Raw genomic sequence first — 226,257 nt, forward strand, 5'->3', positions numbered from 1 at the left:
TTTCCCGGCTGATCGTGTCCGATAGCGGTGATGTGATCTGGAAGGCTGCGTTCGATATTCCACCGGATCAGTTGCGCGGCACGCCCGCGGACCTCACGATCGTGGATTCGATATTTCGCTTCCACCCTTATCCCGGTGTGACGCGGACGATCTTCCTGGCAGCGCCGCACCTGGGCTCGCCCTATGTCGACAGCCTGATCGGACAGGTGGCGTTGCGCGTCGTGCACGCGCATGCCCCAGAGCTCGATGCCTTGGTCCGCGTGGCGGCGGAAAATCGTGCCCACGAGAATCCCCTGCTGGCCGAGGATTACGAGCGGTATGGCCTCAGCAGCATCAGCACACTACGCGACGCGCAGCCCGTGAGTCATGCGGCGCAATCGCTGATGCCGGCGAAGGGCGTGCGCTATTACACGTTTGCCGGCAACCTGCCCGGTACGAATCCGCCGGGCGACGGCTTTGTTCCGCTCAAGAGCGCAACCATTCCCGGTGCCGTCTCCACCACCGTCGTGAAGGACGGCCACCAGCTCTATCTCAACGATGAAGTGCTGGCGAAGATTCTGGAGATTCTTCGCCAACCCTCAGTTCCGTAATCAGTGAGAGGCCAGTGTAGGCAACGGGTTCTGCACGGACGAGACTTGCGGCAGCGGTACTTTGATCGGATCCTGCGGCGCCACGATGGCCCACACCAGCAGCTTCGCCGGTTGCGTGCTGCTCGGATTGCGCGTGACCAGATGATGCGCACGCGGTGGCTCGTACCAGCTCTGGCCGGCGCTATAGGTTTTCGGTTCCTGACCTTCCAGTTGCGACACCACCTGACCTTCGAGCACGTACGCGAAGATCGAGCCCGGGTGCAGATGCGGCGCGGCGCTTTGGCCGGGGGCGAGGGTGACGGTAGCCATCATCGCGTTCTTGCCGGGCACGTCGGGCAGCGCTTGTTTCATCAAAGGCTGGACGGTTTCTTCGCCACCGTCGTGGGCGTGCGCCGCGACGGCGCCTAATGCCATGACCAGCGACAGGACCAGGGGAGCGAACGACATTTTCATGACATCACCCCACTCAGGCCGGCAGCTTACGGAAGGCGATCGCAAAGCGATTCCAACCGTTGATGGCAACGATCAGCAGGGTGAGCTCGGTCAGTTCTTCTTCGGAGAAGTGCGGCTGCACGGCCTGCCACACGCTGTCGGGCACATGGTTGCTGGCGATCAGGGTGAGCGACTCGGTCCACTCCAGCGCCGCGCGTTCGCGGTCGGTGAAGAACGGCGTTTCTCGCCACACGCTTAGAGTGGCCAGGCGGCGCTCGTTCTCGCCGGCCTTGCGGGCGTCGGCCGAATGCATGTCCACGCAATAGGCGCAGCCGTTGATCTGCGATGCGCGCAGGCGGACAAGTTCGATCAGGGATTTTTCCAGGCCGCTTTTGGCGATGCGCTGCTCCAGGCCGACCATGGCCTTGATCGCTTCGGGGCTGGCTTTGTAGAAGTCGAGACGCTGGTTCATGACGGGATCCTCAGTGGGGATTCGGTGGGAAAGTGGAATCAGGTTAGACTTCTCACTGGCCTTCTTGAATGTCCATTTTTGAGATATTTGAGGTAACCACTGATGGACATCCTGCTTACCATCGCCGGTCGCCGGGACCTGGCCGGACAGCTCTACCAGCAACTGCGTGGGGCCATCGTCGATGGGCGACTGGCGGCAGGTTCGCGGCTGCCGTCCACGCGGGACCTAGCCGGCCAGTTGGGGGTGTCGCGCAAGACCACGCTCGAAGTCTTCGAGCGACTCACCGCCGAGGGTTTCCTGGTCGCCAGGCAAGGCGACGGCACCTTTGTCGCCGAAGGCCTCGCCACACCTCCGCCGGCGCGCACCCGTGGCGCATCGTCGCCCAGGGCCGCGAAAGTGTGGCAGCGCGTTCCCGAGGCCTTGTCGATGCCCAAGCCAGGCGAACGGCTGCGCTATGACTATCTGGGCGGAGTCACTGACAAGACGCTGTTTCACGCCGATGCCTGGCGCGCCTGTGTGGCGCACGCCTTGCGTACGCAGGCGCGCGGGCGAGGCATGTATCGCGATCCGGCCGGCGAGCAGGAGCTGCGGCTCGCTATCGCGCGCTATCTCGGTTTCAGCCGCGCGGTGGCGTGCAACTGGCAGGACGTGCTGGTGACCCAGGGCGCGCAACAGGCCATCGACCTGGCCGCGCGCGTGATGGTCGAGCGTGGCGATGTGGTCGCGGTGGAGGAGCCCGGCTATCCGCCGGCACGCGCCTGCCTGCTGGCGTTGGGCGCGCGGGTCAAACCGGTACGCGTGGATGCGGAGGGCTTGTGCGTCGACGAGCTTCCCGACGACGCGCGATTGGTCTACGTCACCCCTTCGCACCAGTTTCCGCTGGGCATGCCGATGAGTCTGGATCGGCGCGTGGCCTTGCTGGAGTGGGCGTCGCGCCGCGGCGCACTGATCGTGGAAGACGACTACGACGGCGAATTCCGCTTCGAAGGACGTCCGCTGGAATCGCTCAAGGGCCTCGATCGCAGCGGCGTAGTGGCCTATGTCGGGACGTTCTCCAAGACGATCTTTCCGGAACTGCGCACCGGCTATGTGGTGCCGCCGCCGTCGCTCGCCGCCGATTTCCTCAAGGCCCGACAGATCAACGACTGGCACGGCTGCACCCTGACCCAGGCCGCGCTGGGCCGTTACATGCTCGACGGCGAGTTCGGCCGCCATGTACGTCGGGTGCAGAAGCACTACGCCGAACGCCGGGCCGCGCTGCTGGAACACCTGCGCGGTCCCTTGGCCGCATGGTTGGAGCCGATCGTGCCGGCGGCCGGTATCCACTTGGTCGCCCGGCTGCGTCAAGGCATGAGTGAGGAAGCGGTGATTTCCCGCGCCCGCACCGCCTCCATCGCGCTCTACGGCATCAGTCGCTTCTACGCGGGACGGCGCTCGCAACAAGGGCTGCTGTTCGGCTATGGCGACACGCCGGTGCAGGACATTCACGCCTCCATGCAGCAACTGGCTGCCTTATTGGCTAGTGCTTAAGGCGCGTCGCTGGCCTTTCGGTTCTACCCAAAAGTATTAGTCGATGGGCCCTGCGAATTCACGCGAATTCAGCATTTGCTTCAGCATGATCGGGTCGCATGGTGAGCAGGGGCGGCACGGTCGCCATGCAGCGAGAACGGCAGGGCTCACGGAAGGGCGATAGGAGTCCAGGCGTCTTTCCCGCCAGGCAGGCAGGGCGACCCAGGGCGACATCACCGGACGGCGCGGGGGAGGGAGTATGGGCATGCGCAAGATAACGATCAGGTTTCAGGACGTCGCCACTGAGTTAGCCCAGATCAACACGTTGCGTGACGACGTGATGGAGCGCGCCTTCAGCATGCTCGAGCAGCGCCACGACACGCTGGCCGCGATGCTGGTGCAAAGCCTCGGTGATCGCCAGCGCGCGGTGCGCTGGATGTGCCGTCATCAGAATGCGTTCGATGGACGGACCGCCTACGAGCTGCTCGCCGATGGCGAGGCAGACACCGTCTGGGACGAGATCGCCCTGTTGAGCGATGCGCCGGTGTCGGCTCGCATCAACGCCGTGCGGATGGCTTACTGAGGGCGTTCCGTACCGACCGCGACGGTGCTCGGCGCCTTGATCGCCCACACGCTATTGGCGTTGCCGCTGTGCGCCCGTCGTGTCGCGGCGCGCGCGAGCAGTGCAAAGACCACACCTAGTGCGATGCCGGTGAGATCGACGCCGATAGCGCGCCAGGCGAGTGGCGACCCATCCTGCGCCATGGCCGAGGCATTGCTCGCCAGGTCGACGATGGCCATCGCCGTGGTGAGTGCCGCCGTGGCCCACAGCAATTCGATCATCGCCTTGGCCACCGGCCGCAGGCAGGCGTATGCACACGCCGCCAGGAACAGTCCGTAGCAGGCCACGCGCTGTGGCAGGCCGGCATCCACGCCCAGTCGCACGGCGATCCAGGTCGCCACGAACGCACCGGAAATCGCCAGGCAGCTACCGATGCACACGCCGACCGTGGCGCGCGCCATCACCAGCGTCTTGCGCGGTTGTTCGGCATGTCGACGTTTGCGGCGCGATTCGATCCATAGCAGGTTGCCGGAATAGAACAGGAACGCGCCGGCCAGCCCAAGGATGAAATAAAGCCATTGCACCGTGCGTCCACCGAAACTGCCGAAGTGCAGGCCGAACAGCGAGGCGTAGCTGATCCCGTTGAGGCTGTAGCGATCGCCCACGTAGGTGGCAAGCACCGTACCGTCATGCGCCGACATCGCGACGCTGCCAAATGAACCCAGTGTGTGCTGCGAGAGGCCGCGCACTTCCGCCACGGCATTGCGGTCGCCGTAGTGCACGAAATGCATGTAGTCGGGCTCGAACGTGGTGACGCCGCTCTTCAGCGCTTCGGCGCGGGCGCGTTCGATCAGGGCATCGGTGGACAGCATGCTGGCGTTGGTGCCGCTGACGGTGACCGCCGGCGTGGTGTTGGTGGCCTTGGCGAAGGCGTCGAACAGCTTGCCGTCGAATGCCACCGTGTTGAGCGCGGCCAGCGTGATGCCGAACAGGCAGAACAGCGCGCCGGTTACCGCAAAGATCACATGGAACGGCAGGCTGATCACGCCGATCGCGTTATGCGCGTCCTGCCAGAGTCGCTTGAGGTTGCGCCCCACGCGCATGGCGAACAGATCCTTCACCAGTTGCGGCAGGTGGATCAGGATGCCCGACAGCAAGGCGAGCCCGTAGATCACGCTCACGATGCCCATCAGATACAGGCCGATCACCGGCAGTCCCAGCGAGTCGTGCAAGGCGTAGACGAAGTCGGCGAGTTCGTCCTCCGACGCTTCGGTGCGGGGTGCCTGGACCTGGCTCGCGGTGGCGAAGCGGCTGCCGTCCTTCTGTTCCCAATAGGCATACGCGGCGTGCGAACTGTCGCGCGCAAGCACGATGCCGAAGTCCTCGCGCGCTTCGGGATGGTGGGCGAGCACGCGTTCGATCAAGGTATCCATCGGCACGTTCGCATCGGCCATCGCGCGCCACGGCGGGTTCTGCCACGCGGCGATGTCGTCGTGGAAGACCGTCAGCGCGCCGGCATAAAAGGCTACGAACAGCGCGAAACCGGCGAGCAGGCCGGTCCAGGTGTGTACGGTCTGGAAGGTGCGGAGGGTGGCGGCTTTCATCACAACTTCCCTGTATCAGCCGGGCAGGCGCAGCAGCCACAGCGCAGCAAAAACGACGATGTTCGCGCTACCCATCACGAGCCAGGCGCGCGGGCCGCTGCGGAACATATAGGCGATGGCCATGAAGGCCGTCCACAGCGGAAAGAACAGGATCAGCGCCGGTATCAGCAAGGCCTGGCCATGCTCGGGCAGCACATGCAGCAACAGCGCAAGCAGCAGGGCGGCGAGCGGAAAGCCGAGCACGGTGCCGGCCAGACAGCGGGCGATCATGATTCGCCGACTTCCGCGGTCTCGGTGCGCCACCATGCCAGATACGGCAGCAGCACCCAGGTGAGCATCAGCATGGTCAGTGCCGCGGTGATGCCCGGGCCGACGCCGGCCGCATGCCACCAGCAAGCGGTACCCAGCAGCGCCAACAGCCAGCCCAGGCCGCGCGCGGAAGCGGGCAGGGACGAGGCACGCAGCCGCTGCTGCGCGCTGGCCAGATAGACCAGCACGGCGCCCGACAGGGTCAACAACAGGGCACAAAAGGTGATCACGTCGGCGCCTTGAAACCGCTATGCACTAGCTTGAATATTGAGAATTATTCTCATTTGGTGACTGCGCTGTCAACCGCGCGGGCCGCCGGACGGCGGCGCCGTGCCGTTCTGCCGCACTCGCGGCGCTGCTTAAAACTGGTACTGGAAGCGCCCCACGATGGCTGACGGATGCTTGCCGCTGTTCTCGTTGCCGGGCTTGTTCAGGTCCAGCGCGTGGACAAGGTTGGCGGAGAGGCGAACGGACTTGTCCAGATACCAGTTCACGCCCAGGGTGAGGTTGGTCTCTTTGCCGCCGACGACATCGCGATCATTGAGGTCGGTCATGCTCAGTCGCGCGCCGACTTCCAACGCGCCGCCGCCATGCCCGTTCCAGGAGGCATGTGGCACGACCGGACCAAACGTTGCGTTGCCTTCGCGGTAGTCGCGGCTCTCTCCGGTGATCATCCAGCTGGCATAGGCGTACCAGCCGCGAAAGCGCAGGGCAGGCAGGCCGTCACTGCGTTGCAGATGCGCTTCCATATATTCGGCCTGCCAGGAGAACGGGCCGTTGACGTGGGCGGCTTCGAATCCGTAGCGCTGCACCTTGTTCGAGCCGGTGATCTCGCCGGTGTTGAGGAAATAGCCGTCCGAGGACAGGGACACCTCCGAGGCCGATTTGAACTGCTGGTCGTTGTCGGGGCCGGCGCGACGCGTCGAATAATCGATGGCCAGGTGAGTCGAGCCGCTGTCGGTTTTCAGCAGATAGGCAAGGCGACCGGTCAGCGCGACGCCGCGCTGGGTACGGCCTTCATCCTTGGCGCCGGCGGTGTAGAAGCCATAACTCCATATCCACGGGCCGTGGAAATCGCTGGAGGTGATGCCCACGCTGCGGCTCGGCGCCAGTGCATTGGTGGTGGCGCGTTCGAGAAACGTGGTGTTGCGAAAGCTGCCGAACTGCTCGAGGCCGAAGGGTTCCTGCTGATTGCCGATGGTGACCACGCCGAAATATTGGGTCTGCTTGCGCAAGTAGACATCCTTGAATTCGAGATGGCCGTCCACGATCTGCGCGTCGGCGTAGAACAGCCAGTCGAAGCGCAGGTTGCGAGTGAGGCTAATGTCGGCGCGTCGTATCGAAAATTGCGTATTGCCCAGGCCTTGATGGTTGTAGTCGGCGGCATCGACCATCACGTAGCCGTGGATCTGGTTGTGGATCACCGGCGTGTCGATGCCGCCTTCGAAGGGGCGCATCAGCGACAACTCGCGCAGGTGCTCCAGTGCAGCGCTGTCGTTGCTGGCCGTGGACGTCGTGGAGACAGGGGCTGCAAGGGCGGCTTCTTCGGTTGATCCGGCCGCCGCAGCCGATGGTTTGGACGGCTGATGGACACAACCGGAGGCCGTCGCGCACGCAAGACCAAGGCTCAACCATGTCGGGACATGGCCAGCCAGCGTCTTGCGCGCGATATCCGCCATGCCCGCTCACCCCTCGTCCCTTGCCGCTGATGACCTGTGGCAGCCCGCCATCCTTGCCCTGGCCCGGGCTATTCATAGTGCCGCGATGGTGAAGCTTTGGTCTGTGGGAGCTGCTTGGAACGAGTGTCCGCGATCCTTCCGTGGAGCGGCCGGACTTCCCTACGGAGGCGCATGGCCTGTCGCGCGGGTTAATATGGCGGTTTGCAACGCCTCCCAGGAGTCCTCGAGTGATCATCAACCCCAAGGTGCGTGGTTTTATCTGCGTGACGGCCCATCCGGTCGGCTGCGAGCGCAACGTGCTCGATCAGATCAACATCACCAAGTCGCAAGGCGACCTGGGCGAGGGTCCCAAGCGCGTGCTGGTGATCGGTGCGTCCACCGGCTACGGCCTGGCCTCGCGCATCACCGCTGCCTTTGGTTACGGCGCGGCCACGCTCGGGGTGTTCTTCGAGAAGCCCAGCAGCGAGACCAAGACGGGCACCGCGGGCTGGTACAACTCCGCGGCGTTCGACAAGCTCGCCAAGGAAGCGGGCCTGTTCAGCCGCTCGATCAACGGCGATGCATTCGCCAACGAGACGCGCGAGCGCGCCATCGAGATCATCAAGAACGAGATGGGCGGCAAGATCGACCTCGTCGTCTATTCGCTGGCCTCGCCGGTGCGCAAGTTGCCGGACACGGGCGAAGTGGTGCGTTCCTCGCTCAAGACCATCGGCGAGACCTTCACCGCCAACTCGATCGACACCAACCGCGACACCGTGGTGCAGGCGTCGGTGGAGCCGGCGACCGAGCAGGAAATCAAGGACACCGTCACCGTGATGGGCGGCGAAGACTGGAAGCTGTGGATCGATGCGCTGAGCAAGGCTGGCGTGCTCGCCGATCATGCCAAGACCGTGGCCTATAGCTATATCGGCACCGAGATCACCTGGCCGATGTACTGGCACGGCACGCTGGGCCAGGCCAAGCAGCACCTGGACAACACCGCCAAGCAGCTCGTCGCCGAGCACAAGGCCGAGCATCTCGACGCATACGTGGGCGTGATGAAGTCGGTGGTGACCCAGGCGAGCGCGGCGATTCCGGTGCTGCCGCTGTATATCGCCATCTCCTTCCGCGTCATGAAGGAGCTGGGCATCCACGAAGGCACCATCGAACAGATCAACCGCATGTTCCGCGATCGCCTGTACCGCAAGGATCATGCGGCGACAGAAACCGACAGCGATGGCCGCCTGCGTCTTGACGACTGGGAGCTGCGCGACGATGTGCAGCAGGCCTGCAAGGCGCTGTGGTCGACGGTCAATACCGAGAACCTCAACACGCTCACCGACTACGCCGGCTACAAGAGCGACTTCCTGCGCCTGTTCGGCTTTGGCCGCACCGACGTCCATTACGAAGAAGACGTGAACCCGGATCGCCGCTTCGACGTGGTCGAGCTCTGATCGATCCCACCGGATGCCGTCGCCACGGCGGCATCCGGTACCGTCCAAAGACGAGGCATACAACGCTGCAGGGGCTCACTAAGCTGCTGGCATGAGCACCGCCATTGTCTGGTTTCGCCGCGACCTTCGCCTCGCCGATCATCCCGCACTCAGTGCCGCCGCCCAGGCGCACGAACATATTCTTCCGCTTTATATTCATGCGCCGCATGAAGACGGCGCGTGGGCTCCCGGCGCCGCGAGCCGCTGGTGGCTGCATCACTCGCTGTCGCGGCTCGATGGCCAGCTGCGCGAGCATGGCAATGCGTTGCATCTTGTCCAGGGCGACAGCCTCAAGGTGCTGCGCGACCTGATCGAGCGCACGGGCGCCACGGCGGTGTATTGGAACCGCGTCTACGAACCCGCAGCCATCGCGCGTGACAGCGCGCTCAAGGCAGCCTTGCGCGAGCAGGGTGTCGAAGTACATAGCTTCAATGCTTCGTTGTGGTGCGAACCCTGGCGGATCGAGACGAAACAGCAGGGGCCGTATCGCGTGTTCACGCCGTTCTGGCGGAGCATGCGTCCGCAACTCGACGTAGCGCAGCCCTTGGCCGTACCGGGTTTGCTCCGTGCGGTCGATGTCGACGGCGGCGTGCCCCTGGATGCACTCGCGCTGTTGCCGCGCATCGCGTGGGATGGCGGCCTGAAAGAAACCTGGCAGCCGGGTGAGCAGGGCGCGCAGGAGTGGCTGGATATCTTCATGGACGACGCCGTGAACGATTACCAGCGAGCCCGCGACCTGCCGGCCCGACACGGCACCTCCCGGCTCTCGCCGCATCTGCACTTCGGCGAGATATCGCCGCGGCAGATCCATCGCGCGCTCGCCAATCGCGCGGCCGCCACCGATGCGCGCCGACGCCCGGACATCGAGCCCTACCTGCGGGAGCTGGGCTGGCGCGAGTTTGCCCATCACCTGCTGTATCACTTTCCGAAGACGCCCACGGCCAACTTCAACGAGCAGTTCGACCGGTTTCCCTGGGCGGGCGAAAATGCTGCAGCGATTGAGCGATGGCAGCGCGGACTTACCGGCATTCCCCTGGTGGACGCGGGCATGCGCGAGCTCTGGCATACCGGCTGGATGCACAACCGCGTGCGCATGATCGTGGCCAGCTTCCTGTGCAAAAACCTCAGGCAGCACTGGCATCACGGTGCGCGCTGGTTCTGGGACACGCTGGTGGATGCGGACCTGGCCAACAACACGTTGGGTTGGCAGTGGGTGGCCGGCAGCGGCGCTGATGCGGCCCCATATTTCCGCGTATTCAATCCGGTGACGCAGGCGCAGAAGTTCGACCCGGAGGGGCACTACCTGCGGCGCTGGTTGCCTGAGTTGGCGGAGGTGCCGCTGAAGCAGTTGCACGAACCGTGGACGGGTCCCGCGCTGCTCAAGCGCACTGGCTATCCCGCGCCTATGGTGGACCTGGGCGAGAGCCGCGAAGCTGCCTTGATGGCTTATCGCACCATGCGCGCGAGCTGAGGATCCGCTGCACCGACCACCTGTGGGAGCGCACCCTGTGCGCGACAGGCCTCCACTTCACCGCTCCGTCGGGTCGTCGCGCACAGAGTGCGCTCCCACAGAGGTCGGTTGAACGGATGTGGGTGCACTCCATTTGCGCAACATCCACGCCAGCACCGGCGGCGTCACCATCGCCGTCAACAACGACATCGCCACGATGATCGCGTAAATGCGATCGCTGAAAACCCCGGCGGCCAACCCAAGGCTGGCGATCACCACGCCCACTTCACCTCGCGGCACCATGCCCAATCCGACGACGGTGGCGCTGCGCGCACCCAGCGACAGCGAGCCAAGAAAGCCGCCAATCAACTTCGATGCAATGGCAATCAGGGTCACCACCAGCAACATGGTCGCCGCCTCAAGGTTCATCAGCTGGTGCAGGTCAATCTTGCTGCCGGTGATGACGAAGAAGAACGGTGTGAGCAAGGCGAGCAAGGGCTGCGTCTGTTTCTCCAGCGTGTGCTGCTGGCGCGTCTCCGAGGCGATCATGCCGGCCAGGAAGGCGCCGATGATGGCGGCCAGGCCAAACAGCGTCGACACGTAGGCAAGGCCAAGACAAAGCGCCAGTACAATGGCTAGCGCCGAGTGAGGGCTCTGCGGCTTGTCCAGCCAGCTGGAATTCCAGCGCATCACGCGAGCACCGCCGATACCGATGATGGCGATAAAGCCGATCGCGCCGGCCAGCACGGCGAGCAGGTGCACGACGTCAACGCCTTCGCCGCCTTGCAGCGAAACCACCACGCCCAGCAACAGCATGGCAAGGATGTCATCGATCACTGCCGCGCCAAGAATCACCTTGCTCTCGATGCGCTGGAGTGCACCGAGCTCTTGCAACACGCGCGCCGTGATGCCGGCCGAGGTGGCGACGAAAGCCGCCGCGATAAACAGCGAGCGACTCCAGTCGAAGCCATTGCCGTGTGCCCACGCGCCACCCATGCCAAAGGGCACCAGCACGCCGAGCACGCCAACGATGAAGGCGACCTTGCCGACTTTCTTCAGATCCTCCAGCCGTGTTTCCAGTCCCACCGAAAACAGCAGCAGGACTACGCCAATCTCTGCCAGTACGTCCAGCGGCGTACCGGGTACGACTTGCTCAGGCGTGATCCAACCGAGCAGGGACGGACCGATGATGCAGCCCGCGGCAATCTCGCCCACCACGCCTGGCAGCTTCAGGCGCTGGGCAATTTCGCCGCCAAGCTGGGCGGCGATGAAGACGATGAAGAGGGTGAGCAGGATGTCGCTGGCGTGGTGCATGCGAAGAAACCGGCGGCCGTCGAATGCCACGCATGCTACATGCTGGTGACCGGACGTGCTCTCAGTCGGGCGCGTGCGTCGAGCGCGGTGACGCGTCGCTCTTGAGTCGGCTGAACACCCAGCTGGCCGTGGCGGTCACGATGGCGAGCAAGAGGACGGTCCAGCGAAACGCGGGGATGTAATCCTCGTGGGCATGGCCTTGCAGCAGGGCTTCCATCAGCAGCGAGGCCAGCGCGATGCCGAAGCTCATCGACAGATACTGCGCGGTCGAGGCCATCGACGACGCCTGCGCGGCGAACTTCACGTCCATGTCGTTGTAGATAAGCGTATTCATGGCGGTGTACTGCAGGCCCATGAAGCCGCCGTAGACATACACCATCAGCGCGATCACCCACATCGGCGAGCTCTTGCCGAGCAGTGCGAACGACGCCAGCATCACTGCCACGATGAGCGTGTTGGCGAACAGCAGCTTTTGATAGCCAAAGCGTTGCAGCAGCCGGTTGATGCCCCACTTGGCGGTGATCGAGCCCAGCGCCTGCGGCACCATCATCAGGCCGGCCATCAGGGGCGACCAGCCGCAGCCCACCTGCAGGAACAACACCAGCAGCAGGAACATGCCCGACACGCCCAGGCGCGTGAACAGGTTGCCGGCCAACGACACCCACACGCTGCGCACACGCAGCAGGCTCAGGTCCGCCACGGGATGATCGTTGCGGCGGCTGTGCCACACGTAGGCAACGCCGAAGACGACCGCAAGCACGCCATAGATGGCGATGCGCAACCCTTGTCCGCCGCCACCGCTGGCAACTTCGGACGCGGTCAGCAACATGGCGGACGCGGCGGCGAACAGCAGAAAGCCCAGCAGATCGAAGGGATGCACATCGTCCAGCCGGTAATCGGGCATGTCGCGGCGATTCATCCACATGCCGATCATGCCCACCGGGACATTGATCAGGAAGATCAGTCGCCACGAGGTGTATTGCGCCAGTGCGCCGCCCAGCAGCGGGCCGAGCACCGAGCCGAGCAGGCCCACGGTGGCGACCGTGCTCATGGCTCGCACGAAATCGCGCTTGTCGACGCTGCGTACGAGCACGTAGCGGCCCACCGGCATCAGCGCCGCGCCGCCCAGGCCCTGCAGCACGCGCGCAGCGACCAGCTGCGGCAAACTCTGCGCGATGCCGCACAACAGCGAGCCGACGGTAAAGGTGGCGATGGCCAGGGCAAAGATGCGCCGCGTGCCGAAGCGGTCGCACAACCATGGGCTGGCGGGAATGAAGATCGCCAGCGTCAGCACGTAACTGGTGAGCGCGGTGCGCATGCCCAGCGGCGTGACGTTCAGCGCCTCGGCCATGGCAGGCACCGCCGTGTTGACGATGGTGGAGTCCAGCGCCTGCATGAAGAACGCGGCAGCCACCAGCCAGATCAGTCCGCGATAGCGATCGCGCGAGGACTCCGGTGGCGGAGCAGGAGCCGGTGCTTCCTCGCCTGGCGGCGGCACGGGAAGGTTGGTTTGGGTGGCGGCCAAATTCTCGGACATGTCTCATTATGATAGCTGCTATGGCAGCTTGCTTTTGCCGGTCGCTGCGTCCAAAGTCGGCTGCGTTTCATCTTTGGGGTGCGCGTGTGCGCACCGCGTCAACTCGCAACAGCGAAGCAACCCGACGAGCAACGGTGAACGGATAACCACGATGAATCGATCGCGCCGGGGCGGCAGCGTCCCGGCGCGTCTCTTTTTGCGATAGCTGGCGGATCGTCGCAGATGCATCCGCACGACAGGAGTCCCTATGAGCAGCAAGCCACCGATTGTCATTTCCACACGCGACCTGGATCGCCTTGAAGCCATGCTCGAGCGCATGCCGCCGGTGCAGGCCGGGCAATACCAGGCGCTGCGCGGCGAGCTCGATCGTGCCGACGTGGTGGAGCCCTCGGCGATACCGGCGGACGTGGTCACCATGAATTCCGTGGTCACTTTCAAGGACGACGATGGCGGCGACGAGTTGACCGTCACCCTGGTGTATCCCGCCGGCGCCGGCGTGCCGGGCACGGTGTCGATCCTGGCGCCCGTGGGCAGCGCGCTGCTCGGCCTGAAAGTGGGCCAGCACATCGAATGGCCCACGCCGGACGGCCACCGCCGCGAGCTGCGCGTGCTGGACATCGAATATCAACCGGAAGCGTCGGGCGACCTGCACCGCTGATCGGGGTTGCCGGTTTATGCACACCTTCTTCACGATCGCCACGCGATTTGCGCGCAACCGGGCCGAAGCGAGTCGCGCTTAGGTAAACTTCCGCTCATGAGGACACCCGCATGAGCCAGAGTCAGGCCACCGATTGGCGCGCCCAGGCCGCCGAACTGCGCGACAAGATCGAACGCGCGAACTATCGCTACCACGTACTCGACGATCCCGAGATCACGGACGCCGAGTACGACCGCGCGATGCGCGCGCTCGAAGCGCTGGAACTGGCGCATCCGGAGCTGGCCACGTCCGACTCGCCGACGCGGCGGGTCGGTGCGCGTGCGCAGGGCGGCTTCGCCGAAGTGCGTCACGTGATTCCGATGTTGTCGCTGAACAACGCCTTCGAACAGGACGGCGAGGGCGATCGCGAACGCTTCCGCGAGATCGCCGAGTTCGAACGCCGCATCGAGCAGACCCTGGACCGCCGCAATCCGGAGTTTTCGGTCGAGCCCAAGCTGGACGGCCTGGCGATCAGCCTGCGCTACGAAAACGGCGTGTTCGTGCAGGGCGCGACGCGAGGCGACGGCGAGACCGGTGAGGATGTCACCGCCAACCTGCGCACGGTGCGCGCCATTCCGTTGCGCCTGCGCGGGGAAGGCTGGCCGCGCGTGCTGGAAGTGCGCGGCGAAGTGATCATGCTGCACAAGGATTTCGAAGCGTTCAATGCACGTGCCCGCGAGCATGGCGAGAAGACCCTGGCCAATCCGCGCAATGGCGCGGCAGGCTCGCTGCGCCAGCTCGATCCGGCCATCACGGCGCGCCGCAAGCTGAGCTTCTTTGCTTATGCGGTGGGCGACGTGCAGGGCGGCGAGCTGCCCGCTACGCATTCGAAGACGTTGGCCAAGCTGCGCGACTGGGGTTTTCCCGTGTCGCCCGAAGTGGGCAGCGCCAAGGGTTTCGAGGGCCTGATTGCCTACTACCGGCGCATCGGCGCCAAGCGCGACAAGCTCCCCTACGACATCGACGGCGTGGTCTACAAGCTGGATGACTACGCCGGCCAGCGCGAGATGGGCTTCGTGTCGCGCGCGCCGCGCTGGGCGGTGGCGCACAAGTTCCCGGCGCAGGAACAGACCACCACGGTCGAGGCGATCGAGATCAATATCGGACGCACCGGTGCGGCCACGCCGCTGGCGCGCCTTAAACCGGTGCAGGTAGGCGGCGTCACCGTCAGCAATGCCACCTTGCACAACGCCGATCAGGTGGCGCGTCTGGATGTGCGGGTAGGCGATACGGTGATCGTGCGTCGCGCCGGCGACGTCATTCCCGAGGTCGTGCGCGTGATGCCGGAGCTGCGGCCGCCGCATACGCATCCCTGGCATATGCCCACGCATTGCCCGGTGTGCAACTCGGCCTTGGTGCGCGAAGAAGGCGAAGCCGCGTGGCGTTGTTCGGGCGGCCTGATCTGCGCGGCGCAACGCAAGGAAGCGCTGATTCACTTCGCCGCGCGCCGTGCCATGGACATCGATGGCCTGGGCGAGCGCTTCGTGGAGGCGCTGGTGGATTTCGGCTACGTGCATACGCCGGCCGATCTCTACTCGCTGACCCTGGATGATTTCCTGGAGATGAAACGCCGCGCGGACGAGCGCGACGACAGCACGCCGGAAACGGTCAAGCAGGGCAAGGTCGCCACCAAGTGGGCCGAGAACCTGATCGAGGCGATCGAGGCAAGCAAGCACACCAGCCTGCCGCGCTTCCTGTTTGGGCTGGGCATCATGCATATCGGCGAAAGCACGGCGAAGACGCTGGCGGCGTGGCTCGGTAGCCTGGCGGTGATTCGTCGTATGCCGGCGGCGGTGCTGCGCGTGTTGCCGGATATCGGCGATGAAGTCGCGCGTTCCATCGCCGCGTTCTTCGCGCAGGACGGCAATCAGAAAGTGGTCGACGCATTGCTCGCTTCGGGCATCGTGTTTTCCGACGAAACCCATCCTTCGCCCAAGCTGCATCAGCGCCTGGATCTGGCGCTGCTGCTGGATATGGCGGGCGTGAGCAAGCTCGGTCCCAAGAGCACCAAGCTGCTGGCCGAGCGGTTTACGTCGCTCGACAAACTGGTGGCGGCCGGGCCGGCGCATTGGGTCACGGCCGGCTTGCCTTCGGCGGCATCGACCAATCTCGAAGCCTTTCTTGCCGACAAGGCGAAGCTGCAGCAGTTGCGCGAAGCGGATGCTGCGATGTGGGACTTGCTCAACGCCATCCCCACGACGACCAGGGCCGCCGCCGCGCCGCTGGAGGGCCAGACCATCGTGCTCACTGGCACACTGTCGTCGCTGAGCCGCGACGACGCCAAGGAGCGGCTGGAGGCGCTAGGCGCCAAGGTGGCCGGCTCGGTGTCCAAGAAGACCAGCTTCGTAGTGGCGGGCGAGGCGGCTGGGTCCAAGCTCGACAAGGCGCAGGAATTGGGCGTGGAAGTGTGGGACGAAGCGCGTCTGCTCGAGCTGCTCGCCACCCACGAGGGCGGCGCATGAATCTTCACATGGCCGGACGCCTGCATCTGCGCGCACGGCTATACGCGCTGATCCGGGCGTTCTTCGCGGAGCGCAACGTGCTGGAGGTGGAAACGCCGATCCTGTCGGCGGCGGGCAACACCGATCCGAACATCGAGAGTTTCAGCGCTCGTTTCACAGGTCATGTGGACGCCGGTGCGCGCGAGCGCTGGATGCGCACCTCGCCGGAATATCCGTTGAAGCGCTTGCTGGCGGCCGGTGTTGGCGACTGCTATGAGATGGGCCGGGTGTTTCGCAACGGTGAGGCAGGCGGTCGCCACAACCCCGAGTTCACCATGCTCGAGTGGTATCGCGTGGGCTGGGATCATCGGCAGCTGATGGAAGAAACCATCGCGCTCGTTGAAGCGGCGCTCGCGACGATGGGGGCGCGAGCGGAAATATGCATCGAAGGCTACCGCCAGCTCTTCATCGACGAGCTTGGCATCGATCCGGCGCATGCGCCGATCGAACAGCTGCAGCTGGCGCTGGAGGAATTCAACATCCATCCGGACGGGCTCACGCGCGACGACTGGCTGGATCTGCTGATTACCCATCGATTGCAGCCATCCTTTCCGCAAAACCGCATTACGGTGATCCACGACTATCCAGCCTCGCAATGCGCGCTGGCGAAAGTGCGGCCCGGCGATCCGCCGCTGGCTGAGCGCTTCGAGCTTTTTCTGGGGCGCTATGAGCTGGCCAATGGCTACCACGAACTCAACGATGCAGCCGAACAGCGGCGACGTTTCAAGCGTGACAACGCGGTACGTCAATCGCGCGGACAACCGATGATCCCGATGGACGAGAACCTGCTGGAGACGCTGGACGCCATGCCCGATTGCGCGGGCGTAGCCTTAGGCATCGAGCGGCTTTTGATGTGCCTGGTAGGCACGGACGCGATCGCCGACGTGCTCACCTTTCCCTTCGCAGAGGCCTGAAGGCATGGCGTCGAGCCTGTTGCCCGCCATCCATCACGTGGCGCTGATTTGTTCGGACTACGCTCGGTCGAAGGCCTTCTATACCGAGACGCTGGGCTTTCGCATCATTCGCGAGGCGTACCGCGCTGAGCGCGACTCGTGGAAGCTCGATCTCGAGGTCTCGCCGGGCGTCAGCCTTGAACTGTTTTCGTTTCCTTCACCACCGCCACGGCCGTCCCGACCGGAGGCGCAGGGTTTGCGGCATCTCGCTTTTGCAGTACCGGATGTGGATGCCGTGATCGCCACGCTGCAGCAGCGCGGCGTGACCTGCGAACCCGTGCGCGTGGATGAATTCACCGATCGACGCTTCACTTTCTTTGCCGATCCGGACGGCCTGCCGATCGAGTTGTACGAGGCCTGACTCGTCCGTGCAAAAAAAATCCAGCGGCTCGATGAGCCGCTGGATGTCGACGTGGAACGTCGGTCGGGTGCTTAGTCGTGCCAGTCCAGCAGGTGGCGATAGATCAGACCGCCCACGATGCCGCCGATCAGCGGAACCACCCAGAACATCCACAGCTGCCCCATCGCCCAGCTGCCCTGGAACACGGCAACCGCGGTGCTGCGCGCCGGATTGACCGAGGTGTTGGTGATCGGGATGGATATCAGGTGGATCAGCGTGAGCGCGAGGCCGATGGCCAGCGGTGCAAAACCGGTCGGCGCCAGTTTATGGGTGGTGCCATTGATCACGATCAGGAAGAACGCGGTCAGTACGAACTCGGCAACCATGCAGGCCACCAGCGAATACTGCCCCGGCGAATGCTCGCCGTAACCGTTGGAGGCAAAGCCGCCCGCAACGGGATCGAACACCGGCCTGCCACTGGCGATCAGGTAAATGGTGGCGCCGGCGGCGACACCGCCCACCACTTGCGCGATCCAGTAAGGGATCACGTCCTTGGCCGGAAAACGGCCGCTGGCCCACATGCCTGCGGTCACGGCGGGATTGAAGTGCGCACCGGAAATATGACCCACGGCGTACGCCATCGTCACCACGGTGAGGCCGAAGGCGAGGGCAACGCCTGCAAATCCAATGCCCAACTCAGGGAAGGTTGCCGCGAAGACTGCGCTGCCGCAGCCGCCAAACACCAGCCAGAACGTGCCGAAAAACTCTGCTCCCAAACGCTTGCCCATATTCACGGGGACTCTCCTTGCCAGATTTTCAGGGAATGGCTCGAGCGCATCCATGCGTGACTTCCACAACGATCCCGATTTGAAACAGGCTCTTAGTGCATGGCTCGAGTACGCCTAGGCTAACAAAATCGGCCGTAGGAGTAGTCGTCATCCAGGGCCTGAACGGTGAAAGCTGACATACCGAAGAGGCTTTTCCTTTGTGTATGCTGCTCTGTCGCTCTCGCCTGGTACTGCAGGATCCTTCGATGACGCAAGCATTTCCGACCACGCCGACACTGGCTATTCCTGACCGCCGCATGGGCGCGCGTGACATCCAGACCCTGCTGCTCGCCTCGCTGGGCGGCGCGCTGGAGTTCTACGATTTCGTGGTGTTCGTGTTTTTTGCGCTGCCGCTGAGTCATCTGTTTTTTCCGCCTGACATGCCGCAGTGGCTGGCCCAGTTGCAGACCTACGCGATCTTCGCCGCGGGCTATCTGGCCCGACCGCTGGGCGGCATCGTGATGGCGCACTTCGGCGACCGCCAGGGCCGCAAGCGCATGTTCACCCTGAGCGTTTTCCTGATGGCGCTGCCCACGCTGGCCATTGGCGCGCTGCCGGTCTATGCCTCGGTGGGGCTGCTGGCGCCGCTGCTGTTGCTGTGCCTGCGCGTGATGCAGGGCGTGGCGATCGGTGGCGAAGTGCCGGGCGCCTGGGTGTTCGTGGCCGAGCACGCGCCGCGCGGGCGGGTCGGTTTTGCCTGTGCGTGCCTCACCTCGGGCCTGACGGCGGGCATTCTGATCGGCTCGCTGACGGCGGCGTGGATGAATCATCACTTTTCGCCCGCTGAGGTGCTGCACGGATGGTGGCGCTTGCCGTTCGTGCTGGGCGGCGTGTTCGGCCTGGTGGCCGTGTGGCTGCGTCGCTGGTTGAGCGAAACCCCGGTGTTTGCCGAGTTGCATGCGCGCAAGGCATTGAGCGAGGGCTTGCCGCTGCGCACCGTGCTGGCGGGTCATGGCGCCAGCGTGGCCGTTTCCATGGCGGTCACCTGGACCCTCACCGCGGCCATCCTGGTGCTGATCCTGGGGCTGCCCAGCCTGGTGCAGAAGTCGTTCGGCATGCCTGCGGACGTGGCCTTCCTGGGCAATAGCATCGCCGCTTTTTGCCTATGCGTGGGCTGCGTGGCATTCGGCTGGCTGGTCGATCGCATCGGCGCCGCCTGGACACTGATCGCCGGCTCGGTGGCACTGGTCACGGTCACTTATCTGATGTTCGGTGATCTGGCGGCAGGCGGCGCGCACTTTCTGCCGCTGTATGGGCTTACCGGTTTTCTGGTCGGTACCGTCGCGGTAGTGCCTACGATCATGGTGGCGGCGTTTCCGGCGCCGATCCGTTTCTCCGGCATTTCCTTCGCCTACAACGTGGCTTATGCCGTGTTCGGCGCCTGTACGGCCACGTTTATCGGTTACCTCGCCGGGACGGCCGGACGCATGGCCGCGGCGCACTATGTGACGATCACGGTGATCGTCGGTGTCGCGGCGGCGGTTTGGTTGCTGGTCAAAGGCCGTGGCAGAGCTGAGTTGATGAGTTGAGCGTAGGCGCTTGGCGCCTGTCCAATCTCTTGTCCAAATGCGCATCTTCCTCACCGTCATTCCGGCGCAGGCCGGAATCCAGTGGCCTCGGTGCCAGGTTTTTGCGAGGCGTCCAGAGCATGGCCGCCTTTCGCGGCAACTCAGCCTAGTCGCTACTGGATTCCGGCCTGCGCCGGAATGACGGTGAGGGATCGGTCGCGATGAGAGATGCTTGAAACAGATCTCAAGGGTTGTTGATGGTCGATCCCGTCAACAGCCCACGCGCCAGCATGCTGCACTGCTTGCGATAGAGCAGCATCTGCCACTGGCGCCCGCCCAGCTGCCGCCACAACACCGCCGAACGCACGGCGGCGAGCAGGTTGGTACGTACCTTTTCCACCACGGCCGGCTGCTGCAGCTGCTGTGGATTGCCGGTGACCATCACGCGCGGCTTGAGCGTGGAAAGCGTGCCGGCATACAGCTCGGCAAGACGCTTCACTACCTGTGGCGAATCCGCACCGAAATGCTCCACCTGTCGCTGTGCGGCGGCGATGCCCTGCTGCAGGCGGTCCAGCAGATCGCTGCGGCGCGACAGGCTGCGCTCCAGGCGCATCACGGTGAAGGCCATGCGGGTGATGGCCACGTCGCGGTTGTTCTCGTCGAGCAAGGTAATCAGCTGGCGCAGCCCCAACCGTACGGCGCCAACATCGCCGTACACGCCGACCACGGACGGCGCATCGATACGGAACACGCTGGCCATGCTCGATGCCATGGCGATGTCGTCGCAGCGGCCATCGTTGGCCAGCTGCTGGGCGAGCGTGGTGGCCTGGAACAAACCCGCCAGGGCCAGCACGCGCTCTTCGTTCATCGCGAAAATTTCAAACACCGGTCAGAGCCTCGGAGAGGGCGGAGGAAGTAGCGGCATCATTCCAGCCGCCAAAGGGAGCGTCGGTGCGGTCGATCACGGCACCGCCGAGACAGGCCTCGCCGTCGTAGAAAACCACCGACTGGCCGGGCGTGACGGCCCGCTGCGGCTGGTCAAACACCACCTCCAGCCCGTCGTCCCGTACAAACACCTCGCAGGCCTGGTCGGCCTGGCGATAGCGGGTCTTGGCAGTGCAACGGAACTGCTTTGCCGGCGGCTCGCCGGCCACCCAGGTCGGCGGCTCGGCGTGCAGGCGCTGCGAATAGAGCCAATGGTTCTCGCCGCCTTGCGCAACATACAGCACGTTGGCGGGCACATCCTTGCCGACTACGTACCACGCCTCACCGCTGGCGCCATGGCGCCCGCCTATGCCCAGGCCATTGCGCTGGCCTAGGGTGTAATACATCGCGCCCTGGTGCTCGCCCACGGTCTGGCCGTCGGGCGTGCGCATGGGGCCGGGCTGGGCGGGCAGGTACTGGGCAAGAAAGCTGCGGAAGTCGCGCTCGCCGATAAAGCAGATGCCGGTGGAGTCCTTCTTGGCGTGTGTCGGCAGCGCGGCCTCCTGGGCCATCTGGCGCACCAGCGGCTTCTCGATCTCGCCGACCGGAAACAGCGTGGCGCTGAGTTGCTGCTGGCCGAGCGCGTGCAGAAAGTACGTCTGGTCCTTGGCAACATCCACCGCACGCAGCAGGCGATATTTGCCGTCATGGAAGTCCACGCGCGCGTAATGGCCGGTGGCGATCTTGTCGGCGCCCAGCCCGCGGGCTTCATCCAGGAAGGTCTTGAACTTGATCTCGCGATTGCACAGCACGTCCGGATTGGGCGTGCGGCCGGCGCGATATTCGGCAAGAAAGTGCTCGAATACGCCGGCCCAGTACGCGGCGGCGAAGTTGCGTGCATGGAACGGAATGCCCAGCCGCCCGCACACGGCTACGGCATCCTTGCGATCGATATCGGTGGTGCAGGGACCGTCGCGGTCGTCTTCTTCCCAGTTCTGCATGAACAGGCCTTCGACCTCGTAGCCACCCTGCTGCAGCAGCAGGGCCGCCACCGAGGAGTCGACGCCGCCGGAGACACCGAGCATCACTTTCATGGGTAACGATCCTCGGCGAGCAGGCTGTGCAGCAGGCTCAGCGGGTGGCGCTGGCCGCTCAGCCAGGCGTCGATGCTCATCAACACCAGCGGACTGCGCAATTGGTCACCCAGTGCCGCAATTTCGTCACGGGTGAGCCACAGGGCCCTGCGAATGCCCTCATCGAGCGGGCGTTCGGCATCGTGACTCACCGCCCGCGCCGCGAAACTGAAGCGCACCACGCCGTCACCATGCTCGGTGCTACGCCACTGGTGGACGCCGATCAGGTGCTCGGGGACCACCGTCCAGCCCGTTTCCTCCAGCGTTTCGCGCACGGCGGCGGTCAGCAGGCTCTCTTTGTCATCCAGATGGCCCGCCGGCTGGTTATAGGCGAGGCGGCCGTTGACCTCCTCTTCGACCATGAGGAAGCGGTCGCCATCGGCAACCACGCAGGCCACGGTCACGTGTGGGCACCAGACTTGCAGGGGAATGGGTGAGGAATCGGCCATCGGGGTTATATGGCGACGCAATCGGCACTGGAAAAGCGGTCATTGTGCCATCACCTGAAGGCGATCTGCCTTCGGCGGTGCCCCTTGGGAGCATCCCGGGTGCCCGGCGCTATACTTTCCCCAAGGAAATTTCACGTAGACCCATGGCTCACGAACCCGAACACGAACAAGGCAGCGGTCACGGCCTGGCGCTGGAAACCTCCCGTCCGGAGGTGGCTCGCCCGCCGCTCTTCCAGGTGGTACTGCTGAACGACGATTTCACACCGATGGATTTTGTGGTCGAAGTGCTGAGAAGTTTCTTCAGTCTGGACCAGGAACGTGCGGTGCAAGTCATGCTTCACGTGCATACGCGCGGAAAAGGCGTGTGCGGGGTGTTTACCCGGGAAGTCGCGGAAACCAAGGTGACCCAGGTGAACGAATATTCACGTGCTCATCAGCACCCTTTGTTGTGCACTATGGAAAAGCTCTGAAAAGCGGTAATGAGAGGTAAGTGGTGCAAGCGCTAAAACCGATGACTTGAGGCCAACCTGCGGCGAGCGACGCGGCAACGGGTCGCGGCCTTCTGGTCACTCACTCAATGGTCGGCTTTGGCGTCCACGCTACCCAACTCGCACCCCGTCCCTGGCACGGATATTGAAGAGCCTTCCAGCACCCCCATTTCGTAGCTATCGGGGCGCGTGACGCCCAGCCACACAGCGGAGTAGGTCCGGATGTTCAGCAAGGATCTCGAAGTCACCATCGGCCAGTGCTACAAGCAGGCCCGCGAGCAACGTCATGAATTCATGACGGTAGAGCACCTGCTGCTCGCTCTCACCGAAAACCAGTCGGCCCTCGGCGCCCTGCGCGCCTGCGGCGTCGACCTGCCGCGCCTGTCGCGCGAGCTGGAAAAGATCATTGCCGAAACCGTACCGGTATTGCCGCACGGGGACGAGCGCGATACCCAGCCCACCCTCGGTTTCCAGCGCGTACTGCAGCGCGCGGTTTATCACGTACAGTCTTCGGGCCGTAAGGAAGTCACCGGCGCGAACGTGCTGGTGGCGATTTTCGGCGAAAAGGATTCGCACGCCGTGTATTTCCTGCACCAGCAGGAGATCACCCGCCTGGACGTGGTCAACTACATTTCGCACGGCATCGCCAAGATCGGCGACGAGCCGTCGTCCAGCATGCCGGGCGCCGAGCGTGAGAGTGAAGACGGCGAGCCCAAGGGCAACCCGCTCAGCGAATACGCCAGCAACCTCAACGAGCTGGCACTGGAAGGCAAGATCGACCCGCTGATCGGCCGCCAGGATGAAATCGAACGCACCATCCAGGTGCTGTGCCGCCGCCGCAAGAACAATCCGCTCTATGTCGGCGAGGCTGGCGTGGGCAAGACGGCGCTGGCCGAAGGCCTGGCCAAGCGCATCGTCGACGGTGAAGTGCCCGAAGTGCTGGAGAACGCCACCATCTGGTCGCTGGACCTCGGCGCGCTGGTGGCCGGCACCAAGTATCGCGGTGATTTCGAAAAGCGCCTGAAGGCCGTGATCAACCAGTTGAAGAAGCAGACTGGCGCGATCCTGTTCATCGACGAGATCCACACCATCATCGGTGCGGGTTCGGCGTCGGGCGGCACCATGGACGCGAGCAACCTGATCAAGCCCATGCTGGCCTCCGGCGAGCTGCGCTGCATCGGTTCCACCACGTTTCAGGAATTCCGCGGCATCTTCGAGAAGGATCGCGCGCTGGCCCGTCGCTTCCAGAAGATCGACGTGGTCGAGCCGACCGTGGCCGATAGCCTGGAAATCCTCAAGGGTCTGCGTTCCCGCTTTGAGGAACACCACAACGTCACCTACACCAGCGAGGCGCTGAAGGCGGCGGTGGATCTGTCGGTGAAGCACATTCCCGATCGTCTGTTGCCGGACAAGGCCATCGACGTGATCGACGAGGCTGGTGCGCGTCAGCGTCTGCTGCCTGCCGACCAGCGCACGGGCAGGGTGGATGTGCCCGAAGTCGAATACATCGTGGCCAAGATGGCGCGTATCCCGGCCAAGCAGGTATCGGCCTCGGATCGCGACGTGCTGAAGAACCTCGAGCGCAACCTGAAAATGGTGGTGTTCGGCCAGGATCCCGCGATCGAAGCGCTGGCTGCGTCGATCAAGATGGCTCGTTCGGGTCTGGCCGATCCGTCCAAGCCGATCGGCTGCTTCCTGCTGGCCGGCCCCACCGGCGTGGGCAAGACCGAAGTGACCAAGCAGCTGGCGATGCAGCTGGGCATCGAGATGATCCGCTTCGACATGTCCGAGTACATGGAAGCGCATTCGGTCTCCCGCCTGGTCGGTGCACCTCCGGGTTACGTCGGCTTCGACCAGGGCGGCCTGCTTACCGAAGCGGTGACCAAGCATCCGCACGCAGTGTTGCTGCTGGACGAAATCGAGAAGGCGCATCCGGATGTGTTCAACATCCTGCTGCAGGTGATGGATCGCGGCGTGCTCACCGATACCAACGGTCGCGAAGCGAACTTCAAGAACGTGGTGGTGGTGATGACCACCAACGCGGGTGCGCAGCAGGCGTCGCGTCGCGGCATCGGCTTCGTCAAGCAGAACCACTCGATGGACGCGATGGAAGTGATCCGCCGCAGCTTTACGCCGGAATTCCGCAACCGTCTGGACGCGATCATTCAGTTCAATGCCTTGGACTTCGATCACATCCTGCGCGTGGTGGACAAGTTCCTGATCGAACTGGAGTCCCAGCTCACCGAGAAGCACGTGAGCCTGGACGTGGATGCCGATGCCCGCCGCTGGCTGGCCGAGCATGGCTTCGATCCGCAGATGGGCGCGCGTCCGATGGCCCGCGTGATCCAGGAGAAGGTGAAGCGCGCGCTGGCCGACGAGCTGCTGTTCGGCAAGCTGGCCGATGGCGGCAAGGTGCGCCTGAGCGTCAACGATGGCGAGCTGGTGGTGACCACGGAAGCGGCGGAGAACCTGCCGGCCACCGTGAGCTGATCTGGCTTTATGGGAACGACAAAAAGGCCGCGCACTGCGCGGCCTTTTTGTATCCGTAACCTTGTAGGAGCGCACCTTGTGTGCGACCGCAGCGTTACGGCTTCACCGCTCCGTAGGATTGTCGCGCACAGGGTGCGCTCCCACAGACGAGCGGGGATTATTTCATGCGGTAGGTGATGCGACCCTTGGTCAGGTCGTAGGGGGTCATCTCCACCTTCACCTTGTCGCCGGTAAGAATGCGGATGTAATGCTTGCGCATGCGGCCGGAAATATGGGCCGTGATGACGTGGCCGTTTTCCAGCTGCACGCGGAACATGGTGTTGGGCAGGGTCTCCTGGACCGTACCTTCCATTTCGATGACGTCGTCTTTGGCCATGCGTTCCGTGGGGGCAGGGCAGCCGTCGTGGCTGCTTAATCCGTCGATTATGCCACGGAAGTTCCAATGGTTAAAGAATCATCAGCCAAAATGCTCATCGAGCTTGCGACGGATCTCCTGCTCCACCATGCCCTTGAGCGGCGCCAGCATCATTCCCAGCTCGGCCGTCACGTGGATGACGTCGCCCGCCACGGCAATGCTGCCGTTCACGCCCGGACGGGAAAAACGCAGGATGTCGCCCTGCCACTGGCCCTCCATGCCGAACTTTTCTTGCATGCGGGCCGCCACCTTGTCGACCACCGCGCGGGCCTCGGTCACGGAGAGCTGATGGGGGCGGCGGATGTCGATCTTGGGCATGGGTGTTCCTGGTAGACAAAGGCACATGGTAAGCCAGGCCACCCGGAACTGCCGCTGGACAGTGCAATAAGCGCTGTTGATGACGCCCATGCGCGCGATCAGAGCATCCTTAAGCACGTAGGCATCTGCTAGAGTCCCGCCCGTCCATCGACTGGTTCACAGATGCGCATCGAGTTTCCCAATTCGCCCCGCGAGGATTTCCACTGGGACGGGCCGGCGCTGCGCATCGGCAGTGCGCCGGACAATGACCTGATCCTGGCCGCGCATCAGGCCGGCACCTATCACCTGCGCATCCAGCTGGATCGCCGCGGCTGGGTACTGCAGGTCTTGCCGCAGGGCAACCGCATCTACGTGAATGCACGCCCCGTGCGTGAAAAGGCCTTGCTGCGTGCCGGCGACATCCTGAGCGTCGGTGATTGCCGCATGCTGCTGCGTGCCGACGAAGAGCCCGCCCACAATCTGCCCGTGACCGTGCCTGCCGAAGGGCGTTGCACGGTGGCGCTGCGTGCGGTGGCGGGGCCGTTGTCCGGTCGGGTGCTGTCGCTGCAGGACAAGTTGGAACTGGGCCCGCATGGGCGCATCCCGCTGGAGCTTCCGCAGGGTGAGACGGCTTCGCTTGCCGTGTTCTGGCGCGACGGCCAGCTGATGCTGGAGGCCGGACAGCAGTCCGAACGCTATCCCCTGCGCGTCAATGGCGTGCCGGTGACCCAGGCCGCGCTTAGGCCGGGCGACCAAGTGGGTCTGGGCATGCATCGCTTCGTGGTCGACGCCCCCGGACTGGAGCCGGAGCCGGAGATCATCCAGCCGGAGCCGGAGCGCCCGCATCTCCCCGAAGAGGACGCCGGCCCACGCGGCGAGGTGTGGTGGCTGATCGCCACCGCTGCCGTGCTCGCCCTGGGCATTGCGGTGGCCTTGCTGGTGCGTTTCTAAGGCGCAGATCGGGCGATGCCGAGGCATCGTCGCCTTGGTTGACTCGCGGTTGCTGCGACGCGGCATAATGCGGCGATGTTCCTTCCATAGGCGTCGTCAGTGAGCAGACTCTGGAATTTCAGCGCTGGCCCGGCCGCGTTGCCGCAACCGGTGCTCGAGCGCGCCCAGCGCGAATTGCTGGACTGGCAAGGTTGCGGCGCCTCGGTGATGGAGCTGTCTCATCGCGGCAAGGCCTTCATGGGGCTGGCGCAGCAAGCCGAGGCTGACCTGCGCGAACTGCTGGCGGTTCCCTCGAACTACGCGGTGTTGTTCCTGCAGGGCGGCGCCACCCAGCATTTCGCGCAAATCCCGATGAATCTGGCCGCTGAAGGCGCCAGTGCCGATTACATCGTGACCGGCCATTGGGGCGAGAAGGCAGCCAGCGAGGCTGCGCCGTACGTCAAGGTGAACGTCGCCGCCAGCAGCAAGGGCGAGCATTACATGCGCCTGCCGCCGCGCGAGACGTGGCAGCTCGATGAGCGCGCCGCTTACGTGCACTACACGCCAAACGAAACCATTCATGGCGTGGAATTCCACGACATTCCGGACGTGGGCGACGTGCCACTGGTGGCGGACATGTCGTCGGACATCCTCTCCGGCCCCATCGATGTCAGCAGATTCGGGCTGATTTACGCCGGTGCACAGAAGAACATCGGCCCCTCGGGCCTGGTGGTGATGATCGTGCGCCGCGACCTGCTGGAGCGCGCCACGCGGCCGATGGCGCGGATCTTCCGCTACGCCGATCACGCGGCCAACGATTCCATGCTCAACACGCCCAATACCTGGGGCTGGTACCTGGCGGGCCTCACGTTCCAGTGGTTGAAGGAGCAGGGCGGTCTCGCGGCAGTCGGCGAGCGCAATGCGGCGAAGGCCGCGCTGCTGTATGACGCCATCGACCACTCCAACGGTTTCTATCGCAATCCGGTGGCGCTCGGTTCGCGTTCGCGCATGAATGTGCCGTTCACCCTGCACGACAACGCGCTGGATGCGGATTTCCTCAAGGAATCGGAAGCCGCCGGCCTGCTCGCGCTCAAGGGACACAAGGCGGTGGGCGGCATGCGTGCCTCGCTCTACAACGCCGTGCCGCTCGAAGCCGTGCAGTCCCTGGTGGGCTTCATGCGCGATTTCGCGCATCGTCACGGATGAAACCGTTGCACGCGTAGTTACACATCAAGGAATATCCCTGATCCCCATTTGGACTTCCGTTGCTTCCGCAGCCCACGACATGACCGATAAGAAATCCTCGCTTTCCGATGTGCGCGAGCGCATCGACAGCATCGATCAGCAGATCCAGCAGCTGATCTCCGAGCGCGCCGGATGGGCGCAGGAAGTGGCCCGCGTCAAGGGCGAGGGGCTTTCGGCGATCGACTATTACCGTCCGGAACGCGAGGCCCACGTGCTGCGCATGGTGGTCGACCGCAACGACGGTCCGCTGACCGACGTGGAGATGGTGCGGCTGTTCCGCGAAATCATGTCCTCTTGCCTGGCCCAGGAAGATCCACTCAAGGTCGGCTTTCTCGGCCCCGAGGGCACCTTCAGCGAACAGGCCGTGCGCAAGCATTTCGGCCACGCCGCTTATGGCCTGCCGTTGGGCAGCATCGAGGAAGTGTTCCAGGAAGTGGCGGCAGGCCACGCCGATTTCGGCGTCGTGCCGGTGGAGAATTCCGGCCAGGGCATGATCCAGGTCACGCTGGACATGTTCCTCACCTCCGAAGCCACCATTTGCGGCGAAGTGGAATTGCGCGTGCATCAGTGCCTGCACTCGATGCAGGGCAAGCTGGAAGGCATCAAGCGCGTCTACGCGCATGCGCAGTCGCTGCAGCAGTGCAAGACGTGGCTGCGCATCAACTTGCCTGGGGTCGAGTGCGTGGCGGTGAGTAGCAACGCCGAGGCAGCCCGCATGGCGCGTCACGCCGATGACGTGGCCGCCATTGCCGGCGAAACGGCGGGCCGCGTGTACGGTTTGAAGACGGTCGCTCAAGGCATCGAGGATCGCGCGGACAACACCACGCGCTTCCTGGTCATTGGCCGCTCGCTGTTTCCGCCGTCAGGCAATGATCGCACCTCTCTGCTGATCACCGTGAACGACAAGCCCGGCGCGCTGTATCACGTGCTCAAGCCGTTCGCCGAGCACGACATCAGCCTCAACCGTATCGAATCGCGCCCGGCGCATTCGGGCAAGTGGCAGTACGCGTTCTTCATCGATGTCTCCGGCCACATCAACGACGCGCCGTTGCAGGCCGCGATGAAGGAAATGGGCGAAGCCGCCGCGCAAGTGCGCGTGCTCGGTTCGTACCCGGTGGCGCTGCCCTGATAGAACTAAGGCCGCCGCTGTGCAGCCGTTGGAGAATGCTTCGTGACCCGACTCGACTGGACCAGTCACCCCGCGCGCGCGCTCAAGGGCAGCGTGCGCGTGCCTGGCGATAAATCCGTTTCGCACCGTGCGTTGATGCTCGGTGCGTTGGCGGAAGGTACATCCCATATCCGTGGCTTCCTTGAAGGCGAAGACACGCGCGCCACCGCCGCCGTGCTGCAGCAACTGGGCGTGCGCATTGAAACGCCGGCCGATGGCGAACGCCTGGTGTATGGCGTAGGCCTGCACGGCCTGAAGGGAACCACGCAGTTGCTGGACTGCGGCAATGCCGGCACCGGCATGCGCCTGCTGGCCGGATTACTGGCAGGACAGGCCTTCGACAGCACGCTGGTCGGCGACGAATCGCTGTCCAAGCGTCCGATGCGCCGCGTAACCGATCCGCTTGCCCGCATGGGCGCGAAGATCGACACCCAGGACGGTCTTCCGCCGCTGCAAGTGCGCGGCGGCCAGGCGCTGAAGGGAATTGCTTATACGCTGCCCGTGGCGAGTGCCCAGGTGAAGTCGGCGCTGTTGCTCGCGGGCCTGTATGCGCAAGGCGAAACGGAAGTCATCGAGCCCCATCCGACGCGCGACTACACCGAGCGCATGCTGGCGGCCTTTGGCTGGCCCATCGATTTCGCACCGGGCCGCGCGCGACTCAGCGGCGGGCACACGCTGCGCGCCACGGAGGTTGATGTGCCGGCGGACTTCTCATCCGCGGCGTTCTTCCTCGTCGCTGGCAGCATCGTGCCGGGCGCCGAGCTGCGCTTGCAGTCGGTAGGCCTCAATCCACGCCGCACCGGCTTGCTGCAGGCGCTGCGCCTGATGGGGGCGGATATTCGCGTCGAAAACGAGCGTGAGAGCGGCGGTGAGCCGGTCGGCGATCTCGTAGTGCGTCATGCGCCGCTGCACGGCATCGAACTGCCCGAGGTGCTGGTGCCGGACATGATCGACGAGTTTCCGGCGCTGTTCGTCGCCGCCATGGCGGCGACGGGCAACACCGTGGTGCGCGGTGCGGCGGAGCTGCGCGTGAAGGAGTCGGATCGCCTGGCGGCGATGGCCACGGGGTTGCGTGCGCTTGGTGCTGTTGTCGACGAGACTCCTGATGGCGCCACCATCCACGGCGGCTCGCTGCACGGCGGTGCCATCGAGAGCCATGGCGATCACCGTATCGCCATGAGTTTCGCAGTAGCCGGCCTGATCGCCAGCGGGTCGGTGCGCATCAACGATTGCGCCAATGTGGCGACCTCGTTCCCTGGGTTCATCGAGCTGGCCAACCGCTGCGGGTTCAAGCTGGAAACCGCCTGATTCCAGCAATTCGGCTTTCTGTGGGAGCGCACCCTGTGCGCGACTGGCGGGAACCGAGACCGTCCGGCATGCCCGTCGCGCACAGGGTGCGCTCCCACAAGGTCTCGCTCGTGGGAGCGGGTGAAGCTACCCTTGTGGCCTCACCCAGAGATCGCCATGCCCACTGCCACGCCATCCTTCATCGTCGCCATTCCCGCCCGTTATGGCTCCACTCGCCTGCCGGCCAAGCCGTTACGGGAGATTGCCGCAGTGCCGATGGTGGTGCGCGTGGCGCAGCGTGCGCTTGAGGCGGGCGCCACGCAGGTGGTGGTGGCGGTGGACGATCAGCGCATCGCCGATGCCTTGCACGGCCATGGCGTGGACGTATGCATGACGCGCAGCGACCACGCCTCAGGCAGCGATCGCCTGGCCGAGTGTGCCGAGTACTACGCGTGGCCCGATGACGCCATCGTGGTGAACCTGCAAGGCGATGAGCCGTTCGCTCCGGCGGCGGGTATCCGCGAAGTGGCGCGCGCTCTGGCCGAAGACGATGCGCCGATGGCCACGCTTGCCACGCCGATTCTGGACGCGCATGAGCTGTTCGATCCCAACGTCGTCAAGCTGGTGCGTTCGGCCAGCGGACGTGCGCTGTACTTCAGTCGTGCGCCGCTGCCATGGGCGCGCGATGCGTTTGCGGTCGATCGCGATGTATTGCCCACGAACGTGCCGTTCCTGCGCCATATCGGCATCTATGCGTATCGCGCGGGCTTCCTCAAGCGTTACACCACACTGGCGCGCACCCAGCTGGAACAAGCCGAATCGCTGGAGCAGCTGCGCGTGCTCGAACACGGCTTCGCGATCGCCGCGCGGTTGACACCTGAGCCTTTCCCGCCGGGCATCGATACCGAGGCCGACCTTGAGCGTGCGGAGCGCTGGCTTGCCCAGCGCTGAGCCTCAGCGTCGGCGACGCAGCAACATCACGAACAGGCCGCCCAGGACCAGACCCGCCACCAGCCCGATGCCGGCGCCCCACAGGGCGCCGTTGGTGCCGGCAACGGCGCGGCCGATCAAAAAGCCGAGCACGAACAGGATGGGTAGGGGCAGGCAGCCCACGGGCGCTCCTCGGATCAGCCCTTCGTCGACTCAGACTATTTGTTGAAACTGATCGGCACCTGCACATAGCCATCGGCAGGCACGCCGTTCTTGACCGCCGACTTGTACGACCAGCCCTTCGCCGTACGGATAGCCTCGTCGTCGAGGGCCTTGGAGCCCGAGGACATCATCACGTGGAAGGACTTGGCCTTGTCATCGGGGCCGACCTGGACCATCACCACCACGGTGCCCGTGCCGGCGTTGTTCTTCATGGCGCCGGAAAAGCGCGGGGCCGGCTGGGGGCGATCCTCGTCGATGCTCGCCGGATGATCGCCCGCGGTGTTGTTGCTGGCGCCTGCCGTGGCCGGGGCGGCGGATGGAGCCGGCGCGTCTTGCCCGGCGGGTCCCGCGATGGCTGCCTGGCCCAGAAGCATGGCGGCGACCGCTATCGTAAAGAGCTTGCGATTCACTTTCTTCCTCCCTGTGGATCGGGCAAGCATAGGCAGACTTCGCGTGTCACAACAATCGTGACTTTAGTCACTACCGAAGGGCTTGATTGCGGCACTTTCCGCAGCCATTTCGAGTTTTCATGCGATGCCTGTATCAGGGCGACGCGACGAGGACATTTCCATCTGATGAAAAGCACGCCGGCCCCGTCCATTTTGTTTGTGTGCTTGGGCAATATCTGCCGTTCGCCACTGGTGGAAGCCGTGGCTCGCCAGCGCGCGGCACAGGCTGGCCTTTCGTTGTCGCTGGCTTCCTGCGGCACCGGCCATTGGCATATCGGCAAAGGCGCCGATCCGCGCATGCTGAGTGCGGCGGCGGATGCCGGCTATGACTTGTCGCCGCATCGCGCGCGACAGGTAAGGGCGGCCGATTTCCAGGCGTTCGACTGGGTGCTGGCGATGGACCAGGACAACCTGGAGACCCTCGAAGGGCTGCGTCCGCGTGATGGCGTGGCGCCGGCCTTGTTCCTGCCATGGGCCGGTGTGGCCGTGCCGGAAGAATTTCCCGACCCGTACTACGGCGATACGGAGGGCTTTCGCCGCGCCGTGGCGCTGGCGGAGCAAGGCGTGGACGGCCTGATTGCCCGCCTGCGGCAGCAGTGAACGGATAGAATCACACGATGCAGTCCACACCGCCGCCGCAAGCCTTCGACGGCAAGGCTTTCGTCAAAAATCTGAGCACGTCGCCCGGCGTCTATCGTTATTTCGACGAGGACGGCGAGCTGCTGTACGTCGGCAAGGCCGGCAATCTCAAGAAGCGCGTCGGCAGCTATTTCCTCAAGCCGCGGATGGAGCCTCGCATCGCGGCCATGGTGTCGCAAATTGCGCGCACCGAGATCACCATCACGCGCACCGAAGGCGAAGCGCTGCTGCTCGAATCGCAGCTGATCAAGTCGCTCAAGCCGCGCTACAACATTCTGCTGCGCGACGACAAAAGCTATCCGTACATCTATCTGTCGGGCGGCGAGGACTATCCGCGGCTGGCCTTTCATCGCGGTGCGCGCAACCTGCCGGGCCGCTACTTCGGGCCGTACCCGAGCACCTTCGCCGTGCGCGAAAGCCTCAACCTGATGCAGAAGCTGTTCAAGGTGCGCCAGTGCGAGGACAGCTATTTCAAGAACCGCTCGCGGCCCTGCCTGCAGCACCAGATCGGCCGCTGCACGGCGCCGTGCGTGCAGCTGGTTACGGTGGACGACTATCGCAACGACGTGCGCCACGCGGAGATGTTCCTCGAAGGCCGCAGCAGCGCCGTCATCGACGAACTGGCCGGACAGATGGAACAGGCCAGCAAGGCGCTGGAATTCGAGCGCGCGGCGTCGTTCCGCGACCAGGTCGGGGCCTTGCGCAAGCTGCAGGCCGAGCACCATGTACAGGGCGCGAGTGCGGACATGGACGTGCTGGCCTGCCGCATCGAGGCTGGCATGGCCTGCGTCAGCGTGCTGTTCTTCCGCAATGGGATCAGCCTGGGTACGCGCGATTTCTTCCCGCGCCTGCCGTTGGATGCCGAGCCGTCCGACGTGCTGGAGCAGTTCATCGCGCAGTACTACCTGGACCGTCCGGTCCCGCGCGAGCTGATCCTGGGCGAAACGCTGCCAACCCAGCAGATCCTCGGCGAGGTGCTGGCGCAGCAATCGGGCTATGCGGTGGAGCTCAAATCCAGCGTGCGCGGCGAACGTGCGCGGTTCCTGCAAATGGCCGAACGCAACGCCCAGGCATCGCTGACGGCCAGGCTCGCCAGCCGGCAGACCCTGGGCGCGCGTTTCGACGATCTGCAGAAGTTGCTCGAGATGGACGAGCCCCCGCGCCGCATCGAGTGTTTCGATATCAGCCATACCCAGGGCGAGCTCACCGTGGCGTCCTGCGTGGTATTTGGTCCGGAAGGCCCGGAGAAATCGCATTACCGCCGCTTCAACATCAGCGGCATCACCGGCGGCGACGACTATGCGGCCATGCATCAGGCGCTGGTGCGCCGCTTCCGCCGGCTGGCCGAAGGCGAGGGTGCGCGGCCCGACGTGCTGCTGATCGATGGCGGCAGCGGGCAGGTGGCGCAGGCCCTGGATGTGCTGCGCGAGCTTGGCGTGACCGGCATCCATGTGGTGGGCGTGGCCAAGGGGCCTGGTCGCCGAGCCGGCGAGGAGACGCTGGTGTTGGCCGATTCGGGCCGCAACCTGCATCCGGGTCCATCATCGCCGGCGCTGCACCTGGTGGCGGCCGTGCGCGACGAGGCGCACCGATTCGCCATCACCGGCCATCGCAAGCGCCGCGAGAAAGCGCGCGAGCGCAGCGTGCTTGAGGATGTTGCGGGTGTTGGCGCGCGCCGCCGCTCGGCCCTGCTCAAGGCGTTTGGCGGTCTCGCCGGCGTGGAAGCGGCCGGCGTGGAGGAGCTCACCCGCGTGAAAGGAATTGATCGTGGACTGGCCGAACGCATTTATGCTGCACTCCATGGCTGATCTGCGCGAATGGGTGCGGACCGTCATGCCGGCGTACATCGAAATCCCGCATGATCGAGGGCGTGGACGGTTGATGATGGTGCTGATCCACAAGCTTCCCTGCTGACTGCTGCAAACCGGAAAGGATTTATGCACATCAACCTGCCCACCTGGCTGACCCTGTTTCGCGTCCTGCTGTTGCCGGTGATGGTGGTGGTGTTCTATTGGCAGTTTCCGGGGCACAACATCACGGCCGCCATCGTGTTCGCGCTGGCCGCCATTACCGATTGGCTGGACGGCTATCTCGCCCGGCGCATGAATCTCACCTCGGCCTTTGGCGCCTTCCTCGATCCGGTGGCCGACAAGCTGATGGTCGCGGTGACGCTGTTCCTGCTGGTGGAAACGCATCGCGGCGGCTGGCCGGGCATCCTGATGGCGATCACCGCAGCCATTATCGTGGGGCGCGAGATCAGCGTCTCCGCGTTGCGCGAATGGATGGCCGAGATCGGCATGCGCGCCACCATCAAGGTGGCTTTCATCGGCAAGCTCAAGACCGCCATGCAGATGGTGGCGCTCATCGTGCTGATCGTTCAGCACGAGAAGGACGCCGAGGCCTTGCGCCTGTATCACATCGGCGAGGGGCTGCTGGTGATCGCCGGCATCCTCACCATCTGGTCGGGCCTGTACTACCTGCGCGCCGCGTGGCCCAGCCTGAAGGGCGACGGCTCAGGTCATCCGCTGCCCCGCAACGACGACTGAATAAGGGAAATCCCGAGATTCATGACAGGTGCTTGACGGCCGCGGATTAGCCATTACAATGCGCGACTCCGATGCGGGAATAGCTCAGTTGGTAGAGCACGACCTTGCCAAGGTCGGGGTCGCGAGTTCGAGTCTCGTTTCCCGCTCCAGATTCGGTGGATTGAAGCATCGCAATCCACAAAAAAAGCGACCCTAGTGGTCGCTTTTTTATTGCCGCACGGAGAGGCACGCGAGCCATGTAAGGTTTTCGACGTGCCGAGGGACTCTCTTGACGAACCTGCTCACGAAAGGAGTTCGTCCCATGGCAGCCGTGCTTGAATGTCCCGCCCCCAGCGTCCCAGTACACAGGGCCGCCTATTGGTGTCTGGAAGGGTTGCGACTCTGGCGCCGCTATCCGCTGCGCTTGTTTTTGCTCAGTCTTGCGCCAATGGTGTTGGAAGCGTTGCTTCAGCTTATCCCGCTCGCAGGAGTGGCCTTGTCCAAGGTCTTTCCTCTCTTGCTGAGTTTCGGCGTTTTCCAGGGACTGGTGGACGCAGCTTCGACCGGCAACCTGCGTTGGAGCAGCCCGTTTTGTATCTGGCAGCACAGCTATCGTTGGCGCGCGTTAGGTCTTGCGTTGCTGTGCGGCCCCCTGGTCTTTGGTTTGCAGCAACTGGAGGTTGCAGCCATCTACGGCTGGCCGGCGGTGGACGCCGTGTTGCTCGGCCATATATCGGCGCATCCCGAGTTCGCGAATCGCACATTTACCTGCCTACTCATCTTGCCGGGCGTGCCCGTTGCCATAGGGCTGGGTCTGGCGTCCATGTTCGTGATGTTCCGCAACGCCACCGTCTGGCAGGCCGTGCAGAGAAGCATCACAACGGTGCTTCGATCGCCTAGCGCGTTTTCTGCGTATGCCGGGATCCAGCTGTTGCTCACCGCCTGCATGCTGCTGGTGCCGTTTGGACTCCTGTTGTTGCTGCCATTGCTGCCGTGGATGACGGCATCTTGGTACGTGATATGGACGGACCTGGACCGGTCCGTGGACAAGTCGTGATCCGATGACTCGCGGTGACGGGCAAGACACAGGCTTTGACGATGTCCTGCGCCAACACGCTGGATTGTTGTCGCGCATCGCCGCCAGTTACGAATGCGATCCGGCGTTGCGTGACGATCTGCTGCAAGACATGGCGCTCGCTTTATGGCGAGCCTTGCCGAATTGGCGAGGGGATGCGCCGTTGCGTGCCTTCGTTGCACGCGTGGCGCACAACCGCGGCGCGACGCATGTGGTCGGCCAGATGCGCCGACCCCTGGGCGGTGCATTGAGCGAGGAGTGGATAGAGCCGCGGCACGGCCCTGATGGCCACGCAGAACTCGAAGAGCGACGCACGCGCCTGCAGGACGCAGTGAGGCGCCTGCCGCTGTCTCAGCGGCAGGCCGTGACTCTGGCCCTCGAGGGATTCAGCCACCCAGAGATCGCCGATGCCCTTGGCATTACCGCCAACAACGTTGGCGTGCGTCTCAACCGCGCAAAAGCCACATTGAAATCCGTACTGGGAGAAGACGCATGAGCGGGCAGGGCAACGACTGGTCCGAATGGGGTGAGCTATGGCGCGATCAGCCAGCCGTGGACGTGTCCCAACTGGCCCGGGCCGCGTCTCGCAAGCGCTGGCGCATGCGCGTCATGGTGGCGTTGGAGCTGCTGATGTCGGCAGTTGCATGCGTGCAGTGTCTGAGGTTCATGAGCATCGCGACGGGGCGTTGGCAAGTCTGGAGTATCGCCAACCTCGCGTTCATGCTCGCCCTTCAATGGATGTATCTGCATGTGCGTCGCGGCACGTGGCGAGCGTCTGGCGACGACGTACACAGCCTGCTTCAGCTCACGCTTCAGCGTGCCACGGCCGGCATGCGCCTGGCCAGAGTCAATCTCTGGGGCACCGTGGCGTGGGTCATGGTGACTGTGTTGGTCAGCGTGCCTGAGCTGGAGCCTGCTCGTTGGCAGGCCGATCCAAAGCTCAAGCTGATACTCGTGTTGCAGCTCGCGGTAAATGGACCGCTGATTCTCGCGATCATCGCCTTCTGCATCTGGTACATCAGGCGGCAGCGCGCGCGTATTGCACGAATCGGAGACCTGCTGAAGCCGGATCTTCCCTAGAATCAACCGTTGCATGGGCCCTCGCGAGCCCATGCAACGGCGGTGTTCACTCAGTGCGTCTGCTTGCGATGCTCGATGGCTTGCCTGCGATAGAACGGATAGCAGATGGCCAGGCAGATGAACCAGATCGGCGTGTAGATCAGGCCTTGCAGGGTGTCCTGCTTCTGCGCGAACACCCACAGCACGAAGGCGAAGAAGGCGAGCACGATCCAGCACATGGCCACGCCGCCGGGCATCTTGAAGATCGACGTCGCGTGGCGCTCCGGATGCAATTTCCGGTAGCGCATGTAGGCGATCATGATCAGCGACCACACGAAGATGAAGCAGATGCTGGAGATGGTGGTGACGATGGTGAAGACCTTCATGACGTCGCCTTCCTGGTAGAGCAGGAACACGCCGATGAAGAGCAGGAAACACGAGTACGCCAGGCCGTTCGCCGGCACATTGTTGTTGCTCAGCTTGGCGAACGGCTTGGGGCCGAGCCTGCCCGCCGAAAGACCATAGAGCATGCGTCCCGTCGAATAGATGCCGCTGTTGGCCGAAGAAGTCGCCGATGTCAGCACCACGAAGTTGATCAGGCTGGCAGCAATCGGAATGCCGATCAGCATGAACAGGTTCACGAACGGGCTGCGATCCGGCGCCACTTCGTTCCACGGCGTGACCGTCATGATCACCAGCAGGGCGAGCACGTAGAAGATGATCACGCGGATGGGAATGGAGTTGATCGCCTTGGGCAGGGTCTTCTCCGGATCGCGCGCTTCGGCTGATGCGGTACCCACCAGCTCGATACCGACGAAGGCGAACACGGCGATCTGGAACGCCGCCATGAATCCTGAACCGCCGTGCGGGAACCAGCCGCCATTCGCCCAGAGATTGGACACGGCCGCCTTGGCACCGGTCGGCGAGGTGAAGCCGATCGCGATCAACACGATGCCGACGGCGATGAGCGCGACGATGGCGACGATCTTCACCAGCGCAAACCAGAATTCCATCTCGCCGAACAGCTTGACGGTCAGCAGGTTGAGGCCCAGCAGCAGGAGTATGCAGGCCGATCCGGGCAGCCACAGCGGCACGTGCGGCGCCCAGAATTGGATATAGCCGGTGATGGCTGCTATGTCCGCGATGCCCGTGACCACCCAGCAGAACCAGTAGGTCCAGCCGGTGAAGAAACCCGCCCAGGGGCCGAGCAAGTCGTAATTGAAGTCGACGAACGACTTGTAGTTCAGGTTGGACAGCAGCAGCTCGCCCATCGCGCGCATCATGAAGAACAGCACGCTGCCGATGATCGCGTAGGCGAAAATCACCGACGGGCCCGCGAGGCTGATCGTCTTGCCCGAGCCCATGAACAGGCCGGTGCCGATGGCGCCGCCGATGGCGATCAGCTGCAGGTGGCGGTTGCGCAGATTTCGCTGCAGGTGATGTTCGGGTTGGCCGCTCGCAACGGTCGGTTCGTGGTTCTGCATAGGCGACACGATCCTTTCGGTGGTCGAAAGCAACCATCCTAAAGGATACGTGGCCTGCCGTGCTGTGCGCCTATGTGGCGTCGTGGAATATGACACCCAGCGTGTGACGCTGGCCGCTGCGCACGCGGCTTACGCCATGGCGCATGGCGACCCGGTACGAACCCCGCGCGCCGGCGACCGGACGCTGGTTGACGGCAAAGATCACGGCATCTCCCTGGCGCAGCGGCACCACTTCGGCGCGCGACTGCATCCGTGGACGCTGCTCGGTGAGCACGAATTCGCCGCCGCTGAAGTCGCGACCGGGCTCGGACAGCAGGACCGCCACCTGCAGCGGAAACACGTGTTCGCCGTAAAGATCCTGATGCAGGCAGTTGTAGTCACCGGCGCCGTACTTGAGCAGGAGCGGCGTGGGGCGCGTCTGGCCGGCGTCATGGCAGCGGGCCAGGAACGCCTCGTGTGTGGGCGGATATTGCACCGCTATGCCCATGCGGACATTCCACTGGTTGGCCAAGGGCTCCAACTGCGGATACAGCGCGCCGCGCAACTGCTGCACGGGCTCGGGCAGGGGATAGCGAAAGTATTTGTATTCGCCTCGGCCAAAGTTGTGCCGAGCCATCACCACGCGACTGCGATACAGCGACTCGTCGGCGTAATGTGTTGCGATGTCCCGACATGCCCCGGTATCGAGCAAGCCGTGAATCACCGCGCTGCCGCGTTCATCGAGCTCCGCCAGCAGGGGCGGCCAATCGACGGCCTCGATGCGCGAGGCAATGGACTGGTTGGGCGAGTCGGCAAGTCGTGCGTGCATGGTCGGCAAGTCGAGTGGTGAGACCCCGAAAGTAGCCGCTCACGACAGGCGCCGCCCTCCGTTTCTTGCGCACTTACCAGATCAGGTCGTCGGGCACCTTGAACTGGCTGTAGAACTCGTCGTCGTCGCTGGCCGGTGTGCTGTTCGCGGTCTGGCCGTGGTCCAGCACGATCACGCTGGCGTCGCGTTCGCGCAGCTTGTCGGCTGCGGCGCGCGGCAGCAGCTCGTAGTGGTCGCCGGAACGCGCAATTACCAGCGTGCCCTTGGCCAGCTGTGCGCGCAGCGTTTCGTTCACCAGCACGCTGTGGATCTTCTCGCCGTCGTTGAAGCGGTAACTGATTTCGCCCTCGCGCTTCACCTTGTTGGTCTCGATGATCTGGCGTACCTGCGCCGCGATCTCGCGGGCATGGGCCTGCGCGTTGCGCTCGGCGGCCAGGGCGCGATCACGCTCGGCGCGTTCCGCCTGCAGACGCTGGGTATCGATTTTCTCGGCGGCCTCGGAGGCGACGGGCTTGCCCTGGCGCTGCTTGGCCTGTTCGCGTGCCACCTGGTCGACCTTGCCCTTCTTGGCGAGACCGGCCTTGAGCAACTGTTCCTGCAGGGGATTGCGCATGCGTGGAGGGTCCGGGAAACGTGACCTCGGATTGTAGCGCGGGTTCGGGGCAGGACGATCTGCGACCCCATGAGACGCGTCATGGCATGATGGTCGTCGGCAGGGCTCCTCATCAAAGGATGTGCCGTGATCCCGCATTTCACCGACCATTCGGCCAACGAGCGCACTTACCTGGCATGGGTGCGTACCGCGATCTCGGTCATGGCGTTCGGCTTCCTGCTGGAACGCTTCGATATCTTCCTGCTGTTCACTGCGCGTGCCGTCACCAAGGTGACCGAGGGCCTGCATACGCAGGCATCGCAATGGCTGGGCCTGGGCTTGCTGCTGGCGGGCGCGTTGATGATCGTGGGTGCCACGGTGCGCTTTTACCGAAATCGCAAGGCGATCGAGACGGCGGAGCCCTCGATGTATGGCGACTCGTGGACAGCGCGCGGCATGGCCGTGTTGCTGGTGCTGGTGGCGATCTTCCTGACGCTGTATGTGGCGAGGCAGATTGCGGCGCTGAGTTGAGGCGACCGCAGGTAACACCGAGTCGGAAAGTGCAGACTTTCATGATGGCGACGGCCTCCGGGACCGTCATTCCTGCGAAAGCAGGAATCCAGTGCCTTCTTGCCTCGCACGCCCCCAAAGACGCTGGATTCCTGCTTTCGCAGGAATGACGGTGAGGGGAGGGGGCGTGCGGTAACGCCACAAAAAAAGGCGCCGTATCGCTACGGCGCCTTTCCATTTACCGCATGACGCGAGTGATCAAAGCGCTTCGAACACGCCCGCTGCGCCCATGCCGGTGCCGATGCACATGGTCACCATGCCGTACTTCTGCTTGCGGCGACGCATGCCGTGGATCAGCGTAGCGGCACGGATCGCACCGGTGGCGCCGAGCGGGTGGCCGAGTGCGATGGCGCCGCCGAGCGGGTTGACCTTGGCCGGGTCGAGGCCGAGGTCGCCGATCACGGCCAGTGCCTGCGCGGCGAAGGCTTCATTGAGCTCGATCCAGTCCAGCTGATCCTGGGTCAGGCCAACCTGCTTGAGCGCCTTGGGAATCGCTTCCTTCGGGCCAATGCCCATCACTTCCGGTTTCACGCCTGCCACGGAGAAACCGACGTAGCGCGCGATCGGCGTGAGGTTGAATTCCTTCACCGCCTTCTCGCTGGCAATCAGCAACGCACCCGCGCCATCGGACATCTGCGAGGAGTTGCCGGCCGTCACCGAGCCGCCGAACTTGTCGTTGCGGAACACCGTCTTGAGCTTGGACAGCACTTCCAGCGTGGTGCCGGCGCGCGGGCCTTCGTCGGTGTCGATCAGGCGGCTGTCGGTCTTGATGCCGCGCGTGGCCAGATCGGGGTAATGGTCGTCGAGCTGGAACGGAGTGATTTCATCCTTGAATTCGCCTGCGGCGATGGCAGCGAGCGCGCGGCGATGGCTTTCCACCGCGAATGCATCCTGCTGCTCGCGCGTGACCTTCCACTGCTCGGCTACCTTCTCGGCGGTGATGCCCATGCCGTAGGCGATGGCGACATCTTCCTTGTTGGCGAAGATGGCCGGGTTCATGGCGATCTTGTTGCCCATCATCGGCACCATGCTCATGCTCTCGGTACCGGCCGCGATCATCAGGTCGGCGACGCCGAGCTGGATGCGATCGGCGGCCATGGCGATGGCCTGCACGCCCGAGGAGCAGAAACGGTTGATGGTGACGCCCGGCACGGTGTACGGCAGGCCGGCGAGCAGGGCGCCGATACGTGCCACGTTCATGCCTTGCTCGGCTTCGGGCATGGCGCAGCCGACGATCACGTCTTCGATGCGGTGCGGATCGATGCCCGGCGCCTGCGCCATCACGGCGCGAATCACATGGGCGAGCATGTCGTCCGGACGGGTATTACGGAATACGCCGCGCGGCGCTTTGCCGACCGGCGTGCGGGTGGCGGCGACGATGTAGGCGTCTTGCACTTGCTTGGTCATGGTTTTGCTCCGTTACATCGCGCTGGATAGCGGCGATGCACTTAGGTTTTTGATCGTCATCCCTGCCAAGCAGGGATCCAGTGTCGTTGGCGGTGAAGCAAAGTCGCTGGGTCCCAGCTTTCGCTGGGACGACGAGCGCATTAGTTCCTCAACGGCTTGCCGGTGGTCATGGTGTGCGCGATGCGGGCCTGGGTCTTCTCGGTCTTGGCCAGCTCCACGAAGTGCTTGCGCTCCAGCTGCAGCAGCCATTCCTCGTCCACCTGCGAACCGCGTTCGATCTTGCCGCCGCACAGCGTGTCCGCGATGCGCGTGGCAATCGCAATGTCGTGCGGCGAGGCGAAATAGCCTTCCGCGAGATTGGCGAGCGACGCCTGGAATGTGGCGGTACCCACATCGCCGGCGACCGGGATGTTGCGAGCCATCATCGGCGGACGCCAGCCGCTTTCGGCCAGCGACAGCGCAACCTTCTTGGCGACATAGAGCAGCTCGTAGGCATTGAACACGACCACGTCGCTGTCGCGCAGCAAGCCCAGCTGCTTGGCTTCCATCGCGCTGCCCGAGACCTTCGCCATGGCGATCGTCTCGAACACTTTCTTCAGCGCTTCGAACGGATCTTCCGGGTTGGCCTTGGCGGCGCGGATGGCCAGCTCATGCAAGCCGCCACCGGCCGGCAGCAGGCCCACGCCCGCTTCCACGAGACCGATATAGCTCTCCAGCGCCGCCACGGTGCGGGCCGAATGCATCTGGAATTCGCAGCCGCCGCCCAGGGCGAGACCGCGCACCGCCGACACCACCGGCACCAGCGAATGCTTGATGCGCATGCTGGTGGCCTGGAAGTTGGCGACCATCTTTTCGAAGTCGTCGAACTTGCCGGCCTGCAGCAGACCCAGCGCGCCCTTCAGATCCGCGCCAGCCGAGAACGGCTCGCCGGCCTGCCAGATCACCACGGCCTTGAGCTGCTGCTCGGCGACGTCGATCGCCTGCTGCACGCCATTGAGCACGTGGTCGTTGACCGTGTTCATCTTGGTCTTGAACGAGATGATGCCCACGCCATCGTCGCCCAGCGTCCACAGGCGCACGCCGTCGTTCTCCCACACCGTGGTGCCCTGGTCGAACTTCTCGCCGAGGATCGGATCGGGGAACAGCTGGCGCTGGTACACCGGGTGCTGCGAACGCGGCTTATAAGTGCTGGCCGAAGCCGACCACGAGCCTTCCTTGCCGTGCACGCCGCTGCGACCGTCGGTCACCCATGCCGGCAGCGGCGCCTTGCTCATGGCCTTGCCGGCGGCGATGTCTTCGGCGATCCAGCCCGCTACCTGCTGCCAGCCGGCAGCCTGCCAGGTCTCGAACGGACCGAGCTTCCAGCCGTAGCCCCAGCGGATGGCGAAGTCGACGTCACGCGCGGTGTCGGCGATATCGGCCAGGTGATAGGCGCTGTAGTGGAACAGGTCACGGAACGTCGCCCAGAGGAACTGCGCCTGCGGATCGTTCGAAGCGCGCAGCTTGCCGAATTTCTCGGCCGGATCCTTGATCGCCAGAATGGCGCTCACTTCATCGGAGGCCTTCTGCTCGGACGGGCGATAGTCCTGCTTGGCCACGTCGAGCACGACGATGTCCTTGCCGGCCTTGCGATAGAAACCGGCGCCGGTCTTCTGGCCCAGCGCGCCCTTCTCGATCAGCGCGGACAGCCATACCGGCGCCTTGAAGTACTCGTGCCACGGATCGTCGGCCAGCGTATCGGCCATGGTCTTGATCACGTGCGCCATGGTGTCCAGGCCGACCACGTCGGCGGTGCGGTAGGTCGCACTCTTGGGACGGCCCACGGCCGGGCCGGTCAATGCGTCAACAGTGTCGAAGCCCAGGCCGAACTGCTGCGTGTGATGCATGGTGGCCAGCATCGAGAACACGCCGATGCGGTTGCCGATGAAGTTCGGCGTGTCCTTCGCATACACCACGCCCTTGCCGAGCGCGGTGGTGAGGAACGCTTCGAGACCTTCCAGCACGTTCTTGTCGGTGAGCCTGGTCGGGATCAGCTCGACCAGGTGCATATAGCGCGGCGGATTGAAGAAGTGCACGCCGCTGAAGCGGTGACGCATGTCTTCCGGCAGCGCTTCGGCCAGCTGGTTGATCGACAGGCCCGAGGTGTTGGAGGCGATCACGGCGGTTGGCGACAGATGGGTAGCGATCTTTTTGTAGAGATCCAGCTTCCAGTCCATCCGTTCGGCGATCGCTTCGATCACCAGGTCCACGTCCTTCAGATGATCGAGGTGCTCGTCATAGTTGGCCGGGATCAGGGTGGCGGCGACGTTCTTGTCGGCCAGCGGGGCAGGCGAGAGCTTCTGCAGATTGGCGATGGCCTTCAGCGCGATGCCGCTCTTGGGACCTTCCTTGGCGGGCAGGTCGAACAGCACGGTTTCGACGCCGGCATTGCTCAGGTGCGCGGCGATCTGCGCGCCCATGACGCCGGCGCCAAGTACCGCGGCCTTGCGGATTCGTAGCGCTTTAGGGGTGGATGGAGCGGTCATTGGCTTCTCCGTAATGCGAAACGCTGGTAGTGAGACGAACGGCCGCGAGCGGCCGAGGGGAAGGGTTGGAACGAATCAGGGGGCTTTGAGACCGGAGGCGGCAAAGCGGATCAGGTGCTCGGCGGTCTGGGCGCGATGGCGCTCTTCGGGCACGTCGCTTTTGCGCTGGATCATGCCGAAGCCCGACATGGCGTGGGTCAGCGCGCCGGTCACCAGGTCGACGCGCCAGTACAGCTCTTCTTTGCTCAGCTGCGGCAACAGGCGGGCGAATTCCGCAGTGAACTGGCGCATCACGTGGCCGTAGTTGTCCGACAGGAACTTGCGAAGGGTGTCGTCGTGCTCGGCGAACGCGCGAGCCAGCACGCGCATGAACAGCGAGCCGTTGCCATCGTGGGAGAGCTCCAGTGCAGGCACGATGAAGGCAGCCAGCACGTCCTCGATGGACGTGTCCGGCTCGCCGGCGATCTTCTGCAGGGCGGCCATGCGGCGGCCGTTGAGTTGGTCCAGGCGGCGGCGGAACACCTCTTCGATCAGGCGGTCCTTGGAGCCGAAGTGGTAGTTCACCGCGGCGAGGTTGACCCCGGCGGCGGCGGTCAGTTGGCGCAGCGAGGCCCCTTCGAAGCCGTGCCGGGCGAACAATTCCTCCGCGGCGCCGAGAATGCGCTCCTTGGTCGGCATGGAAGCACTGGAGACTGACATGGTCCGCAACCCCGGGCAGGAATCAAACGATCGTTTGAGGATACGCGGGTCGATTTGCGCCCGTCAAACGGTCGTTTCAAGGGGCCCTGGGATCCCTGCGCCCGGCTTGCGTATCAGGTAGAATCTGTCAAACTTTCGTGAGCTAAATCCCCATATCTAGTCGGGATTTGGCGTAAGTTCGCCGATATCGATCGGCCCGCCCACTCAAATACCAGTTTTTCCGGAGCAGACCCTCATGGCGCTGGAGCGCACCCTTTCCATTATCAAGCCCGACGCCGTTGCCAAGAACGTGATCGGTGAAATCTATGCTCGCTTCGAAAAGGCCGGCCTGAAGATCGTTGCCGCCAAGATGAAGCATCTGTCGCGCAAGGAAGCCGAGGGTTTCTACGCCGTGCACAAAGAGCGTCCGTTCTTCAACGCGCTGGTCGAGTTCATGATCTCCGGACCGGTGATGATCCAGGCACTCGAAGGTGACAACGCGATCCTCAAGCATCGCGACCTGATGGGCGCCACCAATCCGAAGGACGCCGCGCCGGGCACGATCCGCGCCGACTTCGCCGACTCCATCGATGCGAACGCTGTGCATGGTTCCGACGCTGCCGACACGGCTGCTGTCGAGATCGCATATTTCTTCGCAACGACCGAAACGTTCTCGAGGTAAGTGCGCTCATCCATGAGCGCGAAGATCACGAAGCGGCCATCCATGGCCGCACTCTTCACGAAAACCGCGTTCCATTGGATAGCGTAAGGATTAAGAGGGCGGCGTTGAGCCGCAATATTTCAAGATGACTGATCAGGCAAATTCCACCACCACCGATAAGGTCAACCTGCTCGATTTCGATCGACAGGGCCTGCGTGATTTTTTTGCGCAGCTGGGCGAGAAGCCGTATCGCGCCGAGCAGGTGATGAAGTGGATTTACCACCGCCTGGAAGACAACTTTGAAAACATGACGGATGTCGGCAAGACGCTTCGGGCCAAGCTCGAAGCGTCCTGCTACGTCGGTCCGCCGAAGACCTTGTTCGACAAGGGCGCCACCGACGGCACGCACAAGTGGCTGCTCGGCATGGATGGCGGCAATGCCATCGAGGCGGTGTACATCCCCGAACCGACCCGCGGCACGCTGTGCGTGTCTTCGCAGGTGGGCTGTGGTCTGAACTGCCAGTTCTGCTCCACCGCCACGCAAGGCTTCAACCGCAACCTGTCCACGGCCGAAGTCATCGGCCAGATGTGGGTGGCGGCCAAATACCTCGGCAACATCACGCACCAGAACCGTCGCATCACCAACGTGGTGATGATGGGCATGGGCGAACCGTTGCTGAACTTCGACAACGTCACCAAGGCGATGAGCCTGATGCGCGATGACCTGGGCTTCGGCCTGGCCTCCAAGCGCGTCACGCTGTCCACCGCCGGCCTGGTGCCGATGATCGACAAGTTGTCCGAGACCATCGACGTGTCGCTGGCGGTGTCGCTGCATGCAGCCAACGATGAGTTGCGCACGGAACTCGTGCCGCTCAACAAGCGCTACCCGATCGCCGAGCTGATGGCTTCGTGCCAGCGCTGGCTGGATCGCAAGCCGCGCACCTCGATCACCTTCGAGTACACCCTGATGAAGGGTGTCAACGACCAGCCCGAGCATGCCCGCCAGCTGATCAAGCTGATGCGTCGCATGCCGCAGTGCAAGGTCAACCTGATTCCGTTCAATCCATTTCCTGGCACGCGTTTCGAGCGCTCCGACGCCGAAACCATCCGCGCCTTCCAGACCCAGTTGCTCAATGCCAACGTGCTGACCATGTTGCGCCGTACCCGCGGCGACGACATCGATGCGGCATGTGGCCAGCTCAAAGGGCAGGTATTGGACCGCACCCGTCGCCAGGCCGAATTTCGCAAGCGTCTGGACGAAGGGGCGAGTCATGCGGCTTGATCGATTGTTGCTGAGTGCGAGCGTGGCCATGCTTTTGGCTGCGTGCGTGCCGGTGTCGAAATCCGGTTCCAACTCGAACGAGGGGAGCAAGATCACTCGCCAGTCCAAGGCCGAGCAGAAGCAGGAAGGCGCGCGCATCCACACCGAACTGGCCCAGCAGTACATGGCCAACGGTGACCTGGAAGACGCCATGGTCAAGATCAACAAGGCCATGCAGTTCGACCCGACCTACGTGCCTGCGCAAACCGTGGCTGCGGTGATCTACGAGCGCATCAATGACCTGCCTAATGCGGAGCTGCATTACCGCAAGGCTGTCACGCTGGCGCCGGAGAAGGGCGATCCCAACAACAACCTCGGCTGGTTCCTGTGCAACCGCGAGGGCAAGGCGGCCGAGTCGCAGGCGTATTTCCAGAAGGCCGTGGCCGATCCGTTCTACCAGACGCCATCGCTGGCCTGGACCAATGCCGGCATCTGCCAGGCCAAGGCGCAGAACATGGCGGCGGCCGAGGCGGACTTCCGCAAGGCCATCGAAATCGATGCGCAGAATGGCGGGGCGTTGTATCAGCTCGCCAATGTGCTTTATCTTCAGAACGATGCGTTCCGCGCACGTGCCTTCATCCAGCGATTCGATGCGCTGGGTCAGCCGACGGCGGGGTCGCTCAAGCTCGGACACGATATCGAAGCACGGTTGGGCAACACGGATGCTGCTCTCACCTACAGCAGGCGACTGCAAAGCCAGTTCCCGGATTCGGAGCAGGCCCGCGCCCTCGACGCAACTGCACGCCAATGACCACTCAGCAGTCAAATTCGGCCAACAGCGGCAACCGAGAATTCCCTTTCACCCAAGCGCCCAACGTCACCATGGAAACCGAACACAATTCGCTGGAAGCGACCAAGGGCACCTTGGGCGGGCGTTTGCGCGCTGCGCGCGAAGCACGCGGGCTGGACGTCGAGACTTGCGCACACGCGCTGCGCTTGCCGACCCGTGTGCTCAGGCAGGTCGAGAGCAACGAGTACAGTGGCATCGACCATGTGTACCTGGGTGGCTACCTCATCAAGTACTCGCGCTATCTCGGTGTCGACGAAGCCGAGGTCAGGCTCGAGCTCGATCGCATCAAGCCGCCGGAGCCCACCCTGGTGGCGACGGGCGGCATCTCGCACTCGCGCTATCTGCTTGAGAACTACGCACGCGCCGCGACCTATGTGGTGCTGACCGCGGCGATCGTGGTGCCGACCATCTGGCTGGGCGTGCGCGGCACACTGGATCGCGACGTCAGCCATCTGGCGCCGCTCGATGCCGCGCCGGTCGCCCAGATCGATGCGCCGGCCAGCAATTCGAGCAGCGCTGCGTCGACCGTGGCGAGCGCGGCACCCAATGCGCAGGAAGCTGCGTCCGCGCCGGCTACCACGCCAGCGCCGGCCGCCACGCCAGCGCCGGACCAGCCGTTGATGGCTTCCATGACGCCGTTCCTTGGCGATACCCACGCGGCAACGCCGGCGGCGACACCGGTGCCGACCACGGATGCCGGCTCGGTGGGCGGCGGCGCCCACAGCCTCGTGCTGAGCCTGCAGAACGCAAGCTGGGTTGAAGTCACCAGCAAGGACGGCGCGCGTCTGGAATATGGTTTGCTGCCGGCCGGCAGCTCCAAGACCTACCACAGCGATCAGCCGCTGGAAGTGCGCATCGGCAACGCCGGCGGCGCCCAGGTGATGCTGGATGGCCAGCCCATGCCGCTGGATAGCTATCGCCGTTCCAATGTCGCGCATTTCCGCATCGAATTGCGCGACGGCAAGGCCACCCCGGCCGGCGCCTGAGTCATCACGCCAGGCCTGTGCGGCCTGGCGCAATCGGTTATGCTTGCCCATTGTCCGTTCGGCAACGAGCGGACATTCGGGCTGATTTCTTTTCCGCATGACGGGCGCCGCCAGGTGCCTCTGGCGTGCGGTTCCCCAAGGGTGATTGCATGGCATTTGAAGCGTACGACGATTACGAACAGAGCGAACGCGTACAGCAGTGGTTGCGCCAGAACGGCTTGTCCATCGTCGTCGGCATCGCGATCGGCCTGGTCGGCATCTTCGGCTGGCAGCAGTGGAACAAGCACAAGGCAGAGCATCAGGCTGACGCCGCGAACCTGTATCAGCAGATCCAGGTCGCTGTGGCTGCCGGCAAGTCCGACAACGCCGATGCGCTGACCGAGCAATTGCTCAAGGATTACACCGATTCCACCTACGCCGTGTTCGCCGTCAGCGATCGGGCGGAGCGTCAGGTCCTGGCCAAGCAGTTGGACAAGGCAATCGAGTCGCTGGGTTGGGCCGAGAGCCACGCCACCGATGCGAACCTCAAGGCGCTGTCGCAGATGCGCATCGCGCGCGTGCAGCTGGCGCAGGGCAAGGCTGCCGACGCGATTGCCGCGCTCGATCGCATGCCGGCCAAGACGTATGAAGGTGTATCACAGGAACTACGCGGCGATGCGCTGGTCAAGCTTGGGCGCCCAGACGATGCCCGCAAGGCATACGTAGCCGCCAAGGCGGCGCTGGGTGAGAACGCGCCTCAGAGCGTGCAGATGAAAATCGATGATCTGGCCGTGGCCGGGAAGCAGGGTGCATGAAACCTGAAGTGAAGAAGCGCGGTGCGATGAAGCGCGTTTGGCTGGTGGCGCTGACCTCTCTGGTGGTGCTTGCCGGTTGCCATTCGTTCAAGAAAGAAAACGTCCAGCCGCCGACTCCGCTGGCCAAGGATTTCAAGCCCACCACCCAGGTGACCAAGCTGTGGACCACCAGTGTGGGCGACGGTGCGGGTGACAGCGGCGTGCGTCTGCGTCCGGCGTTTGCCGACGGCGTGCTCTACGCCTGCAGCACCGACGGCAAGATCGCCGCGATTGACGCCACCAGCGGCAAGACGCTGTGGTCCAAGAGCTCGCGCACCCAGGGCTGGTTTGGCTGGGGCGACAAGAAGCGCGCCGATGCGCTGTACGCCGGTGGCCCGATGGTCTCGGGCGACCTGCTCGTGGTCGGCACGCTCGATGGCCATGTTTATGGCATCAATGCGAAGGACGGCAGCCCGCGCTGGGAATCGGTGGTCAACTCCGAAGTGATCTCCCCGCCGGTGATCTCCGGCAACCTGGTGGTTGCACGCACGCAGGATGGCCGTCTGTACGGTTTCGACAGCGCCACCGGTGAACGCCGCTGGGTCTACGACCAGGATTCCGTGCCGCTGCTCAGCCTGCGCGGCAATGGCCCGATGCTGGTCGCCAACGGCGTGGTGTTCTACGGCAACGATGCCGGCAAGCTGGTCGCGCTGCGTCTGGACAACGGCGAAAAGCTGTGGGAACAGACCCTCGCCAGCGGCGAAGGCCGCACCGAAATCGATCGCCTGGCCGATGCCGACGGTTCGATCCTGCTGGAAGGCACCACCCTGTACAGCGCCGCCTATCACGGCAATATCGCCGCGATCGACGGCCCCAGCGGTCGTCCGCTGTGGGGCCGCCCGTTCTCGACCTTCACCTCGCTGGACGTCACCGGTAACGGTCTCTATGGCGTGAGCGACGAGTCGCAGGTGTGGGCGTTCGACAAGAGCGGCGGCGCCGACATGTGGAAGAACGATGCACTGAAGTACCGCTGGCTCACTGCGCCTGCCGTGCTTGGTGACTACGTCGTGGTCGGCGACCTTGAGGGCTACGTGCACTTCCTGCAGACCGGTGACGGCGCGCTGGCCGCACGCGAGCGCCTGTCCAAGAAAGCCATTCGCGCCCAACCCCTGGTGGTTGGCGACATTGTGTACGTCGAAGACGTGAAGGGCCGCATCGGCGCTTACCGTCTCGGCGGCCACTGATCGTAATAAAGGTTGTTTGAATCATGCTGCCCGTCGTTGCCCTGGTCGGTCGTCCCAATGTCGGTAAATCGACCCTATTCAATGCAATGACGCGCAGTCGTGACGCCCTGGTGGCTGATATGCCGGGCGTTACGCGAGATCGACACTACGGCGTGTGCCGCACCGGCACACGCCCGTTCGTGGTGGTGGATACCGGCGGCCTGTCAGGCGAAGAGGAAGGCATCGAAGGCCTGACTGCGCAGCAGGTGCGTCTGGCCATCGAAGAGGCCAGCGTGCTGGTCTTCGTGGTGGACGCCCGCGACGGTCTGCTGCCGCAGGACCGCACCATCCTTGACGAGCTGCGTCGCAGCGGCAAGCCGATCATCGCCGGGGTCAACAAGACCGACGGCCTCGATCTGCAGAATGCGATGGCGGAATTTGCCGTATTCGGCATCGCCAACACGCTGCCGCTGGCGGCATCGCACAATCGCGGCACCGAGGATCTGGTCGCTTCGGCGATCACGCTGCTGCCCGAAGACCAGCACGAAGAGATCGATCCGGTCGAGGCGGACAGCATTCGCGTCGCCATCGTCGGCCGTCCGAATGCGGGCAAGTCCACGCTGATCAATCGCCTGTTGGGCGAGGATCGCCTGATCGTTTCCGACGTGGCCGGCACCACCCGCGATCCCATCCGCGTGTCGCTGGAACGCGACGGCCGCAAGTACACCCTGATCGATACCGCCGGCGTGCGTCGCAAGGCGCGCGTCGAAGAAGCGGTGGAGAAATTCAGCGTCATCAAGACGCTGCAGTCGATGGCCGCCGCGCAAGTGGTGGTGCTGATGGTCGATGCGCGCGAGAACCTGGCCGACCAGGATCTCACGCTGATCGGTCACGCCCTCGATGAGGGCAGGGCGCTGGTCATCGCCGTCAACAAGTGGGATGGCATGGATGGCTACCAGCGCGAACAGTGCCAGCGTGCGCTGGAGCGTCGCCTGCAGTTCGTCGACTGGGCCAAGACGGTGTTCATCTCCGCGCTGCATGGTTCCGGCCTGCGCGAGCTGATGAAGGCGGTCGTGAATGCGCATCGTGCCGCCACCAAGGAACTGGGTTCGTCCGAGCTGACCAAGGCGCTCGAGCTCGCCTACGAGAGCTACCAGCCGCCACTGGTGCGTGGCCATGCCCCCAAGTTGCGCTTTGCGCACCCGGGCGGCACCAATCCGCCCAGCATCGTCATCCACGGCAGCCGCACCAAGCACATCGCGCCGGCCTACCGCCGCTATCTGGAAAACTTCTTCCGCAAGCGCTTCAAGCTGGATGGCACGCCGGTACGCATCTTTTTCCGTGATGGCGAGAACCCGTTTGCAGGCAAGAAGAACGTGCTCACGGAAGCGCAGCAGCGCAAGCGCCAGCGCATGGTGCGCGAGATGAAGAAGCGTCGCTGACGCGCGACCGCGGCGCTCTTGTAGGGGCGCACCCTGTGCGCGATCGCGGCGCATCGGTGTACCTCAGTCCTTGTGGGAGCGCACCCTGTGCGCGACCGCAGCGCATCGTTGTACCTCGGTTCGTGCAACTCGCGTCAGGACACTTGGTTGCCGCGCTCCGCACAGTCGCGCACAGGGTGCGCTCCCACAGAAGACAGAGGGCGGCGGGGCTGGAGTAAGCTAGCGCGATGACGAGCCTCAACCGCGACAGCTGGCTGGCCTCCCTGCGCGCCAGCATTGCCGAGATATCCCCCGCCGAGGCGCTGGCCCGGCAGGCGCAAGGCAGTTTCCTGATCGATGTGCGCGAAGACGGTGAACGTGCCAGCGGCTTGCCAGTGGGCGCCGTCGGTGTCTCGCGCGGCTTCCTTGAACTGCGCATCGAGCAACTGGTACCCGATCGCGAGCATCCGGTGCTGCTCCTGTGCGGCAGCGGCCAACGCTCGCTGCTCGCCGCCGAAGCGCTGCAGCGCATGGGTTACCAGCAGGTGTTCTCAGTGGCCGGCGGTTTCCAGCGATGGAAGGCGGAAGGTCTGCCAGTAGCGCTAGGTGCACTGGATAGCGACGCCGCCGAACGCTATGCACGCCAACTTCAGTTGCCCCAGGTAGGTGAAGCAGGGCAGGCGAAGTTGGCATCGGCACGTGTGGCCTTGCTCGGTGCAGGCGGCCTCGGTGCGCCGGCTGCGCTTTATCTTGCAGCGGCCGGCGTGGGGCAGCTCACCCTGATCGACGACGATCGCGTTGAGCGATCCAATCTGCACCGACAGGTCATACACGCCGATGCGCGCGTCGGCATGGCCAAGACCGAGTCGGCGCGCATCGCGCTGGCTGCGCTCAATCCGCGCGTGCGTGTGGAAATCCGCAATGAACGTCTGCAGGCCGACAACGTGGAGCGCCTGTTGGCGGATCACGACCTGGTGATCGATGGCGCGGATAATTTTCCCGCACGCTATCTGATTGCGGCAGCCTCCCGGCGTTTGCGGCTACCCATGGTCTACGGTGCCGTGGAGCGTTTCACCGGACAGGTGAGCGTATTCGATCCGCGTCGCTCGGACTCGCCGTGCTATCGCTGCCTGTTCCCCGAGCCGCCTGCGGCCGCGGATGCGCCCAACTGCAGCGAGGCCGGCGTGCTTGGCGTGTTGCCCGGCATCGTGGGTTTGCTGCAGGCCACTGAGGCGCTCAAGCTCATCCTCGATATCGGCGAACCGCTGGTCGGGCGCCTGCTGAATTTCGATGCACTGGCCATGCGCTTCCGCGAAACGAGGCTGCCGCGCGATCCGGGTTGCCCGGGCTGCGGCGATGGCGCCACCTTCCACGGCTACGAGGATCTGGTGCAGCTCTGCGCCGCGGCAGGCTGATCAGCGCAAGTCGTTGGCGATCAGCGAATAGATGGCCGCATCGCGCGGCTCACCGCGCAGCATGATTCGTTGGCGCGCGATGCTTTCAAACTGCGCGCCTGCCTTTTCGGCGGCACGGCGACTGGCCTGATTGTCTGCGGCGACCACGATTTCCAGGCGGCGCAGATCCGTGGCCTGCAGCGCGTGCCGTGCCAGCAGGCGCACGGCGCGAGTGGCGACGCCTTGCTCCTGGCGCGTCTGGCGCACCCAGTAGCAAAGATTGGCCATGCCGTATTCGGGCTGCCAGTGGTTGAGCGAGATGCTGCCGATGAGCTCGTCGCTGGCGCGATCGGCCATGACCAGCGCGCATTCGTCGCCGGCGCCCTGCCAGGCCAGCCGGGTCTTCGCAATCCAATGGCGGGCGTCGTCCAGGCTGTACGCCGGCGTGCACCAGTCCTGCCAGCGACCGATGGTGGCCATCGACTCGTGCAGGGCGGCGTGCAGGGCATGCAGGTCGGAGGGGTGATATGGGCGCAGGCGCAGATCGCCGTCTTCGAGCACCGGTCCCGGTGACGGTTCATTGCGCTCCGGCGGCAGCAGCGAATACACCGCGGCGGGTGCAGCCACGCCACGATGGATGATGCGGTTGGGCGAGATGCCGTCGAAAAGGGCGCCCAGGCGTTCGGCGGTGCGCCGGCTGGCCACGTTGTCGACGGCGATGACGATCTCGATGCGTACCAGGCCCAAGACGTCGAAGCCGAACTCGGCCAAGGCGCGGGCCGCACGCGTGGCGACGCCCTGGCCCTGGGCCGACTGGCGCACCCAGTAACCCAGATTCGCGCTACCACGCTTGGGATCGATGCGATTGAGCGCCACGTCGCCCAGCGCGCGGCCTTGCGCGTCGAAGATGCCGAAGGCATGGGCCTCCCCGCGCTCACGGCCGGCCTGGCAGTCGGCGATCCATTGGGTGCTGTCTTCCCGCGTGTAGCCGTCATGCAACCAGGGCAGCCATGGCCCCACCGCGGCGATCGATTCGCGGGTGGCCTCGAACAGGGCCTGCGCGTCGTCGGCCTGCCATGGACGCAACCGTATGCCGTTTGCGTCCAGTTCGAGCGGGGCGATCAGGTGCGTTGTGTCAGCCATTCGGTCTCGTTTGTATGCATGCGGTCTAGCCGGGATAATACGTTCCTTTGCAGGCAGCCCCGATCATGAGCGCACGTATCCTCGACGGCAAACGCATCGCGCAGGAACTGATGGATCGGATCGGGCGCCGGGTGGCGGAGCGCTCGGCCAAGGGGTTGGACGTGCCCGGCCTCGCCGTGGTGCTGGTGGGCGACGACGCGGCCTCGTCAGTCTATGTACGCAACAAGCGCAAAGCCTGCCATCAGGTGGGCTTCCGTTCGTTCGATTTCGACTTGCCCTCGCGCACCAGCCAGGAAGAACTGATCGCATTGATCGACCAGCTCAATGCCGATCCGGCCGTGCACGGCATCCTGGTGCAGTCGCCGCTGCCCGACCACATCGACGAGGACGCGCTGGTCGATCGGATTGATCCGGGCAAGGATGTGGATGGCTTCCAGGCTGTCAACGTCGGTCGCCTGGCCTTGCGTCGCTTCGGCCTGCGTCCGTGCACGCCGCGTGGCGTGATGACCTTGCTCGGCCATTCCGATCGTCCGGTGCGCGGTCAGCACGCAGTGGTGGTCGGCGTTTCCAATCACGTGGGCCGCCCGCTGGCGCTGGAATTGTTGATTGCCGGTTGCACCACCACCTGCTGCCACAAGTTCACCCGCGACCTGGAAGGCTTCGTGCGCCAGGCAGATATCGTGATCGTCGCCGTCGGCCGTCCGGGCCTGGTCAAGGGCGAATGGATCAAGCCGGGCGCGGTGGTGGTTGACGTGGGCATCAATCGACTGGAAGACGGCCGATTGGTAGGCGACGTGGACTTCGCCACGGCCGCCGAACGCGCGAGCTGGATCACGCCGGTGCCGGGCGGCGTCGGTCCCATGACCGTGGCGACGCTGCTGGAAAACACGCTGGAAGCGGCGGACGCGCGCGACGCTGCTCGCCAAGGCTGAACCGCTTCCTTGTGGGAGCGCACCCTGTGCGCGACAAACCTACGGAGCGACACGCCGCAACGTTGCAGTCGCGCACAGGGTGCGCTCCCACAAAGGGCGGGGCTGCGACATTCCGTTCATGCAAAGAGTGGCGGGCCAAAAGCCTTCTGCGTATAATCTCCTCTTTGCAGCGGGACAAAACGCATGCGCATCCTCGCCGAGGCTCTCACCTACGACGATGTTTACCTCGTTCCGGCTCATTCGGCCGTTCTGCCACGTGATGTAGATACTTCCACGCGGCTCACCCGAAACCTGCGCCTGAACATCCCCATCGTGTCCGCCGCCATGGATACGGTCACCGAAGCCCGCCTCGCCATCACCATGGCCCAGCAAGGCGGCATCGGCATCATCCACAAGAACATGACCGCCGAGCAGCAGGCCGCCGAAGTGCGCCTGGTGAAGAAGTTCGAAGCCGGCGTGATTCGCAGCCCCATTTCGGTTGGCCCGAATACTTCCATTCGCGAAGTGCTGCAGCTGACCCGCGCGCACAACATCTCCGGCGTGCCGGTGGTGGACGGCGAACAGCTGGTCGGCATCGTCACCAGCCGCGATCTGCGCTTCGAGCGCAAGCATGAAGATCCCGTGCGCAACATCATGACCCGCCAGGAGAAGCTGGTGACGGTGCGTGAAGGCGCCAGCCAGGACGAAGTGCTGCAGCTGCTGCACAAGCACCGCATCGAGAAAGTGCTGGTCGTCAACGACGACTTCCAGCTGCGTGGCCTGATCACCGTCAAGGACATCCAGAAAGCCCGCGACAACCCGAACGCCGCCAAGGATCGCCTCGAGCGCCTGCTGGTTGGCGCGGCAGTCGGCGTGGGCGGCGATACCGAGGCGCGTATCGAGGCGCTGGTAGATGCCGGCGTGGACGTGCTGGTGGTCGACACCGCGCATGGTCATTCGCAGGGCGTGATCGACCGCGCCGGCTGGGTGAAGAAGCGCTACCCGCAGGTGCAGGTGATCGCCGGCAATATCGTCACCGGCGAAGCGGCGCGTGCGCTGCTTGATGCCGGCGTCGATGCGGTCAAGGTGGGCGTGGGTCCGGGCTCGATCTGCACCACGCGTGTTGTCGCTGGTGTCGGCGTGCCTCAGATCACGGCCATTGATCTGGTGGCTACGGCACTGAAGGACGAAATCCCGCTGATCGCCGATGGCGGCATCCGCTACTCGGGCGACATCCCCAAGGCGCTCGCCGCCGGTGCATCTACCGTGATGCTTGGTTCGATGTTTGCCGGTACCGAAGAATCGCCGGGCGATGTGGAGCTGTTCCAGGGTCGCCAGTACAAGAGCTACCGCGGCATGGGTTCGCTGGGCGCGATGGCGCTGGGTTCCAAGGATCGCTATTTCCAGGACGAAGCGGACGCCGACAAGCTGGTGCCCGAAGGCATCGAAGGCCGTGTGCCGTACCGCGGTTCGCTGCGCAACATCATTCACCAGCTGATCGGCGGCCTGCGTGCCTCGATGGGTTACCTCGGTGCCGCCACGGTCGACGATGTGCGCAACAACGCGCAGTTCGTGAAGGTGACCGGCGCCGGCGTCACCGAAGCGCACCCGCACGACATCCAGATCACCAAGGAAGCGCCGAATTACCGGCTCAATTCCTGAGGGATACGCGCCGGCCTGATGGCCGGCGCATTCGTTTTAACGGGAGGCGACGCCAACGCGCGTCGCCTTCGCATTCACTGAATCAAGCGCGGGCAGGGCAAGCCTGCAGCGCACCGGAGCCGGATCGTGACCGACATCCATAGCGACAAAATCCTCATCCTCGACTTCGGTGCGCAGTACACGCAGTTGATTGCCCGCCGCGTGCGCGAGATCGGCGTCTACTGTGAAATCTGGGCGTGGGACCACGACCCGGCCGAGATCGCTGCGTTCGGCGCCAAGGGCATCATCCTGTCCGGCGGTCCCGAATCGACCACGCTGCCGGGGGCGCCCAAGGCGCCGCAGGAAGTATTCGATTCCAAGCTGCCGATCCTGGGCATCTGCTACGGGATGCAGACGCTGGCTGCGCAGCTGGGTGGCGCCACCGAGGCCGCCGACGCACGCGAGTTCGGTCACGCCGAAGTGGATATCGCGCCGACCAGCCGCCTGTTTGCCGGCCTGAGCGACCACGACAGCGCGCATCGTCTGGACGTCTGGATGAGCCATGGCGACCATGTGGCCAAGGCGCCGCCGGGCTTCGTCATCACCGGCACCACCGACCGCATTCCGGTCGCCGTGATGGAGAACGAAGACAAGCGCTGGTATGGCGTGCAATTCCATCCGGAAGTGACGCATACGAAGCAGGGCACGTCGCTGCTTAAGCGTTTCGTCACGGAAATCTGCGGCTGCCAGACGCTATGGACCGCCGCGCACATCATCGAAGACCAGATCGCCCGCGTGCGCGAGCAGGTCGGCAACGATCACGTGCTGCTCGGCCTCTCCGGCGGCGTGGATTCGTCCGTGGTGGCCGCGCTGCTGCATCGGGCCATCGGTGACCAGCTGACCTGCGTGTTCGTCGACACGGGCCTCCTGCGCTGGAACGAAGGCGACCAGGTGATGGCCACCATGGCCGAGCACATGGGCGTGAAGGTGATCCGCGTCAACGCCGCCGAGCGCTACTTCAAGGCGCTGGAAGGCGAGGCCGATCCGGAAGCCAAGCGCAAGATCATCGGCCGCCTGTTCGTGGAGATCTTCGACGAGGAATCGGCCAAGGTCACCAACGCCGGCCACGGCCAGGTGAAGTGGCTGGCCCAGGGCACCATCTATCCGGACGTGATCGAGTCCGCCGGCAGCAAGACCGGCAAGGCGCACGTGATCAAGAGCCACCACAACGTGGGTGGCCTGCCGGAGCACATGAAGCTCAAGCTGGTCGAGCCGCTGCGCGAGCTGTTCAAGGACGAGGTGCGCCGCATCGGCGTGGAACTCGGCCTGCCGCGTGCCATGGTCTATCGCCATCCGTTCCCGGGCCCCGGCCTGGGCGTGCGCATCCTGGGTGAAGTGAAGCCCGAATACGCCGAGCTGCTGGCCCGCGCCGACGCCATCTTCATCGAAGAGCTGCGGGCCTGGGATCTGTACGACAAGACCAGCCAGGCCTTCGCCGTGTTCCTGCCGGTGAAGTCGGTGGGCGTGGTCGGCGATGCCCGTGCCTACGAATGGGTGATTGCCCTGCGTGCCGTGGAGACGATCGACTTCATGACAGCGCATTGGGCGCACTTGCCGTATGACTTCCTTGGCAAGGTTTCCAATCGTATTATCAATGAGTTGCGTGGTGTTTCTCGTGTCGTTTATGACATCAGTGGCAAACCGCCCGCAACCATTGAGTGGGAGTGAGTTCCGGTCATCGGGGCGGCGGCGACTTTCTCAGGAAGTCGCCGTAATCCATTGATATCAAAGGCATGGTGTGATGTTCGACGAGGCCCGCAATGAGCTGTTGTTCTCCTACGGCACCTTGCAGCTCGAGCGCGTGCAGCTTGCGTCTTTTGGACGCCTGCTCGAGGGCGACGATGACGCCATGCCGGGTTACCGCCGGACGCTGATCGAGATCACCGATCCCGAGGTGCTTCGCCAGAGCGGCGAGCAGTTCCACCCCATCGTCGCGCCCAGCGACGACCCGTCGGACGAAGTCGCCGGCAAGGTGTTCCGCATCACCGCGGCCGAGCTGGCCGCGGCCGATCGCTACGAGGTCGCCGACTACCGGCGTGTCGCCGTGCGCCTGAAGTCGGGCAAACATGCCTGGGTCTACATCCAGGCCTGAGTGCACTCACCAGGGCATGGTCTCGCCCAGCCGGTTGAGAAATTGCAGGCCGCTGCGACCGGTCTGCTGGGTCACGACATCCACCACCAGCGGAATGCTTTCGCTGACGTCCAGCGCCGCGTCGGGGCCACCCATGTCGGTGCGCACCCAGCCCGGTGCGATCAGCAGCAGGGTGCGGCCGGGGTCGGGCTGGCGGGAGGCGTAGCTGCGCATGAGCGTGTTGAGCGCAGCCTTGCTGGCGCGATAAGACTCCCAGCCGCCATCGATATTGTTGGCCACGCTGCCAAGGCCAGACGACATGACGACGATGGCGCCGCCGGGCGACACCAGCGAGTCGAGCGTTTCGATCACGCGCATCGGGCTGAGCGCATTGGTCACCATCATGCGGGTGAAGCCCCCGGTGCTGACTTCGCCGATGGGCTTGTCTGCCTCGATGGCGACGCCTGCGTTGACGAACAGCACGTCCAGTGCGCGGCCTTTCAGGCGTGCACGCAGCGCGGCGAGCTGCTCGGGTGCGTCGATGTCCAGGTGTTCGATCTCCAGCCGCTGGCCGGCCTCGGCCTGGAGTGCGTGCAGTGGCGTGCTGGCCGAACCGCGCACGGTGGCTATCACCTGCCAGCCGCGCTTGAGGTATTCAGCCGCCAAGGCGAGACCCAGGCCGCGGGAGGCGCCGACGATGAGAGCGGTTTGCTGCGTGTTCGTGGTCATGAGGGTTGCCTAGTCAGTCGTGAATCAGGGTGATCGTTCGACCAGTTCGCGCAGCACATGTTCCAGCGTCGTCGACGCTTTGCTCGAGCCGGCCTGGCCGCGTTCGAAGTCGATCCAGCCTTCGTTGAAGCCATCAAGCATACGCATGCGGGCCTCAGGATTTTGCATGCCTTGCGTGCGAAACAGGTTTTCCCAGCTCCCTCGAGGCACCGGTTCGGTGCGCACGGGCCGGCCCAGTGCGGCGGCGAAGCCGCTGGCGATGTCCAGCGCGGAGTAGCGCTGCGGTCCTTCGAGCTCGATCACGCGCGGACCCTGCCACGTGTCCAGCAGGGTGCTTGCCACGGTGCGGGCGATGTCTGCGGTGGCGACCATCGGGATGGCGTGGTCCAGCGGCTGCAGAAAGCTGGGAATCAAGCCGGCGCGAGCGGCGCTGACGTCCCATGCGGCGTTTTCCATAAACCAGGCGGCCCGCACGAAAGCAGTGGGCAGCGGCAGTTCGCGTAGCGCCGTTTCGACCATTCGGCCGTTGTTCAACAGCGAGAACGTGTCGACCTGGGCGCCGACGGTGGAGAGATATACCAGCTTGCCGGGACATGCCTTTTTCACGGCCTGCTGTACGGCGGCGATGATTTCCCGGACGGCCGGAAAACCAGGGGCAGGGTCGTAGTCGGGCGGGATCATCAGAAACACGCCGCGCGTATCGGCGAATGCTGCGGCCAGCGCGTCGGGATCGTTGGCCGTGGCGATCGCCGTGTCGCAGCCGCGCTCGATCCAGCGAGCGGCCTTGGCGCTGTCGCGAACGATCGCCCGTACGCGCTGGCCGGCGGCCAGCAGTTCATTCGCTACCTGGCCGCCAACCTGGCCGGTGATTCCCATGACTGCATACATGATCGGATCCTCAAGAGGGCGGCGCTTACCGCGTTCGGATGAGGATTTTCCGCGCCGGCCACTGGTTTCGCGATAACATCAATAACAATGGATAAGTGACAAAAAGGCATGAATGCATGGCCTTCGACGAGCGCACCTTGAACGGCATGAGCGTGTTCACCGCCGTGGTCGATGGCGGCAGCTTTGCGGCCGCCGGCGAGGCGCTGGACATGTCGCCGCCCGGCGTCAGCCGTGCCATTGCGCGGCTTGAAGCGCGGCTCGGCATTCGGCTGTTCGATCGCACCACGCGATCCGTCCGTCTCACCGATGAAGGGCGTCGGTTCCACGCGCAGGTGATGCCCCTGCTGGCAGGGCTGGAAGAGGCTGCGGCGAGCGCGGCTGAAGGCGCCACGCTGGTGCGCGGACGCCTGCGCGTGCATATGGACCCGCTGTTCTCGCGGCTGGTGCTGGCGCCGCGCGTGGGCGAGTTCATGGAGGCCCACCCCCTCCTCGAAGTGGAGCTGGCAACGCGCGACCAACTGGGCGATATCGTGGCCGACGGTTTCGACCTGGCCGTGCGTTTCGGCGAGCCGCCCGATTCCAGCCTGGTGGCCCGCAAGCTGCTGGAGACGCGCATCCTCACGGTGGCCTCGCCGGCCTATCTGCGCCGCTACGGGCGGCCTGCGCACCCGCAGGAGCTGGAAGGCGACCGGCACGTCTGCATCGAATTTCGCGATCCGGCGACCGGTCACACGTTTCCCTGGGAATTTCATCGCAAGCGCAAGCGCCTATCGGTGAAGACCTCGGGGCGGCTGGTGGTCAACGACGGCGGCAGCATGCACAGCGCCTGCGTCGCCGGCTATGGCATCGCGCAGGTGATGGCGGTGGCTGCCGGGCCGTTGGTGACGCATGGCAAGTTGGTGGATCTGTTTCCGGACTGGCCCGACGAACGCTTCCCGCTCTATGCGCTGTATCCCTCGCGTCACCATCCGTCGGCCAAGCTGCGCGCGTTTCTCGATTTCGTCATCGGGATCACGTCGGCGGTCTAGGCAGTAGAATGGCTGATTCGCACGCCTTTACAGTCTTCTTGATGACCGATCAGACACCATCGTTGGCCCCATCGTTTTCCGACGCAGACGAGCGCTACATGCGCCGTGCGCTGCAGCTCGCCGCGCACGCGCGTGATGCGGAAAACGAGGTGCCGGTGGGTGCGGTGCTGGTGCAGGGCGAGGAGATCATCGGGCTGGGCTGGAACCGCAACATCACGCTGAACGATCCCAGCGCCCATGCGGAAATCATGGCTCTGCGCGCCGCGGGCGAAAAACTGTCCAACTACCGCATGCCCGGTGCCACCTTGTACGTGACGCTGGAGCCGTGCGCGATGTGTTCGATGGCGCTGGTACATGCGCGCATTGGGCGCGTGGTGTATGGGGCAACCGATCCGAAGACCGGCGCCGCCGGCAGCGTGTTCGATACGCTGGTTTCCGATCGCCACAATCACCGCATTGCGGTTGAGGGCGGGCTGTTGGCGGATGATTCGTCGAGCATGTTGCGCGAGTTTTTCCGCGCCAGGCGCTAAGCGTCAGTGCGCGGCCTTGCGCCAAAAAGAGTTCAGCTTTTCCAGCTTCGCCAATGAATGCATGGCCTCTTCCGAGGCGTGGAACGCGGTGCGCTTGCCCCACTGGCGGAACGGCTTGAGCAGGGTCTGGGTGTCTTCCGCAACGAGGAAATCGCGTATCAGCGTGCGTCCCGTCATGCGGTCGTGCGCCAGGCCAAGGCCGCTTTGCAGGTCAGTCAGCTGCTTGAGCCAGGCCGAAGTCGCCTGCTTGGGGAAGGCGTGCTGGTAGAGCTCGATGCTGTAGCGCATTTTTTTGGTGGCGCTGCGCAGGCGATGCAGGCGTTTCTGGCCACCGTCGAGTTTGCTGGCGCGCTTCTTCAAGGTATTCCAGCGTTGCTGGAGGGCGGCAGCCGCCACCTTGCGCACCTGGTTGTCGGTCGGCGGTTCAACCGTTTGCACCCAGTGGCGCCATGACTGCAGCGACGCGGCCAGGTTGTGCTTCTTGAGTTCGACCACGGCCTGCTTGTGCGCCAGTTGCTGACGCTCGGACAAGGCCTTGGTGGCAGCGTCGACGCCGGGCAGCTTGGCGTTGTCCTTGCCGAGAAAGGCGGGCAGCGTTTCCTGGGCGAGGATATCCAGGTCGCGCGATTGTCCGGTGCTTTCGCGGCAGGATCGCAGATAGGCGAGCACATCGCGCAGATCGTCGTCGGAGAGCGAGGCGAGGTCTTTCAGCGTGGCTGTCACACGGCGCAGGTTGACGCGCCAGGCGTGCAGCAGCTTGGGCTCGTAGGGTTGTTCAAGCAGGCGCTTGCGCGCCTCGAATGCCTTGTCGAAATAGCCGTCCAACGCCTCGCAGATCCGCTCGAACTCGGATGGCTTGCCCGGCCCACTCTTGGCGTGGGCTGAGGAAGACCGCGACGGCGTCGCGCGATGTTGCAGCCTGGCATTCATGCAGTGATTCCACACGACCGGGATGTCTACTCTGCATCAAATGGTCACAATGCGCGAGCGGCATCCGGCCGCGTCCCTATGACACGAAAGCCAGCGCCTCGGCGCATGATTGTTCGATCTTGAGGCTGAGCAATGGGTCGGCCCGGGTCTTGCCCAGGTTCACGGCGGCGATGGGTTTGCCCTCGCGCGCGGCTGCGGCTGCAAAGCGGTAGCCGGAAAACACCATCAGGGACGAACCCACTACCAGCATCGCGTCTGCGTCGTTCAGCGATGTGACGGCGGCGTCAACGCGATGGCGCGGCACGTTTTCGCCGAAGAAGACCACATCCGGCTTCAGGATGCCGCCGCAGGCCGGGCAGGGAGGTACGACGAACTGCGTGAAATCGCGGCCGTCCAGATCGGCGTCGCCGTCCGGCGCATCGCCCGCATCAAGCAGGGCCCAGGCGGGATTGTGTTGCACCAGCGACTGCTGAAACGTGTCGCGGGGCAGGCGCAGGTCGCAGCTCATACAGCGCACTTCATCCAGTCGACCATGCAGATCGATGACGCTTTGGTGGCCAGCGGCCTGGTGCAATCCGTCCACGTTCTGGGTGAGCAGGGTGGTCACGCGACCCTGCTGTTCCAGCCGCGCCAGCGCGCGATGGGTGGCATTGGGTTGCGCTCTGCCAAAGCGGCGCCAACCCACCAGGCTGCGTGCCCAGTAGCGCTGGCGAGTGGCGGTTTCGCCCATGAAGGCCTGATAGGTCACCGGCTGCGGGCGCTTCCAGCCGCCGTTGGTGTCGCGGTAATCAGGAATGCCTGAATCCGTGCTGCAGCCGGCGCCCGTGAGTACGAACAGGCGTGGATGCGCCTGGACGAAGTCGCGCAGGCGCGCGCGGTCCTGTTCGATGCTGGCGGAACCGGCATCGATGGACAGGTCGAGGTCGATCTCAGGCGACTGCACGGTTTTGCAACTCCTCGAGTGCGCTGGCGATGCCGGTGGGACCCTCCACCTGCACCACGCGCGAGCTGTGGTCCACGAAATCCGTATCGGTCTCGTGTGCCCAGGTCACGTGGTAGGGCATGTAGACGCCCCAGCCACCGAGCTCCACCACGGGTGCGATATCCGAGCGCAGCGAATTGCCGACCATCGCGAAACGTGTCGGCGTCAGCTGGAATTCGTCCAGCACGCTGCGATAGGCGCGCTCGTCCTTCTCCGAAACGATCTCGATGCGATGGAATAGATCCGCCAGCCCGCTGCTGGCGACCTTCTGTTCCTGATGAAACAGGTCGCCCTTGGTGATCAGCACCACGCGGTGATGTTGCGCCACAGCTTCCACCGCGGCGCGGATGCCAGGCAACAAATCCACCGGATGCGCCAAGACCTGCTTGCCCAGCTCGATGATGCGATGCAGATCGGCGGCACTGATGCGTTGGCCCGTGATGTCGATAGCCGATTCCAGCATCGACAAGGTCATGCCCTTGGCGCCATAGCCGAACAACTTGATGTTGCGGCGTTCGGTGGCGAGCAGACGCTCGTGCACGCGCACATCGACCAGATCGACGTACTCGCCCACGATGCGCTCGAATTCACCATGCGCCGACTGGTAATAACCCTCGCTGTGCCACAGCGTGTCATCACCGTCGAAACCCACCAGCTCTATCACTAGTCCACCCGTTTGCCGACTTGGCCGTGCCTGCGATATGGGGGTGATTTTCCCAGAAAACACGGTGACTGGCGGCCTTGGCGTCCTGGCCAGGCTGAGACGCGGCTGCATGAACGCGGCCGGCGCGTGCCGGCCGCGTGATCCGCCATGGGAAGCTCAGCGCTGGGCTTGCGCGTTCGCGTCGCTGTTGAGGAAGCCGACCAGCGCGGGAATGGTTTGCGCGGGTGCTTCTTCCATCAGCCAATGGCCCGACCCCTTGATGATCACGCCCTGCACGTGGGTGTCGACCAGTTTTGCCTGGGCGATGAGGAAATCGCCCGAGGCTTTTTCACCGGCGAGCACCAGCATCGGCATGCTCAGCGGCTGCTTGGCGAAGCCGGCGAAATCCTCAGCGTCCTGCGGGAAGGCGTGGAAGTATTCGAAGCCGGCCTTCATGCGGCCTGGCCGCGCGTACTGCTGGGTGTAGTACTGGCGATCGGTTTCGGACATGGAGTGCCTGGGGTCGGCGGCAAAGTCGTTCCAGAAATGCTCGAAGTAGATGCGCTCGCGTCCGTCGACCAGCTTCAGCGGCGTGTCGCCGTAGAAGTTGAAATGCCACTTGTCGCGCAGCAGCCACACTTTCTGCCAGTCGCCCACGCCGGGAAGAAAGGCATCCATCAACACGATGCTGTCCACTTCATCGGGATATTGCGCGGCATAGGCGTAGGCCACCATCAGGCCGATGTCATGGCCGACGATCTTCACCTTGCGATAGCCCAGCTGTTGAACCAGCGCATGGATGTCCTGCGCCATGGTCTTTTTGTCGTAGCCCGTCGCGGGCATCGACGAATCACCGGCGCCGGGAAGGTCAGGCGCGATCACCGTGCGACGATCATCGAGCTTGGCGATCAAAGGCAGCCACATATGGCTGGTTTCGGCGTAGCCGTGGAGCAGGATCACGGGGGTACCCGCGCCTTCGCCGGCCTGCAGATAATGTAACTGCACGCCGTTGGCGTTGGCCGTATGTTGCTCGATGGCGGGTGTCTTGGCGTACGCTGCCTGAAGGGCAAGCGAAGCCAGCAACGCCACCGCAAGGCGGCGCATCCACTGCAAGGTCTTCATGTTGAACTCCTCGGTAGGCCCGGCCGCGGGTGCGGCCGGGCAGATGGCTTACAGCTGGCTCATGCCGCCGTCGGTGATGATCTCGGTGCCGACGATAAAGGCCGATTCCGGCGCAACCAGGTGCAATACGGTCGAGGCGATTTCAGCTGGCGTGCCGAAGCGGCCCAGCGGCACCTGCGACTGGATTTGCGCCGCGGTGGCTTCCAGTGTGGCCTTATCCATGCCCAGCTTGCCGTAGAGCGGCGTTTCCACCGGGCCCGGGCTCACCACATTGACGCGTGCGCCCAGCGGGAGCAGTTCGGCCGACAAGGTCTTGGCCAGCGAGATCACGGCAGCTTTGCTGGCGGCATAGACCGAAGACGTCGGCATGCCAATGTGTGCGTTGATCGAGCCATTGATCACGATGGACGCGCCCTTGTTGAGCAGCGGCAGCAGCGCCTGGATCTGGAAGTAGGGGCCCTTCACGTTGACGTTGAAGGTCTGGTCCCATAGCGACTCGTCCACACTTTCGAACGGCGCGAGCTTGGCGATGCCGGCGTTGAGGAAGATGCCGTCGAGGCGGATGCCCTGGGCGCTCAGCGCGCTGGCAAGTTCTTTGGCGCCAGCCACTGAGCTGGCATCGTTGCGGATGGCGAGCGCTTGCGTGCCCAGCGTGGCGGCGGCCTGCTCGAGCGCGGCCTGGTCGCGGCCGGTGACGATGACGCGAGCCCCTTCGGCGGCGAAGGCCTGTGCGGTGGCCAGGCCGATACCGCTATTGCCGCCGGTGACGAGGATGGTCTTGTTGGTGAAGCGGTTCATGACGTGATCCCTTGCGTGTGTGTGGTCGATGGGGAGATCTTGCGCGTCAACGTGGGCGGTGCCGTGCCAGCTTTCCGATGAACACGTTCGATGGGATCGAACGTGTTGCCCGGGCGACTCTGGGGTCCTGCGAATCTATGCGCGGCCGCTGTGCGTCCTGCCTATGCCGCATGCGTGCCTTCAAAACACGATTGAGGCAGCATGGATGATTCGTGGCATCGAGGCACGCTTCGGTGAGCAGGGTGTGCCTTCAATGGGAAGCGCGACTGCTGTCGCGAGCAGAGGGGGCGGCACCCGCCTCAGCATCCCTTTGATTTCGCCAGACACCGCTGCCATGGCTCACCGGCGACCATTCGGGAAGTGGCATCGGCGGTGCGAGATCGAACGCGCGGAAATCGCCTTCGGCATAAACCACGCGCCCATCCATCACGGTCAGTTCCGCGACCGTCTGCCGGATTTCTTCGTCGGGCACGCTGAAGTAATCCTGCGAAAGCACGGCGAAATCGGCGTACTGACCGATATCCAGCTGCCCCTTGCCGCCCTCCTCGCCGGAGAACCAGGTGTTGGCCCGGGTGTGCAGCGCCAGTGCTTGGGCGCGATCGAGCCGTTCATCCGGTGGGTAGATCGTGTTGCCGCCGAGCGTGTGTCCCGTCGTCAACCAATGCAGGGTGGCCCAGGGATCCATGCTGGCGATCGCGGCGCCGCCGGAGCCCAGCCCCAAGTGCAGGCCGGCGTCGAGCATGCGGCGGATCGGCGGCGTGCGCGCTGCCACGTCCGCGCCGTGGCGTTCGAGGAAGTACTCGCCCTGGTAAGCCATGCGCGGCTGCAAGGTGATGCCGCCGCCCAGTCGTGCGACGCGTTCGATGTTGCGTTGGCTGATCATCTCGGCGCCATCGAAAAACCACGGCAGGGAGCGCAAGGTCATGTCCGCATCCACGCGCTCGAACGCATCCAGCGCCATGCCGATGGTTTCGTCGTACACCGCGTGCATGCGCCACGGCCAGCCGCGCGCTACCAGCCTGCTCACAATGTCCTCCAGTTCGGCCGCGGTCTGCGTGGTCATCTCCGGTGGCGGCTGGCGGAAGTTATCGTCGTCCATGGCGGCGTGCACAAGCACGTCGCCTGCGCCATTGAAGCGGAGCAGTTCATCGCCGTCGCCGTAGTGATTGATGGTGGACCAGTGCAGGAAATCGGCGGTTTCCGCGCCGGCGGCATGCGCCGCCAGGTGATAGGCGACGCGCACGGTCAGCAGATGATGGTGGGCGAGTTCTTCCAGTGCCCGGTAGTCGTCCGGGTAGTGCAGGTGCGCGGCGCCGGCATCGATCACGCTGGTCACGCCCAGGCGATTGAGTTCGCGCATGGTCCGCCGCAGGCTGTTGATCTGGTATTCGTGCGGCAGCACCGGTGCATGCGCGAGCGCCTGATGAAATACCTCGGTGGCGGGCGTGGCGATCAGCAGGCCGGTGGGGGTGCCGGCGCTATCCCATTCGATATGGCCCCCGGGCGGGTCGGGTGTCTGGCCGTCGTAGCCGCAGGCGGCGATCGCCGCGGCATTGAGCAAGGCGCGATCTTCCAGGTGCTGGATATAGACGGGCGTGGATGGCGCGATGCGGTTCAATTCGTCCAGCGTCGGCAGCCGTTGTTCGGCGAACTGGTGTTCGCAGAAACCGCCAACCACGCGCACCCATTGGGGCGACGGCGTGCGCTGGACTTGTTCGGCCAGCAGGTTGAGCGCGGCGTCCAGCGTGGGTATGCCGTCCCAGCGCAATTGCTGGTTGTAGTCCAGGCCGGTGGCAACCAGGTGCTGATGCGCGTCGATCAATCCCGGGATGATCCGCCGCTTTCCCGCATCGATAACCAAGGTGGCGGGGCCGGCCAGCGAGCGTATCTGCCCGTTGCTGCCCACGGCAGCGATGCGCCGCCCGTTCACCGCCAGCGCCTGGACTTCAGGCCGATGCGCGACGCCCGTGTGGATCTTCGCGTTATGGACGATGAGCGTCGGATACACGGCCATCCCTCCTGCCAGTCCGCTATTGACGATCAGATGTACGGCCAGGCACGTCGAGCTTTCGTGACTGCGTTGTCGCGGTGTCACGCAGGTGGATCAGGGGAGTGCTCCAGCGTGCCGATACATTGGGACGAGCCAAGGGGGCGATGGGGAGTCGCCCACGTCATGTGCATATGCACAAAAGTCATTTCTCGCCATGCCGGCGATTGGACAGCATGCTTTGCACTCGTTGGGAGGCGAGACCATGCATAACACCGACCCTGCACGCACTGTCGTCGCTTTTCGTCGCGCGCTGACGCTGACGCTGGCGCTGGCGCTGGCATGCGCGTGGCCGGTGTTTTGTCTGGCGGACAACTATGACGTGTACAGCAATTGGCCCACGCATGAGAGTGCATCGGACGGCACGGACTTCGGCCTGGCCGTGCTCTATCAATACGACGTCAACCAGTTTTCCAATGATGCCGGCAAGTTCGAAGACGCCAGCACCAATCGGCGTCGCTATTTCGGTTTCTATCTGCGCAAGCCGGGTGTGTACGACGCTATCGTGCAGTACGATTTTCAGGCCAAGCAGTGGGTCGATACGTTCGTGCGCTTTCGCAGCGGTGGCGTGATCGGAGAGGACATCGGCAACTTCCGCTTTGGTTATTCGAAAACGCCGGTGGGTTTCGAGGGCGTAACCAGTTCATCGGCCACCACCTTCGTGGAAACCGCGTTGCCCACGCAGGCCGTGTGGGAAGGTCGTCGCGCAGGTCTGGACTGGGCGTGGGTGAGGCCGCATTTCATCCTCAATGTCGGCGATTATTTCTGGCGCAAGGATCTGGACGGCAACAACCCGGGGCGCACCTGGGCTGCGCGCGCGGCGTGGATACCGCTCAACAAGCCGGGTCATGTGTTGCATCTGGGTGTGTCCGCGTCACGCGAAAAACTCGACTGGGCCGAGGAGGGTTCGGTGCCGCCTTCGGCTCGCCTGCGTGCGCGGCCGGAAGATGGCCTGTCGCCGGTGCGGTTGGTCGATACGGGGAATCTGCCCTATAGCAAAAGTGTCGATCGCCAGGGCTTGGAGGCACTGTGGATCCAGGGGCCGTGGTCGCTGCAGGGCGAGTATCTGCAGGCGCAGGCGGATCGCACCAACGGAAAGCCCGATGTCGACGTGAACGGTTTCTATGTGTTCACCACCTGGACGCTCACCGGTGAGTCACGCTTCTACAGCGATGGCAACGTAGCCGATCGACGCTACAACGGCCGCGACCTGCAGGCCGTGCGGCCCACACATGCCTGGGGTGCCGTGGAGCTGGCGGTGCGCTACAGCGAGCTGGATCTCAACGACGGTGCCATCACGGGCGGCAAGGAACACGACTGGACGGCTGGCGCGAACTGGTACGTCGGCGAGCACCTGAAGTTTCAGGCTAACTATGTGTGGGCCTTCAGTGACAGGGGAAGGCTGCAGGTGAATCCGCGGATTTTTGAGATGCGGGCGCAGGTTTATTTCTGATGGCTGTTCAAGACCTCTTTGCCATCGCTCCCCTCACCGTCATTCCCGCGAAAGCGGGAATCCAGCGCCTTTAATTCGCTGCGAGAAGGCACTGGATTCCCGCTTTCGCGGGAATGACGGTGAGGGACGCTGGTGCCGATGGCGCGGCCTCAATATCTCAATGCAAGCCCACGCTGTCGCGCGTCGCGTCAAAAATCCTCTGCGTGTCGTACCCCACGCCATTCTTGAACACCAACGGCATGTGCTCGATATCGGCCACGTGCTTGGCCGGGTCGCCATCGATCACCACCAGATCAGCGCGCTTGCCCACGGCGAGCGTGCCGACATCGGCATCGCGGCCCAGATATTTGGCGCCATTGGAGGTGGCGACTTTCACCGCTTGCTCAACACCGAAGCCCGCTTCCACCAGCAGTTCCACTTCGCGCTTTGCCGAATATCCCGGTACCACGCCGCCGTAGCCGGTGGGGTCGGTGCCGGCGAGCAGCAAGCCACCGGCGTCGGCGTATTGCTTTTCCATGCGGGCGAGCTTGAGGTAGGTCTCCGGTGCCATGTGCCCCTTCGTGGTCTGCACCCGGTTCCAGACTTTCTCGTACTGGGCACGCACTTCCGGCAGCATCAAGTCGAGCGCACCCTGCGGTGCCTTGGGTCGGTTCGGTACAAAGGTTTCGAATACCGTGAGCGTGGAGGTAAGCGCCACGTGGTGGTTGATCATGTCGCGCATCAGCAGCTTCACGTCGGCCGACTTCGGATCGACGGCGGCCAGCGAGTCGTTGACGCCCGGGCTCTTCGGACACTGATCAGGCTGCTTGTCCTTGACGAAATCGCTGGCGACGAAGAAGCCGTGCTCCAGGTTGTCGATGCCCATGTCCACCGCTTCGCGGTAGGTCACCGAACACAAATGCGCCGTCACCTTGGCCTTGCGCTCGTGTGCCGTATCGATCACCCGCTTCAGTTCATCGCGGCTGATCTGCATATAGGCCTTGTACGAGGTGACGCCTTCGTCGGACCAGTAGTTGACCGTGCGTTCGGCGTCGTCCGGACCGCTCAGCACATGCACCGCGGGAATCGGCAGGCCCGGGCCGTTGAGATAGGGGCCGGTCACGTCCATGTCGGGGCCGATCACCGTGCCCTTGGCAATGGCGTCGCGCACGTTGATGTCGGCATACGGCATCATCGAGCCGGCCGTGCGCATGGTGGTGGTGCCGCCGGCGAGATAGAGGCGGGGAAAGCTGTAGCTCATCTCGTTGTATTCGGCGCCGCCGGCCGGATAGAACATATGCTCGTGCACCATCACGAAGCCGGGCATCAGCGTCTTGCCCTTCGCGTCGATCACCTTGGCATCCACGGGCAGCTTCACCTTGCTGCTCTTGCCCAGGGCCACGATGCGGCCGTGGTCGATCACCAGGGTCTGGTCGCGCGCGGCTTTAGCGCCGGTGCCATCGATCACCGTGGCGTGGGTGAAGGCGATCAGTGGTTGATCGTAGGCGACAAAGTCTTTGTCGCTCGCTGGCTTGGTGTCGGCGGCCGATGCGCTGGCTGCGCATAGCAAGCCGGCGATGGCGGCGGTGAAAAGCGAACGCTGCAATGCCATGATGCTCCCCCTGTCAAAAGTGGGAGCATCGTAGCAAGCGGCGTCGCCGATCGCTTAGCCTGCTTCGAGCAGGGCCACCGTTCCCTGACCACCATCGGCGCAGATGCTGACAATGGCCAGCGTGCCCGCAGGTTGCGCCGCGAGCTCCTTCACCGCCTGGCTGAGGATGCGTGCACCCGTGGCGCCAAAGGGATGACCGATGGCCAGGCTGCCGCCGTTCGGATTCACGCGATCGCGCGGGAACGGGCCGAAGTCGCGCTCCACGCCTGCCTTGCGCGCGAGAAACTCGCGGCTTTCCAGGGCAGCCATGTGGAACAGCACCTGCGCCGCAAAGGCTTCGTGGATTTCCCACAAGGCCACATCGTCATAACGCAGGTTGTGGCGAGCCAGCAGCTTGGGTATCGCGAACGCCGGTGCCATCAGCAGGCCTTCCACACGGAAGTCGACCGCGGCGATCTCCCAGTCGACCAGCTTCACGCGTGGCACGTGGGACGGTAGGCGATCGAGGCCTTTCTCGCTCGATACCCACAAGCCGGCAGCGCCGTCTGTGAGTGGCGATGAATTGCCCGCGGTCAACGTGCCTTCTCCGGTTGTGCGGTCGAATGCTGGCGGGAGCTTGGCCAGCTTCTCCAGCGTGCTGTCCGCGCGCGGAATGCTGTCGCGGCGGAAGTCGCCCACCGGTATCACCAGATCATCGAAGAAACCGCTGTTCCAGCCCGCCACGGTGCGTTGGTGACTGCCGAGCGCCCAGGCATCTTCATCCTCGCGGCGCATATGCCAGTCTTTGGCGGTGATCTCGGTGTGCTCGCCCATGCTCAGGCCCGAGGTGCGATTGACGATGCCCGGGATATACAAGCGAACGTCGCCCGGCTTCAGCGTGAGCGCGTGCGAGACCTTCTCGCCGACCGAGCGCGCCTTCTGGAACTGGCGGATCCAATCGGAAAGGCTTTGCGGCAGACCCAGCTGGATGCGGCTGAGACTATCCACGCCGCCGACCAGGGCCAGCTGCAGACTGTCGTCGTCGAGCATGCCGGCCGCTTCGATCATGCCGATCATGCTGGTGGAGCACGCCATGATGGTGGAGAACGCCGGGATGGTGGCGGGCGCGCCAGCGTCCATCAGCACTTCGCGCGCGATATTGCTCCAGGTGAGGTTGGGCACGACCGCGCCCCACGCCGCGAAATCCGGCCGCTTGCCCTCGGGCAGGCTGGCCAGCATGTGCTGCACCACCGGTACCGACAGTGCGATGGCATCGTGCGAGGCCAGCGCGCCATCCACTTTGGAGAAGGGTGTGCGTACACCAGAGGCAAGCCAGACGGGTCGGCTATAACGCGACTTCAGAGGCATGGACGTGTCCTGAGGGCAAGGATGAAGGAATCAGCTGGCGAACAGGTTCCACACCGCGCCTTCGGGGGCGCCGCGTCCCAGCTTGTCCGGCAGCGGATCGGTGTCGGCGACGAACTCCAGCGACACCGAATTGATGCAGTAGCGCTGGTGCGTCGGCGGCGGACCGTCGTCGAACACATGGCCCTGGTGACTGCCGCAGCGGGCGCAGCGGATCTCGGTGCGCACCATGCCGTAGCTGCTGTCGCGCACATAGGCCAGATGCGTCTCGTCGAACGGCGTGGTGAAGCTCGGCCAGCCGGTGCGGCTGTCGAACTTGTTGCCGGCCAGGAATAGCGGCAGGCCGCACAGCCGGCAGCCGTAGACGCCCGCGCGCTTTTCACTCAGCAGCACGCCACAGAACGGCGACTCGGTGCCGTGATCCAGCAGCACCTTGCGCTCTTCCGCGGTCAGCTTGGCCGCCAGTGCATCGAACTGAAGCGGAGTGGGAGGGGACAGGTCGAAAGTGGGGCGACTGCTCACAGCGTGTTCTCCTCGATGAACCCACGGGCAGCGTGTGCCCGAACGCCCTGAAGATCGGGGCGAACGCGGCGGGCTCAAGGGGTCAGCGGCGCTCGCGGGCCTGCTCTTCCTGCACGGTGAGCACGGATTCCGGGGCTGCTTCCAGCCGGGCCTTGGGGATGGGGTCCCCGCTCTCGTCGGAGTAGCCGTAGGTGCCGTCGTCGATCTTCTGCAGGGCGCGCTCGATGTTGTTCACGCGTTGCTCGTCCACGTCGTGGGTGGCCTGGCGAACTTCTTCCTGGGCCAGGTCCTGCGCGGAATCCTCGAACTCCTCGGCCTCGTCGCCGTGCTCCTCAGTGAAGGCGCGCTTGCGTGCATTGACGTCCAATTCACCGCCCAGCACCTGCTTACGCAACGCCTCCAGGCGCTTGCGCTGCTGTGCGATGAACTCGGGGGTGAGGTGCTGTTCGGCGGCCATGGGTGCGACTCCGTCGGAGAGGATTATCCGGTAGCTATCGCACAGGTTTTGTTCGTACGCGGTGAAGGCACCGGCCCGTGGATCGGGCCGGCGCGCAGCAGTCACCAGCGGTAGGCCACCTTGCCGTAGACATAGGCGCCATTGAAGCCAAATGGCGAAAACACCGAGTACGGCATGGTGCCGCTGTTGTCGTTGGCGTGAATGACCCGGTCGGGGTAGGTGTTGAGCACGTTGTCGCCGCCGACAGTGAACGTCCAGCGGTCGAGGTTGTAGTTCACGGCGAGGTCGAGAATCCACTTGGCACCGAACGTCTGGTCCAGCGTGGCCGTGGTGGAGTTGTAGGAGACGAAGCTGCCATAGCGCGTCAGCGTGCCGTTGAAGCTCCAGCGGCTGAGGTTGTAGACCTCGTTGAGGATCAGCTTGCTGCGCGGCGTGGTATCGGCCAGCAGGCCGTACTGGTCGCGCCGGTCGATACGCTTGAGGTTCACCCCGAGCTGGTTGAGGATCGCCGGGTTGGCCTTGATGTCGGTGACCTTGTTCTTGTTGTAGTTGTAGCTGACCGTGCTCTGCAGCGAACCGGCGTCACCGAAATCGCCGAGGTAGCTAGCCACCAGGTCCACGCCGCGGGTGCGGGTGTCCACCGCATTGGTGAAGTAGGCGATGCCGCTGTAGTTGGTGTTGGTGACGCCATTGGCCGCGAGATACGACTGCACCGCCGGCGAGGTGGTGGCGAGGTTGCTGGACAACGTGATGCGGTTGTCGATGTTGATCTGATAGATGTCCACGCTCAGGTTGAGCGCATCGAGCGGATTCCACACCGCGCCGAAGGTGTAGTTGTGCGACTTCTCCGGTTCCAGCGGCTGCGCGCCCAGCAGCGTGCCGACCTGGCTGTTCACGGGTACCAGGCCGGTGTTGTAGATGCCTGGCGGCAGCTGCAGCGAGTTGCCCGCGCCGTAGTACAGCGACGAGGTATACGAATAGTGCTGCTGCGCCAGCGACGGCGCGCGGAAGCCGGTGGACACGCTGCCGCGCAAGGCGAAGCGATTGGTGAAGTCGAAGCGTCCCGCCAGCGCACCGGAGGTGGTGTTGCCGAAGTCGCTGTAATCCTCGTGGCGCAGGGACAGCGATGCGCCGAAACGATCGGTGAGATTCGACTCCAGGCTGACGTACTCGGCGACGTCGTGGCGGCTGTAGGAGCCGGCATCGGTCGGTTGGTAGCCGCCGAAACCCTGCGCACCGCCGGATACGCCCGACGTGCCGGTGTACCAAGAGGTCAGGTCGCCGGCATCGATCTGGTAGGTCTGGCGCAGGTATTCCGCACCGAACGCCAGCGTGACCGGATTGGGCAGCCAGCTGGTGGAGAATTCCTTGGCGATGTCCACGTCGAACGACTGCTGAGACGAGTTTAGGATGCCGTCGTGGAACTCGGTGGGGCTATAGCCGAAGTCATGCAGGAAGGCACGGTTCACGCTGTTCTCGGTGGCATACGACACACGGTTGCCGCCGTAGTTGCCGCTCACGTCCCAACGCCAGCCGCCTTCGGTCTTGCCGCGAACGCCGATCACCAGCGAGCGATCGGTGGAATCGGCGTGTTCCAGCGGCAGATAGCCGTTGGGATAGAGCGACGGCACCGAGTTGCTGTTGGCCAGGTTGCGGAAGAACGCGGGCGAGGTGGTGTTGCGCTCGCTGTAGTGGCCAAAGGCGTACAGCTGCACGTTCGGCGTGAGGTCGAACTGCGAGTTCAGGAACAGGTTGTGGTCTTGCACCGCCGGGTCGCCGTAGCGCTGCGTGGTGCCTTCAGCCGGGCGCGTGCGGTTGGGCTCGGCGCGATTGGTGTAATCCTGGTTGCCGTCCTGCAGCGTGAAGCGTATCCATCCCTTGTCGCTGAGGGGGATGCCAAAGTTGGCGGAGCCTTGCCATTGGCGGCCATCACCGGCGGAATACTGGCCGCCAGTAACATCCACTTCGCCACCTGCCGCGCCTTTCTTCAATACGATGTTGATCACGCCTGCGATGGCATCAGAGCCGTACTGCGCGGATGCGCCGTCGCGCAGCACTTCGATGTGATCCACTGCGCCAATCGGAATGGTGTTGAGATCCACCGCCTGCGAACCGCGCCCGAGCACCCCGTTGGTGAGCAGGATGGCGCCCGGATGCCAGCGCTTGCCATCCACCAGCACCAGCACTTGGTCCGGCGAAAGGCCGCGCAACTGCGCCGGGCGCTGCGAGTCGGCGGTATCGGCAGCCGAGGGGCGCGGGAAGGTCAGCGATGGAATGATACGCGCCAGCGCGGTGGTCAGTTCGGTGGTGCCGGTCTGCTTGAGCGTTTGCGCCGAGACGACGTCGATGGGCGTGAGCGAGCTGCTCTCGGTGCGGTTGTCGGCGCGCGTGCCAGTGACGATGACGGTACCGAGCTTCTTCGCGCTTTCGGTGGATGGCGATGGAGTGGCGTCCTGCGCGGAGGCCTGCGAAAGGATGGAAAGCAGTGCAACGGCGAGGACGCTAGGCGCGGCCTTGAGGCCGGCGAAATTCTTATGCATGCGACGTAATTCCCCAGAAAAAGACATGGTGATGCGGTGCAACAATCGCAGGCTAACGGCGAAGGTTTGCGCGAGTCAACAGCGGTATAGACGTCCAAACATGTCCAATGACATTTGCTGATTTGCTTATGCACTGGCGTCATGAGCATGCCTGTGCCAGGCCGTCCTGACGGCATGGCGGACTGGGGTGCTGGCGCGGCTTTAAGACGGGTTTTCACGTAGCCTTGCGTGAGGGATTTCGCAAGTGGCTGATTCCATGGGTTTTCACGCAACGTTGATGCTTGGCTGAACGACCCTATATCGGGCGGAGCGCTGGGCACCTGTCGTTACGGGTGGCGTGCCTGGTCGGAATGCACCTTTTCATCAAGGCAGGACCCCATGGCACGCAAGAAGTCGCTTGAGCTGTATCGCAACATCGGCATCATCGCGCACATCGATGCCGGCAAGACCACCACGACCGAGCGCATCCTGTATTACACCGGCAAGAAGCACCAGATCGTCGACGTGCACGACACGAAGGATGGCAAGGGTTCGACCACCACCGACTATCTGGAGCAGGAACGCAAGCGCGGTATCACCATCCAGTCGGCGGCGGTGTCCACCGAGTGGAAGGGGCACCAGATCAATTTGATCGATACGCCCGGCCACGTCGATTTCACCATCGAGGTGAACCGCAGCCTGCGCGTGCTCGACGGCGCGGTGGTGGTGTTCGACGGCGTGGCCGGCGTGGAGCCGCAGACCGAAACCAACTGGCGCCTGGCCGACCAGTACAACGTGCCGCGGCTGTGCTACGTCAACAAGATGGATCGCACCGGCGCGAGCTTCGAGCACTGCGTGAAGGGCATTCGCGAGCGTCTTGGTGCGAGCGTGCTGCTGTGCCAGGTGCCGCTGGGCAGTCACGACGAATTCGTCGGCATGGCCGACCTGGTCGCTGGCGTGGCGTATCTGTGGAAGGGCGACGACAAGGACAGCCCGTGGGATACCGTGCCGCTCAACGAAGTGGCCAGCCGCGTGAAGTTCAGCACGGCGGCGGATCAGGCTTGGGTGGACAACCTGGAAAAACTGCGCCACGAGACGCTGGAGTACGCGTTGGCGATGGACGACGCCGCGTTCGATCGCCTGATCGAAACCGGCGAATTCGATCCGGAGATGTTGAAGCAGTGCATCCGCAAGGGCTGCGTGTCCGGCAAGCTGGTGCCGGTGTTCTGCGGCTCTTCGTATCGCAACAAGGGCGTGCAGCAGCTGTTGGATGCGGTGATCGACTATATGCCGTACCCCGGCGAGAACGGCGGCATCGCGCTGGTGGACGAGGACGGCCACGTCACCGGCGAGCAGGGCGTCATCGATGATGCGCCGGCGCGTGCGCTCGCCTTCAAGGTGATCAACGACCAATTCGGCACGCTCACGTTCTGCCGCGTGTATTCGGGCGTGATCAAGAAGGGCGACACTTTGCAGAACGTCACCCGCGGCAAAAAGGAACGCATCGGTCGCATCGTCGAGGTGCAGGCCAACGCGACCAAGGAAATCGACGAGGTGCGCGCCGGCGATATCTGCGCGTTCGTGTCATTGAAGGAAACCGAGACCGGCGATTCCTTGTCCGATCCGGCGCATCCGGCGCTGCTGGAGCGCATGCGCTTCCCCGATCCGGTGATCAGCGTGTCGGTGGAACCCAAGACCCGCAACGACATCGACAAGATGTCCGCGGCGCTCTACAAGATGGTGAAGGCGGACCCGTCGCTCCGCCTGGAGATGGACAAGGAGACCGGCCAGACCGTGCTCAAGGGCATGGGCGAGCTGCACCTGGAGGTGACCATCGACCGCATGCGTACCGAGCTGGGCGTGGACGCCAACATGGGCAAGCCCAAGGTGAGCTTCCGCGAGGCGTTTGGTCGCACGGTGGAACATACCTATACGCACAAGAAGCAGTCGGGTGGTTCAGGCCAGTTCGCCGAAGTCACCATCATCTTCGAGCCGCAGGAGTCGGGCAGTGGCGTGGTGTTCTCCGATGAAATCGTCGGCGGCCGCGTGCCGCGCGAGTACATCCCCGCGGTGGAACACGCCATCAAAGTGGAGTCGCGCGAGGGACAGATCGCCGGCTACGAGGTGGTGGATTTCAAGGCGCGCCTGATCGACGGCAAGTTCCATGATGTCGATTCCTCGGCGCTGGCCTTCGAAATCGCCTCGCGGCAGTGCTTCCGCGAAGCGCAAAAGCTGAGCAAGCCCAAGCTGCTGGAGCCGGTGATGCGGCTGGAGGTGGTGACCGAGGCCGACTATCTCGGCGATGTCATCGGCGACATCAACCGTCGTCGTGGCACCGTGAGCGACCAGGGACAGAAGGGTGCGCAGGCCTTCGTGCAGGGCTTTGTGCCGCTGGCGGAGATGTTTGGCTACATCAACTTCCTCCGCTCGGCTACGCGCGGCCGCGGTACGTTCACGATGGAGTTCGACCACTACGAGGAAGTGCCCGCCAACCTGGTGGACACTTTGATGGAAAAAGAGTCGAAGTAAGCGTCTTGCTGGTCACGCCGTGCAGCGCCTTGCGCACACGGCGTGACTGGTGGGTCCATGTAGTGTTCGTTTTCATCGCCTATCGCTTTTGGGGCGCCTCTGATGCGAAGCGATCTGGCGTGTTGAACGCCGTCCCCTGGTTTTCTGCTGGTCGCGTGGTATGAGTTAGGCGAGCAGGCGATGCTGGCCCCGGCAACTCGCAGCGCTCTATGCCCAAGGACGCTCCCCATGCGTATCGGATCAAGCATTTTTGCCCTGGTTTTTGGCTTCATTGCCGCGTTCTCGCAGCCCCTGGCCGCCGGAGAAGCGGCGGCGCCCATGGTGGCCGTGGGTTCGCAATACGACACCACCCATGTCTACGTGGCGCCGGCCGATGTGAACGCGTTTGTCGACAGTTTTCTCGCCACGTTCGGTGGCAAGAGCAGCAAGCAGGGCGTGGCCACCGTCACGCCGACACCCAGCAGCACCAGCACGCAGCTGCTGCAGACGCCGGTGGGCACGGTGTCGCTGTTCGGCTTCCGCACACCGATTCCGTACCCGTTCGGCGCCGAGCGCACCGGCTACCTGGTGGCCGATATCGACGTGGCGGTCAAGGCTGCACGGGCGGCCGGCGCGGACGTGATCGTGCAGGTCTTTCCCGATGCCATCGGCCGCGATGCGGTGATCCAGTGGCCCGGCGGCGTGAACATGCAGTTGTACTGGCACACCACGCCGCCGAACTACGCGCCGTTGCAGACGGTTCCGGAAAATCGCGTGTATGTGTCGCCGGATCGCGTCGATGCCTTCGTCAAGAGCTTCGTGACGTTCTCGCACGGCAAGGTCGTTTCGGATGAGGCCAGGGCGCCTGGTGCGGAGATCGGCCGTGCGGGCGACACGTACCGCCGCGTCCGCATCGAATCCACCTTCGGCAAGATGGTGGTGTTGGTCACCGACGGTCACTTGCCCTATCCCTACGGGCACGAGACGACCGGTTACGAAGTGAGCAGGCTGTCCGACACCCTGGCCAAGGCCAGGGCTCACGGCGCGAAAGTCCTGGTCGAGCCGTTCACCAGCGAAGGCCGCGAGTCGGCTTTGGTGGCATTCCCGGGTGGCTACGTGGCCGAGATCCACGCTGCCAGTCATTGATGCGATCAGTCGAGCAGGATGGTGCCATGGCGGTGCCGGCCTTCGGCAGCATGTGGTGCTTCGCCGCGCCGGCAGCGACATCGAAATGACATTTGCCGGTCCATACTCTAAGAGATGCCCTGATCTATGCCGTATGCATGGATCAGGGCATCCCAAGAGCCAACAGCGGAGTAACCTCAATGAGCAAGACTAGCAAGGCCAAGGGCGACACCGCGGCCGCCAAGACCCGTCAGAAGGCAGCGCTCAATACGCCTTCGGCACTGGGCGAGAAGGCGACGCGCGACATCTCCGGCGAACTCAATGCACTGCTGGCCGACGTCCTGGCCCTGTACCTGAAGACCAAGAACTTCCACTGGCACATGTCCGGGCCGTATTTCCGCGACTACCACCTGTTGCTGGACGAACAGTCGGACCAGATCTACGCCACCGTGGACCCCATTGCCGAGCGCGTGCGCAAGCTGGGCGGCACCACGCTGCGTTCGCTGGGCCATGCCAAGCGGCTGGCCCGCCTGTCCGACAACGACGCCGACTTCGTGACGCCGGACGACATGCTGGCCGAGCTTCGCGAGGACAATCAGCGCCTCGCCGGCTATATGCGCGCCACGCATGAGTTGTGCGACGAGTACAAGGACGTGGCCACGGCCAGCCTGCTGGAAAACTGGATCGACGAGGCCGAGCGCCGCGTGTGGTTCTTGTTCGAAACCAGTCGCCACGCCTGATCGATCTGACTCCCGTGGCTGGCGAGGCATCGCTGGTCACGGGCATCGCTCGGGCAGGCTGCGCCGGTGTTTTGCAGTTCGGCGCCAGTCGGGTTGCCGATGCGTTGCGGCGCCTGTGCCGGGGAGGAACGCACCATGCCACGTCGAGAAAAGAGTTCTACCGATCAAGCCAGCGATCCTCGCCGCCATCGGTCCGATCGCGATGCCAAGCGTCTCGCGCGCAGCGATGCCGAATCGCATAGCCAGGCTCTGCAGGATGAAGCGCTGGAAGAGACGTTTCCCGCCAGCGATCCGGTGTCGCCGTTCATCCCGGCCCGTCCGCACAAGCACCACTGACGACGACGCCTTCGTGATCGCGTGCTGCCGTAAGCGGCGCAGCTATCGAAGCAAGCCGGTACTCAATGCTCGCAGCGAGTCCTGCGTCCCCAGATCGTAGGCCTCGCGCACCGTCGTCTTCGGCGTGCAGTCCCAGGTTGAGACGGGAATGCGTTGGCTGGGCTGCCAATAAGTCCGCCCCTGCCAGCTGAACATCGGCGGCAGTTTCGGATAGTGGCGGGTGAGCATCACCAGCGTGTTCGATCGCTCCGCTTCCGATTGGCGTGGAATCGGGGCGTTATCCGTGTAGCCGCCATCGATCGCCATCCCGCCCCCGACCGCACGCGCGGACATGATGGGTGGCGCCGACGCAGCGGCAATAAGCAGAGCCTGCGCCGTGTCGATGTCGGAGCAATCGTTTAGCACCATGAAGTCCTGACGAAGCCCCAGCACTCTGGGAAGTCGAGGATGGATGCTGTTCCACAGGTATTTGTCGACGAGATAGGCCAGTGTTCCTGCGGCCACGGATCCCCTCGTTCCCAGGAACCGCGCCGGCCGAGTGAGGGCAACGACTAGGCGTGAGGAGGAATGCCGTAACGTGTCGAAAGTCGATTCATTCAAGAATGCATCGACCCATGCGGGATACACCTGCTGGTGGGCAAATTTCAGCTTGAGTTTCGGCAGCGCGGACCAGTCGAAAATCCTGGGATTGCCGGCGTAGAGCTTCAGGCAGGTTTGCAGCGCCGTGTCAGCGCCTTGCGCGAGAAACGAGGCGGCTACGGCTGCGCCAGCACTGGTGCCGACCAGTTGCGCGGGCAGCCGCATGCCGCGCTCCATCAAATGCCGCAGCGCGCCCGACTGCCACCAGCATCGATTGCCACCGCCCGCGAGGACCAGGGTGCCCATCCTGCTGAAGTCGACTTCACGAATTTCGTCCACTTTGCCGAGCATACGCCCACCGTCCCAGGTAAGGTCTTGTTCCATGTGCGCATGGCGTAACCTTCCATGGGGGCGAAGCGCCCAGCCACAATGCCGGGATGGTGCACTGAGCCAGGCCAGGCGGCGAAGGTAGCCCCTGGCGCTGCCATGCAAGCTCAGGAAAAGCCCCGCCAGCGCACCACCATGCCGACGCTCTTGGTTACGGCGCTCGACAGCAGGCGCAGGTCCAGCGGCATGTCTGTCCGGCGCACATCCAGTAGCAACGCCACCCGCGTGTGCTCGCTGCGGTTCCACACCTCGTGCGGATAAGTGTCGTCCCACAGCAAGTGCTCGCCATTGCCCAGGCGATGCTCATCCCCGGCCAGCCACAGCACGGCGCTGGGACGGCCGTCGAGGCCGAGCGGCGCCTCGAGGTTTAGCTGATAACGCAGGATGCCCCGGAAAGGCCCGGTATGCCGCGGAATGTGCTTATGCGGCGCCAGGAAGGACAGCGTGGCTGACAACACATCAGGGCAACTGGCCAGCAGCTGTGTCAGCAACGGGCAGTGCGCCTGATTGGACGGGATGTCCTGCCCGTACACCTTGAGCAGAAACATGCGCCAGTCGCGCCCGTCGTTCGCTGAGATGTCCGCCTGCGTGGGCATGATCTCGTGGAAGCGGGGAATGGGCTGGGCGCTGTCGAGTATCGCCATCGCCTCGCCACGAACGACTTCCCATGCATCGCGGAAGCGATATCCATCGGGAAAGTAGGTATCGATATCCAGCACGGGCGGCGTGTTGATGCGAGCGTCATAGAGACGGCGGATGGCCCGCGATGACAGCTCATAGAGCGAATCCATCTTCTGCTTTTCCTTCTTCTTCTGCGCGGTGGGCTCACTCGCCCCGGCATCGCCTGGCCGCGTCCTCGGGCAGCCCGCGATTGCACGGTAGCGACAGGAATCTCCTTGTCACGTGAACGCACGAGGGCCGCTCGCGTCGACAACCGCAAGCAGCGACCGCAGATGAAAAAAGGCTGCTTTCCCCCTGTTTTTCCGTAAGATTTTTCTTGTATTTTACGTGACGTCACGTAAAATACGCGCAAAAAAAGGAGGAGGTGCCATGGTTGACCCCCGGGATCCGGGCACGCTTGCGTTGCCCTTGGCGTTCAAGCGGCCACGCGGGCGTCCGCGCAAGCCCAATGCGCTGACGGCGGCGGAGCGCGCGCGTCGCTATCGAGCGAGAAAGAAAACCCTGTCGATGCACGCCGTATCGCTGGTGGTGCATCACGAAGTGCTACGCGAGCGTGACCTGGCGTTGTCGCAGGTCCGTCAGCTGCGCGCTGAGCTGGAGCATTTGCTGCAACAGCTGCGCGAGTAACAGCGCGTTCCTTACGCGCTGATCAGCACACCGCGTCCATCGCCCGGACGCGGTGTGCTTGCGCGTTTACGCTTTGAGCGCAGCCTTCAGTGCGTCGGCCTGCGGCTTGAACCAGGGGCCATTGGTTTCCAGTACTTCGGCGGCCACTTTGTTTGCCTCGTCGTCGCGATGCAGTGCCTTCAACGCCTTCACGCGCTGCAAGGCCACGGCGAGGCGGTTGGCGCCGTATGCCTTGTCGGCGGCCTGCGCGAGATACGGCAATGCCTCTGCCGGCTTGCCGGTTTCCACCAGGTTGCGGCCATAGCGATAGGCATAGACATAGTCGTCGGGGTAGGCGGCGATCAGCTGGTGCTGGTAGTCATCCAGTTCGGCGCTGCGCTTGGCACGCAACAGGTAGATGCGCAGGTTGTCGGCCAGGTTGCGGTCGCTGGCGAGGTGGTTGCCCAGGCGCTGTCGTGTCTGGGTGATGGCGCGATCGAGTATGGCTGCTGCTGCGTCATGCTCGCCGAGTACCTCATCGAGCTGCGCACTGGTGAGCACAGCGCTGCGCTGGTCTGCGCACAGCGGCTTGGCAATGAGTACCTGCGTATTGACGTACTGGTCGAGCGGCTTGCGCTGCGCGGCGAGCAGTGACTTGCGTTCGGTGGCTGGGAGTTTGTCGGTGGCATCGAGCAGATTCTCCAGCACGTAGGGGCGCTGGCAGCCGATATCCTGAGCGAGCACCTTCTGCGCGTTGGCTATGACGGCAGCATTGTCGTCAGCGGCCAAGGCCTTGGCCAGCGCGAGCTGATCGAGTGCCAGGCCAACCCCGTGGTTCGCGCGTGCAATCTGCTGCTGGCTCGCCGGCAGGCTGGCGAACCAGTTCAATCCGTCGCCGCCTTCGGTGCGCGCCTGATAAGCCTCCAGCACGTTGGCGATATCGCCCGGCGCGCCCTTGCTGGCCTTTTGCTTGAGCCCTTCCAGCGTATCGCCGGTGGCGAGGATGGCGTTGATCTTCGGATAGAACGATGCACGCGGTTGTTCCGCCGAGATGCGACCCAGTTCGTTGCCATGCTCATCGAGCACCACGTAGCTGGGCAGGAAGGACGCGTGGAGTTTCTTCATCCAGGCCTGGCCGTCTGGCGAATCGGCATCGGCCTCGACCACGATCGCCTTGCGCTGTACCGCATCCCATTCGGGGCCGCTCAACACGTGGCTCGCCATGTAGTAGCAGGAGTAGCACCACACGGCCTGAAAATCGACCAGCACCGGACGATGCTGCTCAGCCGAGGCTTTCAATGCTTGGTCGATAGTCAGTGGTGTCCTGGCTTCTGCGGCGTGCAGGCTGGCGGCTGGCAGGACGACCCATAGCGCGGCGGCAAGCAGTGGGATCTTCGAGAGATGGAGAGCGTTGGGCATGGCGGCGTGTCTCGGGTTCGCGAATGAGAGATGAGGGTGGGGGGAGGCGGTCTTGCGGACCGCATTCCTCCCGACGCAGGCCCGCGTCGAAGCCTGGCGCAGCGCCGCCACGCTGCCTTCTGGCAGCAGTGAAGAAGGGTGTGGGCCTATGAAAACCCGAGCTTCGAACGATTAAAAGACTCCGACAGATGAGCATTTCTCATGTCGGCATCACGTCAGGTTATAAGCCGCGCCTGGACTGACTTGCGCGGTGTGATCGCTCGAAAAACGCCTTGGCTGCGCCAAGGTGAAATTCGGCAAGTCACCCGGGTACTGAGTCAACTTGCCTCATGCCGCACGGGGAATCCTCTGAAGTCGTCTGCGTGGTTTTTTGCGAATGTGCGTGCGGAGACGCAGGGATCCGCACGTCATCGTTCCGCCCCATCACACCGTCGTCGATTCGAGGAGTTCGTTATGGCAAGTGGTAAGGCAGTTGCTGTGATTCTCACCAAGAAGCTCTGGGACTACTCGCCAGCAGCAGATGCCCATGGATACACCGTGCTGAGCGACACCGTTCGGTATGCCTTTGGCGTTGCGCCGGCCGGAGTCCACTTTGGCGATATCGCCGGGGCCGATGGCTTCGTTGATGCATCGAAGTTGATCGGTGGTGTTCGCTGGGTCAGCGGAGCCCAGGGCACTGCCTTCGAACTGCCGCCGGGAGCGTATCGCCTTTACGAATTCGCCATCGTGCGCACCGTCGATGGCGAATTGAAGTTCGCCAAGCGCGGCGGCTGGGATTACACCGCCGAGATCAACGGCGCGCCGATCAAATCCACCGACGATGACGGTGGCATCGAATTCCAAGTCCGTGACGCCGACCCGCGTGTCGCCCTGTGCCTGATCAACAAATCCGTTTCCGTTCGCCTGAAAAAGACGGCCGATGGCAGCCTGAAGCCGGGCGTGTTGTTCTTCGGCACCAGTTCCTATTTGGGCCTGGCGCCGTTTCCGCGGCCATGGAACGATTCGGCGGTTATTCGCGTGGGGCTGACCGACGCGCTTGGTGAGGTCCACCTGGACGGCTTCGTTTCCGGCAACAACGTGTTCATCCACGAAGTGATTCCAAAGGCCGACTATGAAGCAGGTGTGCGCGCCACGCAGATGGATGTGTACCGCCTCGACGGCAGCCTGTGGTACAGCGCGCCATTCCCTGATGTGCACCAGGTCGATGCCGACGAGCGTGAACGCCTCTTGAGCGATCCGGGATGCAGCGATGCTGCGCGGACGCTGATGGCGGCCAATCTGCAGGTGGGCGACTATCTCTGCTCGAACCAGAACTACTTCTTTGAGCGGCATGGCACCTTGCAGGTCAAGGTAAGCAATACCGGCGGCAAGCCACCCAAGATCGAGCTGTCCAAGAAAATCTGGGCTGGCGTGCCGGGATCGGATGCCAATGGTTATTCGGCGCCCGATGGCACCGTGCAATATGCTTTCGGCGTGGTCAAGGAGGGCACCGCGTTTGCCCAGATCGCCGGTCCCGATGGCTATGTCGACGAAGCCAAGCTCGTCGGCGGTATTCGTTGGGTGATCGGTGGCGAGGTCACGCGCTTCGCACTACCGCCGGGTCGGTATGAATTGTTTGAATTCGTGATCTGGCGTCATGGCGACGGCACCAGCCTGAAGTTTGGCCGGCGCAATGGATGGGACTTCGCCATGGAGGTCGATGGCGTCAGGGTGACAACGCACGACGACGATGGCGCCATTCGCTTCGAGGTCAAGGACGCCGATGTCCGCATGACCATCATGGGCATCAACAAGTCGCTGTGCGTGGCCATCGAGGCCACCAGCAACGGCAAGCCGAAGCCTGGCGCGCTGTTCTTTGGCACCAGTTCGTATCTGGGACTAGCGGCCGATGCCCAGAATGGGAACGCTGGTGCGGTCGTTCGCCTTGGCGTGACCGATGCGCAAGGATGCATGCGTCTGGATGGCTTCTTGAGCGGCAACAACGTCTTCATCCACGAGGTCATCTCCAAGGCGGAATACGCTGCCGGGATGCGTGGTGGCCGCATGGATGTCTACGGTCTCAATGGCAGCCTCACGCTCAGTGCGGAGCTGGCCGATATCCATGCGGTGACGGAACAGGAGCGTGGGCAATTGCTGCGCGATCCCAAGTTCACTCCCGCCGCACTTCGTTTGATCGATCAACATCTGCAAGTTGGCGACTATCTCTGCACGACGCAGAACTACTTTGCCGAGCGCCAGGGTGTGATGAAGGCCAAGATCAGTCACGGACGCGCGTTCAAGATAGATCCTATCGTGGCGAAGATGTAGTACCGACGCGAACGCCATGCTTTGCGCATGGCGTTCGTCGATTCCAAACATGATCCCGCGCGTCGCCGAGGACGCGCGGGCTTTGCCATGTGTCACCGCATCAAGCGACGGCGGCTTCCTTGACAGTCTCTTCCACCGGCAGGCGGATCAGGTAGTCGAAGGCGCTCAGTGAGGCCTTGGAGCCTTCGCCCATGGCGATGACGATCTGCTTGTACGGCACCGTGGTGACGTCGCCGGCAGCGAACACGCCGGGTACCGAGGTTTCGCCGCGGGCGTCCACTTCGATTTCGTTGCGCGGCGACAGTGCGATGGTGCCCTTGAGCCAGTCGGTGTTGGGCAACAGGCCGATCTGTACGAACACGCCTTCGAGGGCAACCGAGTGATGCTCGCCACTGTTGCGGTCGGTGTAGTTGAGTCCGGTCACTTTCTGGCCGTCGCCCACCACTTCGGTGGTCTGCGCGCTGACGATGATGTCGACGTTCGGCAGGCTGCGCAGCTTGCGCTGCAGCACTTCGTCCGCGCGCAGCTTGCTGTCGAATTCGAGCAGGGTGACGTGACCGACGATGCCGGCCAGGTCAATCGCCGCTTCCACGCCCGAGTTGCCGCCGCCGATCACCGCCACGCGCTTGCCCTTGAACAGCGGGCCATCGCAGTGCGGGCAATAGGTGACGCCCTTGTTGCGGTAATCCTGCTCGCCCGGCACGTTCATGTTGCGCCAGCGGGCGCCGGTGGAAAGAATCACTGTCTTGGCCTTGAGCAAGGCGCCGTTGGCAAGCCGCACCTGATGCAAGCCGCCTTCGGTGGTGGCCGGGATCAGCTGCTCGGCGCGCTGCAGGTTCATCACGTCCACGTCGTATTCGTGCACGTGCTGTTCCAGCGAGGCCGCCAGCTTCGGGCCTTCGGTATACGGCACCGAGATGAAGTTCTCGATCGCCATGGTGTCCAGCACCTGGCCGCCGAAGCGTTCGGCGGCGACGCCGGTGCGGATGCCCTTGCGGGCCGCGTAGATGGCTGCAGCAGCGCCGGCGGGACCGCCGCCGACCACCAGTACGTCGAACGGCGCCTTGTTGCTCAGGCGTTCGGCAGTGCGTGCATGGGCATTGGTATCCAGGCGCGCGGCGATCTGCTCGATCTCCATGCGGCCGGTGTCGAAGAATTCACCGTTGAGGTAGACGGTGGGGACGGCCATCACCTGGCGCTCGTTCACTTCGTCCTGGAACAGCGCGCCGTCAATCGCCACATGGGAGATGTTGGGATTGAGCACGCTCATCAGGTTCAGTGCCTGCACGGTGTCAGGGCAGCTGTGGCAGGAGAGCGACATGAAGGTTTCGAAGCGGTATTGACCATCGAGGTTGCGCACCTGTTCGATGACTTCCTGCGAGGCCTTGGACGGATGGCCGCCGACCTGCAGCAGGGCGAGCACCAGCGAGGTGAACTCGTGGCCCATCGGGATGCCGGCGAAGCGCACGCCCACGTCGGTGCCGGTGCGGTTGATCGCGAACGACGGCTTGCGCGCGTCGCTGCCGTCGAGGCGCAGCGTGATCTTGGTCGACAGCGGGGCGATGTCTTCCAGCAGTGCCTTGAGCTCCTGCGAGGACTCACCCTGGTCGAGCGATGCCACCAGCTCGATCGGATGAACGAGGTTCTCGAGGTAGGCCTGCAGCTGGGACTTCAGATCGGCATCCAACATGGTGACTCCATCCTTTATTCGGGGTGAGCGCCGCTACCACCGCGGTCGTTGCCGGGCGTTGCGTGCGTCTTGGAACTTGGGAAAAAGGACCCGGCGGGGTGCCGGGTCCAAGGCGGCCCGATGCAGCGGGCCGCAAGATAGGACTTCGTTGTACTTAGATCTTGCCAACCAGGCTCAGCGACGGCTTCAGCGTCTTGTCGCCTTCCTGCCACTTGGCCGGGCACACTTCACCCGGATGGGCGGCGACGTACTGCGCGGCCTTGACCTTGCGCAGCAGCTCGGAGGCCGAGCGGCCGATGCCGTTGTCGTGGATTTCGCACAGCTTGATCTGGCCTTCCGGGTTGATCAGGAAGGTGCCGCGCAGGGCGAGGCCTTCTTCTTCGATCATCACGTCGAAGTTGCGGGTGATCGCGCCGGTCGGATCGCCGATCATGGTGTACTGCACCTTCTTGATCGCGTCGGACGTGTCGTGCCATGCCTTGTGGGCGAAGTGGGTGTCGGTCGAAACCGCATAGATGTCGACGCCCAGCTTCTGGAACTGATCATTGTGATCGGCCAGATCTTCCAGCTCCGTCGGGCAGACGAAGGTGAAGTCGGCGGGATAGAACACCACCACGGACCACTTGCCCTTCAGCGTGGCATCGGTCACTTCGACAAACTGGCCATTCTTATAGGCCTGTGCCTTGAACGGCTTGATTTCGGTATTGATCAACGACATCGGTTGTTTTCCGTTGGTTGTGGTGGGATGAGCTGCAAGGTTACGGGGTTTGACACCATAGGTCTAATTGATTGTTGGCATCATGGTCATTGAGCTTGACTATGAGACTGCGGCCTGGGTGCTCATTCTGGCCTGCCTTCGAGCCGGCGAACCGGTCTGAGGTGGTGGCATGCCTGGCCGTTGCAAGGCCGGCGTGGCGATTCGTCGTCCGTGACGATGCGCAACTCAAATCCTGGCGAACAACGTAATCGGCAAGAGCATCCATGGCGGGCACATCAAACAAGCGTGCGCGGTCGCGAAAACGACGCGGCCGGTAGCAGGCGTCTTGTGATTGTCTTGTGATTATTCGTCGATACGTGCCGATGTTTTTCATGAAATTGACGAGTACGAAAAAGCATCACTAAGCAGGATTGACTTCCACTGTCAGAAACTTGTACCAAGACACTGACGGTCCAGCGATTCGACAGCCAGATCCGTCTCGCGTGTCGAATCGTCTGGTCGCGTGCATGCATCTATTCACTTGGCAACGGTGGCTGTGATGGTGGCATTGGCGACGGAGTATGTGATCGAAGTTCATCACTGGAACGACAGCCTTTTCAGTTTTCGCACGACGCGAGACCCGGGCTTTCGATTCGATAGCGGTCACTTCGTGATGCTTGGCCTGGAAGTGGAAGGCAAGCCGTTGCTGCGGGCGTATTCCATCGCCAGTGCGAACTACGAGGAACATCTGGAATTCGTCAGCATCAAGGTGTCCGATGGGCCGCTCACTTCGCGGCTCCAGCACCTCAAGCCGGGCGATCCCATCATGGTGAGCCGCAAGCCCACCGGTACGCTGGTGCTGAACGATTTGAAGCCCGGCAAGCATCTGTACCTGCTGGGCACAGGCACGGGCCTGGCGCCTTTCCTCAGCATCGTGCGCGACCCGGAAACCTATGAGCGCTTCGATCGGGTCGTGCTGGCGCACGGCGTGCGCCGCATCAGCGACCTGGTATTCGCCCAGTATCTGGAGCAGGAGCTGCCGTCGCATACGTATCTGGGCGATCTGGTGCGCGAAAAGCTGGTCTATTACCCCAGTGTCACGCGTGAACCGTTTCGCCATCGCGGGCGTCTCACCGATGCCATCGTGGATGAACGCATGAGCGATTTTGCGGGCCTGCCGCCACTGAATCCGGTCACCGACCGGGTGATGCTGTGCGGCAGTCAGGCGATGCTGGATGACACCAGCGCGTTGTTGGATGGTCGCGGTTTCCAGGCTTCGCCGCGTACGCGTGAGCCAGGCGATTACGTGATCGAGCGTGCCTTCGTCGAAAGGTGAATGCAGGCGGGCAGGAGGCAAGATGGCGAGGTCGGCGACCCAGCGCATGGCGTTCGGAATCGCGGCATCGCTCCGTGGATAGTTGATGCGGTGTTGTTGTCGGAAGTAGCCACGGTAGGCATAGGTACTGAAACGTCCAGATAGAGACTCCGACATCCCCGAGGAGAGTCCGTCGTGTACGATTTGCTACGCACTATCGATTCACCGGCGCAACTGCGCGAGCTGGACATGCCGGCGCTGCACCGGCTGGCCGGCGAGTTGCGTGCCTTCATTCTGGAAAGCGTGTCCCGCACCGGCGGACATCTGTCGTCCAACCTGGGCAGCGTGGAGCTCACCATTGCGTTGCACTACGTGTTCGATACGCCAAGCGATCGTCTGGTGTGGGATGTCGGGCATCAATCCTATCCGCACAAGATTCTGACCGGCCGCCGCGAAGCCATGGGCGGCATCCGGCAATGGGGCGGCATCTCCGGGTTTCCGCGGCGCACCGAGTCCCAGTACGACACGTTCGGCACGGCGCATTCCAGTACATCCATCTCCGCTGCCTTGGGCATGGCGCACGCGGCGCGCATCCAGGGCGAGCAGCGCCACAGCATTGCGGTGATCGGCGATGGCGCGCTCAGCGCGGGCATGGCGTTCGAGGCGATGAACAATGCGGGTGTGTCGGAGGACTCGCCGCTGCTGGTGGTGCTCAACGACAACGACATGTCGATCTCGCCGCCGGTCGGCGCCTTGCGCTATTGCTTCGGCCGGCTGATTTCCAGCCGTTTCTATCAACAGGCGCGGCAGGGCGTGCATTACGCGCTGCGGCCGATTCCGCCGATCAGCCACTTGGCGTCGCGCCTCGAATCGCAGATGAAGGGCATGGTCGTGCCGGCGCCGTTGTTCGAGGAATTCGGCTTCAACTACACCGGTCCCATCGACGGCCACGATCTGGATGTGCTGATCCCGGCGCTGCAGAACCTCAAGAAGCTTCGTGGTCCGCAGTTCCTGCACGTGATCACGCAGAAGGGCCATGGCTATAAGTTGGCCGAGGCCGATCCGATCCAGTACCACGGTCCGGGCAAGTTCGATCCCAAGGTGGGCCTGGTGTCGGCGGCGAAGGCCGCGCGCAAAAGCTACACGCAGGTGTTTTCCGAATGGCTGTGCGATGAGGCGGCGCAGGATCCGCGCATCGTCGGCATCACGCCGGCCATGCGCGAAGGCTCGGGCCTGGTGGAATTTGAGAAGCGCTTTCCTGATCGCTATTTCGATGTAGCCATCGCCGAGCAACATGCGGTGACATTTGCGGCAGGCCTCGCCACCGAGGGCCTGCGGCCGGTGGTGGCGATTTATTCCACCTTCCTGCAGCGCGGTTACGACCAGCTGATACACGACGTGGCGCTGCAGAACCTGCCGGTGACGTTTGCCATCGATCGTGCGGGCATCGTCGGCGCGGATGGCGCCACACATATGGGCGCGTTCGATCTGGCCTACCTGCGTTGCGTGCCGAACATGGTGGTGATGGCCGCCTCCGATGAAAACGAATGCCGTCAGATGCTGCATACGGCGGTCAATCACGGCGGCCCCGCCGCAGTCCGCTATCCGCGCGGCACCGGTCCGGGTGTGGCCATTGAAGCCGAGATGACCGTGCTGCCGATCGGCAAGGGCGAAGTGCGCCGCCATGGCGCGCGCGCGGCGGGCTCTCGCGTGGCGATCCTGGCGTTTGGTTCCATGCTGCCGCCCAGTCTCGCGGCGGCCGAAGCGCTGGATGCGACGGTCGCCAATATGCGTTTCGTCAAACCGCTGGATGAAGCGTTGATACGCCAGCTGGCGCAAACGCACGACGCGCTGGTCACGGTGGAAGAGGGCTGCGTGCTGGGCGGCGCCGGTTCGGCCTGCCTGGAGGTTCTGTCCGATGCCGGCATCAGCGTGCCGATGCTGCGCCTTGGCTTGCCCGACGAATTCATCGAGCACGGCGACCCGGCGGGCCTGCTCAATCACTACGGCCTGGATGCGGATGGCATTCGTGCCTCCATCCAGCGTTTCACCGACAAGGTGTTGTCGGTCAAGCCCAGTTGCAGCGTGGCGCGAGAGGCGCGTTCCTGATGAAGCTGAACTTGCCCAGCCGTGCGTTGTGCCGGAGACCAGGTGATGAGTAGGCAGCGCCTGGCCATCCTCGGTTCCACCGGCTCTATCGGCACCAGCACGCTGGACGTGGCGGCGCGTCATCCGGATCGCTTTCGTGTGTACGCACTGACTGCCCATCAGCGCATCGATCGCCTGTTCGAGCAATGCCTGGCGTTTCTCCCCGAGGTGGCCGTGGTAGGTGATGCCGACGGCGCTGCGGAGCTCGAACAGAAACTGCGCGCGGCTCGGTTGTCCACGACCGTGGCATATGGGCCGCAGGCCTTGGTCGACGTAGCCAGCGCGTCTGCTTGCGACACGGTGGTGGCAGCCATCGTCGGCGGCGCCGGCCTGGCTTCATCGCTCGCTGCGGCACGCGCCGGGAAGAAGATTCTGTTGGCCAATAAGGAAGCGCTGGTGATGTCCGGCGCGCTGTTCATGCGCACCGTCGCGCAGCACGGCGCCACGCTGTTGCCGCTGGACAGCGAACACAATGCCATCTTCCAGTGCCTGAGCACCAACATGTGTGCGAGCGGCGGCGCGGAGCGCATCATCCTCACCGCATCGGGCGGGCCGTTCCTGCAGCGCGAACTCGACACACTCGACGACGTCACCCCCGATCAGGCGTGCAAGCATCCCAACTGGGTGATGGGGCGCAAGATCTCGGTCGATTCCGCCACGATGATGAACAAGGGCCTGGAAGTGATCGAGGCCCGCTGGCTGTTCGATATGCCGCCCGAGCGTATCGAGGTGCTGATCCATCCGCAGAGCGTGATCCATTCCATGGTGGCGTATGCGGATCAGTCGGTGCTGGCGCAGCTGGGCAATCCGGATATGCGTACGCCGATTGCCCATGCGATGGCCTATCCCGAGCGCATCGATTCGGGCGTGGCCGCACTGGAGCTCACACGCATGGCCAACCTGAGTTTCCACGCGCCCGATCTGGATCGATTCCCGTGCCTGCGGCTTGGACTGCAGGTGCTGCGCGACGGTTGCACGGCCAGTGTCACCTTGAATGCCGCCAACGAGATCGCTGTCGATGCGTTCCTGCACGGGCAGATTCGTTTCACCGATATTGCACGTGTGATCGAGCGGGCGTTGGAACGGTTGCCGGCGCTGGCTAGTTCCGCGTCCTTGGAAGACATTCTCGCCGGCGACGAACTTGCCCGCGCCACCGCGCGACAGTTCGTGACGCAACTGCCGGCCACGCCGCCCGCGGTCGTGGCGATTCATTGATCTGACGTGGAGACGACCCTGTGAGTGAAGCCGTTCAACTTTGGCCTGCCGCGTCCCATGCGCCCACGGGCGTGGAACCGTTGGAACGGTGGATGCCGCGGATCGTGCAGCGCACCGAGCAGGCGTTGGAGGGGTATCTACCTGCGGCGGATATCGCGCCTGCAACGCTGCATGAGGCCATGCGTTACGCCACGCTCGGTGGCGGCAAGCGCTTGCGCGCGCTGTTATGCCATGCGGCCGGTGAGCTGGTGGATGCTGACCCCGCCACGCTCGATGGCGCGGCGAGTGCGATCGAGATGATTCACGCCTACTCGCTGGTGCACGACGACCTGCCCGCGATGGACAACGACTTGCTGCGCCGCGGCCTGCCCACCGTGCATGTGCGCTACGGCGAGGCGATGGCCGTACTCGTGGGTGATGGTCTGCAGGCGCAGGCGTTCGCCGTGATCGGCGAGCTTCCGGCCACGGCCGCCCAGAAGGTCGCCCTGCTGAAGGAGCTGGCGAGCGCGAGCAGCTCGCAAGGCATGGTCGGCGGGCAGGCGATCGATCTGGCCAGCGTGGGCCAGGTATTGGCGCGCGAGCAACTGGAACAAATGCATCGACTCAAGACCGGCGCCTTGCTGCGTGCGTCGATCTTCATGGGCGCGCACGCCGGGCCGTCGCCGATGTCCCAGGAATTGCACGCCGCGTTGGACCAGTATCAGCGCGCCGTGGGTCTCGCCTTCCAGGTGGTCGACGACATACTCGATGTGACCACCGATGCGGCGACGCTGGGCAAGACACCCGGCAAGGACGCGCAAGACCATAAGCCCACCTATGTCTCGCTGCTCGGCCTCGATGCCTCGCGCGCCCTGGCTGAGGAACTGGGCGAGCGTGCCCGCATGGCCTTGCTGCCGTTGGGTGAGGGCGCGGCGCACTTGCTGGGGTTGGCTGACACCGTGGTGCACCGAATCCGTTGACGACGCGCGAGGCGATCAGGCCTCGCGGTACCACAGCAGGATCACGCCGATCAGGATGAAGCACAGCGGCCATACGTAGCCGGCGATGCGTCCGCCACGCCCAGGCAGGCGTATTTCAAGCCAGCGTGCCCAACCCGCCGCCACACCGGCGAGCGCAAGCGGCGTGTGGGTCAGCTCGATCAGCAGCTGGTCCTTCACGTTGGAGATCTGATGGCTGTGGGTCAGCAGCATCGCGCCGCCCACCGCGACCAGCAGCGGAAAAACCAGGGCAGCGCGCTCGCTCTTCCATCGCCCTGTGCGAACCGCCCATTCGAACCCGCCGAACAACACAATCAGTACGACGAAGAAACGGTGCTGGGCCACTTCGACGTCGCGCCACGCGGCCCACCAGCCGGTTTGTCCCAACGGCCACACTTCCGGGTCCGAGCGCACCAGCAGAAAGCCGGCCATGGCCAGGAACAGCAGAGGCCAATGCCGCGCCCATCGCACGCCGGCACTGCCGAGCAAGGCAAGCAAACCGATCAGGCATACGAAGATGCCGGCCCAGTGATGGTTGTATTCGGACCACGCGATGTCCTGGGCGTTGCGTGGCGGCAAGATGCCCGAGCCGGGAAGGGTGGCGGCTTCCGCCTCGTGGTTGTCGCGTTTTGCGTCGCGATCGAGCGTCGCCTGCAATTGCGAAATCGCCAGCGTGTCGTGATCAGGCGAGTCGAGCCGTGGCCACGCCGGCGCGTTGCGCTCGGCGATTTCGTGCAAGCTCACGCGATCCGTGGTGAGGTCCACGGCAGGCGGCACCGAGGTGAGCGACGCCGCCGCGAAGAAGATCGTAAAACCGATGCCGATCTCCACTTCGGCAAAGCGGCGCAGCCGGATCACCGACGCATCGCGCCTCTTGCGCAAGCGCTCGGTAACCAGGAAATTGCCCAGCCCCAACCCCAGCAGACCGATGAACATGGCGATCTTGGCGCCTACCATCACGCCGTAGGCCGTGCCGTAGAAGCCCTGCATATCGCCCACGTAATACAGCCACATGGTGATACCCGACACCAGGATGCAGGCCACGCCCAGCATGGCCATGCGCGAGAATCCGGAGCCGATCCGTCGCAGTGCTTCCGCGTCGTCCAGCCGTTTGAGCACGAGCACAAAGCTGGGAATGGCGCCGATCCAGATCGCCGCGCCGAACTGATGCAGGCCCTCCACCACCAGCAGCAGTGCGTTGTCGTGCAGCCGCGCATAGGCATGGGTAGTCATGGTGGCGGCGGCAAGTTCGACTAGGCCGACCAGCATGAGCAGCCATCGCCCGTATGGCTGAGCCAGCGTGGATGGCCTTAGGCTCAAGGCGATGATCAGCGCGCACAGCATCTTGATGCTGGCTGCCACCGCAAACGATGCCTGCATGACATTGCCCAAGGGCAGGTCGACCGTAGCCATCAGCACGGAAACTTGTAGCGCCGTTGTCGCCAGCTCACACAGAAGCAGCGCCCATGCGCTCCAGCAAGCCAAGCGCGCAGTACGCTGTTCGAGTTGCTCGCCCTGGGCAAATTGTGGAGCCAACGGGTGCAGTAAGAAGACGAGGAACAGCAGGCCGCCCAGCATCATGGACTGGGCGACGATCACCAGTCCATGCAGGATGATGCTCAGGTAGCCGAAGATGTCGACAAGGAGAGCCACGGGATTTCCGGTGGTCAGTGGTGGAGCGCGGGTTGGATGCGAAAAGCGGGCTGCCTCAGGGCGTCGCCGTCACGGAAAACGGCAGGTCGCCGCGCGTGATATGGCCGTCCAGCGCCAGTGCCTGCCAGCGCACGACATAAGCGCCGGCTTTCACGTCGGCCACGGCATCCAGTTCATTGGGCTTGTTGTCGTTGGCGGTGATGGCGAGCGGCGTCTCGCTCTTGTCGGGGCCGATCAGGACCAGTCGCGAGCGCGCCTGGTCGATCTTGCTGTTGTAGCTAAGCGTGAGCGCCAGATGGCCGGCGGGCACGTTGCCGTGCGCCTTGGGCGTGCTGTCGATCAGGATGGCGTGGGCGCTCGCGTTGATGCTCAACAGCAGGGCAAGTCCACCGATAAGAAAACGACGGCTACGCAACATGCATCGACTCCGGCGATCGGAAAGCTAAGGTGATGGTTGGCTGATCGGCTGCTTGCACTGCCCTACGGAGTAGAGCATTGCGGGCAGGAAGGCGAAGGTGGACAGCAGCACGGCAAGCAGGCTCAGCAGCAGCACCGTGCCCATGCTGGCCGTGCCGGGGTGGCGCGCGATGGCGAGGCTGCCGAATGCCGTGCCCGTGGTGAGCGCGGAGAACAGGATCGCGCGCGCGGTGGGTGAGCCGAGAAACAGCTGCATGCCCTGGCGCCAGTTCATCACGAAGTACACGTTGAACGACACGCCCACGCCCAACAGCAAGGGCAAGGCAATGATGTTCGCGAAGTTGATGGAGATGCCGCACAGCCGTGCCAGCAGCGCGGTGAGCAGGGCCGACATCAGCAGGGTGGCCAGCACCATGCCCGCGTCGCGCGCGCGGTGTAACACCAGGATCAGCACGATGGCGATCGCCAGGATGGCGTAAATCGCAGCTTCGCGGAAGGCAATCAGGATGGTATCGGCGGCTTTGATCGTATCCACCGCGGAACCCGCCGCGTTCGGGGCGATCTGATGCACGGCCTGCACGAAGCGACGCAGGCCCAGGGTGCTCTGTGCCTTCGCCGTGGGCGTCACTTGCACGCGCACGCGTCCGTCGGGGGCGAACCAGTCGCGCTTGAGTTCCTCCGGCAAGCTCTGCATGGTGATGGGCGTGGCCGATAGCGAGTCGGCCAACTGGTTGAGTGTGTACGGCAGGAATTGGGTCAGCGCCTGATTGGCTGTTGCCATTTGCTGATCAGTGCCCTTGGCCAGGCCGGCCAGTGCCTTGCCGATGCGCCGCAGGGGAGAATTCGCCGGCAATTTGTCGGCTATGCTGGCGATGCCATCGCTGGTGTCCCTGGCCGACTGGCGCATCTCGCCGTAACTGGGTGGCGCCGTTTTCTCGCCGGGATTGAGCACGGCGAACATCAGGTCGGAGGCCTGCTGCAGCTGATCGAGCTTGTCCTGCTGATCCGTCGGCACGAAGTCGACACCGGACACCACTTGCGCAACCTCAGGCAGCTTGCCAAGTCGCTCGCTCAGCGCCTTGGCGGTGGGCAGATCCTTGACCAGGATGTCCATGGTGAAGGGGTTGGTGTTGGGATCTTCCATCAAAGAGGTGAGCGTGCGCATGGCCTCGCTGCGCGCGTTTTTCGTGTGCAGCGGGTTGGCGTCGAACGGTATGGTGATGGCGCACCAGACGCCGATCGCACCGAGCACGCCGAACACCACCAGTACCGCCTTGCGGTTGCGCTGCAGCCAGCCATCGGCAGCGACGCCGCCGGGCAGCGCCACTTCCGCGTGTGGCGAACCCTTCGACAACAGGCGCAGCAGGGCGGGTAGCACGGTGAGCGTACAGAGCAGCGCAAGCAGCATGCCGACGCCCGCGATGATGCCGAGCTCCGCAACGCCAGTGAAATCGGTGGGCGCAAACGCCAGAAAGCCACAGGCCGTGGCGAGCGCCGCAAGACCCACCTGGCTGACCACGCGATGGGCGGTTTCGTGCAGGGAGTCGTCGAAGGTTCGATCGCTGTACTGGCGAGCATGCAGGCGCACGCCGAACTGGATGCCGAAATCCACGGCGAGGCCGACAAACAACACCGCGAACGCCACCGATACGAGGTTGAGGCGACCTACCGCGAACGCGGCAAACCCTAGTGTATAGATCAGGCCCACGATCAGGGTGATGATGACGGGCACGATCAAACGCCAGGTGCCCAGCGCCAACACCAGCCAGAACACCAGTAGCAGGCTGCTGCCGATGGCGATGGGTCCGGCGCGATCCGTCAGCGAGGCGAACTCCTCATCGGCCAAAGGCACCGAGCCGGTGTAGTTGATGTGCACGCGACCGGATTTCACCTCCGGCAACTCGCTGGCCAGGCGCAGCATCGCCTGCGTGGCCGCATCGCCGGGCTCCAGCGCGGTGTGATCGAGTACGGGATGGATCAGGATGAACTCCTGCCCGCCGTTGCTGCTCACCAGGTCCGGCGTCAGCAGCGCCTGCCACGAGAGCGGCGCGTTCTTGCCGGCCAGCGCATCCTCCATGGTTTGCGCCACATTGCCGAGCGCGGCGTCGTAGGAAGAGAGGTCATTGGCCAGGCCTCGGCGCACGCCCTCCACCATCAGGTCGATGCCGTTGAACAGGCCGCGCGCCGAGGTGTCCTTGGCCAGCGGTCCGAGCAGGGGCTGCGCCTGCAGCATGCTGTCCAGCGTGCTTTCCAGCTCGTCCTGCGGCAGCAGCAGGAGGCCTTCGCGATTGAAGAACGGGCTGATGCCCGGCGTCGAGGAGGAGTGGAAGTGCTGCTTGTCGGCCTGCAGCTTGAGGTTGAGCGCCTGCGCGACGATGCGTGCTTCTTCCGGCGTGGGTGCGCGCACCACGGCGGTGAGGGTATCGCTGAATTGCGGAAACTGTCGTGCGAACGCCCGGCTCTGCTGGCGCCACGCCAGCTTCTCCGAAAACAGATGGTCCGCATCGGTGTCGATGCTCAGATAGCGGGACGCGCCCCACAGGCTTAGTACGACCAGCAGTGCCGACAGCAGCAACACGATGAAGTGATGCCGACCACTGCGGTCGACCATCCACACCAGGCCTTTATGGATCGCTCTGAACACGCCGTCGGACCTCCAGGCTTTGATGCCGCCGGCCGCACGTCGAGGCCAGGCCTGACATCCGAGTACAGGGTGAGATTAACAGGGCTGGGGCAGGTTACGTCCCAGTTCGATGCCGGCCGCGTTGGCTGCCATGCGCAAGCTGCGCGTGGCTTTGCCCATGCGCGCGACCAGTCCAGGCAGTTCGGCGAACAGGTGCGGGTGTCGCAGCAGGGTGACAAGCAGGCGTCCCGGTCGCGGCCGCCCCCAGGCGTCGATACCAGCCTGCAGTTCGACCGGCACGTTGTCGTCGCGCTCGTCGACGATGGCGCGCAACACCACGAATGGTATGCGGTACTCGCCAGCGACGGCGGCAATCGCCGCGCTTTCCATGTCGACGGCCAAGGCCTGGTGGCGTTCGCGCATCGCGCCTTTTTCGGCCACGCTGAGCAAGGGCATGGGCAGGCTCAGCAGCGTGCCTTCATCAGCGCGAGGCAGTTGCGTGGTGGCGAGGCGACGGATGATCGACGCACGCCACACGGGATCGGGCTGGTAGTCGTGACTGCGCTGGTCGAGCACACAGGATGGACAGATCAGCGTGCCGCTGCGCAAGCCGGGGGCAAGACCGCCGGCGACGCCGAACGACACCAAGGCCGTCGCGCCCGCCTCGATCAAGCCCAACGCGCCCGCTCGGGCCGCCTCCTGGCCCATGCCGGAGAGCCACAGGGCGCCGCCATGCTCAAGCGCCAGCGCGGTGCGTACACGCAGACGCCGACGCGTCAGCGTACGCGCCTCCGAAGCAAGCGCTGTCACGATGCCCACCGAACCCGGCATCACTGCGTCGGTGGTGAGTTCGCAAGCAGCTGGCGATAGCGGCTGAGTGCCCATAGCGGAAAATACGCGGTGTATCCGTGGTATTTGAGGAAGAAGACGCGTGGAAATCCCGGTGCATTGAAGCTGGGGTGATACCAGAGATCGGCCTCGGGCTCGCCCTGCGCTTGCTGATGATCCAGCAGCCAGCGAATCCCGCGATGGGCTGCCTCTGAGGTCTGTTCACCAGCTGCAAGCAGCCCGAGCAAGGCCCAGGCCGTGCTGTGCGCCGTGCTCACGCCGCCGTTGCTGCCGCGCAGCGCGGGATCGAAGTAGCTGTCGTTGGTTTCACCCCAGCCGCCGTCGGCATGCTGCCGGGACCGCAGCCACGCGACCGATTGCCGTATCCAGGGCTGTTGCATGTCCTGGCCGGCGAGCGCGAGGCCGGCCAGCACCGACCAGGTGCCGTAGATGTAATTGGTGCCCCAGCGCCCCCAGTACGAGCCGTCCGGCAGGCGCGCAGCACGCAGATAGGCGATGCAGCGTTCGATGGCAGCTTTGTCCTGCGGGCGATTGAGGATGCCAAGCAGGGCCAGCACGCGGCCCGATACATCTTCGGTGGGCGGATCGAGCATGGCGCCGTGATCGGCGAAGGGAATCTCGTTGATGTGATAGTGCGTGTTGTTGCGATCGAACGACGCGAAGCCGCCATTGTCCGACTGCATGCCGACCAGCCAGTCCGCCGCGCGCTCGATGCGCTCGCGATACTTGCCCTCATGTGGCGTGCCGCGAACCGCCACGTGCATCAATGCGGCAATCACGGCCGTGTCGTCCAGGTCGGGAAAGTAGGGATTGGCGTATTGGAAAGCCCAGCCACCGGGCGGCAGCTCCGGCGCCTGCACGGCCCAGTCGCCCTTGAGCTCGAGTTCCTGCAGCGGCGCCAACCATTCCATCGCGCGGGTGACGGCGTCCTGCGTGGCGTCGTCGGGAGACGCACGCAGCAAGGCCATGGCTGACCAGCCGGTGTCCCACACCGGCGACACGCAGGGCTGGCAATAGGCGGAGCCGTCTTCGCGTTGGACGATCAGCTTTTGCAGCGAGCGCAAACACGTGGCGCGTGCAGGGTGATCTTTCGCATAGCCCAGCAAATCCATCGCTTCGAGCGCATTGACCATTGGCGGAAAGATGGCGCCAAGCCCATCCTCGCCATTGAGCCGCGCGACAAACCATTGCTCGGCCCGCTGGATCGCCCGGCGGCGAAGGCTCTTGGGGATCAACGGATCGCAGGCGCGCCCCAGCTTGTCCAGCACCAGGAACAGCTTGCTGACGAAGCCGCCGCCAGTGGCGAAGTAGTGGCGTTCCTGCTCCGGTGGCGTCACGAAGAGTTCCGCGATGCCGACCTGGCGCGGATTCTTGGCCTTCGCCTTCATCGTGCACAAGATGAACAGCGGCACCATGGTGCTGCGCGCCCAGTACGACACCTTGTCCAGATGGAACGGCGCCCAGCGCGGGAACAACATGATTTCCACCGGCACGTACGGCGCGGCGCGCCAGGGCACCTGGCCGAACATGGCCAGCAGGATGCGCGTGAAGACATTGCTTTTTGCGGCGCCGCCCTTGGCAAGGATGGCTTCGCGCGCCCGGCGCATATGCGGTGCATCGGGGGAATCGCCGGCGGCCTTCAACGCGTAATACGACTTCACCGTGCACGACAGGTCGAGTGCGCCATCGTGGTACAGCGGCCAGCCGCCGTGCGTATCGAGGCGCTGCTTGAGGCGGATGTAGCGCGCCAGTTTTTCCTGCAGCACGTCATCGATCTCGTCGATGAAATGCATCATCAGGATGTACTCCGACGAGATGGTGCAGTCTGTTTCAAACTCGAAACACCAGTGACCGTCCGCGCGCTGACGCGCCATCAAGGCCAGTCGCGCCCGATCGATGGCCAGATCGATGCGGTCCGGATCGACAGGGCCGGGATCGAGAGTCGGTTGACGCGAGTTGGGCGGGGCAGGGTCGGCGACGGTGGCTGGTGAATCCGTCATAGCGATCGCGCGTTTTTATAGTGCGATGTGCGCCGCCACGGCCACGCGGCGTTGCTGGCCTGCGGCACCTCCCATTCCGCCGCCAGGGGCGTGAGCGGCAGCTTGCGCGCCGCCGCGCCGAACAGAAAACGCACGGCCGGATCGTACTTGTCGCTAAGGCGGGTCAGGCCGATGGTTTGCGCGACGGCGGCACGCGACACCTTTACCTGGGTGCCGGAAGAGAAATCGAGCCTGTCCTGCAGATTTCGCAGCGTGAGCACCGCCAGGCCGATGCTCCACAGGCAGAAGCGCCGGAAACCGGCGTGGCGCGCCGGCACGATCAGCGTGTATTCCACCGCGCGGCACAGATGCGCGTGCGCGATGCCGATCAGTTCGATCATGGCATCGGCATAGTGCGCATCCTGCTGGCCGGCACTCAGCTCCTGCAGCTCCACGCCGTGGCGGGCAAACACATCGTGCGGCAGCCAGCACACGCCGTGACTGCGGTCTTCCCACTGGTCCTTGAGGATATTGGTCATCTGCAGGCCCTGGCCAAACGAAATGGCCAGGCGCATCAGAGAGCGCGTCTGCGGCACCAGTTCCGGTTCGAAATCGATCAGCAGCTTGGTCAGCATCTCGCCGACCACGCCGGCCACGTGATAGCAGTAGCGATCCATGTCGCGCTGCGTGTCCAGGCCTTGCAGGCCCACCACGCGCTGGAAATCATGCATGCCCTGCGACATCACGCGCAGGCATTCGACGATCGCCTCGTGCTGGATGGGGTTGAACGTCTCGGTGATTTCCAGCACCAGCGGCAGGCGGAACATCAGGTCGCGTTCGCTTTCCGACGTGGCATCGGAAAGTCGCGGCGCGATGTGGGCGGCGAATTCGCGCGCGTCGATGCGCCCGGTCACGGCGTCGACGAAGGCTTTTTCGTAGCGACCTTTTTCTTCCGCGCTGAACGCGGGTTCGTCTTCGATGGTGTCGGCGATCCGACAAAGCAGGTACGCATTGGCGACGACGTCGCGCAACGCCGGCGGCAATTGCGGGATCGTCAGGGCAAACGTGCGTGACACCTTGGGAAGAATGGCTTCCTGGTAAGCGCCGGCGTTGCTTGGGGCGATCGCAGCGGCGTGTTTCGCTTCGAACATGGGCATGCCTCGGCCTTCTTAGTATTCACATACAGAGAAACCAGCGACATCGGCATGGTATCACCCTGTCCGTGAGAGACGCCGCCCATCTGATCAAAGCGAATGTCATCGATTCGTAGAGACGCTTGCACACGCTTCGAAAGGCTGGGGAAAGCGGACGTCGCCGGGACAGGCACTGGTGCCGGTGGGGATGTAGAGACTACCGTGGCCGCACGCGCCGCTGTCTGCGTCGTTCGTACATAATGACCTCCCACTCCTCCCCGAGTTCAGGGAACGACTGCCTTATGTGTCCAGGGTCCAGGCTGGCGATGGTCGCGTATACCTTGGTATTGCCTCCGTGAGGTCGCTGGTCACCGGCGCCACGGGCTTCGTTGGCTCCGCCGTGGTGCGGCGGCTGCTGCGCGAGGACCATCATGTGCGCGTGCTGGCGCGCGCCGGTTCCGACCGGCGCAACCTGCAAGGCCTCGAGGTGGAGATCGTCGAGGGCGATCTCACCAACGCGACCTCGCTGGCAAGGATTTGCGACGACTGCGATGCCTTGTTCCACGTCGCCGCCGATTACCGCCTGTGGGCGCCGCATCCACAGGAGCTGTATCAGACCAATGTCGAAGGTACGCGCGCCTTGCTCGAGGCCGCGCGGCAGGCGGGTGTGCCGCGTGTGATCTACACCAGCAGCGTGGCGACGCTGGGCATTCCCAGGGATGGCACGCCCGGCAGCGAAACCACGCCGGTGTCGCTGGCCGATATGCTCGGCCACTACAAACGCTCGAAGTTTCTTGCCGAGCAAGTCGTCGCCGGATTCGCGGACGAAGGTTTGCCGGTCGTCATCGTCAATCCATCCACCCCGATCGGGCCGCGCGACATCAAACCCACGCCCACGGGACGCGTGGTGCGCGACGCCATGGCCGGCCGCATGCCTGCATACGTGGATACCGGCCTTAACGTCGTGCACGTGGACGATGTCGCCGATGGGCACTGGCTGGCGTTCAAGCACGGCGTGGTGGGCGAGCGCTACATCCTGGGCGGCGCCGACCTGAGCCTGCGCGAGCTGTTGTTCGAGATTGCCGACATCGTGGGCGGCACGCCGCCGCGTTGGCGCCTGCCGCATGGCGCCGTGATGCCGGTGGCGTATGTGGCCGAGGCATGGGCACGCGTGACGGGCAAGCCGCCGATTGCCACCGTGGAAGAGGTGCGCATGTCGCGCAAACGCATGTACTTCAGCAGCGCCAAGGCGGAGCGTGATCTGGGTTACGCAGCCGGCCCCGTGCGACTCGCCGTGGAAGACGCGGTGGCCTGGTTCAGCCTGCATCGCTAGCGCGATGCGTTCGCGCACAGGGTGCGCTCCTACAAGGGTTTCTCAGCGCATGAAGCGGCGGGCCAGGCGCGCCATGCGCGGCACGAAGGTGGGTCGCAGCAGACGCTCGTCGTAGCCGCCCATGCGGAAACTGTCCTGCGCCAGGCAGATATCCAGCAGCTCGCCGATCTTCAGGTCCAGGCCAATCTGCTGATGGCCGGTGATGGTGAAGTTGGCGTCCTGCATCTCGCCGTTGTTGTCCAGGCCTTTGGCAATGCCGATGCGTTCCCAGATCAGGAACAGCCACACGCGCAGCACTTTCAGCTCGAACGCCGGTCGGCGCCACCACGGGAGCCGCTTGCGATACCACGCCACCCAGTTGGCGAAGAAAAGGATGTGGCGTGCTTCTTCCTGCATGACCGGCTCGAACGTGTCGACCAGTTCGGCCGGAAAATAACCGGTGCGCTTGGCCGACTCGAACAGGCCGAAGGCAAAGAAGCTGTCGATGCATTCGCTGTAGCCGGTGACCAGCCAGCCCCATTCGGGATCTTTGGGCACTTCGTACTCGGGCTCGGGCGCCAGCGTGATGCCGTAGGCCGCCACCATCTTGCTCAGCACCACCTTGTGGCGTGCTTCTTCGTCGCCGTCCATGGTCAGCGCTTCATGCAGCAGCGGATCGGCGATGGTATTGGTATAGGTCGCCACGCGCAGCTTGGCCTTGCCTTCGGTCTGCACGGCGATATCCCAGATCGGCAGCGAGGTGATGCGATGCAAGGTGTCCGCGTCCAGCGCCGGCCATTCGATCACGGCCGGCTTATACGGGTTGTGCGTGTCCAGGATCATCCGGCAGAACAGCCGTTTGTGGGCATCGGAACCGATCTTGATGCGTCCCGGCTCGTTGCCAGCCCAGTGGCGCATGCTGTGGTCGGCGGCGGCTACGGCGTCATGGGACACAAGATCACCTCATTGCGTTACGACAACTTCCGGTCCGCTGCATCGGCCATCGAAGGCTTGCGGCGCGACAGCCAGCGGCGGTGCAGGCGATGGGCTTCCGCCCATTGCCACGACAATAGCGCCGGCACGCCAAAGCCTACCTCACGCGCGCGTTTCACCAGCGACAACGCGATCGCGGCGTCCGCGGGCAAGCCGATGATATTGCCGAACAGCACCAGGCCGCCTTCCTGCACGCCCAGGCCGGCGGGCACGAAGAAAATGATGTGGCGCACCGCCTGGGTGGTCGCCTCGATGGCAATCGCGTCCCACACCGAAATGGGATAACCCAGCAGATACAGCGCCAGCCAACTTTCGAAGCTGCCCACCACGAAGCCCGCAACTTGCCACGCGCATGCCACGGTGAGGCGCGCGGGCTTGCCGTACAGCTTGCGCACTTCGTCGTCCAGGCGGGCGCCGTCGAGCAGTTCGGTGAAGCGCGACGGGCCGCCGAGCAGCTTTTCCGCAAAGGCCTCAAGCCTGGAAAACACCTGCCCATGACGGAACAGCCAGACCAGCCCGATCGGCAAGGGCAGCGTGGCGATCACCGCCCAGATCACCGAATTGAGCGTACCGATATGGCCGGCCATGCCGATCAGCAGCAACAGGCCCAGTGCCACGAAGATGTATTGACTCACCAGGGTCAGCAACACCTCGATGATGACGCTGGCAGCCACTGGTGCGCCTTCCAGGCCGCGCCATTTGACCAGCCGGATGCCGACGATTTCGCCGCCCACGTTGGCCACCGGCAGCAGCCGATTGCAGGCCTCGCGCACCGTGGCCGCCCAGAACAGGAAGGGCACGCGGGCGCGCCCGTGCGGGTCGCTGGGCGCCAGCAGGGCGCGCCAGCCGAACACGTCCAGCAACAAGGGCAACGCATGAAACGGCAGCAGCCATAGCAGGGCCCAGCCGGCATGGTCGAAGGCATTCTCGATCGCCGACCAGTTCTGGTGCGTCACCAGGATGATGGCTGCGATGAGGCCGAGCACGCCGGCGAGATAGACCAGATATTTCATGCCGCCGCCGGATCGCTGAAGCCGCTGCAAAGCTGGCAATGTTCGGCCACCGCCCGTCGCACGCGCGGCGACAGCAGCGCCGCCAGTTCGTCGGCATGGCGATAGTGCGCCATCGTCGGCGTCAGTTGTCCGTGCGTGGCCGGGTGCAGGTACAGCTCGCTCAACCCGCCGGGCAGCCGCTGCAACACATCGAGCAAGGCTTGTTCGTCCATGGCGCCGGTGTGGCGGATGCCGAAGACGTGGTCGTTCGTTCGCATGCCGGCGCGGCGCAAACGATGGCGCATCAGCGCGAGCCAGGGTTTGAGCCACGGACCGGAGCCCGGTTCGGCGGGCCAGCGTACGGCGCGCAAGCCGTAGTCGCGGCCAATGGAAAGGATCAAGGAGAGTACCGTCGGATGAAGGTGAAAGTGTTTGTGTGCATTGACGTGATCGAGCGGCAATCCCGTCGCGGCAAACGCCTCGAACTGGGCGCGGATCTCCGCTTCCAGCTGCCGCCGCACATAAGGCAGAAAGAAAAACCGAAAACCGTCGCGGACCATATCGTCGCCGAATCGTCCGCGCGCGTCGACCAGTTGCGGGATTTGCGACGGTGGCAGGGCCGACAGCCCGTCGGCAAGGACGAGATGCAAACCCACCGCGAGGCCGGGCAGGCGCTTGGCGCGGGCCACGGCGTCCGCAACGGCCGGCGCTGTCACCATCAGGCTGGCGGCACGCAGCACGCCTTCGCGGTAGCCGCGCTCCACGGCGTGATTGACGGCCGGGTGCAGGCCGAAATCATCGGCCGTCACGATCAGTCGTGGGCGCGCGGATGCGGGTGCTTCGGTCATCGGTAACGCACAGCCCGCGCCGTCATGCCTCGTGCGCGCGCAGGAACCGGAAGAATTCCACGCCTTCGCGCAAGCGCCGCTTGGTCATCTCCCAGCTGCCTGCCATCTCCTTGACGATCTCCCAGATCTTCGACGGGCGGAAATAGAAGCTGCGGTAGAAGGTTTCCACGCCGTGGAAGATTTCTTCCTTGGACAGGTGCGGGTAGCTGATCATGGCCAGCTGCACGCCCTTGTCGTTGACCGTATTGGCCGCCGTGTTGTGTTCCAGCCAGCCGTTTTCGATGGCCTGCTTGTACAACGTCGTGCCCGGATAAGGCGCCGCCAGCGACACCTGGATGGTGTGCGGATTGATTTCCTTGGCGTAGGCGATGGTGCGCGCGATGGTTTCCTGCGTTTCGCCGGGCAGCCCCAGAATGAAGGTGCCGTGCACGGTGATGCCGAGCTTGCGGCAGTTCTCGGTGAAGGTGCGCGCGATATCCGTGCGCAAGCCTTTCTTGATGTTGTGCAGGATCTGGTCGTCGCCCGACTCATAACCCACCAGCAGCAGGCGCAGGCCGTTTTCCTTCATGATCTTCAGCGACTCATACGGCACGTTCGCCTTGGCGTTGCAGCTCCAGGTCCAGCCCATCGCATGCAGGCCGCGCGCGATGTCGTGCACGCGGTCCATGTTCGAGCTGTCGGTGAAGGTGTCGTCGTCGAACATCAGCTCGCGTACTTCGGGCATGTTCTCCTTGATCCACTTTGCCTCGGCCAGCACGTTGGCAGCCGAGCGCACGCGATAGCGATGGCCGCCCACGGTCTGCGGCCACAGGCAGAACGTGCATTTGGAGCGACAGCCGCGGCCCGTGTAGATCGACACGTAAGGGTGCAGCAGATAACCGATGAAGTAGCGGTCGATCTTCAGGTCGCGCTTGTAGATGGGGGCGACGAAGGGCAGGTCGTCCATCTGCTCGATGGTGGCGCGCGACGGGTTGTGCTGCACGCTGCCGTCGATCAGTTTGTAGCTGATGCCGGCGATGTCCTTGAAGGCGCGGCCTTCGGCCACTTCCTTGCAGGTGTAGTCGAACTCTTCGCGCGCCACGAAATCGATCGCGGGCGAGGCGAGCAAGGAGGCATCCGGTTCCACCGCAACCTTGGCGCCCACCATGCCGATCAGAATGTCGCCGCGGCGTTGCTTGATCAGCTCGGCGAATTTCGCATCGGTGGGGAAGGATGGCGTACTGGTATGGATGATCACCAGGTCGTACTCGGCGGCGATGTCGAGGGTTTCTTCCACCGACAGTTCTTCCACCGGGGCATCCAGCACGCGCGAACCGGGCACAAGTGCCGCGGGCTGGGCGAGCCAGGTGGGATACCAGAAACTCTTGATTTCGCGTTTGGCCTGGTAGCGCGAGCCCGCACCACCATCGAAACCGTCAAACGAAGGGGCTTGCAGAAAAAGCGTCTTCATGGATTGCCAAGCTCCTGCAGGTGCGTCCGCAATGAGTTGTTCAACACACTAGTCACCACATGCTCAAGGATAGCGCGATGGCGCATGGTCGCGCGCATGCAATACCTGGCCGCGCCAATCCACTCGCCAGTGGACCAGTGCACCAGCCCATTCCAGCAGCAACAGTGTGTCGCGAAAAGGGGTGAGCCACAGGTCCTGCCAACAGCGGGATCTTGCGGTGCTGGGCCAGCTCACAGCGTAGCGACACAGGCGCGCCATGGCGCCCAGTGCTGCCACGATCAGGCAAGGCAGCGTGGGCGAGAGCGCCACGGCCAGCACCAGCAGTGGCCAGCTGTAGCAGACGAAGCTGAAGGTGAATCCAGCCGGTGAAATGGCGCGGATGGTGCGCAGCCAGCGCATTTCGTGCGACCACAGCTTGGAGAGTTGGTTTTCGTTCACTTGCGTGCCGACCACCACGTCGCTCAACACGGTGCGCAAGCCTCGCTGGCGCGACCGCTCGCCCAGCCAGAAATCGTCGGCCAGCGTGTCCTTGAGCGCCGCCAGGCCACCGATCGCGTTCAGCGTGTCGCGTCGCACGGCAATGGTGGAGCCGAAGGCGAAGCGGGTGGAACCAAACGCGTGCGCCAGCCGTACCGAGGGCGCAAACCAGTCGTCGATAAACAGGCGCCCCAGGCGCGCCGTCCATCCATCGCCTGCCACGCCGTGATACAGGCAGGTCACGATGCCCACGCCTGGATCGTTCAGTGGTGCCGTGACGCGCGCCAGATGATCTGGCGCCACGCTGATGTCGGCATCGGCGAGCACCAGCCAGTCGTAACGGGCTTGTGCCAGCAGATTGATCAGGTTGCTGACCTTGAGATTGGCGCCGTGGACTGCGGGGTCGATCACCAGCGTGATGGCGAGTTCGGAAAATTCGCGCTGCAAACGCTGCACGACGGCAATGGCCGGATCCTCGGGATCGCGCACGCCGAACAGGATTTCGTAATGCGGGTGGGTTTGCTTGCAGAAACCTTTCAGGTTCTCGTAAAGACCGAGCTCGGCGCCATGCAGCGGCTTGAGCACGCTCACCGGCCGGCTTGCCTGATCGTTCACATCCGCTCGCCGATGCTGGTTGCGGCGCTCGCAGCGGAACCAGGCCCACAGGCTCAGGCACGCATAAGCCGTGGTGCACACGGCCAGCACCAGGCCATTCCATGACAGCAGCGATGTGGCAACGGGAGGGGACATGAGCTCGGTCAGCACGCGGTCCGTCATTCCTTCCAAAGTTAATGCATGCACTTCGTGAAAGTGCACTTTTTGCGGCTGCTTCGGCAGGCTGCATGGGCCTTGTTGCTGTGCCTGCTGCAGGGCGTGGCGCTTGCGCAGACGCCGTCTGCGGACGCTACGCCGGCCACCGCCATCGAGGGCGACTGGCTGGTGGAAAGCCGCGACGCCATTATCCGCATCGCGCGCGACGGCGATACCTTTGTCGGCAGCATCGTGTGGCAGCTGCACGACACCTACGGCCCGGAAGACGGTGCCGAACTCAACGGAAAAACCGTCACCGATCGGCACAATCCCGATCCGGCGCTGCGCTCGCGTCCGTTGACAGGCCTGCGCCTGCTCTGGGGTTTGCGCTACGACGCCGAGGCGAACGCCTGGATGGATGGCCGCGTCTACAACGCCGACAACGGCAAGGAATATCACTGCGAAATTCACCTGCGTTCGCCGGACCGGCTGGTGCTGCGGGGTTTCATCGGCATCACGCTTCTGGGTGGGAACACCACGTGGACGCGCACGCATGAGCCGTTTCCGGCGCCGGCGAGCAGTGTCCATTCAACGCGGTAACTATCCTTTGGTATGAACGGTGCGTGCGAGGGGCTACTCGCCTTCGCTCATCCTTGCTAGCCTGAGTGTGCAATCGATGTACGGTCGAACGTGCGTCGCGCCAGATGTGACGAAGATGTGATGACCGGGCGTGTACTGCCGCCGTCCGTCGGAACAGAGAGGTTTGAGCCTTGGCTAACCGCGAGTTGGACTTCAACGAAGGAAGCTGGTCGAAAAGTGTGGTGTCCTTTCAGGACGAACCCCTGGTGCTGGTCGATGAACACGACCGCGAAACCGGCTTTCTCGACAAGGCGAGCGCGCATCACGGACAAGGCATTCTGCATCGCGCGTTTTCGCTGTTCGTGTTCAACACGGACGGCGAGCTGCTGCTGCAGCAGCGCGCCGAAGGCAAGCGCCTGTGGCCGGGCTACTGGTCAAATACCTGCTGCAGCCATCCCCGGCGCGGCGAGACGATGGAAACCGCCATTCATCGTCGCCTCACCGAGGAACTCGGCTTGCAGTGCGAATTCCAGTTCCAGTTCAAGTTCCAGTATCAGGCGCAATTCGATGACGAAGGCGCGGAGCACGAACTTTGCTGGGTCTACGCGGGTCGTACGGATGTGACTCCCGTCGCCAACATGCTTGAGATCGCCGCGTTGCGATACATCGCGCCCGATGCGCTGGATCATGAAATCGCAGCGCATCCGCAGCGCTTCACGCCATGGTTCAAGATCGAATGGGAGCGCCTGCGTCGCGAGCACGCGCACGTATTTGCGCCGCCGGCCAGCCTGGCGTTCTGAACGCTGCGATGGCGCAACGTGGCTATACTCGATTCCGTGATGAAAGCGACTGGCAGTGAATGCAGCGCAGTAACATCCATCGGTCATTGATGAGGAGATTCCGTTGGGCATTCCTCTTATTCAGCAAACCAAGATCGCGCGTTACATCATCGGCAAGAAAGTCAGCGGGCAGAAGCGCTATCCGCTGGCGATGATGTTGGAGCCCTTGTTCCAGTGCAATCTCGCCTGCGCCGGTTGCGGCAAGATCGATCATCCCAAGGAAATCCTGCAAAAGCGCATGAGCGTGGAAGACGCGCTGCGCGCGGTGGACGAATGCGGCGCGCCGGTAGTGTCCATTCCCGGCGGCGAGCCGCTGATTCACAAGGAGATGCCGCAGATCGTGCAGGGACTGATCGCGCGCGAGAAATTCATCTACCTGTGCACCAATGCGCTGCTGCTGACCAAACACATCGACGAATACACGCCCTCGCCGTATTTCACCTGGTCGGTCCATCTGGACGGCCTGCAGGAGCGGCACGATCAATCGGTGTGCATGGAAGGCGTGTTCGACAAGGCAGTGGCGGCGATCAAGCTGGCGTTGTCGCGGGGATTCCGCGTCACCATCAACTGCACGCTGTTCAACAACGAGAGGCCGGAGGAGATTGCCGAGTTCTTCGACTTCGCCATGTCGCTGGGCATCGAAGGCATCACTGTATCGCCCGGGTATAGCTACCAGCATGCGCCGCGCCAGGATGTTTTCCTGGGACGCACCGAGAGCAAGCAACTGTTCCGCGATATTTTCCGCATCGGCAAGGAACGCAAGAGCAAGTGGGTGTTCAACCAGTCGTCGATGTTCCTGGACTTCATCGCGGGCAACCAGAGCTACCAGTGCACGCCGTGGTCCAACCCCACCTACAACATTTTCGGCTGGCAGCGCCCGTGCTATCTCCTGGTCGATGAAGGCTACGCCAGCTCGTACAAGGAGCTGATGGAAGACACCGCCTGGGAAAAATACGGCGTCGGCATCAATCCCAAGTGCGACAACTGCATGGCGCACTGCGGCTTCGAAGGCACCGCCGTGGACGACACCTTTGCGCATCCGCTCAAGGCGGCGCGCGTGGCGACGTTTGGTCCGCGCATCGATGGTTCGATGGCACCGGACCTGCCGGTGATGTACGGCGACCGCGCCGATGCCACGGCGATCCATATCCCGATCAGCGCGATCCAGCGCAGGGGTTCGTCGCCCGGGGCAGACGCCGGGCACTGAGCCATGTGGCTGCTCGCCATCGTCCCGGTCGTGATGTGGCTGGGACTGCTGCTGGTGCCTTGGCGGCCATGGAGTACGCGCGAGCATCTCGAGGCTGATGCGTCGGCCAGCATGCGCCTGGACGACGTCACCGTGTTGATGCCTGCGCGCAACGAGGCCGACGTGATCGGCAGCACGCTGCGCGCATTGCAGGCGCAGGGCAGCGGGCTTCAGATCATCGTGGTCGACGATCAGTCGGCCGACAGTACGGCCAGCGTGGCGAGCTCTTATCCCGGTGTTCGCGTGATCCAGGGCGCGCCCCTGCCGGAAGGTTGGGCGGGCAAGCTGTGGGCGCTGGAGCAGGGCAGGCAACAGGTGCGCACAACGCTGACCTTGTTGCTGGATGCGGATATCGAACTGCGTCCCGGCATGTTGGCGACGCTGCTGTTGCACAAGCAGCGCGAGCAGCGGCAGTTCGTGTCAATCATGGCGGACCTGCGCCGCGCCAGTTTCTGGGATCGCCTGTTGCTGCCGGCCTTCGTCTACTACTTCAAGTTGCTTTATCCGTTTGCGCTTTCCAATTCACCCTCGCGCTGGGTGGCGGCAGGTGCGGGCGGCTGCATCCTGCTGGATACCGAGGTGCTTGAACGCATCGGCGGTTTCGGCAGCCTGCGCGACGCACTGATCGACGATTGCGCACTGGCTCGACAGGTGAAGCGCGCGGGCGGTCGCACCTGGATCGGCTTGAGTCGCGACGTGGTGAGCCTGCGGCCGTACGGCAGCTTCGAGTCGATTCACAGCATGGTGGCGCGCTCAGCCTTCACCCAGCTCGGCTATTCGACGACAGTGTTGTTGCTGGTGACGGTGTTGTTCCTGTGGGCTTATGGCGTGCCGTTGACCTTGCTGGCTGCGCCGCAGCTGTGGCCATGGGGCTGGCTCGCGCTGGGTGCCATGATGCTGGGCTACCTGCCCATGCTCAGGTACTACCGCATGCCCTTGTGGTGGGCCCTGCTGCTGCCGCTGGGGGCGGGTCTCTACCTCGGCATGACCTGGGGCTCGGCGCTGCGCTATTGGCGCGGCGTGCGCTCCCAGTGGAAGGGGCGGGTATACCGCGCGGACGCCTGAATTGTCTTTTTAATCAGTTGTTTGAAATTTATGCATGGCAGGGCGCTGAATCTCGCTCGGTGAGAATGCCATCGTGCTATCTTGATTGCCGTCCCACTAATCAAGTCGCCCCATGCCTCCTTCCGACCACGGTGGACGCCGCCCGGGAGCCGGTCGTCCCGCCGGTGAACCCAGTCAGCGCATACGCGTACCCGACAGCCAGGTACCGGGCGTGCTGGCCTATCTGGAGGCTTACCGCAGTCCGGCCACGCTGGAGGCGCCGCGGCCGTTGTCGCTGGAGCCATCGACGGTCGCGCTGACGGCTTTCCTGAGCCGCGTGCCGGCTGGTCTGCCTTCGATCGCGGACGACGATGTCGACGAAGTGGTCGACCTCAACGAGCACCTCGTGCTGCCCGGTCATGAGCCGAGCACCTTCATCATCCGCGTGTCGGGCTGGTCGATGATCGGCGCCGGCATTTTCGACGGCGACGAAGTGCTGGTGGATCGTGCGCTCGCGCCGCGCCAGGGCGACATCGTGGTGGCGATGGTCAACAACGAGCTGACCATCAAGCGGTTGGGCAAGGTGGATGGGCATATCGCGTTGCTGCCGGAAAACGCGCACTTCAAGCCCATCGTGTTCCGCGAAGGCGAGACGCTCAGCGTGTGGGGCGTCGTCACCCGTTGCCTGCGCACGCTGCGCTGAGGGACGGGTGCCGTGGGTCAGGTCCTTGCGCTCGATACACTCCTGCACAGCCGCCAGGTCTGGCAGGGCCGCGCTGCGCCGCAATCATCGGGCAGCCAGCCGACCGGCTGGCCGACGCTCGATGCCGCCTTGCCGAGCGGCGGCTGGCCCGAGCATGCGATGACCGAAATCCTGCTGCCCGCCGATGGCGTGGGTGAGCTGCAACTGTTGTTGCCCACGCTGGCGCGGCTGACCCGCGAAGGGCGTCCGGTGATGGTGATCTCGCCGCCGTATGTACCTTACGTGGCGGGCTGGGAAGCGCGCGGCGTGGTGATGTCGAACGTGGACATCGTGCATGCGGACGAACGCGATGTGCTGTGGGCCGCCGAGCAATGCCTGCGCTCGGCCAGTTGCGCCGCCGTGCTGGCGTGGCCGGTGCACGCCGATGACCGTGCCTTGCGTCGATTGCAGATGGCGGCCGATACCGGCAAGGCGCTAGCTTTTTTGTTCCGCGATCGCCGCCATGCCGTGCAGGCGTCGCCGGCGGCGCTGCGGCTGGAGCTGGAGAGCACGCCCAGCTGGCAGATCCGCGTGCGCAAATGCCGTGGCGGCAATCCGCCGGTAAGTGCGGTGCCGCTAGCCTCCGGCTGGTCGTGACAGGAGAGCCTGCACCATGTCTCCGCGTAGCCCGCGCCGGGGCTGTTTACCCGCATGCCGGCGTCATCACTCAGTCGTGTACGGACGTACACTCCTTCGTTCTTCCTTGTCCTGCGTGCAAACCGCTCCCGGCGCGGGCCACGCGGAGACACGGTGCAGGCTCTAGTCATGCTCTGGGCTTGCATCTTGCTGCCGCAACTGGCGCTGGACGGTGTCCTCAGGCGACGGCCGCCGTCGGACGAACCGCTGGTGCTGGTGAGTGGTCCCGCGCAGGCGCGCATCGTGCACGCGGCCAATGCGAGCGCGCGTGCGGCCGGCATCTATCGCGGACAGCGACTCACCGCGGCGCAGGCCTTGTTGCAGCAGTTCGTGATGGTCGAGCACGACGCGGAAGACGAGGCGCGCTGGCATCGCCTGCTCGCCGCCTGGGCGTATCGCTATAGCGCCGAGGTCGGCCTGTACGCGCATGCGGTGGTGCTGGAGGTTAGCCGCAGCCTCAACCTGTTCGGGCCATGGCCGCGTTTTGAATCGCTGTTGCGGGACGATCTGCTGGGACTGGCTTTTCGTCATCGCATCGCGCTCGCGCCGACGCCGCATGCGGCCTATGTGCTGGCCGGCGTGCACGACGGGATCGCCGTGATGTCGCCAGAGATCCTGCGCGAGGCGCTGTCGCCCGTGCCCATTGCGCGTGCGCGCCTGCCGGCCGATGCCGCGCAGGGTTTACCGTCGATGGGCATCCGCACCTTGGGACAAGTCTTGAAGCTGCCGCGCGCAGGCCTGCAGCGCCGCTTCGGCGCCGAGCTGGTGGCGCAGCTCGATCGCCTCACCGGCGACGAGCCCACGCCGATGGACAGCTACCGCCCGCCCGATGCGTTCGAGCAGCGCATGGAGTGGACGCACGAAATCGAGCACGTCGAAGCGCTGGTGTTTCCGCTGCGCCGTCTCACCGGCGACCTGGCGGCGTATCTCGCCGGTCGCGATGGCGGCGTGCAGCGATTCGAACTGGAACTGGAGCATCGCAGCGGTCTGCCCACCTGCGTGACGGTGGGCATGCTCACCGCCGCACGCGATGCCACGCTGTTGTTCGACTGCGCGCGCGGACGGCTCGAGCGCCTGGAATTGCACCAGCCGGTGTTGGCGATGCGGCTGGTGGCACGCGACCTGCCGCCGTTCGTGCCGGCCGGCCGCGACCTGTTCGATACGCGGCCCACGCATGCCGTGCCGCTGGATCAGCTGCGCGAACGCTTGCGTGCACGCCTGGGCGAGCAGGCCATCCAGCATCTGCACCGCACGGTGGATCCGCGCCCCGAGCGGGCGCAGTCCGATGCAGCGCATGTAAAAGCGGCCACCTCGCCCGAAACCCTGCCGCGCCCCACCTGGCTGCTGGCCTCGCCATGCCCGCTGCGCGGCCCGGCGCCGGAGGTGCTCGCCGGCCCCGAGCGCATCGAAACCGGCTGGTGGGATGGCGGCGATATCCGGCGCGATTACTACGTGGTGCGCACCTCGCAGGGGCAGTGCGCCTGGGTGTATTGCGCGCCGGGCGAGCAGGGTCATTGGATGTTGCATGGGTGGTTCGCATGAACGACTACGCCGAACTGCATTGCCTGTCCAACTTCTCGTTCCAGCGTGGCGCGTCGAGCGCGCGCGAGTTGTTCGAGCGGGCCAAGGCCTGCGGTTATCGCGCGCTGGCGATCACTGACGAATGTTCGCTCGCCGGCATCGTGCGCGCTTACGAAGCCTCGCGCGATACCGGGCTGCCGCTGATCGTGGGCGCCGAGTTCCAGATCGAGCATGGCCCGAAGCTGGTGCTGTTGTGCGAGAACCTGGAGGGTTATACCTCGATGTGTGCACTGATCACGCGCGGCCGGCGTGTGGCGGAGAAGGGCACGTATCGGGTGACGCGCGAGGACTTTGCCGACGGCCTGCCCGGCACGCTGGCCTTGTGGTTGCCGCAGGCCGAGCTGGATGCAGCGCACGGCGTGTGGTTGCGCACGTTGTTCGATTTGCGGCTCTGGCTTGCGGTGGAATTGCATCACGGTGCCGACGATGCGCGTCGCTTTGCGCAACTGCAGGCCTTGGCCGAAACCGTCGGCGTGCCCATGGTGGCCACGGGCGACGTGCATATGCATATACGCCGCCGCCGTGCCTTGCAGGACGTGATGACGGCGATTCGCCACCATCGCACGGTGGCTGATGCGGGCGATCTGTTGTTTCCCAATGGCGAGCGACACCTGCGCACGCGCACGGCCTTGTCCGCGATCTATCCCGCCGAACTGATGGCCGAAAGCGTGCGCATCGCCGAGCGCTGCCAGTTCGTGATGACCGACCTGAGCTATCGCTATCCCGCCGAACTGGTACCGACAGGGCATACGCCGACCACGTGGCTGCGGCAACTTACGGAGGAGGGTGTGCGCTGGCGCTGGCCGCAAGGCGAGCCACCCAAGGTGAGGGAGCAGATCGAGTACGAGCTGAAGCTGGTCGAGCAGCTCAAGTACGAGTCGTACTTCCTGACCGTGCAGGAGATCGTGAGCTTCGCGCGCAGCAAGGACATCCTGTGCCAGGGGCGCGGTTCGGCGGCCAATTCAGCGGTTTGCTATGCGCTCGGCGTGACGGCGGTGGATCCGGCCACGACTACGCTGCTGGTTGAGCGTTTCATCTCCGCTGAACGCAACGAGCCGCCGGATATCGACATCGACTTCGAGCACGAGCGGCGCGAGGAAGTCATCCAGCATATCTACGAGAAATACGGTCGCGAGCGCGCCGCGCTGGCCGCCACCGTGATCTGCTATCGCGGCCGCAGCGCCGTGCGCGACGTGGCGCGCGTGCTCGGCCTGCCGTCGGACCAGATCGACCTGTTGTCGCGCACCTTCGCCTGGCAGGATGGCGACGATCCGCTGGATGGCCGCCTGCGCGAACGCGGCTTCGATCCGGATAGTCCCGTGCTGCGGCGGGTGATGGCGCTCACCGAGGAGTTGATGGATTTTCCGCGGCATCTGTCCCAGCACGTGGGTGGCTTTGTCATTTCCGACCAGCCGCTGTCGCATCTGGTTCCGGTGGAAAATGCCTCGATGCCCGACCGCACCATCATCCAGTGGGACAAGGACGATCTGGACACCATGCGCCTGCTCAAGGTCGATTGCCTGGCGCTGGGCATGCTCACCTGCATCCGCAAATGCCTGGACCTGTTGCAGCGTCATCACGGCCGCGTGGAAACGCTGGCGTCGATTCCGCCGGATGATCCGCCCACCTATGAGCTGATCCAGCGCGCCGACACCATCGGCGTGTTCCAGATCGAATCGCGCGCGCAGATGGCGATGCTGCCGCGACATCGGCCGGAGAATTTCTACGACCTGGTGATCCAGGTGGCGATCGTGCGGCCGGGTCCGATCCAGGGCGACATGGTGCATCCGTATCTGCGCCGCAAGCGTGGCGAGGAGCCGATCACCTATCCGTCGGAAGCCTTGAAAGATGTCTTCGAACGCACGCTCGGCGTGCCGTTGTTCCAGGAGCAGGTGATGAAGCTGGCGATCGTCGCGGCGGAATATACGCCCGGCGAGGCCGACCAGTTGCGCCGTTCGATGGCGGCATGGCGGCGCAATGGCGATATGGAAATCCATCGCCAGAAACTGATGGCCGGCATGCTGAAAAACGGCTTCACGCCGGACTTCGCCGCGCGCCTGTTCGAGCAGATCAAGGGTTTTGGTTCCTATGGTTTTCCCGAAAGCCATGCGGCGAGTTTTGCCTTGCTGGTATATGCCAGTTGCTGGCTCAAATGCCATTACCGCGCGGCCTTCATGTGCGCCTTGCTCAATGCGCAACCGATGGGTTTCTACGGCCCCAGCCAGATCGTGCAGGACACCCAGCGCCATGGCATCAAGGTGCGTCCGGTGGACGTGCGCCACAGCGACTGGGACAACACGCTCGAAGCCGATGACTCTTCACGCGGCGGCTATGCCTTGCGGCTCGGCTTGCGACAGGTGCGCGGCTGCCGCGAGGAAGTGATGACGCAGCTGATGGCGGCGCGTGCGCGCCGGCCGTTCGAGGACGTGGCCGACCTGTGCGCGCGCGCCGGACTCAACAAGCATCAGCAGGATGCCTTGGCCGAAGCGGATGCCTTGCGCGGACTGGCCGGGCATCGCCATCGTGCGCGCTGGGCCATGGCCGGCATCGAGGCACAGCTGCCCTTGTTCGGCAACACCAGCCCGGTGGAAGAGGAAGTCGTGCTGCCGCCGCCCTCGCAGGGTGAAAGCACGCTGGCCGATTACGCGCGCATGGGGCTCAGCCTGGGACCGCATCCACTGCAGCAGATCCGAGCGCGCCTGCGCGCGGCGCGCTGTCTGGATTCCAAGAGCCTGCACACACGCCCGCATGCCAGCAAGGTGCGCGCTGCGGGGCTGGTGACGCAGCGCCAGCGTCCGCAGACGGCCAGCGGCGTCACTTTCATCACCATGGAAGATGAGTTCGGGCCCATCAACGTGGTGGTGTGGAGTCACGTGGCCGAGCGTCAGCGCCGCATCTTCCTCGAATCGCGCCTGCTGGGCGTGGATGGGCGCTGGGAACACGCGGATGGCGTGAGCCATCTCATCGCCGATCGACTTATCGACCTGAGCGAGTTGCTGGGTTCACTCGACAGCCGCTCGCGCGATTTCCACTGATCCGTCGCACGATCAGGCGGCGGAGCGACCGATCGAAGCACCACCGTCGACATAGAGCGTCTGCCCGGTGATGTAGCTGGCGCCATCGGACAGCAGGAATTCCACCGTCGCCGCCAATTCGTCCGGCTTGCCCAGGCGCTTCATCGGCACCACCGAGAGAAAGCGTTGCTCGGCCTCGCTGCCTTCGGGCGTGTTCGCGCGGAACAGTTCGGTTTCCGTCGGACCCGGCGCCACCGCATTCACCGTGATGCCGCTTTCCGCCAGCTCCAGGCCCCAGGTGCGGGTGAAACTGTTCACTGCAGCCTTGGCGGCCGCATAGGAGGTGCGATTTGCGTAGCCCAGCGCGACCAGGCTGGTGATGTTCACCACGCGACCCCAGCCCTTGGCGCGCATCTGCGGCAGCAACGCCTGCACGGTCTGGATGGTGGGCACAAGGTTGATGCGCAGGATGTCGTCGAGATCGTTGAGATCCACTTCATCGATCGGCGCCACGCGCACATAGCCGACGTTGTTGACCACGCCATCGAAGGAATACTGCTCGACCAATGCCTTCAGCGCCTTGTCGGTGGCCGCGCGGTCGCCCAGATCGACGGACACCAGCGTGCCGGGGAAATCGGGCTCGTCGATGTTGCGCGCCAGGCCGACGACGCGGTGTCCTGCCTTGGCGAGGCGGTGGGAAATGGCGCGGCCGATGCCCTTGGTGGCGCCGGTGATGAGGAATGTGCGTGGTGACATGGAGGTCTCCATAGAGAGAGGGGGAGTGGGAAATCAGCGGTGTTTCGAGATGCCGGAAGCTTTGAGCGCCGTGGCCACGGCGGCCGTCATGGTGGCGTGGTCAGGGTTGACGCGAGCCATCACGCGCAGGCCCAGCAAGACAGCCAATAGATGCGCGGAAGCTTCCGCGGCGGAAACAGATGACGGCACTTCACCGTTGCGACGGCCAGCCAGCAGGCAGCGACGGAAAAACGCGCGGATGGCGTCAATTTCGCTGGCAATGGCGGCGCGCAGCTCGGGCGCTTCGGGCGTCGCCTGCAGCGCCGAGTTCACCAGGAAACAGCCGCGCTGCTGCGCATCGGACAGCGAGCGCTCGATGACTTCGTTGAAGAACGCGGCGATGGCTTCGCTGGGCGCGAGCGATGCTTCCAGTCGATGGATACGCTCCTTCAGGGTCGTATCGAGGTAGTGCTTGAGCGCCAACTGGAACAGAGACTGCTTGTCGCCAAAGGCGTTGTACAGGCTGGTTACCGTCAAGCCGGTGCGCTGTGCCAGGTCGCGCGTGGAGGTGGCCTCGTAGCCACGCGCCCAGAAAGCCTCCGCAACGGCTTCCAGGGTCTTCTGTTCATCGAATTCGCGTGGCCGTGCCATGACGCACCTTCGTTTTGTATCGATTGAAACAATAATATGTATCGATCGATACAGAATTCAAGTGCCGCCGAGAATTGAGGGGCTCAGACCAGGTGTAGCAGGGTGGCCAAGGGTCGTGGCCGAACCAGCAGGTCGGCCAGCGTGTGCTGGTCGAGCTCCCGGTACATGGCTTCCATGGCCTGGCCAAGGATGCCCTTGAGGCGGCAGGCCGGCGTGATGCGGCAGCGGGACGTGGCGGGGTCGAAGCACTCGACCAGGGCGTCCGAGGCTTCGCAGGCTCGAACAATCGCACCAATGGAGATGGCGGATGCCTCGCGCGCCAGCTGCATGCCGCCCCCCTTGCCGCGTACGGTTTCGAGATAGCCCTCGCGTGCCAGCCAGTTCACCACCTTCATCAGGTGATTGCCGGAAATGCCGTAGGCGGCGGCGATATCGCCGCGCGTGACCAGCGTTCCTTCGTTGACGCCCACGTACATCAGGGTGCGTAGGCAGTAGTCGGTGAAGACATTTAGTCGCATGGCCTGGAATAAGATGTATTTGGAATGCATATTATGGCGGTCCGCCACGGGAGGAAAGCCACGCCCGTCCACCGGAGCGGCAGCGTCTCCCTGAGCCAGACTACGAGTTCGCCATGCATACCGAACTGCTGAGCATTCGCGAACCCTCCCGCGTTGCCGCCCTGCCAGAAGTCGATGCCGCACCGTGCTGCCATAGCTGCGCTTACTCGCATGTCTGCCAGGGCGAGGGCTACGGCAAGCGCGAGCTGGCAGCCTTGCAGTGCGTGGTCGAGCAGGTGCCGTCGGTGGCCAGCGGGGAGCATCTGTTTCGCCGTGGCGAACCGTTTCGCGCGCTCTATGCCGTGAGCTCAGGCAGTGTGAAGACGTCGATCTTCACGCGCGATGGCCGCGAGCAGGTGCTGGGTTTCTACCTGCCTGGCGAAGTCGTAGGTCTCAACGGCATCTATCCGGAGAGCTACCCTTGCGATGCGTTGGCGCTGGAACGTTCCTCCTTCTGCCACCTGGCATTCCCTGCCATGCGGTCGCTGGCGACCGAGCTCCCCGTGGTGCAGCAGCATCTGTTCCGCATGCTGAGCAAAGAGCTCGGCATGGCCAGTCTGTTGGCAGGTGAGCATTCCGCCGAAGAGCGCGTGGCGGCCTTCCTGCTGGATCTGGGCGAGCGATACGCGCAGCGCGGGCAGTCATCGACCGTGTTCCGACTGGCCATGTCGCGCAGCGATATCGCCAGCTATCTGCGGCTGGCGCCGGAAACCGTGAGTCGCGTGATCAGCCGGTTCCGCGACAAGCATTGGGTGAGCATCCATGGACGGCGCGTGCAGCTGCACGACGTCGGCGCACTTGGCGAGCTGGGTTACGGACTGGTCCAGCTGACGGCAGCCGCCTGAGTCTATCGATCAGGCGTATTCGCCTCGACGTGGGGCGGCGCGGGCGTGCCGAGCTCGTTTTCTTCCATCAGCGGCAGCACGCCGGGACTGTCCAGGTCATCGAATTGCTGGTGATGCACGGCCCAGAAGAACACGCCTACCGCTGCGATGACGATCAGGAAGGTGACCGGTATGAGTACCAGGATGATGTTCACGCCTGGTCACCTTGGCGGGTCGGGCGGCGGCCCACGCGCATGGCATTGAGCACCACCAGCAGCGAGCTGGCCGACATGCCCACAGCGGCCAGCCACGGTGGCACTAAACCAAGCGCGGCGAATGGCACGGCGCAGAGGTTATAGCCCAGCGACCAGCGGCGTCCTTGCGCCACCACCTGCCGCACCTCTCGTGCGATTCGGCGTGCCTCGACCAGGCCATGCAATTGTCCGTGCATCAGCAGCAGGTCCGCGTTGGCCTGCGACAGCTCGGTGCCCGAGGTAAGCGCGGCGGAAACGTCGGCTGCCGCGAGGGTGGGCGCGTCGTTGTTGCCGTCGCCGACGGCAAGCGTCACATGGCCTTGCTTTCTTTTGTGTTTGAGCAAGGCGAGTTTATCCAGCGGCGATTGCCGCGCATGGCTTTCGCATACGCCTAGCGCGGCAGCGGCGACCGCCACCCGCGAAGGCGCATCGCCGCTGGCGATCACGGTGTCGATACCGTCGGCACGGAGCTTATGCAGTGTGGCCGGCGCATCCTTTCGCACGGTTTCGTCCACGCGCAGGGCGGCAATGAGTCCGTGTTCGTCGGAAAGACAAAGGTCCTCGCTGTCCTTGCCATCCAGGCGGCGGCCAAGGCGCAGTCGATGGCCGCCCATCTCGCCGGTGATGCCCGATCCCGGCACGATCGCCACGTGCTGCACGTCGCCCGAGCGGATCGTGTTCGTGGCCAGCGCGACGGCCTTGGCCATGGGATGCGAGCTGCGCGATGCGAGCGCGCCGGCGAGGCTCATCCATGCGATGCCATGGCCAGTCGCGTGCGATGCAGGCAGGTCGATGTGCGGCGTGGTCAGCGTTCCCGTTTTGTCGAATACGGCCACGTCGACGCGGGCCATGGTTTCCAGCGCCGTGCTGTCGACCACCAGCACGCCGCGTTGGGCGAGCACGCCGAGCGCGCGGGTCATCGCGCTGGGTGCGGTAAGCGCAAACGCGCAGGGGCAGGCAATGACGAGTACAGCGATGGCCGATTCAAACGCCTTGCCCGGATCGACCAGCAGCCATCCGGCCGCCGTCAGCAGGGTCAACAGCAGCACGCGTCCCACGAACGGGCGCAGATCGGCGTGGTCGGTGAGCGCGGCAGCTTCGCGTGCCATCCGTGTGCGTGCGCTCAGCGCGCCGATGCGGGCGGCGGCGGTGTGCTTGCCACTGCGTTGCACGCGCAAGGTGGCAACACCATCGAGCACGATGCTGCCCGCCGCCAGTGGCGCGCCGCGGCAACGCGTGACCGGCCGCGATTCACCGGTCAAGGCCGACTCGTCCAACTTGACCGATTCGCTTTCGAGCTCGCCATCGGCAGGCACGGTGGCGCCCTCGGCGATGTGCACGCGATCGCCACGCAGCAGTTCCATCGCCGGCATCGTTTCCAGCGTGCCGTCGGCGCGGTAACGCTGGGCAAGCAGGGGCGTGCTGTCGATCGCGGCGTCACCCAGCGCCGTGTTGCGGTGCTGCGCGCGGCGTTCGATGTAGCGCGCCGCAAGCAGCAGAAAGACGAACATGGTGATGGAGTCAAAGTAAATCTCGCCATGACCGCGAAGGGTGTTGGCGGCACTGGCCAGAAAGACCAGCCACACGGCCACCGCAACAGGCAGGTTCATGCCCAGCGTTCGCGTTCGCAGCTCGTGCAACGCGCCCTGGGTGAATGGACGCGCGCTATAGATCACCACCGGCACGGACGAAAGCAAGCCCAGCCAGCGGAACAGTTCCCGCGTAGTGAAGTCCACAAAATCCACCACGCCCAGGTAGATCACCAGGGCGTACGTCATCACCTGCATGGTGAACATGCCGGCGACCAGCAACCGCTTGAGCAGGTCGCGGGCTTCCTGTTGATCGCTATCGTCTGCGCGGTCGAGCCCGAGCGGCTGCGCGGGGCATTGCAGGCTGGCGAAGGCACGCAGCAGCGCGGGCAGGCTGGTGCGCGAGTCGTCCCAGATCACGTGCGCGCGACGCGACGCCGTGTCGATGCGTACACGCTGGACGCCCGGCAAGCCGTGCAGCAACTGGTCCAGTTGCATGACTTGGCGTGCGCCCTGCAAGGACGCCAGGCGAAAGCTGGCCTCGCGCTTGCCGTCGCGCCGCGACCGCAGCACCTGCGCGGCGAGTTGGGGATGCGCCCAGACCTCGTAGGTATTCATCGCGATGGCGGGCGATGGTCGTGGGTGGTGGCCGGCACGCCCATCACGGGCGGCGGCGCATCGACGGGTTCATCGGCGTGGCGCGCGCCCAGCACGATCATCCACACGCAACCCGCCAGCGATGCCGCGAAGATGGCTGCACCCAGCCACAGCACAGGTTGCTGATACCAGCGTCCGCCGTCATCGACGGCGATGTCATCGTGAGTCCGCATGATCCGGATGGGAGACGTGATAAACGTAGGAGGCAAGCACGCGGATCTGGTCATCCGTGAGGCGTGGACTCCATGCTGGCATATGTCCTTGTCGCCCGTCGTGAATGCTGCTTTCGATATCCGCCAGCGAGCCGCCATGCAGCCAGACCTGGTCGGTGAGGTTGGGCGCACCCAGTGCGGGGTTGCCCTTGCCATCGGGGCCGTGGCAAGCCGCGCAGGTGACGAACAGCGGCTTGCCTGCGGCTGCGGCCTTCTCGTCATGCGGACGGCCGGAGAGGCTAAGCACGTACTGCGTGAGGTCCTTCACGTTCTCCTCGCCGAGGCTAGCCCATGGCGGCATCACGCCGCTGCGGCCATCATGGATGGACGTATAGATGTCCTTGCCGCTGCCGCCATAGAGCCAGTCGTTGTCAGTGAGGTCGGGGGCGCCCAGCAAGATGTTGCCCGTCGCTGCGCGGCCATGGCAGGCCGCGCAGTTGTCCCCGAACAGGCGCTTGCCCAGCTGCTGCGCATTGGGATCGCCTGACAGCTGCTCGATGGGATAGAGCGAGAAGCGCTTCATCATGTCGTCGAGCTTGGCGTTGTTGGCGGCGGTGTGCTCGGCCAGCTCGCCGTGCGAGGTCCAGTGAAGGATGCCCTTGAAGCGGCCGAAGCCCGGAAACAACGCCAGATAAGCGAAGCCCCAGGCGAACATGGCGCCGGACATGATGATCCACCACATCGGTAGCCGATGGACGCCTTCGCGCAGTACGCCATGGGCCCAGACGTGTCCGCTGGTGCCGTCCTCGCGCACGGGAATCTTGGCGCGCGGCGCCCACAGGTACAGAAAGAACGTGATGCCGAGATTGAGCACCACCAGGAACATGATCCATAGCGACCAGAACAGGCTCATGCGTCGGCGTCCCTGGCGGCGGTGATCGCGGCATGTTCCGGCGGAGCGTCGTCTTCCATCGGCAATTGGGCCATGCGCGAGAACGCGCGGCGGTGATGGCCGCTCCAGGCCCAGGCCCAGATGCCGATGAAGGTGACCATCATGAAGACGATGATGACGCCGGTCAGGTGTCCCCACAGTTCGTTCATGGCTCGCCTCCATCGGTGGCGGGGTTGGTGGGCGCCACGGTGGGCTCGTTGCGGATGCCGAGCCCTTGCAGGTACGCCACCAGGGCGTCGAGTTCGGTCTTGTCCTTGACGGCGTCGGGCGCGCTGGCGATGTCGGCATCGCTATAGGGGTCGCCCAGCTTGCGCAGGCCGCGCATGCGCGCCTGGATATCCGACGCGTCGAGCGTCGTCTTGGCCAGCCACGGGTAGCCGGGCATGTTCGACTGCGGCACCACCTGGCGCGGATTCATCATGTGCAGCACATGCCACTGGTCCGAATACTTGCCGCCCACGCGCGCCAGATCCGGTCCTGTTCGCTTGGAGCCCCATTGGAACGGGCGGTCGTAGACCGATTCCTCCGCGATCGAATAGTGGCCGTAGCGCTGGGTTTCGTTACGCAACGCGCGGATCATCTGCGAATGGCACAGATAGCAACCTTCGCGCACGTAGACATCGCGCCCGGCAAGACGCAACGGGTCATACGGCTTCACTCCCGACGGCGCGCTCACCGCATGTGCCCGCATGAACAGCGGGGTGATTTCGGCGAGACCGCCGATGGAGACCATGATCGCGGTCAGAATGCCAAGAAGTCCCGCATTCTTCTCGATGGCTTCGAAGTGCCGATAGGCCATGGCGCGCTCCTCAACCCACCGCCGGAAGCGGCGCCGGCACCTGGTCAGGCTCGGGTTCGGGAATCGGCACGGGTATCGGCTTGATGATCCGCGCGCGCGCATCGGCCGCCGTATGCCACAGGTTCCACGCCATCACGACCATGCCCGACAACACCAGCAGGCCGCCCATCCAGCGGATCAGGTACATCGGCTTGATCGCGATCAGGCTATCGAGGAAGGAATAGGTGAGCGAGCCATCCGCATTGGTGGCGCGCCACATGACGCCTTCTGTGACGCCAGCCGTCCACATCGAGCCGATGTACATCAGCAGGCCCATGATGTGCAGCCAGAAGTGCACTTCCATCGCCTTCTGCGAATACATCGCCGGCCGGCCCAGCGCGCGCGGCGCCATGGCGTATAGCGAGCCGATGGTGATCATCGCCACCCAGCCGATCGAGCCCGAATGCACGTGGGCGATGGTCCAGTCGGTGTAATGCGACAGCGAGTTGACCGTCTTGATCGCCATCATCGAGCCTTCGAAGGTGGCCGCGGCGTAGAACACCAGCGACATCACCATGAACTTGGCGGCGGCATCGGTTTTCAGGCGCGCCCACGAGCCGTTGAAGGTGAGCAGTCCGTTGGCAGCGGAACCCCAGCTGGGCATCAGCAGCACCAGCGAAAACGCCATGCCGACCGACTGCACCCAGTCGGGCAGGGCCGTGTACATCAGGTGGTGCGAGCCCGCCCACATGTATACCGAGATAAGCGCCCAGAAATTGACGATGGAGAAGCGGTAACTCCACAGCGGCTGCTGCGCCTGGCGCGGCACGAAGTAATACATCATGCCCAGGAAGCCGGCGGTCAGGAAAAACGCCACGGCGTTGTGGCCGTACCACCACTGCACCATCGCATCCACCACGCCCGAATACACCGGGTAAGACTTGGTCATGCTGATCGGCAACGCGATGTTGTTGACGATATGCAGCAGGCCCACCGCGATGATGAAGGCCCCGTAGTACCAGTTCGCCACGTAGATATGGCGGATGCGCCGCCGCGCCAGCGTGCCGAAGAACACCGCGCCAAACGACACCCATACCACCGCAATCAGGATATCCACGAACCATTCGGGCTCGGCGTATTCCTTGCTCTGGGTGAGGCCCAGCGGCATGGTGGTCATGGCCAGCACGCAGACCAGCTGCCATCCCCAGAAAGTGAGTTCGGCCAGTCTGGACATGGCCAGGCGAGTGTGTCCGGTGCGTTGGACCACGTAGTAGCAGGTGCCCATCAGGGCCGAGCCGCCGAACGCGAAGATCACGCCGAAGGTATGGTCTGGCCGGATGCGGCTGAAGGTGAGCCAGGGCAGGTCGAAGTTGAGCGCCGGCCACATCAGCTCAGCGGCCGCGTAGACGCCCACCGACATGCCGATGATACCCCACACGGCGGCCGCCAGCAGGAACAGACGCACTACCTTGTCGTCGTAATACTCGGTATTCGGCATGGGAATTCCGCCTTGGTCGATGGCAGGATGTTGCGCCGCAAGGTCGTCGCATATCGATGACCTAAGTCAAAATTTGTAGGACATGGCTGTCATGCGCGGCGGCGTATTGCCTCAGTTGTGTCGGAAGAGTGCCGTCAGCCGCCGCGCGATTTTGACCCCCATCAGTGCTGGTACCGCTGGAGCCGAGGCAAGCTATGTATTCGCCTTGTGAGCGCGGACATGACCCACGTCGTCACCGAGAACTGCATCAACTGCAAGCACACCGACTGCGTCGAGGTGTGCCCGGTGGATTGTTTCCACGAGGGCCCGAACTTCCTGGTGATCGACCCGGACGAATGCATCGACTGCACGCTATGCGTCGATGAATGCCCGGTTGGCGCCATCTACGCAGAGGACGACGTGCCGGCGGGACAGGAGTTGTTCCTGGCATTGAATGCGGAACTGGCCAGGCAATGGCCGGTGATCGACGCAAAGATTCCCGCTATCCCCGATGCGGCAGCCTGGGACGGTCGCCCGCACAAGCTGCCTTTGCTTATTCGTTGAACGCCTGGGTCAGCTGGCGCTTGCACGCCAGCGGTTATAGGCAAAGCCGACCGCGAGCATCAGCGCCACGGCGAGCTGAGCCAGCAATGACTGCCAGGTGGGATAGACACCCAGGACATCGATGGAGGGTACCGGCGCCACGGTGACGGCGGTCCAGCCCGCTTCCTGCAGCGCCGCCACGCCCTTGCCCGTAAGCACGATGGCGAGCAGGGCGATCACGAGCGAACTCAGCGAGAAGAACAAGCCCAGCGGCAGGCGCTGGCTGGTGCGCAGCAGGATCCATGCGATCAGGCCGAGGATGATCGAGCCCACGACGATGCCGGCGAGCAGCCACTGTCCCTGGCCTTCGTTCCACAACGCCGTATAGAACAGGATGGTCTCGAACACTTCGCGATAGACCGAGATGAAGGTCAGGCCGAACACGAACCACGCCGACTTGCGGTCGAGTGCGGTCGCCATCTTCGCCTTCAGGTACGACTGCCAGCGGCCGCCGATGCTCTTCTGGTGCATCCACAGTCCCACCGCCAGCAACACGCCGGCGGCAAACAGCGAGGACAGTCCCTCGGTCAGCTCCCGGCTGGCGCCACTGATCGAAATCGCATAGCTCGCTACCGCCCACGTGGCCGCGCCTGCCAGCAGCGCAAGGATCCAGCCGGCGTGCACATAGCGCGTCGCGTCATGGCGGTCCGCCTTGCGCAGGAAGGCGAGCAAGGCGACCACCACGAGCAGGGCTTCCAATCCTTCGCGCACAAGGATGGTGAGTGCACCGATGAAGGTCGTCGTCGGACTGGCGGCGCCTGCGGCCAGCAGCAGCTGCGCCTGGGCAAGCAACTGATCGACGTCGTGCGATTGCTTGGCGACGGCATCGCCCGCCGCAGGCTGCGAGAGCGCCGTGCGATAGGCGCCCATCGCCGTTTCGATGCGCGCACGCAGGGCGGCATCGCGTGCATCGAGCTGCGCCTCCACCGGTTCAACGCCATCAAGGTAGGCAGAAAGCGCGAGTTGTCGGGCCTCTTCCATCTTGCCCTTGCGATAGGCGTCCACGCTATCTGCCACGCGCGTGCGCGCCAGCGGAAGGCCGGCCAGGGCTTCGTGCACTGCCTGCGGATGCGCGCGAAGGTAGCCGATGACGAGCCGGGCCTGGGTGGCGCCGATGGTGTCGGCCAGACCGGAAACGCGCGCACGGGCCAGTTCATTGGGCGATGCGATGGCGCCGCGAGCGCGCTGATCGCTGTGCCATGCCTGTTCGCCTTGCGTGCCTGCTTCGGGGTACGCCAGCGTACCCACGTAATAGGCCAGCGACCAACGCTCATCGCCGGAAAGCGTCTGCGCATAGCTGGCCATCGGCGTGCCGGCGACGCCCTGGGTGATCACTTCGTAAAGCGACAAAGCACTGCGCTGATCCGCACGCGCGGCGTTGGTGAAATCGATCGGGCGCGGCGACAGCTGCAATCCGGCAGGGCCGTCGCCATGTCCGGTGGCGCCATGACAAAGCGCGCATTGCGCCTGGTAGACGGCCGCGCCGCGGGCGAGGTCTGGCGCATTGCTCGGCGCGGTGGGGATCGGATACGCCTGCAGCAGGCTATCGGTCAGCGCGTGCGCCTGGCGGGCGACTTCGGCTTCCGGTGCTTTCGCGTCGATCAGTGCCACCAGACTGTCCGCCTGTTCGCGCAATACCGGCGTGGCGGACGAGGGCGGCAGTGCCTGCACACGATCGCGTGCATGGCGCGCAAACTCGCGCATTTCGTCGTATTCGGAGGCGCTCACCACTTCGCCATGCTTCACCGCGCCCGCATAGTCGGCGGCGAGGTAATCGAGCATCTGCCAGGTCTGCGGCACGCTTGCTGCGGGGTCGTCCGGCGCGGATTGCGCATGCGCGGGCGACCAGGTCAGCCCAAGCGCGAGGATCAGGGCGGGGAGCGTGCGCAGCACTTCACAAATGCGATTGATTCTCATCTGTGAAGTGTACTCCCATCATCGACCGCGCGTCGTTCAAGCAAACAGACACAGCGTTGATGCATCGTCACGATGCGATATGCAGGGGACCGAGTACGCGCGACGGGTGATCGATATTCAGGCGACCCTGGCCGATGCCCATGCTCAGACCCTGCGCCACGCGTTCGGCGGTGCCGATGAAGAGCTCCGCTGCCGGTGCGTCAAACACCTCGCGTGCGGTCTCTCGCCAAAGGGCCAGCCAGCGATGGAACAGCCTTTGCGGAAACGCGGGCAAGGCGCGGTGCACGCCCATCGGATTGCCGCGGTAGCGTCCCGAGCGCAGCACGATCGACGACCAGAAGTCGCGCAGGATTTGCTTATGGGTGATCCAGTCGTGGATGGCCGCGTTGAACACAGGCCCCAGTTCCTCGTCCGCGCGCACCTTGTCGTAGAAGCGATCGACCAGGGTGGCAATGCCAATCTCGTTTGCTGCAGGAAAAAGCGCCATAACGTGCTGTCTTTGATAGGCGTGTCAGCCGGGTGCGCCGTCACGCCGTGGGGTGAGATAAATCCATAGCGAACGCGCCACCCAGGGCGCCATCGCCAGCAACCAGAGCGAGGCCGCGGCGATATACCAGGGCCATGGCTGCAAGGTGGCTTCGGCCAACACGCGTATCAAGGCCACCAGCTGCATGCCGATGAAGGCAAGCCACGGGATGGGGCCCATGGCCAGCGGACGTCCGGAGTGACCGTGGGTGACGCGCGTCACCATGGCCACCAGCATGGAACTGAAGAATCCGATGGTGAGCGCATGCAGTGGCGCCAGCGCGCGGGAGTTTGCGCCGCTCGCCAGCACGTGGATGCTGTCCGCCGTGTAGAGCGCGAACGACAACGGTAGCCATGCCAGCGCGATATAGAGCACCAGCAGCAAGCCGGGGCGCGTCGCCTTCCACGGCTGCCAGGCGAGCCATTGCCACAGCAGCAGCGCGGTCATCGGCGCATCGGCCAGCCAGCGCCAGCCGGAGGCGTTGAACAGGTCAAATCCGAGATGGGCAAGGCTGAAAAGCCACGCGGCGAGCAGCGACCAGATCGGGCGCACCACGCGATAGCCCGTCACCACGTTGCCGGTGAAGAACGGCACCATGCGATGCGCCACCGTAAAGAACATCGGCAACAGGAATCCAAAGGTGCCGATGTGATTGGCTGCCGGTATCCAGCCTGGTGGCGCGCCCAGGCTCGCGCCAAGCACCATGCCCAGGCCGACGGCGCCAAGCGCCAGTGCGGCCCAGGCCGATCGGGCCCATGCATCGCGATAGCCATGGCGGCGGAGCCGGTCGCCCAGGGTCCATAACGCGGTAAGCCAGCCCAGCAGCATGGCGCCAAGGCCCCATGGCAGCATGCGCGGCATCCCGCTGGCCGCTCCAAGGACAAGCGCCGCCCCGCCCAGCATCAGGCCGAACACGATGGCGTAGACCCTGTGCGCAATGACTTCGACGTTCATCCATCGCGGAAACACAGTGAGGAGAAAGCCCATGATGAACGGCGCCAGGGTGGCGTATTGCATCAAAACGCCGTGCGTCCATCCCGCCGGCAGCGGTTGCGCCGGCAGCGCCCAGCCTCGCCAGGACGCCAGCAAGACCCATAACCACCACAGCATGCCGGTGGCGAGCAGGGTCGCGCCGACAAAGAACATGGCGCGATGAGGTGCGGCCAGCAGCGTCGGCAGGGTGACAGTGTCAGAGGGAGCGGAGCGGGTGGTGGATGGCATGAGGAGGGTTCGCGCGATGCGCTGGAGCCCTAGTGTCGCGACCGGTGAGCTCAAGGCGCTCTGATCTGGGTCAGATTTAGGCGGGATGGCTTTGCGGGCGATCCATCGGCTCCGGCCGTGTGCAGGTGGACCAGACCAACTGCCACAGGGCATGCGTAGCGGGCGTGACGCTTTGGCCGTGCTCACCAGGCCCATGGCATGTTGCAGTTCTGTATCAGCGACCGCGGTGGCCCCTATGGCACAGGCGCGGGCTCCCTCGTTATGGACGTCCGTTTGCCGCAGCCGCAGGCGGACGCCTAGGCTGTGCTACTGTCGGCCCAGAGGCGAGGGGGCCACCATGCGCAGGCTTTCCCATAACGGACATCCCAAGACGTCCGGCGAAACCGTTGAAGTCGACGACGGTTCGGCCACGATGCGTCGCGAGCCGGGGCAGGCGACAGCGTCAAGGCACGTGCGTCGCGAGCGGCCCCATCGCATACGGCGGCCTTCGGCGACGGATCCGATGCCGCCCTGTGTAAGTTGTGAATTTGCCGGCCAGTGCCTGGTCGCGCTCGGTCACGCCGACCTCGAACCGAGTCATGACGTGGTGAGGCGGGCATGGTCCTGCGCCGCGGGCGATGTGGTGATCCGGCGCGGCGATGCGCTGCGCGAGGTGCATGTGGTCCGTGCGGGCGGCGTCAAGGCGTTTGTGTTGGCCAGCGATGGTCGCGAACAGGTGCTGGGCTTTCACCTGCCGGGCGAGCTGGTGGGGCTTGCCGCGATCCATCTGGGCAGCCATCCGGGCGACGTCGTGGCGCTGGAGTCGAGCGAGTTCTGCGGACTGTCGTTCGAGGATGTGTTGTCGGTGTCGTCGCAGGCGCCGCGGGTGCAGCAGCAGTTGCTGCACGTGATCAGCGGCGAATTGAGCAGGGCGAGCCAACTGGCCGGCGACCTCAATGCCGAGGAGCGCGTGGCGTCCTTTCTGCTGGATCTGCAGCGGCGCGGCGGCAGCGATCAGAGCAAAGACCACCCCTTGCGTCTGACCATGTCGCGCACGGACATGGCCAACTATCTGCGGCTCGCGTCCGAGACAGTCAGTCGCGTGTTCAGTCGATTCCGGGCCAGGGGCTGGTTAGAGGTGACGGGGCGCAACGTGCGCCTGCTCGATGCCGATGCGCTGCAGCGTGTCTGCCGGAACTCGCCGGGCGCCGACTCCTGAGTTTCACGGGTGATGCTGAGCCCCAGTGACTTCAAGCACGGGTGTGCCGCGGCTTGCCCGGCGCATGCTCATAGGCCATTGCCGGAGGATCACCATGCTCAAGCGATCGCTCGTCGTTGGAATGCTCGCCAGTGCGGCGTTGGCAGCGATGCTGCCCAGTCAAGCAGCCGAAGCGCCCAGCGCCTTGCGCGATCAGCTCGTGCAGACGACGCGGATGCTGATGGACGCGCTGCCCACCGGCGACAAAGCCGTGTGGGAAAGCCACGTCACCGATGATGCTGTGGTGATCGACGAGTTTGGTCGGGTGGCGGGCAAGGCGGAAACCATTGCATCGCTCCATCCGTTTCCTGCGGGCATCACGGGCAGCATGGAAATGCGCGACCCGCATGCCTGGGTCCATGGCGACAGCGCGTTGCTGAGCGTGGAGCAGTACGAGCGCGAAACCTATTTTGGGCAGTCGTTCGTGGTGCGCTACCGCGCGCTACTGACTTTTGTGAAACAGTCGGGCGAATGGAAAGTGGCGGGTTTCGAGGATGTGACCATTCCCACGGCGCCGCCGAAGATCGATGTGCCGGGTCTCGTCTTGAGCGATTACGCAGGCACTTATCGTTTCGCGCCGAATCGTGCGTGGACGGTCTCGTTGGATCATGGCGTGCTCGGTTATGTCACGCGCGCTGGCGGCCCGGTCAATACGTTGCAGCCCGTGGCGAAGGACGTATTCATGGGCACGGATGATGAGCGCAACCTGCTGGTGTTCCAGCGCGACGCCCACGGGAAGATCACCGCGCTGATTGAGCGGCGCAAGTTCAACGATCTGCGCCTGAATCGAGAGGGTTGAACGGCGCGGGACGGGGATGGAAAGTTGCGCGTCATTGTTTTTAGGGGCGCACTTGCGCGCGACCAGCCAGCGACGCGGTACACCCGGGCGCTGCGGTCGCGCACAAGTGCGCTCCTACAAGAAGAGGGGGCCTCAGCCCGGCCACGCCGAATTGAGGATGACGCTGCAGAAGTTGCCGCGGTGGAAGTGCGGTTCCTTCAGGGCCACCACGTCGGCTTTGACATTGCCGAACGTCGTATCCGGCTTGTGGCGGATGCCCTGGTAGAACGCCTCGATGATGTCCTGCTTGAACTGCGGGCTGCGCGGATGGGCTTGCACCACGGTGGCCCGGTCGCCGTCGGCGACGTTGGGGAAGCCCAGTCCAAGCACATCCATTTCCACACCGGCGGTGAGCAGCGCGATTTCAGGGCGCATGAATTCGGGAATGCCGGGCGTCGTGTGCAGCGCAATCGACGTCCACACCAAGTCGATGCTCTGCTGGGGAATGCCGTGGCGGCGCAGGAAGTCCGCGGCTGCGTTGGCGCCGTCCACTTCGAAACGGTGGTCCGGGCTGCTGTAGGCGGGCATCAGTCCCATGTCGTGGAACATCGCGCCGATATAGAGCAGTTCGGGGTCGAAGCTCAGCTGTTTCTCGCGGCCGGTGAGTGAGCCGAACAGGAACACGCGGCGCGAGTGGTGGTAAAGGAGGTCGGTTTCGGTATCGCGTACCAGGTCGGTGACTTCCCTGGCGAGCTGGCTGTCCGGAATGGCAACACCTGCAATCGTGGTCATGATGGATGCTCCGTAGTGGTCGGCATAGGCATGCCGCCTTGGTCACACCATTGGAGCGCGGAAGTAGACCGGCATGATTTGACTCAAAGTAGCAAATTATGCCATTTTGCTGCCACGACGGACGCATGCTGGAGGCGCCCATGATCCGCACCATCGCCATCCTTGCCTTTCCTGGCGTGCAGCTGCTGGATGTGTCCGGCCCGTTGGACGTGTTTGCCGAAGCGAATCGACGCGTTGGCAAGCCGGTTTATCAGCCGCTGGTGGTGGGTACCTCCACGCGCGCGATCGAAAGTTCGTCGGGCGTGCGGCTGATGCCGGACCTGACCCTTCGTGATCCTCTGCCGCGCTTCGATACCGTGCTCGTGGCCGGCGCACCGGGCATGGCCAATGCGCCGGTCCATCTCAGCGCCCTGGACTGGTTGCGGCGCGCGGCCAGGCGCAGTCGGCGCTATGGCTCCGTGTGCAATGGCGCGCTGGTGCTGGCGGCGAGCGGCCTGGTCGGCGGGCGTCGCATCACGACCCATTGGGGCGTGGTCGACGTGATGCGTGAGCGCTATCCCGAGATCCAGGTCGAGCCCGATGCGCTTTATCTGCGCGATGGTCCGGTATGCACCGCGGCGGGCGTGACGGCGGGCATGGATCTCGCGCTGGCCCTGGTCGAGGAAGATCTCGGCCGCGAGGTGGCGATGCAAGTAGCCAGTGAGCTGGTGATGTTCTTCAAGCGTCCCGGTGGGCAATTGCAGTTCAGCCGGCACGGTGAAGCGGAGCTGGCGGGACATGCCGCCATCCAGGAGTTGCAACGCTGGATCGGCGCCCATCCCGGCGAGGATCACTCGGTGGCAGCGCTGGCTCAGCGTGCGGGACTGAGTCCGCGTCATTTCGCGCGTGTATTCCATCAGGAAGTGGGCGTGCCGCCGGCGGAGTACGTGGAACAGGTGCGCGTGGAAGCGGCGCGTCGACTGCTGGAACTGGGTCAGGAGCCGCCAAAGCGCGTAGCCAGTTTGTGCGGCTATGCGGATGCAAACGGCCTGCGCCGTGCCTTCATGCGCCAACTCGGCGTCACGCCCGCGGACTATCGGCGCATGCATCGGCCGGCTGTTGTCACGGAGAAGTGACCACTCAGCGCGTGCGCGGGCGATGTTTCAGAAAACGCAGGGCAGCGCTTTCAAGCTTTCTCGATTGATGCACCACCGCCGCAGGTACCAGGCGTTGCAGGCTCCCGTCCTTCCATCCCTCGAACGCCTTCGGATGGATGTACGACGTGCGGCAGACCTTGGGTGTATTGCGCAACGCGTCGGCCACTTCGCGCACGACCAGGTTGATCGCTTCCTGCAGCTGCCGTTCGCTGGCATCGGGTGGGGCGGGCTGTTCGGCGAGCAGGCCGATCGCCATCACTGTACCGGCCCAAGTGCGAAAATCCTTCGCGGTGAAATCGCCGCCGCTGGCCTCATGCAGATACGCGTTGACCATGCCCGAGTCGACCGCATGGCGCTTGCCGTCATCGTCGACATATTGAAACAGGCGTTGCCCTGGTAACTGCTGGACGCGTCGCAACAGGCGGGCCAGGCGTTTATTGCTGAGCGTCACGTCGCTCTGCTGTCCGCTCTTGGCGCGAAAAATCAGGTGCAGCTTGCCTGCTTCGGTGCGCAAATGGCGCGAGCGCAACGTGGTGAGACCGTAACTGCCGTTATCGGCGGCATAAGCTTCGTTGCCCACCCGGATCAGGGTTTCATCGAGCAGCCGCACCAGCAGTGCCAACACTTTGTCCTTGGGCCAGCCGGGCAGGGCGAGATCGAGGCGCACACGCCGCCGGATGCGCGGCAGCGCCGCTCCGAATTCGGCCATATGCGAAAACTTGCCGCCATCGCGCACGCGGCGCCAGCGTGCATGGTAGCGATACTGCTTGCGTCCCCTGGCGTCGCGACCGGTGGCCTGCAGGTGCCCGCGCGGGTTGGCGCTGATCCAGACATCGACGTAGGCAGGCGGTATGGCAAGCAGGCGGATGCGATCGAGCACGCGCCCCTGGGTGATGCGATGCCCGCGCGAGTCGAGATAGACAAAACCCTTGCCCTGGCGACGCCGACGCAGGCCGGGCTCGTCGCCGCGCATGTAGACCAGGCCTTCGGACGCGGCGTCGCGTTCGGGGCGGGTGGCTGAGTGCTTGTTCACGGTCATGCGGCGAGGCTTTCACGGGCAGCGTGAATCGCCTGATTGGCTTTTGTGACCGCGGCATGGGCTTCGGTCCAGGCGATGCCTGTGCAACCATCGTGCGCATGGATGAATTCGTCATGCCCAGGACGCTCAGCAAGGGGCGTACCTTCGTCTACCTGCTGCCGTGGCGGGAGCAGGACCTGGTGAAGGTCGGCTACTCTCGGCAGCCGCTCGTGCGCATGCGCACCCTGCATCGACGTTTTTTCTACGTGTTCGATCTGGATCGCGGCTTGCTGCTGGAAACCGAGCGTCTCGCGCAGGCGCGCCAGGTGGAGCGCAGCATCCTGTTGCGGCATGCCGGGCAGCGTTCGCCCGCACCGCTGGTCATACCCGATGCGGCTGCCGGTTACAGCGAATGGCTGCGCGGCGCCTGTCCCGAGGTGACTGCCGAATTGCAGGAGATATCGGCGCGCGATGACCTGCCGCTGTATTCGCTCAAGAGCTGGCTGCAGCAGTGGTTCCTGAGTCAAGGCGACGGTCTGTACGAGTGGTCGCTGCGCATGCTGGAGGCGGTCGAGTACGAGGCGTTCAACATGCCACCTGAACTGCAACGGGGCGAGGCGGCGCGTTCGTTGGCCTACGTGATGGACGCCTGCGATGCAGTCGAAGTGCCACTGGCCGGGTTGTTTCCGGACCGTGTGCTGGCGTGGCGCCGGCAGTTTTAGCAAGACGCCTCGCTCGCAAAAATCCCACATCGCCGTGATGAATCCGGGCTTACGCTCCGCGCATGAAGCCCAATCGACTACGTCTGGAACGCAGCCTCGACGAACTGGACATCGAGGTTTCCTCGTTGCTGCAGGCGCATCCCTCGGCGACCGAATTCTGGCCGCGCTTCGCCGAGCTCGCCGACGAGCTGATGCAGCGCAGCGATCCGCTCGATCAGGACTGGTTGACCGCACGCATCGGCGCCATGCTGACCACGCACGGGGTGCAGGGGTGTTATCCGATGTTCTAAGCGTTATTGCTCAACCTGGATGCGCAGGTCGTTGTCGCCGCGTTCGCGGAACGTCACCACGCGTCCGCCGATGCGTTCGAAGCCCAGGTCCAGTTGCTCGCCGGCCACCTCGAGGCCGTTGACGACCAATCGGTCGATGCCTTGGGGGAGGCGTGGCCGGCGCACGTGCACGATGCCACGGCGGCCGTCGATTTCCACGCCCAGGCAGGCCTGCATCAGCATGAACATGGTGCCCGCTGCCCAGGCCTGCGGCATGCAGGCCACCGGATAGGCCACCGGCGGCTCGCCGGCGCGGCGCGGGAAGCCGCAGAACAGCTCCGGCAGACGCATGCCGAAGTACGTGGCGGCCTCGAAAGTCTCGCCGACCAGGCGCACCACATCGGCGCGCTCGCCGTACTGCGCCATGCCTGCAGCGCCCATGGCGACATCGTGCGGCCACACCGAGCCGTCGTGATAGGACATGGGGTTATAGCGTGCCTGCTCGTTCGCCAGCGTGCGGATGCCCCAACCGCCATCGAAGGCCGCCGAACTCAGTTGGCGGATCACCTGGCGCGCCCGTTTCTTGCGTGGCAGCCCCGTGTACAGCAGATGCCCCACGTTGGATGCGCGCACGCGGCATAGCGAATCGTCGCCGTCGCGGGCAATCGCGTAATTGGCCATCTCCTCGTCCCAGAACAGCTCTTCCACCGCATGCCGCATGGCGGTGGCGCGGGTGCGCCAGCGTGTGGCGCATTCGCTTTCGCCGCGGTGCTCGGCCAGCTTGGCCATGCTGCGCAGTGCGGCGTAGACATAGCCTTGTACTTCGATCAAGGCGATCGGCCCTTGCGGAATGCGCCCGTCAGCGTGGAATACGGAATCGTTGCTGTCCTTCCAGCCCTGGTTCACCAGGCCGCCCTCGGCGCCGCGCGAATAGGCGAGAAAACCGTGGGCGTGTGCATCGCAGGTGGTTTCGATCCAGCCCATGGCGGCCTTGAGCGAGGGCCATAGCTGGTCGATGAAGGTGTAGTCGGCGGTGCGCTGCGCATAGGCGCCGGCCAGCATCACGAACAGCGGCGTGCTGTCCACGCCGCCGTAATAGAGACCGAAGGGCACCTCGCCCAGCGAGGCCATTTCACCTGAGCGCGTCTCGTGCATGATCTTGCCCGGCGCCGAATCGCGGAACGCCGAGGTTTCCGTGGCTTGTCGACTGGACAGATAAGCCAGCACGCCGCGCGCCAGGCTGGGATCCACCCATAGCGTCTGCAAGGCCGTAATCAGGCCATCGCGTCCGAACGGCGTGGAAAACCAGGGGATGCCTGCATAAGGGTAGGGGCCGGTAGGCAGGTCGGCCACCAGCAGCGCTATGTCGGCACGTGAGCGATCCAGCCAGTTGTTGAACAGGCGCGAATTGCTCTTGAGGCAGGCGCCACGATGGCGGCGCCGGCGCATGGTGGCGCGTGCGGCGGCGGCTGCGCTGCGATAGCGCTGACGCGTGGGCCGCAGATATTCGTCGCCCACCTCGAGGTAAAGCGAGGTGCTGCCCAGCCGCGGTATGGCCAGCTCGAAGTCCGCCCGCTGCGCGGCCAGCTGATGCGGCTTTTCGGAAAACGAAATCACCGTGCTGCGCAACACCTCATCGAGTCCGCGATAACCGAGCTGGACGTGATCGCCATGGAGCTTGGCGGGCAGCGACTCGCCGCGCTGTTTGCGGGCCATGCCGCGCACTTCGAAGATGTCGCGAAAATCGGCATGAAAGCGCAGCCGAACCAATACCGTCAGGTCGCTGTCGTCGAAGTTGTGCAGGTGGATCTGCTCGAACAGGCGGTTGTCCCACAAGAGCCGGGTGCGTTGCACATGGATCACGCCCGCGGGCGCTGCCTTGCCACCCGTCGGTGGCAAGGGCTCGTTGGTGAGGTCGGCGGTGAACAGCACGTTGTCGTGGCTCACCGCGCCGCTGAGCAGGGAAGGGCGTTCGCCGCCCAGTTCCAGAATCCAGTGCGAAAGCACGCGGGTATCGTTGCGGAACATGCCCTCGGCGCCGCCCAGCATGTCGCCGCGTGCATCGCTCACGGCAAAGCTGTGCGCCGCCTTGAGCGCAAACATCGCTCGTGTTTCGCCGATGTTGAGGCTGTCGGTTATCTCGTTGGGAGTAAACGCGTCTTCATTCATCCGCTCAGGTTCCTACCGCGCGAAGATCGGCCGACTCCATCAAGGCCTGGCGGTAGACCGTCTCGTAGGCGGCCGCCATGACGTCGGCAGTGAAGCGTCGTTCGAAGACGCTACGGATACTCTTGCGGTTGAGCCTGGGGATGCGTTTGACGGCTTCGACCGCTTCGTCCTCACTGTTTACTATGAAGCCGGTCAAGCCGTCGTCGACGACGCTGGGCACGGATCCGCAGTTCCATGCGATCACCGGTGTGCCGCAGGCCATCGCCTCGATCATCACCAGCCCGAATGGCTCGGGCCAGTCGATCGGAAACAGCAGGGCACGAGCGTTGCCCAGGAAGGCCTCTTTTTCGGCGTCGCTGATCTCACCCACGTACTGCACCAGCGGATCGTCGAGCATGGGCGCGATATGTTCGTGGAAGTACGCCTGATCCACCGCATCCACCTTGGCCGCAATGCGCAGCGGAATGCCGGCACGGCGCGCAATGGCGATCGCACGATCCGGGCGCTTCTCCGGCGAGATGCGTCCGAGGAAGGCCAGATAGCCCTCGCCCGATTGGGTATGCGCGCGATAGAGCTCGGCCGGTATGCCGTGTGGCACGGTGGCAATCCAGGACGCATTGGGCATGGGCGCCCGCTGCTGCCTGGAAATGGAAACCAGTGGATACTGGGGCCAGCGCGCATAGGCGTCGCCCAGGTCGGACAGATCCAGTCGGCCGTGCAGTGTAGTGATTGTGCGCGAGGCGACGGCCTCGAAAGCGGGCAGGTGCAGCAGATCGATATGGAAGTGCAGCACGTCGAATCGATCGATCTGCCGCTGCACTTCGTGCATCAAAGTCAGGTGCGCTGCCAGGTCGGATTTCAACGGCGACGGATCGAGCCGGATCGATTGCGCACGTGTCGCGCACAATCGCGCCCGCGTTTGAGCGTCGGCGCTGGCGAATAAGGTGACGTCGTGGCCGCGCCTGACCAACGCGTCGGTCAGGTACGCAACGATGCGCTCGGTGCCACCATAGAGTTTCGGCGGAACCGATTCATAGAGCGGTGAGATCTGGGCGATACGCACGGTCACCTCGCTGATGGCGGACGGCGCCGCGTGGCGTCATCGATGGAAGGGCGCGTCCATTCGGTATGCCGGGCGATTGTCGTGAGGCGCATGAGCCCGTGGCTGCATGCCATGCAATCGGCAAGGCGGGTATCGCGGCGCTTGCGCTTGATGTTTTGCTTGCGCGGGGCGGTGTTGGTCCGTGCCTTGAACTTTGCGTGGTTGAAAGTGGAGCCTGCGTGGAGACGATGTTCGGCGTCATGGTTACAGGAAAAAAGAACGGCCGCCGATCGCTCGGCGGCCGTCGTATGGGTGCCTGGACGCTGTATCAGGCCATCGCGAGAGTCGTGCCCGATGCCTTCGGCGTTGCGCCCTTGGCGGCCGGCGAGAGGTCGGCAAGGCGATAACCGGCCGTCGGCAAGGTGTGCATCAACGGGTTGGCAAACGGCTTGTCGATCGCGCGTCGCAAGATATAGAGATGCGAGCGCAACGTATCCGAATCGGGCAGCGATTCGCCCCATACCTCGCGTTCGAGGCGGGAGCGGCTGACCACGCGCGGCGATTCGCGCATCAGGATGGCCAGCAGGCGCAGTCCGATCGGCGACAGGGTGAGTTCCTGCTCGGCACGCGTCACGCTCAGCGTGCCGGTGTCGAAGGTGAGGTCGCCGACCGTAAGGACTTCACGCGACACCTGGCGGCGCTCACGACGGATGAGCGTACGCAGGCGTGCCTCGAGCTCGCGCAAATCGAAGGGCTTGCACAGGTAATCGTCGGCACCGGTGTCAAGTCCGGCGACCTTGTCATCCAGCGTGTTGCGGCCGGTAAGCATCAGGATGGGCGCGGCCAGCTTGTGCTCCGTGCGCAGGCGGCGGCAGACTTCCAAGCCATCCATGCCAGGCAGCATGCCGTCGAGCACGACGGCGTCGTAATCGTTGGACGAAGCCAAGTGCAGGCCGGTGATGCCATCGTAGGCGTAATCGACGGTATAGCCTTGGCTTTCCAGGTATTCACCCGTGGCCTGCGCGTTCTGGCGGTTGTCTTCCACCAGGATCACGAAACCGGATCGACGTTTCTTGGCGTGCATATCTTTGCCCCCACTGTGCTGTACGTGGTGAATGACCGGATCAAATCGTTCCGGTCGTGAGCCACGTGTGAAAACCTCGTTGCTGTCGCTGGACCGAGTCAGCTGGCGTCAAAGTCGGCCCGGGCTCAATGAACGCGAGCCTCCGAAGCGGTCGAGATATCGTCCGCATTGTTGCGTTTGAAGACGTCCTTGGCCACATCCTTTTGCTTGCCGCTTTCCGTGTGCACGGAAATCAGGATGTTTCCTTCGCGAATCTTCGCGTCAAAGCGCTTGGCCTCGAACTCTGGCATGCCCAGTCCCACCAGGCTGCCGACCACGCCGCCGGTGGCGGTGCCGACCGCCGCGCCGCTGAGTGCCGCCATGATCGGGCCGGCTGCGATGAAGGGCCCGACGCCTGGTATCGCCAGCGCTCCGACGCCGGCCAGCCAGCCCAGTGCGGCGCCGACGCCCATGCCGGCGATGCCGCCCGCGGTCGCGCCTTCCGGCGCCTTGGTGTTGTGTTCGTGGGCGAAATCCTTGGTGCCGCGACGATCGGGCAGCAGGGCGGAAATATCGTTGTTGGTGAAGCCGGCCTGCTTGAGTTCCAGCAGGATCACTTCAGCCTGCTCCGAGGTGCGGGCCATGCAATAGACGGACGTTTGCATGCAGGGTTCTCCTAAGGGCTATGGATGGACGGTGATGCAACAGGGATCAGTACTGCTCCTGATGGCAGCGGCGCTCGGTGGTGTAGGTGGCGTTCTTGTCCTGATGCGATTTCTGCACCTGGTTGCCTACCACGCCGCCAGCAACGGCGCCGCCGACCGTGGCGAGCGTCTTGCCCTTACCGCCGCCCACTTGATTGCCGAGCACGCCGCCGGCCACGGCGCCAATGGCCGTGCCCGCGACGCGATGGGTGTCGCTGGAATTGACCTGCTTCACCGGCACGTCTTCGCAAACGGTGCGGGTTTGCGTCTGCGCAAACGTCGCGCCCGTTAAGGTCATCAGGACGATGGCGAGGGAAGTGATGGCACGCGTCTTCATGCGTCGGTCCTCCGTTGGCGTGACAACGAGAATTACGCGCCGACAAGTGACCAGCCGGTCAAATTTCAATGTGGAAAGTCAGCTGCGGTTGTACAGATCACGAGGGTGTGTACAGGGTGATGAATCGTTCCGATACGGCGCGCCGTGAACACGCGCATTCACGCAGCGCGTGCACGCAGTTCAATCGCCAATGGTGACGATGAATGCGTCCATGCAGGAGTCGAACGATGATCGTCGAGAAATTCGCCACGTACGTCGCGCACGCTGAGGTGCCTGCGCCTACACCCGATCCGGTCAAGCCGCCGGCACCGCCCAGCCCAGTCGAGCCACCCGCGCCAGCGGAACCACCGGTGCCCACGCCGGCGCGTCCTCCATTGACCGATCCCGAGCCGCAACCGCCGGCAGTGGGCGACCCGGTGCCGCCGCCGGAGCAGCAGCCGCAGATGTAAACAGCAGCGAGGGACGGCATGCCGTCCCTCGCTGGTCATCGGATGGAGCGAAAGCGATTGCTTACTGCACGGCGTGCTTGATCGAACTCATCTGGTCATGGCCCTGGCGCACCGAGGTATAGGCCTGCTGGATGGATTCGCGCGCAGACAGCGACAGCTTGTCGTCCTTGAGCGCTTCGTCGTATTTGGCCTTGATGTGATCCTCGCCGCGTTCCACTTCCTCGATCACCGCCTTGTCGCCGTGGCTCATGGAGCTGCGCAGGCCGGTGAACATGCGATGGGCCGATGCGAGCACAGTGCCATCGTCGGCAGGCTCGCCGCCTTCGCGACGCACGGCTTCGCGCAGACGCGCAGCTACCTGGCGGCGCTCGGCGGCGCGGGTGAGGAAGAGATCGCGGAACTGGGCATTTTCCGCATCCTTGGCTGCCTCGGCGTAACCATCGACGCTATCGATGGTGGTTTCGATCAGGCCGTTCAGTACCTTGATTTCGTGGTCGTGCTGACTCATGGGGCTAACCTCGTCGTGGGGTGTGCCCTGACGATGGCGATCCGCTCGTGAGCGCACTGCCGCTCAAATGTGAAACATCCGAAGAGAGCTGAGATCCGTCTGTTGCGTTTGGCTGGCGTTGCATGTGCGGCTCGAAGGCCGCGCGAATCACGCTTAGCCGACACATTCGCGACGCGTTGCATAACGCCGCATCGCTACAAGTTCAAAGCGCCTGTGAGAGATGCGCCGAAGCCCTTCTCCCGATGAGTCGTTGAATCATCATGACCAAGAATCGCGACAACCTCGATAGCGATCTGGATCGATTGCAAGGCTATGCGCAGAACCTGGCCCGGAAATATCCGGAGCCACCGTTGTTCTGGCAGGAGTTTTCAGGCCTGGCCGAAGAGGTGCTGCGCAATGCCGCGCGTGACGATCACGAGTGGGTGCTGCAGCGCATTCGGCGCATGGTGGCGGAGGTGGGCATGGGCGCTCCACCTGCGAGGCCTTGATCGATCAGGCCGCCACCTTGCTCGTGGCCTCGATGGCGGCAAGCAGCGATCGGCGGTCATAAGGCTTGTTGAGATAGTGGCTGCCCGATGCCAGCCAGGCAGGATCGGGTATGGCCTCGCCCGAGGTCATCAGGACGCGCAACCCCGGTTGGGCCAGTCGTGCGAGCCGCGCCAGTTCCGCGCCGCTCATGCCGCCGGGCAGGTTGATATCGGTGAACAGGACATCGGGCTGGCTTTGTTTGAGCCATTCGCTGGCGAGCTCGCCACTGGCCATCGCATGCACGAGATGGCCTTCCGACTCCAATAACACGCTGGCAATGGCGCGGATGCCGTCGTCGTCTTCGACGAGCAGGATGGTCAGGACGTGATCGGAACTCATGAAGTCGCCTGGTGGACCAAAGGCCGTAACCGATCTGTCTAAAGGCGCGAACGTCAACAGCGTGTCAAATTTCCATACACATCGAAGTTTTCTTGCGCGCCTATTCCCAAGCTCCACTTGATCCCGGATGATGAATGAATTCAACGGGGAGATTGCCTAATGTCGATTCTCAAGCCGGCAACCATCGACGCGATCAAGAAGAACGAGCCCACCTTGCTGGAAGGGTGGATCTCGAACTTGGAGCAGGGTGGTTCGCTGTCGGACAACCGCATCAGCCGCGATGACGTGGGTCGCCAGGCGAAGGAGTTTCTTGCCTTGCTGGTGAGCGCCTCGGCCGCTGGCGATGTGGCCGACCTGGCCAAGAGCGAATGGGCCGAATCGCGCCAGTTCCTCGAAACGCTGTCGCGCAGCCGCGCGATGCAGGGCTTCGACTCCCATCACACGGCGCACTTCATATTTTCGCTGAAGCGCCCGTTGTTCGACCTGCTGCAGAAGACGTATGCGAGCGATCCCGCGGCGCTGTCGGCCGAGGTTTGGTCGATCTCCGAGCTGCTCGACACCTTGGGCATGCACACGATCCGCGCTTTCCAGAAATCGCGCGAAGAAGTGATCCGCCGCCAGCAGGAGGAATTGCTCGAGCTTTCCACGCCGGTGGTGAAGCTGTGGGATGGCGTGCTGGCCTTGCCCATGATCGGCACGCTCGATTCGCAGCGTACGCAGGTGGTGATGGAGTCGCTGCTGCAGCGTATCGTGGAAACCGGTTCGGACATCGCCATCATCGACATCACCGGCGTGCCCACCGTCGATACGCTGGTCGCCCAGCATCTCCTGAAGACGGTGACGGCAATCCGCCTGATGGGCGCGGACTGCATCATCAGCGGTATTCGCCCGCAGATTGCGCAGACCATCGTGCACCTGGGCCTGGATCTCGGCGGTATCGTGACCAAGGCCAACCTGGCCGACGCGCTGGCGCTGGCGCTCAAGCGCTCGGGCCTGAGCGTGACGCGGGCCGAGTAAGCCGATGGACCGCATTCCCATACTGCGCATGGGCAACTTCCTGCTGGTGACCATCCAGGTCGACATGCATGACCAGCTCGCCATGACCTTGCAGGACGACTTGTCGGCCAAGATCAGCGAAACCTCGGCCAAGGGGGTGCTGATCGATATTTCCGCGCTTGACGTGGTCGACTCCTTCATCGGCCGGATGATCGGCATGATCTCGGGCTTGTCGCGCATCATGGATGCCGAAACCGTGGTGGTCGGCATGCAGCCGGCGGTAGCGATCACTCTGGTGGAACTGGGGCTCACGTTGTCCGGTGTGAGCACGGCGCTCGATGTCGAGCGCGGCATGAAACTTCTGCGCGAGCGTGTCCGCAATCAATGAGCACACCGCACAGTGGAACCTACGCCATTCGCTCTGAGCAGGACGTTGTGCTCGGCCGGCAGGCCGTGCGCAAGCTGGCACAGGAATGCGGCCTGCGTCTGGTGGACCAGACCAAGCTGGTGACCGCGGTCAGCGAGCTGGCGCGCAACGCCGTGATCTATGGCGGTGGCGGCGACATGGATTGGGAGATCGTGGAAGAGGGCGCGCGCAAAGGCGTGCGCTTGGTTTTTCGCGACACCGGCCCGGGCATTGCCGATCTCAAGCAAGCCATGACCGATGGCTGGACTTCCGGCAACGGCCTTGGGCTGGGCCTGGCAGGCGCCAAGCGGCTGGTCGATCTATTTGAAATACAGAGCGCGCCAGGACAAGGGACGCGCGTCACCATCACCAAATGGAACTGACGCTGCCTGGGTCGCTGGGCGTCGCCATTGCGATCGATGAAATCACCCAGGTCGGCCAGGCACGCCGCTATGCGCAGCAGCTGGCCGACGAAGCGGGATTCGACGATACGGACGGCGGGCGCGTCGCGCTGGTGGCCACTGAGCTGGCCACCAATGTCATCAAGCATGGCCTTGGCGGCGCGATCTACTTGCGGGAAGTGCCTGGGCGGAGCACGCGCGGCGTCGAGATCATCGCCGTGGACCGCGGGCCCGGTTTCAGTCTTGCCAGTTGCCTGCCGGATGGCTTTTCCACCCGCGGTACCCAGGGCATCGGGCTTGGCGCTGTCGTTCGCCAGTCGCAGGTCATGGATGTCTACGCCGATAGCCGCGGCTCGGTGGTGCTCGCTCGTTTCTATCCGCGCCAGCAGGCCAACGAAGACCTGCGCTTCGGCGTGAGCCAGACGGCGCTGCACGGTGAAACGTCTTGCGGCGACGGCTGGGCGCTGGCGAGCAAGGACACCACCTGGTCGTTCCTGATGGTCGACGGGCTAGGGCATGGCGAAGCTGCGGCGATGGCGGCAGAGGCTGCCGTCAAAGCCTTCGTCGCCCAGCCGCTGACGGAGCCGGCCGCATTGATGGCGGATCTGCATCAGGCCATGATGGGCACTCGCGGTGGTGCGGTGGGCTTGGCCCGGGTGGACACGGCGCAGGGTACGCTGCGCTTCTCCGGCATCGGCAATATCTCCGCCTCGTTGCTGACGGCGGAGTCCACGCGCGGCCTGGCCTCGCATCCTGGCATCGTCGGCGCCCAGTTCCGGCGCGCCCAGGCCTTCGATTTCAGCGATATCATCGGGCAGCTGCTGATCATGCACAGCGACGGCCTGCAATCGAGGTGGCGCATGGCGGATTACCCGGGTCTCTTGCAGCGGCATCCGGCGGTGATTGCTGCGGTACTGCATCGCGACTTTAATCGGAATCGCGACGATGCCACCGTGATGGTGATTGCCCTGGAGCGGCCGCATGTCTGATTCCATCAAGTCCGGCGGATCCGACGCCTCCGTGCGCGGCGAGCTGGAGCGCCTGCGCGAGGAGTCGGCTGCGCTGCGCGCCGAACTGGACGAAACCAACCAGGGCGTGGTCGCGCTCTACGCCGAACTGGACAAGCAGGCCGAACAGCTGCGCGAAGCCTCCGAGCTGAAGAGCCGCTTCCTGTCCTATATGAGCCACGAATTCCGAACGCCGCTGGGCTCGATCCTGAGCATCGCGCGCATCATGACCGACGAAATGGACGGCGAGCTCTCGGAAGAACAGCACCGCCAGGTCAGGTACATCTCCAACGCCGCGCGCGAACTGAGCGACATGGTCGATGACTTGCTGGACCTGGCCAAGATCGAGGCAGGGCGCATCACTATCTCGCCGGCCTGGTTCGACATGGTGGATCTGTTCTCCGCGTTGCGCGGCACTTTCCGTCCGATCACCGAGATGACCGATGCCGACCTCATTTTCGAGGATCCCGAAGGCATGCCCAAGCTCTACACGGACGATCGCAAAGTGGCGCAGATCCTGCGCAACTACATTTCCAATGCCTTGAAGTTCACGCCGCGTGGCACGGTGAAAGTGTCGGCGCACCTGCAGGACGATGGCACCGTGTGTTTCGCCGTGCGCGATACGGGCATCGGCATTCCGCAAGACCTGCAGCAGGATCTGTTCAAGGATTTCAGTCAGCTGGAATCGCCGCTGCAGAAGCGGCTGCGCGGCACCGGCCTGGGGCTTGCGCTGTGCAAGCGCTACGCGGAATTGCTCGGCGGCCACGTCGGCATGGAAAGCAAACCGGGCGAGGGTTCGGTGTTTTTCGTTGTTCTTCCGCGCACGCTCCCGGAGGCTGCTGCCGATGCCACGCCATAACCCGCTGCTGATCGTCGACGACAATGCCGCGACGCGCTACTCGATGCGGCGTGTGCTCGAGCGCCACGGCTATCCCGTGATGGAGGCGGGCACGGGCACGGAGGGCCTGGCCTTGATGGCGCAGCACGCGTTCGCGGCGTTGATCCTGGATGTGAATCTTCCCGATATCAGCGGCTTCGATATCGTCCGGCATCTGCGCAGCCAGGCTCCCACCCGATTGCTGCCGGTCATCCATGTGTCGGCGGCATCGATCGAAACCAATGATTTGATCACCGGTCTGGATGCGGGCGCCGATGCCTATCTCATCCACCCGGTGGATCCGGACGTACTGCTGGCCACGCTGCGCACCTTGTTGCGCGTACGCATTGCCGAAGATGCGCTGCTGGAAAGCGAGGCCCGTTTCCGCGAGATCTTCACCAGCGCCATCGCGCCGATCGCGGTGATGGACTCGGGCCTGGTGGTGCATGAGGCGAACGAGGCCTTCATGCGACTGCTGGATGGTGCCGTGGATGAAGGCAGGCTTCCCGCCGCCTTCGAGCACAATCAGGATGACGCACTGGAGCAATTGCGCACGCATCTGTCGGAGCGCAAGCGCTGGCGCGGCACATTCTCGATGAGTATTCGTGGCGTCGCACGCTATATCGAGTGGCGCATCGCGCCGTATCGTGCGCCGGATCTTGGCCTGGTCTTCGTCGAAGACGTCACCGAGCAGTGGCGGCGCGAGCAGCGCCACGTGGCGGCCCTGGCCTCGGTCAACACCCAGCTGGCCCAGGAAATCGCCGAGCGCGAGCGCACGGAGTCGCAGCTGCACCAGGCCATGAAGATGGACGCGCTGGGCAAGCTCACCGGCGGCATCGCACACGATTTCAACAACCTGCTCACCACCATCATCACCGGCATCGACCTGATGAGTCGCCATGTTGCCGAAGGGCGCGTGGAAGGCGTGCAGCGCTTTGCCGATATGGCGCTGGGTTCGGCGCGCCGCGCCGTGTCGCTGACCCATCGCCTGCTGGCCTTTGCGCGCCAGCAGCCGCTCGATCCCAAGCCGGTGGACATCAATCACCTGGTGCGTTCGTTGGGCGACCTGTTGCGCCGGACCATTGGCGAGCACATTGAACTGCGCTTCGACCTGATGGACGGCACGGGCATCGCCAAGGTGGACGCGAACCAGCTGGAAAACGCCATCATCAACCTGGTCATCAATGCGCGTGATGCCATGCCAAATGGCGGCGAGATTCGCGTGCTGACATCCACGGTCAGCCTGGATGGCGACAGTGAATTGCCCAATGGGGACTATGTGCAGGTGGCCGTGATCGACAATGGCACCGGCATCGAGCCCGAAGTGCTGGAGCGAGTGTTCGAGCCGTTCTTCTCGACCAAGCCGATCGGCAAGGGCACGGGCCTGGGGCTGTCGATGATCTACGGATTCTCCCGGCAATCGGGAGGGCGCGTGGCCATCTGCAGCCAGAAGGGCGTGGGCACCGAAGTGCGGCTTACCCTGCCGCGCGGGCAATTGCAGGTGGAGGAAGAAGTCGATGCCTCGGTCGACTCAGTGCAGGGGCAAGGCGAAAGCATCCTCATCGTGGAAGACAACACCTCGTTGCGCGCCCTGGCACGCGAGCTTCTATCCGATGCGGGTTATCACTGCACCGAGGCGGAGGATGTGGAAGCCGCACTGCGCGCGCTGCGTGGGGACGGGGCCATCCACCTGCTGCTTACCGATGTCGGTCTGCCAGGCATGAATGGCAGGCAGTTGGCCGAGGCCGCGCGCGCATGGCGACCGGCTTTGCCGATCCTGTTCATGACCGGATATGCCGAACGTGCATTGACCGGAGAAGAGTTGCTCGACGAGGGCATGGACATCCTGATCAAGCCCTTTGAGATCGACCAGCTGTTGACCAAGGTGCGCGACATGCTCAATTGAGCGCGCCGACTGGTGCGTGAATGCGCACGTGCTGCGCATGTGTCCTTGCCACGCTGCTAACAAGTGGCCAACGCAGCTGAAGACGCGTTCAGAAGATCGGTGTGCTTTCTTCTATTTTCACAGGGCGGGCACCACGCAATTCCTAAAAACGTCCTGTCGCAATAAGGCGGCTCTGGAGGATGTTATGGATAAGAATCGCGTTGAAGGCACCAAGCATGAAGTGAAGGGCGCCATCAAAGAAGGCGTCGGCAAGGTCACCAACAACCCCGCCAAGGAAGCCGCGGGCAACATCGAAAAGAATGCTGGCAAGATCCAGAAGGAAATCGGCAAAGAGCACGATCGCCAGCGCGACCTCGACAAGCACCATTAATTAGTCCTACTACGCTCTAACAGGGAGAGCGGCGCTCGGCAGGGCGCCGCTACTCTTTAGCCCGGGCTGATTTCCCTGAGCACGTCGGCACAGCGCACACCTTCACTGGCCATGCGCAGCAGGAGCGCGCGCAGATGCTCGTCGTTGCGTCCGCAGGGCGTGTCCAGGGCAAGATCGGTCAGCAGCACGATATTGCTGAGGATATTGTTGGCGCGGTGCACGGCGCCCATCGCGGCGCTGGACGTTGCGCTGTCACCACCCAGCATCTGCCAGCACAGCAGCGGCCACATCAGCATGCGGATTTCGGCGAGCAGGGCGATGGTGTCGGTCACGTCGACGTCGTCGTGAGTAAAGTAGACACCGAGCGAACCGAATTTCATGGGGCCTTGTTGCAAGGCCACCGTGGCGCCTCCAGCGACACCCAGATGGGCCAGCCACGGGTCGCGACTGAGCATCGTCCGTTCCAGCGCTACCGGCGCCGGTGCGCCGAACACCTGTTCGATAGTGCTGCCGCCCAGCGGGTAGAGATCGCGCGAGAGGGCTTGAGCACTAGGACCATACGACGACGCGAGTGAGCCATGCGTGCCCGCGCCGTTGATACGCAACACCAGGCAGACGTCCGCGCCTACTTGTTGGCCGATGGTGGCGAGCAGCCACTGCATCGCTTCCGTCGCCGAAGGTCGGCCGAACGCTTCGCCGATCCAGCCTGGGATGGCGCTGCTGAAGCTCGACGGCGATGCATTCATGGCTTGCCTGCAGTCACCGCTATCGGTGACAGAGAGATCATTCGATGCGCTGAGGCGCCCGGTCGACAGGGTGTCCAAACCCTAGGTCCAGCTCACCAGCGCAGGCGTGCCCGCGCGCGAGAGGCCCGCTCGCCCAGATGAACGCCGGTCCACGCCACGCCAAACGCCAGAGGCAACAGCGCCAGGCGTAACGCAGGCGATACCAGCCCACTTCCGGCAAGCAGCACGCACGCCAACACCAGCAGCAGATCCGCCCCCAGGCGCCTGCGCCGGCAATCGGCAACCTTCCTGAGGTAAATGGCCATCGCCTCGTCAAACGCCGCCCGTTCCCCGAGCGAGGTGACACTGCGTTCCCGCGTGGCCATCATGCGCATTCGCTTTCCCCCAGCCTGACGCCCATACGGCGCGTGAAGGCATGGTAGCGGCAGGGAAGGTGATGACCGTATCAAGAAATCGTATGAACGCAATTCAGCTCTCTACACACGATAAAGACCGCATTGACAGCACCTGCCGTATGGGCAAAATCGCGGGATCAGCGTTATGAAACGGTGACGCCTCCAGTTCGCTGGCGGCGCGCCCTCGTCGCGCAGTGGGGGAAATCGGCGATGGTGTTCAAGGGGGTTCGATGGAATCGGTAGCCATACGCTCGCGCATGAGGCGAGGCATCGTCGGCGGGTTCGCGCTGCTGGGCGTGGCTTGCGTGTTGATCGTGTTTGCGGTGGCGTCGAGTTTTCGCGCCGAGAGGTGGGTGGAGCATTCGCTGGAGCTGCAGCAGAGTACCTGGGAGCTTTTCAGTCTGGTGCAGGACGCCGAGACGGGACAGCGCGGCTACCTGCTCACCGGCGATCGCTCCTACCTGCAGCCTTTCCTCGAGGCCAAGGCCCAACTGCCCGAGCGCGAAGACCAGCTGCGCCGGATGGTGGCGCTAAGCCCCGAACGGGCTGCTCAGCAGAATCAGCTGTTCGATCTCATTGCCGCAAAGATGGATGAGCTCGGCCGCACCGTGCAACTGCGCGACAACGGCCAGCTTGATGAGGCCGGGGCGCTGGTCAAGGGCGATATCGGTCGCCAGTTGATGGTGCAGATACGCAGCGTAGTCACCGGCATGGACCGGGGCGAGCAGACCGTATTGCGCAAGCGCACCTCGGCCATGGATACACAGCGCCTGCTGTTGATGATCGCCATCGTGCTGGCGATAGGCTTGGCCTGCGCGCTTGCCTATCTGGTGATACGCGAAGGCCGCCAGCATGCGCATGCGCTGCGACGTTCCGTGGAGGCGCTGGAGCAGGAAATCCAGCAGCGCGAAGAGGTGGAGGCACAGCTGCGCCAGGCGCAGAAGATGGAAGCGATTGGCCAGCTCACCGGCGGCGTCGCCCACGATTTCAACAATATGCTGGCCATTATCATCGGCAATCTCGAGTTGCTGATGCGGCGGCTGCCAGCGGAGGACGCTCGCCTGCAGGGGCCGGCCAACAACGCACTCAATGGCGCGATGATGGCGGGGGAGCTCACCAAGCAACTGCTTGCGTTCTCACGACAGCAAGCGCTGCAGCCCAAGCCCACCGATATCAACCTGTGCATCCGCGACATGTCCGCGCTATTGCGCCGGTCGCTGGGTGAAAACATCAAGATCGAGACGGTGCAGGCCGGCGGCTTGTGGCCCGCCTTCGTCGACCGTGCGCAGCTGGAAAGCGCCATCGTCAACCTGGCGGTCAACAGTCGCGACGCCATGGGCGGCTCGGGCAAGCTCACCATCGAAACGGCAAACACGGTGCTCGACCGCACCTACGCCAAGCAGCATCTTGAAGTCACCGCGGGCCAATACGTGATGGTGGCGGTGACCGACACCGGTGGCGGCATGAGTGCGGAGGTCATGCAGAAAGCCTTCGACCCGTTCTTCAGCACCAAGGAGCTGGGCAAGGGCACCGGCCTGGGCCTCAGCCAGGTACACGGGTTCGTCAAGCAATCGCATGGCCACATCAAGATTTACAGCGAGATCGGCGTCGGCACGACGGTGAAGCTCTATCTGCCGCGCGACTTCTCCGAGGCGCTGGATGAAACCGTCGCGCCTCATCGTGAGGAGGCCGTGCTCTCGCATCACAAAGTCCTGGTGGTCGAGGACGATCAGGATGTCCGCTTGTTCGTGGTCAACGCGCTACGGGAAATCGGTTACATCGCGATCGAGGCCGGCGGAGCCGATGCCGCGCTGCTTGCCTTGGACGAACATCCCGACGTCAGCGTGCTGCTTACCGATGTGGTGATGCCTGGCACCAATGGCCGCCAGCTGGCCAGCAAGGCCAAGGAGCGCTATCCCGACCTGATCGTGGTCTACATGACCGGCTACACGCGCAACGCGATCGTCCACAACGGCATCCTGGACGCAGGCGTGCGACTGATCAGCAAGCCGTTCACCATGGTGGAACTGGCGCGCGAGATGCTGGCGGCGATCAAGGACGGCACCAGCGAGCACGCCTAGCGGGAGGCGCACGCGGGATTTCACGCATGGCTCACCGCGGGCTCACGCGCCAGGGCTTTTGCTCAGGGTTCGTCCTACGAGGAGCCCTGACATGGCCCGCCCCATCTGGACTGGAACGCTGTCGTTCGGTCTATTGAACGTGCCGGTATCGGTGATGCCGGCGGAGCGACGCGTCGACCTGCATTTCCGCATGCTCGACAGCCGCAGCAATACGCCCATCCGCTACGAGCGCGTCAACGCCGATACGGGCGAGGAAGTGCCGTGGAAGGACATCGTCAAGGCGTACGAATACAAGAAAGGCAGTTACGTCGTGCTGCGGCCGGAAGACATCAAATCCGCCTCGCCGGAAGGGCGCGAGGCAGTGGAAGTGGAAGCCTTTGTCGATGCGGCGTCAGTGGGACCGGAATACTTCGAGAAGCCCTATGTGCTGGTCCCGGGCAAGAAGGCCGAGAAGGGTTATGTGCTGCTGCGCGAAACGCTGCGCCGCACCGGCAAGATCGGCATCGCGCGCGTAGTCATTCGTACGCGCGGCTATCTCTCCGCCGTGATTCCCAAAGACGACAGCCTGCTGCTGGTGCTGCTGCGCTATCCCCAGGAGCTGGTGGATGTGGACGATTACGCGCTGCCGTCGGGCAAGACGGCCAGCTACCGCATCACCGCCAAGGAATTGCAGATGGCCGGGCAACTCGTCGATTCCATGTCTGGCAAGTGGGACCCGGGCGACTACCGTGACGAGTTCCGCGACCGCCTGCACAAGGTGATCGAGAAGCGCATGAAATCCAAGGGCGTGGTGACGCCGCTTGAGGATGAGGCGTCGGCGCCGGAAAACGCCAGCACTAACGTGGTGGATTTCATGTCACTGCTGCAGAAGAGCCTGGCCAGCAAGAAACGGACACCCGCCAAGAAGGCGGTTTCACGCGGCAAGGTCAAAGAGGGCGCTGCGCCGCGCAAGCGAGTCGCGAAGAAGACGGCCAAGAAAGCGCCCGCCCGCAAGCGAGCGACACGATCCAGCGCTTAAGTCCGCAGCCCGATCCTCACGACGACTTGGGCTTTTGCCGCGGGTTGTTTTGCGGCTCGTGCGGCGTGTGTTCGTCAGGCATGGCTTTGCCCTTCGATGGCGTCGGTTGCGGCTCGGGATAGCCTGACGTGCCCGGCGGCTGATGGTGCAGTTCCCGATCTTTCTTCTCGGTGCTCATGGCCACGGCCTTTGCATGGAGGTGCCCCGAGGCTGTCGCCTGGGTCTTCAATGGAGCGTCGCGCTCGCGTGAGTGTTGCGTTGCGCGTTCAGCCGCAACACTCAGTCGCGCTTGCGTGTCCTGAATGCCAGGCTGATGCGCGGACCCAGCGGATGGGTCTGCTTGGGAATGCCGTGGTCGTAGTGAAGCTGGGTTTCCCAGCTCATCAGCAGCAGGCTGCCGGCCGCCAGATCCAGGTCCAACCGCCGTGCCGGCACGTGTTTCTTGTTGCGGATGTGCATGCGGCGCGTCTCGCCAAGTGAGATGAGCGCGATCGGGCGGCCCTCCTGCAGATCGCCCAGTCGGTCGTTGTGCATGGCCACGCTGTCGTGCTCATCGCGGTAGAGATTGAGGCCGATGCTGTTGAACTGCTCACCGGTGATGGCGCGCACCCGCTCGAGCGCGCTGCCCAAGGGTTCGGGCAACTCCGCCTCCTCGGCAGCGAAATGCGCGGTCAGGCGCGGCACATCGAGCTCGCGCTCGTACATCACGCGACGCTGCTGCCGCCAGATGGGACTATCCAGAAGCTGTGCATGCCACTGCGCCGCGTGCTCGGCGGGGATGACGTTTTCTTCATAGACGATCCGTCCGCTGGCGTCGTCCAGCAGAATCAGCGGGCCTTGGGAAAACAGTGAAAATTGCGTCACGGGCGGGCGGGGCAAAGGGCTTGGGAACTGTCCTCAGATGGGGGCGGTCAGCCTGAAATCGAGTGCCCCGTCTGGCGTTCAAAAGGCCCCGTCATCGGTGGGTGGTTTCGCCCGCAGACTTGGCCAAGTGCTTTCATCGTCAGGGTTGTCGGCGTCGACAAATGCCTCGGGCAGGTCGAAGGCATCGACTTGCGCGGCGTATTTCTGCAGCAAGGATTCCGCGCCGGTGGTTGCCTGTAGCGTGGCAAGCTCCTGGGCATAGGCGATGGGGAAAATGCATGGCGGGCGCAGCACGCGCTGCCGGCCGCAGGCCAGGATGCGGTCGGGTTTCGCCGCGTGAGCCGCTAGCATTTTTTCCATATGGCCGACGCGGATCGATGCCTGGTTGGCCAAGAGCACCATCAGTGCCCGCAGTGGTTCTGCGCTGGCCAGGAGCGCTTTTACTCCCTCGGCCAGCGAGCCGCCGGCACCCTCCGACGATGCCTGGTTTTCTACCGGGACGATGTCCAGATTGTTGAGGCAATCGATGACGCGGTCCCCTTGCGCACCGACCACGACCACCACGGGCTGAAGACGTGCGGCCAGCGCATCCCGCGCGACCCGCCGCACCGTGGGCTCGCCATCGATGGCGATGACCTGCCTGAGCGCGTCGAGGCGACTGGCACTATCGGCCGCCAGAATGATCCCACCCACGCGCAGCTCGCGACGATTCATGGCGAGAGCCGCGGAGGGAGCCGGCGGGGCTTGTCACTGACCGTCGTCGATGCCGCAGGACATCGCAATAAAGGCTTGCTGTTGATCTTCATGGTGCAGAGTCAGCGACGAATCGCGTGGAGATTTTGTCAACGTGGCGACAGTCAGATTGATGTTAATGATGGACCTGGTCCGCAATCGATGCTGCCGCACCTGCGAATCAGACAGGTCGATGGGGTCTTAAGGCTTGCAATGGCTTAGACTGAGCGCGAACCCACTACGCAGGTATATCGATGGCTATTGATCTGAAGAACCTTTCGCCCAAAGAACTGCAGGCTCTGATCGCGAACGCGAGCGCCCATATGCAGGAGGCACGGGTGGCCCACGTGCGGGCCATCAAGGACAAGATCGATTCCCTGTTGAGCCATGCCGGCCTGAGCCTGGACGATATCTATCCCGCGCGTGGCAAGAAGGTCGCGGGCAAGAAGGGCAAGACCGGCTCGGTGGCGCCGAAGTATCGCGATCCGTCCGATCCGTCCGTGACCTGGTCGGGGCGCGGACGCCAGCCGCTCTGGTTCGTGAAGGCGCTCAAGCGTCGCGGCGTGACGGAAGCGGATCTGCTGATCGATGGCGCCGCCACCTCCGCCGCACAGCCCAAGCGCGCCAAAGCCGCCAAAAAGACGCCGAAAAAAGCGATGAAGCGCGCGGTACGCAAGACTGCTGCGAAGAAGAAAGCCTAAGACAGCCTGATCGCGCTGTGGTGATTGCCAACCTGGTGACCACCACAGCGCGATGTTTGCTCAGGTCAGCGTAACCGCCAGCGCAAACGTGATCGCCCAGAGCGCGAGCTGCAAGCCCAGCGTGGGCAGGACCTGCCGGACGCGACGACGTCCCGGCGCGGCGAACCAGAACATGATGGGAATCTGCCCGAACATCAGCAGCTGGGCGAGGTGATCGGCCAGGTCGTTGACGTGGTGCGCGTGCAGGCCGTACCTCAGCAGCTCGGACGCGATCATCAGCAAGACCGCCAGCGACATCAGCAGGGGGACGGCACCGTCCCATGCTCGCAGCGGCGCAGTGGCTGCATTTTTATGAGCCATGGCAACACCCTCTTTGCCGATACGGCGCGACCATGCCCCCGCTATGTGGCAGGCGCATGACGGCCAATGGGCGCCGACATTGTCTGCCACGGCGCCTCGGCGATGGCCGCGGTTTGCCGTGGATTGGTCAGTCCCGGCAGCACGCTGGTCGGGCGCCCACCGAATACGGAACTTTCGCTCCGGTCGGCGTAAGCTCCGACAACTGCGGGCATCGTCGACGCGCGCCAGAACCCGCCCGGCGCGCATCCAGGCGGCCCACCGGACCAGGATCATGCACCTTGGGTGACCGCTTTCGGTTTCCCGCCACGACAGGGGCATAGACGCCTGACGCATCGTAGAACGTGTAGTGGGTTCATCCTCCCAAGGAGAGAGCGCATGTCAACCGAAGCAAAGTGCCCCTTCATCCATGCCGCCGGCGGCGGTACGACGAATCGGGACTGGTGGCCCAAGCAGCTGCGAGTGGATCTGCTTGCGCAGCACTCGAGCAAATCCAATCCGCTGGATCAAGGTTTCAACTACGCCGCGGCGTTCAACAAACTCGACCTGCCGGCGGTCAAGAGAGATCTGACGGCACTGATGACCGATTCGCAGGATTGGTGGCCCGCCGATTTCGGTCACTACGGCCCGCTGTTCATCCGCATGGCCTGGCATAGCGCCGGCACGTACCGCATCGGCGATGGCCGTGGCGGTGGCGGGCGCGGGCAGCAACGTTTTGCGCCACTCAACAGCTGGCCCGACAACGTGAGCCTGGACAAGGCACGCCGCCTGCTGTGGCCGATCAAGCAGAAGTACGGCCAGAGCATTTCCTGGGCCGATCTGATGATTCTTGCCGGCAACGTCGCACTGGAGTCGATGGGCTTCAAGACCTTCGGTTTCGCCGGCGGACGCGAAGACACCTGGGAACCCGACCAGGACGTCTACTGGGGTAACGAGAAGACCTGGCTGGGCGGCGATATCCGCTATGGCAAGGGCACGCCCGGGCACGAGAAGGAAGGCGTGCTGGTGGCCGAGCCGGAATTGCATGGCAGCGAAACCAGCCGCACCGACGGCGGACGCAATCTCGAAAACCCGCTGGCCGCCGTGCAGATGGGCCTGATTTACGTGAATCCGGAAGGCCCGGACGGCAATCCCGATCCGGCCGCTGCCGGTCACGACATCCGCGATACGTTCGGCCGCATGGCGATGAACGACGAAGAGACCGTGGCGTTGATCGCCGGTGGTCATACCTTTGGCAAGACGCATGGCGCCGGGCCTGCCGACAATGTGGGTCCGGAGCCTGAAGGCGCGGATCTGGAACACATGGGCCTGGGTTGGGTCAGCACGTTCGGCAGTGGCAAGGGCGCCGACACCATCACCAGCGGCCTGGAAGTGACCTGGACCAGCACACCCACCCGCTGGAGCAACAACTTCTTCTGGAACCTGTTCGGCTTCGAATGGGAGCTCACCAAGAGCCCGGCCGGCGCCAACCAATGGCAGCCGAAGAATGGCGGCGGTGCCGGCACCGTGCCGCATGCGCACGACAAGGACAAGCGCATCGCGCCGTCGATGCTCACCACCGATATCGCGCTGCGCGTGGATCCGGCGTACGAGAAAATCTCGCGGCGCTTCATGGAGAATCCGGACCAGTTCGCTGATGCGTTCGCCCGCGCCTGGTTCAAGCTCACCCATCGCGACATGGGCCCACGGGCTCGTTATCTCGGGCCGGAAGTGCCCAAGGAAGAGCTGATCTGGCAAGACCCGATTCCCGCCGTCGATCATCCGCTGGTGGACGACAAGGACATCGCGTCGCTGAAGCAGAAGCTGCAGTCGTCAGGGCTGTCCGTCGCGCAACTGGTACGCACGGCATGGGCGTCGGCGTCCACCTTCCGCGGTTCGGACAAGCGTGGCGGCGCCAATGGCGCACGTATTCGCCTTGCGCCGCAGAAGGACTGGCCGGTCAACCAGCCCGAGGAACTGGCGAAGGTGCTGAAGGTGCTGGAAGGCATCAAGGACGACTTCAACAAGAGCCAATCCGGCGGCAAGAAGATTTCGCTGGCCGACCTGATCGTGCTCGCCGGGAGTGCCGGTATCGAGCAGGCAGCGAAGAATGCGGGACATCCGATCAATGTGCCGTTCTCGCCGGGCCGGATGGATGCGACGCAGGAGCAAACGGAAGTTGAGTCGGTGGCCATGCTCGAGCCGGTGGCCGACGGCTTCCGCAACTTCCTCAAGGGCAAGTACAGCATCCCGGCCGAGCAGCTGCTGATCGACAAGGCCCAGCTGTTGACGCTGTCGGCGCCGGAGATGACCGCGCTGATCGGTGGTCTGCGCGTACTCAACGTGCACACTGGCAAGGACGCCCATGGCGCGCTCACCGACAAGCCCGAAACGCTCACCAACGACTTCTTCCGCAACCTGCTCGACATGGGCGTTGAGTGGTCGGCGACCTCGCACGACGTGTTCGAGGGACGCGAGCGCAAGACCGGCAAGGTGAAGTGGACGGGCAGCCGCGTCGATCTGATCTTCGGCGCGCATGCCCAGCTGCGAGCGCTGTCGGAAGTCTATGCGGCTGAAGACGGCAAGGAGAAATTCCTGCGCGACTTCGTGGCGGCCTGGGTCAAGGTGATGAACCTCGACCGTTTCGATCTGGCGGCCTGATCGATGGCGACGCCCCGCCGGGAGTGCGCTCCCGGCGGGGCGCTTGTTTGTCTACGGCACGGCGGGCGCCGGCGGCGTTGCCGCGGCCACCGGTGGTATCAGACGACCACGGGCAAGCAGATTCAGCGTTGCCACGGACATCACCAGAATGATCAGGTTCGCGATGATGAACAGGTAGGGCGCGAGCAAGGCCAGCGGCCCTGTTTCGCCGCGTTCGATCAAGCGTAGCGGCGCGGCCGCAAGGGCCGTGACGCCGAAGGTGAAGGCCCAGTAGCCGGCCGAGAACGGCTGCTCGCGAATCCATGGCAGCAGGCGTAGCAGGATCAGGGCTTGCAGCAAGCCATAGCCGAGCAGCGCATGCACGAACAAATCCGGCGGACCGCCGCTCAGGCTCAGATATGCCATGGCGCCCACGGTCGGCGGCGCCAGCTGGATGCCCAGCGTCGGACGAATCGGCAACGGCAGCGCATCGGCGGTATAGAGCCGATGGATCAGCACCGATTCGATGGCCAGCCAGGAAAACAAACCCGCACCAAAAGCCAGCTCGCCCCATTGCGGATAGCCCAAGGTGGACGCGATCGCCGCCGTGACGAAGGAACCGGCCACCGTGGGCAGATAAAGCACCGCCGTGGTCTGGTTCGCATCACGGCCGCCTTGCCAGAGTCCTCCGGTGCGCCACGCCGCGAACGCGATCGTATAGAGTGCGCCCAGCACGAACAGACCCAGTGCGGCGGCGCGCGAATAGGGCAGGGCTGCGCCAGCCACCAGCATGCCCGTGACCCCGATCAGTCCCACGAAACAGCATTGGATGGGATGGCCGAGCTCACCCTTGGCATGCTGGCTGGCATAAATCCATTTGGCCGCATAGAAGGCCACCAGGGTGATCCATACCAGGGCGGCCAGTAGCAGCAGCGACTCGCCGACCACGGCGGGCAATTGCCACACGCGGTGGGCAACGCGCCACGCGTTGCCCAGTCCGGCCAGGCCAAGCACGATCCCAAAGAAACTGGCGGGAACCAGCGGGAGCTGCAGACGTGTCATGTCGGGTCGCTCGTTGGATGGGATTTCAGGATAGCGCCGCGTGCGTGCGCGAGGCGGTGGCCGCAGCGACCGAAACGCTTGCGCTCGCTCTTCTTAACTTAAATATGATGTGTATCATATAAAAATCCACATCCATCCCAAACTCGGCTACGGATTCCATCATGCTCACCTCCGACCCCGTCGTTATCGTCGCCGCCACCCGTACGCCGCTGGGGCGTTTCCAGGGCGCGCTATCCGGTCTTGCCGGACATGCGCTGGGCAGCATCGCCATGCGCGCCGCCATCGCCCGCGCGGGCGTCGCGCCGGAACGCGTCGACGAAGTCCTGATGGGTTGCGTGCTGCCCGCCGGGCAGCGACAGGCGCCAGCGCGTCAGGCGGCCTGGGGTGCGGGGCTGCCGCGCGAGGTGGGCGCGACCACCATCAACAAGGTTTGCGGCTCGGGCATGAAGGCGGCCATGCTGGCGCATGACCTGCTCGCCGCTGGCTCGGCCCGGGTGGTCATGGCCGGCGGCATGGAATCGATGACGAACGCGCCTTACTTGTTGTCCAAGGCCCGAGGCGGCTATCGCGTCGGCCACGATCAGATCTTTGACCACATGATGCTGGATGGTCTGGAGGACGCCTACGAGCAAGGCCGGCCGATGGGCGACTTTGGCGAGATGGCCGCCGAACGCTATGGCTTCGATCGCGCTGCGCAGGATGCCTGGGCCATCGAGACCTTGCAGCGTGCGCAGGCGGCGGCACGCGAACAAGCCTTTGCCGATGAGATCGCGCCGATCGAACTGCATGACCGCGCGGGCACCAGTGTGTTCAAGGATGACGAACACCCGCAGCGCGTCTCCGTCGAAAAAATCCCCGCCTTGAAGCCCGCCTTTCGCGAAAACGGCAGCATCACGGCCGCCAGTGCCTCGGCCAACGCCGATGGCGCGGCTGCCTTGCTGATGACACGGCGTTCGATCGCCGAGCAGCAGGGTTGGCCGGTACTGGCCATCGTCAAAGGCCATGCCACGCATTCGCACGAGCCCGCGTGGTACACCACCGCGCCGGTGCCGGCGATCCGCAAGTTGCTGGCGACCCTGGACTGGTCCATCGACAGCGTGGACTTGTTCGAGATCAACGAAGCGTTCGCCGTGGTACCGATGATTGCCGCCAAGGAACTGGGCATCCCGCGTGACAAGATCAATATCCACGGAGGCGCCTGCGCGCTCGGCCATCCCATTGGCGCCACCGGCGCCCGTTTGCTGGTGACCCTGGTGCATGCATTGCGGCGCGCGAAGCTGCAGCGAGGGGTGGCGTCGCTGTGCATCGGCGGCGGCGAGGCCACGGCAGTGGCGTTGGAACTGCCCGCATAAGGCGGGTGCCGGGCGAAAGCTGGCGCGGCACCCTGGGCCAAGATGAAAGCTCGTTCATTTCGAGCCCAGAGACGAGCGGGTTGCCCCGCTTTGGCGCAAGATGGCAACCTTCCCGCGCACAACGGGTACTAACCGCGGACGCTTGCGGGTTACCCGGCCAGGCCTCCCTCTCCACCACAAGGGCTCCAAGCAATGAAACACTTTCTTGTCCGTTCGCTCGCCATCACCGCCCTGACCCTGGCGACGTCAGCGTTTGCGGCCGCCGGCCAGGGCGACGCCGCGCCCAGCTTCAACGCGCCGGCCAGCAAGGCAGGCAAGACCATCTCCTTCTCGCTGGCCGACGCGCTCAAGTCCGGTCCGGTGGTGGTCTACTTCTTCCCCTCGGCCTATACCGGCGGCTGCGATATCGAAGCGCACGAGTTTGCGCAGGAGACGGAGAAGTTCAAGGCCGCCGGCGCCACCGTGATCGGCGTCTCCGAGGACAGCATCGATCGCCTCAACACCTTCTCGTCCGATCCGAATTACTGCGCCGGCAAGTTTGCGGTGGCTTCCGATCCTGACGGCAAGATCGCCCAGTCCTATGGCCTGAAGGTGTCCGCTGCCGATCCCAAGGCCGTCGACGTGCGCGGCGTGGCCATCGATCATGGCTTCATCGAGCGCACCACCTTCGTGATCGGGCGCGACGGCAAGATTGCTTCCGTACTCTCCTCGGAAATCGATCATCTGCATCCCAAGGATCACGTGAGCAAGTCGCTCAGCGTGGTCGAGCAGATGAAGTCTCCGAAGGCGCCGTAAGCGCCGTGGGTGCGCGGCCAGTGCCGCGCACCTTTCACCGTGGGGCCACGGCGCCGCGAAGTGCTGCCCTCGCTGTCCGCTTCAGTGAAAGGCGGTATCGAGTGCGGCAAGCAGCACCGACTCGCTGAATGGCTTGAACAGGCAGTCGACCGCGCCGCGCTTGAGCGCCAGCGTGCGTACGCTTTCATCCCGGCTGGCGGTGATGAAGACGATGGGAATATCCCGTCCGCTTTGCGCCAGCACCTGCTGCAGTTCCAGTCCCGACATGCCGGGCATGGCCATGTCGAGGATCAGGCATCTGACGGCGCCAATGCAGTCTGAGCTCAGGAAGGCTTCCGCCGATGGGAAGGCCCGCACCGAGTAGCCCAGCTCCACCAGCAGATCAGGCAGCGACTCGCGCACGGACTCGTCGTCGTCCACCACGGTGACCAGGGGACCCGCTGCGGTCACAGCTGCTCCGTGCTTCGCGTCGTGCTTGTCGTTGAGGCTTGCATGGACAGCTCGTCCGCCGCCGTATCTGGCCCGTCTTTGCTGGCGCGTGGAATGGAAAACCAGAAGCTCACGCCCGGACCGTCGTTGGGCGCCGCCCACAGCCGTCCTTGATGCCGTTCGATGATGGACTGGCTGATGGATAGCCCTATCCCCATGCCGCCGTCCTTGGTCGTATAGAACGTATCGAACAGTTTGCTCACGCCTTTGGGGCCAAAACCCACGCCAGAGTCGCGTACGGTCAGGCGTACGCGGTCGCCGCTGTCGCGCTCGGTGCGGATCACCAGCTGCCTGGGACGGTCATCCACCTCGCGCATGGCTTCAGCCGCATTCATCAGCAAGTTGAGGATCACTTGCTGAAGTTGCACGCGGTCGCCCATGACCAGCGGCATGTCATCCAGCAGCTCGGCCTTCAGCATCACCCGGCTGCTCTTGAGCGTGCTCTGCGACAGCGCGATGACTTCCCGGGTGGCGTCGTTCAAGTTAACCCACTCGGACACGGTCGCCTTGTTGCTGAAGAGGGCGCGTACGCGCGTCATCACATCGGCGGCGCGATGGCCGTCGCGGATGGTTCGCTTGGCGGTGTCGATGGCCCCTTCGATGCACGGCGGGTCGGCCGCCAACTGCCGCAGGCAGGTGCTTGCGTTGGTGATCACGCCGGACAGCGGTTGATTGACCTCGTGCGCGATCGTTGCAGTAAGTACGCCCAGGCTGTTGATCTTGGTCATGCTGGCCAACTCGGCGCGCAGCGCGCCCAGGGTTTCTTCCGAGTTGCAGCGCTGGGTGACGTCCTGCACGGCGCCGAGGTACTCCCGTCCATAGCGCCCCCGCGTGCTGTGGGAAACGATGTGTACGTGTTTGATCGAACCGTTGGGCATCAGCAGGCGTATTTCGTAATCGTGGTCGTTGCCCGCCGTCCGCGCATCGATCCTCTTCTCGGTAAGCATCGGCATGTCATCGGGGTGGACGCGACCGGTTATCCGCTCCAGCGTGACGGTGCTGCCCTGGGCAAATCCAAAGATGCGATAGAGCTCTTCGGAAAACACGATCTCGTCGTTGTCCAGGCACCAGGAAAAGCTGCCGGTGAGGCTGATGCGTTGGCCATCGGCAAGAAAGGCTTCGCTGCGGCGCAGCTTTTCATCGGCGCGCTTGCGGTCGTCGATGTCGACGCTGATGCCATACCAGCGGATGATGCCGCCGTACTCGTTGCGCAGCGGATTGACGCGGAACAGAAACCAGCGGTACTCGCCATCGCATCGGCGCAAGCGCGTTTCGATTTCCCCAGGCTCGTGGGAAGCCAGGATAAGCCGCCAGGAGACCGTCAGGTTATCCACGTCGTCAGGGTGAACGGCCACCATCCAGCCCCAGCCGAGCGCCTGCTCGGCGGTCAGGCCGACATAGTCGAGATAATGCTGGTTGAAGAATTCGGCTGAACCGTCGGTGCGCGCCGACCACACCAGCGCAGGGATGGTGTGGATGGTGGCGTGCAGATTGCGTTCCGCCGTGCGCAGGGCTTCCTCGGGCCGCCGCTGATCGTCGATGTCGATCAGCAGATGCAGCCAGCAGGCAATCTCGCCGTCGCCATCGCGCCATGGCATGCCAATGACGTTGAACCAGCGGTAGACGCCGTCGGAGCGGCGGTGGCGGCTCTGCACGTTGTACGTGGAGCCGGTCTCGTACGCTTTGGACTGTGCGCCGAGAATGTACGGCAGATCGTCGGGGTGCACGACATCGGATGGCTTGAGGCTTTTCAGCTGCGCGAAGGTCTTGCCGAAGTAGTCGCGCGTGGGCCGGTTGATGCGCAGCAGTTTGCCCGAGTGGGTGGTGACGGCTGCCGGCACCGGCATGCTGTCGAGCGTGGCGCGCAAATCCGGCAATCCCGGTTGCGCATCGTGTTCAACGCGTTTGCGTTCGTCGATATCGGTGGTGATCCCGCACCATCTCTCCACCCGGCCGGATGCGTCGGTCAGCGGACCCATCCGCAGCAGGAACCAGCGATAGTTTCCCTCGCATTGCCGCATTCGCACTTCGAGCTCCCCCGGGGCTCCGGAAGCCACCATGGCACGCCAGTCCGCAAGCAGCGCCGAAAGATCGTCAGGATGTATCGCCATCTGCCAGCCCTGGCCCAAGGCCTCATCGGAACCCAGTCCCGTGTACTCGCACCAACTTGGATTGACGAAGTCCACGCGCCCATCGGCAAAGGCCGTCCACGCAGGGACAGGGAGCGCGTCGAAGATGCGATTCCACTCGTGTTGCACGACGATCTTCCTCGACGTTTATGCGCCACAGTTCCGAGCGTCGTCCATGGTACTTTGGTGTCGACGAGGAGCCTCGACGCCTCGCGGGCCTATCCGGATGGTGGCCGCTGGCGCGTGACTTCAACGTCGACTTGGCGCACTGGAAGCAGGGCCGGCCTATCGCCCCATAAGCTCGCGCCGCCCGGTGTGGAGACGATGTGACGACGCGCGCCCGATGCGCCGGATATTCGTGGGGAAAACCAATACCAAAGCTCGATAGACGCTGGAAGGGCGACTGGTGCAGCCTCGCGGAGGGGTAGGGCTCGCTGGCCTCCCGTGCCAGCGATGAGGCGATGAGGCAGGTGCTGCTGGGCATGGCGAAGTAGACGTCCGTACCGCCACTGCGGGTGGCCAGCTTGCGACGAGGATCAAGGCCTAACCATGAAAGCAAACCAGCGCCTGCTGGTCTCCCTGGTGGTCCTTGCCACCGTATTTCTACTGGCGACGCATGCGCGCGAACAAAGCGACGCGCCGGCGCCGGCGTCGGGTGCGATCCACTTGCCGCTTGAAGGTAGCTTCCCGCCGCTCGACGGTGCCGTGGCGTGGCTCAATTCGCCGCCGCTGACGCCGGCGGCCTTGCGCGGCAAGGTGGTGCTGGTCGATATCTGGACGTATTCGTGCATCAACTCGATACGCCAGCTTCCCTATGTCCGGGCCTGGGCAAACAAATACCGGGACCAGGGCCTGGTCGTGATCGGCGTGCATGCGCCCGAGTTTGCCTTTGAAAAAGATCCCGACAATGTTCGCCAGGCGGTAAAGGACCTGCGCTTTGGGCCGCCCCTGATCACCGCGATCGATAGCCAGCACGCCATCTGGAATGCCTTCAACAACGAGTATTGGCCGGCGCTGTACTTCATCGACGCCAAGGGTGCGATACGCCATCACGTATTTGGCGAAGGCGAGTACGACCAGTCCGAGCGAATCATCCAGCAGTTGTTGGTCGAGGCTGGCGCAACGCAGGTGAGCCATGACCTGGTGGCAGTCGATGCGCGCGGCGTTGAAGCGGCGCCCGACTGGGACGATGTGAGATCGCCGGAAACCTATATCGGTTCAGAGCGACGCGAGAATTTCGCCTCGACCGGCGCCAGCCGCTTCAGCGAGCGCAACATCTACGCGAGGCCGTCGTTGTTGAATCTCAACCAGTGGGCACTGATGGGCGACTGGACGGTGGGCAAGCATTCGGCGGTGCTGAACAAGGCCCCGGGACGCATCGCTTACCACTTTCATGCGCGTGATCTGCATCTGGTGATGGGGCCGTCGACGCTGGGATCGTCCATGCGATTTCGTGTGACCATCGATGGCAAGCCACCCGGCGCGGCCCACGGTATCGACGTCGATGAGCAGGGCGAGGGCAAGCTGACTACGCCACGGATGTATCAACTGATCCGGCAGCCCTTGCCGATTTTCGACCACGAGTTCGCGATCGAATTTCTCGATCCGGGCGCTGAGGCGTTTGTGTTCACCTTTGGCTGAATTTGTTCCGCTTCCAAGAGGCCCGCCATGAACCGCACTGAGTCTCCCGATGACATCGACGTCCGCCGTCGCCAGCTGGTTGGCGCTGCGGCGGTCACGCTGGCCGCCACGCAGCTGGGCGTCGCGTCCCTGGGGCATGCGCAACAGGGCGGCTCCGGCCCCAAGCTGCAGATGCCGGCGAAGGCAGGTGCGCACACTTCGTTTGCGCCGCTCAAGCAAATCAAGGCGGGCGATTTGGACATCGGTTATGCCGAGGACGGTCCCGCCAAAGGGCCGGTCGCCTTGCTGCTGCATGGCTGGCCCTACGACATCTATAGTTTCGTGGACGTGGCGCCCTTGCTGGCCGCGGCGGGTTACCGGGTCATCGTTCCCTATCTGCGCGGCTATGGCACCACCCGATTCGTTTCCGACAGCACCATGCGCAATGGCGAGCCGGCAGCGCTGGCGGCCGATATCGTGGCGATGATGGATGCGCTCAAGATCAAGCAGGCGACCATCGGCGGTTTCGACTGGGGTGCACGTACGGCCAATATCATCGGAGCGCTCTGGCCGCAGCGTTGCAAAGCGATGGTGTCAGTGAGCGGCTATCTGATCGGCAGCCAGGCAGCGGGCAAGACGCCACTGCCACCCAAGGCGGAATTGCAGTGGTGGTATCAGTTCTACTTTGCGACGGATCGCGGCAAGGAGGGCTACGACAAATACCGGCACGATTTCGCCAAACTCATCTGGCAGCTCGCCTCGCCCAAGTGGGATTTCGACGACGCCACCTTCGATCGCTCGGCCGCCGCGTTCGACAATCCCGATCACGTAGCCATCGCGATCCACAACTACCGCTGGCGTCTCGGGCTGGCCCAGGGCGAGGCGAAGTATGACCAAGACGAGCAGCGGCTCGCCACCGCTCCCGTGATCACGGTGCCCACCATCACCATGGAGGGCGACGCCAATGGCGCGCCGCATCCTGATCCCAGCGCCTACGCAAAAAAGTTCACCGGCAAATATGCGCACCGCGATATCGCCGGTGGCATCGGCCACAATCTTCCGCAAGAGGCACCCGAGGCTTTTGCCAAGGCCATGGTGGATGTCGATCACTTGTGATGGGCTGAGGAGCGAGTTGCAACCACCATCTATTCGAGCGAAATGGCGAGTTCCGCCGGGCGCGGAGCGCGCCATGGCGCTGCGGCGCCGCTGAAATGCGCACGTAGCCGCGGCACGGCGAAGTCCGCGAAGGCGCGGACCTTGGGCACGGACAGGCGGCCATAAGGGATCACCAGCTGCGCCGGCGTCAGCGATAAATCCGCGTCCGCCAGCACCAGGGCGAGCGAGCCTTCGCGTACTTCAGCCGCCACCTGATAGGAATACAGCCGCGTGAGCCCCGCGCCGGCGAGCACCGAGTCGATGGCGCCGCGCACGCTGTTGACGATCAGGCGTGGCATGAAATGAATGGAGCGTGGCGTGGATGAGCCGGGTAGGGCGGGAAAGCTCCATGCGTCCAGTCCGAACTGCGTCATCGCGATGATCGCGTGACTGGCCAGATCGGCCGGCTCGCGGATCACCGGATGCTCGGCCAGGTAGCGCGGCGACGCCACCACCACGCGGCGGACCTCACCCACCGGCAGGGCGATCAAACTGGAGTCGGCCAACTGTTCAATGCGCAGTGCGGCATCGATGTCGTCGTCAACCCACGGTGCCGGGCAGTCGCTGAGATGCATGCGGACATTGACCGCGGGACAGGCCTGCACGAAGGCATCCACGATCGGGCGCACATAGGCCTCGCCGGCCATCACCGGCGCCGTGATGGTCAGCGTTCCGCGCGCGACGGACTTTTGCCGGGCCGCCTGCATATTGGCCGTTCGCAAGTCGGCGAGCAGCCGTCGGCAGGCGCTTGCATAAGGCTCGCCGGCCTCGCTGAGCCTGATCGATCGCGTCGTGCGGTGTAGCAACTGCACGCCCACATAAGCTTCGAGAAAAGCCACTGCCCGACTGACCGCGGCCGGTGATCGCCCCAGTTTCCTGCTCGCGGCGGCAAGGCTGCCCTCGTCGATGGTCGCGACGAAAATCTTCATGGCCTCGATGCGGTCCATGGTGGGCGCTCTCCATTGATAGCCGGGGTGGGCGTTCCCCTCACCGTGGAGCCGGGGCCTCGCCGTAGCTCGCCTGATTCTTCCGGAAGGCGGTGGTTACCGGCAATTGCACTTACGTACCAGTCGCCGCGTCGTTGCGACACGGCTGGCGATGCGTGGCTTCAGATCGCGCACGCGAGGTTCCTGCGTAACCACGCAGGAGCCAGCTGCACATTTTGGTGGTGATGAGGACGTCAGTGATGGCGTGGATCGTTGCTGGGATCGACGTAATCGATGCCTAGCGGCCCATAGCCCGAAACCTGGGTCACGTATTCTCCCGACTTCGCCCAGTGGAAGTGGGGCGTATTGCCAGGCAGCACGACCACGCTCCCGGGTCCGTATGCCACCAGTTTGGATTCGTCAAAGGTCTTGCCGAGCCCGATGTAGAACACGCCGGAAATCACCGTGTAGATGCGGTCCTCGGGATGCGTGTGCGGCATCAGCTTCACACCGGCGGGCACCTTGACGCGCACCACGTAAGGACCGGGTTGCTTCGGGTCGCCGACCACGATGGCCAGGCGTGCGGTGGGCGGAAAGGCGGGGAACGGCTCCCATTGAATGTCTTCGGGCAACACTGATCCAAAGGTCTTCACCGGCAAACCAGCACTACGGACCGATAGTGGCGCCGCCCAGGCCAGCGAAGCCAGCGTGGCGAGCAAAAGGACTCTTGCATGGGACATGCCGTGCACTCCTGTCGATGCGTTCGTGGAAGATCGAGGGATGACCTGGCCGGTGATGGCTAGCGGTTTGTTTGCGTTGTGGAAAAGAGGCTGCCGATCGCATGGACAATCGCCACTGCCAGGAGATTGATGATCAGCGCCACCAGTCCTGTGTACAGCGAGACCGACAGCGATCCCCAGTCGAAGTGGTGGATGGGCTTGAGTCCGTCGGACCAGATGAGCCAGGTGCCGCTGGCCATGCCGGCGATCCATCCAACCAGCAGGCAGCGCGCGGCGACGCGCGAAGTGAACAGGCTGAACATCAGCGCAGGGAAGGTTTGCAGGATCCACATGCCGCCCAGCAATTGCAGCTCCAGCGCAAAATGCGTGGGCAGATACAGAATGGCCAGCAGTGCGCCCACCTTGACGATCAGCGACGCGATCTTCGCAACGCGCGCTTCGCCTTGCGGGCTGATCGCCGGATTCACATAGGCCTTCCAGAAATTGCGGGTGAAGACATTGGCCGCACCGATGCTCATCACCGCCGCGGGCACAAGCGCACCAATGCCGATGGCGGCAAAGGCAAAGCCGGCGAACCAGCTGGGAAACAGCACCTTGAACAAGGCGGGCACCACATCGTTGTTGCTGGCAAGCTTCAGGTGAGCGGCGTGCCCCATATAGCCGAGCAAGGCGAGCAGGCCCAGCAGCAAGGTATAGGCCGGCAGCAACATCGCGTTCTTGCGGATGGTGTTGGCGCTCTTGCTGGCGAAGATGCCGGTCAAGGTGTGCGGATACATGAAGGCTGCGAGCGCCGAGCCTAGCGCCAGCGAGGCATAAGGCATGAATTGAGCCGGCTCCAGCAGGATGCTGCCAGTGCCTTTCTGCTTGAATGCCTGCGCGGCAGCATCGAAGACAGCACCATAGCCACCCAGCTTGCTGGGAATGACGGCCACGGCGGCGATCACCGCAATGTAGATAAGAATGTCTTTAACGAAGGCGATCAGCGCCGGCGCGCGGATGCCGGAGGAATAGGTATAAACGGCGAGTATCACGAACGCGATGATCAGCGGTATTTCACCGCGCAAACCCAGGGCGGCGAATACGGCTGTCATGCCCACCAACTGCAGCGCGATATACGGCATGGTGGCGATCACGGCCGTGATGGCTACTGCCAGTTCAAGCGCACGCGAACCGAATCGGCCATACACCACATCCGGCGCCGTGATATGGCCGTGCTCCCTCGCGTTGCGCCACAGCACCGGCATCACGGCGAATACGAACGGGTAGACGATGATGGTATAGGGCAGGGCAAAGAAGCCGTAGGCGCCCACGGCGTAGACCAGCGCCGGCACGGCAATAATCGTATAGGCCGTGTAGAAGTCGCCGCCGACCAGAAACCAAGTGATCCAGGTGCCGAAGCGGCGCCCGCCGAGGCCCCATTCGTCCAGGTTGGTCGGTTCGGAGGATTGCTTCCAGCGTGCCGCCAGAAATCCCATCACGGTGACGAGTGCGAACAGCGCGGTGAAAACGCCGATGGCGACATAGTCGGGCTCAGTCGTCATGGCGCGATTTCCCATAGACGATCCAGAGCAGGATCACCGTGATGGGCACCCATAGCAGCTGGTACCAGTAGAAGAACGGGAAGCCCCACAGTGCGGGCTCGGCCTTGTTGTAAGACGACACCCAGAGCAGCCCTACGAAGGGCAGCAGCAGTAGAACAAAGATCAGACGAGCGCGATCACGAGCCATGCAAGCACCTCATCGTCGGCCATCAACGCGGCCCCGGTGTCTTGAATGCCAATGCACCGGTTAGCCGCCAACGTCATGCCACTGCCAACCACTGTATGACGCTGTGCGCAAGGATCGAATAGCTACGAATCGATAGTCAGTCTTCCGTGAGAAGCAACAATCCCTGTGTGCCTGGTCCGCCAGGCAGCCTTAGGCGTGAGCCACCAGCATGCGGTGGCGATCCAGGAACTGCAGCGTGAGATCGGCTACCTGCAGGGCCTTCGTGTCCATTGCGAAATGGCCGGCGTCCAACAGGTGGACCTCTGCCGATGGAACGTCTTTCTGGTAGGCCCATGCGCCGGGTTCCACAAAGGATGGATCGTACTTTCCCCATAGGACCAGCAAAGGTGGCTGGTGCGCCTTGAGGTAAGCCTGCCATTGCGGATACGACGCCACGTTGGTGCGGTAGTCGTAGAAAAGATCTTCCTGGATGCGGTCCTGGCCGGGGCGGCTCAGGAAGGCGGATTCGTCAGCCCACAGATCCGGGTCGTATAGTTCGGCGTGGGGATCGGTCCCAAGGTGACGTTGCTTGGCCGCCTCGAACGAGATCAGATTCGCGCGCAGCCTGTCGGCGAAGGCATGTCGGTCGGCCCAGTATTGACGTCGCGTTGCCCACAAAGGGCCCAGGCCTTCCTCATGCGCCACGGCATTCTGTATCACCATCGCGTGGATGCGCTCGGGATGCATGAGCGCCAGCCGGAAACCGATCGGCCCGCCATAGTCCTGCATGAACAGCGTGTAGCGTTGCAGGCCCAGCTGCTTGGTGAGTGCCTCGATGACCGATGCAAGATGCCCAAAGGTATAGGAGAAGATGGCCGGGTCCGGCGCGTCGGAGTGGCCGAAGCCCGGATAGTCGGGTGCGATCACGTGATAGCGCACGGCAAGCATGGGTATCAGCTTGTCGTACATCCTCGACGACGACGGAAAACCGTGCAGCAGGAGCACGGTGGGCGCGCTCTTGCTGCCGGCTTCGCGATAAAAGAGGTTCAAGCCTTGGACCTGGACACTCCGGTACGTCGTCATGGCACTCACTCGTACGCCGATCACACCCACGGTGTATCGGCAAGCCAAGTGATTAGACGCGATGCGCCGTAAAGCTTACGTCGATGCCATGCTCACGCCCGTCAACCGCTCGCTAAGTGTCCACAAGCGTTCGGCTGCACCGGGGTCGACAGCCCAGGGGCGAACACCGCTAGACAAGTTCGCCTGACCTGCCGCCGTAGCCTCGGTGTCGGGAGCAAGTTCAGCGATATCGCAATCCTCGCAGTAGACGCCGCCCAGGCCATCCAGTTGCGCGCTGGTGGCTGCCCACACGCTGGTCGCAGCGCCTTGCGCTACGCTCTTCAGGCCACGCGCAAGGTCGACCACCGCTTGGCCATTCTCATCGATGGCACCGATCTTTTGCAGCTCTTCCGTGCTCATGTGTCGAGCCAGGTCGGTGACGATGCGGCCCGGATGGACGGAGAAGGAACGAACACCGTGCGGTGCGCCGCGCGTATCCAGGCCTACGGCAAAAAGCGCATTCGCCGTTTTCGATTGGCCATAGGCGATCCAGCGGTCGTAGTCGCGGTGTTCGAAATTGGGATCGTCAAAATCCATCGCCGCATAGCGATGCCCCAGCGACGACAACGCCACCACGTGGGCGCCGTTCGCGCGCACCAGCGCCGGCCACAGACGCGCGGTCAGCTGAAAGTGCCCCAGGTGATTGGTGGCCAATTGCATCTCGTAGCCACGCGCATCGCGCATCAGCGGGCAGGCCATGATGCCTGCGCTATTTATCAGCATATGCAAGGGCGAGCCGGAGGCCACAAAGGCCGCAGCGAACGCATCAATGGAGGATGGGTCGGACAGATCCATCGTCGCGATCTCGACGTCCAGGCCGGCCAGGGCGGCCTTGGCTTTTTCGATGTCACGTGCCGGCACGATGACGCGCGCACCCGCCGCACGCAGCGCGCGCGCCGTCTCGGTGCCGATGCCCGAGTAGCCGCCGGTGACGATGGCGGTCTGGCCGGCAAGGTCGATGCCGGTCAGCACTTCCTGCGCCGTGGTGGCCGCAGAAAAGCCGGTGTGGATTGGGGCTTGCAGGCTGGGCATGGGGAGGTTTCCGAAGAGGGTGACGCTTAGTCTAGGCATCAGGCCTCGTACGATGAATGCTTGAAAATCCCTGATTCATGCCCAATCGTTCAGGCATGCTCAACGATCCGCTTTCCGATGTGCTCAAGCTGGCCAATGTGCAATCGCTGGTGACCGGCGGCTTTGCCGCGTCAGGCCAGTGGGCGATCCGCTTTCCTGCGCCGGACAAGATCAAGTTTTTCGCGGCGGTGCGCGGCGCGTGCTGGCTGCAACTGGAAGGCGAGGCGAGTCCGCTGCGGCTGGAGCCTGGTGACGTGATCTTGCTCGCCGCCAAGCGCAACTTTGTGCTTGCGAGTGATTTGACGGCAACGCCACACGATTCGCACGCGCTATTCGCCGGACGCCGCGAGCCGATGGTGGCCGTCGATGGCGTGGCGTTCGCCGACGCGGAGGTGGTGCAGATCGGTGGCCATGTCCATCTGCATCCTTCCTACGGCGCGTTGCTGGCGGATGTGTTGCCGCCATATATCCATGTGCACGGCGCTGCGCCGGAGGCACAGGCGTTGCGCTGGATCCTCGACCAGTTGCAGCGTGAGCGCGCCGACTTGCCTGGATCGAGCCTGGCCACGATGCAGTTGGGATATCTGTTGTTCATCCAGGTACTGCGCGCGCATCTGGCAGCGGGCGGCGTATTGCGCGCCGGTTGGTTGCGGGCGGCTACCGACGCGCGCCTCGCGCCGGCCTTGCGCTTGATCCATGGCGAACCCGGGCGCGCCTGGCGGTTGGATCAGTTGGCGCGCGCTGCGGCCATGTCGCGCACCAGCTTTGCCACGCACTTCAAGGCGGTGGCCGGCGAAGCACCACTGTCGTATCTCACGCGATGGCGCATGCGACTGGCCGAGCAGGCGCTGCGTCGCGGCGATGCGCCGGTGGCGACGCTGGCAGAAACGTTGGGCTATGCCTCGGAGAGCGCGTTCAGTCATGCGTTCAAGCGAGTCGTCGGCCTGTCGCCGGCGCGCTATGGGGCACAGCTTCGTGGCACGGGCGCGGAAGATGTCGAGCAAGCAGCGGCCGTCGATGGCCTATGAGTCAGCGCGCCTGTGCCTGCTCTAAGCCTCAGTCCGTACTTTGTGCGGCGGCCCAAGATAGGGAAACTCGCTGAGCAGATCCTTGTGCGGACCTACCTTGTCTCCCAGCACCTTGCCGTTGGTGATCAGGGGCAGAAACACATCGATCACATCGTCGGTCAGTGTTCTGCCGTTGCGGGGGAAGGATGCAGGTTGCCCGGGATCGTAACGAAGAATATCCGGCAGCAGCGAAGTGGCCACCCGCGTGGCTTCCTCTGGCGTATATCCACCCGTGTGCTCCAGCGAGTGCGCAAAGGTGGGAATAAAGCGGGCATCTTCCGCCGGTTCGCTGGCGAGATAGAGACTCTTTTGATCGCCCGCCAGAAATACTTCCTGCGATGGCCGCGCGGTACGATCCGCCTGCACCCAGCGTCCGTCTACGCGATTGAGCGTGCGATGCCACAGACCCAGTTGTCCCGTGCCAAGCGCGGCGTTGGGAACCTCCAGCACGATGCTGCATACATCGCCTTCGGCAAAGAAATCGTCGCCCGTGAACTGCAGATTGTTCAGCGCGCCGCGCGTATCGAAAAAGAACGGATCACTGCGCCAGCCGGCGAAGAAGCGGTATTCGCCCGCTTCCGTCACCACGGCCATGGGTCCTGTGGACACCGGCGCCTCATCGACAATCAGTGTGCCGCTATCGCCGATGCCAGCTGCCTGGGCGCCCTCGAGCCTGTGCAGGGTGGCAGCCAAGGCCCAGCCTTTGCTGGAAAAGAATCGCACCTGGTAGGAGATATTGGCGACTGCATCGCCATCGGTATCGATCTTCAGTTCGTAGATCGCGTCAGCCGAGAACGGTTCGTTGGTGGTCGGCCCTTCGGGACTCAAGCCCACCGATGGGTGCACATTCATGACCAGGATCGACTTGTCCGCGCTTCCCGGTTTGGGGAAGGCATACAGGTCGGTGAGATTGAGGCGGGCATCGCCGTGCGGAAACCCGAAGTCAGGGCCGGGATAGTGGTGCGACATGATTCACCGCCTATGCGTGATGGAAGAATGCGTGGCGCTGCCAACGCTGTTCCATCAGGTGGATGCGTCTTCATGACGACGTCACGGCGTATCGCACTCACGCAAACGAACTACTGGATGCTGCGCTGCGTGTGCATGACACGCAATTGTGCGGAAGTATGGGTTGCGGTGGATGTCAGGGGGCGCTCTAGTAGCGCGATGTACGCCGCGCACGGTCCATGCCGACAGCCCACCGCGAGCACCCGAGGGCGCGTCACGCTCACCACGGACGCTGGCGACATCAGCATCCGCAAGAAGCTGCAGTTCATCTATGTCTTGCTGATCGCTTTCAATGTCGGCGCATGGCTGTGGGCGATTGCGGCCTTGCACGCGAGGCCGTCACTGCTGGGCGTTGCACTATTGGTTTACGGTCTTGGCCTTCGTCATGCCGTCGATGCCGACCATATCGCCGCCATCGACAACGTCACTCGCAAGCTTATGCAGGCGGGACAGCGCCCGGTTTCCGTGGGCTTCTGGTTCGCCATGGGGCATTCAATGATCGTTGTGCTGGTGGCCGTTTGCGTCGCCCTCGCGACGCGGTCCCTGGCGGTATTCCAGCATCTACGCAGCCTGGGCGAAGCGATCGGCACGTCGGTATCCGTCGCCTTCCTGCTTGCCATTGCGGTGATGAACCTTGCCATCTTCCTGTCGATCCATCAGAGCTATCGGCAATATCGCAACGAGGGCGTGTATGTCGAGGAAGACCTCGATCGCCTGCTGCACCAACGCGGTTTCCTGGCCAGAATCTTCAGGCCCCTGTTCCACCTGGTGACGCGCAGTCGCCACATGTTTCTGCTCGGGCTGCTGTTCGGGCTGGGGCTGGATACCTCCACCGAAATAGCGATGTTTACTGTGTCCGCGCAGGAGACGGTCAAAGGCGTCTCCATCATGGCGATCCTGGTGTTGCCCGCCTTGTTCGCAGCCGGCATGTCCCTGATCGATACCACCGACGGCGTGGTGATGCTGGGCGCGTATGACTGGGCGTTCGTGCGGCCGCTGCGCAAGCTCTACTACAACATGACCATCACCTTGGTGTCCGCGCTGGTAGCGATCGTGGTGGCCGGCACCGAGGCGATCGGATGGCTGGGCGAAACATTTCGCTGGCAGGGCACGGCATGGAAGATCATCCGTGCGCTGAATGACCACACGGACAGCTTGGGCTTTGCCGTGATCGGCATGTTCGTCCTGGCCTGGACGCTGTCTTATCTGATCTATCGCGCGCAGCAGCCGCAGCGCGTCGAAGTGAACATGCGCAAGCGCTAGCCGGTCAGGCGGACGCCCGGAATGTCACGACCAACACATCGCGGAACGCGGCTTCGTCGGCGACCAGCGGACGCACCGGCGTCACGCCGTGGAAAACGCTGGGATCGTGGATCAGCGCCGCATCCAGGGGATGGGTGAGGGTGAAGTCGCCGAGCAGGCGACCATCCGGCGAATGGATGGTGGTGGTGCCGCTGGCAATATTGTGGCGGTTGATCAGCAGCACCAGCACGTAGTCGACGCCATCGCGATGGCTGCCCTCGGGCGTGGGCTCGCCCGCGGCGTCGCGGGTGGCTTCAATGCGAAACTGGTGCACCTCAATATGCCAACGAGGCACTGCTGGTGCGAGCGAACCGAAAAACTCACGACAGAAGCCGAGAATGCTGCGCATGCTTGCGCCCGCAACCACGGCGGGCGTGACCGGCTCGAACCATCGCTCGATATCGCCCTGCAACGCGTTGTACTGCAGCGCCTGAAAGTGCGCCTGATGCGCTTCAGGTCTGACGCCGCCTTGGGCCGTGGCAGAGAAAGTGGCGTGCCGGCGGCGGCGGAAGCGGCCTTTGGCGGCGAGATACGGGTCCGGTTCGAGGTGGTTCCAGCTGTCCGCGAACGCCGCCCAGTCCGACAGTTCGCCGACCGCCGTCAGCATTGGCTGCATGCGGTCGGCCGCTGCAAAGGCGAAACCATCGCGGCTTACTTCATTCAGCAGCGTCGACACGGGAAGATCGGCAGGATTGAGCATGTGCCCATGATAAGTGATCTGGGCAATGGCACCTACCGGCTCGTCCAGCGTCAGGTCGCATCCTGAAGTACGTTCATGCCCTTGATGACAGCAGGGCGCTCGGCAAGCAGCGTCATCCAGCGATCCATGGCGGGGCGCCGCGTGCGAGCGTCGGCTAGCAGGGTCGGGTTAGCGGTGATTGCCGCGATGACCCAGGGATAGATCGCGATATCGGCAATGCCGTATTCGTCGCCGCCCGCATGCGCCGATCGCGACAGTCGTTGCTCGAGCACGTCGAGCAGGCGATTGGATTCGGTAAGGTAGCGATCGATCGCCAACGGAAGCCGCTCTTTGGCGCGGTTGGCGAAGAAGCCGAGCTGCCCGAACATCGGTCCCACACCGCCGACCTGCCAGTTCAGCCACTGCAAGGCGGTGTATCGCGCGACACCGCTGGTGGGCAGCAGCTTGCCGGTCTTGTCGGCGAGGTATTGGAGGATGGCGCCGCTTTCGAACAGGGTGAGGCCGTTTTCGCGATCGACCATCGCCGGTATCTTGCTGTTGGGCGAAATCGCGACGAAGTCAGGCAGAAACTGCTCGTCGTTGCCGATGTCCACCGCGTGCACCCGATAGTCCAGCTGCAGTTCTTCCAGGGCGATGACCGGCTTGCGGCCGTTCGGCGTTTTCCAGGTGTAAAGATCGATCATGGCTCGCTCGGCAAGAGTGTTGGGCAGCAGTACATGGTAGGTAATGCAATGCCGCGCATAAACGCGCTGTGAAACATTTCTGTTGATACCTGGGGTAACAAACCTGCGGATCGATCAGGCGACCTTCTGCACCAGAAAGTCGATGAAGCTGCGCACGCGCAAGGGCAGGTGGCGGCCATGCGGGTAAAGCAGGCTGAAGGGCCGCGACCGGCCACCGAAGGCCGGCAGTACCGCTACCAGGCGGCCGTCGCGCAAGTCGTCCTCCACGATGAAGCGATAGGTCTGGAACAGGCCGGCGCCGTGACGCGCGAGCGTGACGCCGCCGAGCACATCCTCGGACAACACATAGCCGCCATCACCGGCGACCTCGATATCCTTGCCCTGGTGCCGGAACAGCCACGGAATACGCCGCCCGCTGCTGGGCAGATCGAACTGGATGCATTCGTGCCGGTTAAGGTCGTCCAGCACGACGGGCGTACCGCGCCTGGCCAGGTAATCGGGCGTTGCCACGACGACGAGTTCGGCATCTTCGAGGTGGCGAGCGATCAGGGTCGAGTCGGCGGGTGCACGTACGCGGATCGCCAGGTCGTAACCCTCTTCGGAGAAATCGACGTTGCGATTGCTCACATGCACGTCCAGCTGCACTTCCGGGTGTTGCTCGCGAAATGCCGGCAGCAGGGGCAGCAGCCGATAGTGGGCGTAGGTGGTCGGCACACTGATCCGCAGCGTGCCAACAGGTCGCAACTGCTGGCCGGTGGCCATGCGTTCGGCTTCGATCAGCTGAGTGAGTGCTTGCCGGCACTCTTCGAAATAAGCGCGGCCCACGTCGGTCAGGCGGATCTGTCGGGTGGTGCGCACGAACAGCCGCACACCCATCCGTTCCTCGAGCCGGGCCACCGAGCGGCTGACCGCGGCGGGCGTCACACCGGCCGCCGTGGCGGCGGCGGTAAAGCTGCCGAGCTCGCCGGCCAGACAAAACAGCTCGATGCTACCCAGCAGCACGTCATCAAATTGGCGACGCATGATTCGTTACGCCACGTATCAAGTGAAATGCATTGAACCACATTTAACGCGATTGATCGCAGGAATAGAGTGCACCCCTGGCATAGCATTCGAGGCAAAGAGCATGAAACTTATCCTGGTCGCCGACCCTATGTGTTCCTGGTGTTATGGCTTCGGCAAAGAGGTCACGGCATTGCGCCAGGCCGTACCGAGTCTTGAACTGGAGGTCGTTGTGGGCGGTTTGCGCCCCGGTGAAACCGCCGTGATGCCAAGACAGCAGCGTGTCGCGCGGCTTGAGCATTGGTCGCGCGTGGAAGCAGCCAGCGGCCTGCCATTCAATCGCGATGCCTTCCTCGCCAACGACCATCTGGTCTACGACACCGAGCCGGCGTGCCGCGCCGTGGTCACTGCGCGGCGACTGGCGCCCGCCATTGATCAGCTCGAAGTGCTGCGCGGCATCCAGCGGGCGTTCTATGTCGACGGGCGCGATATCACCAAGGGCGACGTGCTTGCCGAAGTGGCGTCCATCGTCATGGGTACGCTGGGGTTTGCGACCACGCCGGAGGATTTCCTCGCCGCCTGGCAATCGGCCGAGGCCGTGACGGCAACGCAGGAGGATTTTCTGCAGGCGCGTCGCTGGGGCATTTCGAGTTTTCCGTCCTTGCTGCTGGAGGATGGCGATAAACTCTATAGCGTTGCGCCGGGGTATATCGACGCGCAGCAGCTCATCTCGCGGGTGCGCACCGTGACCGGTTCGCGCCTCGACACAAAGGTTGGATAAGGCGGCGCGCATGACTCACGATCAGGCGGTACTCGAACTGGCCAACCGGTACTTGCGTGGCATTCATGAGGGCGACACGCAAGCCTTGCGCGAGGTGTTCCTGCCCGAAGCTCGCGTCGAGGACCTGGTGACGGGTAGCTTCCGCTCACGCACGGCCAGTCAATACATCGAAGCGGTTGGCTCTCGTCAAAGCCCGCGGACGGCGGGCGAACCGTTCACCATGAGCGTGCTGTCCATCCAGGTGCTCGGCGACATGGCCACGGTGACGGCGGAGCTGCGTTTTCTCGGCAACCACTTTTACAATGTGTTGTCGCTTTTGCGCTGTGATGGCCAGTGGCGTATTGCGCACAAGCTTTTTGGTCCGCCGTCTGCGTGACTACCGCGGGTGGTCGTGCGCCTGTCTAGCCGCGTGCGCCTGCTGAAGCCGCGCATCCATGCGCACGAGTTCAGCCAGCGAGCCGGCCATCATCTTGCGCATCACCTGGCCGCGGTGCGCTTTCACGGTGATCTCGCTGATGCCGAGTTCCGCGGCAATCTGTTTGTTGAGCAAGCCCACCACCACCAGCGCCATCACTTCCCGTTCGCGTCGACTCAGCGATGCGCAGCGCTGTTCGAGCACCAGGATATCGAGCTCCTGTTCGAGCGTGGCCCGACTATGCTCGATGGCCTGACGGATCGCCTCCAGCATCACCTCGTTGTCGAACGGCTTGGTGAGGAATTCCGCCGCGCCGGCCTTCATCGCCCGCACCGTCGTGGGAACGTCCCCAAATCCAGTGATGAAGATGATCGGCATGTCGATCCGGTCATGGGCGATGGCATCCTGCACATCGAGTCCGTCAAGATCCGGCAACGAGATGTCGAGGATCAGGCAGCTGGGCGCGAACACGCGCGGGTGTGCCAGAAACGCTTGGGCCGACGCGAAGGTTTCCACCTGCCAGCCTTCCAGGCGAATCATCGCCTCGAGCGCTTCGCGCACGGACAAGTCGTCGTCGACGACGAAGACCACGGGCGTAGCAGACGGGATAGGAGGGTGCGCGGAGTCCCGGTCCGGTGAATGGGGCGGGCGCATCGTTATCTCCGATGGCAGAGGCGCCCCTGTCGCGCGGTTCAAGATGACATGGGCCGCAACCAGCACGGATCCGCACGTGGCTCACGCAGGATGTCGGCGGCGGCTTCACGTTAGTAAGCACGACATCGATGGCCTGCAAGTCGTTTCTACGCTGCGTTCCACGCGTTTTCAATGTGATTATTTTCACTGTATCAAGAGTGAAACGCTTCTGGATCGACAGCGCGAACGCAGCTTGCTGGCCACAACCCAGGAGCCGCGCTCCGCCGGCAAGCTGTCGATGCAGCGCTTTTCATGGCTTTTTTCTCGAAAAAAATGATACCCAGGTACAATCGACGAGCGTACTTGATCGACTTACATTCACCCTCGGTTGGCCGGCAATCCGTCGGGGCCGACGCGCAAGCGCAGCGGTGAATGACTATGTACCTGGTCAAGCCACGCTCATCGTGCACTGCCATGCCGGTACCCATCCGGTGGAGCAAGCCCAGCAGCAATTCGCGTGTCATCGACCGCGTGGGACAGCACCAGCTCGTCCAGTTGGCGCTGATGATCGAACCCGACGAGCTGCGCATCTCCGAATGGTGGCACCAGACACCCATCGCCGAACTGGGCGGCGACACGGCCGATGCGCTGGTGTCGCAAGGCATGCAGCATCTTGTTGAGGCGTTTCTGCTGGCCATCCTGTTTGGCGATCGCGGCTGAGTCGCTGGGCGGGCGCATGGGGCGGCCCGTGGCTTGGTCGTGGGGAGGGCGCGGCAAGACTGCGGAAAGTTGTTCCTAAGTGTCCGGACTAGCGCGGACCTACCGTCCGCCATGGGGACACCCATCTGATAACTCGCCAGAGCTGGCGTCTTTCAGAGGTGGTCCTTCCCATGAGCAAGAAACTGTTTGAATCCACGACGATCGGCCGTTACGCGGTGCGTCATCGCGTCGTGATGGCACCGTTAACCCGCATGCGCGCCGAACAGCCGGGCGATCGCCCTGGCGAGCTGATGCGCGAGTACTACGATCAGCGCGCCTCGCAGGGCGGCCTGCTGGTGTCCGAGGCGACCGTGGTGGCGCCGAACGGCGGCGGTTATCTGGGTTCGCCGGGGCTTTATTCGGACGCGCAAATTCCGGGCTGGAAGCGCATCACCGATGCCGTGCACGCCAAGGGCGGCCTGATCTTCCTGCAGCTATTTCACGCCGGCCGGCAGTCGCACGCCGACCTGCAGCCCCATGGCGGCGCGCCGGTGACGGCTTCCGTCGTTCCCTACGAAGGCGTCGCGTATACAGCGCAAGGCTGGGTTCCCAGCTCGCCGCACCGCGCGCTGAGCGAGGACGAAGTCCGCGCGATGGTTCTGCAATTCAGGCAGGCCGCCGAACGCGGCCTCAAGGCAGGCTTCGATGGCGTGGAGATCCATGGCGCCAACGGTTACCTGATCGATCAGTTCCTGCAGGATGGCTCAAACAAGCGTACCGACAGCTACGGCGGCAGCGTGGCCAAGCGTGCCAGGTTCCTGCTGGACATCACGCGCGAAGCGATTGCCGTGTGGGGGCGCGACCGCGTCGCCGTGCGGCTGGGGCCGAGCGGTCGCTTTGGCGATATGCACGATAGCGATCCGGTCGCTCTCTTCAGCTATGTGGCGAGCGAGCTCGACAAACTTGGCATTGCCTATCTTCATCTGATCGAGCCTCGCGTGAACGGCAACACGGTGGACGACAGCCGTGACCAGAATCCCGTGGCCGCGCGATTGATCCGCCGCCACTTCGCGGGACCGATCATCGCGGCCGGTGGTTTCAACGGCGAATCGGCCGAGGCGATCCTGCAGGAAGGCAGTGCGGATCTGGTGGCGTTTGGTCGCGACTTCATCGCCAATCCCGACTTGCCGTTGCGGCTGGCCAAGGGCTTGCCCTTGAACCATTACGATCGCGACACCTTCTATGGCGGCGATGCCGCCGGATACACCGACTATCCGGCCCACGCCGAACGGGTGGCTGCCTGATCGACTTGCACCGAGGCCGGTAGCGCCGGCCTCGGACGCTTTGATGCCCGCTCACGCGGTATAGATCAACGCATCCCTAGGGTGAGTCATCCATGCAAAGTGTCCACGCCATGGCCGCATCCACCAAAGCAGAAGCCGATTCGCTCGACAGCCTGAGCGCTCTGGCGACTTATGTGCAGGCGGCGGAAACGAGAAGTTTCACTCAAGCGGCACGCGTGCTCGGCTTGACCGCATCCGCCGTGGGCAAGACCGTGGCAAGGCTGGAGGCAAGCCTGGGCGTACGCCTGTTCCATCGCAGTACGCGCAGCATTTCCTTGACGCCTGACGGCGAGGTCTTTCTGGAAAGTTGTCGCCGCGTGCTGTCGGAGATCGACAGCGTCCAACGCGAACTCGCCGGCAACCAGGCCTCGCCCCGCGGCAAGCTCAGAGTGAGCCTGCCGTATCTGGGCGGCCTGTTCGGCAAGGTGCTGGCCGGATTCATGGCGGCGTATCCGGATATCGAACTGGACCTCGATTACAGCGATCGCCTGGTCGATATCGTCAACGAGGGATTCGACGTAGCCATTCGCACCGGCGAAGGCGTGGATTCGCGCCTGATCTCCCGCCGGCTCGGCGTCTACCATCTGGTCCTGGTGGCTTCGCCTGCTTACCTCAAGCGTGCGGGCGTGCCGAAGGTTCCGGGCGATCTTGCCAGGCATGCGTGTATCCATCACCGCTTTCCATCCACTGGCAAGCTTGAGCGCTGGCCATTCCGGCAATCGGACAAAGGGCTGGACGTGACGGTCCCGGTGGCGTCGTCGGCAAGCACGATCGCACCCATGCTTGAGCTGGCCATCGAGGGTGGCGGCATTGCCTGCGTGCCGAACTTCTCCGCAGCTGCAGCCATCGAGGCCGGCTTGCTCCAGCCGGTGCTAGCGGGGCAAATGGAGTATCAGAACGCATTCCGTATCGTCTGGCCGTCCCATCGGCATATTTCTCCTCGGCTTCGTGTGTTCCTCGATTACATGAGCATGCATCTGTTCGCCGACCAGGAATCCAATGAGGTCCGGTGAGCAGGCGAGGGTGCGCTAGCCCTTGCCGAGGGTGGCAAACATCACCATCACCGCCGCTCCCATCACTATCGTCGCCAGCCATCCGAAGCGCCGCAGCCAGCCGCTCACCACATGCTTGCCCATGGTCTTCTCGCGGCCGCCGACCATCATGATCGCCGCCATCAACGGTACGGCGCATACGCCATTGACGACGGCGCTCCAGTAGAGCGCCTTGATCGGGTCGATCGGGGTAAAGATCAGCGCCACGCCGCAGGCCATGGCGCCGACCAGCACGCCATAGAACAACCGCGCATCACGGGGCTTGTGCGCCAGGCCATAGGGCGCATGAGTCGCGCCCGCCACGGCAAACGCCGTTGCGCCGGCCAGCACGGGAACGGCCAGCATGCCAGTACTGATGATGCCGAGCGAAAACAGCGCGAAGGCGAAACGGCCGGCGGCGGGCTTCAAGGCCAGCGCTGCTTCGGCGGTCGACTGGATCTCGGTCTTGCCATGGGTATGCAGCACGGCCGCCGCGGTGACGATGATGAAGAACGCGACCAGATTGGGGAAAATCATTCCAACACTGGTGTCGATGGCGATTCGCCTGAGCGCGTCAGGCGCCTGCGCATCGGCGTGCTTCAGTGGCTCGCGCTCATCGCTCCCGCGAATCTCTTCCACCTCTTGCGCTGCCTGCCAGCAAAACAGGTAGGGGCTGATGGTAGTGCCGAGCACCGCAACAATCGCCGTGAGATACGCCACGTTCCATTGCAGATGGGGAATGGCGGTGGCTTTGAGAGCCTCACCCCATGGCACCTTGACCACGAAGGCCGTCGCCACATAGGAAAACAGGCTGAGCGCCAGCACCTTGAGGTAGGGCGAATACCTGGCGAACGGCACGAACACTTGCAACGCCGTCGAGATCAGCGCGAGCACGACACCGAACGCGACCGCAGAACCGCCCACCAGTAGCTGCAAGGCCGCTCCCATCGCGGCTATATCCGCTGCGATGTTGATGACATTGGCGACGATCAACAGGGTGACCAGCGTCCACACCGCAGAGCGCGGAAAATTGCGTGAGAGGTTGTCTGCCAATCCGCGACCCGTGACGCGACCCACGCGCGCGCTGACCATTTGTATGGCGATCATCAGCGGTATGGTCAGAAACACGATCCACAGCAGCGCATAGCCAAACCTGGCGCCGACCTGCGAGTACGTAGCGACGCCGCTGGGATCATCGTCCGCAGCTCCAGTGACGAAACCTGCGCTCAGGCGTTGCCACCACGCCTGGGATTTGCTGCTCTTGGATGCCGGCGCACCGCCGCCTGCCAACGGCTGCAGGGTCGCCTCATCGCCCTTGGCGCTCATGCGCTTGCTCCGGGAATTCAGAGCATCGTGGGCCGACATCCGTGACGCGGTAGAGAGTTGGAGGCCATCGTTAGGTGAAGGCCGTCAGTGTCGCGACAGCGATGCTTCATGCGACGACGCTCGGGCGCAGAGCGACGCTTGCCAATCAATCAAGTTACGCAAGATGCTGTCGTGCGCCACTTGTCGTCAATCGTCCTTGGGCGGCTTGGCGGGAATGAACGGAGAAACCGGATCGCTGGCCGGAAACGTTTCTTCCAGCGCCTCCTCATGGTTCTGCGATTCCTTCTTCTTGCGCGCCTCCCGCTCGGCCGGCGTTTCCACTTGTGCGGACGGATGGTCGTGCGGGTGAGAAACGTCTTTTCGGTCTTTGCTAGACATGGGCACCACCTGCGTCGCGCTGAACAAGGCTGCATGTTCGAGCTCGCTGCGTGACGCGAGTGCAGGACTTTTGTGAGCGTTTGGCTCGACTCTTAAGCGTGAGTGTGGCGTCGATAGCTTGGAGGTACATGGCTGTCGCGCTTATTGCCAACCCAGCCCGAGACTCTTCTGCAGTGACACAAAGTCCTTGAGCAGATCGGCTCGCCCCTCGATCAGGTTTTGCTGGGCAGTGAACTGCGTGCGCTGAGTGTCCATCAGGTCGATCAGCGACGATGCGCCTGCGCCGTAGCGCTGGTGCATCAGGCTCTCGGAGCGATTGGCCGATGCCTCGATCTGCTGCAGGCGTGCGACGCTGTCGCGCTGGTGGCCGTAGCGGGACAGGGCATTGTTGGCGTCCTGAAGCGCGGCGAGTACGGTCTGTGTGTACGTGGCGGCAGCTTCGTCACGACCGGCTTCGGCCTGGCGGATGCTGCTGTGAGTGCGCCCGAAATCGAACACGTTCCATTGCAGGTAAGGCACGCCCACCCACGTAAACGCACTCTTTTTGGCAAGATCAGCGGGGTTGACGCCGGTGCTGCCGAGAAAGCCCATCAAGGTCACCTTGGGAAACAGGTCGGCGGTGTGCTGGCCGATCTGCGCGTTGTTCGAGGCCAGCCGGCGCTCGGCGGCGCGGATATCCGGGCGCTGTCGCAGCAGGCTTGCTGGATCATTGACCGATACTGTTGCCGGCAAGGTCGGCAGGGACATCGGCTTGGACAGTTCCTGATCGAGCGTCCCGGGCGCCTGGCCGGTGAGTACGGCCAGTTGGTCCAGCGATTCGGTGATCTGCTCGTCCAGCGGAATCAAGGTCGCGCGCGTGTTTTCCACCTGCGTGGTTTGGCGCTCGACGTCGGCATCCGCGGCGACGCCGCGTGCGCGGCGCTGTTGCACCAGTTCCAGCGTCTTCTGCGCTAGCTCGGTCGACTGATGGGCCAGCAGCAAGCGCTGCTGCTGATCACGCAGGCTGATATATGCCTGCGCCACTTCCGCGGCCAGCGACACCTGGGCATCGGCGAGATCAGCCTCGACGGCTTCGGCCTGCGCCGACGAGGACTCGGTGGCTCGCCGCAGTCCGCCAAACAGATCGAGCTCCCAGGAGGCGTCGAAGTCAGCCGTGTAGATCTGCAGCGGCCCGCGCCCGCTGGATGTATTCGCCGCTTGGCCATTCTGCGACGTGTTGTTGGAGGACTGCAGCAGCGAGAGATCCGGCTCTCGCAGGCGCACGGCTGCCGCATCCACCGACACGCTGGGCAGCGCCTTGGTGCGCTGCTGATGCAGTTGCTCGCGCGATTGCCGCAGGCGCGCCTGCGCCGCCTGCAGGTTCGGGTTGTGCGCCAGTGCCGCGTCGATCAGCGCATTGAGCTGCGGGTCGTTGAGCGTGGTCCACCACTGGCTTGGCGTGGGTATGGGCGTGGTGGCCAGGCCCGTCGTTGGCGCCCGTACGAAAGCATTGCCGTGGCTGCCGGGCACATCGGGAGCGCCTCGGTAATCGGGGCCGACCGTGCATCCCGAAAGTGCCGTGATCGAAGCGAGCAGCGCCAACAACAAAGTGCGCGGTGCGCGCGATGGAAGCGTAGTCATGACAAACATCCTTAATGGCCCGTCGCGGCCGGCGCGTGGTAGCGGGGCGTCTTCAGCAGCAAGGCGAGCGGTACGCAGCAGAGCAGGGCGATGCCCAGCACATAGAAAATTTCCGAATACGTCATGACCAGGGCCTGCTGCTGAATCTGCTGGGCCAGTTGCGCCAGGGCTCGCATCTTGGAGTAGGCCATGTCGCCGGTTTGCGCGAACCAGCTGGCTGCATTGGCGGCGATGCGATCCTGGCCGAGCACGGAATTGGCCGAGAGCGATTCACGTATGGTCGCCACATGAAACGTGTTGCGCCGGTCGATCACCGTGCCGATGATGGCCAGGCCGATCGAGCCGCCCAGGTTGCGCGCCATGTTGTAGATGCCGGCCGCATCGCCCGATTCCTCACGCGACACTGCCGCCATCGAAGCCTGGTTCAAGGGCATCATCGCCAGCATCTGGCCGGCGCCGCGCACCAGCTGCGACCAGAAGAAATCGTCGCCGACGGACTGGGCGGTCAGATGGATGTCGAGCATGCAACTGGCCACAAAGCACAGCAGGCCGGTGATCACCAGGATGCGGAAATCCACCTTGCCGAGCAGGCGCGGCAGTATCGGCATCATCATAAAGGCCGGCACGCCCGATACCAGCATGACCCAGCCGGACTGCTCGGCGTTGTAGCCGGCAATCAAGCCGAGAAATTGGGGTATCACATAGATCACGCCGTAGAGCGCCGCACCCACCACCAGCACGATGAAGATGACGCTGGCGTAGCGCGGGTTCTTCAGCAGGCTCAGGCGCATCACTGGCTTGGCGGCGGTGAACTGAGATATCGCGATCAACACCATGCCGGCAAACGACAGCAGGCTGAGCCAGATGATCATGCTGGATTCGAACCAGCGCTCGCGCTGGCCTTCTTCCAGTACCACGGTGAGCGAGCTGAGCCCGATCGCCAGTCCGAACACTCCCAGCCAATCGGCCTTTCGCAAGGCCTCCCAGTGCGGCTTGTCCGATGGCAGGCCGACGAGCAACAGCACGATCAGGCCGATACACACCGGCAGATTGATGAAGAAGCACCAGCTCCAGCTGATGTTCTCCGTCAACCAGCCGCCGAGCACCGGGCCCAGCAAAGGACCGAGCAGGACGATCAGGCCGAAGGCGGTCATGCCGATCGGCAGCTGCGACATTGGCAGGCGGCTGCGAATGATGGTTTGCGCGGTGGGGATCATCGCGCCGCCGGTCAGGCCCTGGCCGATGCGGCCGATGATCATCGCCATCAGCGTGGTCGAGATGCCGCACATCATCGAAAACAGGATAAACAGCACGGCGCAACCGAGCAGGAAGTTGCGCAGGCCGAATACGCGGGTCAGCCACGCGGCGAGCGGGATGATCACGATCTCGGACATCAGATAGCCGGTCGAGATCCACGTGCCCTCGGTGCCGGTGGCGCCGATCTCGCCCTGGATCTGCGGCAAGGCCGAGTTGGTGATGGAGATGTCGAGCGTCGCCATCAGTGCGCCGAGCGAGCCGGCCGCGACGGCAATCCAGTCCGCGACGCTGGCACGCTCCGGATGGGCGGCAGGCTGGGCGGCTGCTTCAGCCATGACGGTTTTCTGCGGACGCGACCTTGCCGTCCTCATGAGCCTGGCGCGTATCCACCTTCACTGTCACCGACAAGCCCGGCACGAGCAGCTTGCGGGTTTGTTCGTCGGCCTCCAGCCGTATGCGTACCGGCACGCGCTGCACGATCTTGGTGAAGTTGCCGGTGGCGTTCTCGGGCGGCAGCAGGGCGAATTCCGCGCCGGTGCCGGGTGCGAAGCTCTCGACCACGCCCTTCAACTCGGTGTCGGGCAGCGCATCGACGCGCACGCTTGCGTGCTGGCCTGCGCGCATCTGGCCGATCTGGGTTTCCTTGAAATTGGCGGTGAGATAAACGCCTTCGATCGGCACCACCGTCATCATCCGCGTGCCGGGTTGCGCGTACTGGCCTACGCGCACCGTGCGATCACCCACCCGTCCTGGCAGCGAGCTGCGGATCAAGGTGTCGTCGAGGTCGAGCTTCGACTGTCGCGCCGAGGCCTGGGCAGCCTCCAATTGCGCACGCGCCTGGGCGATCTGCGCATTCAGGTCGGCGATCTTCGCCTGTGCCTGGTCGAGCGCGGCCGTATCGGCGGCCAGCGTGGCTTTCGCCTGGTCACGGTTGCTGGTGAGTACCGACAACTGGTCGCTGCTCTCTGCACCGGTGGTGGCCAGCGGACCGTAGCGGCGCACTTCGTCTTCCGCGTGGCGGCTGCTGATCTGGGCGGTCAGTTGCTGGGCCTTGGCCTGCTCGATGGCGGCGCGCTGCTGCAGGATCGCTGCCTGGGCGCGCTGGATATCGGCCTGGCGTGCATCGACGGTGGCCTGAGCCTGATCCAGCGCGGCGCGGTATTGCCGTCCGTCCAGGCGCACCAGCGGGTCACCGGCCTTCACGGTGGCGTTGTCGCCCACGTAGACGTCGGTGACATACCCGCTGACCTTGGGGGCCACCGTCATGCTGTCGGCGCGCAGATAGGCATCGTCGGTGCTCTGCATATAGCGGCCGACCACCCACCAGTAGCCGAGGGCCAGTATCGCGACCACGGCCAGGACGATGGCGACGGGCAGCAGGATCTTGCCTGCCTTGGAGCGGCGCGAGGTCGGGACGGTGGGGTCTTTCTTTACTTCGCCGGGCGTGGAGCCGGAGGGGGCGGGCATGAGGGCGTGTCCAATATATTCCAGCTGGAAGATTTATTCCGATTGGAATAACTTTGTCAAATGTTATATTTGCCCGGAGCAGGCAGGAGAACCGTGCATGAGCCCATCCAAGCGTCCTCGGCACTCGTCGGCCGGAGGCTATGCGCGCGGCGATGAAACGCGCCAACGCATCATCGACGCGGCCGTGGCCTTGTTCGGCGAGCATGGCTACGCGGGCGCGTCCACCCGCGACATCGCGGCGGCGGCCGGCGTCAACGCGCCTGCGCTGCAGTACTACTTCGAAAACAAGGAAGGGGTCTACCGCGCCTGCGCCCAGTTCATCGCCGACGACATCCGCGGCCGATTTGAGCCTGCCATGCAGCAGGCGGCGGGGGTATTGAAAGGCGAGGGCAGCAGCACGGGTTCGCTGATCGATGCCTTCCTGGGCATCCATGAAGTGGTGCTGGATATGGTGCTGACCGATAGCCAGGCATCCAAGCGGCGCCTGTTCATGGTGCGCGAGGTGGCGGGCGACGAACCGCTGGTGGCCTCGCAGCTGCTGGAGCGGCGGCTCAAGCAGCCACTGAACAAGTTGCGCCTGAGCTTGCTGGCGCGGATCACCGGCACAACCACCCGCGATCCGATCACGCGGATACGCCTGCTCACCCTCAAGGGGCAGATCCTGCCGTTCTTCCATCCCCCGGGCGCGTGCCTTGACGCCTTGGGATGGAAGGAGATCGACGCCGCCAAGGGCGCCTTGCTCAAGGCGACGGTGATGGAGCAGACGCGCACCCTGCTGGAGAGCTGGCAGGTGCGGGATTGATCGCCGGCGCGTCTAGCGCACGGGCGGTTTACTTGCCGCGCGCTTTGAGTTGCGCATCCAGCCGCGGATAAACGCGACGCACATTGCCTTCGTACACTTGATGCCGGTCTGCGGCGGAGAGATTCGCCGCATCGATATAGCGGCGGGTATCGTCGAAGTAATGGCCGGTGGTGGGATCGATGCCACGCACGGCGCCCACCATCTCCGAACCGAACAAGATGTTCTTGATGTCGATCACCTTGAGCAGCAGATCGATGCCCGGCTGGTGATACACGCAGGTGTCGAAGTACACGTTTTTCATCACGTGCTCGCTCAGCGGCGGCTTGTTCAACATGTCGGCCAGGCCGCGGTAGCGACCCCAGTGATAAGGCACTGCGCCGCCACCGTGGGGGATCACGAAACGCAGGTTCGGAAAATCCCTGAACAGATCGCCTTGCAGGAATTGCATGAAGGCGGTGGTGTCGGCGTTGATGTAGTGCGCGCCCGTGGCATGGAAATTCGCGTTGCAGCTGCCCGACACATGGACCATGGCCGGTACGTCCAGCTCTACCATCTTCTCGAAGAACGGATACCAGGCGCGATCGGTCAGCGGCGGGCCGTTCCAATGACCACCCGAGGGATCGGGATTGAGGTTGCAACCCACGAAGCCCAGTTCATTGACGCAGCGCTCCAGTTCGGCGATTGAATGCTTGATCGTCACACCGGGCGACTGCGGCAGCTGGCATACGCCGATAAAGGTCTCCGGATAGAGCCCGACGACGCGCGCAATCAAGTCATTGCAATGACGCGTCCACGCCTGGCTGACCGCTTCGTCGCCTTCGTGGTGGGCCATGGTGCTGGCCCGAGGCGAGAAGATGGTCATGTCCAGGCCGCGCTCGCGCAGCAGGCGCAGCTGGTTGGTTTCGATGCTTTCACGGATCTCGTCATCGGAGATGGCGGGGTAGGTCGGCAACGGTTGAGACGGATCAGCAAAGTGCTTCAGCTGCGCGTCGCGGAACGCATCGTGTCCCTTTGGCGCCGTGGTGTAGTGGCCGTGGCAATCGATGATCAGCGGGCGCGCTTGCTCAGACATAGGTGAGGCCCTTGCTGGCCAGGCGCTCGCGCATGTCGTAGATATCCAGGCCCAGTTCGCCTGCCGCCAGGCGCAGGCGCTTCGCCTCTTCGCGAGCCTCGCGCTCCTTCGCCTGCTCCAGCGTTTGTGCGGCGCTGGCTCGCGGCACGACGCAGACGCCATCGTCATCGGCGATCACCACATCGCCCGGGTTGACCAGGGCGCCGCCGCAGACCAATGGCACGTTGACCGAGCCCAGCGTTTCCTTGACCGTGCCCTGCGCATGGATGGCCCGACTCCACACGGGAAACCCCATGGCGGTGAGATCGCGTACGTCACGTACGCCGGCATCGATGATCAGGCCACGACAACCGCGCGCCTGGGCCGAGGTGGCGAGCAGGTCGCCGAAATAGCCGTCTTCGCAGGGGCTGGTAGTGGCGGCAATCAGCAGATCGCCTTCGCGCAACTGTTCGATCGCCACATGCATCATCCAGTTGTCGCCCGGCGGCATCAGCACGGTGACGGCCGAGCCGGCGATGCGTGCGCCGCTGTAGATCGGGCGCAGGCTGGAGTGCATCAGGCCGCTGCGGCCTTGCGCTTCGTGGGCGGTGGCGACGCCGACCTTGGCCAGGCCGTCAATGACGCTGGCGTCGGCACGTTCGATGCGGGTTACTACGACAGACATGGCTCATCCTCTTTCGAACATCAATCGTTGGCGGCGGCAGGCTTGAAGCCCATAAGCACGCCGATGTCCACGCGCAGGCCGATGGCGTAGACCAGCAGGTTCTTCGGCAACACCGAGGTTTTCGGAATGGCGGAGTTGTCCGGGTGCACGATGTACTGCACGCTCGGCATGAGCTCCAGGCCCTTGACGATGTGGTAGCTGTAAGTCAGGTCGGCAGCCGTCTGATGGCGGGCGTTCCAGCCGCTGCCGCCCAGCTTGGCGCGCTCCTCGGCAAGAAAGTCGCGCTCGGCCGTCGTCAGCTCGAACTCGGAGATATTGAGGCCAAGCGTGTCGTACGGACGCGACACGAACGGCCCGGTCATCACGAAGCCGGCATAGATCTGCTGGCGCATGATTTCCTGTTGCTCGAGCTGCTGCACCCAGCCGCCGAACACGTTGAAGCTGCGCGGCGAACTCGGATCCGGGCGCCAGATGACCTTGTCGCCCATCAGGTAGATGCCGTCGCGCACGTGGTTGTCGGTGGCGGCGGTGCCACCCTTGATGCCCAGCGGCTGGCCGCGCGTGTTCATGTCGATGTCGGTCAGCGGAGCCGTGCTCACATAAGCGCCGCCCTTCAGCTCGAACGGAAATTGCTCGGTGTGCGGATCATTCTTCACCCAGCCGAATTCAACCGGCACGGTGTAACCGGTGGCATGTTCGATGCCCCAGTTCAGGCCATTGCTGGGCTGCACGGTGGGGTTGACCTCGAACGCACCGACGTCGACATAGGTGTTCTCGGTGGTCTTGTACTTCACGTTGCCGCCCCACGTCGCCGACGGCAGCAGGCTGAGGCCGGTTTCGGAAACCAGCATGCGCGGCTCGCCGCAGGTATTGGCGGACGTGAACTGGCAGTTCACCACCAAGTGCCCGAAGTACGTCGTACTGCCCAGGCGGCCGACCTGGATATCCAGCCTGTCGTCCAGGCCTTTGTACTCGTACGAGAACAGGCCCAGATGCCAGCGCGTATAGGGGTTTTTGTAGATGTACTGCTGCTTGGTATAGGTGCCGGTGACCAGCGCGTTGAGGCTCAGGCCGTAGTCGCGATAGACGGTGAAGTGGAAGGTGGATCCCGTCCATCCCCAGATCTTGCCCAGATCCAGATCCGCACCGACATAGAACTGGCCGACGTTGTGGCTGCCCTGAGCGACGCCGCCGGTGGTGTTCTTGGCGAATTGATCGACCAGGCTGGCGCGGATGTTGACGCCATCGTCGATCAAGTTCTGCACCCATGCCTGGCGAGGCAGGCCCGGCTCGCGCGCAGATGGCTGCGTGGGAGCAAGAGTGCTGGCCGGATCGACGGTAGTTGACTGCGCATCGGCCTGCGCCGCCGCGTAGCCGTCGGCCCAGTTGGCGCTCGGTCCGCTGTCCGGCGCTGCCTGCGTGTCCTGCGCGTAAGCGGCAGGCATCAGCAAGGCGGCGAGCAGACCGAGATATAGCGATTGACGTGTCATTGACCTTTTCACTGACGCACTCCTCCCCGCCGCGGCGCCATCAGGTGCCGCGAGACACATGTTGTTTTGAAGGCTGACTTCCTGTTAACCCGCGTGTAGTTCTTTTTGTAGCTGTTCGCGATTGACTGCCTGTTCCCAGCGGCCAACCACCACGGTGGCCACGCAATTGCCGACGATATTCACGAACACGAAGCCCGCCGACAGAATGCGATGCACACCAAGAATCAAGGCAACACTGCTGACAGGTATGGTCTTGGTCGCCGCCAGTGTCATGGTCAGTACCGCGATGGCCGAGCCCGATACACCAGCGCCACCCTTTGACGTGACCAGCAAGATCAACAGCAAGCCCAGTTGCCCCTGCCAGCCCAGCGCGGTGTCCGTGGCCTGCGCCAGAAACACCGTGACCGCTGCGAAATACAGGCAGGTGCCGTCGTGGTTGAAGCTGTACGCCGTGGGCAACACCATGCCGACCACCGATTCGTTCACGCCAAGACGGGTCAATTTTTCGGTGAGCTGCGGAAACACGCTTTCCGACGAACTGGTGCCGAGCACCAGCACCAGCTCCTCGCGGATATAGCGCATCAGCTTGAGCAGGCTGAAGCCGCACACGTAAGAAATCGGTGCGAGCACCAGCAGCAGGAAGGCCACGCAGGTCAGCGCGAACACGCCCACCAGCTTGGCCAGCGGCAAGAGACTGGCGGCGCCGAACTTGGCGGTGGTGAAGGCGATCGCGCCGAATGCCGCGATCGGCGCAATCTTCATCACCTGGCGGATGATCCAGAACAACGCGAGCTGGGTGGCATCGACCACGCGCAGCACCGGCTGTGCCTTTTCACCGAGGCTGGCCAGCCCGCAGGCAAACAGCACGGAGAACAGCAGCACCTGCAAGATGTCGCCGCGACTGAATGCGCCCAGCGCCGAGGTCGGCACCAGATTCGTAAGAAACTCGCCAAAGCCCTGAGGCGCGGCAGGTACATGGTCTACCGCGTCCATGCCTTGCTTGAGCGTGGCGAGGTCGACATGCATGCCTACGCCGGGCTTGAGCACATTGACCGCGACCAGGCCGATCACCAGCGCCACGCTGGTGACCAGCTCGAAATACACCATCGCCTTGAGTGCGATGCGGCCCACCTTGCCCATGTCGCGCACGCTGGCGATGCCGTGCGTGACCGTGCAGAAGATGATCAGCCCCACCACCATCTGGATCAGGCGGATGAAGATGTCGCCCAGCGGCTTCAGCGCGGCGCCGATGTTCGGCCACACCACGCCGACCAGCACGCCCAGCACGATGCCCACCACCACCTGGAAGGTCAGGTCGCGATAAAGCGGATGCCGCTGCGACGTCAGATGGGTTTGGAGGTTTACCGGTCGGGTCATCTGGAAACTGAACTCTAGTAGTGAGTCGCGTTGGCGCTATAGCGCAATATCAGGCCGTCTTGGCTTCTAGCAAAGCGTGCGCGGGACCCAACACCTCGTCGAGGCTAAGCTTGCGCGGGAGCAGCGCCTGTTCCAGGCACGCATCGATGATCCACTCCAGGGGGCCATGCAAGGCGTCAAAGCCAGACAAAGTCTTGCGTGGACCGGCAGCGCCTGCCTCCTGTCGGCTTTCGGCTTCAACCAGCAGACCGTAGGCGGCGCGCACGGCGTCCGGCTCGCGCCGGCAGGTCTCGGCGCTTGCCGCGACCACGTGGTTGATCGGCACAAATCCGTGCTGTCGCGCCCAGGCCAGGTCTTTGGCCTTGGCATCGGCCATCACCGGCACATAGTCATCGCCTTCGGGAAGATCGTTGCCGAAGATCGCCGCATCGATATCGCCATCGTGCAGCATGGCCAGCAAGTCCTTGCCATGGGCGGGGTGTTCCACGAACGGCGGGTCCTGATACTGCGTGACATGTGCCGGATCGTGGGTGACCCAATGGATGTCAGAGGTTGCAAGTCCGGCATCCTCGACCAGGTGCGCGCGCACCCACATGCCCGTGGTCTGCGTGTAAGAACGTACGCCCACGCGCTTGCCGCGCAATTGTTCAGGCTTGAGTTCGCCACGCGGGCGATAGGAAATCAGGCAGCCGCGCTGGAAGCGCGAGGCCACCACCACGGGCAGCAACACCACTGGCCGCTGATAGGCAATGGCCTGCAAGGCAGTGACGATGGCCAGCTCGGAGATGTCGAACGCCGCGTCGCGCACCATCGGCGCAAACGCCTTGTGGATCGGGCTGATCTCAGTGAAGTCGAGCACCACGTGGTCACTCTTGAGCGTACCGTTCTTCAGAGGTGTGGTCAGGGCCGTGGTCTTCAACACGGTCTGCAGGTGGGCCGGCTGACTCATGCCGATACTCCCGCCAGCGCCGGATAGATGCGCTGGACCGTGCCGCCGAAGATCATCGCCTGCAGCGGTTGCGGCAGGCTGGACAGTACGTCGCGCGCCGTCGTCGCCAGTTCATGCAGCGAGCCTTCGGCGGCGGGGAAATTGGAGCCCCAGGCAATGCGCTCAGCGCCAAACGTGCTCACCAGCTTTTCGAGGAAATCGATGGGATGGGAGAGGCCTTTCGCTGCCGCAGCCAGGGTGCGATTGGTCAGCTTCAGGTGCACGCCATCGAACTGGGCCATGTCAAACAGCATCTGCGCCGCTTTGTAAGGAACACCGTCGTCGAGGTCGGGACGGGCGCAATGGTCGAGCAGTACGCGCACACCAGGGAAGCGTTCAAGCAAGGTGCGCAGGGTCGGCAGGCCTTGCATGGTCATCTGCAGGCAGACGGGAATGCCCTTGCGTTCGGCATGCGCCCACGCCGGATAAGAATCCTTGTGGCCCAGCCAATCGGATTGACCAGGCATGGTGGTGCCGGTGGTGAACAGGCGAAAGCCATGCAGGCCTTGCGCCTCCCAGTGATCGATCCGTTCGACGGCATCGGGTGCCAGCGCGTCGATCGAATACACCCCGGTCAACCGGTCGGGATACGCACGCACCGTATCGACCACATAGCGGTTGTCGTGACCGTAGACAGTGGAGGCTTGCACCACCACGGCCTTGGCAATGCCGGCCGCATCCAGCGCCTTGATCACACCTGCCGCATCGACGGGGCGCTGCTGCGACCACTCGGACTGATGGCCGCCGATCGGGTTTTTCGGGTAGGCGTTGGTGTCGGAGGCGATGGCGTGCAGATGGGAGTCGATGATCTTCATAAGCGCAGTCAGTTCACTGTCGGTGTTCGCGGGGAAGGGGTATTTCTTGCATCGCAACATCGAATGATTCGGAGAGAGCGGCGGTTTGGCGTCTTCTGATGTTGCGTTGCGCCATCAAAAAAACCGGGCACGACTTTCGAGATTGATATCGATTGTTACGAGAGAGTTTTTCTGCCCTCTGCTCGTGGCCTGAATCTGCGCCGAAACACTGGTGTTGCCAAATTCGTTTTATTATTGACACATAAGTAAATACTATTGATTGCGCATGGATAAGATTTACGCCCTCAATCTTCGCCACCTGGATGCACTCAGCGTGATCGCTCGCGCCGGCAGCATGAGCGTGGCGGCCGAGCAGGTCAGTCTTTCGCAACCGGCCTTGACCCAGGCCGTTGGCAAGCTCGAGCGCAATCTCGAAATCCGCCTGTTCGAACGCCAGGTCGACGGCACGCGCCCGACCATCAGTGGGCGGGCCTGGATCATTCGTGTGGAACGCGCGCTGCGCTATCTCACTCACGGCGTGCGCCTGGTGCGTCGCTCGGCGCGCCTGGCGCCGCTGAACCATATCGAGCGACGCATCAGCATGGTCCAGCTACGTGCGCTGGTGGCCGTCGTTCAATGCAGCAGCTACGCCACTGCCGCAGAACAGATCGCGCTATCGCAACCGGCCGTGTATCGCGCCGTCCGCGAGCTGCAGGATGCGCTGGGCGCGGAATTGCTGGTGCGAGCAGGACGCGTCGTACGGCCCACGGACCTGGCCAGTCGATTCGTGCGCTTCGTTCGCCTGATGTTGGCGGAGCTACGCACTGGCGTCGACGAAATCGCTGCTGGCAAGTACGGCGGCGGCCGCATCAGCATCGGCACGTTGCCGATGGCGCGCGCCGTGTTCCTGCCGGACTTGCTCGCGCGGTTCGCGCAGGAACATCCGAGCGCTTCTGTGGATGTACGCGAGGCGCCGTATGGCGAGCTGCTCGCCTCGCTGCGTCATGGCGACATCGACTTGATGATCGGCGGCGCCATGCGCCATCCGGCACCGGCCAATGACGTGGAGCAGGAGGGCTTGTTCGATGATGAACTTTTCATCGTCGGCAACAGCGCCCATCCGCTGCGACAGCAAAAGCTCGTGGCGATCGACGACTTGCTCGCCTATCCCTGGGCCGTGCCGGCACCCGGCGTGCCGATGCGGCGCAACTGGGAGACGTTGTTTCGCGTCAACGGCATCGAGCCGCCGACACCGCGCATCGAATGCAGCTCCGTCCTGGTGACGCGCGGGCTGATGCTCAAAGGCGACTGGTTGAGCCTGATGTCGATGGACCAGTTCATGTTCGAGCGCCAGGCCGGCGCACTCACCGAAATACCCATCGAGGGTGGCGTATTGCGCCGACGCATCGCCATGACCCGTCGCAGCGATTGGCGGCCGACACCCCTGCAGGAGCAGTTCGCCACACTGGCGCGCGAGATGGCTGCCGAGCGCACCGAGCGCGCGGACGTGCGCGTTCGTATCGAAGTCAATGCATCCACGGATCGTTGGGATGTTGAGGATTTGCATTGATCGCCGTGCGCGCAGCAGCAGGGCTGCCTGGCATCGTGTTGATGCCGGTGTGGGTGGTTTGAGCTCCATCGGCGAGCGCTCTCAGCGCAGTGCGAGATCCAACGTTCAGGCGGCCTGAGAGGGCTGCGGCATCCTGTCGGCGCGCTTGGCTTGCAATAATTAACCACGTGATTAATATATTCATCGCGCGCCGAATAAGGCGCGAGCGAGGCCGCTTTGGCAGTTGGCGAAAGGCCCTTCATGCACTGAGATGACGATCGGAGTAGTGAGCGATGAACACACAAGTATTGGTCGTGGGAGCGGGTCCGGTGGGTTTGACGATGGCGGCGGAGCTCGCGCGCTATGGCGTCAAGGTTCGCATCGTGGACAAGGGCGCAGGTCGCTCCACCACCTCCAAGGCACTTGCAATCTGGAGCCGCACGCTCGAATTGCTGGAGCGCTCTGATTGCGCGCAGGCCTTCGTGGCGAAGGGGCGCAAGATGGACGGCATGAACGTCTACTCGGGCGGCAAGCGCGTCGCGTTCATCGACTTCCGGAAAATCAAAAGCCGCTACAACTACCCGCTCATGCTTCCGCAATCGGATAGCGAGAGCATCCTCGAAGAGCATCTCAACGCACTTGGGGTGCAGGTGGAACGCGAGGTCGAACTCGTATCGTTCGCCGAGGATGATCTTGGCGTTTGCGCGACCCTCAATTCCGGGCAAGGCGAAGAAGTGTGCCGTTTCGACTGGGCGGTCGGTTGCGATGGCGCACACAGCACAGTCAGGCACGCGCTTGGCATTCCTTTCGATGGGGAGACGTTGCCATCCGATTGGGTGCTTGCCGATGTCCACATGCAAGGACTGCCAACGCCGCCTTCCGAGCTTTCAAGCTATTGGCATGAGCAGGGCGTGATCGCCATCTTCCCCATCACCGAAGGGCGCTTCCGCCTGATCGCCGAAGTCCAAAGCGCCCCGGGCGCACGACCCGCCGATCCCACGCTGGCCCAGGTTCAAGCGATCATGGATCAGCGCGGGCCGGGCGGGGTGACGCTGTCGGACCCAGTCTGGCTGTCGTCGTTCCGCATCAACGAACGCAAGGTCGCCCGCTATCGTTCCGGCCGAGTGTTTCTCGCTGGCGATGCGGCGCATGTCCATAGTCCGGCAGGCGGGCAGGGCATGAACACCGGCATGCAGGATGCGTTCAACCTGGCGTGGAAGCTCGCGCTGGTGTGCAACGGTACGACGCAGGACCCGAGGCTCTTGGAGTCCTACAGCCAGGAGCGTAGTGCCGTGGGTGAAAAAGTGCTCGCCGATGCCGCGCGCCTCACCAAGGTTGCAACGCTGAAGAACCCCGCGGCAGTGGCCGTGCGCAACGCCATTGGCGGCATGCTATTCGGGCTGATGCCGGTCAATGAATTCTTCGCACAGAACTTTTCCGAGACCACCATTGGATATGCCGCGAGCCTCATTAACGGTGTATCCGAAGCTGGGCATGACGCGCCTCGCACGGGTGAGCGCATCGTTCCCGCCGCGCTGGAAGGTCCATTTGGCGCCGGTCCGCAGCCGCGCTTTGCGCTGTTGGCCGCTCCCACGCCAGCCATTGAAAATTTGCTGGTCGAGCACGCATCATTGCTGGAAAAGCAGGTGCGCGCGCCGCTTGGCTCAGATGGCATTTGGCTGGTTCGTCCTGATGGATATGTAGCGTGTGTTGCGCGAGCGGCAAGTGCTATCGACGACTATTTGAAAGCCATGAAAGCCGGTGCGCAGGCGGTGGCAGCGGGCTGACGGAGGAGGAGCAGAGCGATGCTTTCCCATATCCCCGGGATCTCGATTCCCGATAGCAAGATCGCCCGCGAGGCAACCCAGCTGCTGCGCGATACGGCCAGCGACTTGCTGTTTCAACATTCGATGCGGGTCTATTGCTGGGGCGCCTTGCTCGCCAAGCGCCGAGGCCTCGCCTTCGATCCGGAGCTCCTCTACGCGGGGGCGATGTTCCATGATCTGGGTCTTACTCCGGGTTTCCACAGTAGCGCGCTGCGTTTCGAAGTGGATGGAGCGAACGCTGCGCGCGACGTTCTGCGCAGTCATGGCATTGCCGAAGCGGACATCCACAAGGTGTGGGCGGCCATCGCCCTCCATACGACACCGGGCATCCCCGAGTTCCTGCATCCGGAGGCAGCGTTGCTTCATGTGGCGGCCGGCATGGATGTCGCGGGTCGTTCGTACGACCAGTTCACGGAGGAGGAGCGCGACGCAGTCGTGGCGGCCTATCCGCGCGACGATCACTTCAAGCAGCGCATTATCGACACGTTCTATGAAGGCCTGAAGGATCGTCCCGCGACGACCTTCGGCACGTTCAACGACGACTTTATCGCGTACAAGAATCCCGCGTTTCGGCGGGTGGACATCTGCAGCGTCATTTTGAGCTCACCCTGGGCGCATTGACCGCGCGGCCGGTTGCGCCAGGCCCCGGCCAGAACTCTGGATTCGTCGACGCATCGTGCGTTTTGGAAAAATGGCCTGAATCACGCAAAAGCCGTCGGCGATAACGGCCTAGCCTTCCCGTCAGACGTCAGCAGACGTTGCCGAGTGAAGGTGTTTCGTGATCGATGCGTTGACGAGGAGTTTGCCGGACTCCGCTCTCTTGACCGAATCAGTAGCCTTGCCCTACGGCTATCCCGGTCCGTCGGCGTGGGCCGGTCCGACCAGCGCGGGCACGATGCGTTCCGATCAGAGGCCCATTGTCATTCCCGTGCTGGGACTGACGCTGTGGGTTCGCGTGGCGCCGGAAACGTTTGGCGGCGCCGCTTCCATCATCGAGACGGCACATGCCCCGGGATTTGGTCCGCCGCTTCATCGTCACGCGGAGACGGAAACCTTTCACGTGCTGCACGGGCGCTACGCCATGCAGATGGACGATCAGCGTTTCGAGCTGACAGAAGGCGACATTGTCACCGTGCCCGGCGGCGTCGCTCATGCCTTCGTCAACGTCAGCGACGGTCCTTCGCGTCAGCTCGTGCTGATCACCCCTGGCATGCGGGCCGACCTGTTCTTCGCGGCACTGAGCGAGCTCATGCGCGAAGGTCGGCCGCAGCGCGACGCCCTGAATGCCTTCGGCCGTCAGTGGGGCGTCGAGTTTCTCGGGCCTCCCCTGAGGAAATCCGGGTCAGCGGACGCTGTCATTGCCGGCGACGGGGAAAAGGGCATGAGTGCGCCCTGACCCCCGTTCGCCGCGGGATCGGCTTGCGTCACTTGCAAATAGGAGCATATGCCCTTATTGTCGATATAAGAGCATATGCTCCTATAATCCAAGAGGACCAGACCATGAGCGAATCGACCATTCTCGTCAGCGGCGCAACCGGGCGCACCGGTGGCGCCGCCATCGACGAACTGCTGAAGATGGGCAAGCGGGTACGCGCTTACGTACGTTCGAACGACGAACGGGCGGCGGCGCTAAGGGCTCGCGGCGTGGAGACGGCTGTCGGCGATTTCACCGAAATCGACCAGATTCGCGCGGCGATGGAAGGCGTCAGCGCAGCCTATTTCCTGCATCCGATCGCGCCGGGTATTGTCGAGGCAGCTGCCTATGTCGCGCAGGCTGCGAAGGAGGCGGGAGTCGCTGCCATCGTCAATATGTCGCAGATTTCCGCACGTCGGGAGTCCACCAGCCATGCGGCCCAGGACCACTGGATTTCCGAGCGCGTGTTCGACTGGTCCGGGGTGCCCACGACGCATTTGCGCCCGACCTTCTTTGCCGACTGGCTGATCTACCCGCACTTCGCCCATGAAATCTGGGCCCGGAAAAAGATCGAGTTTCCATTTGGGAACGGTCGCCATGCGCCCATCAGTTCGGACGATCAAGGTCGGGTGATCGCGCATATCCTGGCCCAACCGGCCGGTCACGAGGGGAAGATTTACACCCTTCACGGCCCCATCGAAATGAATCACACCGAGATTGCAGCCGCCATGAGCGGCGTGCTCGGGGCGCACATCGAGTACGCGCCGATATCGATCGACGATTTCAAGGCCAAGATGGAAAACCTGTATAAGTTCCCTCCGTTCCTGGTCCAGCATCTGGTGGAAGTGGCCCAGCACTACCGGGAAGGCATTTTCCAGGGCACCAATGATGTGGTCGAGAGAATTACCGGAACGCCAGCGCTGTCGGTACCGTCCTTTATCGAAAAGCATCGCGCAGCATTTGCTTGAGGCATGGGCCGGGTGTTCGTGCCAGAGGGGTGAGGAGAGTCGAGATGTCGCCAAACAAGTCGTCGATTGGAGTCGATCAGTGCCACTGCTTTGCGATGAGGAAGGCTGCCCGGCAGATTTCGCGCCTCTATGACAGCCATCTGCAGCCCACCGGCCTGCGCATTACCCAATTCCTGATACTGGCGGCGTTGAATCAGGAGCAGGGCGTGTCGATCAACGACCTTGCCGAGCGCCTCGATACCGAACGAACGGCCATGGGCAAGATGGTGGGCGTGTTGGAGCGGGACGGTTTTGTCCGGCTCCGGCCGTCGCCGACGGATGGTCGCAGCCGTCTCGTCGAGCTCACCCCGGACGGTAGGGCCTTGTTCGAACAAGCGGCTCCGCTTTGGCGCGAAGCCCAGCGGCAATTCGGCGATATGAATGGCGCGAAAGATGTGCGCGCGCTTCGGCAGAGTCTTTCAGGCATGCAGACGGGCGATCTGTCCACTTCGTCTTTTGAGTGAACGTCCGCCTCCATGCCGTTGGAGCCGCCCCAATACCCTCATGCCTAGAACGTGTAACGCACTCGCCCATACCAGTAGGCGCCGTTGCTGCCGATCGGCGAGATCACGTCGTACGGAAAATTGCCGCCGTAGTTGATGTCGCTATTGGAGCGGGTGGGGTACTGATTGGTGACATTGTCGCCGCCGAGCGCAAGGCTGAGGTGATCGGTGGCCCGGTACTCGACCTCCAGATCCAACTGGAAGCGCGGTGCATAGGTCTGGGTGGGGATGTAACCGTCCCCAAAATCGAACACGCGCGTGGTGGCGCCCTGGCGGGTGACGCGCCCCAGCAGGCCCCACTGCTTGTTGTCCCATTTTGCGGTAAAGCTGCCGCGCTGGCGTGGTGCGGCATCCGTCAAGGTATTGCGCGCTTCGACGCCAAACAGCACATTGTCGGCGCCCGCGGCGATAAGCGCGGCCGGAGTGGCTTCGACACTGCGGATCTGGGTGTTGTTGTGGCTATAGGCCAGGGTCAGCAGCAGGTTGCCGCTGGCAATCTCGGTGCGATAGTTTCCCACCAATTCCGCGCCACGCGTGATGGTATTCACGGCGTTGGTGAAGAACTGCACGCTCTGCACGCCGGCTACGCCGAAATTCTGTTGGATGTATTGCTCCAGTCCGTCGTTGTCGATCGTCTCGGACAGCGTCACGCGGTGGTCGATGGCGATCTGATAGGCGTCGAGCGAGAAGTCGAAGGCGCTGCCGAGCTGGCCGGTAATGCCAATGCTGACATTGCGCGATTTCTCCGGCTTCAGCGGTTGCGCGCCAAGGTCGCGTGCCAGTGGATTGTTGACCGACAGGATGCGGCCCGTTACCAGCTTGCCGTCCGCGCCATAACCGGTGGTGGTGGCTTCGTAGCCGATCTGGCTCAGCGAGGGCGCGCGTAGATTGTTGGATGCCGCGCCGCGCAAGGCAAAGCCAGGCGCAAACTCCCAGCGCGCGCTGAGCTTGCCGCTCCAGTTTCCGCCAAAGTCGCTGTAGTGCTCGTAGCGGCCCGCTGCGTCGGCGAAGAAGGTGTCGGTGATGTCGCTGGAAACTTCGGCATAGGCAGCTTGCACCCGTCGCGAAAGATCCGCGGCGTCCTGCGGCTGCAAGCCGCCGCCGGCCTGTGCTCCGGCAGGTGCATCGATCGGGCCGACCTCATAAGACGCCGGATCTCCCGCACCAGTGTGGAAGGTCTCATAGCGATACTCGCCGCCCACGGCCAAGGTCACCGGCCTGCCGGCCACGTCATACTGGCGATTGGCATCCAGATTGGCCGTGCTCTGGTTGAACGCGTAGCTGCCGATATGGAAGTAAGTGGGGCTCGCTGCACCGAGCGAGGCATTGAGCGAATCGCGCAGGTCGTAGTCGAACGCGTTCCTGCCCCAGTTGAGACTGCCGTCGTAGTTCCATTCGCCCAGCGTGCCGCGTATGCCGCCGGCGGTTTGGGCATCGCGGTTGTGGCCGATGGACTGCGGCAAATAGCCATCCGGATAGATCGAAGCTACGTTCGCATCGCTATCGGGGTAGCGAAAATAGTTGTCGCCGATCGTGTGACGCTGGGTAAACGTGCCGAACGCATACAGGCTGGCGTGTTCGTTCAAGGGCAGTTCGCCGTTGAACCAGCCGTTGTAGCTCTCGTTGGGCGGATCGCCGGCCGCGTAGTTGCGCTGCCCGCGGAGGGCGAGATTCGCCGAGGTGGGATCGGCAATGAAGTCCGGCACGGTGTCGTAGCCGGCCCGATTGGTGCCCGCATGATGGCTGGTCTCCACGCCTGCGTGGAGGAACCCGTTGCCGGCCAGCGTCGTACCGAAATCCGCTGCGGCATAACCGCCCTGGCCGTCGGTGATCTCGCGATCTGTCGGTCGGAAATGGGTGTGGTAGGCGCCGTAGTCGGCCGTGACTTCGCCCCCGCTGGGCGCATCCTTGAGGATGATGTTGATGACGCCGGCGATCGCATCGGAACCGTATTGCGCACCGGCGCCATCGCGCAGCACCTCGACGCGCTTGATCGCGCTGATGGGGATGGCATTGAAGTCGACCGGCGTGGTGCCGTTGCCGATCTTGGTATCCGTGTTGACCAGCGCCGAAGTATGAAAGCGCTTGCCGTTGACCAGCACGAGCACTTCGTCCGGCGATAGCCCGCGTAGCTGGGCTGCGCGCACGTGGTCCGAACCACCCGAGTTGGATTGGCGCGGAAAATTGAACGAGGGCAACAGCACGGCAAGCGCCGCGCCCAGTTCGCCATTGACCGCGCCAGCGTTTCGCAGGTCCTGCTCGCTCAATACATCCACCGGCACCGGCGAATCGAGCGAGGTGCGGTTGCTTGCTCGCACGCCCGTCACCACGACCTGGCCCAGGGTCTTGGGTTGTTCATCGCCGGGCTGCGATTGGGCATGCGCCAGGGGTGCGGCAAGCGACGTCGCCATGAGGGCGGTGAGCAAGCGGACGCGCGGCAGTGCGGCGGGTCGTAACGACATGGCAATTCCTTATGGGTGCAGCTGTCCATCGCGCGAGCCCCGGCGGGCGGCGCTGGACAAAATGGATGGATGGAAAGCAAGCGCCGGGGAGGGCGCTGATGAGCGGCTACGCCAGACAACATCGCCGCATGGCGTGGCCATGCGGCGCGTGCGGGCTCTCAAGCATGCAATCGATCATGTTCGACAAACCTGATCCCCAGGTACAACAGGCAGTGGGCTCGACCGCGCAAGGCGGCCGGTGGTTATTTGTTGCATTGCGCAAGTCATGTTGTCAATACTGCGCGAAGGTCGGCACGACCGACGATCTATCCGTATAGATGTCCAAATTGGCATGAGGAAATAGCCATGATTCATTTGCGTTTTGCATGGGCGTTGCTCGCTGCCGGGCTGCTTTGCGGTTGCGTGGCCTCAGTGGCGCCCGCGGCCGCCACCTTGCATGGCGATTCAGCTCATCCTGCGCAAACGCAAGGCTGGGTGGATACCAAGCTGTATTTCGGGCTCGGCCTCGCGGGCGATGCTGCCAATGGCGTCAGCGAGCAGCGCTGGCGGGAATTTCTCGACGCCGAGGTCACGCCGCGATTCCCCGATGGCTTGAGCGTGGTTGACGTCTACGGCCAGTGGCAGGGCAAGGGGCAGGCAGCACCGGAGCGCCTGCGTTCCAAGATGCTGGTGATCGACTATCCCGATACCGTGGAGAATCGAGCTAAGGTGGACGCCATACGTGCTGCGTGGAAGCAGCGCACGGGTGATCAGTCCGTGCTGCGCGTGACGCAGCCTGCCGAGGTGTCGTTCTGAGATGAGCAGCATTCGTTCACAGCGTTGGCTTTCGCCCGGCGACGTCAATGGTTTTCTTGGCCTGGTGGTCGACAACCTGTCGATCATGGCCTTTCTTGCCACCGCCTTGATCGGCATCTTCGGCTTCCCGGCAGATATCGTGTTTTTGCGCATGTTCCCCGGCACGACGTTTGGCGTGCTGCTGGGCAATCTGGCCTATACAGCGATGGCGCGCCGACTGGCCAGGCGCGAGGGGCGCGATGACGTCACCGCCATGCCGCTTGGCCTGGATGCGCCCACCAGTATTGGCATGGCGCTGCTGGTGCTCGGTCCAGCGTTTCTGAATTTCAAGCAGGCAGGCCTGGACGAGCACGCTGCCGCGATCGCCACCTGGCAGCTGGGCATGGCCTCGCTGGTGATCATGGGTGTGTTGAAGTTCGTGCTGTCGTTCTTTGGCGGCATGGTGCAGCGGCATGTGCCGCGCGCCGGCCTGCTGGGCTCGATCGCAGGCATCGCACTGGTGCTGATGGGCTTTCTTCCGTTGATCGAAATACTCAAGGTGCCGGTGGTGGGTTTTGCCGGCTTGGGTGTGGTGCTGTACGCGCTGGTGGCGCGCGCGCGCATGCCGCTGGGGCTGCCCGGCGTGCTGGTGGCCTTCGCGGTGGCGGCGCTCTTGTACTACGGCCTCGGTCCCTTGGGCTGGCTCGGCAACGGCTATCACGCGCCGGTGGCCTGGCAATGGCGGTTTGCCCTGCCGCTGCCGACCTTGCAGTGGATGAACGGCTTGGCGGCCGCGACGCCGTACCTGCCGCTGATCCTCCCGTTTGGATTGTTGATGGTGGTGGGCGGCATCAATGTCACGGAGAGCGCACGCGTAGCCGGCGACGATTACCGCACGCGCGACATTCTGCTGGTGGAGGCCTTGGCAACCTTGGTGGCAGGTTTCTGCGGCGGCGTCGCGCAGACCACGCCGTATATCGGCCAGCCGTCGTACAAGGCGATGGGTGCGCGTAGCGGCTATACGCTGCTGACGGGCTTGGTGATTGGCCTGGGCGGCGTGTTCGGTTACCTCTCCAACCTGGTCGAGCTGCTTCCTTTGTCGGTGCTGGCGCCGATCCTGGTCTTTGTTGCGATCGGCATCACCGTGCAGGCTTTCGAGGCGACGCCGGTTCGTTATGCAGCCGCCGTGGTGTTCAGTTTCTTTCCGGCGATCGCGCGCATGGTCACGATCAAGTTGAGCGATCCCAGCTATGTGTCGAGCGACCATTACAGTGCGCTGTTCGCCGAGCATAGCCACGGCATTTCCGAACTGGCGGTGATCACCGTGCTGGGCAACGGCTTCATCATCACCTCGATGATCTGGGCGAGTTTCCTGGTGGCCTTGATCGATGGTAGGACGCGGCGTGCGGCGGGCATCCTGTTATCCGGCGCGGCGTTGAGTCTGTTTGGCATCATTCACTCGGTGGAGCTGACTGGCGGGATCTATGTGCCTTGGACACTCGGCGAGGCGTCACGCCAGCTGGTCTGGCAGTTCACCGGCGCCTATGTGGTACTGGCCATCGTGTTGCTGCTGCTTGCCCTGGCAGCGCCACGTGAAGTCCGCAGCGCGGCCTGAGCGGATGTTGCGCGACGTGAGGATGGGCAGCATTGGCCGGCGATAAGCAAGGTGGCTCCCGGGCACGAGGACGGCACGGATTCACGCTGTCCCTCGTGGCGGCCACACTGCTCGGCGTGCTCGTGGGCTGGATCTGCAATCGCACGTTGGCGACGGACCGAGCGGCCGCCATCGCCGCCGACCTTTCCGTCATCACGGACGTGTTTTTGCGCCTGATCAAGATGATCGTCGCGCCCCTGGTGTTTGCCTCGCTGGTATCGGCGGTCGCACGCATGGGTGGTGCCGCGGAGATCCGGCGTATCGGCATCAAGACGCTGGCCTGGTTCTTCGTGGCCTCCTGTGTGTCGCTCACCGTGGGCCTGCTGATGGCCCATTGGCTACAACCGGGCGCGGTGCTGCATGCCATGCCCGCTTTTGCGCAACTGCCGGCGGCCAGCGGCAGTGCGGGCGCGGCCACGAGCTTTTCGCTGGCGGACTTCATCAACCACTTGATTCCTCGTTCCTTCGTCGAAGCGATGGCGGACAACGAGATTCTGCAGATCGTGGTGTTTTCGCTCTTGATCGGTTTGGCGGCGGCATCGCTGAAGGACAGGGCGCTGGGCTTTGTGGAGTTGGTCGATTCATTGGCCGCCGTGATGTTCAAGATCACGGACTATGTAATGAAGGTCGCGCCGCTGGCCATCTTCGCTGCGCTGGCCAGTTCGATCTGCCTGCACGGCATCGCCATCATGGGGACGTACGCGCGCTTTGTGGCAGGTTTCTATCTGTCGCTGCTCATCCTGTGGGTGCTGCTATTGGCCGCGTTGAGCCTGATCATCGGGTCGCGCAGCCTGCGGCTGCTGGCTGGCATCCGGCAGACGGTGTTGCTGGCGTTTGCCACGTCATCGTCGGAGGCAGCGTATCCGCGCCTGCTGGAGCAGTTGGTGGCGTTTGGCATACCTCGGCGCATCGCCAGCTTTGTGCTGCCGTTGGGATACTCGTTCAATCTTGATGGCGCGATGATGTACTGCACGTTCGCCATTTTGTTTATCGCGCAGGCCTACGGCGTCGAGCTGAGCGTGGGGCAGCAGATCACGTTGTTTGGGCTGCTGATGCTCACCACCAAGGGACTGGCGGGCGTGCCGCGCGCCGCCATCGCAGTAATTGCCGTCACGCTGCACTATTTCCATCTGCCGGATGCCGGCGTTGCGCTGGTGCTGGCGGTCGATCACGTGCTGGACATGGGGCGCTCGGCTACCAACATCGTCGGCAATTCGGTGGCCGCCGCCGCGGTGGCGTCGTGGGAAGGGCAGCTTGATGCGCCCGCCGACGGCGATCGCCCGTGAATACTCTCCTCCATACCGCTCCTGTGCACATCGTCCATCTTTAGCGAGGTCTTATGCCTGCCATTGCCTATCTCGAATGCTCCCGCTGCCATGCGCGTCTGCCCGCCGATGTGCCGCAGACGCTGTGCACGCAATGTCCCGAGCAGCCTGCGGGTGCGCTCTACGTGAGATACGATCTCACGCCTCTGGTCGGCACCCCTCCGGCAGACGTGGTGAATGGTGGCGATGCGACGACGCCATGGCGGGGCATGTGGCGTTATCGCGCCGTGCTGCCCGACGTCGCGCCGGTGACGCTGGGCGAAGGCTGGACGCCGATGCTTCGCAGCAAGCGTCACGACGCACTTTTCCTGAAGGAGGAGGGCGCCAATCCCACCGGCTCGTTCAAGGCGCGCGGGCTGGCGTTGGCAGTGACCATGGCGCGTCATTACGGCTTGCGCAAGCTGGCCATTCCTTCGGCCGGCAATGCGGCCGGCGCACTGGCGGCGTATGCCGCCGCGTCGGACATCGAAGCGCATATCTTCATGCCGCGCGATGTACCGCTCGCCAACCTGGTGGAAGCGACCGCCTATGGCGCCAAGGTGACCCTGGTCGACGGGGTGATCTCCGACTGTGCGCGCATCGTTGGCGAGCGCAAGGCGGACGAGGGCTGGTTCGATATTTCCACGCTCAAGGAGCCGTTCCGCGTGGAAGGCAAGAAGACCATGGGCTATGAACTGGTCGAGCAGCTTGGTTGGGAATATCCCGATGCGGTGTTCTATCCCACCGGCGGCGGCGTCGGCCTGATCGGCATGTGGAAGGCGTTCGAAGAGCTCGAGCAGTTGGGTTGGGTGAAGCCGGGCAAGCGGCCGCGCATGTTCGCCATTCAATCGTCGGGATGCGCGCCGGTGGTGCGGGCCTTTGACGAAGGTGCCGCCGTCAGTCAGATGTGGAAAGACCCCAAGACTGCGGCTTCGGGCCTGCGCGTGCCGAAGGCATATGGCGACTACATCATCCTCGACATTTTGCGGGCGTCGGGCGGCAAGGCGGTCGCCGTCTCCGATGCGGAAACCTTTGCATCGTTGCGCGATTGGGCTGCGAACGAGGGGATCTTGTTATCGCCCGAAGGGGCCGCCGCCACTGCCGCCTACGCGCAGCTGATCGCATCGGGAGACCTGAAGGAGTCCGATCGCGTGGTCATCTTCAACACCGGTGCAGGCTTGAAGTACACCGATGTCATTGCTGCCGAACTGGGCTTGTCACCCGCACAAGGATCGTGACCTCAAGCCAGCGTCTCGCGTCGCAAGTCATCCGGATCGGCAGTGTGGAAGTGCCGCTTGAACGCCACCTCGCCGGTCTCCGGTTCCTGCAGTTCACGTGCATAGCGGTGCCCGGCGTAGATCGCATGCGCGATCAGGCCGGGCGCCTCGGCGTCGCCGATGCAGCGTACGGAGCGAATGCCTGCGCCGCCCCAGTGACCCTGGCGTTGCAGCAGTTGCTGGTATAGAGCGTCGTCGGGCAGGCGCGAGGTGATGGTGACCACGGCATCGCAAGGGCGTTCCGTCTGCTGCTCGTCCCAGGTGTTTTCCAGCGTCAGCGTCGAACCATCGAAACCTGCGATGTTGTGCGACACGATGGCCTCGATGCCGAGCTTGGCCATGCGTTTGCGGATATGGCGGTAATCGAGCGTGTTGACGCTCCATGGGGCGATGCTGTCTTCCGGCGTCACATAGGCGACCTCGCAACCGCGAGCACGCAGCAGTTCGGCGGCCACGCTGGCGTAGTAAAAGCCGTCGTCGTCGAACACTGCGACGCGGCCTTCAGGAAGACGGCCATCCATCAGATCGTCGAGCGTGAACACCTTCGCGTGGTCCGCCAAGCCGGGAATGCCCAGTCCATTGCTGCGGCCAAAGCCATCGCGTCGCCACTGACAACCGGTGGCGAGCACCACGTGTTCGGCGCCGAAATCGATGACGTCCTGCGCGGTGAGCGGTGAGTCGAGATAGACGCTTACGTTGTTGAGCTTGCCGATCTGGCCCACGCGCCAGTCGCGCACGCGAGCCCACTCGGCCAGGCCGGGCAAGCGTGCTTCGCGGGTGACGCGACCGCCCAGTTCCTTGCGCGATTCGGCCAGGCTCACATCGTGGCCGCGCTGGCCAAGTGCGCGCGCCGCCTCCAGGCCCGCCGGTCCGCCGCCGACCACCAGCACGCGGGTCGGTTGGGGAGCGGGGCGAATGCGTTCGGGATGCCAGCCCTTGCGCCATTCCTCGCCCATGCTCGGATTCTGCGTGCAGCGAATCGGTGAGATGGTCATGTCGCCGGAGACGCAGATATTGCAGCCGATGCATTCGCGGATATCGTCGACGCGGCCCTCTTCGATTTTCTTGGGAAGATAAGGGTCGGCGATGGAAGGACGCGCCGCGCCGATCAGGTCGATCACGCCGCGCCGGATCTGCGACACCATCGTGTCGGGCGAGGTGAACCTGCCCACACCGACCACCGGCTTGGTGGTGGTTTTCTTGACGAAATCGATGAACGGTTCCTGCGCGCCTTCGGTGGCGAAGCGCGAAGGCACCGAGTCGTTGTACCAGGCAGCCAGATTGACGTCCCACAGGTCGGGCAATTCGGCCAGCATGCCGACGATGTCTTGCGCTTCGGCCAGTTCGACGCCGCCGGGTCCGAGCAATTCCTCGGTGGCGAAACGCAAAGCCACGGCGCAGGTGTCGCCCACGGCGTCGCGCGTGTCCTGCAGCACTTCGCGCAGCAGGCGTACGCGGTTTTCCAGCGAGCCGCCGTACTCGTCGCTGCGCTGGTTGCGGCGGCGCTGCAGGAAATGCATGGGCAGCGACAGATCGTGCGCGGCGTAGACATAGATGATGTCCATGCCCGCGCGCTTGCCGCGCAACGCGGCTTCGCGATGCCAGCGGCGGTACTCGCGGATGTCGTGCAAGGTCATCGCGCGGGCTTGCGATGGATAGCCATACTTCGACACCTGATGGGAGGGGCCGAGCAGTACTTCGCGCGAATACAGATTGGAGGCAGTCGGACCGTTGTGCGAAAGCTCAAGCGCGGCGAGCGCACCGTGCGCGTGCACCTTGTCGCACATCAGCGCGAGCGCGGGGATGTCGCGATCGTCCCACAGGCGTGCTTCCACATAAGGCGTGAGGTCGCTGCTGGGATGGATCTCGCATTCCTCGGTGGACACCACCGCCCAGCCGCCCTCGGCCTTGATCTCGCGCATTGCGGCGTGAGCCAGCGGCATCGCGTGACCCATGCCGTTGCAGTGCGGTACCTGGAAGAAGCGGTTCTTTGCGGTGACCGGGCCGATCTTCACCGGCGTAAACAGGATGTCGTAACGCGGATCTCTCATCGAACTCAACCCTTGGCCGGTGCGGGTGCGCTATGCGGCGATTTGCGCCGAAGCCGCATGATGGCGTAAAGGGGCAGGCCGGCGGCGATCAGGCCCATCGCAAGCAGGAACGGCTCGCGACCGCTGCCCACAAAGGCGAACACCGCGTAGACGGCACCCCCCATGGCGACCAGCAACACCTTGCGACCCATGCCGAAGGTAGCGTTGCGACGCCACAGCACGGCCAGCGATAGCGAGCAGCTGAGATAAAGCGGAAGGTTCGCCGCGGTGACCACGCGGGTGAGGAAGGTGAATGCCGCTACCAGCGACTGGCTGTAGCTCATCCAGGTCATCACCGATGCGAGCAGACCGGTGACGATCAACGCGATGGCGGGTGCGCCACGGCGATTCTGCCGCGCGAACACGGCCGGCAGCGAGCCGTTGTTGGCCATGGTCCGGGTGAGTTCGCCCATCAACAACGTCCAGCCGTTGAGCGCGCCGAGCCCGCTCACCACCACGAACAACGCCAGCCATCGACCGGAGCCGGCCGCCGCGAAGCGATCCATCAGCAAGGCGAACGGCGCATCGGCATTGGCCAGCTCCTTCTGCTCGATCAACAGCAGCGGTACCGCCGAGACCACGATGTAGACGGCCGCGACAAGGATCGCGCCTACCATGGTGGCGCGCGGAATCGTGCGCCCCGGGTTGTTGACGCGTCCGGCGGGCACGCTGGCCGACTCGATGCCGAGCATTGCGTACAAGGCGATGGTCGAGGCCGCCAGGATGCCGCTGAACGTGATCGGTGTGGTCGGCGGGTGGGCCACATAGCTTGCAGGCGAGGTGAGCAAGACCCATCCGCCGAGCAGCGCGATGGCGACCATGGGCAACAGCTTCAGTACCGAGGTCACGATCTGCACGGCGCCGCCCGAGCGCACGCCGAACAGGTTGACGATCACGAACAGCCACAACAGGCACAGCGCGAACAGCGCCGGCTGGATCATCGCCAGTTGCGGCATCACCACCGTGATGTAACCGACCACACCCGTCGCAAGCGCCGCATTGGTCAACCACAGCGAGACCCAGTACGCCCACAGCGCCATGTAGGCCGGCAGGTCGCCGAGCGTGCAGCGGATGTACTCGTACGGTCCGTCGGCTCCGGGCAACGCTTTGGAGAGATGGGCGAACACGCGAGCCAGGATCAGGCAACCGACCAGGGTCACCAGCCAGCCGATCAACGCATTGAAACCGTAAGGGGCGAGCGACGAGGGCAGGATGAAGATGCCCATGCCGATCACGTTGCCGACCACCAGGGCGGTGCAAGTCCAGAAGCCGATCTTTTTGCCTTCGCTCACGTCATCTGCACTCGTCGGGTTAGTCAATGGAAACCGTCTCACCAGCCTTGATCACGCCTTGCACCTTGCGCAGGCACTCCACATCCTGCAGCGGATCACAGGCCACGGCGACTAGGTCGGCTGCCTTGCCAGGCGCAATCGAGCCAAGTTCCTTCTCCTTGCCCATCAGCCGCGCCGCATCGATGGTGGCCGAGCGGATCGCCTGCAGCGGTGTCATTCCATACTTCACCATGTACGCGAATTGGCGGGCGTTGTCACCGTGCGGATAAACGCCAGCGTCCGTGCCAAAAGCGATATGCACGCCCGCTTTTACTGCTTTGCGGAAACCCTCGCGTTGGGCATCGGTGGTTTCGATGTTCTTGCGCAGGGTCTGCTCGGACCAGCCCTCGTGGCGGCCCACGCTGTCGATGTAGTCGCCGTTGTAGATGTCCGCCACCAGCCAGGTGCCGTGCTGCACCATCAGCGCGATGCCCTCGTCGTCGATCAGCGAACCGTGCTCAATGGAACGTACGCCGGCGCGGGTCGCCCGCTTGATGCCTTCGGCGCCATGAGCGTGCGCGGCCACGAACTTGCCGCGCTTGGCGGCTTCCACCACGGCGACGTGGATCTCCTCTTCGGTGTATTCCGATACACCGGGTTCGGTGTTGTCCGCCAGCACGGCGCCGGTGGCGATCACCTTGATGTGGTCGACGCCATGGTCGAGCAGGAAGTCGACATGTTTGCGTACGTCTTCCACTCCCTTTGAGACGCCGACCCGGAATTCCGGCGGCACCACCGTACCCGGCGGCAGCCCGGTGATCTCGCCGCCGCCGCCGGGGACGGTGATATACGCACCGGCGACGAACATGCGCGGACCAGGCACATAGCCGGCGTTGATGGCGTCGCGCAGCGCGATATCGGCAAAGCCGCGGAACACGCCGACGTCGCGCACCGTGGTGAAGCCAGCGCGCAGCGTGTCGTGCGCATTCTTGGCGCCGATGAAGGCATCGCGGGCCGGGTTGCTCTTGAGTGCGGCGCCGTAGTCGGCGGTTTCCATCTCGTCGGCCAGATGCGTGTGCATGTCCATCAGGCCGGGCACGACCGTATAGGCGGTCCAGTTCAACACCTTGGCGCCGTTGCCGCTGTTGGTCGACCACGGCTGCACCGACAACACGCGACCGTCGACGATGGTGACCGCCTGATCGCTCAGCAGCTTGCCGCTGTCCACGTCGAGCAGGTGGCCGGCGTGCACGACGGTACGCTGCGCGCCTTCTGCATCGGCAACGGCCAGGGTGAAGGTCATCGCGATGGCGCACAACAGGCCGGACAACTTCATCGTCATGCAGGTTCTCCAGCGCCTTGGGCATAGGCCGTGCGCAACAGGTTGTGGAAATGCCAGACGCCGCCTTCGCGCTTGGGGCACAGGCGACCAGGTTCGTAGTAACCGGAGGCGAGGCCTTTCTGCACGGCCTCGCAGATATCGATGTCTTCCTGCTGCACTTCGTCGCTGAAGGACTGGTCGGCATCGATGCGCTTCTGCGCCGCGTCGTCCTGCGCGTAGTAATAGTCGAACTCCACGCGGCAGCGGCCCGGACCCAGCGGAAGGATGCGGTTGGTCTGCAGGCGGCCCGGCATGATGTTCAACATCACGTTGGGATAGATGAAGTAATAGAACGCCTGGCCGTCGCCGTAGATATCGGCGCTGTTGCGCAACGGCGAGGATTGCAGCGAGTGCCACGGGAACAGCTCTGTGTCGTAGGCTCGGTAGTCCAGCACCCTCGACAGGCCCGGATGCACGTGGGGCAGGTGGTAGCCCTCCAGGAAGTTGTCGATGTAGACCTTCCAGTTGCAGTCGATGTCGTAGCTGTCGCGACGCAGATAGCGCATGGCAGAGAGATCGATGGGCGCGATGCGTTCGGCGATGCCGGCGTAGACCTCATCGAGCGCAGGTACGCGCTCGCCCAGTGCCACGAACACCAGTCCCTGCCACTCGTGCACACGCAAGGGCGGCAAGCGGATGTCTTCTACCTTGAAATCGCAGGCGTCCTGCATCTCTGGTGCGCTGCGTAGCTGGCCTTCGAGTGTGTAGGTCCAGCCGTGGTATTTACAGTGCAGAGAGCGAGCGCCCTTGCCGTTGCACAGGGCCAGCGGTCCGGCGCGGTGGCGGCAGACGTTGGGGAACGCGCGCAACACATGGTCCTGGCCGCGCACAAGCAGAACAGGGACGCCGCCGATGTGTTCCACCACGTGGTCGCCCGGCGCAGCGAGCTGTTCCTGGTGCGCCACCAGCTGCCAGCTGCGTGCGAATACCGCACGTTGTTCCATCGCTAGCATGGGTTCGCCGAAGTAATACTTCGGGTCGAGTGCGCGGGTGAGCCTGAGGTCGGTGATCTTCGTGTCAGCGTGCATGCGTCGCGGGTTTCCCGGGATAGACTGGGGCTACAAACGATCGAACTCTGGAGTCTCCATGCCCCGTTGTCGTCTCGCGTTTGCTCTGTGTGTCCTGTGCGGCGTCACCTCGGCGGCCGAACCTCGCGCCAGGGATCTTGGTATTCCCTTCGATGGCACGCCCGGTGCGCTCAATGCGATCACCGACGTGGCGGGCGTGACCGTGGGCCAGGTCACCTTGATCGAAGACCTTCCAAACGGGCACAAGGTGCGTACCGGCGTCACGGCGATTCTTCCCCGTGGGCGCGACAGCTTTGGCATTCCCACCTTCGGCGCGTCGTTCGCGCTCAATGGCAACGGCGAGATGACTGGCACGACGTGGCTGGAGGAGTCGGGCGAACTGGAAGGTCCGGTGATGCTGACCAATACGCATAGCGTGGGCGTGGTGCGCGATGCGGTGATTGCCGAGCGCGTGCGTGCGGGTGGCGCGGATGCCTCGGGCTACTGGTGGTCGCTGCCGGTGGTGGCCGAAACCTGGGATGGCGACCTCAACGACATCAACGGTTTCCACGTCCGCCCCGAGCACGCCGCGCAGGCGCTGCGCGATGCGAGGAGCGGCCCGGTAGCGGAGGGCAATGTCGGCGGTGGCACCGGCATGATCTGCCATGAATTCAAGTGCGGCATCGGTACCGCTTCGCGACGCGTGCATATCGGCGAGCGCGACTACACCATCGGCGTGCTGGTGCAGGCCAATTACGGCCTGCGCGACAGCCTGCGCGTCGCGGGCGTGCCGGTGGGCAAGTATCTTCGCGACGATCGCGTGCGCAGCGCATCCAACCCAGCTGCCGCCGACACCGGCTCGATCATCATCGTGGTGGCTACCGATGCCCCGCTGTTGCCGCAGCAGCTCAAGCGCATCGCCAAGCGCGCCGGCATGGGGCTGGCACGCATGGGCAGTTATGCCGGCAATGGCTCGGGCGACATCTTCGTGGCGTTCTCCACCGCCAATGCCCAGGCGCTGCACGACACACCGCTGCAGCAGGCGAGCTTCATCGGCAACGACCATGTGGACCCCTTGTTCGAGGCCACGGCGCAAGCGGCCGAGGAAAGCATCGTCAATGCGATGATCGCCGCGCGCGACATGCAGGGCGATGGCGGGCATTACGCCAAGGCCATCTCGCATGCCGAGCTGATCGCGCTGCTCAAGCGCTTCGGGCGTTACGAACCACCGCATTGAGTCGAACCTGCTCACGGATTCGCACCGCCGGTTTTCAGATAGCGGTCGTACCAGGCCAGGTTGCGTTCCATCCGGTCGCGCAGATAACTCGGCACGGTCAGTCCATGATGCTGGCCCGGATACATCACCAGTTCGGTGGGAATGCCGAGTGAGCGCAGCGCTTGGTACATCTGTTCGGCGCCGATGCAGGGCACGTTGAAGTCGCGCTCGCCGCACTGGAACATCGTCGGCGTCTTGACCCGGTCGGCGTGCAGGAATGGATAGCTGGCGCGGTCGTAGGCGTCGCGATTGGCCCAGGGCGTGCCGAGTTCGAGTTCGTACTCGCGTGCGTACTCGTCGTCGCCATACATGCCATACATGTTGCCGGAGCCTGCACCCGCAATGGCGGCCTTGAAGCGCGTATCGCGGGCGATGATTTCGTCGGTGAGGATCGCGCCATAACTCCAGCCGCCAATGCCAAGGCGAGCGGGATCGGCGACGCCTAGTGCCACCACGCGATCGACACCGGCCAGTACGTCCTGGGAATCCTTGTTGCCCCAGTCGGCATAGATGGCCTTGGCAAAATCGAAACCCCGGCCTGAGCTGCCGCGCGGATTCACGGCGAGCACCGCGTAACCCTGCGCCGCATAGACCTGCCAGTCGGGCATGAACTCATGGCTGAACTGGTACACCGGACCGCCATGCACGCGCACGATGGTCGGGTAGCGACGACCGGGCACATAGCCCACCGGCTTGGTCAGCAGCGCATCCAGCGCGGTGCCGTCGGCGCTTTGCAGGTGCAGCGTCTCGGTGGTCGCCAGAGGCTTGCCATCCAGCCACGTGTTTTGATCGTCCAGTAGGCGCAACTGGTTCGGTTCGACTGCCGAAAGGCGGGGCGGATGCGTGTCGTCGCCGCCGAGCACGATCAGGCGTCCATTGGGCGACACGTCCAGATCGGTATCGAAACGGTCACCGTGGGTCAGTTCGGTGATCTTGCCGCTGGGCATCTCCACGCGCGACAGGTGAGTGACCTCGGCCTGCTCGATCAAGACGTAGACGCTGCGCCCGTCGGGCGACCAACGCGGCTTGGTGAAGCAGCGGTCGATCGGCGCCGGCAGCGTGGCCTTGCCGGTGGCGACGTCAATGATCGCCAGCTGCCACGGCGCGTAGTAAATCCACTTGTCTTCGCCGCTTTGCAGATAGGCGATGCGTGTGCTGTCGGGACTCCATGCCGGGCGCGTTCCCCAATACGGATCGAGGTCGGAACCGGGGAACGTGGTGAGCTGCCGTTCCTTGGCGCCGGCCTGCGGAGCGATCACGTAGATGTCGTAGTTGAGGTGGCGATCCGGGTCGGCGCCACGTTTGGTGACATAGGCGATCAGCTTGCCGTCGGGAGACCAGGCCGGCAGCTGTTCGTCGTGCTTGCCCGAGGTGATCTGGGTGGCGGCGCCGCTGGCGATGTTCACGATGTACAGGTGCTTGTGCCGGTTGCCCAGCCAGCCGGTGTCATCATCCTTGAACTGGAAGCGGTTGGTGACGACGGGCAGTGGATGCTTCGGTTTCTTGGTGCCCGGTGGATATTCGGGATCGAAGGCGACCGCAGCAATCTGCTTGCCGTCCGGGGAGAGCACGAAATCCTCCACGCCATTCGGCAGGTCGGTGATGCGATGCGCTTCGCCACCATCGGCGGGCATCAGCCAGACCTGGGTCTTGGTGTCGTCGTCGCTGGCTTCGCCATCGAGTTTGCGGTCGGCAAGAAAGGCGATGAATTTGCCATCGGCGGACCACTGCGGATGGCTTTCGCTGCTGTCCGGCGTATGCGTGAGCTGCACACGGCCGCTGCCGTCGTAGTGCACGCGCCACAGGTCCGACTGCGGCTCGTCGCGCTGCAGGTTGGCCGTGCTCACGGTGTAGACGATGGCGTTTCCGTCAGGCGACAGCACCGGTTCGCCGATATCGGCCACGCGGTTGATGTCGGCGGCGTTGAAGCGTGTCCCGTCGGCCTGGGCCGCGCCGGCGTTGCAGCACAGCGCCACTAGCAGCAGGGACGGGCACAGAATTCGCTTCATCGGGTGCCTCGTGTCGATTCAGTGGAAATCGCGTCGCTGGCGAGGGCCCGGTAGGCCTCGCGCGCCTGATTGAGGTAGTCGAGCGTCAAGCGCTTCTCCTCGGCGGTGTTGTAGTCGTCGCGTGCAGACGCCGCTTCGATGGTGCGCGTCAGCCAGTCGGCGAACCAGGCGGCATCGGTGCGAGCGCTCGGCGCACGCACATGCTCGCCCAGCCAGACCGGATTGGTGGTGGCGTAGGGATAGATATCCAGCACCTGCGGGTCGCCGCCGTCATTCCAGGCGCGCAGCAGCAGCCAGCCACCGTCGAGGTCGATGTCGCCTTCGCCATCGAACGCTTGGCGGTCGCCGCCAAGCGCAAAGGTCTTGACCACCTTGCCGTTATGCACGAGTTCCAGGTGCTGCACTGTTACGGGTGAGCGCAGGGCCACGCGGTAGTGATGCTTGCCTGGGGCAACCGAATCGCCGGGCTTGGCATCGTCGAGCAGCAGGCCAAGCATCGGTCCGTTGCTGGCGAAGCCGTGGCCGGCCTTCAACGCGGCCATGGCGGAGGCCGCATCGCGTTTGCCGGCGGTATCGAGGAACACGCGGTTGAGGCCGACCGGTCCGCGCAGCGAGGCGTAGTTGGCCATCGCGTCGGTGCCTGAGCCGGTAGGCAGGTGGAAGCCAAGGTTGAGCAATCGATACCAGACCTGGGCGGTAGCCTTGTGGTCGGAGAAGCCAATCACTTCGATGTAATCCACCTTGCCGTTGATCACATCGGCCGGCAGCTCGTTACTGAGCACGGCGTCATGCGAGGGATCGGGCAGGGTGTCGAACGGATGCACGTAACCGACCAGGCCTCCCTGCGCGTGCGCGAGGTCGGCAATCACGCCGTTGTGGGGATACGGACTCGCCATCGCCGTATGCCGATAGGCGGAAAAATCCGGCGTGATGAAATGATCGCCAAGGTTGAGCAAACCCAGATGGCCCCAGAAGCTGGTGTGAAATTCCTGGCCATGCAACACAAGGCTGCCGGGCAAGGAGGCTGGGTCGGCATCGGTGCGGAAAGAAGCGATATCGGGAATGCGTTCTTCTTTGTTGACCACCAGGTCGTAGGCGATATCGAGATCTTCGGCACGCGCCTGGCGCGCAAGATTGGCCGGCGTATTGCGATAGTGGCCACCGTAGTTCATGTGGATATGCAGATCCGCGCTGATCCAGTGGCCGAACGCTGCGGGCAACGGTTGCGGAACGAGCGTGGCGCGCACTGCCACGTCGCGGCCGGCAGCGACATTCACCGTCTTGCGCCAGGGCGCATAGGCAAAGCCGTGCTGCACCCAGATGTTCACGGCACCGACGGGCACGTCCAATGCGCACGGCGGTGCGCAGTGAAAGTAATGGGTTTCCGTGGATTGCAGGGTTCGGTCAAAGCCATCTTCGCCGTGCATCCAGGCATCGTCCGGCGCATAGGCGCGGTTGTCATGGCCGAGCACGGCGACGCGTGCCGGCGTGCGTTCGCCGTGCTCGTCGACGATGTCGAGCACCAGGCGAGCATGAGGCGTCTTGTACTGGCGATGGGCGGGCGTGACCGTGGCCGTGGCGCCGCCAAGTGCGGTGAGGACGCGAAGGGCGGTGTTGCCCGCCTGGTTGTCGACGTAGACGATGCGCTTGCCGTCGAACGACCAGCGGGCGTTGCGGCGATCGAAGTCGCCGAAGGTCAGCGGCAGCGGCGAAGCGCCTTCCGGCGTGGTCAGCCAGAGCTGTTGCCACTGCCGGCCGTGATAGCTGGTGTAGAGCAGGCGCTTGCCGTCCGGGTTGAGTTCGGCGCGCGCGTTCCAGCTGGTTTCCTCGCTGAGTACTTTGCTGCGCTTGGCTGGATCGGCGACCGGCACCGACCACAGGTCGCCCGTGCCCCAGGCAATCTCCGGGTTGCTGACGTAGTAGATCGTCTTGCCATCGGGCGACCATGAGGGATTGATGGCGTGATCGAACGCCGAATAGTAGTAACGGTCCAGCGCTGTCTTGCGCTCGCCGAGCAAAGGCCGCGCATGGTGCAAGCCCGCTGCATCGATGTCGGCAATGAACAGGTTGAAGTGACCCGTGCCCTGCGTCGATACCCATGCGATCTGTCGCCCGTCAGGCGATAGACGCGGCTCGACATTCACCGCGCCACCTGAGGTAAGCGCCTGCTCGCGTCCCGTCGTCAGATCGCGCCGCCACAGCTCGATGGCGTTGCCGTCATAGCGCGTGAACACCACGCTATGCCCGTCGCGCGCAACATCCGGTTGATTGTCGTAGGCGCGTGGCGGATGGGTCAGTTCCGTGGCGGTATCGCTGTCGATACGCTGCTGCCACAACGAGCCGCCCATGCTGTAGATCAACGCATCGCCTGCGGGCGTGAAGCTGGCGAAGTCGGGTCCCGTGGTGAGCTGCGGCAGGTAGAGCTCACGCCAGTAATAGTCGTGCGGCAGGTCGATCTGCTTGAGCACGCTCTCGCGCGCCGCCTGCGCCGCACCGGCGCAGGCGAGCAGGGCCAAGGCGAGGGCCAGACGGCGCCGCATCGCGTCAGTGTCCTGCCAATGCCTGGTCGAGACTGG

The 226,257-nt window shown here is 63.9% G+C and carries 214 protein-coding genes and 1 tRNA gene (2 of these 215 only partly in view); 102 read left to right on the forward strand and 113 right to left on the reverse strand.

Translation table 11 applies throughout. The features are described from left to right. On the forward strand, positions 1-590 hold the 3' end of the coding sequence (locus AC1DMY_RS08700; RefSeq protein ID WP_477164555.1) for an esterase/lipase family protein. 1,069 nt of this gene lie to the left of the window's left edge; the window shows 590 of its 1,659 coding nt (coding positions 1,070-1,659); the start codon falls outside the window, past its left edge; the stop codon is at positions 588-590. Here the strand turns inward: AC1DMY_RS08700 and AC1DMY_RS08705 are convergent, their stop codons facing one another. Together AC1DMY_RS08705 and AC1DMY_RS08710 are read right to left on the reverse strand one after the other, a co-directional pair. Continuing rightward, positions 591-1,043, reverse strand: coding sequence for a cupin domain-containing protein (locus AC1DMY_RS08705; RefSeq protein WP_477164556.1), 453 nt, complete (start codon positions 1,041-1,043; stop codon positions 591-593). It lies immediately after the preceding gene. A gap of 13 nt (positions 1,044-1,056) precedes the next feature. Continuing rightward, complete coding sequence (locus AC1DMY_RS08710; RefSeq protein WP_477164557.1) at positions 1,057-1,494, reverse strand: carboxymuconolactone decarboxylase family protein; 438 nt, start codon at positions 1,492-1,494, stop codon at positions 1,057-1,059. Positions 1,495-1,596: 102 nt separating this feature from the next. Between AC1DMY_RS08710 and pdxR the strand changes: the two genes are divergently transcribed. Both pdxR and AC1DMY_RS08720 read left to right on the forward strand, forming a co-directional pair. Then, the gene (pdxR, locus tag AC1DMY_RS08715) at positions 1,597-3,024 is read left to right on the forward strand and encodes a MocR-like pyridoxine biosynthesis transcription factor PdxR (protein WP_477164558.1); all 1,428 of its coding nucleotides are present in this window, start codon (positions 1,597-1,599) and stop codon (positions 3,022-3,024) included. Between the two features lie 244 nt (positions 3,025-3,268). Then, positions 3,269-3,586 (forward strand): DUF2384 domain-containing protein, encoded by a 318-nt coding sequence (locus AC1DMY_RS08720; RefSeq protein WP_477164559.1) that lies wholly within the window; start codon positions 3,269-3,271, stop codon positions 3,584-3,586. On the opposite strand, the gene AC1DMY_RS08725 is transcribed toward AC1DMY_RS08720, so the two are convergent. From AC1DMY_RS08725 to AC1DMY_RS08740, 4 genes are all read right to left on the reverse strand, one after another. Then, entirely contained in the window at positions 3,580-5,169 is a 1,590-nt protein-coding gene (locus tag AC1DMY_RS08725; protein WP_477164560.1) for a PepSY-associated TM helix domain-containing protein, read from the reverse strand. The two genes, AC1DMY_RS08720 and AC1DMY_RS08725, sit on opposite strands and share 7 nt — an antisense overlap. 15 nt (positions 5,170-5,184) lie before the next feature. Beyond that, positions 5,185-5,439 carry a hypothetical protein gene (locus AC1DMY_RS08730; protein WP_477164561.1) on the reverse strand — a complete coding sequence of 85 codons (255 nt, stop codon included), beginning with the start codon at positions 5,437-5,439 and terminating at the stop codon, positions 5,185-5,187. Then, positions 5,436-5,708, reverse strand: a complete 273-nt coding sequence (locus AC1DMY_RS08735; RefSeq protein ID WP_477164562.1) for a hypothetical protein — start codon at positions 5,706-5,708, stop codon at positions 5,436-5,438. The genes AC1DMY_RS08730 and AC1DMY_RS08735 overlap by 4 nt, the downstream gene beginning before the upstream one ends. 129 nt (positions 5,709-5,837) lie before the next feature. Next, positions 5,838-7,157 carry an OprO/OprP family phosphate-selective porin gene (locus AC1DMY_RS08740; protein ID WP_477164563.1) on the reverse strand — a complete coding sequence of 440 codons (1,320 nt, stop codon included), beginning with the start codon at positions 7,155-7,157 and terminating at the stop codon, positions 5,838-5,840. Positions 7,158-7,384: 227 nt separating this feature from the next. On the opposite strand from AC1DMY_RS08740, the gene fabV reads away from it, so the two are divergent. Together fabV and AC1DMY_RS08750 are read left to right on the forward strand one after the other, a co-directional pair. Then, positions 7,385-8,590: an enoyl-ACP reductase FabV gene (gene fabV / locus AC1DMY_RS08745; RefSeq protein ID WP_477164564.1), complete on the forward strand. Its 1,206-nt coding sequence runs from the start codon at positions 7,385-7,387 to the stop codon at positions 8,588-8,590. A gap of 91 nt (positions 8,591-8,681) precedes the next feature. Continuing rightward, on the forward strand, positions 8,682-10,100 hold the full coding sequence (locus tag AC1DMY_RS08750) for a cryptochrome/photolyase family protein (protein ID WP_477164565.1): 1,419 nt from the start codon (positions 8,682-8,684) through the stop codon (positions 10,098-10,100). Between the two features lie 57 nt (positions 10,101-10,157). Here AC1DMY_RS08750 and AC1DMY_RS08755 read toward each other — a convergent pair whose 3' ends face one another. Further along, entirely contained in the window at positions 10,158-11,393 is a 1,236-nt protein-coding gene (locus tag AC1DMY_RS08755; protein WP_477164566.1) for a cation:proton antiporter, read from the reverse strand. A 61-nt stretch (positions 11,394-11,454) separates the two neighbouring features. Next, on the reverse strand, positions 11,455-12,930 hold the full coding sequence (locus AC1DMY_RS08760; RefSeq protein WP_477164567.1) for an MFS transporter: 1,476 nt from the start codon (positions 12,928-12,930) through the stop codon (positions 11,455-11,457). Between the two features lie 247 nt (positions 12,931-13,177). Between AC1DMY_RS08760 and rnk the strand changes: the two genes are divergently transcribed. The 4 genes from rnk (at position 13,178) to gloA2 (ending at position 17,442) form a co-directional block, all read left to right on the forward strand. Next, complete coding sequence (gene rnk / locus AC1DMY_RS08765) at positions 13,178-13,588, forward strand: nucleoside diphosphate kinase regulator (protein WP_477164568.1); 411 nt, start codon at positions 13,178-13,180, stop codon at positions 13,586-13,588. A 110-nt stretch (positions 13,589-13,698) separates the two neighbouring features. Next, positions 13,699-16,089 carry an NAD-dependent DNA ligase LigA gene (ligA, locus tag AC1DMY_RS08770; RefSeq protein ID WP_477164569.1) on the forward strand — a complete coding sequence of 797 codons (2,391 nt, stop codon included), beginning with the start codon at positions 13,699-13,701 and terminating at the stop codon, positions 16,087-16,089. Next, a complete protein-coding gene (gene epmA, locus AC1DMY_RS08775) occupies positions 16,086-17,042 on the forward strand; it encodes an EF-P lysine aminoacylase EpmA (protein ID WP_477164570.1) in 957 nt (318 codons plus the stop codon). The genes ligA and epmA overlap by 4 nt, the downstream gene beginning before the upstream one ends. 4 nt (positions 17,043-17,046) lie before the next feature. After that, positions 17,047-17,442 carry an SMU1112c/YaeR family gloxylase I-like metalloprotein gene (gloA2, locus tag AC1DMY_RS08780; RefSeq protein WP_477164571.1) on the forward strand — a complete coding sequence of 132 codons (396 nt, stop codon included), beginning with the start codon at positions 17,047-17,049 and terminating at the stop codon, positions 17,440-17,442. 71 nt (positions 17,443-17,513) lie between these two features. Here the strand turns inward: gloA2 and aqpZ are convergent, their stop codons facing one another. Then, complete coding sequence (gene aqpZ, locus AC1DMY_RS08785; RefSeq protein WP_441602352.1) at positions 17,514-18,215, reverse strand: aquaporin Z; 702 nt, start codon at positions 18,213-18,215, stop codon at positions 17,514-17,516. 239 nt (positions 18,216-18,454) lie between these two features. Here aqpZ and AC1DMY_RS08790 point away from each other — a divergent pair, with 239 nt between their 5' ends. After that, positions 18,455-19,777 carry an MFS transporter gene (locus AC1DMY_RS08790; protein ID WP_477164572.1) on the forward strand — a complete coding sequence of 441 codons (1,323 nt, stop codon included), beginning with the start codon at positions 18,455-18,457 and terminating at the stop codon, positions 19,775-19,777. 223 nt (positions 19,778-20,000) lie between these two features. On the opposite strand, the gene hflD is transcribed toward AC1DMY_RS08790, so the two are convergent. Genes hflD through AC1DMY_RS08805 form a run of 3 tightly spaced genes read right to left on the reverse strand, consistent with a single transcriptional unit; the run spans position 20,001 to position 22,262 of the window. Beyond that, the gene (gene hflD, locus AC1DMY_RS08795; RefSeq protein ID WP_441602450.1) at positions 20,001-20,624 is read right to left on the reverse strand and encodes a high frequency lysogenization protein HflD; all 624 of its coding nucleotides are present in this window, start codon (positions 20,622-20,624) and stop codon (positions 20,001-20,003) included. A 10-nt stretch (positions 20,625-20,634) separates the two neighbouring features. Further along, positions 20,635-21,774 (reverse strand): tRNA 2-thiouridine(34) synthase MnmA, encoded by a 1,140-nt coding sequence (gene mnmA / locus AC1DMY_RS08800; protein ID WP_477164573.1) that lies wholly within the window; start codon positions 21,772-21,774, stop codon positions 20,635-20,637. Then, positions 21,771-22,262, reverse strand: coding sequence for an NUDIX hydrolase (locus AC1DMY_RS08805; protein ID WP_477164574.1), 492 nt, complete (start codon positions 22,260-22,262; stop codon positions 21,771-21,773). The genes mnmA and AC1DMY_RS08805 overlap by 4 nt, the downstream gene beginning before the upstream one ends. 143 nt (positions 22,263-22,405) lie before the next feature. On the opposite strand from AC1DMY_RS08805, the gene clpS reads away from it, so the two are divergent. Both clpS and clpA read left to right on the forward strand, forming a co-directional pair. Further along, positions 22,406-22,732 (forward strand): ATP-dependent Clp protease adapter ClpS, encoded by a 327-nt coding sequence (gene clpS / locus AC1DMY_RS08810; RefSeq protein ID WP_074546739.1) that lies wholly within the window; start codon positions 22,406-22,408, stop codon positions 22,730-22,732. Between the two features lie 240 nt (positions 22,733-22,972). Further along, the gene (clpA, locus tag AC1DMY_RS08815; protein ID WP_477164575.1) at positions 22,973-25,240 is read left to right on the forward strand and encodes an ATP-dependent Clp protease ATP-binding subunit ClpA; all 2,268 of its coding nucleotides are present in this window, start codon (positions 22,973-22,975) and stop codon (positions 25,238-25,240) included. 157 nt (positions 25,241-25,397) lie between these two features. Here clpA and infA read toward each other — a convergent pair whose 3' ends face one another. Both infA and AC1DMY_RS08825 read right to left on the reverse strand, forming a co-directional pair. Continuing rightward, the gene (gene infA / locus AC1DMY_RS08820) at positions 25,398-25,616 is read right to left on the reverse strand and encodes a translation initiation factor IF-1 (RefSeq protein WP_019466733.1); all 219 of its coding nucleotides are present in this window, start codon (positions 25,614-25,616) and stop codon (positions 25,398-25,400) included. Positions 25,617-25,697: 81 nt separating this feature from the next. Then, entirely contained in the window at positions 25,698-25,973 is a 276-nt protein-coding gene (locus AC1DMY_RS08825) for a polyhydroxyalkanoic acid system family protein (RefSeq protein ID WP_441602346.1), read from the reverse strand. Positions 25,974-26,135: 162 nt separating this feature from the next. Here AC1DMY_RS08825 and AC1DMY_RS08830 point away from each other — a divergent pair, with 162 nt between their 5' ends. From AC1DMY_RS08830 to kdsB, 5 genes are all read left to right on the forward strand, one after another. Continuing rightward, the gene (locus tag AC1DMY_RS08830) at positions 26,136-26,903 is read left to right on the forward strand and encodes an FHA domain-containing protein (protein ID WP_477164576.1); all 768 of its coding nucleotides are present in this window, start codon (positions 26,136-26,138) and stop codon (positions 26,901-26,903) included. 99 nt (positions 26,904-27,002) lie between these two features. Then, positions 27,003-28,088 (forward strand): 3-phosphoserine/phosphohydroxythreonine transaminase, encoded by a 1,086-nt coding sequence (serC, locus tag AC1DMY_RS08835; RefSeq protein WP_477164577.1) that lies wholly within the window; start codon positions 27,003-27,005, stop codon positions 28,086-28,088. A 79-nt stretch (positions 28,089-28,167) separates the two neighbouring features. After that, positions 28,168-29,256 carry a prephenate dehydratase gene (gene pheA / locus AC1DMY_RS08840; protein ID WP_477164578.1) on the forward strand — a complete coding sequence of 363 codons (1,089 nt, stop codon included), beginning with the start codon at positions 28,168-28,170 and terminating at the stop codon, positions 29,254-29,256. A gap of 42 nt (positions 29,257-29,298) precedes the next feature. Continuing rightward, the gene (gene aroA, locus AC1DMY_RS08845) at positions 29,299-30,603 is read left to right on the forward strand and encodes a 3-phosphoshikimate 1-carboxyvinyltransferase (RefSeq protein ID WP_477164579.1); all 1,305 of its coding nucleotides are present in this window, start codon (positions 29,299-29,301) and stop codon (positions 30,601-30,603) included. Positions 30,604-30,759: 156 nt separating this feature from the next. Further along, on the forward strand, positions 30,760-31,533 hold the full coding sequence (gene kdsB / locus AC1DMY_RS08850) for a 3-deoxy-manno-octulosonate cytidylyltransferase (RefSeq protein WP_477164580.1): 774 nt from the start codon (positions 30,760-30,762) through the stop codon (positions 31,531-31,533). A gap of 3 nt (positions 31,534-31,536) precedes the next feature. Here the strand turns inward: kdsB and AC1DMY_RS08855 are convergent, their stop codons facing one another. Next, positions 31,537-31,695, reverse strand: coding sequence for a hypothetical protein (locus tag AC1DMY_RS08855; RefSeq protein ID WP_477164581.1), 159 nt, complete (start codon positions 31,693-31,695; stop codon positions 31,537-31,539). 35 nt (positions 31,696-31,730) lie between these two features. After that, on the reverse strand, positions 31,731-32,144 hold the full coding sequence (locus AC1DMY_RS08860; RefSeq protein WP_477164582.1) for an energy transducer TonB: 414 nt from the start codon (positions 32,142-32,144) through the stop codon (positions 31,731-31,733). A gap of 165 nt (positions 32,145-32,309) precedes the next feature. Here AC1DMY_RS08860 and AC1DMY_RS08865 point away from each other — a divergent pair, with 165 nt between their 5' ends. The 7 genes from AC1DMY_RS08865 (at position 32,310) to AC1DMY_RS08895 (ending at position 37,502) form a co-directional block, all read left to right on the forward strand. Beyond that, entirely contained in the window at positions 32,310-32,783 is a 474-nt protein-coding gene (locus tag AC1DMY_RS08865; RefSeq protein WP_477164583.1) for a low molecular weight protein-tyrosine-phosphatase, read from the forward strand. A 17-nt stretch (positions 32,784-32,800) separates the two neighbouring features. Continuing rightward, positions 32,801-34,630, forward strand: coding sequence for an excinuclease ABC subunit UvrC (uvrC, locus tag AC1DMY_RS08870; protein WP_477164584.1), 1,830 nt, complete (start codon positions 32,801-32,803; stop codon positions 34,628-34,630). 129 nt (positions 34,631-34,759) lie between these two features. Continuing rightward, positions 34,760-35,368 carry a CDP-diacylglycerol--glycerol-3-phosphate 3-phosphatidyltransferase gene (gene pgsA / locus AC1DMY_RS08875; protein ID WP_477164585.1) on the forward strand — a complete coding sequence of 203 codons (609 nt, stop codon included), beginning with the start codon at positions 34,760-34,762 and terminating at the stop codon, positions 35,366-35,368. Between the two features lie 73 nt (positions 35,369-35,441). Beyond that, positions 35,442-35,517, forward strand: a tRNA-Gly gene (locus AC1DMY_RS08880). A 152-nt stretch (positions 35,518-35,669) separates the two neighbouring features. After that, positions 35,670-36,404, forward strand: coding sequence for a hypothetical protein (locus tag AC1DMY_RS08885; RefSeq protein WP_477164586.1), 735 nt, complete (start codon positions 35,670-35,672; stop codon positions 36,402-36,404). 4 nt (positions 36,405-36,408) lie between these two features. Further along, the gene (locus AC1DMY_RS08890) at positions 36,409-36,918 is read left to right on the forward strand and encodes an RNA polymerase sigma factor (RefSeq protein ID WP_477164587.1); all 510 of its coding nucleotides are present in this window, start codon (positions 36,409-36,411) and stop codon (positions 36,916-36,918) included. Further along, a complete protein-coding gene (locus tag AC1DMY_RS08895) occupies positions 36,915-37,502 on the forward strand; it encodes a hypothetical protein (RefSeq protein WP_477164588.1) in 588 nt (195 codons plus the stop codon). The genes AC1DMY_RS08890 and AC1DMY_RS08895 overlap by 4 nt, the downstream gene beginning before the upstream one ends. A 50-nt stretch (positions 37,503-37,552) precedes the next feature. Here AC1DMY_RS08895 and cycA read toward each other — a convergent pair whose 3' ends face one another. The 3 genes from cycA to AC1DMY_RS08910 all read right to left on the reverse strand — a co-directional run bounded on the left by cycA (position 37,553) and on the right by AC1DMY_RS08910 (position 40,386). Then, positions 37,553-38,965, reverse strand: coding sequence for a D-serine/D-alanine/glycine transporter (gene cycA, locus AC1DMY_RS08900; RefSeq protein ID WP_477164589.1), 1,413 nt, complete (start codon positions 38,963-38,965; stop codon positions 37,553-37,555). Positions 38,966-39,035: 70 nt separating this feature from the next. Then, a complete protein-coding gene (locus AC1DMY_RS08905) occupies positions 39,036-39,773 on the reverse strand; it encodes a 2OG-Fe(II) oxygenase (RefSeq protein ID WP_477164590.1) in 738 nt (245 codons plus the stop codon). A 73-nt stretch (positions 39,774-39,846) separates the two neighbouring features. Further along, complete coding sequence (locus AC1DMY_RS08910) at positions 39,847-40,386, reverse strand: DUF2058 domain-containing protein (RefSeq protein ID WP_477164591.1); 540 nt, start codon at positions 40,384-40,386, stop codon at positions 39,847-39,849. Between the two features lie 126 nt (positions 40,387-40,512). On the opposite strand from AC1DMY_RS08910, the gene AC1DMY_RS08915 reads away from it, so the two are divergent. Beyond that, entirely contained in the window at positions 40,513-40,896 is a 384-nt protein-coding gene (locus tag AC1DMY_RS08915; RefSeq protein WP_477164592.1) for a YidH family protein, read from the forward strand. Between the two features lie 237 nt (positions 40,897-41,133). Here AC1DMY_RS08915 and AC1DMY_RS08920 read toward each other — a convergent pair whose 3' ends face one another. From AC1DMY_RS08920 to AC1DMY_RS08930, 3 genes are all read right to left on the reverse strand, one after another. Further along, positions 41,134-42,342, reverse strand: a complete 1,209-nt coding sequence (locus AC1DMY_RS08920) for an acetyl-CoA C-acyltransferase (RefSeq protein ID WP_477164593.1) — start codon at positions 42,340-42,342, stop codon at positions 41,134-41,136. Between the two features lie 140 nt (positions 42,343-42,482). Next, positions 42,483-44,867, reverse strand: coding sequence for a 3-hydroxyacyl-CoA dehydrogenase/enoyl-CoA hydratase family protein (locus tag AC1DMY_RS08925; protein ID WP_477164594.1), 2,385 nt, complete (start codon positions 44,865-44,867; stop codon positions 42,483-42,485). A gap of 75 nt (positions 44,868-44,942) precedes the next feature. Beyond that, positions 44,943-45,566, reverse strand: a complete 624-nt coding sequence (locus AC1DMY_RS08930; protein ID WP_477164595.1) for a TetR/AcrR family transcriptional regulator — start codon at positions 45,564-45,566, stop codon at positions 44,943-44,945. A 235-nt stretch (positions 45,567-45,801) separates the two neighbouring features. On the opposite strand from AC1DMY_RS08930, the gene ndk reads away from it, so the two are divergent. The 8 genes from ndk to moeB all read left to right on the forward strand — a co-directional run bounded on the left by ndk (position 45,802) and on the right by moeB (position 54,135). Then, on the forward strand, positions 45,802-46,227 hold the full coding sequence (ndk, locus tag AC1DMY_RS08935; protein ID WP_477164596.1) for a nucleoside-diphosphate kinase: 426 nt from the start codon (positions 45,802-45,804) through the stop codon (positions 46,225-46,227). Between the two features lie 124 nt (positions 46,228-46,351). Further along, entirely contained in the window at positions 46,352-47,488 is a 1,137-nt protein-coding gene (rlmN, locus tag AC1DMY_RS08940) for a dual-specificity RNA methyltransferase RlmN (protein WP_441602327.1), read from the forward strand. Next, the gene (gene pilW / locus AC1DMY_RS08945) at positions 47,478-48,278 is read left to right on the forward strand and encodes a type IV pilus biogenesis/stability protein PilW (protein ID WP_477164597.1); all 801 of its coding nucleotides are present in this window, start codon (positions 47,478-47,480) and stop codon (positions 48,276-48,278) included. The genes rlmN and pilW overlap by 11 nt, the downstream gene beginning before the upstream one ends. Further along, positions 48,275-49,303 carry a RodZ domain-containing protein gene (locus tag AC1DMY_RS08950; RefSeq protein WP_477164598.1) on the forward strand — a complete coding sequence of 343 codons (1,029 nt, stop codon included), beginning with the start codon at positions 48,275-48,277 and terminating at the stop codon, positions 49,301-49,303. The genes pilW and AC1DMY_RS08950 overlap by 4 nt, the downstream gene beginning before the upstream one ends. Before the next feature lie 149 nt (positions 49,304-49,452). Next, entirely contained in the window at positions 49,453-50,097 is a 645-nt protein-coding gene (locus AC1DMY_RS08955) for a YfgM family protein (protein WP_477164599.1), read from the forward strand. Continuing rightward, a complete protein-coding gene (gene bamB, locus AC1DMY_RS08960) occupies positions 50,094-51,320 on the forward strand; it encodes an outer membrane protein assembly factor BamB (protein ID WP_477164600.1) in 1,227 nt (408 codons plus the stop codon). Before AC1DMY_RS08955 ends, bamB begins: the two co-directional genes overlap by 4 nt. 23 nt (positions 51,321-51,343) lie before the next feature. Then, positions 51,344-52,741: a ribosome biogenesis GTPase Der gene (gene der / locus AC1DMY_RS08965; RefSeq protein WP_441602322.1), complete on the forward strand. Its 1,398-nt coding sequence runs from the start codon at positions 51,344-51,346 to the stop codon at positions 52,739-52,741. Positions 52,742-52,968: 227 nt separating this feature from the next. Continuing rightward, positions 52,969-54,135: a molybdopterin-synthase adenylyltransferase MoeB gene (moeB, locus tag AC1DMY_RS08970; protein WP_477164601.1), complete on the forward strand. Its 1,167-nt coding sequence runs from the start codon at positions 52,969-52,971 to the stop codon at positions 54,133-54,135. Here the strand turns inward: moeB and AC1DMY_RS08975 are convergent, their stop codons facing one another. Next, positions 54,136-55,257 carry a GNAT family N-acetyltransferase gene (locus AC1DMY_RS08975; RefSeq protein WP_477164602.1) on the reverse strand — a complete coding sequence of 374 codons (1,122 nt, stop codon included), beginning with the start codon at positions 55,255-55,257 and terminating at the stop codon, positions 54,136-54,138. Positions 55,258-55,322: 65 nt separating this feature from the next. Here AC1DMY_RS08975 and folD point away from each other — a divergent pair, with 65 nt between their 5' ends. The 4 genes from folD to AC1DMY_RS08995 all read left to right on the forward strand — a co-directional run bounded on the left by folD (position 55,323) and on the right by AC1DMY_RS08995 (position 59,961). Further along, complete coding sequence (folD, locus tag AC1DMY_RS08980; RefSeq protein WP_477164603.1) at positions 55,323-56,189, forward strand: bifunctional methylenetetrahydrofolate dehydrogenase/methenyltetrahydrofolate cyclohydrolase FolD; 867 nt, start codon at positions 55,323-55,325, stop codon at positions 56,187-56,189. 183 nt (positions 56,190-56,372) lie between these two features. Then, positions 56,373-57,830: an IMP dehydrogenase gene (gene guaB, locus AC1DMY_RS08985; RefSeq protein WP_426268967.1), complete on the forward strand. Its 1,458-nt coding sequence runs from the start codon at positions 56,373-56,375 to the stop codon at positions 57,828-57,830. A 126-nt stretch (positions 57,831-57,956) separates the two neighbouring features. After that, positions 57,957-59,537, forward strand: coding sequence for a glutamine-hydrolyzing GMP synthase (gene guaA / locus AC1DMY_RS08990; protein ID WP_477164604.1), 1,581 nt, complete (start codon positions 57,957-57,959; stop codon positions 59,535-59,537). Between the two features lie 73 nt (positions 59,538-59,610). Beyond that, on the forward strand, positions 59,611-59,961 hold the full coding sequence (locus AC1DMY_RS08995) for a gamma-glutamylcyclotransferase family protein (RefSeq protein WP_477164605.1): 351 nt from the start codon (positions 59,611-59,613) through the stop codon (positions 59,959-59,961). 6 nt (positions 59,962-59,967) lie between these two features. Here AC1DMY_RS08995 and AC1DMY_RS09000 read toward each other — a convergent pair whose 3' ends face one another. Both AC1DMY_RS09000 and AC1DMY_RS09005 read right to left on the reverse strand, forming a co-directional pair. Continuing rightward, entirely contained in the window at positions 59,968-60,669 is a 702-nt protein-coding gene (locus tag AC1DMY_RS09000; protein WP_477164606.1) for an SDR family NAD(P)-dependent oxidoreductase, read from the reverse strand. Between the two features lie 24 nt (positions 60,670-60,693). Then, positions 60,694-61,557 carry an NmrA family NAD(P)-binding protein gene (locus AC1DMY_RS09005; RefSeq protein ID WP_477164607.1) on the reverse strand — a complete coding sequence of 288 codons (864 nt, stop codon included), beginning with the start codon at positions 61,555-61,557 and terminating at the stop codon, positions 60,694-60,696. A 116-nt stretch (positions 61,558-61,673) separates the two neighbouring features. Between AC1DMY_RS09005 and AC1DMY_RS09010 the strand changes: the two genes are divergently transcribed. Beyond that, positions 61,674-62,585, forward strand: a complete 912-nt coding sequence (locus tag AC1DMY_RS09010) for a LysR family transcriptional regulator (protein WP_477164608.1) — start codon at positions 61,674-61,676, stop codon at positions 62,583-62,585. A 41-nt stretch (positions 62,586-62,626) separates the two neighbouring features. Next, the gene (tadA, locus tag AC1DMY_RS09015) at positions 62,627-63,115 is read left to right on the forward strand and encodes a tRNA adenosine(34) deaminase TadA (protein WP_477164609.1); all 489 of its coding nucleotides are present in this window, start codon (positions 62,627-62,629) and stop codon (positions 63,113-63,115) included. Between the two features lie 3 nt (positions 63,116-63,118). Here tadA and AC1DMY_RS09020 read toward each other — a convergent pair whose 3' ends face one another. The 6 genes from AC1DMY_RS09020 to AC1DMY_RS09045 all read right to left on the reverse strand — a co-directional run bounded on the left by AC1DMY_RS09020 (position 63,119) and on the right by AC1DMY_RS09045 (position 69,604). Next, positions 63,119-64,045, reverse strand: a complete 927-nt coding sequence (locus AC1DMY_RS09020) for a CHAD domain-containing protein (protein ID WP_477164610.1) — start codon at positions 64,043-64,045, stop codon at positions 63,119-63,121. 76 nt (positions 64,046-64,121) lie between these two features. Continuing rightward, the gene (locus AC1DMY_RS09025; protein WP_477165005.1) at positions 64,122-64,934 is read right to left on the reverse strand and encodes an NAD-dependent protein deacetylase; all 813 of its coding nucleotides are present in this window, start codon (positions 64,932-64,934) and stop codon (positions 64,122-64,124) included. Between the two features lie 40 nt (positions 64,935-64,974). Further along, the gene (locus AC1DMY_RS09030; RefSeq protein ID WP_477164611.1) at positions 64,975-65,691 is read right to left on the reverse strand and encodes an HAD family hydrolase; all 717 of its coding nucleotides are present in this window, start codon (positions 65,689-65,691) and stop codon (positions 64,975-64,977) included. Positions 65,692-65,847: 156 nt separating this feature from the next. Then, positions 65,848-66,792 carry an alpha/beta fold hydrolase gene (locus AC1DMY_RS09035; RefSeq protein ID WP_477164612.1) on the reverse strand — a complete coding sequence of 315 codons (945 nt, stop codon included), beginning with the start codon at positions 66,790-66,792 and terminating at the stop codon, positions 65,848-65,850. A 48-nt stretch (positions 66,793-66,840) separates the two neighbouring features. After that, positions 66,841-67,590 (reverse strand): SDR family oxidoreductase, encoded by a 750-nt coding sequence (locus AC1DMY_RS09040; RefSeq protein WP_477164613.1) that lies wholly within the window; start codon positions 67,588-67,590, stop codon positions 66,841-66,843. Between the two features lie 250 nt (positions 67,591-67,840). After that, entirely contained in the window at positions 67,841-69,604 is a 1,764-nt protein-coding gene (locus AC1DMY_RS09045) for an amidohydrolase (protein WP_477165006.1), read from the reverse strand. Positions 69,605-69,842: 238 nt separating this feature from the next. Here AC1DMY_RS09045 and AC1DMY_RS09050 point away from each other — a divergent pair, with 238 nt between their 5' ends. Beyond that, positions 69,843-71,090: an OprO/OprP family phosphate-selective porin gene (locus tag AC1DMY_RS09050; protein WP_477164614.1), complete on the forward strand. Its 1,248-nt coding sequence runs from the start codon at positions 69,843-69,845 to the stop codon at positions 71,088-71,090. A 157-nt stretch (positions 71,091-71,247) separates the two neighbouring features. Here the strand turns inward: AC1DMY_RS09050 and AC1DMY_RS09055 are convergent, their stop codons facing one another. The 5 genes from AC1DMY_RS09055 to AC1DMY_RS09075 all read right to left on the reverse strand — a co-directional run bounded on the left by AC1DMY_RS09055 (position 71,248) and on the right by AC1DMY_RS09075 (position 77,544). Next, on the reverse strand, positions 71,248-72,681 hold the full coding sequence (locus tag AC1DMY_RS09055) for an amidohydrolase family protein (RefSeq protein WP_477164615.1): 1,434 nt from the start codon (positions 72,679-72,681) through the stop codon (positions 71,248-71,250). Positions 72,682-72,735: 54 nt separating this feature from the next. Beyond that, positions 72,736-74,028: a thiolase family protein gene (locus AC1DMY_RS09060; protein ID WP_477164616.1), complete on the reverse strand. Its 1,293-nt coding sequence runs from the start codon at positions 74,026-74,028 to the stop codon at positions 72,736-72,738. Positions 74,029-74,058: 30 nt separating this feature from the next. Continuing rightward, the gene (gene msrB, locus AC1DMY_RS09065) at positions 74,059-74,547 is read right to left on the reverse strand and encodes a peptide-methionine (R)-S-oxide reductase MsrB (RefSeq protein WP_477164617.1); all 489 of its coding nucleotides are present in this window, start codon (positions 74,545-74,547) and stop codon (positions 74,059-74,061) included. Between the two features lie 82 nt (positions 74,548-74,629). Continuing rightward, entirely contained in the window at positions 74,630-75,004 is a 375-nt protein-coding gene (locus AC1DMY_RS09070) for a TraR/DksA family transcriptional regulator (protein WP_046970814.1), read from the reverse strand. A gap of 101 nt (positions 75,005-75,105) precedes the next feature. Further along, entirely contained in the window at positions 75,106-77,544 is a 2,439-nt protein-coding gene (locus AC1DMY_RS09075; protein WP_477164618.1) for a TonB-dependent receptor plug domain-containing protein, read from the reverse strand. Positions 77,545-77,922: 378 nt separating this feature from the next. Here AC1DMY_RS09075 and fusA point away from each other — a divergent pair, with 378 nt between their 5' ends. The 4 genes from fusA to AC1DMY_RS09095 all read left to right on the forward strand — a co-directional run bounded on the left by fusA (position 77,923) and on the right by AC1DMY_RS09095 (position 82,232). Continuing rightward, positions 77,923-80,052, forward strand: coding sequence for an elongation factor G (fusA, locus tag AC1DMY_RS09080; protein WP_477164619.1), 2,130 nt, complete (start codon positions 77,923-77,925; stop codon positions 80,050-80,052). A gap of 228 nt (positions 80,053-80,280) precedes the next feature. After that, on the forward strand, positions 80,281-81,177 hold the full coding sequence (locus AC1DMY_RS09085; protein ID WP_477164620.1) for a glyoxalase: 897 nt from the start codon (positions 80,281-80,283) through the stop codon (positions 81,175-81,177). Between the two features lie 179 nt (positions 81,178-81,356). Then, on the forward strand, positions 81,357-81,896 hold the full coding sequence (locus tag AC1DMY_RS09090; protein ID WP_477164621.1) for a Dps family protein: 540 nt from the start codon (positions 81,357-81,359) through the stop codon (positions 81,894-81,896). Between the two features lie 135 nt (positions 81,897-82,031). Further along, on the forward strand, positions 82,032-82,232 hold the full coding sequence (locus tag AC1DMY_RS09095) for a hypothetical protein (protein WP_477164622.1): 201 nt from the start codon (positions 82,032-82,034) through the stop codon (positions 82,230-82,232). A gap of 42 nt (positions 82,233-82,274) precedes the next feature. Here the strand turns inward: AC1DMY_RS09095 and AC1DMY_RS09100 are convergent, their stop codons facing one another. Together AC1DMY_RS09100 and AC1DMY_RS09105 are read right to left on the reverse strand one after the other, a co-directional pair. Beyond that, complete coding sequence (locus AC1DMY_RS09100) at positions 82,275-83,195, reverse strand: patatin-like phospholipase family protein (protein WP_477164623.1); 921 nt, start codon at positions 83,193-83,195, stop codon at positions 82,275-82,277. 110 nt (positions 83,196-83,305) lie between these two features. Further along, positions 83,306-83,989: an aspartyl/asparaginyl beta-hydroxylase domain-containing protein gene (locus AC1DMY_RS09105; protein WP_477164624.1), complete on the reverse strand. Its 684-nt coding sequence runs from the start codon at positions 83,987-83,989 to the stop codon at positions 83,306-83,308. Positions 83,990-84,248: 259 nt separating this feature from the next. Here AC1DMY_RS09105 and AC1DMY_RS09110 point away from each other — a divergent pair, with 259 nt between their 5' ends. Further along, positions 84,249-84,506: a hypothetical protein gene (locus tag AC1DMY_RS09110; RefSeq protein ID WP_477164625.1), complete on the forward strand. Its 258-nt coding sequence runs from the start codon at positions 84,249-84,251 to the stop codon at positions 84,504-84,506. A 66-nt stretch (positions 84,507-84,572) separates the two neighbouring features. On the opposite strand, the gene AC1DMY_RS09115 is transcribed toward AC1DMY_RS09110, so the two are convergent. Beyond that, positions 84,573-85,904, reverse strand: a complete 1,332-nt coding sequence (locus AC1DMY_RS09115) for a thioredoxin family protein (RefSeq protein WP_477164626.1) — start codon at positions 85,902-85,904, stop codon at positions 84,573-84,575. A gap of 453 nt (positions 85,905-86,357) precedes the next feature. On the opposite strand from AC1DMY_RS09115, the gene AC1DMY_RS09120 reads away from it, so the two are divergent. Continuing rightward, the gene (locus tag AC1DMY_RS09120) at positions 86,358-88,211 is read left to right on the forward strand and encodes a hypothetical protein (RefSeq protein WP_477164627.1); all 1,854 of its coding nucleotides are present in this window, start codon (positions 86,358-86,360) and stop codon (positions 88,209-88,211) included. A gap of 100 nt (positions 88,212-88,311) precedes the next feature. Here the strand turns inward: AC1DMY_RS09120 and ahpF are convergent, their stop codons facing one another. Further along, positions 88,312-89,901, reverse strand: coding sequence for an alkyl hydroperoxide reductase subunit F (ahpF, locus tag AC1DMY_RS09125; RefSeq protein ID WP_477164628.1), 1,590 nt, complete (start codon positions 89,899-89,901; stop codon positions 88,312-88,314). A gap of 154 nt (positions 89,902-90,055) precedes the next feature. Next, positions 90,056-90,619 (reverse strand): alkyl hydroperoxide reductase subunit C, encoded by a 564-nt coding sequence (gene ahpC, locus AC1DMY_RS09130; RefSeq protein WP_441602279.1) that lies wholly within the window; start codon positions 90,617-90,619, stop codon positions 90,056-90,058. 535 nt (positions 90,620-91,154) lie between these two features. On the opposite strand from ahpC, the gene AC1DMY_RS09135 reads away from it, so the two are divergent. The 4 genes from AC1DMY_RS09135 (at position 91,155) to AC1DMY_RS09150 (ending at position 96,235) form a co-directional block, all read left to right on the forward strand. Further along, the gene (locus tag AC1DMY_RS09135; RefSeq protein WP_441602447.1) at positions 91,155-91,934 is read left to right on the forward strand and encodes a ferredoxin--NADP reductase; all 780 of its coding nucleotides are present in this window, start codon (positions 91,155-91,157) and stop codon (positions 91,932-91,934) included. Between the two features lie 174 nt (positions 91,935-92,108). Beyond that, the gene (dxs, locus tag AC1DMY_RS09140; RefSeq protein WP_477164629.1) at positions 92,109-94,022 is read left to right on the forward strand and encodes a 1-deoxy-D-xylulose-5-phosphate synthase; all 1,914 of its coding nucleotides are present in this window, start codon (positions 92,109-92,111) and stop codon (positions 94,020-94,022) included. Positions 94,023-94,067: 45 nt separating this feature from the next. Beyond that, positions 94,068-95,276, forward strand: coding sequence for a 1-deoxy-D-xylulose-5-phosphate reductoisomerase (locus AC1DMY_RS09145; RefSeq protein ID WP_477164630.1), 1,209 nt, complete (start codon positions 94,068-94,070; stop codon positions 95,274-95,276). Positions 95,277-95,368: 92 nt separating this feature from the next. Then, positions 95,369-96,235: a polyprenyl synthetase family protein gene (locus tag AC1DMY_RS09150; protein WP_477164631.1), complete on the forward strand. Its 867-nt coding sequence runs from the start codon at positions 95,369-95,371 to the stop codon at positions 96,233-96,235. 15 nt (positions 96,236-96,250) lie between these two features. Here the strand turns inward: AC1DMY_RS09150 and AC1DMY_RS09155 are convergent, their stop codons facing one another. The 6 genes from AC1DMY_RS09155 to AC1DMY_RS09180 all read right to left on the reverse strand — a co-directional run bounded on the left by AC1DMY_RS09155 (position 96,251) and on the right by AC1DMY_RS09180 (position 104,931). After that, positions 96,251-97,906, reverse strand: coding sequence for a copper resistance D family protein (locus AC1DMY_RS09155; RefSeq protein ID WP_477164632.1), 1,656 nt, complete (start codon positions 97,904-97,906; stop codon positions 96,251-96,253). A gap of 55 nt (positions 97,907-97,961) precedes the next feature. After that, positions 97,962-98,324, reverse strand: coding sequence for a copper resistance CopC family protein (locus AC1DMY_RS09160; RefSeq protein WP_477164633.1), 363 nt, complete (start codon positions 98,322-98,324; stop codon positions 97,962-97,964). 24 nt (positions 98,325-98,348) lie between these two features. Further along, positions 98,349-100,967 (reverse strand): MMPL family transporter, encoded by a 2,619-nt coding sequence (locus tag AC1DMY_RS09165; RefSeq protein WP_477164634.1) that lies wholly within the window; start codon positions 100,965-100,967, stop codon positions 98,349-98,351. A 75-nt stretch (positions 100,968-101,042) separates the two neighbouring features. Beyond that, on the reverse strand, positions 101,043-101,756 hold the full coding sequence (locus AC1DMY_RS09170) for a phosphorylase family protein (RefSeq protein WP_477164635.1): 714 nt from the start codon (positions 101,754-101,756) through the stop codon (positions 101,043-101,045). 20 nt (positions 101,757-101,776) lie between these two features. Further along, positions 101,777-103,795: a squalene--hopene cyclase gene (gene shc / locus AC1DMY_RS09175; protein WP_477164636.1), complete on the reverse strand. Its 2,019-nt coding sequence runs from the start codon at positions 103,793-103,795 to the stop codon at positions 101,777-101,779. Further along, positions 103,792-104,931 (reverse strand): phytoene/squalene synthase family protein, encoded by a 1,140-nt coding sequence (locus AC1DMY_RS09180; protein ID WP_477164637.1) that lies wholly within the window; start codon positions 104,929-104,931, stop codon positions 103,792-103,794. Before AC1DMY_RS09180 ends, shc begins: the two co-directional genes overlap by 4 nt. 331 nt (positions 104,932-105,262) lie before the next feature. On the opposite strand from AC1DMY_RS09180, the gene hpnA reads away from it, so the two are divergent. After that, positions 105,263-106,240 carry a hopanoid-associated sugar epimerase gene (gene hpnA, locus AC1DMY_RS09185; RefSeq protein ID WP_477164638.1) on the forward strand — a complete coding sequence of 326 codons (978 nt, stop codon included), beginning with the start codon at positions 105,263-105,265 and terminating at the stop codon, positions 106,238-106,240. Between the two features lie 42 nt (positions 106,241-106,282). Here the strand turns inward: hpnA and AC1DMY_RS09190 are convergent, their stop codons facing one another. From AC1DMY_RS09190 to hpnI, 5 genes are all read right to left on the reverse strand, one after another. Continuing rightward, positions 106,283-107,173: a ferritin-like domain-containing protein gene (locus AC1DMY_RS09190; RefSeq protein WP_477164639.1), complete on the reverse strand. Its 891-nt coding sequence runs from the start codon at positions 107,171-107,173 to the stop codon at positions 106,283-106,285. Between the two features lie 17 nt (positions 107,174-107,190). Then, positions 107,191-108,225 (reverse strand): lysylphosphatidylglycerol synthase domain-containing protein, encoded by a 1,035-nt coding sequence (locus AC1DMY_RS09195; RefSeq protein ID WP_477164640.1) that lies wholly within the window; start codon positions 108,223-108,225, stop codon positions 107,191-107,193. Continuing rightward, a complete protein-coding gene (gene hpnK / locus AC1DMY_RS09200) occupies positions 108,222-109,052 on the reverse strand; it encodes a hopanoid biosynthesis-associated protein HpnK (RefSeq protein ID WP_477164641.1) in 831 nt (276 codons plus the stop codon). The genes AC1DMY_RS09195 and hpnK overlap by 4 nt, the downstream gene beginning before the upstream one ends. A 22-nt stretch (positions 109,053-109,074) precedes the next feature. Then, entirely contained in the window at positions 109,075-110,502 is a 1,428-nt protein-coding gene (gene hpnJ, locus AC1DMY_RS09205; RefSeq protein WP_477164642.1) for a hopanoid biosynthesis associated radical SAM protein HpnJ, read from the reverse strand. A 63-nt stretch (positions 110,503-110,565) separates the two neighbouring features. Next, the gene (gene hpnI / locus AC1DMY_RS09210) at positions 110,566-111,729 is read right to left on the reverse strand and encodes a bacteriohopanetetrol glucosamine biosynthesis glycosyltransferase HpnI (RefSeq protein WP_477164643.1); all 1,164 of its coding nucleotides are present in this window, start codon (positions 111,727-111,729) and stop codon (positions 110,566-110,568) included. A 54-nt stretch (positions 111,730-111,783) separates the two neighbouring features. Between hpnI and AC1DMY_RS09215 the strand changes: the two genes are divergently transcribed. The 8 genes from AC1DMY_RS09215 (at position 111,784) to AC1DMY_RS09250 (ending at position 121,431) form a co-directional block, all read left to right on the forward strand. Next, a complete protein-coding gene (locus tag AC1DMY_RS09215; protein WP_477164644.1) occupies positions 111,784-112,329 on the forward strand; it encodes a DUF2147 domain-containing protein in 546 nt (181 codons plus the stop codon). Positions 112,330-112,499: 170 nt separating this feature from the next. Beyond that, a complete protein-coding gene (idi, locus tag AC1DMY_RS09220) occupies positions 112,500-113,108 on the forward strand; it encodes an isopentenyl-diphosphate Delta-isomerase (protein WP_477164645.1) in 609 nt (202 codons plus the stop codon). A gap of 103 nt (positions 113,109-113,211) precedes the next feature. After that, the gene (hpnH, locus tag AC1DMY_RS09225; protein ID WP_477164646.1) at positions 113,212-114,354 is read left to right on the forward strand and encodes an adenosyl-hopene transferase HpnH; all 1,143 of its coding nucleotides are present in this window, start codon (positions 113,212-113,214) and stop codon (positions 114,352-114,354) included. A gap of 3 nt (positions 114,355-114,357) precedes the next feature. Then, positions 114,358-115,458 carry a glycosyltransferase gene (locus tag AC1DMY_RS09230; RefSeq protein WP_477164647.1) on the forward strand — a complete coding sequence of 367 codons (1,101 nt, stop codon included), beginning with the start codon at positions 114,358-114,360 and terminating at the stop codon, positions 115,456-115,458. 112 nt (positions 115,459-115,570) lie between these two features. Beyond that, the gene (locus AC1DMY_RS09235) at positions 115,571-116,140 is read left to right on the forward strand and encodes a LexA family protein (RefSeq protein WP_441602259.1); all 570 of its coding nucleotides are present in this window, start codon (positions 115,571-115,573) and stop codon (positions 116,138-116,140) included. Between the two features lie 12 nt (positions 116,141-116,152). Further along, on the forward strand, positions 116,153-116,776 hold the full coding sequence (imuA, locus tag AC1DMY_RS09240) for a translesion DNA synthesis-associated protein ImuA (RefSeq protein WP_477164648.1): 624 nt from the start codon (positions 116,153-116,155) through the stop codon (positions 116,774-116,776). Between the two features lie 168 nt (positions 116,777-116,944). Beyond that, complete coding sequence (locus tag AC1DMY_RS09245; protein ID WP_477164649.1) at positions 116,945-118,357, forward strand: Y-family DNA polymerase; 1,413 nt, start codon at positions 116,945-116,947, stop codon at positions 118,355-118,357. After that, positions 118,354-121,431, forward strand: a complete 3,078-nt coding sequence (locus AC1DMY_RS09250) for an error-prone DNA polymerase (protein WP_477164650.1) — start codon at positions 118,354-118,356, stop codon at positions 121,429-121,431. Before AC1DMY_RS09245 ends, AC1DMY_RS09250 begins: the two co-directional genes overlap by 4 nt. Positions 121,432-121,443: 12 nt before the next feature. Here the strand turns inward: AC1DMY_RS09250 and AC1DMY_RS09255 are convergent, their stop codons facing one another. From AC1DMY_RS09255 to AC1DMY_RS09265, 3 genes are all read right to left on the reverse strand, one after another. Beyond that, on the reverse strand, positions 121,444-122,166 hold the full coding sequence (locus AC1DMY_RS09255) for an SDR family oxidoreductase (RefSeq protein WP_477164651.1): 723 nt from the start codon (positions 122,164-122,166) through the stop codon (positions 121,444-121,446). 33 nt (positions 122,167-122,199) lie between these two features. After that, positions 122,200-122,796, reverse strand: a complete 597-nt coding sequence (locus tag AC1DMY_RS09260) for a TetR/AcrR family transcriptional regulator (protein ID WP_477164652.1) — start codon at positions 122,794-122,796, stop codon at positions 122,200-122,202. Between the two features lie 83 nt (positions 122,797-122,879). After that, the gene (locus AC1DMY_RS09265; protein WP_477164653.1) at positions 122,880-123,314 is read right to left on the reverse strand and encodes an Rrf2 family transcriptional regulator; all 435 of its coding nucleotides are present in this window, start codon (positions 123,312-123,314) and stop codon (positions 122,880-122,882) included. Positions 123,315-123,427: 113 nt separating this feature from the next. Between AC1DMY_RS09265 and AC1DMY_RS09270 the strand changes: the two genes are divergently transcribed. After that, positions 123,428-124,198: a helix-turn-helix domain-containing protein gene (locus AC1DMY_RS09270; RefSeq protein ID WP_477164654.1), complete on the forward strand. Its 771-nt coding sequence runs from the start codon at positions 123,428-123,430 to the stop codon at positions 124,196-124,198. Between the two features lie 2 nt (positions 124,199-124,200). Here the strand turns inward: AC1DMY_RS09270 and ccoS are convergent, their stop codons facing one another. From ccoS to ccoN, 7 genes are read right to left on the reverse strand one after another with little or no spacing between them, the layout of a single operon-like run. Continuing rightward, positions 124,201-124,392 carry a cbb3-type cytochrome oxidase assembly protein CcoS gene (gene ccoS, locus AC1DMY_RS09275; protein WP_477164655.1) on the reverse strand — a complete coding sequence of 64 codons (192 nt, stop codon included), beginning with the start codon at positions 124,390-124,392 and terminating at the stop codon, positions 124,201-124,203. Next, positions 124,389-126,578: a heavy metal translocating P-type ATPase gene (locus tag AC1DMY_RS09280; protein WP_477164656.1), complete on the reverse strand. Its 2,190-nt coding sequence runs from the start codon at positions 126,576-126,578 to the stop codon at positions 124,389-124,391. The genes ccoS and AC1DMY_RS09280 overlap by 4 nt, the downstream gene beginning before the upstream one ends. Next, positions 126,575-126,790: a hypothetical protein gene (locus AC1DMY_RS09285; RefSeq protein WP_477164657.1), complete on the reverse strand. Its 216-nt coding sequence runs from the start codon at positions 126,788-126,790 to the stop codon at positions 126,575-126,577. The genes AC1DMY_RS09280 and AC1DMY_RS09285 overlap by 4 nt, the downstream gene beginning before the upstream one ends. After that, positions 126,774-127,682 carry a cytochrome-c oxidase, cbb3-type subunit III gene (ccoP, locus tag AC1DMY_RS09290; RefSeq protein ID WP_477164658.1) on the reverse strand — a complete coding sequence of 303 codons (909 nt, stop codon included), beginning with the start codon at positions 127,680-127,682 and terminating at the stop codon, positions 126,774-126,776. Before ccoP ends, AC1DMY_RS09285 begins: the two co-directional genes overlap by 17 nt. Next, a complete protein-coding gene (locus AC1DMY_RS09295; RefSeq protein WP_477164659.1) occupies positions 127,679-127,870 on the reverse strand; it encodes a cbb3-type cytochrome oxidase subunit 3 in 192 nt (63 codons plus the stop codon). Before AC1DMY_RS09295 ends, ccoP begins: the two co-directional genes overlap by 4 nt. Next, entirely contained in the window at positions 127,867-128,520 is a 654-nt protein-coding gene (gene ccoO / locus AC1DMY_RS09300) for a cytochrome-c oxidase, cbb3-type subunit II (protein ID WP_477164660.1), read from the reverse strand. Before ccoO ends, AC1DMY_RS09295 begins: the two co-directional genes overlap by 4 nt. Before the next feature lie 10 nt (positions 128,521-128,530). Further along, positions 128,531-129,997: a cytochrome-c oxidase, cbb3-type subunit I gene (gene ccoN, locus AC1DMY_RS09305; protein WP_477164661.1), complete on the reverse strand. Its 1,467-nt coding sequence runs from the start codon at positions 129,995-129,997 to the stop codon at positions 128,531-128,533. 219 nt (positions 129,998-130,216) lie between these two features. Here ccoN and fdxA point away from each other — a divergent pair, with 219 nt between their 5' ends. Continuing rightward, a complete protein-coding gene (gene fdxA / locus AC1DMY_RS09310) occupies positions 130,217-130,540 on the forward strand; it encodes a ferredoxin FdxA (protein ID WP_477164662.1) in 324 nt (107 codons plus the stop codon). A gap of 9 nt (positions 130,541-130,549) precedes the next feature. On the opposite strand, the gene AC1DMY_RS09315 is transcribed toward fdxA, so the two are convergent. The 3 genes from AC1DMY_RS09315 to AC1DMY_RS09325 form a co-directional block, all read right to left on the reverse strand. Next, complete coding sequence (locus AC1DMY_RS09315; RefSeq protein ID WP_477164663.1) at positions 130,550-132,496, reverse strand: FTR1 family protein; 1,947 nt, start codon at positions 132,494-132,496, stop codon at positions 130,550-130,552. Positions 132,497-132,563: 67 nt separating this feature from the next. Further along, positions 132,564-132,983 carry a group III truncated hemoglobin gene (locus AC1DMY_RS09320; RefSeq protein ID WP_477164664.1) on the reverse strand — a complete coding sequence of 140 codons (420 nt, stop codon included), beginning with the start codon at positions 132,981-132,983 and terminating at the stop codon, positions 132,564-132,566. Between the two features lie 24 nt (positions 132,984-133,007). Next, on the reverse strand, positions 133,008-134,243 hold the full coding sequence (locus AC1DMY_RS09325; RefSeq protein WP_477164665.1) for an NnrS family protein: 1,236 nt from the start codon (positions 134,241-134,243) through the stop codon (positions 133,008-133,010). Positions 134,244-134,580: 337 nt separating this feature from the next. Between AC1DMY_RS09325 and AC1DMY_RS09330 the strand changes: the two genes are divergently transcribed. Both AC1DMY_RS09330 and AC1DMY_RS09335 read left to right on the forward strand, forming a co-directional pair. After that, a complete protein-coding gene (locus AC1DMY_RS09330) occupies positions 134,581-135,441 on the forward strand; it encodes a helix-turn-helix domain-containing protein (protein WP_477164666.1) in 861 nt (286 codons plus the stop codon). Between the two features lie 94 nt (positions 135,442-135,535). Continuing rightward, a complete protein-coding gene (locus tag AC1DMY_RS09335; RefSeq protein ID WP_477164667.1) occupies positions 135,536-136,279 on the forward strand; it encodes a nuclear transport factor 2 family protein in 744 nt (247 codons plus the stop codon). Positions 136,280-136,411: 132 nt separating this feature from the next. On the opposite strand, the gene AC1DMY_RS09340 is transcribed toward AC1DMY_RS09335, so the two are convergent. Then, entirely contained in the window at positions 136,412-137,050 is a 639-nt protein-coding gene (locus tag AC1DMY_RS09340; RefSeq protein ID WP_477164668.1) for an HD domain-containing protein, read from the reverse strand. A gap of 140 nt (positions 137,051-137,190) precedes the next feature. On the opposite strand from AC1DMY_RS09340, the gene AC1DMY_RS09345 reads away from it, so the two are divergent. Then, positions 137,191-138,165 (forward strand): GlxA family transcriptional regulator, encoded by a 975-nt coding sequence (locus AC1DMY_RS09345; protein ID WP_477164669.1) that lies wholly within the window; start codon positions 137,191-137,193, stop codon positions 138,163-138,165. A gap of 4 nt (positions 138,166-138,169) precedes the next feature. On the opposite strand, the gene AC1DMY_RS09350 is transcribed toward AC1DMY_RS09345, so the two are convergent. Then, on the reverse strand, positions 138,170-139,225 hold the full coding sequence (locus AC1DMY_RS09350; protein ID WP_477164670.1) for a DNA topoisomerase IB: 1,056 nt from the start codon (positions 139,223-139,225) through the stop codon (positions 138,170-138,172). Positions 139,226-139,248: 23 nt separating this feature from the next. On the opposite strand from AC1DMY_RS09350, the gene AC1DMY_RS09355 reads away from it, so the two are divergent. Together AC1DMY_RS09355 and AC1DMY_RS09360 are read left to right on the forward strand one after the other, a co-directional pair. Then, the gene (locus AC1DMY_RS09355) at positions 139,249-139,926 is read left to right on the forward strand and encodes a GIY-YIG nuclease family protein (protein WP_477164671.1); all 678 of its coding nucleotides are present in this window, start codon (positions 139,249-139,251) and stop codon (positions 139,924-139,926) included. Positions 139,927-139,988: 62 nt separating this feature from the next. Beyond that, complete coding sequence (locus AC1DMY_RS09360) at positions 139,989-140,216, forward strand: hypothetical protein (RefSeq protein WP_441602245.1); 228 nt, start codon at positions 139,989-139,991, stop codon at positions 140,214-140,216. 3 nt (positions 140,217-140,219) lie between these two features. On the opposite strand, the gene AC1DMY_RS09365 is transcribed toward AC1DMY_RS09360, so the two are convergent. From AC1DMY_RS09365 to AC1DMY_RS09385, 5 genes are all read right to left on the reverse strand, one after another. Continuing rightward, a complete protein-coding gene (locus AC1DMY_RS09365) occupies positions 140,220-142,364 on the reverse strand; it encodes an amylo-alpha-1,6-glucosidase (protein ID WP_477164672.1) in 2,145 nt (714 codons plus the stop codon). 4 nt (positions 142,365-142,368) lie between these two features. After that, entirely contained in the window at positions 142,369-143,427 is a 1,059-nt protein-coding gene (locus AC1DMY_RS09370) for a glycosyltransferase family 4 protein (RefSeq protein WP_477164673.1), read from the reverse strand. 307 nt (positions 143,428-143,734) lie between these two features. Beyond that, positions 143,735-144,490 carry a response regulator transcription factor gene (locus AC1DMY_RS09375; protein WP_441602242.1) on the reverse strand — a complete coding sequence of 252 codons (756 nt, stop codon included), beginning with the start codon at positions 144,488-144,490 and terminating at the stop codon, positions 143,735-143,737. Positions 144,491-144,615: 125 nt separating this feature from the next. Next, complete coding sequence (locus AC1DMY_RS09380; protein ID WP_477164674.1) at positions 144,616-145,134, reverse strand: hypothetical protein; 519 nt, start codon at positions 145,132-145,134, stop codon at positions 144,616-144,618. 46 nt (positions 145,135-145,180) lie between these two features. Then, complete coding sequence (locus AC1DMY_RS09385) at positions 145,181-145,471, reverse strand: glycine zipper 2TM domain-containing protein (protein ID WP_477165007.1); 291 nt, start codon at positions 145,469-145,471, stop codon at positions 145,181-145,183. A gap of 266 nt (positions 145,472-145,737) precedes the next feature. Here AC1DMY_RS09385 and AC1DMY_RS09390 point away from each other — a divergent pair, with 266 nt between their 5' ends. After that, on the forward strand, positions 145,738-145,959 hold the full coding sequence (locus tag AC1DMY_RS09390; RefSeq protein ID WP_477164675.1) for a hypothetical protein: 222 nt from the start codon (positions 145,738-145,740) through the stop codon (positions 145,957-145,959). A gap of 61 nt (positions 145,960-146,020) precedes the next feature. Here AC1DMY_RS09390 and AC1DMY_RS09395 read toward each other — a convergent pair whose 3' ends face one another. Continuing rightward, positions 146,021-146,467 carry a ferritin-like domain-containing protein gene (locus tag AC1DMY_RS09395; protein ID WP_477164676.1) on the reverse strand — a complete coding sequence of 149 codons (447 nt, stop codon included), beginning with the start codon at positions 146,465-146,467 and terminating at the stop codon, positions 146,021-146,023. A 260-nt stretch (positions 146,468-146,727) separates the two neighbouring features. Between AC1DMY_RS09395 and AC1DMY_RS09400 the strand changes: the two genes are divergently transcribed. Next, positions 146,728-146,955 carry a hypothetical protein gene (locus AC1DMY_RS09400; protein WP_477164677.1) on the forward strand — a complete coding sequence of 76 codons (228 nt, stop codon included), beginning with the start codon at positions 146,728-146,730 and terminating at the stop codon, positions 146,953-146,955. Between the two features lie 4 nt (positions 146,956-146,959). Here the strand turns inward: AC1DMY_RS09400 and AC1DMY_RS09405 are convergent, their stop codons facing one another. Continuing rightward, positions 146,960-147,334, reverse strand: a complete 375-nt coding sequence (locus tag AC1DMY_RS09405) for a response regulator (RefSeq protein ID WP_477164678.1) — start codon at positions 147,332-147,334, stop codon at positions 146,960-146,962. A 159-nt stretch (positions 147,335-147,493) separates the two neighbouring features. On the opposite strand from AC1DMY_RS09405, the gene AC1DMY_RS09410 reads away from it, so the two are divergent. The 7 genes from AC1DMY_RS09410 to AC1DMY_RS09440 all read left to right on the forward strand — a co-directional run bounded on the left by AC1DMY_RS09410 (position 147,494) and on the right by AC1DMY_RS09440 (position 153,297). Next, positions 147,494-148,351, forward strand: coding sequence for an STAS domain-containing protein (locus AC1DMY_RS09410; protein ID WP_477164679.1), 858 nt, complete (start codon positions 147,494-147,496; stop codon positions 148,349-148,351). A gap of 4 nt (positions 148,352-148,355) precedes the next feature. Continuing rightward, complete coding sequence (locus AC1DMY_RS09415) at positions 148,356-148,718, forward strand: STAS domain-containing protein (RefSeq protein WP_477164680.1); 363 nt, start codon at positions 148,356-148,358, stop codon at positions 148,716-148,718. Next, entirely contained in the window at positions 148,715-149,119 is a 405-nt protein-coding gene (locus AC1DMY_RS09420) for an anti-sigma regulatory factor (protein ID WP_477164681.1), read from the forward strand. Before AC1DMY_RS09415 ends, AC1DMY_RS09420 begins: the two co-directional genes overlap by 4 nt. Further along, positions 149,110-150,126 (forward strand): ATP-binding protein, encoded by a 1,017-nt coding sequence (locus AC1DMY_RS09425; protein WP_477164682.1) that lies wholly within the window; start codon positions 149,110-149,112, stop codon positions 150,124-150,126. The genes AC1DMY_RS09420 and AC1DMY_RS09425 overlap by 10 nt, the downstream gene beginning before the upstream one ends. Next, positions 150,119-151,003, forward strand: coding sequence for a sensor histidine kinase (locus AC1DMY_RS09430; RefSeq protein WP_477164683.1), 885 nt, complete (start codon positions 150,119-150,121; stop codon positions 151,001-151,003). The genes AC1DMY_RS09425 and AC1DMY_RS09430 overlap by 8 nt, the downstream gene beginning before the upstream one ends. Further along, complete coding sequence (locus tag AC1DMY_RS09435) at positions 150,990-152,927, forward strand: response regulator (RefSeq protein ID WP_477164684.1); 1,938 nt, start codon at positions 150,990-150,992, stop codon at positions 152,925-152,927. The genes AC1DMY_RS09430 and AC1DMY_RS09435 overlap by 14 nt, the downstream gene beginning before the upstream one ends. Before the next feature lie 184 nt (positions 152,928-153,111). Continuing rightward, a complete protein-coding gene (locus tag AC1DMY_RS09440) occupies positions 153,112-153,297 on the forward strand; it encodes a CsbD family protein (RefSeq protein ID WP_477164685.1) in 186 nt (61 codons plus the stop codon). Between the two features lie 56 nt (positions 153,298-153,353). On the opposite strand, the gene AC1DMY_RS09445 is transcribed toward AC1DMY_RS09440, so the two are convergent. Further along, the gene (locus AC1DMY_RS09445; protein ID WP_477164686.1) at positions 153,354-154,043 is read right to left on the reverse strand and encodes a hypothetical protein; all 690 of its coding nucleotides are present in this window, start codon (positions 154,041-154,043) and stop codon (positions 153,354-153,356) included. Positions 154,044-154,135: 92 nt separating this feature from the next. Continuing rightward, complete coding sequence (locus tag AC1DMY_RS09450) at positions 154,136-154,417, reverse strand: hypothetical protein (RefSeq protein WP_477164687.1); 282 nt, start codon at positions 154,415-154,417, stop codon at positions 154,136-154,138. Positions 154,418-154,668: 251 nt separating this feature from the next. On the opposite strand from AC1DMY_RS09450, the gene AC1DMY_RS09455 reads away from it, so the two are divergent. Together AC1DMY_RS09455 and ku are read left to right on the forward strand one after the other, a co-directional pair. After that, complete coding sequence (locus AC1DMY_RS09455; RefSeq protein WP_477164688.1) at positions 154,669-156,519, forward strand: CHASE3 domain-containing protein; 1,851 nt, start codon at positions 154,669-154,671, stop codon at positions 156,517-156,519. A gap of 91 nt (positions 156,520-156,610) precedes the next feature. Beyond that, the gene (gene ku, locus AC1DMY_RS09460; RefSeq protein ID WP_477164689.1) at positions 156,611-157,537 is read left to right on the forward strand and encodes a non-homologous end joining protein Ku; all 927 of its coding nucleotides are present in this window, start codon (positions 156,611-156,613) and stop codon (positions 157,535-157,537) included. A 16-nt stretch (positions 157,538-157,553) separates the two neighbouring features. Here the strand turns inward: ku and AC1DMY_RS09465 are convergent, their stop codons facing one another. From AC1DMY_RS09465 to AC1DMY_RS09475, 3 genes are all read right to left on the reverse strand, one after another. Then, on the reverse strand, positions 157,554-157,715 hold the full coding sequence (locus tag AC1DMY_RS09465) for a hypothetical protein (RefSeq protein WP_477164690.1): 162 nt from the start codon (positions 157,713-157,715) through the stop codon (positions 157,554-157,556). A 101-nt stretch (positions 157,716-157,816) separates the two neighbouring features. Next, a complete protein-coding gene (locus AC1DMY_RS09470) occupies positions 157,817-158,401 on the reverse strand; it encodes an alpha-ketoglutarate-dependent dioxygenase AlkB (RefSeq protein WP_477164691.1) in 585 nt (194 codons plus the stop codon). A 78-nt stretch (positions 158,402-158,479) separates the two neighbouring features. Continuing rightward, positions 158,480-159,115 carry a nucleotidyltransferase family protein gene (locus AC1DMY_RS09475; RefSeq protein ID WP_477164692.1) on the reverse strand — a complete coding sequence of 212 codons (636 nt, stop codon included), beginning with the start codon at positions 159,113-159,115 and terminating at the stop codon, positions 158,480-158,482. A gap of 272 nt (positions 159,116-159,387) precedes the next feature. On the opposite strand from AC1DMY_RS09475, the gene AC1DMY_RS09480 reads away from it, so the two are divergent. After that, positions 159,388-159,834, forward strand: a complete 447-nt coding sequence (locus AC1DMY_RS09480) for an H-NS histone family protein (protein ID WP_477164693.1) — start codon at positions 159,388-159,390, stop codon at positions 159,832-159,834. 60 nt (positions 159,835-159,894) lie between these two features. Here AC1DMY_RS09480 and AC1DMY_RS09485 read toward each other — a convergent pair whose 3' ends face one another. Beyond that, on the reverse strand, positions 159,895-160,194 hold the full coding sequence (locus AC1DMY_RS09485; RefSeq protein ID WP_477164694.1) for a hypothetical protein: 300 nt from the start codon (positions 160,192-160,194) through the stop codon (positions 159,895-159,897). A 375-nt stretch (positions 160,195-160,569) separates the two neighbouring features. Between AC1DMY_RS09485 and katG the strand changes: the two genes are divergently transcribed. After that, the gene (gene katG, locus AC1DMY_RS09490) at positions 160,570-162,831 is read left to right on the forward strand and encodes a catalase/peroxidase HPI (RefSeq protein ID WP_477164695.1); all 2,262 of its coding nucleotides are present in this window, start codon (positions 160,570-160,572) and stop codon (positions 162,829-162,831) included. A gap of 51 nt (positions 162,832-162,882) precedes the next feature. Here katG and tehA read toward each other — a convergent pair whose 3' ends face one another. Further along, a complete protein-coding gene (tehA, locus tag AC1DMY_RS09495; RefSeq protein WP_477164696.1) occupies positions 162,883-163,872 on the reverse strand; it encodes a dicarboxylate transporter/tellurite-resistance protein TehA in 990 nt (329 codons plus the stop codon). A 161-nt stretch (positions 163,873-164,033) separates the two neighbouring features. Between tehA and AC1DMY_RS09500 the strand changes: the two genes are divergently transcribed. Together AC1DMY_RS09500 and AC1DMY_RS09505 are read left to right on the forward strand one after the other, a co-directional pair. Beyond that, positions 164,034-165,224, forward strand: coding sequence for an acetyl-CoA C-acyltransferase (locus tag AC1DMY_RS09500; RefSeq protein ID WP_477164697.1), 1,191 nt, complete (start codon positions 164,034-164,036; stop codon positions 165,222-165,224). A 192-nt stretch (positions 165,225-165,416) separates the two neighbouring features. Next, entirely contained in the window at positions 165,417-166,019 is a 603-nt protein-coding gene (locus AC1DMY_RS09505) for a peroxiredoxin (RefSeq protein WP_477164698.1), read from the forward strand. Positions 166,020-166,100: 81 nt separating this feature from the next. On the opposite strand, the gene AC1DMY_RS09510 is transcribed toward AC1DMY_RS09505, so the two are convergent. Beyond that, complete coding sequence (locus AC1DMY_RS09510; RefSeq protein ID WP_477164699.1) at positions 166,101-166,469, reverse strand: response regulator transcription factor; 369 nt, start codon at positions 166,467-166,469, stop codon at positions 166,101-166,103. Further along, positions 166,466-168,766, reverse strand: a complete 2,301-nt coding sequence (locus tag AC1DMY_RS09515) for a PAS domain-containing sensor histidine kinase (protein WP_477164700.1) — start codon at positions 168,764-168,766, stop codon at positions 166,466-166,468. The genes AC1DMY_RS09510 and AC1DMY_RS09515 overlap by 4 nt, the downstream gene beginning before the upstream one ends. A 420-nt stretch (positions 168,767-169,186) precedes the next feature. Here AC1DMY_RS09515 and AC1DMY_RS09520 point away from each other — a divergent pair, with 420 nt between their 5' ends. Next, positions 169,187-170,278, forward strand: coding sequence for a redoxin family protein (locus AC1DMY_RS09520; protein WP_477164701.1), 1,092 nt, complete (start codon positions 169,187-169,189; stop codon positions 170,276-170,278). A gap of 27 nt (positions 170,279-170,305) precedes the next feature. After that, positions 170,306-171,373 (forward strand): alpha/beta fold hydrolase, encoded by a 1,068-nt coding sequence (locus tag AC1DMY_RS09525; protein ID WP_477164702.1) that lies wholly within the window; start codon positions 170,306-170,308, stop codon positions 171,371-171,373. 29 nt (positions 171,374-171,402) lie between these two features. Here AC1DMY_RS09525 and AC1DMY_RS09530 read toward each other — a convergent pair whose 3' ends face one another. From AC1DMY_RS09530 to AC1DMY_RS09555, 6 genes are all read right to left on the reverse strand, one after another. Beyond that, the gene (locus tag AC1DMY_RS09530; RefSeq protein WP_477164703.1) at positions 171,403-172,359 is read right to left on the reverse strand and encodes a LysR family transcriptional regulator; all 957 of its coding nucleotides are present in this window, start codon (positions 172,357-172,359) and stop codon (positions 171,403-171,405) included. Between the two features lie 233 nt (positions 172,360-172,592). Continuing rightward, positions 172,593-173,078 carry a cupin domain-containing protein gene (locus AC1DMY_RS09535; RefSeq protein WP_477164704.1) on the reverse strand — a complete coding sequence of 162 codons (486 nt, stop codon included), beginning with the start codon at positions 173,076-173,078 and terminating at the stop codon, positions 172,593-172,595. A gap of 59 nt (positions 173,079-173,137) precedes the next feature. Continuing rightward, entirely contained in the window at positions 173,138-174,619 is a 1,482-nt protein-coding gene (mctP, locus tag AC1DMY_RS09540; RefSeq protein WP_477164705.1) for a monocarboxylate uptake permease MctP, read from the reverse strand. Next, entirely contained in the window at positions 174,609-174,806 is a 198-nt protein-coding gene (locus AC1DMY_RS09545) for a DUF3311 domain-containing protein (protein WP_477164706.1), read from the reverse strand. The genes mctP and AC1DMY_RS09545 overlap by 11 nt, the downstream gene beginning before the upstream one ends. A gap of 189 nt (positions 174,807-174,995) precedes the next feature. Further along, positions 174,996-175,868, reverse strand: a complete 873-nt coding sequence (locus AC1DMY_RS09550) for an alpha/beta fold hydrolase (protein WP_477164707.1) — start codon at positions 175,866-175,868, stop codon at positions 174,996-174,998. Positions 175,869-175,943: 75 nt separating this feature from the next. Then, positions 175,944-176,939, reverse strand: a complete 996-nt coding sequence (locus AC1DMY_RS09555; protein WP_477164708.1) for an oxidoreductase — start codon at positions 176,937-176,939, stop codon at positions 175,944-175,946. A 77-nt stretch (positions 176,940-177,016) separates the two neighbouring features. Between AC1DMY_RS09555 and AC1DMY_RS09560 the strand changes: the two genes are divergently transcribed. After that, positions 177,017-178,006, forward strand: a complete 990-nt coding sequence (locus AC1DMY_RS09560) for an AraC family transcriptional regulator (RefSeq protein ID WP_477164709.1) — start codon at positions 177,017-177,019, stop codon at positions 178,004-178,006. Positions 178,007-178,027: 21 nt separating this feature from the next. Here the strand turns inward: AC1DMY_RS09560 and AC1DMY_RS09565 are convergent, their stop codons facing one another. Continuing rightward, positions 178,028-179,014, reverse strand: a complete 987-nt coding sequence (locus AC1DMY_RS09565) for a DUF4331 family protein (protein ID WP_477164710.1) — start codon at positions 179,012-179,014, stop codon at positions 178,028-178,030. Between the two features lie 72 nt (positions 179,015-179,086). Between AC1DMY_RS09565 and AC1DMY_RS09570 the strand changes: the two genes are divergently transcribed. Beyond that, complete coding sequence (locus AC1DMY_RS09570) at positions 179,087-180,316, forward strand: HoxN/HupN/NixA family nickel/cobalt transporter (protein WP_477164711.1); 1,230 nt, start codon at positions 179,087-179,089, stop codon at positions 180,314-180,316. A 4-nt stretch (positions 180,317-180,320) separates the two neighbouring features. On the opposite strand, the gene AC1DMY_RS09575 is transcribed toward AC1DMY_RS09570, so the two are convergent. From AC1DMY_RS09575 to AC1DMY_RS09585, 3 genes are all read right to left on the reverse strand, one after another. After that, complete coding sequence (locus AC1DMY_RS09575) at positions 180,321-181,055, reverse strand: 2OG-Fe dioxygenase family protein (protein WP_477164712.1); 735 nt, start codon at positions 181,053-181,055, stop codon at positions 180,321-180,323. Positions 181,056-181,105: 50 nt separating this feature from the next. Next, complete coding sequence (locus AC1DMY_RS09580) at positions 181,106-181,738, reverse strand: glutathione S-transferase N-terminal domain-containing protein (protein WP_477164713.1); 633 nt, start codon at positions 181,736-181,738, stop codon at positions 181,106-181,108. A gap of 114 nt (positions 181,739-181,852) precedes the next feature. Next, entirely contained in the window at positions 181,853-182,761 is a 909-nt protein-coding gene (locus tag AC1DMY_RS09585) for a substrate binding domain-containing protein (protein WP_477164714.1), read from the reverse strand. A 103-nt stretch (positions 182,762-182,864) separates the two neighbouring features. Here AC1DMY_RS09585 and AC1DMY_RS09590 point away from each other — a divergent pair, with 103 nt between their 5' ends. Continuing rightward, positions 182,865-183,521: a DsbA family protein gene (locus AC1DMY_RS09590; protein ID WP_477164715.1), complete on the forward strand. Its 657-nt coding sequence runs from the start codon at positions 182,865-182,867 to the stop codon at positions 183,519-183,521. A gap of 10 nt (positions 183,522-183,531) precedes the next feature. After that, positions 183,532-183,897 (forward strand): nuclear transport factor 2 family protein, encoded by a 366-nt coding sequence (locus AC1DMY_RS09595; protein ID WP_477164716.1) that lies wholly within the window; start codon positions 183,532-183,534, stop codon positions 183,895-183,897. Here the strand turns inward: AC1DMY_RS09595 and AC1DMY_RS09600 are convergent, their stop codons facing one another. Continuing rightward, positions 183,898-184,590, reverse strand: a complete 693-nt coding sequence (locus AC1DMY_RS09600) for a response regulator transcription factor (RefSeq protein ID WP_477165008.1) — start codon at positions 184,588-184,590, stop codon at positions 183,898-183,900. A 453-nt stretch (positions 184,591-185,043) separates the two neighbouring features. Here AC1DMY_RS09600 and AC1DMY_RS09605 point away from each other — a divergent pair, with 453 nt between their 5' ends. The 3 genes from AC1DMY_RS09605 to AC1DMY_RS09615 all read left to right on the forward strand — a co-directional run bounded on the left by AC1DMY_RS09605 (position 185,044) and on the right by AC1DMY_RS09615 (position 187,624). Then, positions 185,044-185,289, forward strand: coding sequence for a hypothetical protein (locus tag AC1DMY_RS09605; protein ID WP_477164717.1), 246 nt, complete (start codon positions 185,044-185,046; stop codon positions 185,287-185,289). A gap of 170 nt (positions 185,290-185,459) precedes the next feature. After that, positions 185,460-186,572, forward strand: a complete 1,113-nt coding sequence (locus tag AC1DMY_RS09610) for an alkene reductase (protein WP_477164718.1) — start codon at positions 185,460-185,462, stop codon at positions 186,570-186,572. A gap of 110 nt (positions 186,573-186,682) precedes the next feature. Then, positions 186,683-187,624 carry a LysR family transcriptional regulator gene (locus AC1DMY_RS09615; RefSeq protein WP_477164719.1) on the forward strand — a complete coding sequence of 314 codons (942 nt, stop codon included), beginning with the start codon at positions 186,683-186,685 and terminating at the stop codon, positions 187,622-187,624. A gap of 15 nt (positions 187,625-187,639) precedes the next feature. Here the strand turns inward: AC1DMY_RS09615 and AC1DMY_RS09620 are convergent, their stop codons facing one another. From AC1DMY_RS09620 to AC1DMY_RS09640, 5 genes are all read right to left on the reverse strand, one after another. Next, complete coding sequence (locus AC1DMY_RS09620) at positions 187,640-188,968, reverse strand: Nramp family divalent metal transporter (RefSeq protein ID WP_477164720.1); 1,329 nt, start codon at positions 188,966-188,968, stop codon at positions 187,640-187,642. A gap of 186 nt (positions 188,969-189,154) precedes the next feature. Further along, positions 189,155-189,346: a hypothetical protein gene (locus tag AC1DMY_RS09625; RefSeq protein WP_477164721.1), complete on the reverse strand. Its 192-nt coding sequence runs from the start codon at positions 189,344-189,346 to the stop codon at positions 189,155-189,157. Between the two features lie 141 nt (positions 189,347-189,487). Continuing rightward, on the reverse strand, positions 189,488-190,966 hold the full coding sequence (locus AC1DMY_RS09630) for an efflux transporter outer membrane subunit (protein WP_477164722.1): 1,479 nt from the start codon (positions 190,964-190,966) through the stop codon (positions 189,488-189,490). A gap of 11 nt (positions 190,967-190,977) precedes the next feature. Then, the gene (locus AC1DMY_RS09635; protein WP_477164723.1) at positions 190,978-192,558 is read right to left on the reverse strand and encodes an MDR family MFS transporter; all 1,581 of its coding nucleotides are present in this window, start codon (positions 192,556-192,558) and stop codon (positions 190,978-190,980) included. Then, the gene (locus AC1DMY_RS09640; RefSeq protein WP_477164724.1) at positions 192,551-193,690 is read right to left on the reverse strand and encodes an HlyD family secretion protein; all 1,140 of its coding nucleotides are present in this window, start codon (positions 193,688-193,690) and stop codon (positions 192,551-192,553) included. Before AC1DMY_RS09640 ends, AC1DMY_RS09635 begins: the two co-directional genes overlap by 8 nt. Before the next feature lie 97 nt (positions 193,691-193,787). On the opposite strand from AC1DMY_RS09640, the gene AC1DMY_RS09645 reads away from it, so the two are divergent. Beyond that, complete coding sequence (locus AC1DMY_RS09645) at positions 193,788-194,492, forward strand: CerR family C-terminal domain-containing protein (protein ID WP_477164725.1); 705 nt, start codon at positions 193,788-193,790, stop codon at positions 194,490-194,492. A 28-nt stretch (positions 194,493-194,520) separates the two neighbouring features. Here the strand turns inward: AC1DMY_RS09645 and AC1DMY_RS09650 are convergent, their stop codons facing one another. The 6 genes from AC1DMY_RS09650 to AC1DMY_RS09675 all read right to left on the reverse strand — a co-directional run bounded on the left by AC1DMY_RS09650 (position 194,521) and on the right by AC1DMY_RS09675 (position 200,898). Beyond that, the gene (locus AC1DMY_RS09650) at positions 194,521-195,543 is read right to left on the reverse strand and encodes an amidohydrolase family protein (RefSeq protein ID WP_477165009.1); all 1,023 of its coding nucleotides are present in this window, start codon (positions 195,541-195,543) and stop codon (positions 194,521-194,523) included. 13 nt (positions 195,544-195,556) lie between these two features. Beyond that, positions 195,557-196,228, reverse strand: a complete 672-nt coding sequence (locus AC1DMY_RS09655) for a 4-carboxy-4-hydroxy-2-oxoadipate aldolase/oxaloacetate decarboxylase (RefSeq protein ID WP_477164726.1) — start codon at positions 196,226-196,228, stop codon at positions 195,557-195,559. Positions 196,229-196,248: 20 nt separating this feature from the next. After that, complete coding sequence (locus AC1DMY_RS09660; RefSeq protein WP_477164727.1) at positions 196,249-197,718, reverse strand: carbohydrate porin; 1,470 nt, start codon at positions 197,716-197,718, stop codon at positions 196,249-196,251. Positions 197,719-197,802: 84 nt separating this feature from the next. Then, on the reverse strand, positions 197,803-199,095 hold the full coding sequence (dctA, locus tag AC1DMY_RS09665; protein WP_477164728.1) for a C4-dicarboxylate transporter DctA: 1,293 nt from the start codon (positions 199,093-199,095) through the stop codon (positions 197,803-197,805). A gap of 49 nt (positions 199,096-199,144) precedes the next feature. Continuing rightward, on the reverse strand, positions 199,145-200,044 hold the full coding sequence (locus tag AC1DMY_RS09670; RefSeq protein ID WP_477164729.1) for a substrate-binding domain-containing protein: 900 nt from the start codon (positions 200,042-200,044) through the stop codon (positions 199,145-199,147). Next, positions 200,041-200,898 carry an amidohydrolase family protein gene (locus tag AC1DMY_RS09675; protein ID WP_477164730.1) on the reverse strand — a complete coding sequence of 286 codons (858 nt, stop codon included), beginning with the start codon at positions 200,896-200,898 and terminating at the stop codon, positions 200,041-200,043. Before AC1DMY_RS09675 ends, AC1DMY_RS09670 begins: the two co-directional genes overlap by 4 nt. A gap of 265 nt (positions 200,899-201,163) precedes the next feature. Here AC1DMY_RS09675 and AC1DMY_RS09680 point away from each other — a divergent pair, with 265 nt between their 5' ends. The 6 genes from AC1DMY_RS09680 to AC1DMY_RS09705 all read left to right on the forward strand — a co-directional run bounded on the left by AC1DMY_RS09680 (position 201,164) and on the right by AC1DMY_RS09705 (position 207,137). Beyond that, entirely contained in the window at positions 201,164-202,447 is a 1,284-nt protein-coding gene (locus tag AC1DMY_RS09680) for a LysR family transcriptional regulator (RefSeq protein WP_477164731.1), read from the forward strand. Positions 202,448-202,719: 272 nt separating this feature from the next. Further along, the gene (locus AC1DMY_RS09685) at positions 202,720-204,213 is read left to right on the forward strand and encodes an FAD-dependent oxidoreductase (protein ID WP_477164732.1); all 1,494 of its coding nucleotides are present in this window, start codon (positions 202,720-202,722) and stop codon (positions 204,211-204,213) included. Between the two features lie 18 nt (positions 204,214-204,231). Then, the gene (locus tag AC1DMY_RS09690) at positions 204,232-204,873 is read left to right on the forward strand and encodes an HD domain-containing protein (protein ID WP_477164733.1); all 642 of its coding nucleotides are present in this window, start codon (positions 204,232-204,234) and stop codon (positions 204,871-204,873) included. A gap of 157 nt (positions 204,874-205,030) precedes the next feature. Then, a complete protein-coding gene (locus AC1DMY_RS09695) occupies positions 205,031-205,648 on the forward strand; it encodes a cupin domain-containing protein (RefSeq protein WP_477164734.1) in 618 nt (205 codons plus the stop codon). Positions 205,649-205,752: 104 nt separating this feature from the next. Beyond that, complete coding sequence (locus AC1DMY_RS09700; RefSeq protein WP_477164735.1) at positions 205,753-206,634, forward strand: NmrA family NAD(P)-binding protein; 882 nt, start codon at positions 205,753-205,755, stop codon at positions 206,632-206,634. 44 nt (positions 206,635-206,678) lie between these two features. Continuing rightward, on the forward strand, positions 206,679-207,137 hold the full coding sequence (locus tag AC1DMY_RS09705) for a MarR family winged helix-turn-helix transcriptional regulator (RefSeq protein ID WP_477164736.1): 459 nt from the start codon (positions 206,679-206,681) through the stop codon (positions 207,135-207,137). A 44-nt stretch (positions 207,138-207,181) separates the two neighbouring features. Here AC1DMY_RS09705 and AC1DMY_RS09710 read toward each other — a convergent pair whose 3' ends face one another. Further along, positions 207,182-209,638, reverse strand: a complete 2,457-nt coding sequence (locus AC1DMY_RS09710) for a TonB-dependent receptor plug domain-containing protein (protein WP_477164737.1) — start codon at positions 209,636-209,638, stop codon at positions 207,182-207,184. Between the two features lie 345 nt (positions 209,639-209,983). Here AC1DMY_RS09710 and AC1DMY_RS09715 point away from each other — a divergent pair, with 345 nt between their 5' ends. The 4 genes from AC1DMY_RS09715 (at position 209,984) to AC1DMY_RS09730 (ending at position 214,608) form a co-directional block, all read left to right on the forward strand. After that, the gene (locus AC1DMY_RS09715; protein WP_477164738.1) at positions 209,984-210,433 is read left to right on the forward strand and encodes a DUF3574 domain-containing protein; all 450 of its coding nucleotides are present in this window, start codon (positions 209,984-209,986) and stop codon (positions 210,431-210,433) included. Position 210,434: 1 nt separating this feature from the next. Then, positions 210,435-212,027, forward strand: a complete 1,593-nt coding sequence (locus AC1DMY_RS09720) for a SulP family inorganic anion transporter (RefSeq protein WP_477164739.1) — start codon at positions 210,435-210,437, stop codon at positions 212,025-212,027. A 95-nt stretch (positions 212,028-212,122) separates the two neighbouring features. Further along, on the forward strand, positions 212,123-213,352 hold the full coding sequence (locus AC1DMY_RS09725; RefSeq protein ID WP_477164740.1) for a dicarboxylate/amino acid:cation symporter: 1,230 nt from the start codon (positions 212,123-212,125) through the stop codon (positions 213,350-213,352). A gap of 53 nt (positions 213,353-213,405) precedes the next feature. Then, complete coding sequence (locus AC1DMY_RS09730; protein WP_477164741.1) at positions 213,406-214,608, forward strand: threonine synthase; 1,203 nt, start codon at positions 213,406-213,408, stop codon at positions 214,606-214,608. A 2-nt stretch (positions 214,609-214,610) separates the two neighbouring features. On the opposite strand, the gene AC1DMY_RS09735 is transcribed toward AC1DMY_RS09730, so the two are convergent. The 4 genes from AC1DMY_RS09735 to AC1DMY_RS09750 are packed head-to-tail and all read right to left on the reverse strand — an operon-like array spanning position 214,611 to position 220,417. Further along, entirely contained in the window at positions 214,611-216,698 is a 2,088-nt protein-coding gene (locus AC1DMY_RS09735; RefSeq protein WP_477164742.1) for an oxidoreductase, read from the reverse strand. Positions 216,699-216,703: 5 nt separating this feature from the next. Beyond that, positions 216,704-218,029, reverse strand: a complete 1,326-nt coding sequence (locus tag AC1DMY_RS09740; RefSeq protein ID WP_477164743.1) for an amino acid permease — start codon at positions 218,027-218,029, stop codon at positions 216,704-216,706. A gap of 19 nt (positions 218,030-218,048) precedes the next feature. Beyond that, a complete protein-coding gene (locus AC1DMY_RS09745) occupies positions 218,049-219,350 on the reverse strand; it encodes a Xaa-Pro dipeptidase (protein WP_477164744.1) in 1,302 nt (433 codons plus the stop codon). Further along, positions 219,347-220,417, reverse strand: a complete 1,071-nt coding sequence (locus tag AC1DMY_RS09750) for an aromatic ring-hydroxylating oxygenase subunit alpha (RefSeq protein ID WP_477164745.1) — start codon at positions 220,415-220,417, stop codon at positions 219,347-219,349. Before AC1DMY_RS09750 ends, AC1DMY_RS09745 begins: the two co-directional genes overlap by 4 nt. 58 nt (positions 220,418-220,475) lie before the next feature. Between AC1DMY_RS09750 and AC1DMY_RS09755 the strand changes: the two genes are divergently transcribed. After that, entirely contained in the window at positions 220,476-221,633 is a 1,158-nt protein-coding gene (locus AC1DMY_RS09755; RefSeq protein ID WP_477164746.1) for a DmpA family aminopeptidase, read from the forward strand. 11 nt (positions 221,634-221,644) lie between these two features. On the opposite strand, the gene AC1DMY_RS09760 is transcribed toward AC1DMY_RS09755, so the two are convergent. The 3 genes in view from AC1DMY_RS09760 to AC1DMY_RS09770 are tightly spaced (at most 4 nt apart) and all read right to left on the reverse strand, a layout consistent with a single transcriptional unit that may run on beyond the window. Beyond that, entirely contained in the window at positions 221,645-223,681 is a 2,037-nt protein-coding gene (locus AC1DMY_RS09760) for a S9 family peptidase (RefSeq protein WP_477164747.1), read from the reverse strand. Continuing rightward, positions 223,678-226,221 carry a CehA/McbA family metallohydrolase gene (locus AC1DMY_RS09765; protein ID WP_477164748.1) on the reverse strand — a complete coding sequence of 848 codons (2,544 nt, stop codon included), beginning with the start codon at positions 226,219-226,221 and terminating at the stop codon, positions 223,678-223,680. The genes AC1DMY_RS09760 and AC1DMY_RS09765 overlap by 4 nt, the downstream gene beginning before the upstream one ends. Before the next feature lie 4 nt (positions 226,222-226,225). Next, positions 226,226-226,257: the final stretch of an acetyl ornithine aminotransferase family protein gene (locus AC1DMY_RS09770; RefSeq protein ID WP_477164749.1), read on the reverse strand. 1,312 nt of this gene lie beyond the right edge of the window; the window shows 32 of its 1,344 coding nt (coding positions 1,313-1,344); its start codon lies off the right edge, out of view; its stop codon occupies positions 226,226-226,228.

Source organism: Dyella sp. 01L423 (assembly GCF_056399945.1).

Bases quoted from the DNA above. Each gene is read 5' to 3' on its own strand.
- AC1DMY_RS08705 (WP_477164556.1), bottom strand. From the start codon at position 1,043: ATGAAAATGTCGTTCGCTCCCCTGGTCCTGTCGCTGGTCATGGCATTA.
- AC1DMY_RS08710 (WP_477164557.1), bottom strand. From the start codon at position 1,494: ATGAACCAGCGTCTCGACTTCTACAAAGCCAGCCCCGAAGCGATCAAG.
- pdxR (WP_477164558.1), top strand. From the start codon at position 1,597: ATGGACATCCTGCTTACCATCGCCGGTCGCCGGGACCTGGCCGGACAG.
- AC1DMY_RS08720 (WP_477164559.1), top strand. From the start codon at position 3,269: ATGCGCAAGATAACGATCAGGTTTCAGGACGTCGCCACTGAGTTAGCC.
- AC1DMY_RS08725 (WP_477164560.1), bottom strand. From the start codon at position 5,169: ATGAAAGCCGCCACCCTCCGCACCTTCCAGACCGTACACACCTGGACC.
- AC1DMY_RS08730 (WP_477164561.1), bottom strand. From the start codon at position 5,439: ATGATCGCCCGCTGTCTGGCCGGCACCGTGCTCGGCTTTCCGCTCGCC.
- AC1DMY_RS08740 (WP_477164563.1), bottom strand. From the start codon at position 7,157: ATGGCGGATATCGCGCGCAAGACGCTGGCTGGCCATGTCCCGACATGG.
- AC1DMY_RS08750 (WP_477164565.1), top strand. From the start codon at position 8,682: ATGAGCACCGCCATTGTCTGGTTTCGCCGCGACCTTCGCCTCGCCGAT.
- AC1DMY_RS08755 (WP_477164566.1), bottom strand. From the start codon at position 11,393: ATGCACCACGCCAGCGACATCCTGCTCACCCTCTTCATCGTCTTCATC.
- AC1DMY_RS08760 (WP_477164567.1), bottom strand. From the start codon at position 12,930: ATGTCCGAGAATTTGGCCGCCACCCAAACCAACCTTCCCGTGCCGCCG.
- rnk (WP_477164568.1), top strand. From the start codon at position 13,178: ATGAGCAGCAAGCCACCGATTGTCATTTCCACACGCGACCTGGATCGC.
- ligA (WP_477164569.1), top strand. From the start codon at position 13,699: ATGAGCCAGAGTCAGGCCACCGATTGGCGCGCCCAGGCCGCCGAACTG.
- epmA (WP_477164570.1), top strand. From the start codon at position 16,086: ATGAATCTTCACATGGCCGGACGCCTGCATCTGCGCGCACGGCTATAC.
- gloA2 (WP_477164571.1), top strand. From the start codon at position 17,047: ATGGCGTCGAGCCTGTTGCCCGCCATCCATCACGTGGCGCTGATTTGT.
- AC1DMY_RS08790 (WP_477164572.1), top strand. From the start codon at position 18,455: ATGACGCAAGCATTTCCGACCACGCCGACACTGGCTATTCCTGACCGC.
- hflD (WP_441602450.1), bottom strand. From the start codon at position 20,624: ATGAACGAAGAGCGCGTGCTGGCCCTGGCGGGTTTGTTCCAGGCCACC.
- mnmA (WP_477164573.1), bottom strand. From the start codon at position 21,774: ATGAAAGTGATGCTCGGTGTCTCCGGCGGCGTCGACTCCTCGGTGGCG.
- AC1DMY_RS08805 (WP_477164574.1), bottom strand. From the start codon at position 22,262: ATGGCCGATTCCTCACCCATTCCCCTGCAAGTCTGGTGCCCACACGTG.
- clpS (WP_074546739.1), top strand. From the start codon at position 22,406: ATGGCTCACGAACCCGAACACGAACAAGGCAGCGGTCACGGCCTGGCG.
- clpA (WP_477164575.1), top strand. From the start codon at position 22,973: ATGTTCAGCAAGGATCTCGAAGTCACCATCGGCCAGTGCTACAAGCAG.
- infA (WP_019466733.1), bottom strand. From the start codon at position 25,616: ATGGCCAAAGACGACGTCATCGAAATGGAAGGTACGGTCCAGGAGACC.
- AC1DMY_RS08825 (WP_441602346.1), bottom strand. From the start codon at position 25,973: ATGCCCAAGATCGACATCCGCCGCCCCCATCAGCTCTCCGTGACCGAG.
- AC1DMY_RS08830 (WP_477164576.1), top strand. From the start codon at position 26,136: ATGCGCATCGAGTTTCCCAATTCGCCCCGCGAGGATTTCCACTGGGAC.
- pheA (WP_477164578.1), top strand. From the start codon at position 28,168: ATGACCGATAAGAAATCCTCGCTTTCCGATGTGCGCGAGCGCATCGAC.
- kdsB (WP_477164580.1), top strand. From the start codon at position 30,760: ATGCCCACTGCCACGCCATCCTTCATCGTCGCCATTCCCGCCCGTTAT.
- AC1DMY_RS08865 (WP_477164583.1), top strand. From the start codon at position 32,310: ATGAAAAGCACGCCGGCCCCGTCCATTTTGTTTGTGTGCTTGGGCAAT.
- uvrC (WP_477164584.1), top strand. From the start codon at position 32,801: ATGCAGTCCACACCGCCGCCGCAAGCCTTCGACGGCAAGGCTTTCGTC.
- pgsA (WP_477164585.1), top strand. From the start codon at position 34,760: ATGCACATCAACCTGCCCACCTGGCTGACCCTGTTTCGCGTCCTGCTG.
- AC1DMY_RS08885 (WP_477164586.1), top strand. From the start codon at position 35,670: ATGGCAGCCGTGCTTGAATGTCCCGCCCCCAGCGTCCCAGTACACAGG.
- AC1DMY_RS08890 (WP_477164587.1), top strand. From the start codon at position 36,409: ATGACTCGCGGTGACGGGCAAGACACAGGCTTTGACGATGTCCTGCGC.
- AC1DMY_RS08895 (WP_477164588.1), top strand. From the start codon at position 36,915: ATGAGCGGGCAGGGCAACGACTGGTCCGAATGGGGTGAGCTATGGCGC.
- cycA (WP_477164589.1), bottom strand. From the start codon at position 38,965: ATGCAGAACCACGAACCGACCGTTGCGAGCGGCCAACCCGAACATCAC.
- AC1DMY_RS08905 (WP_477164590.1), bottom strand. From the start codon at position 39,773: ATGCACGCACGACTTGCCGACTCGCCCAACCAGTCCATTGCCTCGCGC.
- AC1DMY_RS08910 (WP_477164591.1), bottom strand. From the start codon at position 40,386: ATGCGCAATCCCCTGCAGGAACAGTTGCTCAAGGCCGGTCTCGCCAAG.
- AC1DMY_RS08920 (WP_477164593.1), bottom strand. From the start codon at position 42,342: ATGACCAAGCAAGTGCAAGACGCCTACATCGTCGCCGCCACCCGCACG.
- AC1DMY_RS08925 (WP_477164594.1), bottom strand. From the start codon at position 44,867: ATGACCGCTCCATCCACCCCTAAAGCGCTACGAATCCGCAAGGCCGCG.
- AC1DMY_RS08930 (WP_477164595.1), bottom strand. From the start codon at position 45,566: ATGTCAGTCTCCAGTGCTTCCATGCCGACCAAGGAGCGCATTCTCGGC.
- ndk (WP_477164596.1), top strand. From the start codon at position 45,802: ATGGCGCTGGAGCGCACCCTTTCCATTATCAAGCCCGACGCCGTTGCC.
- rlmN (WP_441602327.1), top strand. From the start codon at position 46,352: ATGACTGATCAGGCAAATTCCACCACCACCGATAAGGTCAACCTGCTC.
- pilW (WP_477164597.1), top strand. From the start codon at position 47,478: ATGCGGCTTGATCGATTGTTGCTGAGTGCGAGCGTGGCCATGCTTTTG.
- AC1DMY_RS08950 (WP_477164598.1), top strand. From the start codon at position 48,275: ATGACCACTCAGCAGTCAAATTCGGCCAACAGCGGCAACCGAGAATTC.
- AC1DMY_RS08955 (WP_477164599.1), top strand. From the start codon at position 49,453: ATGGCATTTGAAGCGTACGACGATTACGAACAGAGCGAACGCGTACAG.
- bamB (WP_477164600.1), top strand. From the start codon at position 50,094: ATGAAACCTGAAGTGAAGAAGCGCGGTGCGATGAAGCGCGTTTGGCTG.
- der (WP_441602322.1), top strand. From the start codon at position 51,344: ATGCTGCCCGTCGTTGCCCTGGTCGGTCGTCCCAATGTCGGTAAATCG.
- moeB (WP_477164601.1), top strand. From the start codon at position 52,969: ATGACGAGCCTCAACCGCGACAGCTGGCTGGCCTCCCTGCGCGCCAGC.
- AC1DMY_RS08975 (WP_477164602.1), bottom strand. From the start codon at position 55,257: ATGGCTGACACAACGCACCTGATCGCCCCGCTCGAACTGGACGCAAAC.
- folD (WP_477164603.1), top strand. From the start codon at position 55,323: ATGAGCGCACGTATCCTCGACGGCAAACGCATCGCGCAGGAACTGATG.
- guaB (WP_426268967.1), top strand. From the start codon at position 56,373: ATGCGCATCCTCGCCGAGGCTCTCACCTACGACGATGTTTACCTCGTT.
- AC1DMY_RS08995 (WP_477164605.1), top strand. From the start codon at position 59,611: ATGTTCGACGAGGCCCGCAATGAGCTGTTGTTCTCCTACGGCACCTTG.
- AC1DMY_RS09000 (WP_477164606.1), bottom strand. From the start codon at position 60,669: ATGACCACGAACACGCAGCAAACCGCTCTCATCGTCGGCGCCTCCCGC.
- AC1DMY_RS09005 (WP_477164607.1), bottom strand. From the start codon at position 61,557: ATGTATGCAGTCATGGGAATCACCGGCCAGGTTGGCGGCCAGGTAGCG.
- AC1DMY_RS09010 (WP_477164608.1), top strand. From the start codon at position 61,674: ATGGCCTTCGACGAGCGCACCTTGAACGGCATGAGCGTGTTCACCGCC.
- tadA (WP_477164609.1), top strand. From the start codon at position 62,627: ATGACCGATCAGACACCATCGTTGGCCCCATCGTTTTCCGACGCAGAC.
- AC1DMY_RS09020 (WP_477164610.1), bottom strand. From the start codon at position 64,045: ATGAATGCCAGGCTGCAACATCGCGCGACGCCGTCGCGGTCTTCCTCA.
- AC1DMY_RS09035 (WP_477164612.1), bottom strand. From the start codon at position 66,792: ATGAAGACCTTGCAGTGGATGCGCCGCCTTGCGGTGGCGTTGCTGGCT.
- AC1DMY_RS09040 (WP_477164613.1), bottom strand. From the start codon at position 67,590: ATGAACCGCTTCACCAACAAGACCATCCTCGTCACCGGCGGCAATAGC.
- AC1DMY_RS09045 (WP_477165006.1), bottom strand. From the start codon at position 69,604: ATGGCCGTGTATCCGACGCTCATCGTCCATAACGCGAAGATCCACACG.
- AC1DMY_RS09050 (WP_477164614.1), top strand. From the start codon at position 69,843: ATGCATAACACCGACCCTGCACGCACTGTCGTCGCTTTTCGTCGCGCG.
- AC1DMY_RS09055 (WP_477164615.1), bottom strand. From the start codon at position 72,681: ATGGCATTGCAGCGTTCGCTTTTCACCGCCGCCATCGCCGGCTTGCTA.
- AC1DMY_RS09060 (WP_477164616.1), bottom strand. From the start codon at position 74,028: ATGCCTCTGAAGTCGCGTTATAGCCGACCCGTCTGGCTTGCCTCTGGT.
- AC1DMY_RS09070 (WP_046970814.1), bottom strand. From the start codon at position 75,004: ATGGCCGCCGAACAGCACCTCACCCCCGAGTTCATCGCACAGCAGCGC.
- AC1DMY_RS09075 (WP_477164618.1), bottom strand. From the start codon at position 77,544: ATGCATAAGAATTTCGCCGGCCTCAAGGCCGCGCCTAGCGTCCTCGCC.
- fusA (WP_477164619.1), top strand. From the start codon at position 77,923: ATGGCACGCAAGAAGTCGCTTGAGCTGTATCGCAACATCGGCATCATC.
- AC1DMY_RS09085 (WP_477164620.1), top strand. From the start codon at position 80,281: ATGCGTATCGGATCAAGCATTTTTGCCCTGGTTTTTGGCTTCATTGCC.
- AC1DMY_RS09090 (WP_477164621.1), top strand. From the start codon at position 81,357: ATGAGCAAGACTAGCAAGGCCAAGGGCGACACCGCGGCCGCCAAGACC.
- AC1DMY_RS09095 (WP_477164622.1), top strand. From the start codon at position 82,032: ATGCCACGTCGAGAAAAGAGTTCTACCGATCAAGCCAGCGATCCTCGC.
- AC1DMY_RS09100 (WP_477164623.1), bottom strand. From the start codon at position 83,195: ATGGAACAAGACCTTACCTGGGACGGTGGGCGTATGCTCGGCAAAGTG.
- AC1DMY_RS09105 (WP_477164624.1), bottom strand. From the start codon at position 83,989: ATGGATTCGCTCTATGAGCTGTCATCGCGGGCCATCCGCCGTCTCTAT.
- AC1DMY_RS09110 (WP_477164625.1), top strand. From the start codon at position 84,249: ATGGTTGACCCCCGGGATCCGGGCACGCTTGCGTTGCCCTTGGCGTTC.
- AC1DMY_RS09115 (WP_477164626.1), bottom strand. From the start codon at position 85,904: ATGCCCAACGCTCTCCATCTCTCGAAGATCCCACTGCTTGCCGCCGCG.
- AC1DMY_RS09120 (WP_477164627.1), top strand. From the start codon at position 86,358: ATGGCAAGTGGTAAGGCAGTTGCTGTGATTCTCACCAAGAAGCTCTGG.
- ahpF (WP_477164628.1), bottom strand. From the start codon at position 89,901: ATGTTGGATGCCGATCTGAAGTCCCAGCTGCAGGCCTACCTCGAGAAC.
- ahpC (WP_441602279.1), bottom strand. From the start codon at position 90,619: ATGTCGTTGATCAATACCGAAATCAAGCCGTTCAAGGCACAGGCCTAT.
- AC1DMY_RS09145 (WP_477164630.1), top strand. From the start codon at position 94,068: ATGAGTAGGCAGCGCCTGGCCATCCTCGGTTCCACCGGCTCTATCGGC.
- AC1DMY_RS09150 (WP_477164631.1), top strand. From the start codon at position 95,369: ATGCCGCGGATCGTGCAGCGCACCGAGCAGGCGTTGGAGGGGTATCTA.
- AC1DMY_RS09160 (WP_477164633.1), bottom strand. From the start codon at position 98,324: ATGTTGCGTAGCCGTCGTTTTCTTATCGGTGGACTTGCCCTGCTGTTG.
- shc (WP_477164636.1), bottom strand. From the start codon at position 103,795: ATGACGGATTCACCAGCCACCGTCGCCGACCCTGCCCCGCCCAACTCG.
- AC1DMY_RS09180 (WP_477164637.1), bottom strand. From the start codon at position 104,931: ATGCCCATGTTCGAAGCGAAACACGCCGCTGCGATCGCCCCAAGCAAC.
- AC1DMY_RS09195 (WP_477164640.1), bottom strand. From the start codon at position 108,225: ATGAAATATCTGGTCTATCTCGCCGGCGTGCTCGGCCTCATCGCAGCC.
- hpnK (WP_477164641.1), bottom strand. From the start codon at position 109,052: ATGACCGAAGCACCCGCATCCGCGCGCCCACGACTGATCGTGACGGCC.
- hpnJ (WP_477164642.1), bottom strand. From the start codon at position 110,502: ATGAAGACGCTTTTTCTGCAAGCCCCTTCGTTTGACGGTTTCGATGGT.
- hpnI (WP_477164643.1), bottom strand. From the start codon at position 111,729: ATGTCCCCTCCCGTTGCCACATCGCTGCTGTCATGGAATGGCCTGGTG.
- AC1DMY_RS09230 (WP_477164647.1), top strand. From the start codon at position 114,358: ATGTGGCTGCTCGCCATCGTCCCGGTCGTGATGTGGCTGGGACTGCTG.
- AC1DMY_RS09235 (WP_441602259.1), top strand. From the start codon at position 115,571: ATGCCTCCTTCCGACCACGGTGGACGCCGCCCGGGAGCCGGTCGTCCC.
- AC1DMY_RS09245 (WP_477164649.1), top strand. From the start codon at position 116,945: ATGCTCTGGGCTTGCATCTTGCTGCCGCAACTGGCGCTGGACGGTGTC.
- AC1DMY_RS09250 (WP_477164650.1), top strand. From the start codon at position 118,354: ATGAACGACTACGCCGAACTGCATTGCCTGTCCAACTTCTCGTTCCAG.
- AC1DMY_RS09255 (WP_477164651.1), bottom strand. From the start codon at position 122,166: ATGTCACCACGCACATTCCTCATCACCGGCGCCACCAAGGGCATCGGC.
- AC1DMY_RS09260 (WP_477164652.1), bottom strand. From the start codon at position 122,796: ATGGCACGGCCACGCGAATTCGATGAACAGAAGACCCTGGAAGCCGTT.
- AC1DMY_RS09265 (WP_477164653.1), bottom strand. From the start codon at position 123,314: ATGCGACTAAATGTCTTCACCGACTACTGCCTACGCACCCTGATGTAC.
- AC1DMY_RS09270 (WP_477164654.1), top strand. From the start codon at position 123,428: ATGCATACCGAACTGCTGAGCATTCGCGAACCCTCCCGCGTTGCCGCC.
- AC1DMY_RS09280 (WP_477164656.1), bottom strand. From the start codon at position 126,578: ATGAATACCTACGAGGTCTGGGCGCATCCCCAACTCGCCGCGCAGGTG.
- AC1DMY_RS09285 (WP_477164657.1), bottom strand. From the start codon at position 126,790: ATGCGGACTCACGATGACATCGCCGTCGATGACGGCGGACGCTGGTAT.
- ccoP (WP_477164658.1), bottom strand. From the start codon at position 127,682: ATGAGCCTGTTCTGGTCGCTATGGATCATGTTCCTGGTGGTGCTCAAT.
- AC1DMY_RS09295 (WP_477164659.1), bottom strand. From the start codon at position 127,870: ATGAACGAACTGTGGGGACACCTGACCGGCGTCATCATCGTCTTCATG.
- ccoO (WP_477164660.1), bottom strand. From the start codon at position 128,520: ATGGCCTATCGGCACTTCGAAGCCATCGAGAAGAATGCGGGACTTCTT.
- ccoN (WP_477164661.1), bottom strand. From the start codon at position 129,997: ATGCCGAATACCGAGTATTACGACGACAAGGTAGTGCGTCTGTTCCTG.
- fdxA (WP_477164662.1), top strand. From the start codon at position 130,217: ATGACCCACGTCGTCACCGAGAACTGCATCAACTGCAAGCACACCGAC.
- AC1DMY_RS09315 (WP_477164663.1), bottom strand. From the start codon at position 132,496: ATGAGAATCAATCGCATTTGTGAAGTGCTGCGCACGCTCCCCGCCCTG.
- AC1DMY_RS09320 (WP_477164664.1), bottom strand. From the start codon at position 132,983: ATGGCGCTTTTTCCTGCAGCAAACGAGATTGGCATTGCCACCCTGGTC.
- AC1DMY_RS09325 (WP_477164665.1), bottom strand. From the start codon at position 134,243: ATGCCATCCACCACCCGCTCCGCTCCCTCTGACACTGTCACCCTGCCG.
- AC1DMY_RS09330 (WP_477164666.1), top strand. From the start codon at position 134,581: ATGCGCAGGCTTTCCCATAACGGACATCCCAAGACGTCCGGCGAAACC.
- AC1DMY_RS09335 (WP_477164667.1), top strand. From the start codon at position 135,536: ATGCTCAAGCGATCGCTCGTCGTTGGAATGCTCGCCAGTGCGGCGTTG.
- AC1DMY_RS09340 (WP_477164668.1), bottom strand. From the start codon at position 137,050: ATGACCACGATTGCAGGTGTTGCCATTCCGGACAGCCAGCTCGCCAGG.
- AC1DMY_RS09345 (WP_477164669.1), top strand. From the start codon at position 137,191: ATGATCCGCACCATCGCCATCCTTGCCTTTCCTGGCGTGCAGCTGCTG.
- AC1DMY_RS09350 (WP_477164670.1), bottom strand. From the start codon at position 139,225: ATGACCGTGAACAAGCACTCAGCCACCCGCCCCGAACGCGACGCCGCG.
- AC1DMY_RS09360 (WP_441602245.1), top strand. From the start codon at position 139,989: ATGAAGCCCAATCGACTACGTCTGGAACGCAGCCTCGACGAACTGGAC.
- AC1DMY_RS09365 (WP_477164672.1), bottom strand. From the start codon at position 142,364: ATGAATGAAGACGCGTTTACTCCCAACGAGATAACCGACAGCCTCAAC.
- AC1DMY_RS09375 (WP_441602242.1), bottom strand. From the start codon at position 144,490: ATGCACGCCAAGAAACGTCGATCCGGTTTCGTGATCCTGGTGGAAGAC.
- AC1DMY_RS09380 (WP_477164674.1), bottom strand. From the start codon at position 145,134: ATGCAAACGTCCGTCTATTGCATGGCCCGCACCTCGGAGCAGGCTGAA.
- AC1DMY_RS09385 (WP_477165007.1), bottom strand. From the start codon at position 145,471: ATGACCTTAACGGGCGCGACGTTTGCGCAGACGCAAACCCGCACCGTT.
- AC1DMY_RS09390 (WP_477164675.1), top strand. From the start codon at position 145,738: ATGATCGTCGAGAAATTCGCCACGTACGTCGCGCACGCTGAGGTGCCT.
- AC1DMY_RS09395 (WP_477164676.1), bottom strand. From the start codon at position 146,467: ATGAGTCAGCACGACCACGAAATCAAGGTACTGAACGGCCTGATCGAA.
- AC1DMY_RS09400 (WP_477164677.1), top strand. From the start codon at position 146,728: ATGACCAAGAATCGCGACAACCTCGATAGCGATCTGGATCGATTGCAA.
- AC1DMY_RS09405 (WP_477164678.1), bottom strand. From the start codon at position 147,334: ATGAGTTCCGATCACGTCCTGACCATCCTGCTCGTCGAAGACGACGAC.
- AC1DMY_RS09410 (WP_477164679.1), top strand. From the start codon at position 147,494: ATGTCGATTCTCAAGCCGGCAACCATCGACGCGATCAAGAAGAACGAG.
- AC1DMY_RS09415 (WP_477164680.1), top strand. From the start codon at position 148,356: ATGGACCGCATTCCCATACTGCGCATGGGCAACTTCCTGCTGGTGACC.
- AC1DMY_RS09420 (WP_477164681.1), top strand. From the start codon at position 148,715: ATGAGCACACCGCACAGTGGAACCTACGCCATTCGCTCTGAGCAGGAC.
- AC1DMY_RS09425 (WP_477164682.1), top strand. From the start codon at position 149,110: ATGGAACTGACGCTGCCTGGGTCGCTGGGCGTCGCCATTGCGATCGAT.
- AC1DMY_RS09430 (WP_477164683.1), top strand. From the start codon at position 150,119: ATGTCTGATTCCATCAAGTCCGGCGGATCCGACGCCTCCGTGCGCGGC.
- AC1DMY_RS09435 (WP_477164684.1), top strand. From the start codon at position 150,990: ATGCCACGCCATAACCCGCTGCTGATCGTCGACGACAATGCCGCGACG.
- AC1DMY_RS09440 (WP_477164685.1), top strand. From the start codon at position 153,112: ATGGATAAGAATCGCGTTGAAGGCACCAAGCATGAAGTGAAGGGCGCC.
- AC1DMY_RS09445 (WP_477164686.1), bottom strand. From the start codon at position 154,043: ATGAATGCATCGCCGTCGAGCTTCAGCAGCGCCATCCCAGGCTGGATC.
- AC1DMY_RS09450 (WP_477164687.1), bottom strand. From the start codon at position 154,417: ATGCGCATGATGGCCACGCGGGAACGCAGTGTCACCTCGCTCGGGGAA.
- AC1DMY_RS09455 (WP_477164688.1), top strand. From the start codon at position 154,669: ATGGAATCGGTAGCCATACGCTCGCGCATGAGGCGAGGCATCGTCGGC.
- ku (WP_477164689.1), top strand. From the start codon at position 156,611: ATGGCCCGCCCCATCTGGACTGGAACGCTGTCGTTCGGTCTATTGAAC.
- AC1DMY_RS09465 (WP_477164690.1), bottom strand. From the start codon at position 157,715: ATGAGCACCGAGAAGAAAGATCGGGAACTGCACCATCAGCCGCCGGGC.
- AC1DMY_RS09475 (WP_477164692.1), bottom strand. From the start codon at position 159,115: ATGAATCGTCGCGAGCTGCGCGTGGGTGGGATCATTCTGGCGGCCGAT.
- AC1DMY_RS09480 (WP_477164693.1), top strand. From the start codon at position 159,388: ATGGCTATTGATCTGAAGAACCTTTCGCCCAAAGAACTGCAGGCTCTG.
- AC1DMY_RS09485 (WP_477164694.1), bottom strand. From the start codon at position 160,194: ATGGCTCATAAAAATGCAGCCACTGCGCCGCTGCGAGCATGGGACGGT.
- katG (WP_477164695.1), top strand. From the start codon at position 160,570: ATGTCAACCGAAGCAAAGTGCCCCTTCATCCATGCCGCCGGCGGCGGT.
- tehA (WP_477164696.1), bottom strand. From the start codon at position 163,872: ATGACACGTCTGCAGCTCCCGCTGGTTCCCGCCAGTTTCTTTGGGATC.
- AC1DMY_RS09500 (WP_477164697.1), top strand. From the start codon at position 164,034: ATGCTCACCTCCGACCCCGTCGTTATCGTCGCCGCCACCCGTACGCCG.
- AC1DMY_RS09505 (WP_477164698.1), top strand. From the start codon at position 165,417: ATGAAACACTTTCTTGTCCGTTCGCTCGCCATCACCGCCCTGACCCTG.
- AC1DMY_RS09520 (WP_477164701.1), top strand. From the start codon at position 169,187: ATGAAAGCAAACCAGCGCCTGCTGGTCTCCCTGGTGGTCCTTGCCACC.
- AC1DMY_RS09525 (WP_477164702.1), top strand. From the start codon at position 170,306: ATGAACCGCACTGAGTCTCCCGATGACATCGACGTCCGCCGTCGCCAG.
- AC1DMY_RS09530 (WP_477164703.1), bottom strand. From the start codon at position 172,359: ATGGACCGCATCGAGGCCATGAAGATTTTCGTCGCGACCATCGACGAG.
- AC1DMY_RS09535 (WP_477164704.1), bottom strand. From the start codon at position 173,078: ATGTCCCATGCAAGAGTCCTTTTGCTCGCCACGCTGGCTTCGCTGGCC.
- mctP (WP_477164705.1), bottom strand. From the start codon at position 174,619: ATGACGACTGAGCCCGACTATGTCGCCATCGGCGTTTTCACCGCGCTG.
- AC1DMY_RS09545 (WP_477164706.1), bottom strand. From the start codon at position 174,806: ATGGCTCGTGATCGCGCTCGTCTGATCTTTGTTCTACTGCTGCTGCCC.
- AC1DMY_RS09550 (WP_477164707.1), bottom strand. From the start codon at position 175,868: ATGACGACGTACCGGAGTGTCCAGGTCCAAGGCTTGAACCTCTTTTAT.
- AC1DMY_RS09555 (WP_477164708.1), bottom strand. From the start codon at position 176,939: ATGCCCAGCCTGCAAGCCCCAATCCACACCGGCTTTTCTGCGGCCACC.
- AC1DMY_RS09560 (WP_477164709.1), top strand. From the start codon at position 177,017: ATGCCCAATCGTTCAGGCATGCTCAACGATCCGCTTTCCGATGTGCTC.
- AC1DMY_RS09565 (WP_477164710.1), bottom strand. From the start codon at position 179,014: ATGTCGCACCACTATCCCGGCCCTGACTTCGGGTTTCCGCACGGCGAT.
- AC1DMY_RS09570 (WP_477164711.1), top strand. From the start codon at position 179,087: ATGACGACGTCACGGCGTATCGCACTCACGCAAACGAACTACTGGATG.
- AC1DMY_RS09575 (WP_477164712.1), bottom strand. From the start codon at position 181,055: ATGCTCAATCCTGCCGATCTTCCCGTGTCGACGCTGCTGAATGAAGTA.
- AC1DMY_RS09580 (WP_477164713.1), bottom strand. From the start codon at position 181,738: ATGATCGATCTTTACACCTGGAAAACGCCGAACGGCCGCAAGCCGGTC.
- AC1DMY_RS09585 (WP_477164714.1), bottom strand. From the start codon at position 182,761: ATGCGTCGCCAATTTGATGACGTGCTGCTGGGTAGCATCGAGCTGTTT.
- AC1DMY_RS09590 (WP_477164715.1), top strand. From the start codon at position 182,865: ATGAAACTTATCCTGGTCGCCGACCCTATGTGTTCCTGGTGTTATGGC.
- AC1DMY_RS09595 (WP_477164716.1), top strand. From the start codon at position 183,532: ATGACTCACGATCAGGCGGTACTCGAACTGGCCAACCGGTACTTGCGT.
- AC1DMY_RS09600 (WP_477165008.1), bottom strand. From the start codon at position 184,590: ATGCGCCCGCCCCATTCACCGGACCGGGACTCCGCGCACCCTCCTATC.
- AC1DMY_RS09605 (WP_477164717.1), top strand. From the start codon at position 185,044: ATGCCGGTACCCATCCGGTGGAGCAAGCCCAGCAGCAATTCGCGTGTC.
- AC1DMY_RS09610 (WP_477164718.1), top strand. From the start codon at position 185,460: ATGAGCAAGAAACTGTTTGAATCCACGACGATCGGCCGTTACGCGGTG.
- AC1DMY_RS09615 (WP_477164719.1), top strand. From the start codon at position 186,683: ATGGCCGCATCCACCAAAGCAGAAGCCGATTCGCTCGACAGCCTGAGC.
- AC1DMY_RS09620 (WP_477164720.1), bottom strand. From the start codon at position 188,968: ATGAGCGCCAAGGGCGATGAGGCGACCCTGCAGCCGTTGGCAGGCGGC.
- AC1DMY_RS09625 (WP_477164721.1), bottom strand. From the start codon at position 189,346: ATGTCTAGCAAAGACCGAAAAGACGTTTCTCACCCGCACGACCATCCG.
- AC1DMY_RS09630 (WP_477164722.1), bottom strand. From the start codon at position 190,966: ATGACTACGCTTCCATCGCGCGCACCGCGCACTTTGTTGTTGGCGCTG.
- AC1DMY_RS09635 (WP_477164723.1), bottom strand. From the start codon at position 192,558: ATGGCTGAAGCAGCCGCCCAGCCTGCCGCCCATCCGGAGCGTGCCAGC.
- AC1DMY_RS09640 (WP_477164724.1), bottom strand. From the start codon at position 193,690: ATGCCCGCCCCCTCCGGCTCCACGCCCGGCGAAGTAAAGAAAGACCCC.
- AC1DMY_RS09645 (WP_477164725.1), top strand. From the start codon at position 193,788: ATGAGCCCATCCAAGCGTCCTCGGCACTCGTCGGCCGGAGGCTATGCG.
- AC1DMY_RS09655 (WP_477164726.1), bottom strand. From the start codon at position 196,228: ATGTCTGTCGTAGTAACCCGCATCGAACGTGCCGACGCCAGCGTCATT.
- AC1DMY_RS09660 (WP_477164727.1), bottom strand. From the start codon at position 197,718: ATGACACGTCAATCGCTATATCTCGGTCTGCTCGCCGCCTTGCTGATG.
- dctA (WP_477164728.1), bottom strand. From the start codon at position 199,095: ATGACCCGACCGGTAAACCTCCAAACCCATCTGACGTCGCAGCGGCAT.
- AC1DMY_RS09670 (WP_477164729.1), bottom strand. From the start codon at position 200,044: ATGAGTCAGCCGGCCCACCTGCAGACCGTGTTGAAGACCACGGCCCTG.
- AC1DMY_RS09675 (WP_477164730.1), bottom strand. From the start codon at position 200,898: ATGAAGATCATCGACTCCCATCTGCACGCCATCGCCTCCGACACCAAC.
- AC1DMY_RS09680 (WP_477164731.1), top strand. From the start codon at position 201,164: ATGGATAAGATTTACGCCCTCAATCTTCGCCACCTGGATGCACTCAGC.
- AC1DMY_RS09685 (WP_477164732.1), top strand. From the start codon at position 202,720: ATGAACACACAAGTATTGGTCGTGGGAGCGGGTCCGGTGGGTTTGACG.
- AC1DMY_RS09690 (WP_477164733.1), top strand. From the start codon at position 204,232: ATGCTTTCCCATATCCCCGGGATCTCGATTCCCGATAGCAAGATCGCC.
- AC1DMY_RS09700 (WP_477164735.1), top strand. From the start codon at position 205,753: ATGAGCGAATCGACCATTCTCGTCAGCGGCGCAACCGGGCGCACCGGT.
- AC1DMY_RS09705 (WP_477164736.1), top strand. From the start codon at position 206,679: ATGTCGCCAAACAAGTCGTCGATTGGAGTCGATCAGTGCCACTGCTTT.
- AC1DMY_RS09710 (WP_477164737.1), bottom strand. From the start codon at position 209,638: ATGTCGTTACGACCCGCCGCACTGCCGCGCGTCCGCTTGCTCACCGCC.
- AC1DMY_RS09715 (WP_477164738.1), top strand. From the start codon at position 209,984: ATGATTCATTTGCGTTTTGCATGGGCGTTGCTCGCTGCCGGGCTGCTT.
- AC1DMY_RS09720 (WP_477164739.1), top strand. From the start codon at position 210,435: ATGAGCAGCATTCGTTCACAGCGTTGGCTTTCGCCCGGCGACGTCAAT.
- AC1DMY_RS09730 (WP_477164741.1), top strand. From the start codon at position 213,406: ATGCCTGCCATTGCCTATCTCGAATGCTCCCGCTGCCATGCGCGTCTG.
- AC1DMY_RS09735 (WP_477164742.1), bottom strand. From the start codon at position 216,698: ATGAGAGATCCGCGTTACGACATCCTGTTTACGCCGGTGAAGATCGGC.
- AC1DMY_RS09745 (WP_477164744.1), bottom strand. From the start codon at position 219,350: ATGACGATGAAGTTGTCCGGCCTGTTGTGCGCCATCGCGATGACCTTC.
- AC1DMY_RS09750 (WP_477164745.1), bottom strand. From the start codon at position 220,417: ATGCACGCTGACACGAAGATCACCGACCTCAGGCTCACCCGCGCACTC.
- AC1DMY_RS09755 (WP_477164746.1), top strand. From the start codon at position 220,476: ATGCCCCGTTGTCGTCTCGCGTTTGCTCTGTGTGTCCTGTGCGGCGTC.
- AC1DMY_RS09760 (WP_477164747.1), bottom strand. From the start codon at position 223,681: ATGAAGCGAATTCTGTGCCCGTCCCTGCTGCTAGTGGCGCTGTGCTGC.
- AC1DMY_RS09765 (WP_477164748.1), bottom strand. From the start codon at position 226,221: ATGCGGCGCCGTCTGGCCCTCGCCTTGGCCCTGCTCGCCTGCGCCGGT.